Source organism: Pseudomonas fluorescens, from assembly GCF_041354075.1.
In the GTDB taxonomy this organism is placed as follows: Bacteria; Pseudomonadota; Gammaproteobacteria; order Pseudomonadales; family Pseudomonadaceae; genus Aquipseudomonas; species Aquipseudomonas fluorescens_CE.
This window is the reverse complement of the sequence record NZ_JARZGC010000008.1, coordinates 1-230686: the sequence shown is the minus strand read 5'-3', so window position 1 is coordinate 230686 and position 230686 is coordinate 1. Positions and strand designations below refer to the sequence as shown.

The 230686-nt window shown below is 61.1% G+C and carries 218 protein-coding genes, 1 other RNA gene and 3 pseudogenes (1 of these 222 cut by a window edge); 89 read left to right on the top strand and 133 right to left on the bottom strand.

Annotation, left to right across the window (positions count from 1 at the left end; all coding sequences use genetic code 11):
* Nucleotides 1-70: the 5' portion of a helix-turn-helix transcriptional regulator gene (locus QIW53_RS13610; RefSeq protein ID WP_371050115.1), read on the bottom strand. Its footprint begins 863 nt before the window's first position; 70 of the gene's 933 nt are visible here — the first part of the coding sequence; the start codon lies at nt 68-70; its stop codon lies beyond the left edge, outside the window.
* A 575-nt stretch (nt 71-645) separates the two neighbouring features.
* On the opposite strand from QIW53_RS13610, the gene QIW53_RS13605 reads away from it, so the two are divergent.
* From QIW53_RS13605 to QIW53_RS13590, 4 genes are all read left to right on the top strand, one after another.
* The gene (locus QIW53_RS13605; protein ID WP_371050114.1) at nt 646-1995 is read left to right on the top strand and encodes an MFS transporter; all 1350 of its coding nucleotides are present in this window, start codon (nt 646-648) and stop codon (nt 1993-1995) included.
* 100 nt (nt 1996-2095) lie between these two features.
* Nucleotides 2096-2788 (top strand): fumarylacetoacetate hydrolase family protein, encoded by a 693-nt coding sequence (locus QIW53_RS13600; protein ID WP_371050113.1) that lies wholly within the window; start codon nt 2096-2098, stop codon nt 2786-2788.
* Nucleotides 2789-2837: 49 nt separating this feature from the next.
* On the top strand, nt 2838-3596 hold the full coding sequence (locus QIW53_RS13595; RefSeq protein WP_371050112.1) for an SDR family oxidoreductase: 759 nt from the start codon (nt 2838-2840) through the stop codon (nt 3594-3596).
* 32 nt (nt 3597-3628) lie between these two features.
* Nucleotides 3629-4585 (top strand): 2-hydroxyacid dehydrogenase, encoded by a 957-nt coding sequence (locus QIW53_RS13590; RefSeq protein WP_371050111.1) that lies wholly within the window; start codon nt 3629-3631, stop codon nt 4583-4585.
* Nucleotides 4586-4628: 43 nt separating this feature from the next.
* Here QIW53_RS13590 and QIW53_RS13585 read toward each other — a convergent pair whose 3' ends face one another.
* Nucleotides 4629-5930 (bottom strand): Nramp family divalent metal transporter, encoded by a 1302-nt coding sequence (locus QIW53_RS13585; protein WP_371050110.1) that lies wholly within the window; start codon nt 5928-5930, stop codon nt 4629-4631.
* A 244-nt stretch (nt 5931-6174) separates the two neighbouring features.
* Here QIW53_RS13585 and QIW53_RS13580 point away from each other — a divergent pair, with 244 nt between their 5' ends.
* On the top strand, nt 6175-7308 hold the full coding sequence (locus QIW53_RS13580) for a lactonase family protein (RefSeq protein WP_371050109.1): 1134 nt from the start codon (nt 6175-6177) through the stop codon (nt 7306-7308).
* A gap of 102 nt (nt 7309-7410) precedes the next feature.
* On the opposite strand, the gene QIW53_RS13575 is transcribed toward QIW53_RS13580, so the two are convergent.
* Complete coding sequence (locus tag QIW53_RS13575; RefSeq protein ID WP_371050108.1) at nt 7411-8931, bottom strand: nucleobase:cation symporter-2 family protein; 1521 nt, start codon at nt 8929-8931, stop codon at nt 7411-7413.
* Nucleotides 8932-9176: 245 nt separating this feature from the next.
* Between QIW53_RS13575 and QIW53_RS13570 the strand changes: the two genes are divergently transcribed.
* Nucleotides 9177-9458 (top strand): BrnT family toxin, encoded by a 282-nt coding sequence (locus QIW53_RS13570; RefSeq protein ID WP_371050107.1) that lies wholly within the window; start codon nt 9177-9179, stop codon nt 9456-9458.
* A 3-nt stretch (nt 9459-9461) separates the two neighbouring features.
* Entirely contained in the window at nt 9462-9779 is a 318-nt protein-coding gene (locus QIW53_RS13565) for a BrnA antitoxin family protein (protein WP_371050106.1), read from the top strand.
* A gap of 24 nt (nt 9780-9803) precedes the next feature.
* Here QIW53_RS13565 and QIW53_RS13560 read toward each other — a convergent pair whose 3' ends face one another.
* Both QIW53_RS13560 and QIW53_RS13555 read right to left on the bottom strand, forming a co-directional pair.
* On the bottom strand, nt 9804-10631 hold the full coding sequence (locus QIW53_RS13560; RefSeq protein ID WP_371050105.1) for an arylamine N-acetyltransferase family protein: 828 nt from the start codon (nt 10629-10631) through the stop codon (nt 9804-9806).
* 90 nt (nt 10632-10721) lie between these two features.
* Nucleotides 10722-11516: an exodeoxyribonuclease III gene (locus QIW53_RS13555; protein WP_371050104.1), complete on the bottom strand. Its 795-nt coding sequence runs from the start codon at nt 11514-11516 to the stop codon at nt 10722-10724.
* A 127-nt stretch (nt 11517-11643) separates the two neighbouring features.
* On the opposite strand from QIW53_RS13555, the gene QIW53_RS13550 reads away from it, so the two are divergent.
* From QIW53_RS13550 to QIW53_RS13540, 3 genes and pseudogenes are all read left to right on the top strand, one after another.
* On the top strand, nt 11644-11769 hold the full coding sequence (locus tag QIW53_RS13550) for a hypothetical protein (protein ID WP_371050103.1): 126 nt from the start codon (nt 11644-11646) through the stop codon (nt 11767-11769).
* A pseudogene (locus QIW53_RS13545) lies at nt 11726-11833 on the top strand (GNAT family N-acetyltransferase); the annotation flags it as partial. The gene QIW53_RS13550 and the pseudogene QIW53_RS13545, both read left to right, overlap by 44 nt.
* An 88-nt stretch (nt 11834-11921) precedes the next feature.
* Nucleotides 11922-12260 (top strand): hypothetical protein, encoded by a 339-nt coding sequence (locus QIW53_RS13540; protein ID WP_371050145.1) that lies wholly within the window; start codon nt 11922-11924, stop codon nt 12258-12260.
* Between the two features lie 44 nt (nt 12261-12304).
* On the opposite strand, the gene QIW53_RS13535 is transcribed toward QIW53_RS13540, so the two are convergent.
* On the bottom strand, nt 12305-13876 hold the full coding sequence (locus QIW53_RS13535) for a sensor domain-containing diguanylate cyclase (RefSeq protein WP_371050102.1): 1572 nt from the start codon (nt 13874-13876) through the stop codon (nt 12305-12307).
* A gap of 144 nt (nt 13877-14020) precedes the next feature.
* Nucleotides 14021-15748 (bottom strand): L,D-transpeptidase family protein, encoded by a 1728-nt coding sequence (locus tag QIW53_RS13530; RefSeq protein ID WP_371050101.1) that lies wholly within the window; start codon nt 15746-15748, stop codon nt 14021-14023.
* Between the two features lie 81 nt (nt 15749-15829).
* Here QIW53_RS13530 and QIW53_RS13525 point away from each other — a divergent pair, with 81 nt between their 5' ends.
* From QIW53_RS13525 to QIW53_RS13500, 6 genes and pseudogenes are all read left to right on the top strand, one after another.
* Nucleotides 15830-16534: a murein L,D-transpeptidase catalytic domain family protein gene (locus tag QIW53_RS13525; protein WP_371050100.1), complete on the top strand. Its 705-nt coding sequence runs from the start codon at nt 15830-15832 to the stop codon at nt 16532-16534.
* A gap of 98 nt (nt 16535-16632) precedes the next feature.
* Nucleotides 16633-16875, top strand: a complete 243-nt coding sequence (locus QIW53_RS13520; RefSeq protein ID WP_371050099.1) for a CopG family transcriptional regulator — start codon at nt 16633-16635, stop codon at nt 16873-16875.
* A gap of 25 nt (nt 16876-16900) precedes the next feature.
* Nucleotides 16901-17147 (top strand): annotated as a pseudogene (locus tag QIW53_RS13515) (type II toxin-antitoxin system RelE/ParE family toxin).
* Between the two features lie 492 nt (nt 17148-17639).
* Complete coding sequence (locus QIW53_RS13510) at nt 17640-17858, top strand: hypothetical protein (RefSeq protein WP_371050098.1); 219 nt, start codon at nt 17640-17642, stop codon at nt 17856-17858.
* 341 nt (nt 17859-18199) lie between these two features.
* The gene (locus QIW53_RS13505) at nt 18200-19426 is read left to right on the top strand and encodes an AAA family ATPase (RefSeq protein WP_371050097.1); all 1227 of its coding nucleotides are present in this window, start codon (nt 18200-18202) and stop codon (nt 19424-19426) included.
* Between the two features lies 1 nt (nt 19427).
* Complete coding sequence (locus tag QIW53_RS13500; RefSeq protein WP_371050096.1) at nt 19428-20153, top strand: hypothetical protein; 726 nt, start codon at nt 19428-19430, stop codon at nt 20151-20153.
* Nucleotides 20154-20413: 260 nt separating this feature from the next.
* On the opposite strand, the gene umuC is transcribed toward QIW53_RS13500, so the two are convergent.
* Both umuC and QIW53_RS13490 read right to left on the bottom strand, forming a co-directional pair.
* Nucleotides 20414-21691 (bottom strand): translesion error-prone DNA polymerase V subunit UmuC, encoded by a 1278-nt coding sequence (umuC, locus tag QIW53_RS13495; protein WP_371050095.1) that lies wholly within the window; start codon nt 21689-21691, stop codon nt 20414-20416.
* A complete protein-coding gene (locus QIW53_RS13490) occupies nt 21684-22109 on the bottom strand; it encodes a LexA family protein (RefSeq protein WP_371050094.1) in 426 nt (141 codons plus the stop codon). Before QIW53_RS13490 ends, umuC begins: the two co-directional genes overlap by 8 nt.
* Before the next feature lie 96 nt (nt 22110-22205).
* Here QIW53_RS13490 and QIW53_RS13485 point away from each other — a divergent pair, with 96 nt between their 5' ends.
* Entirely contained in the window at nt 22206-22904 is a 699-nt protein-coding gene (locus tag QIW53_RS13485; protein ID WP_371050093.1) for an SOS response-associated peptidase, read from the top strand.
* Nucleotides 22905-23131: 227 nt separating this feature from the next.
* Here the strand turns inward: QIW53_RS13485 and QIW53_RS13480 are convergent, their stop codons facing one another.
* The 34 genes from QIW53_RS13480 to QIW53_RS13315 form a co-directional block, all read right to left on the bottom strand.
* Complete coding sequence (locus tag QIW53_RS13480) at nt 23132-23926, bottom strand: DNA adenine methylase (protein ID WP_371050092.1); 795 nt, start codon at nt 23924-23926, stop codon at nt 23132-23134.
* A gap of 148 nt (nt 23927-24074) precedes the next feature.
* Nucleotides 24075-24617: a lysis protein gene (locus tag QIW53_RS13475; protein WP_371050091.1), complete on the bottom strand. Its 543-nt coding sequence runs from the start codon at nt 24615-24617 to the stop codon at nt 24075-24077.
* Entirely contained in the window at nt 24599-25162 is a 564-nt protein-coding gene (locus tag QIW53_RS13470; protein ID WP_371050090.1) for a glycoside hydrolase family 19 protein, read from the bottom strand. Before QIW53_RS13470 ends, QIW53_RS13475 begins: the two co-directional genes overlap by 19 nt.
* 55 nt (nt 25163-25217) lie before the next feature.
* A complete protein-coding gene (locus QIW53_RS13465) occupies nt 25218-26264 on the bottom strand; it encodes a phage late control D family protein (RefSeq protein ID WP_371050089.1) in 1047 nt (348 codons plus the stop codon).
* A gap of 97 nt (nt 26265-26361) precedes the next feature.
* Entirely contained in the window at nt 26362-26568 is a 207-nt protein-coding gene (locus QIW53_RS13460) for a tail protein X (protein WP_371050088.1), read from the bottom strand.
* On the bottom strand, nt 26543-27388 hold the full coding sequence (locus QIW53_RS13455) for a phage tail protein (protein ID WP_371050087.1): 846 nt from the start codon (nt 27386-27388) through the stop codon (nt 26543-26545). Before QIW53_RS13455 ends, QIW53_RS13460 begins: the two co-directional genes overlap by 26 nt.
* Before the next feature lie 12 nt (nt 27389-27400).
* Nucleotides 27401-29815: a phage tail tape measure protein gene (locus QIW53_RS13450; RefSeq protein ID WP_371050086.1), complete on the bottom strand. Its 2415-nt coding sequence runs from the start codon at nt 29813-29815 to the stop codon at nt 27401-27403.
* A 146-nt stretch (nt 29816-29961) separates the two neighbouring features.
* Nucleotides 29962-30273, bottom strand: a complete 312-nt coding sequence (locus QIW53_RS13445; RefSeq protein WP_371050085.1) for a phage tail assembly protein — start codon at nt 30271-30273, stop codon at nt 29962-29964.
* A 12-nt stretch (nt 30274-30285) separates the two neighbouring features.
* Nucleotides 30286-30789 (bottom strand): phage major tail tube protein, encoded by a 504-nt coding sequence (locus QIW53_RS13440; RefSeq protein WP_371050084.1) that lies wholly within the window; start codon nt 30787-30789, stop codon nt 30286-30288.
* A gap of 11 nt (nt 30790-30800) precedes the next feature.
* The gene (locus tag QIW53_RS13435) at nt 30801-31970 is read right to left on the bottom strand and encodes a phage tail sheath subtilisin-like domain-containing protein (RefSeq protein ID WP_371050083.1); all 1170 of its coding nucleotides are present in this window, start codon (nt 31968-31970) and stop codon (nt 30801-30803) included.
* Between the two features lie 85 nt (nt 31971-32055).
* On the bottom strand, nt 32056-32682 hold the full coding sequence (locus tag QIW53_RS13430; RefSeq protein WP_371050082.1) for a DUF7338 family protein: 627 nt from the start codon (nt 32680-32682) through the stop codon (nt 32056-32058).
* Nucleotides 32683-32732: 50 nt separating this feature from the next.
* Entirely contained in the window at nt 32733-33158 is a 426-nt protein-coding gene (locus QIW53_RS13425; RefSeq protein ID WP_371050081.1) for a phage tail assembly chaperone, read from the bottom strand.
* Nucleotides 33159-33169: 11 nt separating this feature from the next.
* Nucleotides 33170-34753, bottom strand: a complete 1584-nt coding sequence (locus QIW53_RS13420; protein WP_371050080.1) for a phage tail protein — start codon at nt 34751-34753, stop codon at nt 33170-33172.
* The gene (locus QIW53_RS13415; protein WP_371050079.1) at nt 34746-35354 is read right to left on the bottom strand and encodes a phage tail protein I; all 609 of its coding nucleotides are present in this window, start codon (nt 35352-35354) and stop codon (nt 34746-34748) included. Before QIW53_RS13415 ends, QIW53_RS13420 begins: the two co-directional genes overlap by 8 nt.
* The gene (locus QIW53_RS13410) at nt 35351-36241 is read right to left on the bottom strand and encodes a baseplate assembly protein (RefSeq protein ID WP_371050078.1); all 891 of its coding nucleotides are present in this window, start codon (nt 36239-36241) and stop codon (nt 35351-35353) included. The genes QIW53_RS13415 and QIW53_RS13410 overlap by 4 nt, the downstream gene beginning before the upstream one ends.
* Nucleotides 36238-36564 (bottom strand): GPW/gp25 family protein, encoded by a 327-nt coding sequence (locus QIW53_RS13405; protein ID WP_371050077.1) that lies wholly within the window; start codon nt 36562-36564, stop codon nt 36238-36240. Before QIW53_RS13405 ends, QIW53_RS13410 begins: the two co-directional genes overlap by 4 nt.
* 5 nt (nt 36565-36569) lie before the next feature.
* Nucleotides 36570-36785 carry a hypothetical protein gene (locus QIW53_RS13400; RefSeq protein ID WP_371050076.1) on the bottom strand — a complete coding sequence of 72 codons (216 nt, stop codon included), beginning with the start codon at nt 36783-36785 and terminating at the stop codon, nt 36570-36572.
* 52 nt (nt 36786-36837) lie between these two features.
* The gene (locus QIW53_RS13395; RefSeq protein ID WP_371050075.1) at nt 36838-37431 is read right to left on the bottom strand and encodes a phage baseplate assembly protein V; all 594 of its coding nucleotides are present in this window, start codon (nt 37429-37431) and stop codon (nt 36838-36840) included.
* The gene (locus QIW53_RS13390) at nt 37428-37937 is read right to left on the bottom strand and encodes a hypothetical protein (RefSeq protein WP_371050074.1); all 510 of its coding nucleotides are present in this window, start codon (nt 37935-37937) and stop codon (nt 37428-37430) included. The genes QIW53_RS13395 and QIW53_RS13390 overlap by 4 nt, the downstream gene beginning before the upstream one ends.
* A complete protein-coding gene (locus tag QIW53_RS13385) occupies nt 37930-38595 on the bottom strand; it encodes a hypothetical protein (RefSeq protein ID WP_371050073.1) in 666 nt (221 codons plus the stop codon). Before QIW53_RS13385 ends, QIW53_RS13390 begins: the two co-directional genes overlap by 8 nt.
* The gene (locus QIW53_RS13380; RefSeq protein ID WP_371050072.1) at nt 38592-38912 is read right to left on the bottom strand and encodes a head-tail joining protein; all 321 of its coding nucleotides are present in this window, start codon (nt 38910-38912) and stop codon (nt 38592-38594) included. Before QIW53_RS13380 ends, QIW53_RS13385 begins: the two co-directional genes overlap by 4 nt.
* 2 nt (nt 38913-38914) lie before the next feature.
* Nucleotides 38915-39910: a major capsid protein gene (locus QIW53_RS13375; protein WP_371050071.1), complete on the bottom strand. Its 996-nt coding sequence runs from the start codon at nt 39908-39910 to the stop codon at nt 38915-38917.
* Between the two features lie 62 nt (nt 39911-39972).
* On the bottom strand, nt 39973-40317 hold the full coding sequence (locus QIW53_RS13370) for a head decoration protein (RefSeq protein ID WP_371050070.1): 345 nt from the start codon (nt 40315-40317) through the stop codon (nt 39973-39975).
* Entirely contained in the window at nt 40314-41462 is a 1149-nt protein-coding gene (locus QIW53_RS13365; protein ID WP_371050069.1) for a head maturation protease, ClpP-related, read from the bottom strand. The genes QIW53_RS13370 and QIW53_RS13365 overlap by 4 nt, the downstream gene beginning before the upstream one ends.
* Nucleotides 41459-42940: a phage portal protein gene (locus tag QIW53_RS13360; protein ID WP_371050068.1), complete on the bottom strand. Its 1482-nt coding sequence runs from the start codon at nt 42938-42940 to the stop codon at nt 41459-41461. Before QIW53_RS13360 ends, QIW53_RS13365 begins: the two co-directional genes overlap by 4 nt.
* Nucleotides 42940-43146, bottom strand: coding sequence for a phage head-tail joining protein (locus QIW53_RS13355; RefSeq protein WP_368559388.1), 207 nt, complete (start codon nt 43144-43146; stop codon nt 42940-42942). The genes QIW53_RS13360 and QIW53_RS13355 overlap by 1 nt, the downstream gene beginning before the upstream one ends.
* 1 nt (nt 43147) lies before the next feature.
* A complete protein-coding gene (locus QIW53_RS13350) occupies nt 43148-45163 on the bottom strand; it encodes a phage terminase large subunit family protein (protein ID WP_371050067.1) in 2016 nt (671 codons plus the stop codon).
* Nucleotides 45164-45167: 4 nt separating this feature from the next.
* A complete protein-coding gene (locus QIW53_RS13345; RefSeq protein WP_371050066.1) occupies nt 45168-45770 on the bottom strand; it encodes a terminase small subunit in 603 nt (200 codons plus the stop codon).
* A gap of 167 nt (nt 45771-45937) precedes the next feature.
* A complete protein-coding gene (locus QIW53_RS13340; RefSeq protein WP_371050065.1) occupies nt 45938-46282 on the bottom strand; it encodes a phage holin family protein in 345 nt (114 codons plus the stop codon).
* A 511-nt stretch (nt 46283-46793) separates the two neighbouring features.
* Complete coding sequence (locus QIW53_RS13335; RefSeq protein ID WP_371050064.1) at nt 46794-47153, bottom strand: PA0613 family protein; 360 nt, start codon at nt 47151-47153, stop codon at nt 46794-46796.
* Nucleotides 47146-49365, bottom strand: a complete 2220-nt coding sequence (locus QIW53_RS13330; protein ID WP_371050063.1) for a VapE domain-containing protein — start codon at nt 49363-49365, stop codon at nt 47146-47148. The genes QIW53_RS13335 and QIW53_RS13330 overlap by 8 nt, the downstream gene beginning before the upstream one ends.
* On the bottom strand, nt 49355-49582 hold the full coding sequence (locus tag QIW53_RS13325) for a TraR/DksA family transcriptional regulator (protein WP_014339657.1): 228 nt from the start codon (nt 49580-49582) through the stop codon (nt 49355-49357). The genes QIW53_RS13330 and QIW53_RS13325 overlap by 11 nt, the downstream gene beginning before the upstream one ends.
* Nucleotides 49575-50093 carry a phage regulatory CII family protein gene (locus QIW53_RS13320; RefSeq protein ID WP_371050062.1) on the bottom strand — a complete coding sequence of 173 codons (519 nt, stop codon included), beginning with the start codon at nt 50091-50093 and terminating at the stop codon, nt 49575-49577. Before QIW53_RS13320 ends, QIW53_RS13325 begins: the two co-directional genes overlap by 8 nt.
* Nucleotides 50094-50422: 329 nt before the next feature.
* Complete coding sequence (locus tag QIW53_RS13315; RefSeq protein ID WP_371050061.1) at nt 50423-50647, bottom strand: helix-turn-helix transcriptional regulator; 225 nt, start codon at nt 50645-50647, stop codon at nt 50423-50425.
* Nucleotides 50648-50749: 102 nt separating this feature from the next.
* Between QIW53_RS13315 and QIW53_RS13310 the strand changes: the two genes are divergently transcribed.
* From QIW53_RS13310 to QIW53_RS13265, 10 genes are all read left to right on the top strand, one after another.
* Entirely contained in the window at nt 50750-51460 is a 711-nt protein-coding gene (locus QIW53_RS13310; protein ID WP_371050060.1) for an XRE family transcriptional regulator, read from the top strand.
* A gap of 249 nt (nt 51461-51709) precedes the next feature.
* Entirely contained in the window at nt 51710-52294 is a 585-nt protein-coding gene (locus QIW53_RS13305; protein ID WP_371050059.1) for a hypothetical protein, read from the top strand.
* A gap of 10 nt (nt 52295-52304) precedes the next feature.
* Complete coding sequence (locus QIW53_RS13300) at nt 52305-52589, top strand: phage antirepressor KilAC domain-containing protein (protein ID WP_371050058.1); 285 nt, start codon at nt 52305-52307, stop codon at nt 52587-52589.
* A 140-nt stretch (nt 52590-52729) separates the two neighbouring features.
* Entirely contained in the window at nt 52730-53134 is a 405-nt protein-coding gene (locus QIW53_RS13295; protein ID WP_371050057.1) for a hypothetical protein, read from the top strand.
* Nucleotides 53131-53463, top strand: a complete 333-nt coding sequence (locus tag QIW53_RS13290) for a pyocin activator PrtN family protein (RefSeq protein WP_371050056.1) — start codon at nt 53131-53133, stop codon at nt 53461-53463. The genes QIW53_RS13295 and QIW53_RS13290 overlap by 4 nt, the downstream gene beginning before the upstream one ends.
* A gap of 43 nt (nt 53464-53506) precedes the next feature.
* Nucleotides 53507-53923 (top strand): hypothetical protein, encoded by a 417-nt coding sequence (locus QIW53_RS13285; RefSeq protein WP_371050055.1) that lies wholly within the window; start codon nt 53507-53509, stop codon nt 53921-53923.
* Nucleotides 53920-54141, top strand: coding sequence for a hypothetical protein (locus QIW53_RS13280; RefSeq protein ID WP_106271161.1), 222 nt, complete (start codon nt 53920-53922; stop codon nt 54139-54141). Before QIW53_RS13285 ends, QIW53_RS13280 begins: the two co-directional genes overlap by 4 nt.
* Nucleotides 54138-54680 (top strand): phosphohydrolase, encoded by a 543-nt coding sequence (locus QIW53_RS13275; RefSeq protein ID WP_371050054.1) that lies wholly within the window; start codon nt 54138-54140, stop codon nt 54678-54680. The genes QIW53_RS13280 and QIW53_RS13275 overlap by 4 nt, the downstream gene beginning before the upstream one ends.
* Nucleotides 54677-54982 (top strand): hypothetical protein, encoded by a 306-nt coding sequence (locus QIW53_RS13270; RefSeq protein ID WP_371050053.1) that lies wholly within the window; start codon nt 54677-54679, stop codon nt 54980-54982. The genes QIW53_RS13275 and QIW53_RS13270 overlap by 4 nt, the downstream gene beginning before the upstream one ends.
* Entirely contained in the window at nt 54979-55248 is a 270-nt protein-coding gene (locus QIW53_RS13265) for a pyocin activator PrtN family protein (protein WP_371050052.1), read from the top strand. Before QIW53_RS13270 ends, QIW53_RS13265 begins: the two co-directional genes overlap by 4 nt.
* A 72-nt stretch (nt 55249-55320) precedes the next feature.
* Here QIW53_RS13265 and QIW53_RS13260 read toward each other — a convergent pair whose 3' ends face one another.
* The 3 genes from QIW53_RS13260 to QIW53_RS13250 form a co-directional block, all read right to left on the bottom strand.
* A complete protein-coding gene (locus tag QIW53_RS13260) occupies nt 55321-57252 on the bottom strand; it encodes a hypothetical protein (protein ID WP_371050051.1) in 1932 nt (643 codons plus the stop codon).
* Between the two features lie 65 nt (nt 57253-57317).
* Nucleotides 57318-58043, bottom strand: coding sequence for an ImmA/IrrE family metallo-endopeptidase (locus QIW53_RS13255; RefSeq protein WP_371050050.1), 726 nt, complete (start codon nt 58041-58043; stop codon nt 57318-57320).
* An 88-nt stretch (nt 58044-58131) separates the two neighbouring features.
* Nucleotides 58132-59226 carry a site-specific integrase gene (locus QIW53_RS13250; protein WP_371050049.1) on the bottom strand — a complete coding sequence of 365 codons (1095 nt, stop codon included), beginning with the start codon at nt 59224-59226 and terminating at the stop codon, nt 58132-58134.
* Between the two features lie 102 nt (nt 59227-59328).
* Here QIW53_RS13250 and dusA point away from each other — a divergent pair, with 102 nt between their 5' ends.
* Nucleotides 59329-60348 carry a tRNA dihydrouridine(20/20a) synthase DusA gene (gene dusA / locus QIW53_RS13245; protein ID WP_371050048.1) on the top strand — a complete coding sequence of 340 codons (1020 nt, stop codon included), beginning with the start codon at nt 59329-59331 and terminating at the stop codon, nt 60346-60348.
* Between the two features lie 203 nt (nt 60349-60551).
* Complete coding sequence (gene tal / locus QIW53_RS13240) at nt 60552-61478, top strand: transaldolase (protein ID WP_371050047.1); 927 nt, start codon at nt 60552-60554, stop codon at nt 61476-61478.
* Between the two features lie 140 nt (nt 61479-61618).
* On the opposite strand, the gene rssC is transcribed toward tal, so the two are convergent.
* Nucleotides 61619-62101, bottom strand: a complete 483-nt coding sequence (gene rssC / locus QIW53_RS13235) for an anti-sigma factor antagonist RssC (protein ID WP_192301801.1) — start codon at nt 62099-62101, stop codon at nt 61619-61621.
* A complete protein-coding gene (rssB, locus tag QIW53_RS13230) occupies nt 62101-63282 on the bottom strand; it encodes a two-component system response regulator RssB (RefSeq protein WP_371050046.1) in 1182 nt (393 codons plus the stop codon). The genes rssC and rssB overlap by 1 nt, the downstream gene beginning before the upstream one ends.
* 274 nt (nt 63283-63556) lie before the next feature.
* Between rssB and QIW53_RS13225 the strand changes: the two genes are divergently transcribed.
* Nucleotides 63557-63856, top strand: coding sequence for a PilZ domain-containing protein (locus QIW53_RS13225; protein ID WP_371050045.1), 300 nt, complete (start codon nt 63557-63559; stop codon nt 63854-63856).
* A 58-nt stretch (nt 63857-63914) separates the two neighbouring features.
* Here QIW53_RS13225 and QIW53_RS13220 read toward each other — a convergent pair whose 3' ends face one another.
* Nucleotides 63915-64604, bottom strand: coding sequence for an MlaA family lipoprotein (locus QIW53_RS13220; RefSeq protein ID WP_371050044.1), 690 nt, complete (start codon nt 64602-64604; stop codon nt 63915-63917).
* A 204-nt stretch (nt 64605-64808) separates the two neighbouring features.
* Between QIW53_RS13220 and QIW53_RS13215 the strand changes: the two genes are divergently transcribed.
* Nucleotides 64809-65429 carry an HAD family phosphatase gene (locus QIW53_RS13215; protein WP_371050043.1) on the top strand — a complete coding sequence of 207 codons (621 nt, stop codon included), beginning with the start codon at nt 64809-64811 and terminating at the stop codon, nt 65427-65429.
* A gap of 109 nt (nt 65430-65538) precedes the next feature.
* Complete coding sequence (locus QIW53_RS13210) at nt 65539-65802, top strand: DUF4404 family protein (protein ID WP_192301806.1); 264 nt, start codon at nt 65539-65541, stop codon at nt 65800-65802.
* A gap of 74 nt (nt 65803-65876) precedes the next feature.
* On the opposite strand, the gene queF is transcribed toward QIW53_RS13210, so the two are convergent.
* Entirely contained in the window at nt 65877-66707 is an 831-nt protein-coding gene (gene queF / locus QIW53_RS13205) for an NADPH-dependent 7-cyano-7-deazaguanine reductase QueF (RefSeq protein ID WP_371050042.1), read from the bottom strand.
* A 61-nt stretch (nt 66708-66768) separates the two neighbouring features.
* The gene (gene copI, locus QIW53_RS13200) at nt 66769-67284 is read right to left on the bottom strand and encodes a copper-resistant cuproprotein CopI (protein WP_371050041.1); all 516 of its coding nucleotides are present in this window, start codon (nt 67282-67284) and stop codon (nt 66769-66771) included.
* Nucleotides 67285-67440: 156 nt separating this feature from the next.
* Between copI and QIW53_RS13195 the strand changes: the two genes are divergently transcribed.
* Nucleotides 67441-68121, top strand: coding sequence for a heavy metal response regulator transcription factor (locus tag QIW53_RS13195; protein WP_371050040.1), 681 nt, complete (start codon nt 67441-67443; stop codon nt 68119-68121).
* The gene (locus QIW53_RS13190; RefSeq protein WP_371050039.1) at nt 68121-69467 is read left to right on the top strand and encodes a heavy metal sensor histidine kinase; all 1347 of its coding nucleotides are present in this window, start codon (nt 68121-68123) and stop codon (nt 69465-69467) included. The genes QIW53_RS13195 and QIW53_RS13190 overlap by 1 nt, the downstream gene beginning before the upstream one ends.
* A gap of 35 nt (nt 69468-69502) precedes the next feature.
* Here the strand turns inward: QIW53_RS13190 and QIW53_RS13185 are convergent, their stop codons facing one another.
* Genes QIW53_RS13185 through QIW53_RS13175 form a run of 3 tightly spaced genes read right to left on the bottom strand, consistent with a single transcriptional unit; the run spans nt 69503 to nt 72738 of the window.
* Nucleotides 69503-70747, bottom strand: a complete 1245-nt coding sequence (locus QIW53_RS13185; protein WP_371050038.1) for a lipoprotein-releasing ABC transporter permease subunit — start codon at nt 70745-70747, stop codon at nt 69503-69505.
* Between the two features lie 49 nt (nt 70748-70796).
* On the bottom strand, nt 70797-71480 hold the full coding sequence (lolD, locus tag QIW53_RS13180) for a lipoprotein-releasing ABC transporter ATP-binding protein LolD (protein WP_371050037.1): 684 nt from the start codon (nt 71478-71480) through the stop codon (nt 70797-70799).
* Between the two features lie 7 nt (nt 71481-71487).
* Nucleotides 71488-72738: a lipoprotein-releasing ABC transporter permease subunit gene (locus QIW53_RS13175; RefSeq protein WP_192301813.1), complete on the bottom strand. Its 1251-nt coding sequence runs from the start codon at nt 72736-72738 to the stop codon at nt 71488-71490.
* A 94-nt stretch (nt 72739-72832) separates the two neighbouring features.
* Here QIW53_RS13175 and QIW53_RS13170 point away from each other — a divergent pair, with 94 nt between their 5' ends.
* Together QIW53_RS13170 and QIW53_RS13165 are read left to right on the top strand one after the other, a co-directional pair.
* Nucleotides 72833-73411, top strand: coding sequence for a PilZ domain-containing protein (locus QIW53_RS13170; RefSeq protein WP_371050036.1), 579 nt, complete (start codon nt 72833-72835; stop codon nt 73409-73411).
* A 14-nt stretch (nt 73412-73425) separates the two neighbouring features.
* A complete protein-coding gene (locus QIW53_RS13165) occupies nt 73426-74148 on the top strand; it encodes a glycerophosphodiester phosphodiesterase (RefSeq protein ID WP_371050035.1) in 723 nt (240 codons plus the stop codon).
* Between the two features lie 42 nt (nt 74149-74190).
* On the opposite strand, the gene sthA is transcribed toward QIW53_RS13165, so the two are convergent.
* The 3 genes from sthA to QIW53_RS13150 form a co-directional block, all read right to left on the bottom strand.
* The gene (gene sthA, locus QIW53_RS13160; protein ID WP_371050034.1) at nt 74191-75585 is read right to left on the bottom strand and encodes a Si-specific NAD(P)(+) transhydrogenase; all 1395 of its coding nucleotides are present in this window, start codon (nt 75583-75585) and stop codon (nt 74191-74193) included.
* Between the two features lie 207 nt (nt 75586-75792).
* Nucleotides 75793-76737: an FAD:protein FMN transferase gene (locus QIW53_RS13155; protein WP_371050033.1), complete on the bottom strand. Its 945-nt coding sequence runs from the start codon at nt 76735-76737 to the stop codon at nt 75793-75795.
* Nucleotides 76738-77089: 352 nt separating this feature from the next.
* Entirely contained in the window at nt 77090-78553 is a 1464-nt protein-coding gene (locus QIW53_RS13150) for a glyceraldehyde-3-phosphate dehydrogenase (RefSeq protein ID WP_371050032.1), read from the bottom strand.
* A 363-nt stretch (nt 78554-78916) separates the two neighbouring features.
* Between QIW53_RS13150 and mfd the strand changes: the two genes are divergently transcribed.
* From mfd to QIW53_RS13135, 3 genes are read left to right on the top strand one after another with little or no spacing between them, the layout of a single operon-like run.
* Nucleotides 78917-82366 carry a transcription-repair coupling factor gene (gene mfd, locus QIW53_RS13145; protein WP_371050031.1) on the top strand — a complete coding sequence of 1150 codons (3450 nt, stop codon included), beginning with the start codon at nt 78917-78919 and terminating at the stop codon, nt 82364-82366.
* A 10-nt stretch (nt 82367-82376) separates the two neighbouring features.
* Complete coding sequence (locus QIW53_RS13140) at nt 82377-82943, top strand: CsiV family protein (protein WP_371050030.1); 567 nt, start codon at nt 82377-82379, stop codon at nt 82941-82943.
* 3 nt (nt 82944-82946) lie between these two features.
* On the top strand, nt 82947-85640 hold the full coding sequence (locus QIW53_RS13135) for an SNF2-related protein (protein WP_371050029.1): 2694 nt from the start codon (nt 82947-82949) through the stop codon (nt 85638-85640).
* A gap of 113 nt (nt 85641-85753) precedes the next feature.
* Here the strand turns inward: QIW53_RS13135 and QIW53_RS13130 are convergent, their stop codons facing one another.
* From QIW53_RS13130 to QIW53_RS13120, 3 genes are all read right to left on the bottom strand, one after another.
* The gene (locus tag QIW53_RS13130; RefSeq protein WP_371050028.1) at nt 85754-86491 is read right to left on the bottom strand and encodes an S-methyl-5'-thioinosine phosphorylase; all 738 of its coding nucleotides are present in this window, start codon (nt 86489-86491) and stop codon (nt 85754-85756) included.
* Nucleotides 86492-86503: 12 nt separating this feature from the next.
* On the bottom strand, nt 86504-87514 hold the full coding sequence (gene nagZ, locus QIW53_RS13125) for a beta-N-acetylhexosaminidase (protein ID WP_371050027.1): 1011 nt from the start codon (nt 87512-87514) through the stop codon (nt 86504-86506).
* Nucleotides 87515-87672: 158 nt separating this feature from the next.
* Complete coding sequence (locus tag QIW53_RS13120) at nt 87673-88380, bottom strand: TetR/AcrR family transcriptional regulator (RefSeq protein ID WP_371050026.1); 708 nt, start codon at nt 88378-88380, stop codon at nt 87673-87675.
* Nucleotides 88381-88609: 229 nt separating this feature from the next.
* Here QIW53_RS13120 and lexA point away from each other — a divergent pair, with 229 nt between their 5' ends.
* On the top strand, nt 88610-89218 hold the full coding sequence (lexA, locus tag QIW53_RS13115) for a transcriptional repressor LexA (protein ID WP_192301830.1): 609 nt from the start codon (nt 88610-88612) through the stop codon (nt 89216-89218).
* 10 nt (nt 89219-89228) lie between these two features.
* Entirely contained in the window at nt 89229-89702 is a 474-nt protein-coding gene (gene sulA / locus QIW53_RS13110; protein ID WP_371050025.1) for an SOS-induced cell division inhibitor SulA, read from the top strand.
* Nucleotides 89703-89774: 72 nt separating this feature from the next.
* On the opposite strand, the gene QIW53_RS13105 is transcribed toward sulA, so the two are convergent.
* The 7 genes from QIW53_RS13105 to QIW53_RS13075 all read right to left on the bottom strand — a co-directional run bounded on the left by QIW53_RS13105 (nt 89775) and on the right by QIW53_RS13075 (nt 98205).
* The gene (locus QIW53_RS13105) at nt 89775-90008 is read right to left on the bottom strand and encodes a hypothetical protein (protein ID WP_192302801.1); all 234 of its coding nucleotides are present in this window, start codon (nt 90006-90008) and stop codon (nt 89775-89777) included.
* A gap of 151 nt (nt 90009-90159) precedes the next feature.
* Nucleotides 90160-90684 carry a DUF6586 family protein gene (locus QIW53_RS13100; protein WP_371050024.1) on the bottom strand — a complete coding sequence of 175 codons (525 nt, stop codon included), beginning with the start codon at nt 90682-90684 and terminating at the stop codon, nt 90160-90162.
* A gap of 138 nt (nt 90685-90822) precedes the next feature.
* Complete coding sequence (gene topA / locus QIW53_RS13095) at nt 90823-93450, bottom strand: type I DNA topoisomerase (protein ID WP_371050023.1); 2628 nt, start codon at nt 93448-93450, stop codon at nt 90823-90825.
* A gap of 114 nt (nt 93451-93564) precedes the next feature.
* Nucleotides 93565-93801, bottom strand: a complete 237-nt coding sequence (locus QIW53_RS13090; protein ID WP_371050022.1) for a DUF1653 domain-containing protein — start codon at nt 93799-93801, stop codon at nt 93565-93567.
* Between the two features lie 98 nt (nt 93802-93899).
* Entirely contained in the window at nt 93900-95075 is a 1176-nt protein-coding gene (gene fadA / locus QIW53_RS13085; RefSeq protein WP_077047137.1) for an acetyl-CoA C-acyltransferase FadA, read from the bottom strand.
* A 33-nt stretch (nt 95076-95108) separates the two neighbouring features.
* The gene (fadB, locus tag QIW53_RS13080) at nt 95109-97256 is read right to left on the bottom strand and encodes a fatty acid oxidation complex subunit alpha FadB (RefSeq protein ID WP_371050021.1); all 2148 of its coding nucleotides are present in this window, start codon (nt 97254-97256) and stop codon (nt 95109-95111) included.
* A gap of 511 nt (nt 97257-97767) precedes the next feature.
* Nucleotides 97768-98205 carry a hypothetical protein gene (locus QIW53_RS13075; protein WP_371050020.1) on the bottom strand — a complete coding sequence of 146 codons (438 nt, stop codon included), beginning with the start codon at nt 98203-98205 and terminating at the stop codon, nt 97768-97770.
* Nucleotides 98206-98309: 104 nt separating this feature from the next.
* On the opposite strand from QIW53_RS13075, the gene QIW53_RS13070 reads away from it, so the two are divergent.
* On the top strand, nt 98310-98750 hold the full coding sequence (locus tag QIW53_RS13070; protein WP_371050019.1) for a universal stress protein: 441 nt from the start codon (nt 98310-98312) through the stop codon (nt 98748-98750).
* A 66-nt stretch (nt 98751-98816) separates the two neighbouring features.
* Here QIW53_RS13070 and QIW53_RS13065 read toward each other — a convergent pair whose 3' ends face one another.
* On the bottom strand, nt 98817-100736 hold the full coding sequence (locus tag QIW53_RS13065) for an ATP-binding cassette domain-containing protein (RefSeq protein WP_371050018.1): 1920 nt from the start codon (nt 100734-100736) through the stop codon (nt 98817-98819).
* 213 nt (nt 100737-100949) lie between these two features.
* Between QIW53_RS13065 and QIW53_RS13060 the strand changes: the two genes are divergently transcribed.
* Entirely contained in the window at nt 100950-102878 is a 1929-nt protein-coding gene (locus QIW53_RS13060; protein WP_371050017.1) for a transglycosylase SLT domain-containing protein, read from the top strand.
* A gap of 220 nt (nt 102879-103098) precedes the next feature.
* Here the strand turns inward: QIW53_RS13060 and QIW53_RS13055 are convergent, their stop codons facing one another.
* Nucleotides 103099-104865: an ABC transporter transmembrane domain-containing protein gene (locus QIW53_RS13055; protein WP_371050016.1), complete on the bottom strand. Its 1767-nt coding sequence runs from the start codon at nt 104863-104865 to the stop codon at nt 103099-103101.
* Nucleotides 104866-105120: 255 nt separating this feature from the next.
* On the opposite strand from QIW53_RS13055, the gene QIW53_RS13050 reads away from it, so the two are divergent.
* Nucleotides 105121-105300, top strand: a complete 180-nt coding sequence (locus QIW53_RS13050; protein WP_371050015.1) for a PA1571 family protein — start codon at nt 105121-105123, stop codon at nt 105298-105300.
* 72 nt (nt 105301-105372) lie between these two features.
* Here QIW53_RS13050 and pdxB read toward each other — a convergent pair whose 3' ends face one another.
* Nucleotides 105373-106515: a 4-phosphoerythronate dehydrogenase PdxB gene (gene pdxB / locus QIW53_RS13045; RefSeq protein ID WP_371050014.1), complete on the bottom strand. Its 1143-nt coding sequence runs from the start codon at nt 106513-106515 to the stop codon at nt 105373-105375.
* A gap of 165 nt (nt 106516-106680) precedes the next feature.
* Between pdxB and QIW53_RS13040 the strand changes: the two genes are divergently transcribed.
* Nucleotides 106681-108105, top strand: a complete 1425-nt coding sequence (locus tag QIW53_RS13040; RefSeq protein ID WP_371050013.1) for an MATE family efflux transporter — start codon at nt 106681-106683, stop codon at nt 108103-108105.
* On the opposite strand, the gene tusA is transcribed toward QIW53_RS13040, so the two are convergent.
* Nucleotides 108078-108329: a sulfurtransferase TusA gene (gene tusA, locus QIW53_RS13035; protein WP_192301843.1), complete on the bottom strand. Its 252-nt coding sequence runs from the start codon at nt 108327-108329 to the stop codon at nt 108078-108080. The genes QIW53_RS13040 and tusA overlap by 28 nt on opposite strands.
* 56 nt (nt 108330-108385) lie before the next feature.
* Complete coding sequence (gene rlmM / locus QIW53_RS13030) at nt 108386-109459, bottom strand: 23S rRNA (cytidine(2498)-2'-O)-methyltransferase RlmM (RefSeq protein WP_371050012.1); 1074 nt, start codon at nt 109457-109459, stop codon at nt 108386-108388.
* A 383-nt stretch (nt 109460-109842) separates the two neighbouring features.
* Between rlmM and acnA the strand changes: the two genes are divergently transcribed.
* The 3 genes from acnA to QIW53_RS13015 all read left to right on the top strand — a co-directional run bounded on the left by acnA (nt 109843) and on the right by QIW53_RS13015 (nt 115271).
* A complete protein-coding gene (gene acnA, locus QIW53_RS13025) occupies nt 109843-112584 on the top strand; it encodes an aconitate hydratase AcnA (protein ID WP_371050011.1) in 2742 nt (913 codons plus the stop codon).
* A gap of 226 nt (nt 112585-112810) precedes the next feature.
* On the top strand, nt 112811-113602 hold the full coding sequence (locus QIW53_RS13020) for a CPBP family intramembrane glutamic endopeptidase (protein WP_371050010.1): 792 nt from the start codon (nt 112811-112813) through the stop codon (nt 113600-113602).
* A 103-nt stretch (nt 113603-113705) separates the two neighbouring features.
* Nucleotides 113706-115271 carry a methyl-accepting chemotaxis protein gene (locus tag QIW53_RS13015; RefSeq protein WP_371050009.1) on the top strand — a complete coding sequence of 522 codons (1566 nt, stop codon included), beginning with the start codon at nt 113706-113708 and terminating at the stop codon, nt 115269-115271.
* A gap of 186 nt (nt 115272-115457) precedes the next feature.
* On the opposite strand, the gene QIW53_RS13010 is transcribed toward QIW53_RS13015, so the two are convergent.
* A complete protein-coding gene (locus QIW53_RS13010) occupies nt 115458-116144 on the bottom strand; it encodes an alpha/beta family hydrolase (protein ID WP_371050008.1) in 687 nt (228 codons plus the stop codon).
* Nucleotides 116145-116240: 96 nt separating this feature from the next.
* Between QIW53_RS13010 and ccoN (QIW53_RS13005) the strand changes: the two genes are divergently transcribed.
* The 18 genes from ccoN (QIW53_RS13005) (at nt 116241) to QIW53_RS12920 (ending at nt 132696) form a co-directional block, all read left to right on the top strand.
* The gene (gene ccoN / locus QIW53_RS13005; protein WP_371050007.1) at nt 116241-117665 is read left to right on the top strand and encodes a cytochrome-c oxidase, cbb3-type subunit I; all 1425 of its coding nucleotides are present in this window, start codon (nt 116241-116243) and stop codon (nt 117663-117665) included.
* Between the two features lie 10 nt (nt 117666-117675).
* Nucleotides 117676-118284 (top strand): cytochrome-c oxidase, cbb3-type subunit II, encoded by a 609-nt coding sequence (gene ccoO / locus QIW53_RS13000; RefSeq protein ID WP_371050006.1) that lies wholly within the window; start codon nt 117676-117678, stop codon nt 118282-118284.
* Nucleotides 118285-118287: 3 nt separating this feature from the next.
* Nucleotides 118288-118485 (top strand): cbb3-type cytochrome oxidase subunit 3, encoded by a 198-nt coding sequence (locus QIW53_RS12995; RefSeq protein WP_192301850.1) that lies wholly within the window; start codon nt 118288-118290, stop codon nt 118483-118485.
* Entirely contained in the window at nt 118482-119435 is a 954-nt protein-coding gene (gene ccoP, locus QIW53_RS12990; RefSeq protein ID WP_371050005.1) for a cytochrome-c oxidase, cbb3-type subunit III, read from the top strand. Before QIW53_RS12995 ends, ccoP (QIW53_RS12990) begins: the two co-directional genes overlap by 4 nt.
* Before the next feature lie 484 nt (nt 119436-119919).
* Nucleotides 119920-121362: a cytochrome-c oxidase, cbb3-type subunit I gene (gene ccoN, locus QIW53_RS12985; RefSeq protein WP_371050004.1), complete on the top strand. Its 1443-nt coding sequence runs from the start codon at nt 119920-119922 to the stop codon at nt 121360-121362.
* The gene (ccoO, locus tag QIW53_RS12980; RefSeq protein ID WP_192301853.1) at nt 121362-121970 is read left to right on the top strand and encodes a cytochrome-c oxidase, cbb3-type subunit II; all 609 of its coding nucleotides are present in this window, start codon (nt 121362-121364) and stop codon (nt 121968-121970) included. The genes ccoN (QIW53_RS12985) and ccoO (QIW53_RS12980) overlap by 1 nt, the downstream gene beginning before the upstream one ends.
* 5 nt (nt 121971-121975) lie before the next feature.
* Nucleotides 121976-122161: a CcoQ/FixQ family Cbb3-type cytochrome c oxidase assembly chaperone gene (locus QIW53_RS12975; RefSeq protein ID WP_032831505.1), complete on the top strand. Its 186-nt coding sequence runs from the start codon at nt 121976-121978 to the stop codon at nt 122159-122161.
* Nucleotides 122158-123141 (top strand): cytochrome-c oxidase, cbb3-type subunit III, encoded by a 984-nt coding sequence (gene ccoP, locus QIW53_RS12970; protein WP_371050003.1) that lies wholly within the window; start codon nt 122158-122160, stop codon nt 123139-123141. The genes QIW53_RS12975 and ccoP (QIW53_RS12970) overlap by 4 nt, the downstream gene beginning before the upstream one ends.
* A gap of 155 nt (nt 123142-123296) precedes the next feature.
* Entirely contained in the window at nt 123297-123551 is a 255-nt protein-coding gene (locus QIW53_RS12965) for a type II toxin-antitoxin system Phd/YefM family antitoxin (RefSeq protein ID WP_371050144.1), read from the top strand.
* The gene (locus QIW53_RS12960) at nt 123551-123961 is read left to right on the top strand and encodes a type II toxin-antitoxin system VapC family toxin (RefSeq protein ID WP_371050002.1); all 411 of its coding nucleotides are present in this window, start codon (nt 123551-123553) and stop codon (nt 123959-123961) included. Before QIW53_RS12965 ends, QIW53_RS12960 begins: the two co-directional genes overlap by 1 nt.
* Before the next feature lie 208 nt (nt 123962-124169).
* On the top strand, nt 124170-125582 hold the full coding sequence (ccoG, locus tag QIW53_RS12955; RefSeq protein ID WP_371050001.1) for a cytochrome c oxidase accessory protein CcoG: 1413 nt from the start codon (nt 124170-124172) through the stop codon (nt 125580-125582).
* Between the two features lie 11 nt (nt 125583-125593).
* The gene (locus QIW53_RS12950) at nt 125594-126133 is read left to right on the top strand and encodes a FixH family protein (protein ID WP_371050000.1); all 540 of its coding nucleotides are present in this window, start codon (nt 125594-125596) and stop codon (nt 126131-126133) included.
* Nucleotides 126134-126288: 155 nt separating this feature from the next.
* Nucleotides 126289-128739: a heavy metal translocating P-type ATPase gene (locus QIW53_RS12945; protein WP_371049999.1), complete on the top strand. Its 2451-nt coding sequence runs from the start codon at nt 126289-126291 to the stop codon at nt 128737-128739.
* A gap of 24 nt (nt 128740-128763) precedes the next feature.
* Nucleotides 128764-128982 (top strand): cbb3-type cytochrome oxidase assembly protein CcoS, encoded by a 219-nt coding sequence (ccoS, locus tag QIW53_RS12940; RefSeq protein ID WP_371049998.1) that lies wholly within the window; start codon nt 128764-128766, stop codon nt 128980-128982.
* The gene (locus QIW53_RS12935) at nt 128975-129658 is read left to right on the top strand and encodes a sulfite exporter TauE/SafE family protein (RefSeq protein WP_371049997.1); all 684 of its coding nucleotides are present in this window, start codon (nt 128975-128977) and stop codon (nt 129656-129658) included. The genes ccoS and QIW53_RS12935 overlap by 8 nt, the downstream gene beginning before the upstream one ends.
* Before the next feature lie 180 nt (nt 129659-129838).
* Nucleotides 129839-131221, top strand: a complete 1383-nt coding sequence (hemN, locus tag QIW53_RS12930; RefSeq protein WP_371050143.1) for an oxygen-independent coproporphyrinogen III oxidase — start codon at nt 129839-129841, stop codon at nt 131219-131221.
* Nucleotides 131222-131335: 114 nt separating this feature from the next.
* On the top strand, nt 131336-132070 hold the full coding sequence (fnr, locus tag QIW53_RS12925; protein ID WP_192301862.1) for a fumarate/nitrate reduction transcriptional regulator Fnr: 735 nt from the start codon (nt 131336-131338) through the stop codon (nt 132068-132070).
* Between the two features lie 77 nt (nt 132071-132147).
* Nucleotides 132148-132696, top strand: coding sequence for an adenine phosphoribosyltransferase (locus QIW53_RS12920; protein ID WP_371049996.1), 549 nt, complete (start codon nt 132148-132150; stop codon nt 132694-132696).
* 60 nt (nt 132697-132756) lie between these two features.
* Here the strand turns inward: QIW53_RS12920 and QIW53_RS12915 are convergent, their stop codons facing one another.
* The 5 genes from QIW53_RS12915 to dnaX form a co-directional block, all read right to left on the bottom strand.
* A complete protein-coding gene (locus tag QIW53_RS12915) occupies nt 132757-133905 on the bottom strand; it encodes an acyl-CoA dehydrogenase family protein (RefSeq protein WP_371049995.1) in 1149 nt (382 codons plus the stop codon).
* 208 nt (nt 133906-134113) lie between these two features.
* Nucleotides 134114-134716, bottom strand: coding sequence for a recombination mediator RecR (recR, locus tag QIW53_RS12910; RefSeq protein ID WP_371049994.1), 603 nt, complete (start codon nt 134714-134716; stop codon nt 134114-134116).
* Nucleotides 134717-134781: 65 nt separating this feature from the next.
* Nucleotides 134782-135816 carry an NADP-dependent oxidoreductase gene (locus QIW53_RS12905; RefSeq protein WP_371049993.1) on the bottom strand — a complete coding sequence of 345 codons (1035 nt, stop codon included), beginning with the start codon at nt 135814-135816 and terminating at the stop codon, nt 134782-134784.
* 194 nt (nt 135817-136010) lie between these two features.
* Nucleotides 136011-136349 carry a YbaB/EbfC family nucleoid-associated protein gene (locus QIW53_RS12900; protein ID WP_371049992.1) on the bottom strand — a complete coding sequence of 113 codons (339 nt, stop codon included), beginning with the start codon at nt 136347-136349 and terminating at the stop codon, nt 136011-136013.
* A gap of 66 nt (nt 136350-136415) precedes the next feature.
* A complete protein-coding gene (gene dnaX, locus QIW53_RS12895) occupies nt 136416-138533 on the bottom strand; it encodes a DNA polymerase III subunit gamma/tau (protein ID WP_371049991.1) in 2118 nt (705 codons plus the stop codon).
* A 143-nt stretch (nt 138534-138676) separates the two neighbouring features.
* Here dnaX and QIW53_RS12890 point away from each other — a divergent pair, with 143 nt between their 5' ends.
* Nucleotides 138677-139423, top strand: a complete 747-nt coding sequence (locus QIW53_RS12890) for a substrate-binding periplasmic protein (protein ID WP_371049990.1) — start codon at nt 138677-138679, stop codon at nt 139421-139423.
* 214 nt (nt 139424-139637) lie between these two features.
* Complete coding sequence (locus QIW53_RS12885) at nt 139638-140342, top strand: DUF4823 domain-containing protein (protein ID WP_371049989.1); 705 nt, start codon at nt 139638-139640, stop codon at nt 140340-140342.
* Nucleotides 140343-140389: 47 nt separating this feature from the next.
* On the opposite strand, the gene QIW53_RS12880 is transcribed toward QIW53_RS12885, so the two are convergent.
* From QIW53_RS12880 to QIW53_RS12845, 8 genes are all read right to left on the bottom strand, one after another.
* Complete coding sequence (locus tag QIW53_RS12880; protein ID WP_371049988.1) at nt 140390-140806, bottom strand: hypothetical protein; 417 nt, start codon at nt 140804-140806, stop codon at nt 140390-140392.
* A gap of 685 nt (nt 140807-141491) precedes the next feature.
* A complete protein-coding gene (locus QIW53_RS12875; protein WP_371049987.1) occupies nt 141492-142574 on the bottom strand; it encodes a type I restriction endonuclease in 1083 nt (360 codons plus the stop codon).
* 271 nt (nt 142575-142845) lie between these two features.
* Nucleotides 142846-142942, bottom strand: an RNA gene (gene ffs, locus QIW53_RS12870) — signal recognition particle sRNA small type.
* A gap of 125 nt (nt 142943-143067) precedes the next feature.
* The gene (locus QIW53_RS12865) at nt 143068-144234 is read right to left on the bottom strand and encodes a zinc-binding metallopeptidase family protein (RefSeq protein ID WP_371049986.1); all 1167 of its coding nucleotides are present in this window, start codon (nt 144232-144234) and stop codon (nt 143068-143070) included.
* A 171-nt stretch (nt 144235-144405) separates the two neighbouring features.
* The gene (gene ligA, locus QIW53_RS12860) at nt 144406-146763 is read right to left on the bottom strand and encodes an NAD-dependent DNA ligase LigA (protein WP_371049985.1); all 2358 of its coding nucleotides are present in this window, start codon (nt 146761-146763) and stop codon (nt 144406-144408) included.
* Nucleotides 146764-146848: 85 nt separating this feature from the next.
* Entirely contained in the window at nt 146849-147703 is an 855-nt protein-coding gene (gene zipA, locus QIW53_RS12855) for a cell division protein ZipA (RefSeq protein ID WP_371049984.1), read from the bottom strand.
* A 258-nt stretch (nt 147704-147961) separates the two neighbouring features.
* A complete protein-coding gene (gene smc / locus QIW53_RS12850; protein WP_371049983.1) occupies nt 147962-151450 on the bottom strand; it encodes a chromosome segregation protein SMC in 3489 nt (1162 codons plus the stop codon).
* Between the two features lie 2 nt (nt 151451-151452).
* Nucleotides 151453-152112: a GntR family transcriptional regulator gene (locus QIW53_RS12845; protein WP_371050141.1), complete on the bottom strand. Its 660-nt coding sequence runs from the start codon at nt 152110-152112 to the stop codon at nt 151453-151455.
* A 268-nt stretch (nt 152113-152380) separates the two neighbouring features.
* Here QIW53_RS12845 and xdhA point away from each other — a divergent pair, with 268 nt between their 5' ends.
* The 4 genes from xdhA (at nt 152381) to guaD (ending at nt 158513) form a co-directional block, all read left to right on the top strand.
* A complete protein-coding gene (gene xdhA / locus QIW53_RS12840) occupies nt 152381-153835 on the top strand; it encodes a xanthine dehydrogenase small subunit (RefSeq protein ID WP_371049982.1) in 1455 nt (484 codons plus the stop codon).
* The gene (gene xdhB, locus QIW53_RS12835; protein ID WP_371049981.1) at nt 153828-156227 is read left to right on the top strand and encodes a xanthine dehydrogenase molybdopterin binding subunit; all 2400 of its coding nucleotides are present in this window, start codon (nt 153828-153830) and stop codon (nt 156225-156227) included. Before xdhA ends, xdhB begins: the two co-directional genes overlap by 8 nt.
* 116 nt (nt 156228-156343) lie before the next feature.
* Nucleotides 156344-157201, top strand: a complete 858-nt coding sequence (gene xdhC, locus QIW53_RS12830) for a xanthine dehydrogenase accessory protein XdhC (protein ID WP_371049980.1) — start codon at nt 156344-156346, stop codon at nt 157199-157201.
* A gap of 7 nt (nt 157202-157208) precedes the next feature.
* Nucleotides 157209-158513, top strand: a complete 1305-nt coding sequence (gene guaD, locus QIW53_RS12825) for a guanine deaminase (RefSeq protein ID WP_371049979.1) — start codon at nt 157209-157211, stop codon at nt 158511-158513.
* Between the two features lie 81 nt (nt 158514-158594).
* Here guaD and QIW53_RS12820 read toward each other — a convergent pair whose 3' ends face one another.
* Together QIW53_RS12820 and QIW53_RS12815 are read right to left on the bottom strand one after the other, a co-directional pair.
* Entirely contained in the window at nt 158595-159356 is a 762-nt protein-coding gene (locus tag QIW53_RS12820) for a GntR family transcriptional regulator (protein ID WP_371049978.1), read from the bottom strand.
* Nucleotides 159310-159660, bottom strand: coding sequence for a hypothetical protein (locus QIW53_RS12815; RefSeq protein ID WP_371049977.1), 351 nt, complete (start codon nt 159658-159660; stop codon nt 159310-159312). The genes QIW53_RS12820 and QIW53_RS12815 overlap by 47 nt, the downstream gene beginning before the upstream one ends.
* Between QIW53_RS12815 and QIW53_RS12810 the strand changes: the two genes are divergently transcribed.
* Nucleotides 159659-160849 (top strand): benzoate/H(+) symporter BenE family transporter, encoded by a 1191-nt coding sequence (locus tag QIW53_RS12810; protein ID WP_371049976.1) that lies wholly within the window; start codon nt 159659-159661, stop codon nt 160847-160849. The two genes, QIW53_RS12815 and QIW53_RS12810, sit on opposite strands and share 2 nt — an antisense overlap.
* Nucleotides 160850-160902: 53 nt before the next feature.
* Here the strand turns inward: QIW53_RS12810 and QIW53_RS12805 are convergent, their stop codons facing one another.
* Nucleotides 160903-161247 carry a YggL family protein gene (locus QIW53_RS12805; protein WP_201189426.1) on the bottom strand — a complete coding sequence of 115 codons (345 nt, stop codon included), beginning with the start codon at nt 161245-161247 and terminating at the stop codon, nt 160903-160905.
* Nucleotides 161248-161485: 238 nt separating this feature from the next.
* On the opposite strand from QIW53_RS12805, the gene dacB reads away from it, so the two are divergent.
* Nucleotides 161486-162946 carry a D-alanyl-D-alanine carboxypeptidase/D-alanyl-D-alanine endopeptidase gene (gene dacB / locus QIW53_RS12800; protein WP_371049975.1) on the top strand — a complete coding sequence of 487 codons (1461 nt, stop codon included), beginning with the start codon at nt 161486-161488 and terminating at the stop codon, nt 162944-162946.
* A 134-nt stretch (nt 162947-163080) separates the two neighbouring features.
* Here the strand turns inward: dacB and QIW53_RS12795 are convergent, their stop codons facing one another.
* Complete coding sequence (locus tag QIW53_RS12795; protein WP_371049974.1) at nt 163081-165474, bottom strand: sensor domain-containing diguanylate cyclase; 2394 nt, start codon at nt 165472-165474, stop codon at nt 163081-163083.
* A gap of 259 nt (nt 165475-165733) precedes the next feature.
* On the bottom strand, nt 165734-167995 hold the full coding sequence (gene rlmKL, locus QIW53_RS12790) for a bifunctional 23S rRNA (guanine(2069)-N(7))-methyltransferase RlmK/23S rRNA (guanine(2445)-N(2))-methyltransferase RlmL (protein ID WP_371049973.1): 2262 nt from the start codon (nt 167993-167995) through the stop codon (nt 165734-165736).
* Between the two features lie 526 nt (nt 167996-168521).
* Between rlmKL and rmf the strand changes: the two genes are divergently transcribed.
* Entirely contained in the window at nt 168522-168737 is a 216-nt protein-coding gene (gene rmf / locus QIW53_RS12785; protein ID WP_003223300.1) for a ribosome modulation factor, read from the top strand.
* Nucleotides 168738-168919: 182 nt separating this feature from the next.
* On the opposite strand, the gene QIW53_RS12780 is transcribed toward rmf, so the two are convergent.
* The 26 genes from QIW53_RS12780 to QIW53_RS12655 all read right to left on the bottom strand — a co-directional run bounded on the left by QIW53_RS12780 (nt 168920) and on the right by QIW53_RS12655 (nt 193567).
* On the bottom strand, nt 168920-169939 hold the full coding sequence (locus QIW53_RS12780) for a quinone-dependent dihydroorotate dehydrogenase (protein WP_371049972.1): 1020 nt from the start codon (nt 169937-169939) through the stop codon (nt 168920-168922).
* Nucleotides 169940-169998: 59 nt separating this feature from the next.
* Entirely contained in the window at nt 169999-171345 is a 1347-nt protein-coding gene (locus tag QIW53_RS12775) for a hypothetical protein (RefSeq protein ID WP_371049971.1), read from the bottom strand.
* A 64-nt stretch (nt 171346-171409) separates the two neighbouring features.
* The gene (locus tag QIW53_RS12770) at nt 171410-171832 is read right to left on the bottom strand and encodes a hypothetical protein (RefSeq protein ID WP_371049970.1); all 423 of its coding nucleotides are present in this window, start codon (nt 171830-171832) and stop codon (nt 171410-171412) included.
* Nucleotides 171822-172502, bottom strand: a complete 681-nt coding sequence (locus QIW53_RS12765) for an oxygen-regulated invasion protein OrgB (protein ID WP_371049969.1) — start codon at nt 172500-172502, stop codon at nt 171822-171824. Before QIW53_RS12765 ends, QIW53_RS12770 begins: the two co-directional genes overlap by 11 nt.
* Complete coding sequence (locus QIW53_RS12760; RefSeq protein ID WP_371049968.1) at nt 172474-173040, bottom strand: secretion system protein; 567 nt, start codon at nt 173038-173040, stop codon at nt 172474-172476. The genes QIW53_RS12765 and QIW53_RS12760 overlap by 29 nt, the downstream gene beginning before the upstream one ends.
* Nucleotides 173027-173746, bottom strand: a complete 720-nt coding sequence (locus QIW53_RS12755) for an EscJ/YscJ/HrcJ family type III secretion inner membrane ring protein (protein ID WP_371049967.1) — start codon at nt 173744-173746, stop codon at nt 173027-173029. Before QIW53_RS12755 ends, QIW53_RS12760 begins: the two co-directional genes overlap by 14 nt.
* The gene (sctI, locus tag QIW53_RS12750) at nt 173743-174051 is read right to left on the bottom strand and encodes a type III secretion system inner rod subunit SctI (protein ID WP_371049966.1); all 309 of its coding nucleotides are present in this window, start codon (nt 174049-174051) and stop codon (nt 173743-173745) included. Before sctI ends, QIW53_RS12755 begins: the two co-directional genes overlap by 4 nt.
* Before the next feature lie 58 nt (nt 174052-174109).
* Nucleotides 174110-174370: a type III secretion system needle filament subunit SctF gene (gene sctF, locus QIW53_RS12745; RefSeq protein ID WP_371049965.1), complete on the bottom strand. Its 261-nt coding sequence runs from the start codon at nt 174368-174370 to the stop codon at nt 174110-174112.
* A gap of 3 nt (nt 174371-174373) precedes the next feature.
* Nucleotides 174374-175543, bottom strand: a complete 1170-nt coding sequence (locus tag QIW53_RS12740; protein ID WP_371049964.1) for a PrgH/EprH family type III secretion apparatus protein — start codon at nt 175541-175543, stop codon at nt 174374-174376.
* Between the two features lie 116 nt (nt 175544-175659).
* The gene (locus tag QIW53_RS12735; RefSeq protein ID WP_371049963.1) at nt 175660-176949 is read right to left on the bottom strand and encodes a winged helix-turn-helix domain-containing protein; all 1290 of its coding nucleotides are present in this window, start codon (nt 176947-176949) and stop codon (nt 175660-175662) included.
* Nucleotides 176950-177125: 176 nt separating this feature from the next.
* Nucleotides 177126-178214: an IpaD/SipD/SspD family type III secretion system needle tip protein gene (locus tag QIW53_RS12730; protein WP_371049962.1), complete on the bottom strand. Its 1089-nt coding sequence runs from the start codon at nt 178212-178214 to the stop codon at nt 177126-177128.
* Nucleotides 178215-178227: 13 nt separating this feature from the next.
* Nucleotides 178228-179286 (bottom strand): IpaC/SipC family type III secretion system effector, encoded by a 1059-nt coding sequence (locus QIW53_RS12725; protein ID WP_371049961.1) that lies wholly within the window; start codon nt 179284-179286, stop codon nt 178228-178230.
* Nucleotides 179287-179310: 24 nt separating this feature from the next.
* Nucleotides 179311-181059 (bottom strand): type III secretion system translocon subunit SctE, encoded by a 1749-nt coding sequence (gene sctE / locus QIW53_RS12720; protein WP_371049960.1) that lies wholly within the window; start codon nt 181057-181059, stop codon nt 179311-179313.
* Nucleotides 181060-181061: 2 nt separating this feature from the next.
* Nucleotides 181062-181544: a type III secretion system translocator chaperone SicA gene (sicA, locus tag QIW53_RS12715; protein WP_371049959.1), complete on the bottom strand. Its 483-nt coding sequence runs from the start codon at nt 181542-181544 to the stop codon at nt 181062-181064.
* 112 nt (nt 181545-181656) lie between these two features.
* A complete protein-coding gene (locus tag QIW53_RS12710; protein WP_371049958.1) occupies nt 181657-182691 on the bottom strand; it encodes an EscU/YscU/HrcU family type III secretion system export apparatus switch protein in 1035 nt (344 codons plus the stop codon).
* The gene (gene sctT, locus QIW53_RS12705) at nt 182666-183472 is read right to left on the bottom strand and encodes a type III secretion system export apparatus subunit SctT (protein ID WP_371049957.1); all 807 of its coding nucleotides are present in this window, start codon (nt 183470-183472) and stop codon (nt 182666-182668) included. Before sctT ends, QIW53_RS12710 begins: the two co-directional genes overlap by 26 nt.
* Nucleotides 183473-183476: 4 nt before the next feature.
* Complete coding sequence (locus tag QIW53_RS12700; RefSeq protein ID WP_192301900.1) at nt 183477-183731, bottom strand: EscS/YscS/HrcS family type III secretion system export apparatus protein; 255 nt, start codon at nt 183729-183731, stop codon at nt 183477-183479.
* Nucleotides 183732-183739: 8 nt separating this feature from the next.
* A complete protein-coding gene (locus QIW53_RS12695) occupies nt 183740-184399 on the bottom strand; it encodes an EscR/YscR/HrcR family type III secretion system export apparatus protein (protein WP_371049956.1) in 660 nt (219 codons plus the stop codon).
* Nucleotides 184392-185294, bottom strand: coding sequence for a FliM/FliN family flagellar motor switch protein (locus QIW53_RS12690; RefSeq protein WP_371049955.1), 903 nt, complete (start codon nt 185292-185294; stop codon nt 184392-184394). The genes QIW53_RS12695 and QIW53_RS12690 overlap by 8 nt, the downstream gene beginning before the upstream one ends.
* Nucleotides 185291-185524: a SpaN/EivJ family type III secretion system needle length determinant gene (locus QIW53_RS12685; RefSeq protein WP_442439645.1), complete on the bottom strand. Its 234-nt coding sequence runs from the start codon at nt 185522-185524 to the stop codon at nt 185291-185293. The genes QIW53_RS12690 and QIW53_RS12685 overlap by 4 nt, the downstream gene beginning before the upstream one ends.
* Nucleotides 185525-186264: 740 nt before the next feature.
* On the bottom strand, nt 186265-186720 hold the full coding sequence (locus QIW53_RS12680) for a type III secretion protein (protein WP_371049953.1): 456 nt from the start codon (nt 186718-186720) through the stop codon (nt 186265-186267).
* The gene (sctN, locus tag QIW53_RS12675; protein WP_371050140.1) at nt 186704-187990 is read right to left on the bottom strand and encodes a type III secretion system ATPase SctN; all 1287 of its coding nucleotides are present in this window, start codon (nt 187988-187990) and stop codon (nt 186704-186706) included. Before sctN ends, QIW53_RS12680 begins: the two co-directional genes overlap by 17 nt.
* Before the next feature lie 52 nt (nt 187991-188042).
* Complete coding sequence (locus QIW53_RS12670; protein ID WP_371050139.1) at nt 188043-190085, bottom strand: EscV/YscV/HrcV family type III secretion system export apparatus protein; 2043 nt, start codon at nt 190083-190085, stop codon at nt 188043-188045.
* A gap of 5 nt (nt 190086-190090) precedes the next feature.
* Nucleotides 190091-191191 (bottom strand): type III secretion system gatekeeper subunit SctW, encoded by a 1101-nt coding sequence (gene sctW / locus QIW53_RS12665; RefSeq protein WP_371049952.1) that lies wholly within the window; start codon nt 191189-191191, stop codon nt 190091-190093.
* Nucleotides 191188-192834, bottom strand: a complete 1647-nt coding sequence (gene sctC / locus QIW53_RS12660) for a type III secretion system outer membrane ring subunit SctC (protein WP_371049951.1) — start codon at nt 192832-192834, stop codon at nt 191188-191190. Before sctC ends, sctW begins: the two co-directional genes overlap by 4 nt.
* 4 nt (nt 192835-192838) lie before the next feature.
* A complete protein-coding gene (locus tag QIW53_RS12655) occupies nt 192839-193567 on the bottom strand; it encodes an AraC family transcriptional regulator (protein WP_371049950.1) in 729 nt (242 codons plus the stop codon).
* Between the two features lie 228 nt (nt 193568-193795).
* On the opposite strand from QIW53_RS12655, the gene QIW53_RS12650 reads away from it, so the two are divergent.
* The 7 genes and pseudogenes from QIW53_RS12650 (at nt 193796) to cobA (ending at nt 204058) form a co-directional block, all read left to right on the top strand.
* A complete protein-coding gene (locus QIW53_RS12650) occupies nt 193796-195007 on the top strand; it encodes a CmpA/NrtA family ABC transporter substrate-binding protein (RefSeq protein WP_371049949.1) in 1212 nt (403 codons plus the stop codon).
* Between the two features lie 15 nt (nt 195008-195022).
* Nucleotides 195023-195598 (top strand): ANTAR domain-containing response regulator, encoded by a 576-nt coding sequence (locus QIW53_RS12645; protein WP_084318725.1) that lies wholly within the window; start codon nt 195023-195025, stop codon nt 195596-195598.
* A 328-nt stretch (nt 195599-195926) separates the two neighbouring features.
* The gene (locus QIW53_RS12640) at nt 195927-197138 is read left to right on the top strand and encodes a nitrate/nitrite transporter (RefSeq protein WP_371049948.1); all 1212 of its coding nucleotides are present in this window, start codon (nt 195927-195929) and stop codon (nt 197136-197138) included.
* Between the two features lie 7 nt (nt 197139-197145).
* Entirely contained in the window at nt 197146-198816 is a 1671-nt protein-coding gene (locus QIW53_RS12635) for a protein kinase domain-containing protein (RefSeq protein WP_371049947.1), read from the top strand.
* A gap of 460 nt (nt 198817-199276) precedes the next feature.
* Nucleotides 199277-200473, top strand: a pseudogene (locus tag QIW53_RS12630) (NAD(P)/FAD-dependent oxidoreductase); the annotation flags it as partial.
* Between the two features lie 50 nt (nt 200474-200523).
* Entirely contained in the window at nt 200524-203241 is a 2718-nt protein-coding gene (locus tag QIW53_RS12625; RefSeq protein ID WP_371049946.1) for a nitrate reductase, read from the top strand.
* Nucleotides 203242-203251: 10 nt separating this feature from the next.
* Entirely contained in the window at nt 203252-204058 is an 807-nt protein-coding gene (gene cobA, locus QIW53_RS12620; RefSeq protein WP_371049945.1) for a uroporphyrinogen-III C-methyltransferase, read from the top strand.
* A 198-nt stretch (nt 204059-204256) separates the two neighbouring features.
* On the opposite strand, the gene QIW53_RS12615 is transcribed toward cobA, so the two are convergent.
* The 8 genes from QIW53_RS12615 to ppsA all read right to left on the bottom strand — a co-directional run bounded on the left by QIW53_RS12615 (nt 204257) and on the right by ppsA (nt 212316).
* Entirely contained in the window at nt 204257-205291 is a 1035-nt protein-coding gene (locus tag QIW53_RS12615) for an OmpA family protein (RefSeq protein ID WP_371049944.1), read from the bottom strand.
* 108 nt (nt 205292-205399) lie between these two features.
* Nucleotides 205400-205990, bottom strand: coding sequence for an RNA polymerase sigma factor SigX (gene sigX, locus QIW53_RS12610; RefSeq protein ID WP_371049943.1), 591 nt, complete (start codon nt 205988-205990; stop codon nt 205400-205402).
* An 87-nt stretch (nt 205991-206077) separates the two neighbouring features.
* Entirely contained in the window at nt 206078-206902 is an 825-nt protein-coding gene (locus QIW53_RS12605; RefSeq protein ID WP_095165479.1) for a mechanosensitive ion channel family protein, read from the bottom strand.
* Nucleotides 206903-206904: 2 nt separating this feature from the next.
* Nucleotides 206905-207153: a CrfX protein gene (locus tag QIW53_RS12600; RefSeq protein WP_075949122.1), complete on the bottom strand. Its 249-nt coding sequence runs from the start codon at nt 207151-207153 to the stop codon at nt 206905-206907.
* A 63-nt stretch (nt 207154-207216) separates the two neighbouring features.
* A complete protein-coding gene (locus QIW53_RS12595) occupies nt 207217-208212 on the bottom strand; it encodes a zinc transporter ZntB (RefSeq protein ID WP_371049942.1) in 996 nt (331 codons plus the stop codon).
* Between the two features lie 21 nt (nt 208213-208233).
* A complete protein-coding gene (rraA, locus tag QIW53_RS12590; RefSeq protein WP_371049941.1) occupies nt 208234-208725 on the bottom strand; it encodes a ribonuclease E activity regulator RraA in 492 nt (163 codons plus the stop codon).
* A 121-nt stretch (nt 208726-208846) separates the two neighbouring features.
* Nucleotides 208847-209836, bottom strand: a complete 990-nt coding sequence (locus QIW53_RS12585; RefSeq protein WP_371049940.1) for an alpha/beta fold hydrolase — start codon at nt 209834-209836, stop codon at nt 208847-208849.
* 104 nt (nt 209837-209940) lie between these two features.
* A complete protein-coding gene (gene ppsA / locus QIW53_RS12580; RefSeq protein ID WP_371049939.1) occupies nt 209941-212316 on the bottom strand; it encodes a phosphoenolpyruvate synthase in 2376 nt (791 codons plus the stop codon).
* Between the two features lie 176 nt (nt 212317-212492).
* Here ppsA and ppsR point away from each other — a divergent pair, with 176 nt between their 5' ends.
* Nucleotides 212493-213311, top strand: a complete 819-nt coding sequence (gene ppsR / locus QIW53_RS12575) for a posphoenolpyruvate synthetase regulatory kinase/phosphorylase PpsR (RefSeq protein WP_371049938.1) — start codon at nt 212493-212495, stop codon at nt 213309-213311.
* A 146-nt stretch (nt 213312-213457) separates the two neighbouring features.
* Here ppsR and prpD read toward each other — a convergent pair whose 3' ends face one another.
* The 6 genes from prpD to QIW53_RS12545 form a co-directional block, all read right to left on the bottom strand.
* Nucleotides 213458-214942: a 2-methylcitrate dehydratase gene (gene prpD, locus QIW53_RS12570; protein ID WP_371049937.1), complete on the bottom strand. Its 1485-nt coding sequence runs from the start codon at nt 214940-214942 to the stop codon at nt 213458-213460.
* 197 nt (nt 214943-215139) lie between these two features.
* The gene (gene prpF, locus QIW53_RS12565) at nt 215140-216330 is read right to left on the bottom strand and encodes a 2-methylaconitate cis-trans isomerase PrpF (RefSeq protein ID WP_371049936.1); all 1191 of its coding nucleotides are present in this window, start codon (nt 216328-216330) and stop codon (nt 215140-215142) included.
* A 66-nt stretch (nt 216331-216396) separates the two neighbouring features.
* Nucleotides 216397-218991 (bottom strand): Fe/S-dependent 2-methylisocitrate dehydratase AcnD, encoded by a 2595-nt coding sequence (gene acnD / locus QIW53_RS12560; RefSeq protein WP_371049935.1) that lies wholly within the window; start codon nt 218989-218991, stop codon nt 216397-216399.
* Between the two features lie 206 nt (nt 218992-219197).
* Nucleotides 219198-220325, bottom strand: a complete 1128-nt coding sequence (prpC, locus tag QIW53_RS12555) for a bifunctional 2-methylcitrate synthase/citrate synthase (protein ID WP_371049934.1) — start codon at nt 220323-220325, stop codon at nt 219198-219200.
* A 190-nt stretch (nt 220326-220515) separates the two neighbouring features.
* Nucleotides 220516-221406, bottom strand: a complete 891-nt coding sequence (gene prpB, locus QIW53_RS12550; RefSeq protein WP_371049933.1) for a methylisocitrate lyase — start codon at nt 221404-221406, stop codon at nt 220516-220518.
* Entirely contained in the window at nt 221403-222119 is a 717-nt protein-coding gene (locus tag QIW53_RS12545; protein ID WP_371050138.1) for a GntR family transcriptional regulator, read from the bottom strand. Before QIW53_RS12545 ends, prpB begins: the two co-directional genes overlap by 4 nt.
* Nucleotides 222120-222421: 302 nt before the next feature.
* Between QIW53_RS12545 and rloA the strand changes: the two genes are divergently transcribed.
* The 4 genes from rloA (at nt 222422) to pabB (ending at nt 227061) form a co-directional block, all read left to right on the top strand.
* Nucleotides 222422-222958, top strand: a complete 537-nt coding sequence (gene rloA, locus QIW53_RS12540; protein WP_192301927.1) for a retropepsin-like aspartic peptidase RloA — start codon at nt 222422-222424, stop codon at nt 222956-222958.
* Nucleotides 222959-222963: 5 nt separating this feature from the next.
* Complete coding sequence (gene rloB, locus QIW53_RS12535; RefSeq protein ID WP_371049932.1) at nt 222964-224499, top strand: osmotic stress tolerance membrane protein RloB; 1536 nt, start codon at nt 222964-222966, stop codon at nt 224497-224499.
* Nucleotides 224499-225485: an alpha-L-glutamate ligase-like protein gene (locus tag QIW53_RS12530; protein ID WP_371049931.1), complete on the top strand. Its 987-nt coding sequence runs from the start codon at nt 224499-224501 to the stop codon at nt 225483-225485. Before rloB ends, QIW53_RS12530 begins: the two co-directional genes overlap by 1 nt.
* Before the next feature lie 238 nt (nt 225486-225723).
* Entirely contained in the window at nt 225724-227061 is a 1338-nt protein-coding gene (pabB, locus tag QIW53_RS12525) for an aminodeoxychorismate synthase component I (protein WP_371049930.1), read from the top strand.
* 103 nt (nt 227062-227164) lie between these two features.
* Here pabB and thrH read toward each other — a convergent pair whose 3' ends face one another.
* Nucleotides 227165-227782: a bifunctional phosphoserine phosphatase/homoserine phosphotransferase ThrH gene (gene thrH, locus QIW53_RS12520; RefSeq protein ID WP_371049929.1), complete on the bottom strand. Its 618-nt coding sequence runs from the start codon at nt 227780-227782 to the stop codon at nt 227165-227167.
* 172 nt (nt 227783-227954) lie between these two features.
* Between thrH and QIW53_RS12515 the strand changes: the two genes are divergently transcribed.
* Entirely contained in the window at nt 227955-228695 is a 741-nt protein-coding gene (locus QIW53_RS12515; protein WP_371049928.1) for a phosphoadenylyl-sulfate reductase, read from the top strand.
* 119 nt (nt 228696-228814) lie between these two features.
* On the opposite strand, the gene QIW53_RS12510 is transcribed toward QIW53_RS12515, so the two are convergent.
* Nucleotides 228815-229738 carry a LysR family transcriptional regulator gene (locus QIW53_RS12510; RefSeq protein ID WP_371049927.1) on the bottom strand — a complete coding sequence of 308 codons (924 nt, stop codon included), beginning with the start codon at nt 229736-229738 and terminating at the stop codon, nt 228815-228817.
* A 125-nt stretch (nt 229739-229863) separates the two neighbouring features.
* Between QIW53_RS12510 and QIW53_RS12505 the strand changes: the two genes are divergently transcribed.
* Nucleotides 229864-230610: a 3-oxoacyl-ACP reductase family protein gene (locus QIW53_RS12505; RefSeq protein WP_371049926.1), complete on the top strand. Its 747-nt coding sequence runs from the start codon at nt 229864-229866 to the stop codon at nt 230608-230610.
* Nucleotides 230611-230686 lie beyond the last annotated feature (76 nt).

The window sequence follows — 230686 nt, the reverse complement described above, 5'->3', positions numbered from 1 at the left end:
GAATGTAAAAGTCCGTCAGCTCGCTGCGTTGTTGCATGACGTAGGTGGGAACACGGCTCGGGGACGACATTTCCTGGGGATCCTCGGTAATGCATGGACAGGTTGTCGTTGTGCGGCGACGAGGCCCATTGTGCGGGTGAATACGGCTGGACTTCAACTCGACATAGGATGACAACGAGACTCCAGGAAAAAATTGTATCCGTGAGTGATATTTCCATTGTCCAAAAACGATTTCTCGCCCCTATAAATTATATTCCTTTTAAAACAGTTAGTTATTGACGATCAAACGTAAAAAATGAGAAATGCCTCGATAGGATTTTTCTTGGACAGATGCATTCAACGCCGTTTTCAGCGGAAAAAACGATCTAAAGCCCCGGTTGATTTCGAAAGGTTGTACGACCACTGTGGCAGTCATCGCAGCCCGACTCCTTCCAAAAACAATCAAAAGGTGCGCACTCATGAATCCGTTTTTCTCTCTCGCCAATCCTCCCCCGCCCTACCCGACTCCAAGGCGTTCCTGAACACCTGACAGCGGCTGTTCGCGCCTCTTTTCCAAGCAGAGATTTCGCTGTCCCCGGCAATGGGGGCAAGGGGTCCGGCTGCGCGCGAACCACTCGATTCACCTGACAATAAAAAGGTCCACTCATGTCCAACTCGCAAACCTCTCCGTCCACCGCCCCACCGCTGAGTGCCGGCATCCGGGACGCCGTGCTGCCTCAGCGACTGCCGACGCGCCGGCGCTGGATCATGCTGTCGCTGCTGCTGATTGCAACGATCATCAACTACATCGACCGGGTGAACATCTCGATTGCCGCGCCCTTCCTGTCCAAGGACCTGGGCCTGGACAAGATCGAGATGGGCCTGATCTTTTCCGCATTTGCCTGGACTTACGCCCTCGCCCTGGTGCCTGCCGGATTCGTGGCCGATCGCTTCGGCTCCCGGTTCACCTACGGCGTCTCGCTGATCAGTTGGTCGACGGTCACCGTCTGCCAGGGTTTTGCCACTGGCTTTGCCTCGCTGTTCGGCCTGCGCCTGGCTGTCGGCGCCATGGAAGCGCCCGCCTTTCCGGCCAACAGCCGGGCGGTGACGGTCTGGTTTCCAGCTCGCGAACGGGGCATGGCCAGCAGCATCTACGTGTGCGGCCAGTACCTGGGCACGGCACTGTTTACCGGTGCGCTACTGTGGCTGGCGACAACCTTCGACTGGCGCCACGTGTTCTACAGCACCGGGGCACTGGGCATCGTGTTCGGGGTGATCTGGTTGTACATGTACCGCGACCCGCTGAACTGCAAGAAAGTCAGCAAGGAAGAATTGAAATACATCGAGTCCGGCGGTGGCCTGGTCAAGTGCAGTCAGGAGCGCACCAAATTCAACTGGCGGCAGATTGCCGAGCTGTTCACCTATCGGCAGATCTGGGCGATTTGCATCGGCAAGTTCGCCAGCACCTCGGCGCTGTATTTTTTCCTCACCTGGTTCCCGACGTACCTGATCGAAGAGCGCCAGCTGACCACGATCAAGGCCGGGATCTTTGCCGTGATGCCGTTTGTGGGCGCAACGGTCGGCATCCTGCTGGCGGGCATCGTGTCCGACCTGTTGATCCGTCGTGGCTATTCCATGTCGTTTGCCCGCAAGTTGCCGCTGGTGGTCGGATCGATGCTGGGCATGTCGATTGTCCTGGTGAACTTCACCGATTCGAACCTGATCTGCATTGCCATCCTGACCATCGCCTTCTTCGCTCAGGGCATCGCCTCGTCGTCATGGGCGGCGGTCTCGGAAGTGGCGCCCAAGGAACTCATCGGCCTGACCGGCGGGGTTACCAGCCTGGCCGCCAACATCGGCGGGATCGTCACCCCGATCGTGATCGGCGCAATCGTCCAGTCGACAGGCTCCTTCGCCTTTGCCTTCTGGTTCATTGGCGGCGTGGCACTGATGGGCACCTTGTCCTATTCGTTCCTGCTCGGTCGCTTGCACCGCATCGAACTCAAGGCTCGTTGAGTACAAAAAAGCGTTTTTCTCCAATACGAGGCGGCTTTCGTCCAACTTCGCCAAACGAAGCCGCCGTAGGCTGATGCTTCCATCAGGACAACGACAAGAAATGACCATGACCGACTACGTGTTCACCCCGGATCTGCCCGTTACCCTGCCGGTTGCCGGCAGTTCCAAGCGCTTCCCCGTAGGCCGGGTATTCTGCGTCGGACGCAACTACCCATGGCCAGACACCCAGGGCCAATCCCGCCAGCCACCGGTGTTTTTCATGAAGCCGGCCAGCAACGTGGTGGAGACCACCGGTGAAGTGGCCTTCCCACCGCTGACCGACGAGTTCGCCCACGAAATCGAGCTGGTCGTGGCCATCGGCGAGGGCGGTGCCAACATTCCGGAAGATCAGGCACTGGCCTACGTCTGGGGCTACGGTGCCGGCCTGGACCTGACGCGTCGCGATGTCCAGCGCTCGGCCAAAAGCAGTGGCTTGCCCTGGGAAGGCGCCAAGGTCTTCGACGGCGCCGCGCCCATCACCGCCATCGTGCCGGTCTCCCGCGCAGGCCACCCGGAAGGCGAGTTGTGGCTGAACGTCAACGGCGTGGAACGCCAGCGCGACAGCCTCGACAGCCAGATCTGGTCGGTCAGCGAAATCATCAGCCGTATCTCCCAGTACGTGGCGCTACGGGCCGGCGACCTGATCATGACCGGCAGCCCGGCAGGCGTCGACGTGTTGCAACCCGGCGACATCATCAACGCCGGGATCGACGGCATCGGCCAGATCGAAATGCGCGTCGGCCAGCGTCCTTGACCCCTCAAAACAACACGCCCCAAGTGAACTGAAAAAAGGAAACAACAACATGTCCAGTCCTTTGAAAGTGGCCCTGGTAACCGGTGCAGGCAGTGGAATCGGTCGCTCCGTGGCCCTCGGCCTGATGGCAGACGGCTTCACGGTGGTATTGGCCGGACGCCGACCGGAACCCTTGCTGGAATTGGCGGAGCTGGCGGCTGTCGACGGTTACGAAGCCCTGGCCGTGCCCACGGACGTGCGCGATCCAGCCAGCGTCGACGCGCTGTTTGCCACCATCACCGTCAAATACGGACGCCTGGACGTCGTGTTCAACAATGCCGGCGTCAATGCCCCGGCCGTACCGCTGGACGAACTGACCTTCGAGCAGTGGCGCAACGTGATCGACACCAACCTCAACGGTGTTTTCCTCTGCGCCCGTGGCGCCTTCGGCCTGATGCGCCGGCAACAGCCGCAAGGTGGACGCATCATCAATAACGGCTCGATCTCGGCCCATACCCCACGCCCCTTCAGCAGCGCCTACACCGCGAGCAAACACGCGGTATTGGGACTGACCAAGTCCCTGGCCCTGGACGGTCGCGAATTCAACATTGCCTGCAGCCAGATCGACATTGGCAACGCCCTGACCGAAATGTCGGTGCGCATGACCAAAGGCGTGCGCCAGGCCAACGGCACCATAGCCGTGGAACCGATGGTCGACGTCAAGCACGTGGCCGATGCCGTGCGCTACATCGCCGCCCTGCCACTGGAGGCGAACGTCCTGAACATGACCGTCATGGCGACTGCCATGCCGTTTGCCGGTCGCGGTTGACCGGCTTTTTTATTCCGCTACGCGAGGTCTACATGAAGCCAGAAGTCTTGCAGCTCAGCCCGATCCTGATTCCTGAAATCAACACCCGGCTCGAAGAGCTGTTTACCGTGCGCCGTTACTTTCAACAGTCCGACAAGCAAGCGTATCTGCAAGAGCACGGCGCGAACATTCGCGGCGTGATCACCGGCGGGCACACCGGCATCACCCAGGCCGTCATGGCGCAATTGCCCAATCTGGAAGTGGTGGCCGTCAACGGCGTGGGCACCGATGCGGTGGACCTGGCCTATGCCCGGGACCGCGGGATTCGCGTGACCGCGACCATCGGTGCATTGACCGAAGACGTCGCCGACCTGGCCATCGGCCTGTTGATTGCCGTGTGCCGTGGCCTGTGCACCAGTGACCGCTACGTACGCTCGGGCCAATGGCCGCACAGTCCGACGCCGTTGGCGCCGCTGCCATTGGCGCGCCAGGTGTCGGGCATGCGCATCGGCATCGTCGGCATGGGCCGGGTCGGTCGCGCCGTGGCGGCGCGCGCCACCGCGTTCGGTTGTCCGATCAGCTACACCGATCTGCAACCGATGAGCGATGTGAACCACACCTTTGTCGCCGATCTGAAGCAACTGGCCAGCCAGAGTGACGCCCTGATTCTCGCCGCTGCCGCCGACAAGGGCGAAGCGATCATCAATGCCGAGGTGCTGCAGGCGCTGGGCAAGGGCGGCTATCTGATCAACGTGGCCCGGGGCAAGCTGGTCAACGAGACCGATCTGGTGGCGGCCCTGGCGGCCGGTGAGATCGCGGGCGCGGCGCTGGATGTGTTTGTCGATGAACCGAACGTCCCCGAGGCGTTGTTCGGCAACGAAAACCTGGTGCTGCAACCGCATCGCGCCAGTGCGACCGTGCAGACCCGCACGCGAATGGGAGAGATGGTGGTGGCGAGCCTGGTGGACAGTTTCGCCGGGAGAGTACCGAAGGGATCGGTGACCGATTGAGCCGTCCATCGAGGGGGCATTGCGCCCCCTCGATGCCCCGGTATCAGGTAAACAGATCGGTGCCCAGCTCAAAGGCCACCCACAACGCGAGGCCGGTAGCGAAGGCCAGCGCGATGTTTTCAAACAGGTTGTTGCGGTATTGCTTGTCCAGCAGTGACTTCTGGTTGGACATGATCAGCAGGCCGAGGGAAATGATCGGCAAACCGATGATGTTCAGTGCGCTCACGCCAATGGTCAGCGTGACGAAGTCCGGCATGCCTGGCAGCGACCAGATCAATGGTGTCACCAGAATGAACAACATGAACCATTTGTGCATCGGGTCATGGTGGAACTCTTTACCGTACTTGTCGCGACGCTTGGGCATGACGTGCTGCAGGGCATCGGTGATCAGCATCGGGAAAGCGGTGGTCTTGCCGGAAATGCTGGCAAACAATGTCGCGAACACACCGATGAAGAACACGTACCAGCCGATCGGGCCAAAGTAGATTTCCAGTGCCTTGCCCAGGTCACCCAGGGTTTTCACTTCGATACCGTTGGGCCGCAGGATTTCCGCGCCGACGATCCAGATCGCCAGGTTGATGATGATCCCGACAAATACTGCGAACAGCAGGTCGTTGCGTTGAATGCGCTTGTGCTGCGGTCCGACCCAGCCCTTTTGGCGCATGACGTAGGGATGCACGAAGTTGGCGATCGAGCCGGCCACCGCACCGATGACCGACACCGCCACCAGCAAGGCACCGTGCACGCCCTCGTCAGGCGGAATGCTGAAACCGATGGTGCCTTTGATGATGCCGGTGACATCGGGACCGGACATCACGGCCAGGGCGATGAACGCCAGGGTCATGATCGCCAGCAGCAGCTTCATCACGCCTTCGATCATCGAGTAGATGTTACGCCCCACCAGCATCCAGACCGCCAGCACCACCGCCACCGAACAGAGCAGCGGCTGGTCGATCTTGAACAGCATCGCCAGCGATTCACCCGCGCCCTTGATCATGTAGGCGTTCATCAAGTGGCCCATCAAAAGGGCATAGACCAGCATGAACCAGGCGAAGAACGGATTGAGCTGGGCATAACCTTGCAGGATGGTCATGCCCTGGTTATTGCACAGCTGGAAGCGCGCGATGATGTTGACGATCAGGTATCTCAGCAGCAGAGAGACCGCCAGCACCCACATCATCGCGTAACCGTAGTTGGCACCGGCAACGGAAGAGGTGATCAGATCCCCCGCGCCCAACCAGGACAGCACGGCGATGATGCCAGGGCCGAGGAGTTTGAATATTCGCAGGAACCGGTTTTGCGCGGGCGCCGCAGCTTGGCCTTCCACGGAGGGAATGCTGGTCATAGAGGGTATCTCCGTTGTTTTTTTTGTGAGAACCCGCGAAGTCGAACACAGTAAGTACGATGTCGTACAACACTTGTTAAAACGAGAGTATTTAAAAATATTTCAATCCCTTAACAACCCTAGGGTCTTACTTCGACCTTGCCCGCTGCCTGCTTCCTTTCTTGATTGCAAAAACAGGCATTGATGTCCAGGAAATACAGTCATAGGATGACTGATCACATCCATAACAATAAAAGGTTCCACTGTGAATAAGTCCCTGCTCCTGGCCGCTGCGGTTGTCGGCGGTCTCAGTCTGCAAGCCAACGCGGCCACCTACGCCTACATCTCCAGCCCCGGCGACGGCTTGATCTCCCAGTACCGCCTCGATCAAAGCAACGGTGCCCTGAGTCTGGTCAATCAGGTCAACGCCGGTGATCAGGTCAACCCGATGGCGATCACCCCGGACGGCAAGGTGCTGTTCGCGGCGCTGCGGGTCAAACCCTTCCAGGTACTGGGTTACAGCATTGACGCCAAGACTGGACAATTGACCCCTTTGTCCAAGGCACCCCTGGCCCAGAGCATGGCTTACCTGTCGACCGACCGGTCCGGACTTTACCTGCTCGGCGCCTCCTATGGTGCCGATGCCGTTACGGTGCAAGCCATCGACAGGGCCTATCAGCCGTCGGACAAGATCATGAGCTACGCCACCGGGCCGCACGCCCATTCGGTGCGCACCGACCCGAGCAACCGTTTCGCCTACACCGGCAATCTGGGTGCCGACCGCGTGCTGCAATATCGCCTGGATGGCAAAACCGGCGCCCTCACCCCCATCGGCAGCGGCTATGTCAGCGTGCCGGCCAACACCGGTCCTCGGCACCTGGCCTTTTCCAAGGACGGCAAATACCTGTATGTGGTCGGTGAGATGAGCGGCACCGTCACCGCATTCTCGATCAATGACAGCACGGGCGCATTGACCGAGATTGCCGTGGCCAACGGGATTCCCGAGCGCTTGAAACTGGCCCACGGCGAAGTGCGCGATGCACGTAACAACGACTTGAAAGACGATCCGACACCCCGTATCTGGGCGGCGGACCTGCGGCTTTCGCCCGATGGCAAACTGCTGTTCATGACCGAGCGCACCAGCAGTTCGGTGTCGGCATTCGCAGTGGATCAGAGCACCGGCGGTTTGCGCTTTCTGCAGAACTATCCGGTCGAAGAGCAGCAACCGCGCAATATCGCGTTTTCACCCAATGGGCGCTGGTTGCTGGTCACGGGAGAGAAAAGTGAAAAGGTCGGCACCTATGCGGTCGGCGGCGACGGCGCCCTGAAGCGTGTCGGCGAAGCGGCGTCGGGTAAAGGCGCGTTATGGATCGAGGTGTTGCAAACGTCGGCGGAGTGATCCTTAGACCAGGTTGCGGCCGGCTCGGGATGGAGGCTGACGCGTTCTGCGGTTGAACGCGTCAGCCTTCTTTCCATCACCAAAGGGCTCGCGCCGGTGTGTTCAGGCATGCTCGCTGTTATTGGCGTGCACCGTTCGTGGTTCGCCATGACCATGATCTTGCACTTCGATCACCGGAATCTCCTTCCCGTCGCAATCATGCAGTTTGCCTTCGCGGAAGTAATCGCCCTCACGTAACGCCGCCAGATCCTGGTAACGCAACACCCGTTCAGTGCCTGCGGCAAACACCGATTGCTGGTCCGAATTACCGACGGTCAGGTGGTTGAAGGTCAGGTTCAGCACGATCGCCATGATCGCCGAGGAACTGATGCCCGAGTGAAAGATCGTGGCGAACCAGCTCGGGAAGTGGTCGTAGAAATTCGGCGCGGCAATGGGAATCATGCCAAAGCCGATGGACGTGGCAACGATGATCAGGTTGACGTTGTTGCGATAGTCGACCTTGGACAACGTGCGAATGCCACTGGCCGCCACCGTGCCGAACAGGACGATGCCGGCCCCTCCCAGAACGGACGTCGGTACAGCGGCGATCACCCGGCCCATGAAGGGCAACAGGCCCAGGATTACCAGGAACAGGCCGCCGGTGGCGACCACGTAGCGACTCTTGATCCCGGTGACGGCCACCAGGCCGACGTTCTGGGCAAAGGCGCTTTGGGTAAAGGAGCCGAAAATCGGCGCCACCATGCTCGACAGCATGTCGGCACGCAGGCCATTGCCCAGACGTCTGGAATCAACCTTGGTGTCGATGATTTCGCCGACGGCCAGGATGTCCGCCGAGGTCTCGACCAGCGTCACCATGACCACGATGCACATCGACAGGATCGCGGCGAAGTGAAAGGTCGGCATGCCGAAATGGAACGGTGTCGGAAAGCCGAACATCGGGCCCTGGGTGACGGACGAGAAGTCAGCCATGCCGAGGAACAGCGCGAGGATCGTTCCGATGACCATCGCCAGCAGGATCGACAAGCGGGAAATGGTTGCGCTGCCGATCTTGCTCAGCAACAACACCAGCACCAGCGTCACCGCCGCCAGACCGATGTTCGCCATGCTGCCAAAATCCGCTGCGTGACTGTTGCCGCCCATGGCCCAGCGCGCGGCCACCGGCATCAGCGTCAAGCCGATGGTGGTGATCACGATGCCCGTGACCAGCGGCGGGAAGAACCGGGTGATTCGCGAGAACACCGGCGTGATCAACAAACCGATCAGTGACGCCGCAATGACCGCCCCCAGGATCGCCTGGAAGCCGCCCTCCCCGCCACTGCTGACAATCGCCACCATGGTCGCGACACCCGAGAACGACACCCCCTGCACCAACGGCAACTGACAACCGAAGAACGGCAGGCCGAGGGTCTGCAGCAAGGTCGCCAGCCCTCCGGCAAACAAGGAGGCAGCAATCAACAAACCAATGTCCGCCGGCGTGAGCCCGGCCGCCTGGCCGATGATCAACGGCACCGCGACGATACCGCCATACATGGTCAGGACATGTTGCAGGCCGTAAGCCATATTCGCGCCGACCCCGAGGTTTTCATCCTCGGGCCGTGGGTGTGAAACATGGGGCGTTTTCATGATTGGGGGGTTCCCTGGTTTTTGTTATGCGCACACTGTATGCAACATAAAGAACAAATGTCCATATAGTTGTATACAACTTGCCAATCAGATCATGGCCGTCTATTCACGCTCCATCCTCCCGTCCCCTCAATAAACCTTGAAATACATCGCTTCGAGGCTGCGCTTTTCGCCCGCTAGTCTTTTTCAGGTACGGCGACAGGCGGTAACGTTGCCTTCTTCCTAATACATATAAAATATGCATAATGAAGTCATTCGAAATTCAGTTCGATAAAAGCAAGAACGCGGCCAATAAGTTGAAGCATCGCGGCATCAGCCTCGCTGAGACGGAGGCCGTGTTTTGTGACGAGCGAGCGTTGACGATGCAGGATGATGACCACGACGAGCAGCGATGGATCACCTTGGGGCTGGACGCCAGGGGTCGCTTGCTGGTGGTGGCTTACACCTATCGCGATCCGAATTTCGTTCGAATCATTTCAGCGCGCTCCGCCACGAAAAACGAGCGTCGCTGCTACCTGGAGGCTTGAGCAATGAAAGATGAATACGATTTCAGCAACGCCGGGCGCGGGGCGGTTGCGCCGGGCAAGGGCAAGACCCGCATCACCATCATGCTGGACGACGGGGTGATCGAGGCGGCTCGCGCGCTCGCGGAAAACGAGGGCTTTGGCTATCAGACGGTGATCAACAACACCCTGCGCCATGCCCTGCTCAGCAAGAAGGACAAACCCACGGAATTGGCACAGCTCAAAAAAGGGATCACCGGCTCAGACCTGAAAACCCTTGAGAAAAAGCTGTTGGACGCCGTCAGCGAAATCCAGCAAATGATGGAAACTGACGTTCGTCCCTGAGCGACTCAGGCAACCGGATACGCCCTAACCGGGCTCGATCAACCGTCCAAGCACCTGCTTCAAGTGCTCGTTGGCGGGCACCTGGATGCCGAACTCGCTCTGCAACAGTGCAATCAGCTCTTCGACCTCCGCGACCTCGCGCCGCTCGCTGTCGCGGCCCATCCGGTGGATCGCGAAGCTGCCATTGTTCAGCGTGCGCCGCCACCCCTCCCCGGTCCGAGCCACCATCAGCCTTTGGGCAAACGGCGAATCGGGAGAGGTCGAAACGTACCAGTTGCCGACGGCGTAATCGATGTCTTCCTGGCGCTGCAGATCGAAGGTGTACATCGGCCGCCATTCATCCTCGACCTTGGCGCGCAGCGTGTAGCCGTCCGCGTGCTGCTCGATGCGATAGGGTTCGTGAGGGGTGGACTGTTCGGCGGATGTATCGAGCAGCAGTGGACCGGTAGGCACCATTCCACCGAAACCGACATCGGTGATGTAGCGCACCTCGTCCAGGGTGACCAGGCTCAGGCGATGAGTGCGCGCTGTCCATGCGCCTTCCGGTTGGCCCATGACCACGCGGCCGGAGATGCCGTGAGCGTTGAACCCCAGTTGCTGAAGCAGGCAAAGAAACAGCTTGTTGAGTTCGTAGCAGTAGCCGCCGCGCCCCTGTTGCAGGACCTTGTGCTCGATGGAGGCCAGGTCGATGAGTACCGGTTCGCCCGACAGGGTGCTGAGGTTTTCGAACGGGAAGGCAGCGGTATGTCGCCGTTGCAGTTGGCGCAGGGTTTCAAGAGTAGGCGGCGGTGCCGTGTCGAAACCCAGGCGTTGCAGGTACAACGCGAGGTTGCTCGGGCGTATCTCACTCATTGCTCATTCCTTATGGGCGGCGATGGCGCCATGTATAAGGGAAAAAGCGCGGCGACCGACAATTGATTTCGCCAATTGCCTCTGCGGCCATCAGCGACGCTTGCGCGAGCTCAGTTGAATCCATGTCGGCGCATGGTCGCTGGCGTGCGGTTCATTGCGCACCCAGGCATCGACACCGGCCGCCTGCAAATAAGGACTCAGCGCCGGATTGAGCAGCAGATGGTCGATACGAAGTCCGGAATTTTTCTGCCAGTGTTGTCGGAAATAGTCCCAGAAGGTGTACAGCCGATCCTCGGGATACAGATGGCGCAAGGCGTCGGTCCAGCCCTGATCCAGCAACTGTTGATAGCACTCGCGACTTTGCGGTTGCAGCAGCGCATCCTTGAGCCAGGACCGAGGGTTGTAGATATCCAGGTCAGTCGGCACGACGTTGTAATCGCCGGCCAGCACCACCGGGTGCTCGCTACGCTGCAGGTCCTTGGCGTAAGCGATCAGCCGCTCGAACCACGCCAGCTTGTAATCGAACTTCGGACCCGGCTGCGGGTTGCCGTTGGGCAGGTACAGGCACCCCACCAGCACTCCATGCACCGCCGCTTCAATGTAGCGACTGTGGGTGTCGCTGTCGTCGCCCGGCAGACCCCGTCGGCTCTCCAGGGGCTGCGCGTCCCGCGCCAGGATCGCCACCCCGTTCCACGACGATTGCCCCTGCCAGATCGCACCGTAACCGGCGGCCTCGATCTCGGCCGCCGGGAACGCGCTGTCCACCGACTTGAGCTCCTGCAAACACGCGATGTCCGGTTTCTCCCGCTCCAGCCAGGCCAGCAAGTTTGGCAGCCGCGCACGCATGCCGTTGACGTTGAACGTTGCGATCCGCAATGGCTTCATGGGCCAGCGCTCCGTACAAGGTTGATGTGCGTATGACAGCTTCACCCTGCGCGGGTTGCGCTGGCGATTGCCGGTAAGGCATCACAGGCACCCCGTGCTCAATTGACCTGTCGAGAACGAACACCTGATGGACATCACCCTGCAAGGTCGCGCGATCAGCCTGCACCCACTGCAATACCACGACGCCGACGCCCTGGTCCGCGCCGCGGCCCGATGGTCGCAAGCGCAATTCGGTGCGCTTCAGCATCATTGACGACGAATGGCCACAGGTCCGGCAGAAGCTCGAACACCGCCTCCAGGAAGGCACCGCCCGCTGACCGGTGATGACCGCCCGTCATCCAGCCGGCACCAACCTCCCGTCCGGTCACACCAACATCACGTACCGACTCTTTTTTGGAGAAGCACCTGATGAACATCAAACTCACTTCATTGTTGCTGGCGAGCCTGTTGGCCACCTCGGGGATTGCATTTGCAGCCAGCGGTGACGGCGCGGATGCCAGCGGCACCAAATCCGGATCCACAGGCGGATCGACCATGGCGCCCAACAACAACCCCGGCGAACCTTCCGGCGGTAACAACGGGGGTGGTGCCGAGGGCAAGGGCAACAATGGCGGCTCGGGCACCTCGGGCGGCAGTTCCGGTGGAACGGGCGGAACCGGGGGCGCCAGCGGCTCGGGCGCGGGAGGTGGCACCGGGTCGTCGGGTGGTGGAACCGGCGGTGCCGGCGGCGGTACAGGCGGCTGATCGCCAACAGTCCCCGCGATGTGCAATCGCGGGGCTCGCCCGTTTCAGCGATCGGAGCGCATCAGTTCCCCGAAAGCGCCTTCAATCGACAATACCGCCGAACGGTTTCGCCCCTGGTGCTTGGCCTGATACAGCGCTGCGTCCGCACGCTCGATGAAGACTTCAGGGCTGTCCAGACGCGTCGGCACGAACGCATGACAGCCCAGGCTGACGGTCACATAACCACTTGGCGCGCCAATGTGGATGATATTGCGGGCCATGACACTGCGACGGATCTGCTCGGCGACCACCAAGGTCCCGTGGATGTCGGTGTCCGGCAGCAGCACCGCGAACTCCTCGCCGCCGTAGCGCACAGCCAGGTCGACGGGGCGATGGCAGCCACTTTTCACCGCACGCGCCACTTCTGCCAGGCAGTGATCCCCCGCCACATGACCGTAGGCATCGTTGTAACGTTTGAAATGGTCGATATCGAGCATGATCAGGCCCAGCGAGCTCGACTGGCGGATGTCACGGCTGAACTCGATCTCCAGCGCCCGCTCGAACAGACGGCGGTTGGCCAACCCGGTCAGGCTGTCATGGGTCGCGATCAGCTTGAGGTCCTCCTTGGCCTTGCGCAGATCCCTCTCGACCCGCTCCCCCACGCGCACCTGGCGCACGAACACCCACCCGAACAGGCCGATACCCAGGATGACCAGGGCCACAATCAGGCTGGACTGGAACGCCGTGTCGTACCAGCCCTTGAGAATCGAATCCCTGGACGAAGCCGCCGTCACCACCAGCGGGTAGGCGTCGAGCTGACGGTAGCCGTGCAGGCGCACGGCACCATCGAGCACCGAACGGATCATCGCGATGCCGGACATAGAGCCCGCCAGGTGCTTGCTGAAAATCTCGCCCTTGGCCAATGACTGGCCGATCTGCGACTCCACGAACGGCCGACGCGCCAGCAAGGTTCCATCGGTCAGCGCCAGTGCAATGGAGCCATCCTCATCGATGCTGAAACTTTTAAAAAACTGATCGAAGTACGACATCTTGATGCCGGCCAGCATCACGCCCTGGAACTGGCCATCCTTGTCGTTTACCCGCTTGGACACCGGAATGATCCACTCGCCGTTGATGCGGCTGCGAATCGCCGGACCGATGTGCGCTACGGACGACACGTTCTGCTGGTGATAAAGGAAATACTCGCGGTCCGCCACGCCTGGGCCACGAGGCAGATCCTCGAATGAAGTCACGATCCATTGGCCATTGCGATCGAACAGGAAGATCCCGTGCAACTGACTCAGCGCCTGCACCCGCCGCGCGAACGTTTTTTGCAGCAGGGCTTTCGGGAACCGATCGACACCGTCCATCTGAAGCCAGTCCGCCAGGCTGGTCAACACCAGATCGGCCTTCATGAACGTGTCTTCGGCCTGCTGTGCCACGGCACGCGTCAGGTTCGAGGACGCGGCTTCGGCCACCGCCAGGTCGTGACGGCGCGATTGCTCCAATTGCAAGTACAGCAAACCGCACAGGCACAGACACACCAGAGCGATAAACAGCACCGCAGCCTTGCGCAGGGGCAGCCTTTTAAGCGCAGTACCACTGGCGTGGCGCGGGTCGTCGTCGGAGATCGGCAAAAAAAAGCTCATCCTGCGGGGGCAAGGCGCGGGCGATAGGCCCGAAACCCTCAAAGGTGGCGAGCTTAGACGAGGTGGCGGTGCGGGGCAATTGTACTTCGGACGGACGTCACGCCGCGTTCGAAGATTCTGCTCATCGACCCACTATTGCCCTGCCAATGCCGCGTGCAGATTCAGCACGGGCACCGGCGAGGGCCGGTTCAACGCCCGCAATACGGGTGCATCGTAGCCGTACACGTCCGGCTTGAACGACACATGACCGTCACTGCCCAGGTCGACCGTCCAGTAAGCCAGCAACACGGGGACTTTCACCGGCAGCCGAATGTTCTCGGTCTTGCCATTGGCCAGCTGTTTCTGGATCCCGTCGCTGTTCCACTTGACCGGGTCGTTGAACAACAACTCCACCAGTTGCAGCGGATTTTCCACACGGATACAGCCGGAACTGGTCGCACGGACGGTCCTGGCAAACAACTCGCGATGCGGCGTGTCGTGAAGGTAAATCGCATAGTCGTTGGGGAAGCGGATCACCACCTGACCCAACGAGCTGTCACGCCCGGCGTCCTGGCGCAGGCTGAGCCCACGTGGATTGGCCCAATCGACGGTGGCCGGGTCCACTTCGTTGCCCTCGCGGTCGATCACGCGCATACGGTTGGCGGCGAGATAACCGGGATTGCTCTGGATCTTCGGCAGGACGTCTTCCTTGAGGATCGTCGGCGGTACGGTCCAGGTCGGGTTGAAGGTGATGTAGGAAATCTGCGCCTGGAAAATCGGCGTGTTGCGCGCCGCCTTGCCGACCTGAACCCGGGATCGCCAGATCGGCTGGCCATCGCGATACATTGCCACTTTATAACCGGCAATATCAACGATCACGAACGTGCCTTGCAGCTTGTACAGCAGCCAGCGTGCCCGTTCCATGTTGACCCGCACCTGATCGATACGTGCTTCAACGGGTACGTTCAACGCCGCCAGGGTATTCGCCCCGACCATGCCGTCCGCGCCCAGATATTGCTCGTCCTGATACTTTTTCACCGCCGCCGTCACGGCGCTGTCGTAACGGGTGCCATGGACCAGATGCGGATCAAGAAAGCCCGCCGCGACCAGCCGTGCGCGCAACTGCGCCACGGCCGGCTCGTCCATGCCAGGCTTGAGCGAATGATCCACCGTCACCTTCGGCCAGCCGCCCTGGTCCCGAACTTCGCGCAACTGGGCCAACGCCATGCGCATCCCTGCGTACACCGCCTCTTGAGGCGGCGCCAGCGCAAACGCCTTGGCCACATCGTGATCGTCCAACGCCGCAAAAAAACGGTTGAGGTCATCTCGAGGGTCGGCGCCCTCAGCATCGAAATTCCAATGAATGTCGAGCCGCGACGGATCGACCTTGCCGCGCCGCAACTGCAGCAGCGCGGTAATGAAGGTGTGAGTGGTCGCCAGGTCAAACGCCGCCCGCTGCTCGGGGGTGGCCGGCAGGGTGTGCAGCGCCATCCGGGAACGGATCAACTCATCGATGTGAAAGTCCGCCGGGTTTAAACCATCGGCCTCGGTCGCGTTGAGACTGGCGATCAGTTGATCGATATCGCTGTCCTGGGTCCAGGCGGCGCGATAGGCGCGGTGGGTGTAGAAATCCATGACCAGGCGGGTCACGTCCACGCGACGATGACGCGCCGACGTCAGCAAGGGTGGAAAGGCTGTTTGGAGAGGTTCAAGCGAGGCCTGGATCGCTTGGGCGACGTTGTCATCCGCTGCCGCCGGCAAAATGGAGTTTGCCGCCATTGGCACCTCGATCGGCGAAGTTTTACCGAGTGCAGTGCCGCTGATCAGAAAGACCATAAAAAATACGCGGCTTATGACGAATAACCTTGTTAAAAGCACCATGGATAATCCTTAATCTCCCGCATTCAACACCTGGCTTTCACCGCACTGCTAGACTCGAACTTAACATGATGAGACATCTCTATGGCGCTACTACGTTTTAGCCTGCTGCTGTCGGGCCTGCTGCTGACTGCAATGTTTGTACCGTCAGCCTACGCCGATTCACTGGCGGCCGCCCTCATCAAAGCGGCCCCGCAAGCTGACGCCAAGGTCATCAACCTCGCCGTCCGCGCCTCGCAATGCAGCATCGCTCAAGGCGCCGCTCCTGTCCAAAGACTTGCCGTGATTGATTATTCCCTGCCTTCGACCCAACAGCGCCTCTGGGTGTTCGATCTAAAGAAGCGCAAATTGCTGTTTCATGAACTGGTCGCCCACGGGCGCAACAGCGGCGAGAACATGGCCGTCAACTTTTCCAACCAGAACGAGAGTTTCGCCACCAGCCTCGGCCTGTATCGAACGCAACAAAGCTACGTCGGGCAGAACGGCTACTCGCTGCGCATGGAAGGCCTCGAACCTGGCTTCAACGACAACGCCTTCGACCGCGCCATCGTGATCCACGGCGCGCCCTACGTCAGCCCGGTGCTGGCGCGAGCCAACGGGCGTATCGGCCGAAGCCTGGGCTGCCCGGCCGTACGCCCGGCCATTGCGCACAAGCTGATTGATTCCATGAAGGGCGGGCAGTTGCTGTTTTCCTACTACCCGGATCAGCGCTGGTTGAAGTCTTCTTCCTATATCAATTGTGGAAGTGGGACGGTGGCGACGGCGGAGAAGGTGACGAGCAAGCGTTGAGATGCAGCCAGAATCGGATACACCTCGCGACAACCCACCGGCTACCGACGTAGCCTGAGGGTGTACCATGTTCAACCAACCCCAATGCCGAGGTAGCCATGACTGGCCTGTCGCTGGACCTTCCGGAAGATCTTTCCAACTCCCTTGCGGACCTTGCCAGAACCAATGGCCAGAGTGCGAGCTACCTGGCGATGGACGTGCTTCGTGATTACATCGAACACGAAAAAACGCTTAACGCGCAGATTGAGCAGGCCGTGAAGGAAGCCGACGAAGACCAATTCGCGAGCGATGCGCAGGTTGCCGCCATGCGTGCTCGGCGCTGGAGCAGGAATGCGAGTTGAGTGGCTGTAAAGAGCGCTCAAGAATCTGGAAGATGAAGCCAATTATATTGCGTTGGAAAATCCAAAGGCCGCAGATGAATTCTCTGATGCGATCTTCGCGAGCGTTGGCCATCTCGCACTATTCCCCGCGATGGGGCGGGAGGGCCGGATCAGAAACACGCGAGAATGGGCAGTGCCGAATTGGTCCTATTTGATACCGTACCGCGTGCTGGGTGAACGCGTGCAAATCCTGGGGGTTCCACACGAGGCAACGACCACGCTCCAAGTGGTGAGCGGAGCAAGGCAGCGAATCACTACCATTTCGCTCGCAACGAGAAAGAGACGCAAGACTGTGCTGAGCTGCGGCTGTCGACAAAACTGATGTGAACACGGTCAGTTCAGGGCTCTGCCCAAGGAACAGAATCCGCTAACGTGGCTGCACAAAGGGCCGCGATGTTAGAATACCGCCATATTCCCTTCGAGCTTCCGACGCTAATGTCATCCGCGAATCCCGATAAAACGCCCGTCTTCAGCCGGCGTTTTTCTGTTGCCCCCATGATGGATTGGGCGTAGTGCTCCCCCAAACCCCCAGACAGCTTGGCCACCGCGTTCCAACTTTTTCACTTTGTAGCAATTTCTAAGCAAGCTGCGATAAACGCCTGACAGGGGCACGGCCGGTACTGTGCCCATAGGCCCTCGGAACCGATCCTTGCCTGGGAAGGGGCGGTATTAGTCACCATCTCAGCTTTCGACTGCTACGCTGAAGCCTTCACGGAGGATTCGCGATGCCAAATTCAGACCTGCTCCCTTCACTGCTGTTCAAGCTCAATGAAAACCAACTCGCCCTAGAAGCAGCCATCATGGAGTTAACGCTTTGGGTTGAGCAGCGCGGTTCAGCCGACGTAGCAGTGAATGTACGCGGCGCTTTGGTTGCGATCGACAGGAATGAAGAATTTATCAAGATGACGCTAGCCGTGTTGATGACGGACGAACCACGACCGTAGGCTGATCGTTTCTGGTAATTCACATTCTTGCACCTGACTCGAAAAGTGGACGACAACAACTGGCGCCTGCAGTATTTCCATACGTAGCTCGCCAGGACGTCCCTTTGCCTGCCTGGCGACGATCAGATACTCAATACGATCAGTAAGGCTGCGTTTCGGCAAAAAAAAACGTGAAAAACCTGCATTTCAAGTAATCAGTCTCGACGCCGTCATCAAAGATAGGCACCATTCGGTGGGGAAAGCGTCAGAGGAATGGAGGTAGAAAAATGGAAGAGTCTTGGGATCAGCACCTTAACCTGGCACGCCCGTCCCCCGCCGTTCTTTACTAAGATATTATTTATATGCCGATCATCAAAAAACTTGTAATTAAAAGCTTCAAATCGATATGGCAAGACACGTTAGACCTTGGACAGATGAATGTTTTCATAGGCACTAATGGCGCTGGTAAAAGCAATCTACTCGAGGCGATTGCTATGCTGTCGTCCTCACTGGAAGGTGGCATCGACTATGAAAAATTGCACAAAAGGGGGGCAAGACTATCATCCTCCGCAATATTTCGAAGCGCATTCAGAAATAAAAACAGAACAAGCGCTTTTAAGTTATCGGCAGATATTGGCGAGCTAAGTTATTCAATAGACATAAATGCCGAAGGTGGCTTTCGATATTTAGCCGAGTCTGTTAAGCACAACAAAAAAGTAATTGGAGGTCGCTCCAATAATGGTGCGACGATTTTCGGACTTTCTTTAAAGTCGAAGATGGAGAATACGAAGGGAATTTTCCCTTATCTGGAAGCTTTCAAAAAAATTAACTCTGACACCGCTACTCACGATATTCTTGCACCTCTAGCATCTCTTGTTGAGTATGCTATTTTTTCTCCAACGACTCCAATATTACGTGGTGTAGAGACAGACTCTAGCGCCAAATCACCTCTAGGCCTATATGGAGGTCGGCTAGCTGACGCTTTGGCAGAGGTTATTAGTGATTTTCACCACACTAAAGACAAGACAGATCTTCTTTCTTTCTTCAAATTGATGAACTGGGTGCAGAGTTTCACAACGACTGACGAAACAGACGTAGAACTACTTTCTGGCCAGATCAACATCGCCGGTCGAAAAATCCGATATCAAGACAAATTCATGAAAACTAACTTTAACAAACTCTATGCTTATGATGTAAGCGAGGGTGCGCTATATGTAATTTTCATGTTGGTACTACTGATCCACAAGAACTCTCCAGACATACTTGCGCTCGACAACATTGACACCGCCTTGAACCCTGGACTTGTTAGAGACCTGATGGGCCAAGTTGCTAAAATTGTAAAGAAAAACCCTACCAAACAAGTTTTCCTTACAACTCACAACCCAAGTACATTAGATGCCCTGGATCTCTTCGATGAAACTCATAGACTATTCGTAGTCGAGCGGGATAAAGATGGACACACCAAAAGTCGTCGTATTGCGCCTCCGGAAGGCATGACGAAGTCAGAGTGGGAAGACAAATATTTCGGCATGAAGCTCTCTGAAATCTGGCTCTCGGGTGCTATTGGCGGCCTGCCTCAAGGATTCTAAATTGAAAAAATATCTTTTGGTCTCGGAAGGCCCCACGGATCACGTGGTTATCAAGGAAGTGGCGAAAAAGATTTCTTCAGAAATAGGCCAAACAATTGAGATTGTCGAGCTCTCCCCTCAACGAGATGCTACGAGCGGTACTTATCCAGCTCATGGCTGGAACGCTATCCAATCTTGGTGTAAAAAATTCAGCAATAAATCTTTAGAGTCTATGTCCCATCTCCCTCCGTCAGCCCAACGTTTCTTGCAACGACAAAACTGGAGGGCGCTCTTAGCATTTGACAATGCAAATGGCCTGTTGATCCAGCTTGATACAGACATCGCCCAAGATCTCAAGGACCTTAACGTCATTCAGCCAGGAGATTGCAGGAAAACGCATTGCAAGAATGCGGTATTAGCTTGGCTGAATGAGTCCGCAGAAGCAGATGGTCTTTATTTAGCGTTAACAGCGCATGCTCTGGAAACATGGATTCTTGCTACCCACGATCCGGCTGACCCCGTCTTCGATGATCTTCCTAAAGATTTCAATTATGAGCATATTGAGGATGTCGAGGACCGATTAATCAGCTTAGGCTACGCGTCCAGACTGAAACGTGGCAGACAACGCCTCAAGAAATCTCCATATATTATCTATGAGACTTATGCGAAAAGGATTACGGCAGATCTAGCCAACATCCGTGCCCGCTGTGAGGCGGCTGATGAGTTCTGTAAGCATTTAGAAGCGTAACCAAAATTGTAAACAACGAACTTTACAATAGCGCCTACAATAGAACACGAATGCACTCTCATTAGTCTATTTCAGCGCTAGCGTAAATACTCCAAGAAATACACCCATAGAAATATAGTTCTCAGCGCTTAACTCTATTGCGTCTATCGCTTGCCAAAAACTCCATCCATCGCACAGCAATTTGTTCATTTTTAGGACATTTCGACATCATACTTACTATACGATGTCGATCTACTCAAAATCAAAACCCTCATAATTCATCATCTACAGGAAACTTTCCACAGTTCATTAAGTTTTGTAGTGTAGCTAGGGCTAAGTAAATCCCTACGCATTCCCCACTCGGGGTCACTCGGCACACTGGCGGCGCGAAGCGTTCCCCTTCCCCACCTCCCGTTAATCTGGTCGAGCACCGCCATGACGCGGGTCGATTCGGACGGTTGAGAGAGGGCGAATAGATCATCAGTGTACTCACCTGGCTGACACAGGTTCATCAGCAATACCTCAGCCTTGCTGTAGTTGAATCCCGGGCGAAATACACGATCTAGCGCATCCACTGCCATCTTGGTTAGCAGACGCACATCGTCCGTTGGATAGGGTAGTTCTACTACCACACCATTTGCGTACTTGGCTTCCTCAGGGTTGAACATGCCGGTGCGAATGCTGACCCTGATTTTTTTGCACAGCGACTGTTGTGCCCTGAGCTTTTCCGAGGCTCGCATCACATAGGTGGCCACCGCTTCTTTGATCGGCGCTAACTCCTTCAGACGCTTGCCAAACATCCGGCTGCAGCAGATCTCCTGCTTCGGCGGATCCGGCTCCTCCAGCGCCAGGCAAGAGGTTCCAGCCAACTCTCGAGCCGTCTTCTCGATCACAACACTGAAGTGCTTACGCAGAGACCAGGCGTCGGCCTTGGCCAGATCCATCGCAGTCTTGATGCCCAATGAGTTCAGGTGCACTTTCATGCGCCTTCCCACGCCCCAGACTTCGCCCACGTCGGTGTTACGGAGCACCCAGTCGCGCTTTACCTGGTCACAGATGTTGACCACACCACCGGTCTGAGCTTGCAAGCGCTTGGCCGTGTGGTTGGCCAACTTGGCCAAAGTCTTTGTAGGGGCGATACCCACACCCACCGGGATACCAGTGCAGCGCAGGACCTGGCTGCGGATCTGTCGGCCGAGAGCGTCCAGACCGGCAATTCCGGACAAATCGGCGAAAGCCTCGTCGATGCTGTACACCTCAACGGCCGGCACCATCGATTCGATCAAGGTCATTACCCGTTCGCTCATGTCACCGTAGAGCGCGTAATTCGACGAGAAAGCAACGATACCGTGCTGCTTCAATTTGTGCTTGATCTGGAAATACGGCTCACCCATTTTCACGAAGGGCTTGGCGTCGTAGCTGCGCGCGATAACGCAGCCGTCGTTGTTCGACAACACCACGATCGGCACCTTGGCCAGGTCAGGGCGAAACACCCTCTCGCAGCTTGCGTAGAAACTGTTGCAGTCGATCAGACCGAACACAGGCGCAGGCTTAGACATGGCTGCGCACCGTGCCGGTAATCACCCCCCAGATCGACAGTTCGTCACTCTCCAAAATATATCGGGCCGGGTATTTCGGGTTTTCCGACAGTAGGACCACCTCTCTGCCGCGAATGCACAGCCGCTTGCAGACTGGATCGTTGTTGAGCAAAGCCACAACGATGTGGCCGTGGACCGGTTCAAGTGAGCGGTCCACTATCGCCAGATCGCCCTCAAAAATGCCGGCACCTTGCATGCTGTCACCGATGATCGACACCAAGTAGACGTGCGGCGCCCGGACATTCAGGACCTCATCCAGCGATATGTGCGCCTCAATGTGGTCAGCCGCCGGCGAAGGAAAACCCGCCGGCACTTGGAACAGGCAGAGCGGTAGCCTCCGGCCACCTTCGTTGATAGGACCTAAAATGGAATAGCTCATGACGCACGACTTCCGACACTGTACGAATATACAGTTAACTTTCAAAAAGCCTTGCGGTCAATTTATGTAGGAATAAATCTGATAGGTGGGTGGGCTATGTGCGGACGACTGTCACAGTACGATGGGATTCACGACTTCGTGGCAGCGCTGAGCATGCCAAACGCGCTGGTAAGTCATGTTAGCGATCAACCGTTCCAACGCTACAACGCCGCGCCCACCACTCAGCTCGCTATTTTCCATCAGGAAGGCGAATACCTGCACGCCGACATGGTGCGTTGGGGATGGCGTCCGCACTGGGCCAAGGACCGCGCCGCACCGATCAACGCTCGGGTCGAGAAAGTCGCCCACGGCCCATTCTTTCGCGCGATCTGGCCGCACCGAGCAATCATCGCGATCAACAACTGGTTTGAATGGGTCGACGAAGGCGGCCCCAAGAAACAGCCCTACCTAATTCGCAGGAGCGACCGAGCGCCAATCCTCTGTGCTGCCATAGGCCAATACCCGAACGCCGATCATGAGCCTGGTGAGCACGATGGCTTTGTGATCATCACCGCCGACAGTGTCGGCGGCATGGTGGATATTCATGACCGGCGACCGGTCACTTTGTCACCAGAGCTTGCCAGAGAGTGGCTGGACCCCGCTACACCCAAGGAGCGTGCCGAGCAGATGGTCCTGCTGCAGGGCGAACCCACGGAGGCTTTCGAATGGTTCAAAGTGGATAAAGCGATCGGCAATGTCCGTAATCAGGGTATACATTTGATCGAACCGGTTGGGGAAATTGGCGTAGGCGGCTAAGACACCCCATTGCTGGGGATGACCTTATTAAGACATCCAATACATGACAAGCAGCACCGCAGAAACCCACCCGATTGTCATGACTATCGAATAGCCTAGAAGCTGCTTATCCATGTCGTGTTGTCACTGATTATAATCGACCAGATTGCGCTTTATGTGCGACTCCAGCAAGGCTGGCGGAAAGCCACCAAGCCGCTTTATTCCGCACATTTCCAGCCGCTCGCCGATTAAAAAAGCCCACCCAATGCCGCCGGCACCCAATTCAAGATCACCAGCTCACCACTGACATCAGCTTTTCCCTGTCGCTGGTTGGTGTTGCAGTAACGGATGTCCAAGGTTTCGAAATGAAAGCCCTCGAACACGCGACGAATGTCCGGATGGTCGTTGATGCTGACCATCACTTTGCCTTTGCACCGGCGCATGAAGTCAGCCATCCGCTCGTAGTTTTCGAATGGAAAGTCCACGCCATAGCCGGCGGTTTGCCAGTAAGGCGGGTCCATGTAGTGAAAGGTATGGGCGCGGTCATAGCGTTCCGCGCACTCAAGCCAGGGGAGGTTTTCGACGTAGGTGCCAGATAACCGTTGCCACGCAGCCGAGAGGTTTTCTTCAATGCGCAGCAGGTTGATGGCCGGGCCAGTGGTCGCGGTACCGAACGTCTGCCCGGTGGCCTTGCCGGCGAAGGCATGGTGCTGCAGGTAGAAGAATCGGGCGGCGCGCTGGATGTCGGTGAGGGTTTCAGGGCGAGTCATTTTCTGCCACTCGAACACCTGGCGTGAGCTGAGCGCCCATTTGAACTGGCGCACGAATTCTTCCAAGTGGTTCTGCACGACGCGGTACAGCGTGACCAGGTCGCCGTTGATGTCGTTGAGGACTTCGACGGGCGCAGCCTGGGGTCGCATGAAGTAAAGCGCGGCGCCGCCGGCAAAGACTTCAACGTAGCATCCGTGTGGCGGAAAAAGCGGAATAAGGCGATCGGCCAGGCGGCGTTTGCCGCCCATCCAAGGGATGATGGGTGTGGACATGAAAGCAAGACCTTTACTGTATGGATAAACAGATGCTAGGCTCGCCGCGCTTCGTGCACGGAGTGGAGAGCCTTGGCTGGACTTGCAGGGACATCTGCAGGGACGGCGACCGGTACGGATGTTGGCGCATTCGTACCGGTCGCTCTTTTTACTTCGGTGTCGAGACGGCTTTGGCGTAGGCCTGACAAGCGGCCAGGGCGATCAGCCCTCGATCGCCGGCATCGGTGATGCCGATAATTCTTTGAGCATGCGCTGGGTCAAGTTCGACTCTTGCGGAGCCATGAACCACGCCGCCGGCGCCGGGGGTGGCTGGCATTGCACAGCCGCTGGCTGAATCGGTGGCGGAGAGTAAGACTGACAAGCGCACATCAGCAGTGGCAAGGCGACCGCGCAGACGATCTTGATCACGTTGGGCATCACTCAACACTCGGTAGTAGGATTGTTCACTGGTTGAAAGGCGCTGCTCGAGCGCCAGTCGTTTGTCTTGTTCGGTGCGCTGTTGCGCGGCCGAGGCGAGAGCCAGTTGATTGAGAGCCTCTGCATGCAAGCGGGCTTGCTGTTCCAGCTGCTGGCCGTAACGCCAGTCCTGAACCTTCCAGGTACTCGCTGCAGATGTAATGGCCAGGACTGCCAGCGTCATGCCAACAGCCAGTAGCCGGTACGGCGCGGGAATCAAGTCGAAGAAACGCATAACACTGCCCTCGCCCGCTCCCACAGTTGCTGTCGATCGGCTAGGCCGTTCAAACCGCCATTGACCTTGCGGGTGATCGCTTCGAACTCATCGCGATCGGCCAGCGTATTCAGCTCGCGCACCCACCAGAACCAGGCCGCCGACTCAGCCGCCCATTGCGGCTGCTCGAGCAGCTCAGGGGTGCGCAACAGGCGCTCGTCACCGAACAACGCCAGACTGCAGCGCAGGTAGTTGTTGTGGCCAGTGATCTGAATCAGGCCACGCCCGCGATAACGCTGGCCATCACCGTCGGCCGCCGGGGTATTGCCCAGCTTCACGGCAAGGTTGCCGGTATCGTATTTGCTCAGATACTGTTCGCCGCCCAGTTCGCGGACGTACTGCAGTTGGCCAGACTCGTGCCCGACCTGTGCCAGGAACGCTGCCTGTCGTTTCGATGTATCGATCTGACGACGGGCCATGGCTGCGTTGAGGGCGGAAACAAAAACGCCCGCTTGGCGGCGGGCGTTGGGCATGATGCGTAACAACTGTTGTTCGGTGAGAGGCATACAAACTCCAGGTGTAAAAAAACCGCTCGCGGCGGTCGGTGGGTGCGCTGTAGCGCTATGCGAGACTGACAACCTTGACCGGCTTCACCTCCTTCTTTTTCTTGCCTTTGGCCTTGGCCTTGCCCTTCTTGCCGCCGTTACATTCGACGGTGGTCGACCAGCCGGCCTGGGTGTAGACCTGCTCGACCGAGTCGGCCAGATACTCGCCATCGAGCCCGACCTTGAAGCCCTGGGCATTGATTGGCCTTTCGGCAAAAATGTCGGTGCGCCCCGGCATCTCAAAGCGCACACCGGCGGTCGAGCGGTTGAACGCCGCCAACCGCGCCTTGGCGGCCGACTCGGCCGCGCTCTTGTTCGGGTGAATGTGCCGATCGGTATGCACCGCTGGCAGCCCGTCAGGCACGTCGTCGTTGTCCAGGGCCACCACCACCAGTTCACCGGTTTTCTTGTCCTGATGCTTGGCGCCGACCGTCTTGTGGGCATTGCGATCGCCCAAACGGAACTGCCAGCGGCTGACGTCGCTGGGCACCAGGGTGATCGCGCCGAACTGCTGGCCGCTTGCGCTTTGCCCGGCTTGGCGCGGCATAACCAGCAACTTGCCATCGGCGACCTTGGCCGTGCAGTCGTACTGATTGGCCAGGCGCGTGATAAAGCTGAAATCCGACTCACTCAACTGGTCGGCCCGCGGGACCTTGGTCGACACCGGGCACACCGGCTGCCAGCCATTGCGCGCGGCGATATCGGCGACGATCTTCGACAGCGGCACGTTTTCCCAACTGCCGCTGCGAATGGTCTTGCCGCTGCCGCGCATGTCGCTGGCCTTGCCACGGATCACGATCGTACTCGGCGGGCCGGACACCTCGACCTCGTCAACCAAATAGCGCCCCAGGCGCGCCAGGCTTTGCCCTTCATAGCCCAGGTAAACCTCGATTCCGGCGCCGCGGCGCGGCAAGGTCACCAGACCGTCGCGGTCATCAATGCGCAATTCGAACTCGTCCGACTCCATCCCGGGCTTGTCCGACGTGCGCAGCAGCAACAGCCGGTCATTGATCAAGGCGGTAATATCAACGCCGTCAGCGACAACGCGAAACTTCGGGTTCATGCGGTTTTCGCCCAATAAAAAACCCGCACCAGGCGGGTCAAGGTCAATCGGTCGTTACGCGTAACGGCAGGCGCCGCCGGCGGCGATCCGGACAGGATCAATTCCACAAGGTCACTTGCTCTTCGATCGGTTCCGGCAGATCCGGCAGCACGATCAGCACCCCGGCGCGAAAGGGTTGGACCTCATCGGCCAGCCCCTGATTGGCCCCCAATACCGCCTCCACGCTGCCGACCAGATGGCCATAGTAGTTATGGCAAATGGTGTCGAGCAGATCCCCGTCAGACGTTCTGCATGTCGTCGCCATAGCGGACAAACTCCAGTGTGAACCCTTGTTTGCGTGGGATACCGCCCTGCATGAGGGCGCTTTGCTCTTCTTCGATGGACGCCAGGCACCAGGTGCCCAGCACCTCGCCATAACCGGTGGTCAAGGTCAGCGGCTGCAACTGGCCACCGATCCGACGCAGCGTATCGAGCTGCTTTAGACCGCCCTTGAAGCCCGGGAAAATCGCGCCCTTGAGGGTGATTTTCTCGTCGCCCATACCGACCCCTTGCTGGGCGGGCCGGCGTGATAAGCGCTCCTGGGATGCCCAGCGGAATGCGGTCGAGCGACGCAGCTCGTTAAAGGCCGCCGTGTCGAGGTTGAAGAAATACGGCGAGGCCTTGGGGTCTTGCGGCTGGATGATCAGCAGGTGCGGAAACGGCTTGACCGCCTCCGGCGCCGGCGTCTGATCCGTGGCAAAGGCCCCGGTCGGCATGATGTTGGCCAGCGCCGGATTGACGTTGCCGGCGACCTTATTGATCGCCGTGGCCGCCCGGCTCGCCTGCTCCTTGAGCACCCCCAGGCGTTCGTCGATTTGCGACACCGCGCGGGTGGCCGTGCCGTACATGGCCACCACCTGGCCGACCTTGGCCTGAGCGGCATTCACCCCGCGCATGACCCGCTGTAACTTGGCGCCCAGCGCCGGCCCGACAAAGGGCACACCCTCCAGCTCCGACGCGGCGCCGGTGATTTCGCCGATCGCGCCATTCACCGGCCCCAGCATGCCGTCCATGCTACGCCGGCCGGTTTCGCCCGCTGAAGCCAGGTACTTGAGCCCCGATTGCAACTGATCCAATGCAGGCATAAGCCCCCCCTATTAAACGTGTGGCGCGTCGTACAGCTTGCGGCTTTCCAGTTGCTGGGCCATCGCCCGCTGATGCTGCTCAAGGTGCGGGCGAATTTGCTCAAAGAGCTGAGCACCGTCTTTGACATCGCCGTTCACCACCAAGCTAAAAGGCGCCTGGATATCCACCTTGGAATCGACCTTGACCCCTTCGGCCTTTTCCGCCGGCGGCTTGGCCAGCAGCGCCGCCGCATCAGCGCCGGGTGGTGGCATCAACATGGCGCGGGCCGCATCACCCGGCTGAGTGCCGGCAGGCTTGGCGAAGGACTGGGCGATACCGCCCATCACCGGCGCGATGTTCTGCCCGGCATTGGTCATCATCAGCGGGCCGGCGGCCGGCATCTGTTTAAGCGCGGGATCGGTGCCAAACATCGACTTTCCGAGAAAACCACCCAGGGCATCGCCGCCCAGGTTGCCGAGAATGCCGCCGACAATGCCGCCGACCACCGTACCAATCACCGGCACCACCGAGCCGATCGCGGCACCGGCTGCCGCACCGGCCAGCGTGCCCGCCAGGCCGCCCGCGGCCTCGCCGTAACCCTGCGCCTTTTCGTCCCGGGTTTCGGCGTTCTGGTAGGTGTCATAGGCCTTAAACCCAGCCTCGGCCACCGCGAACACCGCCGCACCCTTGACCGCCGAGCCCACGCCCAACCCACGACCGCCACCCCTGGCCCCACCTTTGCCTTTCTTGCCATCGCCACCCAGGGCGCCCGCATCCGGACCGCCAGCGCCGCCCAGGGCGCCCATGTTGGTCACGATTACCTTTTGCGGAATGTTCGGATTGCCCAGCAGCGAACCGCGGCCGATGTTCAGCAGCCCCTTGGCAATCTTGAAGCTGCTCATGGCCGCCTGAAACCCGATCACCGCGGCCACGGCCGCACCGATGCCGGACACCACGCGCGGCGATTCATCGGACAATTTGCTCAGGCCCTGGGTAACATAGGTCAAGCCATCCGCCACCGCGTCGGTGACTGGCCGGAACGCATCGCCGATAGCGCGCATGGCCTCATCGGTGCCCTGCGCCATTTCGGCCCACTTCTGCGCCGACGATTGCCGGCGCTCTTCCAGGTTCTTGTCCAAGATCCCGGTGGCACTGGCCGACTCCGATTTAAGCTTGGCGTACAGGTCCTTGTTCTGCATGAACGCCGTCAGCGCGCCCTTCACCTGCATATCGGCGAACAGGTCGCCGGTGCGCAAAGCCTGCTCCAGGGACGCAATCATGGCCTTGGCTTTTTCCGGGTCCTGCTCCTTACTGATCTTCGCCGTGGCTTCCGCCATGGCCGCGGCCTTCTTCGGATCGGTGGCCGCGATGTACTTTTGCGCCAACTCAAAGCTGGATTCCAACGTTGACTTGCCGTTCTGCAGGCCGGTGTTCATCGACGCTTGATAGTCAATGCCGGCATCCTTGTAGGCCTTGACCGTGTCACCCGAGCCGATTTTCTCCATCCAGTTCTTGAGGTTGTTGGCCGCCTCATCGGCGCCGCCGGCGGTCTTCATTTGCACTTGCAGCATGGCGCCCAGTTGCGTCACCGAGTCCATCCCAGTGATGCCCAGCTTGCCCATGCCCGCCAGCAGCTCAGGGAACCAGCGCGCCATATCGGCCGCTTCAAAGCTGCCCGCCTGACCTTGGTAAGCGATGGCCTCCAGGGCTTTTTGCATCTCGGCCGGGTCGGTGATCTTGGCGTTCTGCCCCAGGGCATTGATCATGCGCGCCGTTTCGCCGCCGTCCGAACCCTGGCCGATGGCGAATTTGGCCGCGGTCGGCGCATACGCCAGGGCCTTGTCCAGCTCCATGCCGGCACCCACCAGGGCGTTGACCACCTCGGCCACCTGATTGCGTGCCATGCCCGTCTCACGCGACGTGTCGATGATCCGCCGCGACATGTCGCCCTCTTCGGGCTGGTTGGCAATGTTGGATTTGATCGCGATGTCACGAATGATCGCGCCATAGTCGGCGCTGACCTTGGTCGGGATGGCCATCGCGGCCGTGGCCGCCACCGCCTGGCCGACGCTGCTTTTGAGCTTCTGCCGGCCTTCGTCAATTTGTTGGTGACCCTTGGCTTTCAGCTCAGCCTTGGCCGCGGCTTGGCCCATGGTGTTGTATGCCTTGGCCAGGTTGCGCACTTCCACGCCCTGCTTTTTCAAGCTGCTCAGGTTGCCCTCAAGCTGCTTGAGCAACGCGCCTGCGCCCTTCTCGCCCGCCAAGTGCGCCTTGCGCCATTCATCTTGCAGGCGCACGGTCTCGCCGATGGTCTTTTGCAAGACCCGGGCTTTCTGGCCTTCGGCCTCCAGCTTCTTGATGCGACTGGTGACATCCTTAAACGCGCTGCCCACCGTGGAGCTGACCGCCCCGCCAATGACCAGGCCGAGCGCGAGTTTATTCGCCATGTGCGTGCCCTATACGTCGAGGAAAACAGGCGGCTCAATCCGTGAGCCACCACACCATTTCCGAGAAAGGCATGGCCTTGATCTCGGCCGCCGAGAAACCCGTCTCTTTGGCCAAGCGTCGAGCCAGCACCTTCAGGGTGGTTTCGTTACAGGTCGTCGTCTTCAACCAGGCGAAAATAACCGGCCGACAGGCGGTTGTAGTCTTTGATCTTCAAGGCGGTCAGCTCCGCATCGCTGGCCATGAGCAAGCTGCAAAACAGGCTCTTTTCCAGCTTGTCCAGCTCGCCGCCGCTGGCTGCCTTCGCGGCTTCCATGTCCTTCACGCTGGGCGCGCGCATGGTCAGCTTGTCGACCACCACGCCGCCGATATTGGCCTTGTAGGCCAGCGTTACAGTAACGCCGTCGTCCGTGAGCACCAGCCAGCTCGGCAAGGGCTTGTTGAGGTTGATTTGGGTCATGTGCAAATTTCCTTAAAGGCCCAGGGCCGTGCGCTCAGCGGCCAGTTGGTCGACGCCGTCGATTACCTGGATCATGTTGAGGGGATCGATCTCGTACATCACGCGACCGTCGATTTCGAGCTTGTAGTAAGTGACCGACATGGCGTGCTTGATTTCGGCCTTGTCGCCGGCCTTCCAGTCGCCCATATCGACCTCTTTCACCGCGCCGCGCAGGGTTACGGTGACCGCCTTCACGGCGCCCTTGAGGCCCTTGTAGGCCGCACGGAACACCGCATTGCACGCGGTCTGATCGGCCAGGCCGAAATACTTCAGCGACTCACGGCGCACGCCGTTGGTGGTAAATGCCGCCTCGAGCTTTTCCAGGCCCATGCCCATTTCGATCGGGGCGGACATGCCGCCGCCCTGATAGTCGTCGGTTTTCTTGGTCAGCTTGGGCAGCGTCAGGGTCGGTACTTCGCCGGCAAAACTTACGCCGTCGATGAACGCGGCGCAGTTGGACAATACTTCTGGAATCATGGATTGGCCCCTTAGGCTGTTTCGAGAACTTCGGTCAGCCACTCGTTGGTGACTTCAATGAGGAAATTCGGGTTTTCCGCCGGCGGCACGTCGGTGAAGCGAATGCGCCAGTAAATTTTTCCCTGCTCGATTTGGCTGGCCGTGTTCATTTCGGTGTCCGCGTAGACCTCGAAATTGATCACCGCACCGGCATTCTTCTGGTCACGCATGAACGCCTGCAGGCCCTCGGTGACGTCCTTCACGTAGGTCTTGGTGATCGAGCGATCGACCGCCCACTTGTGCCCGGCCTGGATCGCATCCATCAGGATGTCGCAGGTGCGCACGCGGGTGACAAAAGACCATTTCGCGTCGCTGGACAGCGTGCGGTTACCCCACAGGCGATACCCGCCGTCACGAATGATCGTGGTGATATTGGCGTTATTGAGCAGGTTGGCCCGGCAGGTGTCGTCACCGTCGAGGTATTCGATCGGGCGCGACGTGCCGGTGATGCCGACCAGCTCCTTGTTGGACGGCGACGCCCAATAACCGTAGGTTGCATCGGTCCAGGCAAACATGCCGGCCGCCCAGGCCGAGCCCGGCGCGTCGACCGTAGCACTGGTGGCAGTGTCCCAATACTTCACCCCGGGATCGACCAGGTACAGGCGTTTGCTGCCGAATTCCTCGGCGTAGGCCAACGCCGCCTCGTCGGTGGTGTTAGGGCCGTCGATGATGGCGATCGCGCGCAACTTGGCGGCCAGCGCATCCATGGCCGTCGCGACCGCCTGGGTGGCGGAGTGCTTAGGCGCGATGATGAGTTTGGGCTGGGCGTTGTGTTTGCTCTTGCCATCGAGCAGCGCCTGAAGGCCGGTACGCTGACCCGAGGCCAAAACGCCGCCAATGATCGCCGAGGTCTGTAGCGCCGGGTCCTCCAGCTTGGCCACCCCCACCGCAACAATCACCGCCTTGGCGCGCACGTAGATGGCCTGGGCGGCCTTGGTGATCGCCGAGTCAGCACCGAACGCGGCAATGGCTTCGCGCTCGGACGTGAGCAACACCAGGTCGCCCGCCTTGGCGGTGCCGCCGGCAGGACCGCCCGGGGTGAAGGTGTCGCACAAGCCAATGATCGAGGACGACGGCAGCGAGATGGTGCGCGCGCCGGTGTCGATCAGCGTCGTGGTGACGCCGTGAAAAAAACCGCTCATAAGGGTCAGTCTCCAGAAACGAAAAAGCCCCGCATATGCGAGGCTGTGAGGGGGTGCTTGCGTTACGCGTAACGGCGCAGCGGGGTTAAATGGATTTCCAGGGATTGACCTCAAACGTCAGGCCTTTCCACTGCGCGGTCGGGTCGCTGCTGTAGTCCTCGGCCCAGTCGCTAGGCTCGGGCTTGAAGCCCAACTGAATCACCAGGGCACGCGTGGCCGACCACTGCCACACCCCATAAAAACCGTAGTAACGCCGGCCGCTGATCTTGTGCGTGGCCAGCAACAGCCGGCGCCCGCCTTCACCTGGGCGATCCTCGACACTCTCGTCTCCCCAATAGCGGAAATCGCACTCGGTCAGCGGGCAACTGAACCAGGGATGAAAGCGCATGTTGTTGGCCGGGTTGCGGATGGCCAACCACCAGAGCTGGGAGAACCAGTGATAGGCGCCCAGGCCGAAGGGCGCATTCAGGTGCCACCAGCCACGCTTATCGCCCAGGGCGCCGTCGCGATCGTTCGACCACAGCCAGGCCCATGCCGGAAGCTTGGTCAGCCTCCAGCTACCCGGTGCCTGGGTGAATGGAATCGAAGATCCTTCATATGCCCGGAACGGCAGCGCCACCGGAACCACCAGAAAGCCCAACAGGATCAGAAACACACGCAGCGGCAGGAATAGCGCCCACTGCAAAGCAGCGCGCAGGACATGCAACGTCATAGGTCAACCTCGGATATCAGAAAAGAAAACGCCCCGTCAGCGCGGGGCGTTTATTCGGTTTGCTCGGCGATCCAGTCCGGCGCGATCGGCCGATGCTGGCTGTCGGGGAAGTCTGGCGACTGGGGCCAGTCGCGCAGCGCTTGCATGTACACCAGCAGCGCCTTGAACTGATCGTCGGAAAGCGTGGTGTCGACCGCAATATCCAACTGGTCGCGGTGACGATCGCGCAGCCACATAACCCCCTGTAGCTCGCTATCGCGCCACCCGCGTTCCTGGCCCGCCAAATCGGGAGCCACTTCAATCAACGGATGTTTTGAAATGACACCCTCGTCGACCTTCCAAATACCGTCTTCCTCTTGAATCAAACGAAACCACAGCGCCTCATCGACCGGGATAGCATCGCTGGGAATGCTGTGAACTCCAGCGATAAGGCGATGGAGCAATACCCCATTGTCATCAAATGTTGCGTACTTCATTCACCCCACCCTTATTTGCCAATGGCAAGCCACGAAGCATTGCAGTTGATATTTGCCAGCGCGGTACAGCTGGTGAGCGTTGAGCCGCCAGCGCCCACCGCCCCGATTGGCGAACTGGCCGCCGCCGTTTGAATCTGAAAGGTCAGCGCAGTCACAACAAAAGGAATTGGGAATGTAATAGTGCCCTGTGTATTGGCCGTCAGCGATTTGCTGCCCCACTGAAAGATAAAACCGCCCAGCCAACTGGGAAGAATCAGATAACCATTGGCGGCCGCTAGAAACTGAATCCCCCACCGCAGTTTTTTCGGGGTGATCATCGTGGAATCATCCACACCCGCATCGGTCTGCGCCTGCGTGGAAACCTTGGCGGTGCCCTGATTGTTTTCCGTGGCTTGCGCCGCCAGGGCCGCCAGGGCGGCAATGTCGATGTTTCCCTGATTGATCGGCGCATTCCAGGCCTTGATGCACCACATTACGGCGAGGTTGCGCGGGCGAGCCACGCCAGCGAACCACTCCTGATCACCCGGCAACGCCGCCGTGTTGGTCGTCTGATACGAATGCAGCAGCACGTTGGGATAATCCGCTGCATTCAAAGCATCTTGACCAGCATACGGTTGCAACTGAGCAGGAGTGAGGCCGTTAACGGGGACACGCAGGCCACACACGGCGTTGGTAGGACCCGCATCAGCAGCAACAACCGTACCTTTTTGCCAACTGCCAATCGCACGACCAGCATCGACGCCACGCCCATGATCCCAGCCGCGCAGGAACTCGCCCCGCGATTCCGGCAGCCGGAAGTTACCAGCCCCCTCGCCGCCCGTGTTGAACGCCGTACCCAGGAACGCCGCCAGATCCGGATAGGCGGCAATGCTTTTAACGCTGCCGTCGACCTCCAGAAAGCCGGGCGGCACGCTGTTCACCGGAAACGCCACCATGGTGCCGACCGGCAGCGCCGAGGCCTGGGCAATCATCGATTCGACTTCGGACTTTGTGTAGCTGTTGGTGATGCCCATCCCGGCCAGGGTGTTCGGGTTATCGCCCGACACCACCACGCCGCGGTTGTTGACCTTGACGCGGGTGTATTCGCCGGCCTGCTTGTTCGCCGGCAACACCTCCAGAATGGCCGCATCAACGTAGCTACGCGAGGCCAGCACCACCGCCGGGTCAATCTTGAGCGCGACATTGGCCGAGTTGTTGACGATGAAATTCATCCGCACCACTTGCGTGCGGCCAGAGCCTTGCGCCAGCAGCGGCTTATAGCTCGGCGCGCAGTTGGCCACCGCCACCAGGTCGCCGGCGTCGTCGTACAGACCGATTTCACGAATCCAGTGCCCGCCCTCGTCAGCCGGAATAATCTGCTCAGCGATGATGATCGCCGGATCGGCCTGGTCGACCTTGAGTTGATTCAACGGCCGGCGACGCCATTCGTTGATCAGCTGGGTTTGTTCGGGTTTGGGGATGGGGTCGGTCATGTTGGCATCACCCACACCCATTTGAGTGATCTTCCAGGGAATGCCGAGCGCGTCGGCATTCGCCTGCTTGGCCAGCCCGACATTGGTCAGGATGGCGAAAAACTGCGAGTTCGCATCAATCATGGTAAACGTCCAGGGTGTCTATGGAGTGTTCGCGACCGATCACGGCAAAGCGGCCCGTGACTTCGATGTCACGCATCACCGGCGGATACACGTCGATTTCGTCGCCTTCGTATAGGCAAGCGGCGATATTCAAATGGCCTTGAGTTTCGAGGCTGATCGCCAACCCCGTCAGCTTGCGGGTGACGGGCTTGGCGTCATCGATCAGGCGTTCCAGCTCCTGATACATCTCTTCGGTGATACCGGTGTCGAGCACCCCAACCTTGAGCGCAAAGGTGCCCGGCTCGCCTTCTGGCACCGCCTTGAACCATTCGATGATTTCGATCAGGTAGCCCAGCGGCTCGACCACCCGGCGCAGGGCGCCGATGGTGCCTTTGTGCTTGTGGATGTAATACGACGCCTTGATGGCCGCCCGCTTGGTCGCCTCCGACCACCGATAATCCCAGCGATCGACCGACCAGGCCCACGCCAGGTGCGGCAGCAAATGCACCGGGCAGTTGTCGGCGTTGTACAAGGTGCGCAACGGCACAATGGTGCGCTCGTACAAGGCCGCTTCCAGGGCACGCTCCAGTTGCGTGCTATTGCTCGGCAGCAGGCTACTCATGTTGACCCCGCCAGTACGACGGTGTAACCCTCGCAGTAAGCCGCCTGCGCCTTGGTCGGGGCCAGGTCGACCCAATCGGTCAGCTCAACCCGAGAAACCCCAGGAACGTGTAATTGCGCGTCCACGGCCGAGCGAGCCACCTCGACGCCCAGGCGCTTACGCGGATTGATCCAGGCCGCCAGGCGCCGAATGGCCTCGGCCAGGCTGGCGTCCACCTCGGGGCCGGCGCCGGTCATGTGCAGAACCGCATCAATGCGGTAGTCGATGATTTCCGCGCCCTGGACCGTTACCCGATCACCCACGGGCCTGACGTCCTCGTCATTCAGGGCCGTCTCGACAGTAGCCAGCAGCTCTGGACTGGCCTCGCCCTTGCCCTCGGAACTCAGCACCGTGACAGTGACGTAACACGGCTGGGGGCTTTCCGCCGTGGCGTCGGCAACCAGCGCCGAAGCGTTGCGCGAATGCATGATGTAGCTGTTTCGCGGGCCGGCCGTGGTCAACCCTTCATAAGCCAACTGAATGCGCTCGCGATAGGGGTCGTCCTGCTCCATGACCTTAGCCAGCGGCGGCACCACCGAAAGGTTCTCGGCTTGGACCACCAGGCGCGGCAAGTTGACGTTGGCCCCGAGGTGATCGAGGTCACTGCCAATGGCATGGGCCAGCAACAGCGCCTTGGCGGCATCGTTGACCCGAGCCCGGTTACAGACTTTGTTATAGGCCCCTACCTCCAGCAGCTTGACCACCGGATCACTCTCAAGCACCGCGGTCCAGTTGTCGCCCATATAACTGCGAAAGGTGCCTAACCCCTCTTGGTAGGTGTCTTCAAAATCCAACGGCTCCAGCACATCCGGCGCCGGCAACGCCGACAGATCAACGACCGTACTCATACGCTTACCTCCACCACAAAACCGTCGCCGAGGTATTCGCCGGCAATGCTCAAATCGATCTTGCCGCCCAGCACCGCCAGCACACGGACCCGTTCAAGTTTCAAGCGCGGCTCCCAACGCAGTAGCGCGCGAACCGCCTCGGCCTGAACCGAGCTTTTCCAGCCTTCGTTTACCGGCATGTCGACATAGGCGCGCACCTTGCTGCCGTATTCCGGACGGTGCCGGCGACTACCGAGCGGCGTACTCAATACGTCGGCCATGGACTGGCGCAGATGCTCAATGCCGGAAATGGGTTGGCCGGTGTGGCGATCCATTCCGATCATCTACGTCACTCCAGGGGTTCGAACTCTTTATGGGTTTTCAGGTAGCTCAGCGCCTGCTCATCGGACGCCGACACCTCGATACGCCCCTTGGCCACCGCCATCGTGCGATCGGTGTTTGGGATAATCAGCGTGCGCGAGGTGAAGACCTTGTCGCGGAATGTCAGCAGCAAATCGCGGGCCGGCGCGATATCGTCGACCGGCAACTCGGTAGGTTTGGCCATGATTTCTCCAGGCATGAAAAAGCCCGCACAGGGCGGGCCGTTATGGGATCGATTAATGCGTGTGGTGGTTGCTGTTGCCCTTGGCATCAATGACCGCACCGTCCGTGCTGATGTTCCCAACCGAGTGCAACGCACCGCCGACCTCGACACCTTCCGTTACGCGCAATGCGCCTTGAATTTCTACGTCGGCAATCAGCGTGACGTTGGTGGTGGTCACCGTGACCGAGTTATCGGTGGTAACCGATTCGGTCGATCCCACCCTGGTGATCACCTGGCCACTGGGCAAGGTAATGGTGTAGGTCTTGGCCTGCCAGTCATAGACCAACGAGCCGCCATCGTCGAAGCGCCAGGCCTCGACGTGATCACGGTTATCCGGCTGCGCGCCGGCATTGCCGTACAGCCCAGGAACGAAGGTGCCCATGCCTGCCTGACCGCTGGGGTTGAACAACACACCCTGCTCACCAATGCTCGGCGCCCGCCAGTGCCGGGCCTTGCCGGCGGCCAGGCTATGCCAACGCACCCAGGCACTGGTCCATTCACCGTTGGACACCCGCACCATGGCCGTCGCCAGATCCACGCCGACCACCGCGCACGGCATCAGCATGGCGGCAATCATCCGATCATGCTCAGCACTGGGGTAGCTCATAAGTCCTCCGGTTGAATCGGACCATCGCCCGGCTCGACGTCAATGACCAGCGTGCCCGGCGGCTCGTCTGGCCATGGCCATTCCTCGGCACCCAGGTAGAGCTGCTGCGTCCACTCAACCAGCCAGACGGTGTAGCCATCCAGTTCTGGTTTGGTCCAGTCCTGCATGGCCTGGGTGAACTCAGCAGGCTCAACCGGCAAACCCCAGGTCTGCATGCGCAACAGCACGGCCAGCTGCGCCGCCAAGTGCGCGGCCTGTTGACAGTGTTGCGGCTTAATGGGATCAACGATGATCCGCGCTTCGAATCGGCAAACCAACGTGGTCTCACCGGTGCCAACGTCCGGACCTGGCTCAATTTCAGCCATCTCAAGGAAGACTACCGGCAATGCAATCCGGTCCTTGATATTCGGCCACGTCGCCACTGCTTTGATGCCTGGCAGATTGCTCTGCAAATGCTGCTCAATCGCCCGGTAGAGCTGGTCAAGGCTAAAAGGCTCTTCAGACATTGGCCGTCCCCTTGAGGTACTTCTGCAATTCAAAGTTGAACTCTTGCTGCAGGATCTCCAGCAAACGTGCGTGTGCACGATGGGTCCAGGTGTCGAAGTGCGGTCGCGCGTGTTCCAGCGAAACCTTGGCCTTGGCCAGCGGAAAGCGATTGCCGTTTTCCGCGACCCAACCCGAACTGGCCCCACCAGCACCTGACACGGTGCTGTCGGGGTAATCGTCCGCGCTGAAATGCTTGCTCGCGGTACGAATCCAGATGTCAGGTTTGTTGCCGTAGACCTGTTTGAGGAAAGCACCCTGGTAACGCCGCCCGGCCACCGACACACCATTGCTGGACTGTCTCGCGCGACCAATGCGGCTGGACTCAATGGGATTAAGACCGAACCACAACTTACCGCTCGCAGCGCGACCGGAAACCGGGTATGCCCGCAGACGCTGGCGGACTGCCGCAACAGCGATTCGCTCCTGACGACCGACAGCCCGGGCGATATGGGTTCGCAGCCAGCCCAGCGTCTTGTTGATCGCACGACGCTGGGCAGCAGCGGCGGCTTTCGGCACCAGCTTGGCGAAGTCTTCGAACGCCTTGAGATCGGCCGCCGATGACTGGATGGTGAGCGTTCCTCCACCAGCCGATGATTTGAAGTAGCTGCCGACACTCATGCGCGCATCCTCAAGATCAAGGCGACCAGACCGTCACCGCTCGGCTCCAGTTGCAGAAGGTCATATTCCCCGCCACCGTCCAGTTCCGGCAGTTCAATGGTAACGAGCAGGCCCTGCTCCAGACCGCGGGAGTCGCTGACGCGAATCTCGAAACGAGGCTCGCGCAAACCGGTGTTGAGCTTGCCGATCTTCGGTTGCAGCCAGGGCGCCGAGAACATGCCAAGCACCGGCTCCTTGCGACCCTCGATCCGTGCGGTGTCACCCAGGGTCTCGAACACCACCGCATCCACCTCGGCGATCAGATCGCGAAAGCCCATGGTCAGAGCTCCAGCAGGATCTGCGCCAGTGGACGGGTGCACAGGTGCAGCGGGTTGGACTGCGCTTCACCAGCCATGCCCTTGTTGAAGGGCAGCGGTTCGATTTTGCTGTAGTACGGCACGCCCTCGGTGTTGACCGTTTCCATGTAGTCGGCCGGTGCAAACACCGAGATGTACAAGTCCGGTACGCCTTCAGGGATGAGCAGCGCCTTGTCATCATGAACGAAGGTCACGCCGGCGATTTTGCCGCGATAGCGCTCCCACACGATGCCGCCGAAATCGAAGCTTTCACGAGAATCGCCACGCAAGGCTGCTGCCTGCTGGCTATTGAGGTAGGTTTCCTTGACCGACTTGTGGACGATCAGCTTATTCCAGAAGTTTTTGCCGCACAGCGCGCGCGAGCCGGTGCTGGTGACACTGCCCAGCGCGTCCTCCTGAATGTCCAACGCTTCACCGCATTTGACGCGAAGCTCAGTGTCGGCACTGTTGAGCCCCATGGACATTTTTTTGCGATTTACGCCAAAGGTTTTGTAGATATCCAGCAACACCGTGGAGCCGTCCGCGTCCAAGATCTGGCCGTTCAGCGCGCCCATGCGCTGGAACTCGTGGGTGGCATCCAGCTGCCGCCGCGCTTTGGCCAGGCGTTTGTTGACCACATCCTGCACGGCCTGCAACTCAGAACGCGTACCGAACGCACGGATGCCTTGGATCTCGTCGGCCTTGATGGCGAATCGTTGAGGCAGGTGCACGGTGTTGAACGGGATCAAGTTACGTTTGCTGCCGGCGACCACCAGACCGGACGTACCGCGCTCACCGGCCGGCACCAACGCGAGGGTGTCGCCGTCCTTCTCGATCTGCACGGTCAGGGTGGTGATGCCCTCTTCCTGAAACAAGCCAAGGCTGCTGATGCGGCCCGGAAGGTATTCCTGTTCGTTGATGGCGGCGGTCAGCGAAGAGACCGAAAACGCGTCATCGTTAAAAATTTCAATGTCAGCCATGAAGCAATCTCCAGAATGCAAAAAACCCGCATTTGCGGGTTCGGTAATCAGGGGTGTTCGTCTTAACGGACCATCAGGAAGTGAGTCGCCAGCGCTTTTTCGGCGGCAGGGTCCAGCCCGGTCAGATGTGCCTCACTGACCTCAGCCAGGCGCACGACGGCGCGGCCACGACGGACCACATCCGACTCGCCCAGTGGTCCGTAGAGGATCGCTACAGCATTCTCGCTACCGTCTTCGGCAGTCGGGTTGTACGGGGCAAACTCGCCGGTCAGGCTGACCAAGCCGAGTACCTGGCCCGGCTCGAGTGCGGGGCCAGCAGCCACGTTGATGGCTTCGCGGGAAATGTTGCCGGCACCTTCGGACAGAAGGAACTCACCTGCGTGCATCGGCTCTCGTTGAATAGTCATTTTCTGGCTCCTGATTTGCCGGTGTGCGCCGACTGGCGCGCCGACCAGATTGAGGGTTGATCGATTTTCTTGGCTTGCACTTTCGGTGCGGGGTCGTCGTCGAGGGGTAAGCTGTTATCGATTTCGAACCCCCTGCCACTGCCAACAATCTTGTCGAACAGACGGGCCCGCACTGCTGCAGCGTCCAGGCCAGCAGATACAAACTCAGCGCTGAACTCGGGCAGGCGCGCTGCGACACAGAGATCGTTGATGGCTTTTGCCCGAACCAAACCGGCCTCGACGATCGATTCGTTTTCAAGCTGGGTAGAACTCAGCAGCGGCGTGACCAGGTTGCTGATCCCAGCTTCGGCGCAGCGTTGGGTGATCATCAATGCCAGCTTGGTGGCGTCGACCACCGGTGGCGTCTGCGGCGGGTCTGTCGGTTCCAAATCCAAATCCGGATCGGGCTCGGGCGGTTCGTCCAGCTGAGCCAGCAACTCGGCCGGTGCGTGCTGGTAACGCTGCAGTACGGCGCCCTGGCCGAGGCAGGCTTTGACAGTGACGCCGTCGCCGATCTCATCCGCCAGGCCCAAGGCCACCGCCTCGTTGGCGGTGAGCCAGGTTTCAGCGGCAACCAGTCTCCGCAACTCGACCTCATCAATGTCCGGCGCCTTGGCCTTGTAGGCCGCGATAATCGCTTCCATGGTCTGGTCGAGCACATCGGCTACCTTGCGGAAGTCTTCAGCATCCCCGGCCGCATAGGTCCAGGGGTTGTGAATCATCAACATGGCGTTGGAAGCGATCACCACGCGGTGAGCACCGCACACCGCCACACTCGCCGCACTGGCGGCCAATGCATCAATCCGACCGGTGCAGCGTTCGCCCAACCGTGACAGCGCGTTGTGCATGGCCAGGCCATCGAACAGGTCGCCGCCGATGCTGTTAAACGCCGCGATGACCGGTGAGACACCATCGTCCATCGCACGCAGATCCTGCACGAACTGATTGGCCGTGATGCCCCAGGTGCCGATCTCGCCGTAAACGAAGACTTCGATCACGCGCTCGGCAGCTTCGCCGCTGGCGTGCACCGCGTACCAGGTTTTGTCCTTCACCGGCACCTGTTTGCCGGCGCGGTTGTAAATGCGCGGGCGCTTGTTCTTGCTCATGGTTGCTCCTTGGTGTCGTCGTTGAGGACGACCGCATCGAGAGTGCTGTAATTGAGGCCAAGGGTGGTGGCCCGGGCCAAGTCGGCGGCGTTTTCCGCATCGACCGTTTCCGCGTCATAACCAGTGCGCAGGACCATTTCGCTGCGCGAGGCGAAGCCCGCCTGCACTTCCATCCTCCGGGCTTGTACGTCTTGCACTGGCTGGATGTAGGCCCAGCCTTGTGGCACCCAGCGCGTGCGCAGGTATTCCCGGCGGCGCTGGGCGTAGTCGACCAGCACCAGCGCACCCGCCAGCACCGCCATGTCCATCCACGCAGCACGCACCGGGCGGCAGAGCTGGTGCACGTAAACGCTGAACTGCAATTGCTCCAGCCGGCGGCGAAACTCGTTGAGCACCACCCGCAGCGCCCGGTCGTTGACCTCACGCATGTCGCCGGTGAGGATCTCGTAAGGTGTACCCGTCCCGGCAGCAGCGGCCATCAGCTGCTGTCGCATGAAGTCCGGATAGTTGTTACCCGCATCGGGAGGCTTGGAGAACTCAACCTCTTCACCTGGCCCCAGCTCCTGCATGGTGCCGGGCTCCAACGCCACCATCGGCGTGAATCCATCTCGATCAAAGTTCAGCGGTTGGCCGGTGACTGGATCTCGCGGCATGGGCCCGGAGTCAGGAGCCGGACGGCTGATGAAGCCGGCGAAGAGGTTGGCCACTTCCTGGCGGAACAGCACCGCATCATCGTAGTTGTCCAGACTGCGCAGGCGCTTCAGCACCGGCGACAGTCGGGGTACGCCGCGCAGTTGGCCTGGTTCCACCGGTTCGAAAATGTGCAGCACCTGCGTGGCCGGCACCCTGACCAGTTGGTTGTAACCGGCGTTTAGCGACGAGGCATCGCGCGGATGTGACAAGTACATCCAGTACGCCACCCGCTTGCCGCCCGGCGTGAACTCAATGCCGGCGCGAATCACGTTGCCGTTTTTGGTGGACTCATACTTGTCGTGCGGCACGAACTCCGGCGCCAGGATTTGCAGCTGCAGCGGAACAGCCAGCCCTTCGTCCAGGCTGCGCGGGCGCAGCCGCACAAAGCATTCGCCGGAGGTTTCCACCGTGCGGGCCACCAGCGCCTGCTGGCCATTGAAGTCTGTACGCTCATCGGCGTCCGATTCATCGACCCAGTCGTCCCAGAGTTCCTGCAGGAACTTGCGCAGCGCTTCGTCGTCGGTCTTGGGCCTCGGTGTGATGCCGGTTCCGATCAGGTTGCTGACACGCTTGTCGATCACGTTGTACGCATACGGATCGTTGCGCACCGCTGCTCGAGAACGCGAGCGCAGATTGCGCAGCGCCGGTGTGTTGATGCTGTTGATCCCGTTGTCGGGAGCATCCCAGCCAGTGGAACGACGGCCCTCTCCGGCGCCTTCGTAACTGGCCTTGATGTTCGACGGCAATACGAATCCGTTGCGGGTCAGCGTCGGATAGCGAGCCATTACAGTCCTTTGCCTCCGTGGTACAGACGAACCGCCCGTGAGCGCGGCCCGGCGGCACTGCTCAGGGACGTGCGAATTTCTTCGCGAGCCTTGAGCAGTTCATCGACAGTGCGGTACTCCACGGTGCGGTCGGTGTAGCGCACGACTTTTTCACCGCGTGCGATGGCCGCCTCAACCGCGTCGAGGTGCTTCTGGGTAAATGACATATCAGCGTCTCTTCAGGTAACCGCTGGCGGAGCTGCGGCGTTGAGGTGGCAGTGCTGCGGGTCGCGGTTGCACGACAGCAACTGTGTGTTGCGGGGCCGATTGCGGTGCAGCAGCTGGTGTTGCGGGAGCGGTGACGCGCTCGCCCTGGACAGGTTTGATGCCTACGCCCTCGTCGAAAAGGCCCGACTGTGCCAGCGATTGCCGCACGCGCTCCCAGTCGTGTTCCTTGTAACGGTTGAGGCCCAGGTAATGCGCCATGGCCAGGCAGTACACCATCAAGTCGAGTGCTTCGTTGCGCTCGGCCTTGCCTTTGACCCATTCGATGCGCTTGTGACCGCGAATGTAGCGCGCGACCTTGCGCTCCGCGACGCACTGGTCGAAGAAGTCATCCGGCAGGTCGTTGGCGAAGTGCAGTGCACCTGGTCCCGCCTCGAACGTGTACCGGTTGTAGATCCAATCTTTCGCGGTGTCGGTACCGACGAACCACAACTCGGCCCCGTTGCGTTCGGTCTGCCCCTTCCAAGTCACATCGACCATCGACGGGCGTTGAGCAATGACCGGCTTGCCGGGTTTGCTTGCGCCCTTGATGGCGAACACGTTGCGCCAGCGGCGAACGCGGCAGAACTGGTAGACCTCATCGGTGTGGTGACCACCGGAGTCGACGGCGACCGCGAGAATGCCCAAGCCAACACCGCAGGGGTGGCGATATTTGGCCTTGAGCAACTCGTCCAAGGCCGCCCACGTACGTTCGTCTGCAGGGTCACCCGCAACCACCTGGTAGTCGACCACCCACCGTTCCATGCCGACACCCCACCCCATCGCCATGAATTCCAGGCGATTTGCCTGGACGTCGACTGAGCCTGTGATCATCAACACAGCAGCCGACAGTGAGCCGAGGGTGAAGTCTTCGAGCCGTGCCCGCTGCCGCAGTACATCGGCTTTGGTTTGCTCTTGAGCCGCGTCCCACACTTTGGCAAGACGGGTGTTATAGAACACCTGCATCGGTTCAAGATCGCCCTTCGCCTGGGCTTTTTTTGCCTTCTCAAACTGCTTGGCCAGTGACTTCCAGTCCATCCAGCCGAGCGGCGAATAGAGCGCGTTGAGGTGAAAGCCAATCGTTTCGCCATCGCCCTCCGCATGGGCACGCCATTCGCCCTGGGCGAGCATCTCGCCCTTGTGGTACTCCTCGATCAGGACGTCACAGTCTGGGCCAGCGCACTGGTAATGCACGACGCTGTAGTCTTTCGAGTAGTGCAGGCGCTCCCACTCCAGGGTCTGCATGTGGCCGCAGCTCGGGCACGGGACATAGTAGTAACGCTGGTCGCTACCCTCGAACAGATCGTTGATCCGTGATGCTCCCTTGATCGTCGGCGAGCTGGAAAAGTAGAACTTCGCGTTGCGGCCGAAGGTACTGCCTCGGGTTTCCGCCAGCTCGATCGGATCACCCTCTTCACCGATGTCGACCTCCCAACGATCGATCTCGTCGCCGTAGACGTAGCGCGCCGACAGCTCGGCCAGGTTGGCCGCCGAGCCGGCAGTAGTGACGTACAACGACCCGCCCTCGAACTCCTTGGTGTCCATGGTGTTGCGCGAGTCTCGCGATCGGCTGGACGCCACACGCTCACGCAATGCAGGTGTTGCCTTGATCGTCTTGCTGATACGCGAGGAAACACGCTTGGCCAGGCCGAGGCTTGGCAATAGCGTCAGGATGTTGGACGGTGCCATGTGGATAAGGCCGCCGATCCAGTTCAACGCGATCTGCGTTTTCATCAATTGCGAGGCCACCATGGTGACCACGCGCTTGCAGGGATGAGCCGGCGACAGACAACGCATCGGCTCGCGGGCATAAGGCGTGCGCGCGGTGCGGTATTTGCCGGGCTCGGCAGCGCCGGTGTCACGCGGGATCCGCATGTATTCGTCGGCCCACTGATCAATCCAGACATCCGGGTCGGGCCGTAGCCCACGGAAATACGCCTCGCGGTACACCTCTGCACCGTCAGAATATTCCGTGGGCATAGGCTTAACTCGGGGTCAATGCGTGTTCAAGGTCCGCTGAAGACATGCGCTCAGCATCTTCCAGCGAGCGGCGAATCGCCGCCGTTAGGTGCTTTTCGATTTCCCAGGGATCCGTCATGGACGCCAATTCGGGAGCGAGTTGCGGGGGCATGCCGAGAAGTTGATCGCGCAGCATGCGGCCTGCGTTGTAAGCGCCGGTTTGAACCGCCACCCGGGCAACTAGCGAGCCCTTGGCCTTGTGCAACTCGATCTCGGCGAGCTGTGCAAGGTTGTGTTCGCGCAGTGCCCGAGCTTTCTGGAAGTCGGGCAGTTGTCCTGTCGGGATAACTGCAGGCGGTGGCGCAGCTGATGAGGTCGGCTCGACATGACTGGATAGTTGGCTGTAGACATCACGCTGCAGCCGGTCTTGGTGATGGCGATCAGCAATGGCGGCCTTGCTGGGGTCTGCGGTATCGCGAATCAACGCTTCGCTGGCCATTACATCGACCTGCTTTCCGTCAGGTGTCAGTACCAAGCGGTTGTTGTTTTTCAGCCAGGTGATGTAACTGGGTGCCCTGCCGATCCGAGCCGCGAAGGCGCTTTTAGACAGGAAAAGTGGTTCTGTCATAAGCCCTCCTTTTCAACGGCTTTTCAATGGAAACCTTTCAATTTCAATGGATTGAATTTCAGTAAGCTGGCAACCCTGCCGCTAACACTTTCCCGCGGGTTTCCGACCCCGTACCCACCGAGTACCGCCAGGGTCCCCGGCGGTTTTCGGTGCCCCGGATCGGTGCATCATCCCTGCTCGCCCCCGGTTGGCGGGACCTCGCAGACACCCAGCCGCTTAGCGGCCCAGCGTTCGTACAACCCGATGGCTACGTCCGCACCGGCCATCGCCGTGAGACAGCCCAAGGCGCCCGCCGTCCAGATCGACATGCCCGCGGCGATCATCAGCATCATCGCCGACACCCCGCAGACAATGCAGGCCCCCGACCGAAGCGCAAGCCGCCGCAGTAGAGCCCAGCCCCGCGCGCCATCCTTGTCGGCGCGCCACATCTCCCCCGACACCCCGCCGACTAGAGCCAGGAGGACCACTAACCAGATCGGCATCTCTGCCAGCGCTTGCTGCTCGTTCGTCATCACCTACCCCATGAACGCAAAAACCCGGCGCAAGGGCCGGGTTTGGTGTGTGGTGCGTGCCGCTCTCTGCGGTCGCACCTATCGAAGATGGGTACTTTTTACAGGTCGATTCCGGTGGCAGCAAGCCTGTTTTAATGCCAGCCGGTGAATGTCTGGTGAACGCCTAGGCAATGTCGGCGAATATCTTTATTTCGGCTTCCAGCTTCTGCGGCGCTGTCCTGCCTGTCCCACTACCTTAGATCGAAGTGGGTCAGCTACAGGCGCCTAGATTCGGGGCCTGCCCCGCTGTCCTACCTTATTTCCTCTTCTCTCACGTAAAGAGAAAAAGCTAAGAGCACGCGTGCGCGCCATGGGCGCGTATACGTTCCCGCTACGCTCACACATGGGCGGGACGTGCGGGAAGGCTGGACAGTAGGACAGCCCAAGAACAACGTGGCCCGCGCTTGTCCAACTGCATCAAACAGCAGTGGGACAAGGCGAGCCGGTAGGACAGCCACGGACGCAAGCAGGATCAAGCAGCGATCCCCATCAGCAGCCAATAGATGCATAGGTGCGCGTCATGCAGACGTTGGTAGTAGGTGTCGCGCCCGCAGCCGCAATGGGCGTACTTCAGGCGCATGTCGGAGTCTTGGTTACAGTAGTGTTCACGCACGATTTGCTCATGCGCTGGTTCCAGATGCTTGGTCACAATCAGCTCGATATCAAGCGAACCCTCCAATGGCGCACGGAACGCACGTCGGCCTCGAATCAATTGCCCATTACTCTCCATCATCATGGCGACCATGTTCCCACCGGCGAGCCCGCCGGCACTCAGGCCGCAATGCAGATCCTCGGCCCATTTACGCAGCCGCGCATCGATCTCCTTAATCATCGAAACATGGCTCCTCGACCGCCTGCTGTTCCAGGTTCGTTCCCCTGCCCCAGTTCTCCGGCTTCTTGTAAGCCCAAGGTCTGATGCCGCTTTTGCGCAGAGCTGGTTGCCGGACCTTGCGCCAACCCAACCGGTGCATGATCGCCCCGACCCGCATCTGTTCCGGTTTGCCCCAGTGACCGAAGTCCAGTTTCAAAGCCCCCAGCAGAATGTCGGTGCCGGTCGCGGTCTCGCCAATTTGAGACTCCTCGAGCCAAGCCAAAATCGGGCCTTCCCACTCATCCACCACAAAGCGTTCTTCCTGGGCCTCAGCGAACAGCGGTGCCTCCTCCCGGTTGACCCACCAGATATCGCCGGACTGATAGCAAAACATCGCCTCGGCCCACAGCTGGTCGCGGATCTCGCGCAGCTTGTCCAGCTCCACCTTGGTACACGCGACCGGCCAATAACGCCGGTTGCCGGTGGCGTCCTTCAAGTATTCGTCCTGGTTCGTCGTACCCACGAAAACACACTGGCGTGGCACGTCCATCGTTCTGCGGCCATAGCTTTCGCGGTAGGTATCGGTAGAGGCCGAAAAGAACTGCTTCGCCTTGGTGGACTCAGCTTTGTTGAAACTGTCCAGTTCCCCCAGCTCAACGATCCACTTGCCACGAATTGCCTGAAAACCATCCTTATCGCCCAGGGCAAAGGGGGTATCCATAAACCAGTCACCACCCAACACCGACATAGCAGTGGATTTACCAGCGCCCTGCGCGCCTTCGAGGATCATCACCGAGTCAGCCTTGCAGCCCGGTTGCATCACCCGGCCGATCGCCGAGATCATCCAGCGCTTACCGACCTTCGAGCTGTAGTCCGAAGGGGCAACACCCATGATGTCCGTCAACCAGGTACCCAGCCGCGGCACCCGGTCCCAATCCAGGCCATTGAGGTAGTTGCGCACCGGATGGAAGGCGTTGTCATGCGCGACCACACTCACCGCCTCGATCACGCTGCTGGCCTTGACCCGCAAGTTGTATTGCTGGGCAAGCCACTTCATCACCAGCATGTCGTCAATGTCAGCCCAATCACCGACGCCACCGCCGTACGGGGCAGCACGCAACTTGACGATTTTTGAGCTGAAAGCGCTGAATCCAATCACACCGGCCCAGCGCTCATCGTTGCTCAGGATCAGCTCTACGTTTTGCATGTGGGCGATCAACATGCCGTTTTCGGTCCGGGCCAACCAGTCTTTCCAGCCACCCGCTGCAGGAGGCTTGACCACCGCCAGCACCTGCCGACGCACCGCCTCCAAACCTTCGGCACAGTGCAGGTCGTTGAAGTCGGTCCACTTATCTTCTCGTTCAACCGAAAAGATCGGGCCAACGACCTGACCACCCACAACGGTAGCCGCGTTGTTGGCCTTCTCTTCACCTGGATTCCAGGGCTCGCCATTCGGACGCTTGGTTTTCCAGTCATCATCCCGGCAGATGATTAGTGGACGCCCCGGGAACCGCTCGCGCATTACCTTGGAGACCATCATGAGGTTGCCCGCATCAAAGGCAATGGCGACCGTCAACGAGGTCGCCATATGCAGGCTTGCGCCAGTGGCGTAGCCCTCACACACCAGCACTGGCTCGCCTGGCTCAGGGTGCGGACCAATGAGGTGGAAGGCGCCTTCCTTCGCCATCCCATAGGGCCAGTAAGACTTGTCGCGGCCAGTGTCCTCTTGCTTCTCGGGAAATATCACTTGTAACCCGACGATCTGGTCCCGAGCGTTTTGCATGGGCACCAAAACCGCGCCGGAGCGCGGGGCATAACGAACACCGAGGCCTACAATCTGCTTTCGATCCAGGTAAGCGCTGCGACCTTTCTCGGGCATACGCTTGAACAAACCCGCGGCACGGTTAGCCGCTCGACGGGCAGCGTTGGCAGCCTTCTCCGCGGCCTTGCGCTTGGCTTCCTCTTGACGAGCGCGCATGACTTCACGCTCTTCAGGAGTCATCCGGCCGGGCTTTATCTTGATCTTGTGCGTTTCCCCTGTACGCCAATCGCCGAACGCACCGAAGATCAGGGTTTCGCCCTTCTCGGTGTGGTGCTCGTGTAGAACGTACCAGCCGTTTTTCTCTTTGCCCTTATCCAGCACGGTCTTGCATCGAGTCAGCTTGCCGTAAATCAACGGCTGCGCGGGCTCCAGACCGAAGTCTGCAAATTGATTCAGCACGTCATCGAGCATGACGAGCCTCCCGCATCTCATCAATTGACTGACAGTTCACACACTGCGTGCAGCCCTGCTGGGCCAGTCGCCGTGCCTCGGGGATCGGATCGTCACAGCTTTCACAGAACAACAACGAATGCCCAGGCAACGCTGGCTTGAACGCACTGCGAGCAGCAAGCGCCTGATCGATGCGCTCCTGCACAAGATCATTGGCGAAATCAGCAATGTCAGCCACGGCCGTCACCCCGCGTTGTGTGGTTGACGTACTTTGCGCGGTTGAACAAGCCCAGCAGCCCTTGGATACCTCGAAACACCTGCAGGCGGATCGCGGCCAGCTCGTGGTCGCTAACCACACCATCGCCAATGCTCTTGGCCCAGGTATCAGCCAGATCAGCCACCTGCCGAAAATACTCGGCGAGACCGATAGTCAGGGTTTCCGGCATGTCAGTGGTGTACACCTCAGACAGTTCGTGCCAGATCGTATCGCCGACCAAGGCATGCACCGCATCCAGGATGCGCCTGTCCTTAGTCAGTTCGAGGATCTCGCCAAACTCTTGGATATTCACCGAGTGGCTAGGGTGCGTGGGGGACAGCTTGTGCTGCAGCGTGGTGGAGTTTCGGCCGGTGGTGGCGGCGATTGCAGCGGCGCCGCCTGGGTAATCCCGTGCGGCATGGTAAAGCGCCAGATCGAGCGGCAGGACTTCTCGCTGTGCTCGTTCGACGCAACTCAGAGCGATTCGGCTCATGGCATTAATCCTTGAAAGTTGCCAGTGCCGCGCGACATGCAGTGGTGATACATTTGCCGCGTGGCTTGAAAGGGCCCAAACGCCGGCTAGATCTTAGGGATCGATACCGGCACCGTGCCGAGGCGAGCAATCCGTTGCTCACCCCTGGCGCAACAGCTGCCCAATCTGTGGTGGAAAAGGCAGCAACACCAAGGCTTCCGAGCCTTGGGAAAGCGCGATAAAGAGAGGTGGTTTGCATGTGGTGTGCCCACCTACCTTTTATGGCGACCTGACAGCGCTGTGGTGGTGCGTGTCGGGAGGAACTGGGCGACCTTTGGGTCGCCTTTTTTCTAAGCTGCGCGTGCCAGGACAGGCTCCGGAGGAAACACATCATCGAGCGTGCAGGTAGCCCCGAGTCGATTCAGCGCAGCCGTTATGGCGCGACAATCACTCAATCCGGGCATCCGATGACCCGACTCGTAGTTACTCAAACGAGCCTGCGTCCAACCCAGGACCTGCCCCAGATCTCTTTGCTTTATTTGTGCCTCTTTCCTGAGGCGAGCAATTTTATTCATGGAATTGACTCCTCTAGTCAGGGCAGAGAATAAACACATTACGTGATTTGTTCAACACGATAAGTGAGAAAAAAACATTTCATTACGTGATAAAAAATCCCCATGGATACTTTAGGTTCACGCATCAAGCGACTCAGAAAACAGAAACGCATCAGCCAAAAGGCTTTAGCGGAGGTTTGCGGCTGGTCGTCTCAATCTCGAATAGGCAACTATGAGAGCGATCTCAGGGAGCCGAATCTGATGGATCTCGCTCTCTTGGCCCCTGCGTTAGGGGTGACGGTTGCAGAACTCATAAGCGGCACGAACTCAACCCAGCAGGTTTCTGCAGAACCTGAAGATACGTCGACTGCTGCGTCGGACTCTTCAGGTGGGGTGGCGAGGCTGATAGGCCCAGCCAAGGCAGGAGTGGTGCCCGTGGTAGGCACAGCGAAGCTAGGAATGGATGGTTATTTTGAAGCCTTGGATTTCCCGGTGGGTCATGGCGATGGATATCTGCACATTTTCAGTGATGACCCAAATGCTTATGGTTTGAGGGTCATCGGCGACAGCATGCACCCGAGAATCAAAAGCGGTGAGTACGTGCTCATAGAGCCGAATAAGGCCTTTGTGACTGGCGATGAAGTCATGGTGCAGACTTATGATGGTCGCTCAATGATCAAGGAGTACATCTATCTTCGCGACGGGGTGTATAGATTTGACAGTGTTAACCAAGACCACAGCCCCTTGCACCTAGACCAGCATGAAGTGATGAAGGTGCACCTCGTCGGCGGCATACTCAAATCATCACGGTTCACTCACGAAACTCAAAAATAATCACATAACGTGTTGACTTGAGAAACACAAGACGTGATATTTGCCTCACTCTTCCACCACAGAGCGAGGCAAAACCATGCACACCACAGCATCCCTGCACGTCCATCCGGCCGTTGCCGACCTATCCCGTATCTTCGAAGTAAGGCGCCTGGCCCGCATCTACGGCTGCACCTTCATTCCTTCTAAGCCCAAACAACATGCCCGTACCGCACCGACTTCCTTCGATCCAAACGACGGAGGCCGGGCAGCATGAGCAAATTCCTGATCGACAACCGCACACTGACATTGCTCAGCGCCCAGGTGAACCTGAGTGGGACTTTCAATCACACCCTTCGACGCCTGTATCGACGCGATGTGATGGCGTTCCGGCTGAAAGTTGAACGCAGCAAGACCGACAGCACCTTCACCGTTGAGCTGGGCTCAGAGCGCCACACGCTGACCGTGCCCAACACAAAAAAAACTCACCTGAAGCTCGCTGACTTCATTGAGGAGGTCGTCAACGGCCCTTCTGACCTGACAGGCGAACCCCAGCCGAAACCACATGCTGAACGCGAGTACGGCGTTTTCAGTAGCCAGCAGCGGGAACAGGTTTACCGACTGGTTTCCACAGGTGGTTTTATCGACCTGGACCTGGGCTTTGAACTGCCGATCCGGCTCGCTGTGCACCGGACTCGTACACGCTCGGGCATAACCGTAGTCATGAGCATCGGCGTCAAAAGCCCGCGAACCAAGTGCTTCACCGTGTGCGGCACCGACGACGAGATGTACGAGCAAGTTTGCGAATCCATCAACCACCTGGCTGCGCTGGCAACACCCGCCGCGCACGCTGCATAGGAGGGCTGACATGGAGCGCAATCTCGAAAAGACCGCCAAACACTTCGGCCTGACCCGCCCCGCCCTGATCAAGCTCATGCGTGAAAAGGGCCTGCTCACCGACCGCAACCTACCGGCGTTCCCCGTTCGTGACCGTGAGTACCTGCGGGTGAAGGACAGCAACTGGTACCACGACACAATGGGCATGCAGTACAGCCAATCGACACGCGTTCGGCAGGCCGGCATCCCATGGCTAGCGGAGCAACTGGGCCTCGACCTTCCTGCCATCCCGGCAGACAACCGTGACGTGGCCTAGGGAATACGCCCGCCAGATCATCGCCCTACGCACCCGAGAGGAGCGCAACGCCGCGCTCCTTGAGGTGCCGGAGCATCTGCGCGAGCTGACCAAACGCCATTGCCTCAATGCCTGGAATCATCCCCAAAGGAAGAAAAACCATGGACCACAAACTGATTGATCAAGCGCTTAATGAGCTTCTCTCGATCAAGGCGACCAACCGGACTGTTGAACATATCCAAGGCTTCGCTCAACTGGTGTGTAGTGCTGCAGGAATAACCGTTGACTCGCCGACACCATCTTTGGCAAGCCTGCCGGAGCTGCATGCCGCTGTATCGCTTATCGCAACCCAGCTTGACGCTGAATCCCTAAGCCCTACCAGCTCAGTCTCCACATCGATCCGCCTGTCGAACAGAATACCGGTACATGTTTCAGTGTCCATCCATAACCATCAAGGATTCGGTAGCGGTATCACCTGCCTTGCAGGTTATGGCAGTTCCGCGGAGGAAGCACTGCGCTCCCTTAAAAACGACATCAATGACCACTGCAGGACGGGGGCCAAATGAGCCCACACACCGACCAGCAACCGCTGCGGCTGGTGTCAGCACCAGACCCGGCCACCGTCGAGCTGCTGTATCGCACCTTCGGCGACGTGCTTATCCCCCTCGAAAAGCTGCGTGTGCAGTACTTCCGCAACCTCAACGAGCAGTCGTTTGCAGCCGAAATCACCAGCGGCCGCATTCAACTGCCCGTGACCACACTGGACAGCAGCCGCAAGGCACCGAAGTACGCGCACATCCGCCACGTCGCGGCACTGATCGACATCCAGGCCTACAAGGCCGACGAAGTCCACGCGAAGGCCCAGGCCGACGCAACCGAAGAAGCCCAACCGTAACGGCTGCCACCACCAGCCACCCACACCACCAGGAGCACACCACATGACTGCAATTCAAATCTGCGCATTGATCGGCCTGATAGTCGGAGCGGCCCTCATCTACTGGACGGGCTACCGAGGAGGGCTCATTGACGGCCGCGTCGAAGGCATCGAAGAGGGCACGAACGACGAACGCGCCGCCAACGCGAAAACCATTCGTGAGCTGGAGGCATCCCTCCAATTCATCCGCGCCGATCACCAGCACCTCGCAGCGCATGCGAAGCGGCTGAGAGAAAGCCAAGCATTCGGCCCTCAAGAGCGCCAAACGCTTATGCAGATCGCCGAAAAACTGAGGCTGGCCTCTGACACCTTCCGCGCCATGAGTTCGAAGGCACAGGCACAGCAGGCGCTCGACCTGCGCGAGAAAGCACTGGGCATGGCCGCTCTGCTGGATCAGGTCAAAGTGGAGGACGCAGCATGAGCCGTCATAGCCCGATGCTACGCCTCTCGCCTCAAGACGCCGGCGTGCTGTACCAGCAACACGCCAAAGCCACCGCCGAACTGCGCGAAGTGACTCGATTCCGCAAAGAGTTTGACCGGCAGCTGTCACTGCTGATCGGCTACGACGCCCTGCGCAAGTTGCACAAGGACACCCAGAACGCCCTGCTGCTCGCCGACCTGGTCAAGGAGGCAGCATGAACTGGATCCTCACCCAAACCGGCAAACGCTTTGACCTGTTCGAGCCCGACGCCGACATGATCGACCCACGGGACATTGCTCACTCGCTGGCTCACCTGTGCCGCTTCAACGGCCACACCCGCGAGTTCTACAGCGTGGCCCAGCATAGTTGCTTGGTTGCGGATCTGGTGCCAGCCGAACACAAGCTCGCCGCCCTCCTCCACGACGCTACCGAAGCCTACATCGGCGACATGGTGCGGCCGCTCAAGCAATGGATGTGCGCCTACCGGGACGTTGAGGCCTGGATCTGGGACCGCATTTGCACCCGTTTCCGCCTCGATCAGGACCTGCCGGCATCCGTAACCCAAGCCGACCTGATCGCCCTTGCCACCGAACGCCGCGACCTGATGCCACCCGACCCGGCCACCTGGGATTGCCTTCTCGGCATCGAACCCGCGCCCGAACGCATCCGGCCGTGGTCCCCCACCGAAGCCCGGATCTACTACCACCAGCGCCTGATGGACCAACTCGCTATCGAACATCGGAGGAAAGCGGCATGAAGCGTGTACGAAACAACACCCAATTCCAGGCCGCTTTGCTCCGCAACGCTAATAGGGTCGACGCGCCTGTAAAAAACAGTCTCTGCTGCGCAGCAGCAGGCATTACTGCTCCTGTCACCGCCATCGCCGATGTGCTTATACCCCACGAAAAGCTGCGCGAGGCAGCCACACCTGATGCAACGCTAATCGCTCAGACTCGCCCGCCCGCGCAGCCTGTTGAGGGGTATAAGCCCCTTCTGCGTGATCGAGACGCTTCGAAGCAGACAGCCGCCATAGCAGCTCAGATTGAGGAGGAAGAATGAACACACTGTTTTTACTCATGGCCCAATACGACGGCCAAGCAGTGATCCCACTGAACCGTGTGTGCGCCGATTACATGTTTCTGACTGTTGAAAAATTCAAACTCAAATGTTTATCGGGTGAGATAGATATACCTATTGTGCGACTAGGAGCCAACAGCCAAAAAGCGGCTCTTGGCATCCACTTAAAAGACTTAGCAGACTACATAGACAGACAGCGCGAGAAAGCTGCTATCGAGCAAAAAAAACTAATGGGGCGTGCTGCTTGAGCTAAGTGAACGGGGCCATATTGGCCCCGTTCACTTAAGTATGTAACAGACAGAAATCACCCCATACCAAAATCATTTATTTTTGGTCGAGTTGTATTTCTGGCTTCCAATCCACTCTCCAATCCCCCCGGGAACTAGCAGTTCGTATTTAGCTCGGGATCCTCCGGTGTACAGAGCACAGATCTTCCTGTCGTAGCCTAACACATCTCCAGGCTTAATTTCGCTTAACAAGTCTGGAGCAAGCATGACCGAATCAAATTCCGCGTTTTTTACATCCCCTACCATCCCTAGTTGGTAACCGTCAGGTGAAGCATCATCAAGCGACAATAACGAAACCTTAAGCTGATCGATATTGTACCCTCTGAGCAACATTGCCTCGATTTTCTCAAACGCTTTATTATTGGTTTGGGCTTGCGCTAATGACTCCCATGATCGGTGAAAAAACAAAATCCTATGCTTGGGAGGCGTATCGCGATGGAACAAATTTATGCAATCCGTCATAAAACTGACAAACTGTTGCTTCGATCCGTGCAACAAAGCGAAACGCAGACCAGCGTGAGACAGACGTTGAAACCATTCAAACATCCCCCACTCGGAATCAACTAGTATTGTCGACGGCCTGTCAGGCACCTTGCCAACATTATAATAAACCACTTTAGTTCCGTCATTGCTGCCACCTTCAAAAGGCAGCTTTATTTTCGTTGGATGAGCTTCAATCAGAGGATTCAAGATATCCTCCATTTTTTTCCCTGCTCTCACGGACAGCGTAATGTCCCGCTGACGGATATTTTTGGACCGCTTAAACACAGGACCGTTGATACACTGATACTCATCACCCAAGGTTATGACAGCCTGAGGACTCCGATCTAGGATTTTAAGTATTGGACGAGATAGATCATGACTTTCGTCAACAATAACGTGAGTGAAATTTTCGGGTACAACTTCCTCAGTTAACGACAAATACTTAATTAAGTGAAAGCCTCGAACTGGAAATCTCACTTCGTAAACGGGGGGCGACATTGTCGCCTCCCAAATTCTTTCGGCATATTGAACAAGAACTGCCACATCAGCGGGCGTTACATCCTCCTTAATGTAGGGAAGGTGCCACCTGGATATATATTTATCCCCGCTTTGGCAGTACTTCTTAACAGCTAGCCGGCAGATTGCCGTAACCCTAGCGGAAGTTATTATCCCGACAGACCCTATATTCAAGACCCGTGATACTTCAGAGTCGCTCAGATTGAGATAGTCATCCGCCGCCTCTACAAGATGTGGACGTTTGGACACCAATAGTTCCATTGCCAACATCATGAACGTCCTTGCAACAATCTGCCCCTGTTGCAGACGATAGGTTAATTGGTACAACTGAGCCTGAGTTTGTGCAAGTACCAGCGTTGTGCATGGATCCATAAACTTTGCCAACGAAGAAATGAGATGCGTTTTTCCAGTACCGGCGTAACCCTGAATATGAAACGACTCATCCTTCTCCGCCAAAAAGGATCGAACAATAAGATCCTGCGGGGCACTCAATACCAATAGTTTGCCTTTAGGCGTCTCGACTTCCGCTTTAAATGCAGCTACTTTTTTATAATGACGAATTCGATACTCAAAGTCCCAACTACCATCACCCAACAGATATTCATTTGCATCCACTTCGTCTTGGGACAACAATTCCAATCCCGTATCGCGCAACACATTCAGACCGGAACTAAATTTATCCACATCGAATAAACGCTCCACTTCCTGCACCAAGCTTCCGCCGCCCTGCTTTTGCCTAACCCCCCAAGCCACCAGATTAGCCAAGAGCCGTTCAGCTGGAAAAACGATGCTCCTCCCTTGATCAAAACTCGAAACATGTTGAATCATCAGGACAGAAGCAATTTCAGCATCAGTCAAATCTTTCAAAATATCTAACGCATTATTGGACGCGACTAAAACACTTGCTTTTATCTCGCTTAGCGGGACATATAACTTATCTTCAGCACTAGTTGAAAATTTACGCATAACCCTTCCCACTAGAAATCAATAGAAGCAACCAACAAGCCACAGCGCACAAAAAAAACCCGAACCTACTTGAAAAATGTATGTAGCGTACCCGAGGCCACTTCCTCAGTAACTCTTAGTGGCCTACGGGCATCAGTCAGCAGTTTTAGGGCATTAATACGGAACGCCACCAGCGCTTTGGGTGCTTCGAAAAAAACTCGCATCTCAGTTACAATTTCTGCGTACAACATTCGGTTACAATGCTGATCATCTAAATAGATTGGGCCATACCCGCGATTCCTGAAACCTAGTTTTTCCTGAAGATGTGAAAAATAACTTAAAAAAATTTGTCGAGGCATCAGTAAACTCGAAGCAAAGAATCTCGCCTGCCACTCCAAGCTGCTGGGTCCATTAACAGATGTGCTTGGCTTGAGCCGAATATCCTCATGCGAATCATAAACAACCCCTGACTCCATGTATCTGCCGTGGTCCAGAACGGCATGGCCGATACAATGGGCTAATGCCAAACGCTGCACATCTAAACTTCTGCCTGCCGCGTATATAGTCACGACAGCGGCAGAGAAATCGATACTTCCTAACGCTGTCGAAACGTCGCTGGAAAAAATGACTCGCAGGCCCGACTCAACCTCTAGCATCGAACAAACATCTTCTAGACTAACTCGATCCTCACGAAATCGGACGCAACGATATGACGTATTCTCAATAAAATCTGGCTCAAGAAAGGGAACAGGAATGCTTACGGCTTTTTTCTTTTTCTTACGTTGTTTCTCTTTAGACCCAAGCTTCTTCATGACGCCCCCTTGTCCTTGCCTCGATTAACTGCTCTCAGCGACCCATATTAAGCAAAAACAGGAGCCGCTTTGTCTTCGTAGCTAAACATCATTTTTCTTTGATCCTGGCCAGCCATTTCCATCCAGAATAGGGATCACCTCGTCCCCGCAAATGCGTATACCGACGCAACGAGTTCCAATCACGGTGCCCCGAAACACTCGACACCCTTGGAATGTCCCAGTCCATCTCAAACAACCGGCTTACCCCCTCATGCCGCAGGTCATGAAAATGGAGATCCTCGATACCCAACATCGGGCAAGCACGGGTAAAGGAAGCCGACACCGATTTACCGTTAAAGGGGAAAATCTCTCGCTCCAGTTTGGGCATTGAATACAGGATCGCCCATGCCTCATCGGGCAAGTGGCACCAGACGTCGTTACCTAGCTTCTGACCAGGATTCTTCATGTCTCGAACCAGCACCGCCTGCCTGGATTCGTCGAGATCCTCCCAGCGTATCCGCGTAATTTCCTCCTGCCGGCGTGTCGAAAAGAGTGCGAAAGCGATTATTTTCGGCATAGGAATCGAGTTATTACCCCGAGTCTGCATGTCGAAGAAGTGCTTCATCAACTTGTCCAACTCATCAAGGGTAGGCCGGCGATTGCGCTCTTTGCTCTTGGTGACCATTCCAAGCTTACGCAACACCTTCCGAGCGTCAGTCATGGCAAGCGGATCTATCTCATACCCCCAGGCCGGCCTAGCAACTGAAAGGACAGCGCCTAAGTGCGATAGATCATTCCCGACTGTCTGCGCCTGGACGCCTCCCCCCTCCTTACTCATCCGCCACTGAGCAAACTCCACCAGCTTCTGACTGTTAAGTGCATTATCATCGACCTCGCCCAGCCACGTCTCCTTGATCGCCGTCAGGGTTGCCCGCTTAGTCTTCCCCAACGGTCGGATCTTCTCGTACTCGTCCAGGTACTGATCGATCATCTTTTTGATCGTCACACCCTTCCGGTTCGCACGTTCGATAGCACCTGGCGCGGCCAGCTCCGTCTCACGTCGTTTGATCCATGCCTGAGCCACCTGCTTCCGGTCGAAGGTTTGGCTTTCCTGATAAACTGTCTTCCCGTCCCGATTAATCCGTATCTGCGCCGTGTAGGCCGTCGAATTGTCCTTGCGCTTGCGTGATGTGATCGTGCCCATATCCAGTTGCTACATTGCTGATACCGGTTGCTACAATGTAGCAACCGGTGTCCAAAAACAAGGAAAAATGGGTAAAAACTGCTGTATAAAAGATCAGTACCAATGAAATTAGAAAAACTTGAAGACCCCGTAAACATTGGCTCATACCGCTCAGAGCCGTCCCGTCGCTTCAGCGTGGCGCCGATGATGGATTGGACCGACCGCCACTGCCGCTATTTCCTGCGCCTGCTCTCCAGACACGCCCTGCTCTACACCGAGATGGTCACCACCGGGGCGCTGCTCAACGGTGATCACGAGCGATTCCTGCGTCACGATGAAGCCGAGCACCCGCTGGCCCTGCAACTCGGCGGCAGTGTGCCGCTGGACCTGGCTGCCTGCGCGCGCATGGCCCAGGCGCAGGGTTACGATGAGGTGAACCTGAATGTCGGCTGCCCGAGCGACCGGGTGCAGAACAATATGATTGGCGCGGTGTTGATGGGGCATCCGCAATTGGTCGCCGATTGCGTGAAGGCGATGCGCGATGCGGTGTCGATCCCGGTGACGGTGAAGCATCGGATCGGTATCAACGGGCGCGACAGTTACGAGCAGTTGTGTGATTTTGTCGGGACGGTTCGCGATGCCGGGTGCACGAGTTTTACCGTGCATGCGCGGATTGCGATTCTGGAAGGTTTGTCGCCGAAGGAGAACCGGGACATTCCCCCCCTGCGTTATGACGTGGTGGCGCGGCTGAAGGCGGACTTTCCGGAACTGGAGATCATTCTCAACGGCGGAATCAAGACCTTTGAAGATTGCCGGGAGCACTTGCAGACATTCGATGGCGTGATGCTCGGCCGCGAGGCGTATCACAATCCTTACCTGATGGCCGAAGTGGACCAGCAATTGTTCGGCAGCACGGCACCGATGATCAGCCGCGCCGAAGCGCTGGCGCAGTTGCGGCCCTATATTGCGGCGCATATTGACGCCGGCGGTTCGATGCACCACATCACCCGGCACGTACTGGGGCTGGGCAGCGGTTTTCCGGGGGCTCGCAAGTTTCGCCAGTTGCTCTCGGTGGACATTCACAAGACCCAAGAGCCTCTGGCCTTGCTGGATCAGGCGGCGCAATTGCTGGAAGGGCGGTAACGACACCCTCCCCGGTCGCGGCTAACCGTCGCTCGCGTTGAACCTGTGTCCTGATTTGTCATCGTATCTATCGATACCGCGCCCCGCCAATCAAACAGCCGTTCTCAGGTTGTTGCCACCGGGGCCTTCGATACACACATGCGCCCTTGAGTGGCTGTCAGCGCTCGGGTAATGTCATCAGACCCACAGGACAGAGCACGCCCATGACTTCCAAGCTGGAACAACTCAAACAATTCACCACCGTGGTTGCCGACACCGGCGACTTCGAAGCAATCGCTCGCGTTAAACCGGTGGACGCCACCACCAACCCTTCCCTGCTGCTCAAGGCCGCCGCCATTCCTGCCTACGCCGAATTGCTGAATGCCAGCGTCGGCGACTGCAAGGGCGATGTGGGCCTGGCCAGCGACCGCTTTGGCGTCGCCGTGGGCCAGGAAATCCTCAAAGTGATCCCTGGACGCATTTCCACCGAGGTGGATGCACGCTTGTCGTTCGACACCGATGCCATGTTGAAACGTGCGCACCGTCTGATCGAGCTGTACGAAAAAGCCGGCATTGGCCGCGACCGCGTGCTGATCAAGATTGCATCCACCTGGGAAGGTATTCGGGCTGCCGAGATCCTGGAAAAGGAAGGCATCCAGACCAACCTGACCCTGCTGTTCTCGTTTGCCCAGGCGGCGGCGTGTGCCGATGCAGGTGTGTTCCTGATTTCGCCGTTCGTGGGCCGGATCTACGACTGGTACAAGAAGGCCAACGGCAACGACTACACCGGCGCGGACGATCCGGGCGTGCAGTCGGTAACGCGCATTTACAATTACTACAAGGCCAATGACTACAAGACCGTGGTCATGGGTGCCAGCTTCCGTAACCTGAGCCAGATCGAACACCTGGCCGGTTGCGACCGCCTGACCATCAGCCCGGACCTGATCGACAAACTGGCGGCCGACACTGGCAAGCTGGAACGCAAGCTGGCACCGGGCAATGCCGGTGAAGCGCGCCTGAGCCTGAATGAAGCGCAGTTCCGCTGGTTGTCCAACGAGGATGCCATGGCCACCGAAAAACTGGCCGAAGGCATTCGTCAGTTTGCCCGAGACCAGGAAAAACTCGAGGCATTGCTGCAGGCCAAGCTGTGATCTGAGTCGCTGAAATGCAAAAAGGGCGAACCTCGATGGGTTCGCCCTTTTTTGTGGGTCGAGATTAGGGCGGTCTTGTCGGGGCCATCGCGAGCAGGTCGAATCGTCGCACCCACAGTTGATCAATGCGCCTCAGGGAATCAGTGCCGCTCCAGCGCATTCACCAGGTCATGGAACGCTTCGCGGTTGGAGTCGTTCAGCCCCATGAGGATCTTGTGCGCTTCGAGCACCTTGATCCGCACCACTTCTTCGGATTGATCCTGATCGGGCAGGTCATCCAGGCATTCCGGGCACGGCACAGGCTTGTCGACGATGTTGAACACCTGCTCGAAGCCCATGGACTGCAACAGACGGGTGATGTCTTCGTGGGTGGTGACCACGGTCGGCAGCAGGCCGACCTTTTGCCGCGACAGAATCGACAGCTTGGCCAGCAGGCCAAGGGTCGTGCTGTCGATGCTGCGGGTTTCGGTCAGGTCGATCACGATCGCGTTGAAGTTCAACGCGGTGAAGATCCGCTCAATAGTCGCATCCAACGCCGAACACAGGGTCAGGCGAACTTCACCGACGAACTTCAGGACGAACGTGCCGTCCTGCTCGGCGAACTGGATTCTACCGGTACTCATCAAAGATTCCTGCTCAACACCAACAGGGCGATATCATCCGGCATCTCCCCCAGCGTGGCCAATCCAAAAACCTGCCGCAGCCCATCCAGGGTGCCGCCCGCTGCCTTGACCCGCTGGGGCAAGGCCGCTTCTTTCTCTTTGAGTGTCGGTTCCGGCAAAAGGTCCAGAATGCCATCAGACATCAGCGTCAGGCTGAACGTCGATGGTAACTCCAGCACGTGGTCTTGATAGGTGGCCTCATTGAAGAGCCCCACCGGCAGGCCACGTCCTTCCAGATAACGGACACTGTCTGGCGTGTACAACACAGGCAACGGCAAATGACCACCGATGCTATAGGTCAACAAACCTGTCTCCTCGTCGATGACTCCACCGACCATCGTGACGTGCTTACCCAGCTTACAACTGATCAGGCCTCGGTTGATATGACCAAGGACCTCGGAAGGCTTGAATTCCGGCAATGTACCGTTGCGCTTGGATTCGAACAGCAAGCGCGTGGTCATGAACTTCAGCAGCACGGTGACGAATGCCGAAGACGCGCCATGCCCGGAAACGTCCGCCAGGTAGAACGCGACCCGACGCTCGTCGACCCGAAAATAATCGACGAAATCACCCGACAGGTAGAGCGACGGGATGATCTGGTGCGCAAACTTGAACTCGTCAGTGGTCCAGGGGCTGACCGGCAACATGTTCATCTGCACCTGGCGACCGGCGTTCTGGTCCTCCTGGAGCAGGTTCAGGCTCGCTTCGAGTTCGCGGTTGGCCTTTTCCAGCTTCTCGCGGTAGCGCTGGTTTTCCACCAGCAGGCGCGCACGATCCAGGGCCCGGCGCACGGAATGCTCGAGCACGGCCAGATCTTCGAGAGGCTTGATCAGGTAATCCGCTGCGCCCAGGCGCAATGCCTCGACCGCGTCATTCATCACGCCGGCACCGGACACCACGATGACCGGAGTCTGCGGCGACCGCTCGGTGACCTGGCGAATGAGTTCGAGTCCGCCCATCTGTGGCATGCGCAGATCGCAAATGACCAAGTCGGGCTTGTCTTGCTCGAATACCTGAAGACCTAGCTGGCCATTGCTGGCCTGCAGGACGCTGAAACCACTGTCTTCCAAATAGGCGGCGAGGCTCGCGCGCACTACCTCGTCATCATCGATTATCAGCAGCGTGGCACTGGTTTTTGGCATGTGGGCAAACGGCGCCAGAATTAGGTTGGCGTAGCAGGCTGGGGTTGTCCCGGCTCACACTACTGGATTCGCTTTCTAGCCTCTCTGGCGCACTGCTTTCGGGCATTGACCCTACTCGCCGGCACACCAGAGGTGCCCTTCTAAGGCGCAGACGGTACTCCCATCCGCAGAGCGTTTCAAGCTCACGCCGATGGTCGCTTGACGTCTTTACTTGTCAAATCACCGGGAGTTATAAGAACAGACAAAACCGTAACCCAATGGAAGGACGAAGCCCATGAGTCGAACCGATAGGGACTACAGCGAAAAGCGAGATTTCATCCGCATGCGAGTCGATGCCGATATCGCACTGATTCATCAGGGCGACGAGGTTGCAGCCGTCTGCGTCGACCTTTCCAGCAGTGGCATGCAGGTTGAGGCACCGCGTTCGTTTGCGGTCGGCGACCGCCTCAGCGTGCGTATAGAGTCCGATCACGCTGCACTCAGGGGCCTGGAAGCCGATACCGAGGTGGTGTGGGTGAAAGCTCAGGACGGCGGCGCCCAGAAACTCGGCCTTACAATCCTGAAAATGAAATAGACAGGCTCCAGAACGAAAAAAGGCGGCCGATGGGCCGCCTTTCTCATGCTCAGCAGAATCAGAAATCGTCTTCGACCTGGCCGTCCTTCACCTTGAATTCGCGGTTTTGCAGGTATGCATTGCGAATGAAGGTGTACTTGTCGCCGCTGATCAGCTTCTCGCTGGACAACAGACTGGCGCGGGTATCCACGATGTTCAGGGCGAAAATCGAATTACGCACCGGCACGTCGTTGATGTAGCGGTATGGCCCGGTATAGCTGTCGACGAATTTGGCGGGTGCATCGCGCAGGGTGCTCGGACCCAGCAACGGCAACATGACGTAAGGACCGCTGCCGACACCCCAGTAGCCCAGGGTCTGACCAAAATCTTCGTCGCTGCGGTTCAGGCCCATCTTGGTGCCGACATCGAAGAAGCCGAGCAGGCCGAAGGTGGTGTTGAAGATCAGGCGCGCAGTGTCGACACCCGCAGCAGCCGGCTTGGCCTGCAGGATGTTGTTGGCGAGGTTGGTGACATCACCCACGTTGCGGTACATGTTGTGGATGCCATCTTCGAGAAACTGCGGGGTCACCGCCTGGTAGCCCTGAGCGAGGGGCTTGAGGCCGTAGGTATCGACGAAGTCGTTGAACTGGAAGATGGGACGGTTGACGCTTTCCCAAGGGTCGTCTTCCGAAGCCGCCTGAGCGGTGAACGGAACCAGCAGGATGCTGGCGCACATGCAAAGCTGAGCTAGATGATTGCTCCAGCGCATAAAAAACTCCTTGGGGTTTGTACGGGGTGCGGGCCGTCTGGCCCAAGCATCAAGCGGGTTAGTATAAGACGGAAACGCCGCTTTAGGCAGCCTCGTGGGTGATGGACTACGGACGATTCGCCATGACTGCCGGCGATTCACCTCCCTGTCACGCAATTGTCATCGTTGATCCATAGCCTGTTTTGTTATTTCAGGGACGTTGACATGCCGCACGCCGAAGCCTTGCCCCTTGCCGCACCGAACCTGACCGCCGTCCTGTTCGGCCTCAGTGGCTGCCTGGTGGATTTCGGCGCCCGTACACGCCTGCACGGCGTGCAGGCTGCCGAGTATTGCGAGGTGACGCCCGGGGCCCTCGACAGTTTGCTCAGCTTGCAGCGCCAACGAATTCCCTGCGCCTGGCTCGACGAACTCGCCCCCGCCGTCAGCCGGTCGCTGTCCGCCGCCCTGCCCGATTGGATCAAGCCATCGCAACACCCTGCAACAATCAATCCGTGGCCGGCACCGAATGCCTGCTGGCAAGCGTTGATGGCGTTGGATGTCGAGCGTCTGGATGGCTGCGTCCTGGTCAGCGGCGAACCGCGCCTGCTGCAGTCGGGCCTGAACGCCGGGCTGTGGACCATCGGCCTGGCGTCCTGCGGCTCGCTCTGCGGGCTGGCGCCCAGCGAATGGCAGGCCCTTGGCCAAAAGGAACGCGAACACCTGCGAGGCAAGGCCACGGTGCAGCTTTTCAGCCTGGGGGTGCACTCGGTGATCGACCATCTGGGCGAGCTCGAGACCTGCCTGGCAGACATCAGCTTGCGTCGCTGCAAAGGCGAGAAGCCCTGATCGAGATCATGCAGCTTGCCCGCGAGTGGATTAATCTAAAGGTCAGCCATAGACCTTTGGCGCGCCGCTGCGGTCTATGCCAGTGCCTATCGATAAAAGGAAGAACGCCATGCCTGCCCGCGAATTGCAACAACAGCTCAACACTCTGCGCGAGCAACTGGAACAGAATCCCCCACTGACCGAGGTCGAGCGAGAAGACCTGCACGCGCTGATGCAGCAGATCGAACTTGAGCTTGAACTCGAAACCAAAACCCAGGATTCCAGCGTTGCCGATAACGTGAACCTGGCCGTAGAACGCTTCGAAATCGAACACCCTACCCTCGCCGGTACCCTGCGCAACATCGTGCAGGCCTTGGGCAACATGGGTATCTGAAACCGCCGGATACAAAAAGCCCCGCCAATGGTGGGGCTTTTTCATGCCTGCGGGCTCGCTCCCCCAGGATACGGTTATTGGCGAACCAGACGATGGTTCGGTAACCGCACGTCCTCGGTGCTGCGATACGGATTGATATCCAGCCCGCCACGCCGCACATAGCGCGCATACACCGTCAGCTTTTCCGGTTTCAGCAAGCGTTGCAGATCGAGGAAAATCCGCTCCACGCATTGCTCATGGAAGTCCGAGTGCTGACGGAAACTGACGATGTACGTCAGCAGGCTTGCATGATCCAGTGCCGCACCGCGGTACTCGACCACCACGCTCCCCCAGTCGGGCTGGCTGGTGACCGGACAATTGGATTTGAGCAGGTGACTGTGCACGCTTTCCTCGATCACGCGCGAATCATCGCAGCGCAACAACTCCGGACGCGGATGCTCGTAATCGCTGACGCTGATGTCTAGGTCGTCGATGCAGGTGCCGGGCAACGCCACCACACCTTCGGCCTCGACCTCGCGCAAGCTGCGGACCCGCACGCCCACCGATTTGCCAGCCGCGGCGGACAAATCCTTGATCAGCGTCGCTTCCAGACTGGCGGCATCGGCAAAGGGGGTCTGGTTCAAGGAGTTCAGGTACAGCTTGAACGACTTGGATTCAATGATGTTCGGTGAATCCGCAGGAATGCTGAATTCGCCAATCGCCACCACCGGCTTGCCGGAAGGCAACAGCCACGACAATTCGAAGCAGTTCCAGAAGTCCACGCCCTTGTACGGCAGGGTTTCTGCGGTCAGTCCCAGCTCGGCCCATTTCGCGGCGCGCGGGATCGGGAACAACAGGGACGGCGTGTAGGTGGCGATGTATTCACTGGATTTGCCCAGCGGCGAGTGTTCGGCTGCGGGATGCATGGCGGAAACCTGACTGAAGAATCAGCGGATTCTACCAGCCTTTCCCCGCGCCTTAGAGTGCTTACTGACTGACAGTCAGTTTGCCGACCATGCCCGCCTGATAGTGGCCCGGGATATTGCAGGCAAACTCCAGGCTGGTCGCCTGAGTGAAGGTCCAGGTCAGCTCGGCAGTCTTGCCCGGTTCGACCAGCACGCTGTTAGGGTCGTCGTGCTTCATTGCGTGCCCCATACCGGACATCGCACCGTGGTCCATTTCCTTCATGCCGGTAGGCGTCAGCATGCCGCTCTGTTGCATCTTGAGCATTTCCTGCTGATGCCGTGCATGCATCGCCGCGTCGCCGAGGTTGAATTCGTGCAGCAACTGGCCCTTGTTCACCAGCACAAAACGAACGGTCTCACCGGCCTTGATATCGATCGCCCGAGGCGTGAACGTCATGTCGCCCATCACCACCTCGACACTGCGGGTGGCCTTCGCGGCTGGAGCTGGCTTCCCGAAGTCAAAACCGTGCTCCGGTGATGCCCACAACGGCGAGCTCAACGCCAGCAGACAGATCGCCATCGCTTTGCGTAAAAACATGTTCACACTCCAACAAGGTAAGGTTCAGCGTGTGGAAAACTTTAAACTGCCGGGGCTGCCCGCAACCTGACGCACAGATTACAACTTTGTCAGGTTGGCCTGTGCCGACACCGCCCACGGTATAAAGCATCCGTCCCATCTGCCCTGAGTCGCCCCATGAAACTGCTGATCGTCGAAGACCAAGCGAAAGCCGGTCATTATTTGCGCCAAGGCCTGGCCGAAGCCGGGTTCAACACCGAGCTGGTGGCCGACGGCAGCATAGGCCAGCAGTTGGCGCTGAGCGGTGACTACGCGCTGTTGATTCTCGACGTCATGCTGCCTGGCCGCGATGGCTGGCAAATCCTGCAAGCGGTGCGCAGCGCTGGGCTCGATACGCCGGTCCTGTTTCTGACGGCGCGGGATGCCGTCGAGGACAGGGTTCACGGCCTGGAGCTCGGCGCCGACGACTACCTGATCAAACCCTTCGCGTTTTCCGAACTGCTGGCCAGGGTCCGCAGTCTGTTGCGCCGTGGCAGCGTCCAACCCCAGGAAACCAGCCTGCAACTGGCAGACCTGCGCCTGGACCTGATCCGCCGACGTGTCGAACGCAACGGCCAGCGCATCGACCTGACCGCCAAGGAATTCTCCCTGCTGGAAATGCTTCTGCGCCGCCAGGGCGAGGTGTTGCCCAAATCCTTGATTGCCTCCCAGGTCTGGGACATGAATTTCGACAGCGACACCAATGTCATCGAAGTCGCCATCCGTCGTTTGCGCCTGAAGATCGATGACGAGTTCCCGAACAAGTTGATCCACACCGTGCGCGGCATGGGTTATGTCCTTGAAGAGCGCCCCGCCTGATGCGTCGACTGTCCTTGAGCAGCCGCCTGGCGCTGCTGTTCGCCGCCTGCACAGCCGTGGTCTCGCTGGTGGCCGGCGTGCTGTTCAGTCGCGCCAGCGAGGCGCACTTCGTCGAGCTCGACCAGCAACTGCTGGAGGCCAGGCTGGTGGATTTACGCCGGGCGCTGCCTGACCTGCAATCGAGCGCAAGCGAAGTGCGGCTGGCGGAACTGAACCGCCAGGCCGATGTGTCCCTGCGCATTACCGGCAACGACGGCCAGCGCTGGTTCGACAGTTCGACGCGCCTGCCCGACAAGCTGCCGCTAACCCTTGGATTATCCACCATCAGCCACGACGGCACCGACTACCGGGTGCTGAATGCACCACTGGCTGTCGATCAACCAGGCTCCCCGCAAGTGACCCTGTTGCTGGACATCACCCATCACCAGCATTTCCTGCAACGCATGCAGCGCCTGATCTGGCTGACCGTCGGCCTGTCCGCCCTGGCCACCGCCCTGCTCGGCGCCTGGGCGGCGCGCAGCGGGTTGCGGCCATTGCGTCGCATGAGTGCAGTCGCCCGTGGCGTTTCCGCGCAATCGCTCAATGCCCGCCTGCCCGCCGAAGACATGCCGCCAGAACTCGCGGAAATGGCTCACCACTTCAACGCCATGCTCGGACGTCTGGACGACTCTTTTCAGCGGCTTTCGGCCTTCTCTGCCGACATCGCCCATGAACTGCGCACGCCGTTGTCGAATCTGTTGACCCACACCCAGGTCACCCTCACCCGCCCACGCCCCCTCGAAGATTATCGCGAGGCGTTGCACAGCAACCTTGAGGAACTGCAGTGGATGGCGCAACTGGTCAACGACATGCTGTACCTGGCCAAGGCCGACCACGGCTTGCTGGCCCCCAGGCGTGAATCGCTGGCGCTGGCGGAAGAAGTGGACGTGCTACTGGAATTTTTTGCACCACTGGCCGAGGACGCCCGTGTAACGCTGAGCCGTGATGGCAGCGCGCGCATCGACGGCGATCGCAGCATGTTGCGGCGGGCGCTTTCCAATCTGCTGGACAACGCCTTGCGCTTCACCCCGCCCGGAGGTGAGATTCGCGTGCAGATCGTCGAACAGACCCAAGGTTCGAGCCTGACCGTGGAGAACAACGGCGCCGGCATCGACGCAGCCAGGTTGCCGCGTTTGTTCGACCGGTTTTACCGGGCTGACCCGGCTCGACAGGAAGGCAGCAACGAGCATGCGGGATTGGGTTTGGCGATTACCGCGTCGATCGTTCGAGCCCACGGCGGGCGGATTCATTGCGAATCGACTGAGGGGTGGACGCGGTTTGTCATCGAGTTACCAAAGGGGGATTGAGGCCAGCAGGGCCGGCCTCCAAACAAGTCGTCGGTTTACGAGTATCGAAGGGCATGCGCCGGCTCGACCTTCGCCGCCCGCCACGCCGGGTAAACCGTGGCCAGGAAGCTCAGCACGAACCCCGCCGTGCAGATCAGGGCCACGTCGCCGCCCTGCAACTGCGAAGGCAAGTTACTGACGAAATACACATCGGAACTGAAGATGTGCTGGCCGCTCACCCGCTCGACCCAGCCAACCAGCTCGCTGACGTTCAGCGCGGCAATCACGCCAAGGACACCACCGATCAAGGTGCCGACCACCCCGATCACCGTCCCCTGGACCATGAAGATCGCCATGATCTGTCGGGGCGTGGCGCCGATGGTGCGCAGGATCGCGATGTCGGCGCCCTTGTCGTTCACCACCATGATCAGCGTGGCGATGATGTTGAACGCCGCCACGGCGACGATCATCAGCAACAGCAGGCCGATCATGGTTTTTTCCATCTTCATCGCACTGAACAGACTGCCTTGGGTGTGCGTCCAGTCGTCAGCCTTGTAGGCCGTACCCAGGCCGCCAGCGATATCACTGGAAACCTTCGGCGCCGCGTACAAGTCCTTCACCGCCAGGCGCACGCTCTGCACCTGGTTCGGCTGCCAATGCTGCATCTGCGCGGCATCGGCGACGTGGATCAGCGCCATCGAACCATCGAGTTCGGCGCCCACCTTGAACACGCCCACCACGTTCAAGCGCTGCATGCGCGGAGTGATCCCGCCCGGCGCGGTGCTGACTTCCGGCACGATGAGGGTGATCTTGTCACCGACATTCAAGCGGAAACGGCGCGCCGTGATCTCGCCGATCACCACGCCGAACTCACCCGGTTTCAAGGCGTCGAGACGACCCTGGACGATGTGCTGGGCAACGATCGATACCTTGCCTTCCAGCGCCGGGTCCACGCCGCTGACCTGGATCGGCTGCATCGCCCCCTTGTAGGACAGCATGCCTTCCAGCTCGGTGAACGGCACGGCGGCGGTCACCTCGGGGTTCTTCATCGCGGCGGCAGCCACCGGCTGCCAATCGTCGATCGGGTTGACGCCGACGATCGTGGCGTGGGGCACCATGCCGAGGATGCGCGAACTCATCTCGCGCTGGAAACCGTTCATGACCGACAACACCACGATCATCGACAGCACGCCAAGGGCGAGGCCGATCATCGAGGTCATCGAGATGAACGAAACGAAGCGATTGCGGCGCTTGGCGCGGGTATAGCGCGTGCCGATAAAGATCGATAACGGTCTGAACATTCGCAGGGGCACCGTATGAAAACAAAAAGACCCGACGGGTTATGAGCCGTCAGATGGGCGCCAGGCGACCTTCCTGCAATTGCAGGACACGGTCCATCTGGCGCGCCAGGTTCAGGTCGTGGGTCACGACCAGGAACGCCGTACGCAACGACTTGCTCAGTTCGAGCATCAATTCCAGGATGCCTGCAGCCGTGTGGGAATCCAGGTTGCCGGTCGGCTCGTCGAGCATCACCAGGCCGGGCTTGTTCACCAGCGCACGGGCGATGGCCACGCGCTGACGCTCGCCGCCGGACAACTCTGCAGGCTTGTGCTCCAGCCGATGGCCGAGCCCTACCCGCTCCAGCAACGCGGTCGCACGCTGGCGCGCCTCGGGAATTGCGGTCTTGCCGATCAGCAGCGGCATGCAGACGTTTTCCAGCGCGGTGAACTCAGGCAGCAAATGGTGGAACTGATACACGAAGCCCAGTGCACGGTTGCGCAGCAGGCCACGGTTTTTCTCGCTCAGGGCCGAAAGCTCCTCACCGTCGAGCCAGACGCTGCCCTTGGTCGGCGTATCGAGGCCACCGAGCAGGTTGAGCAAGGTACTTTTGCCCGAACCCGACTTGCCGATGATCGCCACGCGCTCCCCCGGATGCAGTTCCAATTGCAAGCCACTGAGAACCTCCACCGATTCAGGGCCTTCCTCGTAGGACTTGCCCAGGTTGCGGCAGCTCAAGATTGCTTTATCACTCATGCCCGACTCACTCATAACGTAGCGCCTCCGCAGGCTGGGTGCGCGCGGCACGCCAGGCTGGATACAGGGTGGCGAGGAAACTCAGGACCAACGCGGCGGCGCAGACCATCAACACATCCTGGCTCTGCACTTGCGACGGCAGGTAATCGATGAAATACACGTCGGCGTTGAGGAATTTGTGGCCGATCAGGCCTTCGAGCGCCGAGATCGCGGCGCTGACGTTCAGCGCGGCGAAGATCCCGAGGACGGCGCCGATCAACGTGCCGACCACGCCGATGACGGTGCCCTGCACCATGAAGGTCGCCATGATCGTGCGCGGCGTGGCGCCGAGGGTGCGCAGAATCGCGATGTCGCTCTTCTTGTCGTTCACCACCATCACCAGCGTGGAAATGATGTTGAACGCGGCGACGGCGACGATCAGCAGCAACAGCAGGCCGATCATGGCTTTTTCCATGCGGATCGCCTGGTACAGGTTGCCGTGGGTACGCGTCCAGTCGCGGGCGTAGTAATGGTCTTCGCCCAGCTGCTGGGCGATGTTCCACGCGGTCCGTGGTGCCTGGAACAGGTCGTCGAACTTCAGGCGCAGGCCTTGCACCTGATCCGGCTTCCAGCGGTGCAGTTTCCCCAGGTCCTGCAGGTTGGTGACGCCCAGGTAACCGTCGATCTCGCCGGCACCGACGTGGAAGATGCCCACCACGGTAAAGCGCTTCATGCGCGGGAACATCCCGGCCGGCGTCACGGTGACCTCCGGCGCGACGAAGGTCAGTTTGTCGCCAATGGCCGCACCGAGCTTGGCGGCCGCCTTGTCGCCGATGACGATGCCAAAGCTGCCGGGCTCGAGGTCGTCGAGCTTGCCCTGCAACATGAACTTGTCAATGATCGAAACCTGCCGCTCCAGTGCCGGGTCGATGGCATTGAGCAGCACCTTGGACACCTTGCCGTTGTTGGTCAGCAGGCCCTGCATCTGGGTAAAGGGCGCCACGGCCGTCACCTGGCGGTTCTGCCGGACCTTGTCGGCCAGGCCCTGCCAGTTGCTGATCGGCTCCCCGGACTCGATGGTCGCGTGGGGCACCATGCCCAGGACGCGGGTGCGCATCTCGTGATCGAAGCCGTTCATGACCGACAGCACCACGATCATCACGATGACGCCGAGGGCGAGACCGATCATGGAAGTCAGGGAAATGAACGACACAAAGTGATTGCGACGCTTTGCACGGGTGTAACGCGTGCCAATGAATACGAAGAGAGGTCTGAACATGTCGGGGCTTGTTCGGAGGGAAAAGGAACGTCCTTGTGGCGGGGGTCGATAACCAGCTTTACACTCAGACCACCGCCGCTACCATGGGTTCGCCATGTCGACATTAGATGAAGAAGATCGCCGCGAATACTACCGTATCGAGGACACGATCGCACTGGAAATTCGGCCCCTGTCCGCTCCCGAAGCCGCAGGCCAGGAAGTGTTGCAGGATGCTTCCCCACTCTTCAACGTGCTCAGCGAACTGCACCTGAGCGAATTCGAGTCGCAACACCTGTTGCGCCAGATCAGCGAGCGCGATCGCAACCTCGCGGCGTTCCTCAAAGTGCAGAACAAACGCATCGATCTGCTCAGCCAGGTGATCGCCCTCACCGTCCTTGGCCAGATCGGCGAACCGCAACCGGTGATCATTTCCGAGGGCGGCATCGACTTCCAGCACCCGACACCGATTGCCACCGGCGCGCACCTGTCGATAAAGCTGGTGCTGATGCCCCAGGCCCTCGGGTTGTTGCTGCGCGCTCGCGTGACTCATTGCGACCCCAAGGGCGATGGCTTCGACGTCGGCACCGAGTTCGAGCGTCCGACCGACGCCCAGCGCCAACTGCTGGCCCGCTACATCTTGCAGAAGCAGGCCCAGGAACGACGTCTGGCCCGCGAACAAGAATCAGGCATTTAACTTAAGGAAGAACCGTGACCCTCATCTACGGCCATCGCGGCGCCAAGGGCGAAGCACCGGAAAACACCCTGACCAGCTTTCAGGAATGCCTCAAGCACGGCGTGCGCCGCTGCGAACTGGACCTGCATCTGTCGATGGACAACGAGCTGATGGTCATTCACGACCCGACGCTCAAGCGCACCACTGACCGGCGCGGCAAGGTGGTCGAGCATACGGCTGCCGAACTGGTGACCTACGACGCGCGCAAGGGCGGCCCGGGCTGGATCAAGCCCTGCCCGATCCCGACGTTGGAAGAGCTGTTCGAGAAATGCGCCTTCGATCACTGGCAACTGGAGGTCAAGAGCGCTTCACGCACCCGCGCCGCGACGACGGTGCTGGCGATTCGCGAGATGGCACAGCGTTTCGACCTGCTCGACAAGGTGACGATCACCTCGAGTTCGCGGGAAGTACTGAAAGCCGCATTGGACCTGGTGCCGGACGTCTCACGCGGGCTGGTGGCCGAGTACGCCTGGCTCGACCCGCTCAAGGTGGCGGCGAGCTACGGCTGTGAGTATCTGGCTTTGAACTGGACGCTGTGTACGCCGGAACGCCTGCAAAAGGCGCAGCGTCAGGGGCTGCATGTGTCGGTGTGGACAGTCAACGAACCTGCGCTGATGCGCAGGCTCGCCGACTTCGGCGTTGACAGCCTGATTACAGACTTTCCCGGTTTGGCCACTGCCACGCTCGGGAATTGCTGAAATCGGTCTCCCCGGCCGGCTCAGGCCACCGGCCGGAGCCGCTCAAAAAAGCCGGTTGAGGCCGTCGTAAGCCGCTACCCGATAGGCTTCGGCCATGGTCGGGTAGTTGAACGTCGTGTTGACGAAGTACTTCAGCGTGTTCAGTTCGCCCGGCTGGTTCATGATCGCCTGACCGATGTGCACGATCTCCGACGCCTGATACCCGAAGCAGTGCACGCCCAGCACTTCCAGGGTTTCGCGATGGAACAGGATCTTCAGCATGCCTTGCGGCTCGCCGGCGATCTGCGCGCGCGCCATGCCCTTGAAGAACGCCTTGCCCACTTCGTACGGAACCTTGGCCTGGGTCAGCTCCTGCTCGTTCTTGCCGATCGAGCTGATCTCCGGAATGGTGTAGATGCCGGTCGGCACGTCATTCACGAAACGCCAGCTGCCGTTCTCGACGATGCTGCCCGAGGCCGAACGACCCTGGTCGTGAGCCGCACTGGCCAGGCTTGGCCAACCGATCACGTCACCGGCACCGTAGATGTTCGGCACGCAGGTGCGGTAGGCCTCGTCGACCTCGATCTGGCCACGGCTGTTGACCTTGATGCCGATGTTTTCCAGCCCCAACTGGTCGGTGTTGCCGGTCCGGCCGTTGCACCAGAGCAAGGCGTCGGCCTTGATCTTCTTGCCGGACTTGAGGTGCAGGATCACGCCGTTGTCCACGCCTTCTACGCGGTCGTAGTCTTCGTTGTGGCGAACGGTGATGTTGTTGTTGCTGAAGTGGTAGCTCAGGGCCTGGGAAATTTCCGAGTCGAGGAAGCTCAACAGCTGACTGCGGTTGTCGACCAATTCCACCAGCACGCCCAGGCCGCTGAAGATCGATGCGTATTCGCAACCGATCACGCCGGCGCCGTAAACGATGAGTTTACGTGGGGTGTGGCCGAGGCTGAGGATGGTGTCGCTATCGTAGATACGCGGGTGATGGAAATCGATGTCCGCCGGGCGATAAGGACGCGATCCGGTGGCGATGATGATGTGCTTGGCCACCAGTTTTTCCACCACGCCGTTGGCGCACACCACTTCGATGGTCTGCTCGTCGGCGAAGCTGCCGGTGCCGAAGAACACGTCGACGCGGTTGCGGGCGTAGTAGCCGGTACGGGAAGCGACCTGCTTGGAAATGACCTTCTCGGCGCTTTTCAGCACGTCAGGGAACGAAAACCAGCGCGGCTCGCCAATCGCCCGGAACATCGGATTGGTGTTGAACTGCATGATCTGCCGGACCGAGTGACGCAGTGCCTTGGACGGGATGGTGCCCAAGTGGGTGCAGTTACCGCCGACCTGCCGACGGCTGTCGACCATGGCCACCTTGCGCCCTGCCTTGGCGGCGTTCATTGCCGCGCCTTCTCCCGCCGGGCCGGAACCCAATACCACCACGTCGTAGTTGTAGACAGCCATGCGTACTCCTCAGAACAGGCCGCGGCGCCCTCGGCACCTGCGGCTAAATCACGCCGATCGGCGGCGTGAAGGAACAATTTGGGGCCAGTGCAGAACCCGGACACAGTCTATAGAAGCGTCACCGCCGCGCACATTAACCCTTGGTCGCGTCGTAGGCTAGTTTTGCCTGCACTACAACGCCAGTCTTCGTTGCGACAAGCACGCTCGTCACTCGGCTTTCTCGCCACTGAGGCGCTCAAAAGCGTGACTGGTACGTGTGACGAAACCGGTATCGGCACGGATCACAAAAAAGGCGCCGATATCGTGTTTTTCCGCGTAGTCCCAGCCACGTTCCGGGCCGAGAATCAGTAACAGCGTCGACAGGCCATCGGCCAACAATGCAGAAGGATTAATGACCGTGACTGACGCAAGGGTATGTGAGACCGGTTTTCCGGTGCGGGCATCGAAGGTGTGGGAATAGCGCCGACCGCGCTGTTCGAAATAGTTACGGTAGTCACCAGACGTCGAGACGCCAAAGCCGTCGACGGCGATGATTCGCTGCGCCACCTGCTCATCGTCCCGTGGCTCCTCCAGAGCGACCTGCCAGGGTGAGCCATCGAGCTTCCTGCCCGAGGCCTTGAGTTCGCCCGTGGCTTCAACGAGGTAGCTGCGGATGCCCATGGCTTCTAGCCTGGCCGCAATACGGTCCACCACGTAACCCGCGGCGATGCTGTTGAAGTCGACTTCGACGGCCGCATCCTTGCACAGCTGATCGCCTTCGATGCGCAAGTGCTGATAACCCACCCGCTGCCGTACGTCTGCCAGCGCCTGGGCGGACGGGACCTTTTCGCCCCGTGACTGGGGACCAAAACCCCAGAGATTGAGCAATGGCTCCACCGTCAGGTCGAAGGAGCCTTCACTTTGTTCCGACAACTGCCGGCCGACGCGCACCAATTCCAGGACCGGCGCGGGCATGTTCTGACAGCGATGGGCAGGCAAATCGTTGAAACGCTCGATGTCTGAATCGCTGCGGTAGGTCGACATCTGTCGATCCACCTGAGCGAGGATTTTTTCGACCTCGGCCTGGACCTCCGCCGGCTTGGGAAGATTGGCCTGGCGCAGGTACTTGATCGAATACGTACTGCCCATGGTCGGGCCGCCGAAGCCCTCCATGGAATCACCGTTACCGCAGCCTGACAGCACGCCAAGCAGTAAAAAGACAATACTCCGCCACCCTTTCAACACTTCCTGCGCTCCCCAAGTCACTGCCTGATACACACCGAGGCCGAGCATTATGCGGCAAGAGCAATCGGTGCACCTTGATCTGACGAGCAACTGAAACGCTTTGACAGCCAGCTAACCTGGCGATCCTGCGGGCTTGTCCGGCCCTGTAATGCGAGGTGGCGAACCCGTGGGAGCGGGTTTGCTCGCGATTGCCACAGTAGGCGCACCGAAAAAACCAAACAGAGCACAAACAAAAACGCCCCGACCGAAGTCAGGGCGTTTCTGATGTGCAGCTAAACGCTTAGCGTGGGAACGCAGGCGGGTTCACACCGGCCATGTCTTCCATCACGCGCACCACCTGGCAGCTGTAACCGAATTCGTTGTCGTACCAGACGTACAGTACAACGCGGTTATCCTGGGTGATGGTCGCTTCCGCATCCACAACGCCTGCGTGGCGCGAGCCAACGAAGTCGGTGGAAACCACTTCCTGGGAGCTGACGTAGTCGATCTGCTTGTGCAGATCCGAGTGCATGGCCATCTGGCGCAGGTACTCGTTGATTTCGTCGCGAGTGGTGGCCTTTTCCAGGTTCAGGTTCAGGATGGCCATCGACACGTTCGGTGTAGGCACACGAATCGCGTTGCCGGTCAGCTTGCCCTTGAGCACTGGCAGTGCCTTGGCGGCGGCAGTGGCAGCACCGGTTTCGGTGATGACCATGTTCAGCGGCGCGGCACGGCCACGACGGCTGCCCTTGTGGAAGTTGTCGATCAGGTTCTGGTCGTTGGTGAACGAGTGAACGGTTTCGACGTGTCCATTGACGATGCCGAACTTGTCATTCACGGCCTTGAGCACCGGCACGATGGCGTTGGTGGTGCAGGAGGCGGCCGAGATGATCTTGTCGTCAGGGGTGATTTCGCCGTGGTTGATGCCGTGCACGATGTTCTTCAGCGCGCCCTTGCCAGGTGCGGTGAGGATCACGCGGGCAGCGCCCGGGCAGGCCAGATGCTGGCCCAGGCCGTCGGCGTCACGCCATACACCGGTGTTGTCGACGATCAGAGCGTTTTCGATGCCGTACTGGGTGTAGTCGACTTCGGTCGGGCTCTTGGCGTAGATCACCTGGATCAGGTTGCCGTTGGCAGTGATGGTGTTGTTGGCTTCATCAATGGTGATGGTGCCATCGAACGGGCCATGAACCGAGTCGCGGCGCAGCAGGCTGGCACGCTTGACCAGGTCGTTCTCGGCGCCCTTGCGGACCACGATGGCGCGCAGGCGCAGGCCGTCGCCACCACCGGTTTTCTCGATCAGGATGCGCGCCAGCAGACGGCCGATACGACCGAAGCCGTACAGGACAACGTCAGTGCCTTTGCGTGCGGAGGCGTTCTGCTGGCCAACCACGTCGGCCAGTTCTTCACGGACGAACTGCTCGGCCGTACGGCCATTGCCTTCGGCCTTGAATTTGGACGCCAGCTTGCCCAGGTCGACCGAAGCGGCGCCCAGTTTGAGCTCGCTCATCGCCTTGATCAGCGGGAATGTTTCGTGGACGGACAGTTCGGTATCGTCGGACTGACGGTGACGAGCAAAGCGGTGCGCTTTGAGAATCGCGATGACTGAACGGTTGATCAGGCTGCGGCCATAGATCGAGCTCACCACGTTGTTATTGCGGTAGAGCTGACCGATAAGCGGAATCATCGCTTCTGCGAGTGCTTCACGGTCGATCCATTCACCAAGACACTGGTCGGGCTTCTGAGTCACGGGAACCTTCCACATGTAGGGGCAGAAAAAAGGGGCTACATTATGCCGCCGAGAAACCCGCGTAGCAATGCGCGCCTGTCGTGCGATCCGTAACAAATTTCCGACAGAAAAAAATCACAGGCGCCGGAGCCCAGTAAAACCGGGCCTTTCAGGAGGGTCAATTTTTTGAAGACATCGCTGTCTTATCCGTAACCCTCCGTAACACTCGCTAGTTTTGCCACTACATAATCGGTGTTCTTCAGCAAAAAACCGGCGTTTTTTGTCTTTACCACTACATTTCGCCAAACTTGCCGGATAGACGCAGTCAGCAACTGACAGGCGGCATCCCGGCCCGCTACAATTACCGACTTTGTCGCAACGCTTGGAGCTCAACCTTCCGTGCCCGTTCTGCGTCTACCGCATCTCCCTGCTGCCGCAGGTAAACAGCATTGGGGCAACCTGCCCGGTGCCGCCCTCAGCCTGGCCATTGCCGAGGCTGCCAGCGCAGCCAAGCGCTTTACCCTGCTGCTGACCGCCGACAGCCAGAGCGCCGAGCGTCTGGAGCAGGAGCTGGGTTTCTTCGCCCCGGATTTGCCCGTACTGCATTTCCCGGACTGGGAAACCCTGCCCTACGACCTGTTCTCGCCGCACCAGGACATCATTTCCCAGCGCATCGCCGCCCTCTACCGGTTGCCGGAGCTGAGTCACGGCGTGCTGGTGGTGCCGATTACCACCGCCCTGCATCGCCTGGCGCCGACAAAATTCCTGCTCGGCAGCAGCCTGGTCCTGGACGTGGGCCAGAAACTCGATGTCGAGCAGATGCGCACCCGGCTCGAAGCCACCGGCTACCGTTATGTCGACACCGTGTACGAACACGGCGAATTCACGGTGCGCGGCTCGTTGCTGGACCTGTTCCCGATGGGCAGCAAGCTGCCTTATCGCATCGACCTGTTTGACGATGAAATCGAAACCCTGCGCACCTTCGACCCGGAAAACCAGCGCTCCATCGACAAGGTCGATTCGGTCAAGCTGCTGCCGGCCAAGGAATTCCCGCTGCAAAAAGAAGCCGTGACCCGTTTCAAGTCACGGTTTCGCGAGCGTTTCGATGTCGATTTCCGGCGCTGCCCGATCTTCCAGGACCTCAGCAGCGGGATCACTCCGGCCGGCATCGAGTACTACCTGCCGCTGTTTTTCGAGGAAACCTCGACCCTGTTCGACTACCTGCCCCAGGACACGCAAGTGTTTTCCCTGCCGGGCATCGAACAAGCTGCAGAAAACTTCTGGAACGACGTGCGCAATCGCTATGAGGAACGTCGCGTCGATCCATCGCGTCCTTTGTTGCCGCCGGCCGAATTGTTTCTGCCGGTGGAAGACTGCTTCGCACGCCTGAAAAACTGGCCACGGGTCGTCGCCAGCCAGCAGGACGTCGAAACCGGTGCCGGTCGCGAACGCTTCCCCGCCCGTCCGTTGCCGGACCTGGCGATCGAAGCCAAGGCCACCCAGCCGTTGGCGGCCCTGGCCGGTTTTCTCGATGAGTTCCCCGGTCGCGTGCTGTTTACCGCCGAATCCGCTGGTCGTCGCGAAGTGCTGCTGGAGTTGCTGGAGCGCCTGAAGCTGCGTCCCAAAACCGTCGACAGCTGGCCGGATTTCGTCGCGAGCAAGGAACGCCTGGCGATTACCATTGCGCCGCTCGACGAAGGCCTGGTGCTCGAGGACCCGGCCTTGGCGCTGGTTGCCGAGAGCCCGCTGTTCGGCCAGCGCGTGATGCAGCGCCGGCGTCGGGAAAAACGCGCCGACGCCAACAACGATGCGGTGATCAAGAACCTCACCGAATTGCGCGAAGGTGCGCCGGTGGTGCATATCGATCACGGGGTCGGCCGCTACCTGGGTCTGGCAACCCTGGAGATCGACAACCAGGCTGCTGAATTCCTCGCCCTGGAATACGCCGAGGGCGCCAAGCTTTACGTGCCGGTGGCCAACCTGCACCTGATCGCCCGCTACACCGGCAGCGACGATGCCCTGGCCCCGTTGCACCGCCTCGGCTCCGAGACCTGGCAGAAAGCCAAGCGCAAGGCCGCCGAACAAGTGCGCGATGTGGCGGCGGAACTGCTCGACATCTATGCACGCCGTGCGGCCCGCGAAGGGTATGCCTTCGCCGACCCGAAAGCCGACTACGCCACGTTCAGCGCCGGCTTCCCCTTCGAGGAAACCCCCGACCAGCAGGTCACCATCGAGGCCGTGCGCGAAGACATGCTCGCGCCCAAGCCCATGGATCGTCTGGTCTGCGGCGACGTGGGCTTCGGCAAGACCGAAGTGGCGATGCGCGCGGCCTTCATTGCCGTGCACAGCGGCAAGCAAGTGGCGATCCTGGTGCCGACCACCCTGCTCGCACAGCAACACTACAACAGCTTCCGCGACCGCTTCGCCGACTGGCCGGTGACCGTGGAAGTCATGAGCCGCTTCAAGTCGACCAAGGAAGTGAACGCGGCGGTCGCGGACCTGGCCGAAGGCAAGATCGACATCGTCATCGGCACTCACAAGCTGCTGCAGGACGACGTGAAGATCAAGAACCTGGGCCTGGTGATCATCGACGAAGAGCACCGCTTCGGTGTGCGCCAGAAAGAACAGCTCAAGGCCCTGCGCAGCGAGGTCGACATCCTCACCCTCACCGCCACGCCGATTCCGCGCACGCTGAACATGGCGGTGTCGGGCATGCGCGACCTGTCGATCATCGCAACCCCACCGGCGCGGCGCCTGTCGGTGCGCACCTTCGTCATGGAGCAGAACAAAAGCACGGTCAAGGAAGCCCTGCTGCGTGAGCTGCTGCGTGGCGGTCAGGTCTACTACCTGCACAACGACGTGAAGACCATCGAGAAGTGTGCCGCCGACCTCGCCGAACTGGTGCCGGAAGCGCGGATCGGCATCGGTCACGGGCAGATGCGCGAACGCGAACTCGAACAGGTGATGAGCGACTTCTATCACAAGCGCTTCAACGTGCTGATCGCCTCGACCATCATCGAGACCGGCATCGACGTGCCGAGCGCCAACACCATCATCATCGAGCGGGCCGACAAGTTCGGCCTGGCCCAGTTGCACCAGTTGCGCGGCCGGGTCGGGCGCAGTCACCACCAGGCATACGCCTACCTGCTGACGCCGCCGCGCCAGCAGATCACTCCGGATGCCGAGAAGCGCCTGGAAGCGATCGCCAACACCCAGGACCTCGGCGCAGGCTTTGTGCTCGCCACCAACGACCTGGAAATCCGCGGTGCCGGCGAACTGTTGGGCGACGGCCAAAGCGGGCAGATCCAGGCCGTCGGCTTCACGCTGTACATGGAGATGCTCGAACGCGCGGTGAAGTCGATCCGCAAGGGCGAGCAACCCAACCTCGACCAACCGCTGGGCGGTGGCCCCGAGGTCAATCTGCGCGTGCCGGCGTTGATTCCGGAAGACTACCTGCCGGACGTGCATGCGCGACTGATCCTGTACAAGCGCATTGCTTCGGCCACCGATGAAGACGGCCTCAAGGACCTGCAGGTGGAAATGATCGACCGTTTCGGTCTGCTGCCGGAACCGACCAAGAACCTGATGCGCATCACCGCGCTGAAGTTGCAGGCCGAGGGGCTGGGCATCAAGAAGATCGACGGTGGCCCGCAAGGTGGCCGCATCGAGTTCGCGGCGCAGACGCCGGTCGATCCGCTAACCCTGATCAAGCTGATCCAGGGCCAGCCCAAACGCTATAAATTCGAAGGCGCCACGATGTTCAAATTCATGGTGCCGATGGAGCGCCCGGAAGAGCGCTTTAATACTGTGGAGGCGCTGCTTGTGTGCCTCATTCCGAAAACTGCTTGAAGGACGCCGAATGCGCCTGTTTCGCTCACTGACTTTGCTGCTGACCCTGGCCGCTCCGATGGCGAATGCCGATGACCTGTATCAGGTTGAAATGATTCTGGTGCGGCAGAACGCCGTGCCGGCCATTGTCAGCCGCGCAGCCCCCGAAGACTGGGATGCCGGGGCTCAGCACATCAGCCCCGGCAGCCTGCGCACACCGAGCCTCAATGGCGAGGTGGAAAAGCTCACCGCCAGCAACGAGTACACCGTCCTGCTGCACAAGGCCTGGCAGCAGCCCCTTGGCGAAGAAGCGTCGAAAGTGGCGATCAGCGACGGCAAGGAACAGTTCGGCCAGTTCCCGATCGAAGGCACGTTGAGCATCAAACAGGGGCGCTTCACCGATGTCGGTGCCGACTTCTGGGTCAACCAGTTCGACGCTGACGGCCTGGTCACTGCCAGTGAGCGCCTGAACACCGACAGCCACACCAAAAACGGACAACTGAACTTCCTCGATGCCGGGCACCTGGGCCTGCTGATCAAGATCACCTCGCTGACCGCGCCTGCGCCACGACCCGTTCCCGAAGAAATACCGGACTGATTTATGTCCGCGCCCCTGAGCAAACCGCTGGCACCCTCCTGGGTCAGCCGATTCAAGGAACAGAGCCTGGAGCGCGGCCGGCGATACGCGCTGGAAAACCGTGTGAGGATCATCGAGGCCGGCGACGCCACCATCACCGCCGTCTGCGAAGGTTCTGGCGGTAACGTTTACCGCCAGACCATTCACCTGCGCGAGTCGGCCAAGGCCACATTGCTGATGGTCGATGCCACCTGCACCTGCCCGGTACGCAGTAACTGCAAACATTGCGCGGCCGTCTTGCTCAAGGTGCAGGACACCCTCGCCTACCCCGCCGCCGCGCAAGACGCGGAACTGCTGGAGAAACTCCAGGCCGTCCTGGAAAACCGCAGCGCGAAAGCGCCACCCCAGGTGCTGGTGGACAACGTGCAGCCGATTCCACGCCTGTGGCTGGCCAGCATCGAATTCAGCGCCTTCGAGCCGCGCAATGGACGGATGCAGCGCTACATCCAGCATCGTGCGGCGCTGTCTTTCAGCTATCTGGATGAATACGTCAGCGGGCAGAAAAATGCCGACGTGCTGATCCGCCAGGAAACACAGACCTTACGGATAAAACGCCACCCGGAAGTCGAACAGGCCTACAGGGAGCAACTGCGAATCCTCGGTTTCAAAGTTGCCACCCGCCAGAGCAAAGCGCTGCCGGAGAGCGCTGGCGAGCTCTATGAGATGGTCAACGACAGCGCCTGGCTGACCTTCACCCTCAACGAACTGCCAAAACTGCGCACCCAGGGCTGGGAGCTGCAGATCGACGAAGACTTCGGTTTCGACCTGACCGCCGTGGACGACTGGTACGCGACGGTCGAACAGACACCGGAGCGTGACTGGTTTGACCTGGAACTGGGGATCATCGTCAACGGCGAACGGCTGAGCCTGCTGCCGATCCTGCTGAACCTGATGCGCTCCCACACCGAAATACTCAACCCGGAGCGCCTGGCCCGCCGTCGCGACGACGAGCTGATCCTGGTGAACATTCCCAATCGTCCGAACTCCGAGCATGGCCCGCTGCAAGTCGCCCTGCCGTTCGGTCGCCTGAAACCGGTGCTGGCGACCCTCGGCGAGTTCTACCTGCAGGAACCCGGGGAAACCACCCTGCGCCTGAGCAAGGCCGACGCTACCCGCCTGAACCCGCTGGAGGACCTGCCGCTGCTGTGGGAGGGCGGCGAACAGATCCGCACCTTTGCCCAGCGCCTGCGCGACGTCCGCGACTATAACGCCACCGCCCCCGAAGGCCTGAACGCGACCTTGCGTCCCTACCAGCTGGAAGGCTTGAGCTGGATGCAGTCGCTGCGCCAGCTGGAAGTCGGCGGCATCCTCGCCGATGACATGGGCCTGGGCAAGACCCTGCAAACCCTGGCGCATGTGCTCAGCGAGAAAAACGCCGGACGCCTCGATCGGCCCTGCATGGTGGTGATGCCCACCAGCCTGATCCCGAACTGGCTCGACGAAGCGGCGCACTTCACGCCGCAGCTCAAGGTGCTGGCGCTGTATGGCGCCAGTCGCAAGAAGCATTTCGAGCACCTGGCCGACTACGACCTGATCCTCACCACCTACGCCTTGCTGCCCAAGGATGTCGAGCGCCTGGCCGCGCAGCCCCTGCATGTGCTGGTGCTGGACGAGGCGCAATACATCAAGAACCCGAACAGCAAGGCCGCTCACGCCGCACGCGAGCTGAACGCGCGCCAGCGCCTGTGCCTGAGCGGCACGCCACTGGAAAACCACCTGGGCGAGCTGTGGTCGCTGTTTCACTTCCTGCTGCCCGGCTGGCTCGGCGACGTTAAAAGCTTCAACCGCGACTACCGCGTACCGATCGAAAAACGCACCAGCGAAGTACGCCTCCAGCACCTGAACGGCCGGATCAAGCCGTTCCTGCTGCGCAGGACCAAAGAGCAGGTGGCAACGGAACTGCCGCCCAAGACCGAAATCATTCACTGGGTCGAACTCAACGAAGCCCAGCGCGATGTGTACGAAACCATGCGCCTGGCCATGGACAAGAAGGTGCGCGACGAGATCACCCGCAAAGGTGTCGCACGCAGCCAGATCATCATCCTCGAGGCACTGCTCAAGTTGCGTCAGGTCTGCTGCGACCTGCGGCTGGTCAACGACGCCACCCTGCCCGCACGCGGCAGCACCTCGGGCAAGCTCGACAGCCTGATGGAAATGCTCGAGGAATTGTTCGAGGAAGGCCGACGGATTCTGTTGTTTTCGCAATTCACTTCGATGCTGGCGTTGATCGAGGTCGAGCTTGAGAAACGTGGCATCGATTACGCACTGCTGACGGGACAAACTCGGGATCGCCGCTCACCGGTGAAGGATTTCCAAAGCGGCAAGCGTCAGATCTTTCTGATCAGCCTGAAGGCCGGTGGCGTAGGCTTGAACCTGACCGAAGCGGACACGGTGATCCACTATGACCCCTGGTGGAACCCCGCAACGGAAAACCAGGCCACCGACCGCGCCTATCGCATTGGCCAGGAAAAGCCGGTGTTCGTCTACAAGATGATTGCCCGTGGCACGGTGGAAGAGAAAATCCAGCACCTGCAAAAGGAAAAATCCGATCTGGCAGCGGGCGTACTGGATGGGCGCAAGGCCGGGGACTGGAAGTTGCAGAGCGATGATATTGAAGCGTTGTTTGCGCCGCTGCCGGACAAGCTGGAAAAGCGCTGATCTCCACCATCTGTGAGGCCTGAGAGATGGCTATCGCGAGCAAGCTCGCTCCTGCAGGGATTACAGCAATCCTGTAGGAGCGTGGCTTGCCCGCGAAGAAAACAACCGGGTATTCAACCCTTGAGCACCCGCGCCAAGGTCGACTTCACCTTGCCCATCCCGTCATGCAGCGCCTGTTCGATCTCGGTCATGGTGATCACCGCCGTCGACTTGCCCGCCGCCGGGTTCACCACCAGCGCCAGGCAGGCGTAATCCAGTTCCAGCTCACGGGCCAATGCCGCTTCCGGCATGCCGGTCATGCCGACGATGTCGCAACCGTCGCGCTCCAGCCGGGCAATTTCAGCCACCGTCTCAAGGCGCGGCCCCTGGGTGCAGGCGTAAACGCCGTGGCTGCTGTAACCGACGCCCTCGGCCGCCAAGGCCGCGATCAGTTGCTGGCGCAGCGGCTCGCTGTACGGGTAGCTGAAATCGATGTGCGTGACCTGTTCCAGGTCATCGGCAAAATAGGTGTGCTGGCGCCCGCTGGTGTAGTCGATCAACTGGTGAGGTACGCAGAAATGGCCGGTGCCCATAGCAGCATGTATGCCGCCCACCGCATTGACGGCAAGAATCGCTTCGGCCCCGGCCTGCTTCAGTGCCCAGAGATTGGCGCGGTAGTTGACCTGATGCGGCGGGAACCGATGAGGATGGCCGTGACGGGCAAGAAACAGCACTTCCCTGCCCGCGTACTCGCCGACCTGCACATCGGCCGACGGCGCACCGTAGGGCGTATCCACCGTCAGTGACTGACGAATGCTCAGGCCTTCCAGTTGAGTCAGGCCGGTGCCACCGATGATCGCGTAAACCGTCATAACATAAAGTCCTTATTCAATCAGTTGAGCGTCTTTGAGCGCGCCGATGGCTGCAAGCCAGCGCGGGTCCTGACGGTATTCGGTGCTGGCATGCGACTGGCCGCGCATCCGCGCAATACGCGCGGACGGCTTGACCTTCAGGCGCTGGGCGGCACTCAGGGCGAGCTCGGCGGCAGCGCGGTCGTTGCACACCAGGCCCATGTCACAACCGGCGGTCAATGCCGCCTCGATGCGGCTGGCGGCATCCCCGACCACATGAGCACCGGCCATCGACAAGTCGTCACTGAAGATCACGCCGTCGAACTGCAATTCACCGCGCAGGATGTCCTGCAACCAGCGACGGGAAAAGCCGGCCGGTTGGGCGTCGACCTGTGGATAGATCACATGGGCCGGCATGACGGCGGCCAGTTGCTGGCTCAACCGGGCGAACGGCACCAGATCGTTGGCACGGATATCGTCGAGGCTGCGCTCGTCATTCGGAATTGCCACGTGGGAATCCGCCTCGGCCCAGCCATGGCCGGGGAAGTGCTTGCCGGTAGCGGCCATACCCGCACTGTTCATGCCACGGATAAAGGCGCCCGCCAACTGCGCAGCACGCTCCGGATCACCCTCGAACGAACGGGTGCCGACCACCGCGCTGCGCTGGTAATCCAGGTCCAGTACCGGGGCGAAACTCAGGTCAAGACCCACCGCCAGCACCTCGGTGGCCATGATCCAGCCGCACTGCTCGGCCAGGTACTCGGCATTCGGGTTGTCGGCAATGGCCCGCATGGCCGGCAGCCGGACGAAACCCTGGCGCAGGCGCTGCACCCGGCCACCCTCCTGGTCCACCGCCAGCAGCAGGTCAGGTCGAACGGCGCGGATCGAGGCGCTCAGCTCGCGCACCTGGCGAGGGTGTTCGATGTTACGGGCAAAAATGATCAGGCCGCCCACTTCAGGCTGGCGCAGTAATTGGCGATCTTCGGCCGTCAGCCAGGTACCGGCGACGTCCACCATCAACGAGCCTTGCAGGCCAGCAGTCATAGCGATTCCTTGATAACGGTGAATCCGGCTCGTACGCATTCGCTGCCTGGGGCTGTGCCCGGCAGGTCGGCCATATCAATGGGGAGCGGATTCGCAACGGGTGTGGGCATGGGCGGCTAGCTTAGCGGATGTCAGCTGCCGCGCCCACCCATGAGCGGTCAAACCTTGGCGGCGACCGGTGTCGACTTGCTGCGCGGGCGCAGCTGTGCGCTGGCCATGGCCGCGTCCGTCACGCCGGTTTCGGCGCGCATGCCGGCGGCCAGGAACGGCACCATCAGGCGCATGACCTGCTCGATGGACGTGTTGACACCAAAATCGGTCTCGGCGATGGCACGCAAGGCCTTGATGCCAGACATGCTGAAAGCGGCGGCACCCAGCATGAAGTGCACACGCCAGAACAGCTCGATGGGCGGAATCTGCGGTGCCGCTTCGTTCACCAGCAACATGTAACGGCGGAACACCTTGCCGTACATATCCTCCAGATATCGACGCAAGTGCCCCTGACTCTGACTGAAGGCCAGACCCAGCAAACGCATGAAGATGGAGAGATCGTTGCCGCTGCGCGGTTGTACCACCAGCGCTTGCTCGACCAGGATTTCCAGCAGCTCTTCCAGGGACGGTTTGTTTTCCGGCTTGGCCTGGCGGCGCTCCAGCTCTTTATCGAGGCTCAGGCAGAATGGCCCGAGAAACCGCGAGAAAACCGCCTGGATCAGCGCCTTCTTCGAGCCGAAGTGATAATTCACAGCCGCGAGATTGACACCAGCCTTGCTGGTGATCAAACGCAACGAGGTTTCAGCAAACCCTTTTTCCGCGAACAACTGCTCGGCAGCATCAAGAATGCGTTCAACGGTTTCCGACTGGGCCATGGCTACTCCGCCTGACAAACACTTGTTTGAAACATACGTTTCAGTCCAGGCCTTGTCAAGCCTGCCGGTTCGTTTCGGGAATGGTCAGTCAGCTATTTAATCACACATTTACGCGCGGTTAATCAGCGCGCGGATCGACCGTCTGGCGGCGGTTGAAAAAAGGGGCATTGCCAAGATGCTTTCACTGTATATAATCCCAGTCACTGTATAAAAAGACAGAGCGATCAATATGCTAAAGCTGACGCCACGCCAAGCAGAGATTCTGAGCTTCATCAAACGCTGTCTTGAAGACAACGGCTATCCGCCCACTCGCGCGGAAATCGCCCAGGAACTGGGTTTCAAATCGCCGAACGCGGCTGAAGAACACCTCAAGGCACTGGCTCGCAAGGGTGCTATCGAGATGACGCCCGGTGCTTCCCGCGGCATCCGCATCCCCGGCTTCGAAGCCAAGGCCGACGAATCCACCCTGCCGATCATTGGTCGGGTTGCTGCCGGCGCTCCCATCCTCGCCCAGCAGCATGTCGAGGAATCCTGCAACATCAACCCAGCGTTTTTCCATCCGCGAGCCGATTACCTGCTGCGGGTGCATGGCATGAGCATGAAGGACGTCGGCATCTTTGATGGCGACCTGCTGGCTGTCCACACCACCCGCGAAGCCCGCAATGGCCAGATCGTGGTGGCGCGCATAGGCGACGAAGTCACCGTCAAACGCTTCAAGCGCGACGGCAGCAAAGTCTGGTTGATTGCCGAGAACCCTGAATTCGCCCCTATCGAAGTGAACCTGAAAGATCAGGAACTGGTGATCGAAGGCTTGAGTGTCGGCGTCATTCGCCGCTAAAGGAGGCTTTATGCAGTTCCCACACACCTCACAGCAAGCCCAACTGCCGTTGTTCGAGGCATTCATGGTGCAGCCGATGGCGCCGATTCTGAAAGACGTGGTCGAGTCGCCCTGGGGCACCGAACCGGAAGTCTTCAGCGAGCTGTCTCTGCGTGGTGCGGCCGGGAGCTGCCTGAGCCTTCTGGCACCGATCCTCAGAGACTTGAGCGAGGATCAGGATGCACGCTGGCTGACGTTGATCGCCCCGCCCGCCAGCCTGACGCAGGCGTGGTTGCGGGACGCCGGACTGAATCGTGAACGCATTCTGCTGCTGCAACCGCGTGGCAGCCAAAGTGCACAACAGTTGACATGCGAGGCCTTGCGCCTGGGCCGCAGTCATACCGTCGTCAGTTGGCTCAACCCGCTGAGCACCGCCGCTCGGCAACAGCTGATCAGCGCCGCCCGGACCGGGGACGCACAAAGCCTGAATATTCGACTGGGTTAAACAAGATTGCGCTGAGCGGCGCAGGCTTCTCTAGGACAGAGAAGCCGAAGCTCAGTGGTAGGACGGACGGTATCAGTGAAGGACCCGAGAGCCTTCATCCGTATTGAACTCACCTTCAACAAGACGACCGGCCATCTGAACGCCGACGCTCAGCATCGCCTTGGCGACCTCTACGTGCTGACCTTGCAGGAACGCCTTCGCATCCTCGGAGAAATTCAAAGTAACCAGGGAACCCTCGTCCTCAGCCCTTCGCAGCTCGATTCGGCCGTCTGGTAACTCGACAATTTCTAGAAAGGACGTTGGCATAAAGGTCTGGTCTCCACGAAAGGCAGGCATTATATAGGCATCGGTCAGGCTTCGCTCATGATCTTGACCAAATGCCCCACCTGAGAGAAATTTCTGACAGCAAGCTCCGAACGAGCAAGCCCCAGAAACCGTCTCTCCGCCCCTCACTCCGTCAGCATTCGTTCAAACCTTCGCGAAACCGGATTGCCAGCCCCTTGAGGTTCTGGCGCCAGGTTTCCAGCTCTGTACGGCTGAGCTCGTCAGGCTCTTGCTCTTCATCCAGGTTAACGGCCAGGATCAACGGCTGTGTCACGTCACCCTTGGGCTTGTGGGGAGCACGGGGCGGCTGAAACAGCGCCGCATGCGCCGACAGCAGTTTAGCCAGCCAGGTTTCCGGATTCTGCGCCAGTTCGACCATCTCGGCCATTTCAGGAATGGCGATGGTTTCCAGTACTTCGCGCGTCAACAACAGCTCGGCGCGGGGCGCGCCGGCCTGTGGCAAGCGATAGAAGCCGGCAATCTCGTGGCACAACCCCAGCAGCGCACCGTACAAATGAAACAGTGCCGATTCGCGCCCTGCCTGGATCAACGCCAGGGAATTCATCGCCCGCCCCTCTTCGGCCTTGGCGAGGGCTTCCAGCGACAGGCCGGCGAAATAGATCTTCTGATTGGTACGGGTATAGAGTTCGTGGGCCATGACGGCAGCCTCCACAACGAAATAATTGCTTCACGCAGGTCGGACAGTGTCGGGGATCACACGAGCCTACCGCAAGCTCAAAACAAAAGGCCGCATGAAAACCCGAGGGTTGTCATGCGGCCTTTGTTCAAGCGCCGTTTAAGCTTTCGCCGCCGGACGCTTGTCTTCAACGGTCCATTTACCACCGTCGTAGAAGGCTTTCCAGCCCGTCGGCTTGCCGTCGACTTCGGTCTGCACGTACTGCTCCTTCGTCTTGCGGCTGTAGCGGATCACCGCAGGAAGACCGTCCGGGTCCTTCTTCGGCGCGTCACAGAGGAAGTGGTACTTCGGATCGATCTCATCCTTGTGCGGGATGATCTCGATCACCAGCGGAGCACGGGTCTCGCGGTTTTTCGGGAATTGGCTCGCCGCCAGGAACAGGCCGGAAGCACCGTCGCGCAGGATGTAGGTGTCGTTGACCTTCTCGCATTTGAGCTCAGGCATCTTCACCGGGTCCATTTTCGGCGGTGCCGCATCGCCGCTTTTCAACAGCTTGCGGGTGTTCTTGCACGTCGGGTTGGTACAACCGAAGAACTTGCCGAAACGACCGGTCTTGAGCTGCATCTCGCTGCCGCACTTGTCGCATTCCAGGCTCGGGCCTTCGTAGCCCTTGATGCGGTAGCTACCTTCTTCGATTTCGTAGCCCGCGCAATCCGGGTTGTTACCGCAGATGTGCAACTTGCGCTTCTCGTCGAGCAGATAGGCGTCCATCGCCGTGCTGCAGATCGGGCAGCGGTGCTTGCCACGCAACACCAGCGACTCCGATTCACCTTCGTCGTCCGCAGCGATTTCATCGCCCGGCACCAGGTTGACGGTGGCTTTGCAGCGTTCTTTGGGCGGCAGGCTGTAACCCGAGCAACCGAGGAATACGCCGGTCGAAGCCGTACGGATCTGCATCGGACGACCGCAGGTGGTGCACGGAATATCGGTCATCACCGGCTGGTTGGCGCGCATGCCGTTTTCCGCGCTTTCGGCTACTTCGAGCTTTTTCTTGAAGTCGCCGTAGAACTCGTCCAGCACGTTTTTCCAGTCACGCTCGCCCTGGGCCACGTCATCGAGATTCTCTTCCATGCCGGCGGTAAAGCCGTAGTCCATGAGGTTGGAGAAACTCTCGGACAGACGCTCGGTGACGATGTCGCCCATCTTTTCCGAGTAGAAGCGACGGTTGTGCAACGCCACGTAGCCGCGGTCCTGGATGGTCGAAATGATCGCCGCGTAGGTCGAAGGACGACCGATACCGCGCTTTTCCATTTCCTTGACCAGGCTCGCTTCCGAGTAACGCGCCGGCGGCTTGGTGAAGTGCTGGGTCGGATCAAGCTTGATCAGCTTCATCGCATCGCCCTGGGCCATGTCGGGCAGCACGTCGTCATCACCCGGCTTGGCGATTTGCGGCATGACTCGGGTGTAACCGTCGAACTTGAGGATGCGGCCCTTGGCGCGCAGCTCGAAGTCGCCGGCACCGACGGTCACCGTGGTCGACAGGTATTGCGCCGGCAGCATCTGGCAGGCGAGGAACTGGCGCCAGATCAGCTCGTAGAGACGCTCTGCGTCGCGCTCCATGCCTGACAGCTTGCTTGGCTCGGTATTGGCGTCGGACGGACGAATCGCTTCGTGAGCCTCCTGGGCGCCTTCCTTGCTGCTGTAGACATTCGGGGTTTCTGGCAGGTACTTCTTGCCGAATTCACCTTCGATATAGGTCCGCGCCATGGCCACGGCATCGGCCGACAGGTTGGTGGAGTCGGTACGCATGTAGGTGATGTAGCCAGCTTCGTACAGACGCTGGGCCATCATCATGGTTTTCTTCACACCGAAGCCCAGGCGGTTGCTGGCAGCCTGTTGCAGGGTGGACGTGATGAACGGTGCCGACGGTTTGCTGCTGGTCGGTTTGTCTTCGCGCTTGACGATGCTGTAGCTGGAGGCCTTGAGCTTTTCCAGGGCAGCCATGGCCTGGGCTTCGTTCAGCGGCTTGAAGGCCTCGCCCTTCTCGCGAGCGACGTCGAAACGCACTGTCGCGCCCTTGGTGGTCCCCAGGTCTGCGTGAACTTCCCAGTATTCTTCGGGAATGAACGCGCGGATTTCACGCTCGCGCTCGACCACCAGCTTCACGGCAACCGATTGCACGCGACCGGCGGACAGGCCACGGGCGATCTTGGCCCACAGCAGCGGCGACACCATGTAACCCACGACGCGGTCGAGGAAACGTCGCGCCTGCTGGGCGTTGACGCGGTCGATGTCCAGCTCGCCCGGCTCGGAGAAGGCTTCCTGGATCGCTTTCTTGGTGATCTCGTTGAACACCACGCGCTTGTAGCGGCTGTCATCACCACCGATGGCTTCGCGCAGGTGCCAGGCAATGGCTTCCCCCTCGCGATCCAAGTCGGTTGCGAGATAGATGGTGTCAGCATCCTTGGCGAGCCGGCGAAGCTCCTCGATGACCTTTTCCTTGCCCGGAAGGATCTCGTACTTGGCCTTCCAGCCATGATCGGGATCGACCCCCATGCGCGAAACCAGCTGATTGCGCGCTTTTTCTTTCGGCGTGAGCACCGGACCTTCACCCGCTGCGGCCTTGCCACGCTTGGCGGCTGGCTCTTTGCTGGCGCTAGCCGAACCGCTGGTGGGCAGGTCTCGGATATGGCCGATACTCGACTTCACCACGTATTGGTTGCCCAGATACTTGTTGATGGTCTTGGCCTTAGCCGGGGATTCCACAATGACCAGCGATTTGCCCATGGATCAGAAAATTCCTGAATTCTAGAAGTGAAAGGCGGTTGGCGCCTGACGCGGCACCGCTATATATAGTGGCTGCAAGATGAGGTCAAGCGCAGGGTTTTGCCCGCACTCAGCTCAAACCTTCGAAAAAACGCTCGGTTCGGCCTGCACCAAAGCAAAGCGCGGCACCTGTTCGCCGTCAACCTCGACCGACTCCAGGAACATGCTCAGGGGACGCACCCAAAAGCCGTAATCGCCATACAGGGCTTGGTAGAAGACCACTTCCTCTTCCGTTTCCGAATGCCGCGCAATACTGAATACACGGTATTGCGGACCTTTGTAATGTTGGTAGAGCCCTGGTTGTATCGGCATGTGTTGGCCCTCACTCAAATCTTTTCAAAATAAAAACAAAATAAATTCAGAAAAACAAAAACCGGGGCACTTGGCCCCGGCTTCCATCAACGCAACGCTTAAACGCGTTCGAAGACGGTGGAGATGCCTTGGCCGAGACCAATGCACATGGTTGCTACCCCGAAGGTGCCGCCATTTTGCTTCATCACGTTCAGCAGGGTGCCGGAAATACGTGCACCGGAGCAACCGAACGGGTGACCCAAGGCGATTGCGCCGCCGTGCAGGTTAACCTTCTCGTTCATCTTGTCGAGCACTTTCAGATCTTTCAGCACGGGCAGGGCCTGTGCAGCGAAAGCTTCGTTGAGCTCGAAGAAGTCGATATCGTTAATGCCAAGGCCTGCGCGTTTCAAGGCTTTTTGCGTGGCCGGTACCGGACCATAGCCCATGATCGCCGGGTCCACACCGGCCACGGCCATCGAACGAATCACCGCCATTGGCTGGATGCCCAGGTCCTGTGCACGCTGTGCCGACATCACGATCATGCACGAGGCACCATCGGTGATCTGCGACGAGGTACCGGCTGTCACGGTGCCGCCCTTGGGGTTGAACGCCGGCTTCAATGTCGCCAGACTTTCCAGGGTGGTTTCCGGACGAATGGTTTCGTCATAGTCGAACAGTTTCAGGAAACCGTTCTCGTCATAGCCCTGCATCGGGATGATTTCGTCCTTGAACTTGCCTTCCACGGTCGCCTTGTGCGCGAGCTGGTGGGAACGCACGCCAAAGGCATCCTGTTGTTCGCGGGTGATGCCGTGCATCTTGCCCAGCATCTCCGCGGTCAGGCCCATCATGCCCGAGGCTTTTGCCGCGTACAGCGACATGTGCGGGTTCGGGTCGACACCGTGCATCATGCTCACGTGCCCCATGTGCTCGACGCCACCGACCACGAACACATCACCGTTGCCGGTCATGATCGCCTGGGCGGCGGTGTGCAGTGCGCTCATCGACGAACCACACAGGCGGCTGACGGTCTGGCCGGCCGAGGTGTGCGGGATCTGGGTCATCAGCGACGCCATGCGGGCGATGTTCCAGCCCTGCTCCAGGGTCTGGTTCACACAACCCCAGATCACGTCCTCGACTTCGTTCGGGTCGACCTTGACGTTGCGTTCCAGCAACTTGCTGATCAGGTGTGCCGACATGTCTTCGGCACGGGTGTTGCGGTGCATGCCGCCCTTGGAGCGGCCCATCGGAGTACGACCGAAGTCGACAATCACGACGTCTCTAGGATTCAAGCTCATAAAATTTCACTCTCGCTCTAGTCGTTTGGACGCTTAACCGAAGAACCGCTGGCCGCTTTTGGCCATTTCACGCAGCTTCGCGGTCGGGTGGTACAGCGCGCCCAAATCAGCGTACTGGTCAGCCAGGGCAACGAACTCTGCCACACCGATCGAATCGATGTAACGCAGCGCACCGCCACGGAATGGAGGGAAACCAATGCCGTAGACCAGGCCCATGTCGGCTTCGGCGGCGGTTTCGACGATGCCGTCTTCCAGGCAACGTACGGTTTCCAGGCACAGCGGGATCATCATCCAGTTGATGATGTCTTCGTCAGTGACTTCGCGCTGCTCGTAGACGATCGGCTTGAGCACTTCCAGCACCGACGGATCGGCGACCTTCTTCTGCTTGCCCTTCTTGTCGGTCTCGTAGGCGTAGAAACCCTTGCCGTTCTTCTGGCCCAGGCGCTTGGCTTCGTAGAGCACGTCGATGGCCGAACGGCGATCGTCCTTCATGCGGTCCGGGAAGCCTTCGGCCATCACGTCACGACCGTGGTGGCCGGTGTCGATGCCGACCACGTCCATCAGGTAAGCCGGGCCCATCGGCCAGCCGAACTTTTCCATGATCTTGTCGATGCGCACGAAGTCCACACCGGCGCTGACCAGCTTGGCGAAACCGCCGAAGTACGGGAACAGGACGCGGTTGACCAGGAAGCCCGGGCAGTCGTTGACGACGATCGGGTTCTTGCCCATTTTCTTGGCGTAGGCAACGGTGGTGGCAATCGCCTGTTCGCTGGACTTCTCACCACGGATCACTTCCACCAGCGGCATCATGTGCACCGGGTTGAAGAAGTGCATGCCGACGAAGTTTTCCGGACGTTTGAGGGCCTTGGCCAGCAGGCTGATGGAAATGGTCGAGGTGTTGGACGCGAGGATGGTGTCCTCCTTGACCTGGCCTTCCACTTCAGCCAGTACCGCTTGCTTGACCTTGGGGTTCTCGACGACAGCCTCGACCACCAGGTCCACGTGACCAAAGTCACCGTAGGACAGGGTCGGACGAATGCCGTTGAGCACTTCAGCCATTTTCGCGGCGGTCATGCGGCCTTTGTCAACGCGGCTCACCAGCAGCTTGGCGGCTTCGGCCAGGCCCTGCTCGATACCGTGCTCGTTGATGTCCTTCATCAGGATCGGCGTACCTTTGGAGGCCGACTGATAGGCGATGCCACCACCCATGATGCCGGCGCCCAATACGGCAGCCTGCTTCACGTCGCGAGCGATTTCGTCGTAGGCCTTGGCCTTTTTCTTCAGTTCCTGATCGTTGAGGAACAGGCCGATCAGGCTCTGCGCGGCAGAGGTCTTGGCCAGTTTGACGAAACCGGCCGCTTCGACTTCCAGCGCCTTGTCGCGACCGAAGTTGGCCGCTTTCTGGATGGTCTTGATCGCCTCGACCGGCGCCGGGTAGTTAGGGCCCGCCTGGCCGGCCACGAAACCCTTGGCGGTTTCGAAAGCCATCATTTGCTCGATGGCGTTCAGCTTGAGCTTTTCCAGCTTCGGCTGACGCTTGGCCTTGTAGTCGAACTCGCCGGAAATGGCGCGCTTGATCAGTTCCAGTGCAGCATCCTGCAGCTTGTCAGGCGCAACCACCGCATCGACGGCGCCGACTTTCAGCGCGTCTTCGGCACGGTTTTCCTTACCGGCGGCAATCCATTCGATGGCGTTGTCGGCACCGATCAGGCGCGGCAGGCGAACGGTACCGCCAAAGCCCGGGTAGATGCCCAGCTTGACTTCCGGCAGGCCGATCTTGGCACTGGCGGAGATGACGCGGTAGTCCGCTGCCAGGCACATTTCCAGACCGCCACCCAGGGCGATGCCGTTGATCGCGGCGACGGTCGGAACGTTGAGGTCTTCGAAATCGCTGAAGATCCTGTTGGCTTCGAGGTTGCCAGCAACAAGCTCTGCATCCGGCAGCTTGAAGTTGTCGACAAATTCGGTGATGTCGGCGCCGACGATGAACACGTCCTTGCCGCTGCTGACGATCACACCCTTGATCGAAGCATCTGCCTTGATGGTGTCTACGGCCTGACGCAGTTCGTTCAGGGTTAGACGATTGAACTTGTTGACGGACTCACCCTTGAGGTCGAACTTCAGTTCGACGATGCCACTTTCAAGAGCCTTAACCGTGATGGCTTTACCTTCGTAAATCATCAACTGATCTCCACGATATGGAAGCTGAACAGTACACGTCGGAAGCAGGCGAATGGCTTGGCAGGACGTTTTCGTCGATGCTGCGCCAATCCACCCGACACACCCGCCAACGCGATAGTCGGGATTCTGTAGGAGCGCTGTGCAATGCAAACGCTCAATTCATACGCCCGTTTGATTTGGGTACGCCACCTTCACGGAATTTCCGGCAATTGTCAATCGCCCAAAACGCGGGTTGAAACGCGACTTTGCAGTCATTTCTGTAGGACGAAGGCGCGCAACACGCCACTGCATGCCCACACATTCATAGGATCAATAGTTAGAAAAGTCGCCCTAATTTGCCGCAGCCCGTTCTGGACAGGCTACGCTGGGGAAACCAGGAAAATTTTGAACGCACGGCGAATGCCCAGCGTAAGATCAGTCCAAGCGAATTACCGGCCTGCCTGGCCAACCCCGCCCGATGATGTTGTCGGGCTTTTTATTGCCCGTTCCTCGCGGTCGCGAGGAACAGCCGTCAGGCGAGCGCCTTGAGGGTCGTATCAATCTGTTGCAAGACCTCGGCCTCGCCCTTCTCGCCCCAGTACAAGGCGATCATCTGCGGGTCGGCTTCGACCTTGTAGACATTGGCAGGCAATCTTTCGAAATGATTGAGCAGCGCCTGATCTTCGCAGACCTCCTGCCACTGATTGACCCAGACACCCGGCGCTTTCTGCCAGTAGACCCAGGTGGCAGGCTGCTTGCCGCGACGCGGGCGATGGTACTGCGCACAGGGGCTCGGCGGCTCCGGCTGCAGCCAATGCGGCCATTGCTGAGGCGCCAGTTGCATGGCCAATCCGATGCGCCGGGCCTCCATGCGCAGGGCGATACGCCCGCTCTGAACGCGGGACGGTCGCAGCCATGCCAGAGGACTCAATACCACCAACAGGATTGACACCACTATCCAGACCGTCATATGTGTACTCCCGACTTTTGGTGAGCGCATTGAGCTGCTTTGAAACCAATGTGCTTGAAACCAGCCATACTTACCCTTATTGCAGTTTTCAGGAGGAGCACCTTATGCCCTACTTCCACATTCTGGTCGCCGTCGACCTCACCGAAGAGTGCGATCCTGTCATCCACCGCGCTCGCGAATTGTCAGTGAACAGCGGCGCGAAATTGTCCCTTGTGCACATCGTCGAACCCATGGCCATGGCCTTTGGCGGCGATGTGCCCATGGACCTTTCCCAGTTGCAACAGCAACAGTTCGATCAGGCCAAGGAGCGCCTGGACCGGCTGATCCTGAAGTATCCGGAAATATCCAAGGAGTACAGCCACCTGACCTACGGCCAACCGCGCCAGGAAATCCATCATCTGGCCAAGGAGCAGGGTTGCGACCTCATTGTGGTGGGCAGCCATGGGCGACATGGCCTGGCACTGCTGCTCGGCTCCACCGCCAACGACGTTCTGCACGGTGCACCTTGCGATGTGCTGGCAGTGCGGCTGCAAAGCAAAGGCTGAGATATCTGCACATGAAAAGCCCGGCATTCACATCGGTGAAGCCGGGCGCTTTCATTGCAGGATCAATCAGGCATCCAGCTCGGCCCAACGCTCGACCATCACGTCGAGCTCGGCTTGCAACTGTTCAAGGTGGGCGATCACTGCAGCCGTCTCGGCAGGGGGACGCTGGTAGAAACCGGCATCGGCCATCTGTGCTTCAACGGCTGCGATCTGCTGCTCCTTGGCGTCGATCTCAGCGGGCAACATTTCCAGCTCACGCTGCAACTTGTAGCTGAGCTTTTTCTTCGCCGCCGGCGCTTCGGCCACTGCCGGCACCGGTGCCGGCTCGGCCTTGACCACCGCCGAGTTCAGGTCGGCCTTGCCGGACTTGCTCTCGGTCACGCCCAGCAGGCGCGGGGAGCCACCCTGACGCAGCCAGTCCTGGTAACCACCGACGTATTCGCGGACCTTGCCTTCACCTTCGAACACCAGGGTGCTGGTCACCACGTTGTCGAGGAATGCCCGGTCGTGGCTGACCATCAGCACGGTGCCGTTGAAGGTCAGCAGCACCTCTTCCAGCAGCTCGAGGGTTTCCACGTCGAGGTCGTTGGTCGGTTCGTCGAGGACCAGCAGGTTGGCCGGCTTGCTGAACAGTTTTGCCAGCAGCAGACGGGCGCGTTCGCCGCCGGACAGCGCCTTGACCGGCGTGCGGGCACGCTGTGGGCTGAACAGGAAGTCGCCGAGGTAGCTGAGCACGTGACGGCTCTGGCCATCGATCTCGATGAAGTCGCGGCCTTCGGCGACGTTATCGATCACGGTTTTTTCCAGGTCCAACTGGTGGCGCAGCTGGTCGAAGTAGGCCACGTCGATCTTCGTGCCCTCTTCCACCTTGCCGCTGGTGGGCTGCAAGCCGCTGAGCATCAGTTTCAGCAGCGTGGTCTTGCCGGTGCCGTTGGCGCCGAGCAGGCCGATACGGTCGCCGCGCTGCAACACCATGGAAAAATCCTTGATGAGGAATGGCCCGTCCGGATGAGCAAAGCTCACGTTTTCGAGGACCATGACCTGTTTGCCGGATTTTTCCGCGGTCTCCAGCTGGATATTGGCCTTGCCGGTGCGTTCACGACGCTCGCTGCGCTCGACACGCAAGGCCTTGAGGGCGCGCACGCGACCTTCGTTACGGGTGCGGCGGGCCTTGATGCCCTGACGGATCCACACTTCTTCCTGGGCCAGGCGCTTGTCGAACAGCGCGTTGGCCGTGGCTTCGGCGGCCAGCTCGGCTTCCTTGTGCACGAGGAAACTGGCGTAGTCGCCGTTCCAGTCGATCAGGCCACCGCGATCCAGTTCGAGGATGCGCGTGGCGAGGTTTTGCAGGAAGGAACGGTCGTGCGTGATGAACAGCACGGCGCCCTGGAAATCCTTCAGCGCTTCTTCGAGCCAGGCGATTGCACCGATGTCCAGGTGGTTGGTGGGCTCGTCGAGCAGCAGCAGATCGGGCTCGGAGACCAGGGCCTGGGCCAGCAGGACACGACGACGCCAGCCACCGGACAATTCGGCGAGGGTCTTGTCGGCGGGCAATTGCAGGCGGCTCAGGGTGCTGTCGACCAGGGTCTGCAAACGCCAGCCGTCACGGGCTTCGAGGTCGTGCTGGACGTGCATCAGCTTGTCCAGGTCAGCGTCGGTGACGATGTTCTGACTCAAGTGATGGTATTCGGCGAGCAGCGCACCCACACCGTCCAGGCCTTCAGCGACGACGTCGAACACGGTCCGCTCGTCGGCTACCGGCAATTCCTGCGGCAATTCGCCGATCTTGAGACCGGGTGCACGCCAAACGGCGCCGTCATCGGGCTTCTGGTCGCCCTTGACGAGCTTCATCATGCTGGACTTGCCAGTGCCGTTGCGGCCGATGATGCACACCCGCTCTCCACGGGCGATCTGCCAGGACACCTTGTCCAACAACGGCATAGCGCCGAAAGCAAGGGACACATCGCTGAATTTGAGCAGGGTCATGAGCTTCTCCAAAAACCGGGCGCGCATTCTACCTGACTTGGGGCTGCAGAAGGCCGGCAATTTCATCTCTACGCCACTGTGCAACACAAATGTTGCGAACTGATGCCGTGAGGCCCGCAAAGCTTTCGCCCGCTGCTGGCAAAAGGCTAAGCTACAGATTATTCAGTGCGGGCAAGGTCCGTACTTGTCATGATTTTTCTGCCCGGATGTCTCATGCGCAGTCGCCTTTTCAGTTTTTTATCGTGTTTGCTCCTTTCTGCCACTGCCGTTCAAACAGCCCAGGCGGTGGACCTGTCCACCCAACGCCAGTATTACGATGAAGCCAAGCGCGCCCTGGCCAAGGGCGACAGCGGTCCGTACATGCGCTACAGCCAGGCACTGAGCACCTACCCGCTGGAACCCTATCTGGCCTATGACGAACTGACCGCACGCCTGAAAACGGCGAGCAACGCCGAGATCGAGAAATTTCTCGCCGAGCACGGCGACCTGCCCCAGGCCAACTGGATGAAATTGCGCTGGTTGCGCTGGCTGGCCGAGCGCGGCGACTGGGCGACCTTCGTCAAGTACTACGATCCCAAGCTCAATTTCACTGAACTGGATTGCCTGAACGCGCAGTACCAGATCAGCCACAACCTCAAGTCCGAAGGTTACGCCAACGCCAACAAGCTCTGGCTGACCGGAAAATCGCAACCGGCTGCCTGCGACACCCTGTTCGGCATGTGGGCCGCCGACGGTCAGTTGACCGAACAGAAACGCTGGGAACGCACAAAACTCGCCGCCCAGGCCCGCAATTACCCACTGGCCAACAGCCTGGTCAACGGCCTGAGCACTCTGGCCCCACGGGGGCGCCTGCTGGTGGATGTGGCGCAAAAGCCCGAGCTGCTCAACCAGCCGTCGCGCTTCACCCCCGCCGACGAACCGATGTCCGACATCGTCAGCCTCGGCCTGCGCCGCCTGGCCCGCCAGGACCCGGACAAGGCCATGGCACTGCTCGACGGTTATGCCAGCAGCATGCACTTCTCCCGCGATGAAAAGGTCGCGATCGCCCGGGAAATCGGCCTGACCCTTGCGCGCCGCTTCGACAGCCGCGCGCTGGACGTGATGACCAAATACGACCCGGAACTGCGCGACAACACCGTGTCCGAATGGCGCATGCGCTTGCTGTTGCGCCTCGCGCGCTGGGACGACGCCTATCAGTTGACCCGTCGCCTGCCGCAAGACCTGGCGACCACCAACCGCTGGCGCTACTGGCAGGCCCGCAGCCTGGAACTGGCGCAGCCGCAGAATCCGCAAGCGCTGGTGCTGTACAAGAACCTCGCCCGTGAACGGGACTTCTACGGCTTCCTCGCTGCCGATCGCTCGCAGCAGCCCTACTCGCTGGTCAACAAACCGCTGGTGCTCAGCCAGGCACTGATCAACAAGGTTCGTAATACACCGGGCGTACAGCGCGCCCTGGAATTCCATGCGCGCGGGCAGATCGTCGACGGTCGTCGCGAGTGGTACCACGTCAGCCGGCACTTCAACCGGGACGAAATGGTCGCCCAGGCGAAACTGGCCTACGACTTGAAATGGTACTTCCCGGCGATCCGCACCATCAGCCAGGCGCAGTATTGGGACGACCTCGACATTCGCTTCCCGATGGCCCATCGCGACACCCTGGTGCGCGAGGCCAAGGTCCGTGGCCTGCACTCGAGCTGGGTGTTCGCCATTACCCGGCAGGAAAGCGCCTTCATGGACGACGCCCGCTCCAGCGTCGGCGCCAGCGGCCTGATGCAATTGATGCCAGGCACCGCCAAGGAAACCGCACGCAAGTTCAGCATTCCCCTGGCCTCGCCACAACAGGTGCTCGACCCGAACAAGAACATCCAGCTCGGCGCTGCGTACCTGAGCCAGGTGCACAGCCAGTTCAACGGCAACCGCGTGCTCGCCTCCGCCGCCTACAACGCCGGCCCGGGCCGCGTGCGCCAATGGCTGCGCGGCGCCGATCACCTGAGCTTCGACGTATGGGTCGAAAGTATCCCGTTCGACGAAACCCGCCAGTACGTACAGAACGTGTTGTCATACTCGGTGATCTACGGCCAGAAGCTCAACTCACCGCAGCCGCTGGTGGATTGGCATGAGCGGTATTTTGATGATCAGTGAGCCCGTATGAACCGCTGGGAAAAATGCCCGCATCGAGAGATGCGGGCATTTTTCATGGTGCTCAAGCTTTCACGCAGACCGAAGCGCTGCTGCGACATTCTGGCCATGCGGGGTGAGTCGGTATCGCTGAACCTGATTTCGATTGGGTCGGTTACTGGGTCGGTTACTGGGTCGGTAAACAGGTGAGGCCGCACCCCATCAGTGTTCGCGCACCGCTGAATCACGCCACCGCATGCCCGTCATTGAATTGCAACGCTGCCAATCGCGCGTACAGCGCATTGCTGGCAATCAACTCCTGATGCGTACCCACCGCCACCAGTTTGCCCTGGTCCATCACGGCGATCCGGTCGGCGTTCTTGACCGTGGCCAGGCGGTGGGCAATGACCAGGGTGGTGCGGTTTTTCATCAGGCTCGGCAGGGCTTGCTGGATCAGGTGCTCGCTCTGGGCATCGAGGGCGCTGGTGGCTTCGTCGAGCAGCAGGATGGGCGCATCGACCAGCAACGCGCGGGCAATGGCCAGGCGTTGGCGCTGGCCGCCGGACAGGCCGAGACCGGCATCGCCCAGATGCGTCTGGTAACCTTGGGGCATGGCTTCGATGAAGTCATGGGCGTAGGCGATTTTCGCGGCTTCGCGGACCTGTTCCAGCGTCGCTGACGGGTTGCCGTAGCGGAGGTTCTCTTCGATGCTGCCGAAAAACAGTGCCGGCGACTGCGACACCAGGGCAAAACACCGGCGCAGGTCGAGGGGATCGAGCTGGGTCAGCGGCACGCCGTCCAGCAGAATGCGCCCTTCGGCCGGGTCGTAAAAACGCAGCAGCAGGTCATAGACTGTTGACTTGCCCGCGCCGGAAGGCCCCACCAACGCCAGGGTTTCACCGGCCTTGACCGTCAGGCTCAAGCCATCGATGGCATAGCTTTCAGGGCGGGACGGGTAGGAAAAGCGCACGTCCTGCAGCACCAGATTGCCGGCGACCCGTTCCGGCAGGGTCACCAGCCCGCTCGATGGCGGCTGGATGGTGTTTTCCGAGCGCAGCAATTCGGCGATTCGCTCGGCAGCCCCGGCGGCGCGTTGCAGCTCGCCAATCACTTCGCTCAAGGTCCCGAACGCGCTGCCGACGATCAGGCTGTAGAAGACAAACGCCGCCAGTTCACCCGCCGAAATGCGCCCGGCCATCACGTCCATGCCGCCGACCCACAACATCACGCCTACGGCGCCGAGCACCAGCACGATCACCAGGGTAATCAGCCAGGCCCGCTGGAAGATCCGCTTGCGGGCAGTATTGAACGCTTCTTCCACGGTCGCGGCAAAGCGCTGCTCGTCCTGGACCTGGTGGTTGTAGGCCTGCACGGTCTTGATCTGGCCCAGGGTTTCGGACACGTAGCTGCCGATGTCGGCGATGCGGTCCTGGCTCAGGCGCGACAGGCTGCGCACCCGTCGACCAAAGATCAGAATCGGGGCGATCACCAGCGGCAAGGCAATGACGACAATGCTCGTCAGTTTGGGGTTGGTGATGAACAGCAACACGATGCCGCCGATCACCATCAGCAGGTTGCGCAGGAACAGCGACAACGATGAGCCGATCACCGATTGCAGCAACGTCGTGTCGGCGGTCAATCGCGACTGGATCTCGGAACTGCGATTGTTTTCGTAGAATCCCGGATGCAGGTAGACCAGATGGTTGAACACCTGCCGACGAATGTCCGCCACCACCCGTTCGCCGATCCAGGACACCAGGTAGAAACGCGCAAACGTGCCGAGCGCCAGGCCCAACACCAGCAGCATGAACAGGCCGATGGTCTGGTTGAGCAGGTGCGGCGAGCGGGTCATGAAACCCTGGTCCACCAGCAATCGAATGCCCTGCCCCATGGACAAGGTGATGCCCGCCGTGACAATCAGCGCGAGCAAGGCCCCCAGGGACTGCCAGCGATAAGGCAGGAGAAAACGACTGGCCAGGCGAATCGCACGGCGGTGGCGGGCAGACAGCATCAGGATGTTCCCGTTCGTGAATTAAGGGACCGGCTCTACGCTTTAATGGGGGGAACTCTGTAAATCACAATGAGTCAGGTTAATTATGACCGCAATGACCATAGGCTAGGCGCTATTGGTCTAAGGTTCGGGTAGCCACTTGACGGTATTTCTGTTGGACTGTCATTGCCGCCCTGCAAAGACCGCAGGGAGTTGTCACAGCCCGGTCACCTGGCGGTTCTACAGTAAGCGCACAACCTGATGAGGAGACAGGCCATGTCCTTGCAAAACAGCAGCAGCGACAAGATTCAAGTGATCCGCACGCAACCGGACCAGTCTCTGGGTTGCTCGATCATCGACGAAAAAGGCCGCGAAGTACCGATCACCGAAGGCATGATCCAGGACGCCTGCCGCGAACTGGAAAAACGATTGGTCACGCCTGCCAAACAAGACTGATATCGCCACCGTCTTCTGGACCCGGCCTTGATGGCCGGGTTTTTTGTGGGTCCGAACAGGCCGTCGCCGTCTCTAGACGAGCGAAGCGCCCAGCGCCGCCACCATCCTGCGCAGTTCCGGCGCGTCCCCTTCGATCCGCACCTGCAAACCCTCGATTTCCCGACGCGACGGGTAGTGCTTGCGCAACCCGTCGAACGCCGCGCGCTGCTCGCCGACACTGCCCACCAGGCTGCGGCGAAAATCGGCGTCGTCGCGGCGCGGGTCGTACACGCCCCGACACACCATTGCCAGCGCCCAGGCCGGGTCACTGTCGGCACTCAAGGTCACCTGTGACAACCACGGCGGCGGCAGCAAATCGCTCAACTGGACCTGGGCGGGCTGGCCGAGGAAGTCGCAGAACGCCTGATAGATCTGCGCCGTGCCACGCTGTTTGCCATCCAGGCTGTAACCGGCGATGTGGGGCGTGGCCAGCACGCACAGCTCGGCCAGCGCCACGTCGACTTCGGGCTCGGCCTCCCACACGTCCAGCACCGCCTGCAGGTCTTCGCGCTCGAGCAACACCTCACGCAGCGCCGCGTTATCCACCACCGGACCACGGCTGGCGTTGATCAGCCAGGCCCCGGGCTTGAGCTGGTTCAAGCGACGCTGGTCGAACAGATGCCAGGTCGCCCCCTCGCCCTGCCGGGTCAGGGGCGTGTGCAGGCTGATGACGTCGCATTGCTCGATGATCTGTTCAAGACTGACGAAATCGCCGCCTTCAGACGCCTGTCGTGGCGGATCGCACACTCGCACATTCCAGCCCAGACCCCGTAGCACCTTGACCAGCCGGCCACCGACTTCACCGGCACCGACCACACCGTAAGTGCGCTGGGTCAGATCAGCACCTTCGATGTCGGCAAGGGTCAGCAAACTGCCCAGCACGTAGTCGACCACGCCACGGGCATTACAGCCCGGAGCGCTGGACCAGGTAATGCCGGCCTGCTCGAAGTAGTCGAGATCCAGGTGATCGGTGCCAATGGTGCAGGTGCCGACGAACCGCACCTTGCTGCCTTCGAGCAGCGCGCGGTTGACGTTGGTCACCGAGCGCACCAGCAGGACATCGGCCTGTTCGACGGTGGCACGGTCGATGGAGCGTCCGGCTACCCGGCGGATTTCACCAAAACCTTCAAAGAACGCATCGAGCAGCGGGATATTTTCGTCGGCAACAATCAGCATGGCAGGCTCCTTGGGCGGACCGGCAGTGTAGGCGGTTAACGACTGGCACGCATCTGCGGCAGCGAAAGGTCATTACAAATCCATAACACAGGATCTTTTCCTGACCATTGCGTCAAGGCGTAGAATGCGCCGCCTCCCGCCTTGACTGCTTTGGACGTTCTGCCCTTGGATGCCGTGACCGATACGACCGCCCCGCCCCGCACGCTGCCGGTTCGCCAGGAACTCAGAGGCTTGCTGGCGCTTGCCCTGCCGATCATGGTCGCGCAACTGGCCACCACCGCCATGGGTTTCGTCGACGCCGTGATGGCCGGGCGCGTCAGCCCTCGGGACCTGGCCTCGGTGGCCTTGGGCAACTCGATCTGGATTCCGGTCTACCTGTTGATGACGGGCGTTCTGCTGGCAACCACCCCCAAGGTCGCCCAGCGCTTTGGCGCCGCGCAGCATGACCTGATTGCGCCACTGGTGCGCCAGGCCTTGTGGCTGGCCCTGGGTGTCGGGCTGATCGGCAGTGGCCTGCTGCTCAGCGCCGAGCCGATCCTGCACTGGATGAAAGTCGACCCGCAGTTGATCGAACCGAGCATGGGCTACCTGCACGGCATCGCCTTCGGACTGCCGGGCGTTGCCTTCTACTATGTGCTGCGCTGCTACAGCGACGGCATGGGCCGCACCCGGCCAAGCATGGTCATCGGCCTGTGTGGCCTGTTGCTGAACATCCCGCTGAACTACGCGTTGATCTACGGGCATTTCGGCTTGCCGGCCCTGGGCGGCGTCGGTTGCGGCTGGGCCAGCGGAATCGTGATGTGGTTCATGGCGTTGAGCATGGCCGCCTGGACCAGCCGGGCGCCCTTCTATGCCCGCACCCGCCCGCTGGTGCGTTTCGATCCCCCGCAGTGGGCGGTGATCAAGCGCCTGGTGGGCATCGGCCTGCCGATCGGCATCGCCGTCTTCGCCGAATCCAGCATCTTTGCAGTGATCGCCCTGCTGATCGGCAGCCTCGGTCCGACCATTGTCGCCGGGCACCAGATCGCCCTGAACATCAGCTCGCTGCTGTTCATGATTCCCTACTCACTGGGCATGGCGGTGACGGTCAGGGTCGGCCAGGCGCTCGGCGCCGGCAACCCCTGGCAGGCGCGTTCGGCAGCGAAGGTCGGGCTGGGCGCCGCACTGGTGTTCGCGGCGTTCTCGGCCAGCCTGATCCTGTTGCTGCGCGAACCCATCGCATCGATTTACACGCCCGACAAGACCGTGATCCAGATCGCGTCGATGTTGATCGTCTACGCGGCCCTGTACCAGTTTTCGGATGCCATCCAGGTGATCTGCGCCGGCGCGTTGCGCGGTTACCAGGACACTCGGGTCACCATGATCCTGACGCTGTTCGCCTATTGGGGCATCGGCCTGCCCGTGGGTTACGTGCTGGGGTTGACCGACTGGTTCGGTCCGGCCAGCGGTCCGAGCGGGTTATGGGAGGGGTTGATCGCAGGCTTGAGCGGCGCAGCGCTGATGCTGTCGATCCGCCTGGCGCGCAGTGCACGCCAGCGGATCCGCACCAGTCAGGGTGCGGGTCAGGCGAGTTTCTTGCGAATCCAGTAAAGGTAGGTGCCCGCCTCTTCATGCTGCGCGACCAGTTCGTGATCAAGGAATACGCAGAACTTGGGAATGTCGCGGCGGGTCGAGGGGTCGGTGGCGATCACCTTGAGCAGGCCGCCCGGGGCCAGGTCACGGATGTGCTGGTGCAGCATCATCACCGGCTCAGGGCAGTTGAGGCCGGTGGCGTCGAGGGTGCCGTCTACCGGCGTATCAAGCAGTTCACTCATGATTTACTCCTGAAGCGGTCCGGCATTGTCGCGCAATACCGATACATCGTCATCACTCAGCGGGCCTTGGATTTCTTCACATCCAGCCGGCGCAGATGGCAGGTGACTTCTTCGCGGTCGTGATACAGCTGCTTGCAGCCGATCTCGACCCGGATACCGCGTGCCTTGAACCCCTCGGCGATGCGTTCGAGCAGGCGCGTCACTTCGGCATAGCGCTGTTTCATCGGCAACTTGAGGTTGACCACCGCTTCACGGCAATGACCTTCGCCGATCCACTCTTCCAGCATTGCCGCATTGCGCGCGGGCTTCTCGACGATGTCGCAGACCATCCAGTCCACCGGTTGCCGGGGTTTGTAGGTGAAGCCATCGGCCATCAAATGTTGCACCAGGCCCGTGTCCATCAGGCTTTCGGCCATCGGGCCGTTATCGATGGCGGTCACCAGCATGCCGCGGTTGACCAGTTGCCAGGTCCAGCCACCCGGCGCCGCACCGAGGTCGACACCGGTCATGTCGCTGTGCAGGCGCTCGTCCCACTGCTCGCGCGGGATGAAATGGTGCCAGGCTTCTTCCAGCTTCAGGGTCGAGCGGCTCGGCGCCTCGCGGGGAAACTTCAGGCGCGGTATGCCCATCGGCCACATCGCCGAGTTGTTCGACTCGGCCAGGCCGAGGAACACTTCACGGCCGCTTTTGAAGGTCAGCAACAGACGTGGCTTGCTCGGGTCATCCACCAGCTTGCCTGCCGCAAGCAGTGCCTTGCGCAGGTGCACTTCGAATTTCTTGCAGAAGTTGGACAGGGCCTTGCCGTCGTTGGTGTCGACCATTTCCAGCCACAGGCTGCCGCACGGAGCAACGTCCTCCAGATGCGCGAGGATCACGCTGATACGGTCGGTTTCCGGCAGATCGATGAACATCCCCCGGGCCCACTGGCGCGGGAAGATCAGATCGGCGAAACGCAGGCCGCGCATCAGGCGCTCGGCGCCGCCTTCCTCGGTGCAGACAAACTCGGCGTAGGCGCTGGCGGCTTTCGCCTTGGCGTAACCGGCCACGTTGAGCCGAGCGGCGTGCTCGGAAATTTCCGAACAGACTTCACCTTCGAAGCCCGGTCGGCAATGCATGAAAAGGGTGTTCATCTTTACTCCTGGGCAGATGGCGAGACATTCAACCACTGCGCGATGCCCAGGCTTGCGTCGAAGCAAAGCCTGTCATGAAAACCGGCGCATGATAGCCGAGTTCGAGCCCCCGGGCCCGGCGATTCGATGCAGCCCTGCGCAATTTCGCCCGACCACGCCATGGGCCCGCAGGCGATATCCCTTGGTTTAGTGGCATCACACCATCTGACGATTGAGTCAATTGGGTCGAACCATCAGGATGGTCACAGACTCTGAGTATCGTACCCGCCGAGCTGCCAAAAAAAGGCAACCGGTCATTCGCCTTACGCAGCAAACAGGGCTAGGTTTAATGCTCTGCCCCGTCCCTCAGTCCGTAGCCGTGCGGACGCAAAGGAGTGATTGCAATGCCGTCCCTCGATAGCCTGAAAACCCTTAAAACCCTGCAAGTCGACGACAAGACCTACCACTATTTCAGCCTGCCCGACGCCGCCTCGAGCCTCGGTGACCTGGACAGGCTGCCGATGTCGCTGAAAGTCCTGCTGGAAAACCTGCTGCGCTGGGAAGACGAAAAAACCGTCACCAGCGCCGACCTGCGGGCCATTGCCGCCTGGCTCAAGGAACGGCGCTCGGATCGCGAAATCCAGTACCGCCCGGCGCGGGTATTGATGCAGGACTTTACCGGCGTTCCCGCCGTGGTCGACCTGGCCGCCATGCGCGCCGCCATGGCCAAGGCCGGTGGCGACCCGCAGCGGATCAATCCGCTGTCGCCGGTCGACCTGGTGATCGACCACTCGGTGATGGTCGACAAGTTCGCCAGCCCAAGCGCCTTCGAACAGAACGTCGACATCGAGATGCAGCGCAATGGCGAACGTTATGCCTTTCTGCGCTGGGGCCAGAGTGCCTTCGACAACTTCAGCGTGGTGCCGCCGGGCACCGGCATCTGTCACCAGGTCAACCTTGAATACCTCGGCCGCACCGTCTGGACCAAGGACGAGGACGGCCGCACCTACGCCTTCCCCGACACCCTGGTGGGCACCGACTCCCACACCACCATGATCAACGGCCTCGGCGTCCTCGGCTGGGGCGTTGGCGGTATCGAGGCGGAAGCGGCGATGCTCGGGCAACCGGTGTCGATGCTGATTCCGGAAGTGATCGGCTTCAAACTCACCGGCAAGCTCAAGGAAGGCATCACCGCCACCGACCTGGTGCTGACCGTCACGCAGATGCTGCGCAAGAAAGGCGTGGTCGGCAAATTCGTCGAGTTCTATGGCGATGGCCTGGCCGACCTGCCGCTGGCGGACCGCGCGACGATCGCCAACATGGCCCCGGAGTATGGTGCCACCTGCGGCTTCTTCCCGGTGGACGACGTGACGCTGGACTACCTGCGCCTGTCGGGCCGCCCGCTGCAAACCGTGAAACTGGTCGAGGCCTACAGCAAAGCCCAGGGCCTGTGGCGTCTGCCGGGCAAAGAGCCGGTGTTCACCGACAGCCTGGCCCTGGACATGGCCAGCGTCGAAGCGAGCCTCGCCGGGCCGAAACGCCCACAGGACCGGGTCGCCCTGCCCAACGTTGCGCAGGCGTTCAGCGATTTCCTCGGCATCGCCCTCAAACCCACCAGCAAGGAGGAAGGCCGCCTCGAAAGCGAAGGCGGTGGCGGCGTGGCAGTGGGCAATGCCGACATGGCCGGCGAAGCGGATTACCAGTTCGAAGGCCAGACCCACCGGCTGAAAAACGGCGCGGTGGTGATCGCCGCGATCACCTCGTGCACCAACACCTCCAACCCCAGCGTGATGATGGCCGCCGGCCTGGTGGCGAAAAAAGCCGTGGAGAAAGGCCTCAAGCGCAAACCCTGGGTGAAAAGCTCCCTGGCCCCCGGTTCCAAGGTGGTGACCGACTACTATAAGGCGGCCGGCCTGACGCCGTACCTGGATGAGCTCGGTTTCGACCTGGTGGGTTACGGCTGCACCACTTGCATCGGCAACTCCGGGCCGCTGCCCGAGCCGATCGAAAAAGCCATCCAGAGCGCCGACCTGACCGTCGCCTCGGTTCTGTCGGGCAACCGCAACTTCGAAGGCCGGGTGCACCCGCTGGTGAAAACCAACTGGCTGGCCTCCCCGCCACTGGTGGTGGCCTACGCGCTGGCCGGCACGGTGCGCATCGATATCAGCAGTGAACCGCTGGGTGAGGACAAGAACGGCAACCTGGTGTATCTGCGGGACATCTGGCCCAGCACCCAGGAAATCGCCGACGCGGTGAACCAGGTCAACACGGCGATGTTCCACAAGGAATATGCCGAAGTGTTTGCCGGCGACGAACAATGGCAGGCCATCGAAGTGCCCCAGGCGGCGACCTATGTCTGGCAGGACGACTCGACCTACATCCAGCACCCGCCGTTCTTCGACGACATTGGCGGCCCGCCGCCGGCCGTCAGGGATGTCACAGGCGCTCGGGTCCTGGCGCTGCTCGGCGACTCGGTCACCACCGACCACATCTCTCCGGCGGGCAATATCAAGTCCGACAGCCCGGCGGGACGCTACCTGCGGGAAAAAGGCGTGGAACCTCGGGACTTCAACTCCTACGGTTCCCGTCGCGGCAACCATGAAGTGATGATGCGCGGCACCTTCGCCAACATCCGCATTCGCAACGAAATGCTCGGTGGCGAGGAAGGTGGCAACACCCTGTACATCCCGACCGGGGAACGCATGGCGATCTACGACGCGGCCATGCGTTACCAGGCCAGCGGAACACCACTGGTGGTGATTGCCGGCCAGGAATACGGCACTGGTTCCAGCCGCGACTGGGCCGCCAAGGGCACCAACCTGCTGGGGGTCAAGGCGGTGATCGCCGAAAGTTTCGAGCGCATCCACCGCTCCAACCTGGTGGGCATGGGCGTGCTGCCCCTGCAATTCAAGCTCGATCAGAACCGCAAGAGCCTGAACCTGACCGGCAAGGAGACCCTGGACATTCTCGGCCTGAACGACGTCGAACTGACGCCGCGGATGAACCTGACGCTGGTGATCACCCGAGAGAACGGCAGCCGCGAGAAGATCGAAGTGCTGTGCCGAATCGACACCTTGAATGAAGTCGAGTACTTCAAGTCAGGCGGGATTCTGCATTATGTGCTGCGGCAATTGATTGCGTCTTGAGCAACGCCTGACGCCTGCACCGCCTTCGGGCGGTGTTTTTATTTGCAGAGTCCCTATAATCGCCGCGCTTAACTGCCGAACGGTGACCCTCTGTGGGAGCGGGCTTGCTCGCGAAGGCGGATCGTCAGCCGACATCGACATTGACAGGAATACCGCTTTCGCGAGCAAGCCCGCTCCCACAATGTGGACTGCGCCGATTGCATCGCTACCCCCACAAGGACACCCAATGCCCGCCCTGCCCTGGAGCTACCTTCTATTACTTTCCCTGGGTTACGGCCTGGCCCTGACGTATGGCCAGCTCGGCTGGCTGTCGGGGATTTCCTTGGCGTTGCTACTGATCGCCTGGTTCGCCGTACGCCAGCAACAACTGCGTTTGGGCCGCCAACTCGGGCACGCCCTGTTCATCTTCATGGCCCTCGCGCTGGCACTGCACTGGCTTCCCGGCTTCTACAACGGTCGCGGCATCAATCCGCAGCGCCTGACCGATGATGCGGTGCCGTTTTCCATGTACCTGAACCTGGACAAACCGCTGATCGGCTTCTGGCTGCTGCTGGTCTGCCCATGGATCGTGGGCCGGCGCTCGCTGCGCCTGTCCGCGTATGCCACCGCAATGGGCCTGGCCGTGAGCGCCGTGCTGGCGCTGGGCGGCGCCCTGTTGCTGGGCGTGATCGGCTGGGCGCCGAAGTGGCCTGACCAGGCCTGGCTGTGGTTGTTCAACAATCTGTTGCTGGTGACGCTGGTTGAGGAAGCGCTGTTTCGCGGTTACATCCAGGGCGGACTTGTCCGGGCCTTCAAGCACCTGCCGCAGGGCGAATACCTGGCCCTGCTGCTCGCCTCGCTGGTGTTTGGCCTGGCTCACCTGGGTGCGGGCTGGCAATGGGTGTTGCTGTCCACCCTGGCGGCTATCGGTTATGGCCTGGCGTACCGCTTCGGCGGATTGGCGGCGGCCATCGCCACGCACTTCGGTCTGAACCTGCTGCATTTCGGCCTGTTCACCTACCCGATGCTCGCCGGCTGACGCAACGGTCACTTTGCGACGTAGCGCCAAATATTAAAAAATAATTTCAGTTAATCCTCGAGGATGCCGACAACCTGTGAAAGCCTTGCGGACTTAAAATGCCATGCGTAACAACCAGCCCATCACTCAGAGCGAACGGACATTTCCGGCTCAACAACGGTTGATTTCCACAACCGATAACAAGGGCGTCATCACTTACTGCAACGATGCTTTCGTCGACATCAGTGGATATTCCCGTGATGAACTGATCCGTGCTCCCCATAACCTGGTGCGTCACCCCGACGTGCCGGCGGCCGTGTTCGCCCACATGTGGGGCACGCTGAAACAGGGCCTGCCCTGGATGGGCATTGTCAAAAACCGCTGCAAAAGCGGTGACTATTACTGGGTCAACGCCTACGTCACGCCTGTCTACGATGGCAATCAAGTCATCGGTTACGAGTCGGTACGGGTCAAACCCACCGCCGAACAGATCCAGCGCGCCAAGGCGCTCTACCAGCGCATCAACCAGGGCAAGTCGGCGATTCCATCCTCCGATAAATGGTTGCCGGTGCTGCAGGACTGGCTGCCCTTCATCATGATCAGCCAGTTGAGCTTCATGATCGGCGCCTCGCTCAACTCCCAGTGGGGTTTTGCCCTGGCGGCCGGTCTTTCGGTGCCCCTGGGCCTGCTGGGGCTGAGCTGGCAACAGCGCGGCCTCAAGCGTTTGTTGCGCCTGGCCGAGCAGACCACGTCCGATCCGCTGATCGCGCAGATGTACACCGACAGCCGTGGCGCACAGGCGCGCCTGGAGATGTCGATCCTCAGCCAGGAAGCACGCCTGCGGACCTGCCTGACCCGTCTGCAGGACACCGCCGAACACCTGACCGAGCAAGCCCGGCAGTCCGATTCGCTGGCTCACGACAGTTCCACCGGTCTTGAGCGCCAGCGCGTCGAGACCGAGCAGGTGGCCACGGCGGTCAATCAGATGGCCGCCACCACCCAGGAAGTCGCCAGCCACGTACAGCGCACCGCTGACGCCACCCAGGAAGCCAATCGCCTGACCGGTCGCGGGCGCGACATCGCCGGGGAAACCCGCGATGCGATTCAGCGCCTGTCGGAAGTGGTCGGCGAAACCGGCCTGACCGTGACGCAACTGGCCAAGGACAGCGACGAAATCGGCGGCGTGGTCGATGTGATCAAGGGCATCGCCGACCAGACCAACCTGCTGGCGCTGAACGCGGCCATCGAAGCGGCGCGTGCGGGTGAGATGGGGCGCGGGTTTGCGGTGGTCGCAGACGAAGTCCGTCAACTGGCGCAACGCACCAGCGAGTCCACCGGACAGATCCACACCCTGATCGCCAAGCTGCAACAAACCGCCAACTCCGCCGTGCAGACCATGGACGCCGGCCATCGCCAGGCCGAAGAAGGCGTGGCGCGGGTCCTGGAAGCAGACAAGGCGCTGGTCGGGATCAGCGAGGCGGTGGCCAACATCACCGACATGACCACGCAGATCGCCGCCGCGACCGAAGAGCAGAGCTCGGTGGCCGAGGAAATCAGCCGCAACATCAGCAACATCTCTCACCTGGCAGACCAGACCTCGGAACAGGCCCAGAACTCTGCGTTGCTCAGTGAGGAACTGATCAAGACCGCGAACACCCAGTATTCGCTGGTGGAGCGGTTCAACCGCTGAGGGTTGCTGTCAGTGACAAACCCGGACGGTGAAAACCTCCGGGTTTTTTATTGCCATTCTGAAAAGGTGAAGGCCTGAAGGTTGCCATCGCGAGCAGGCTCGCTCCCACAATGTTTCTGTGTTGACCGCAAATCCCCTGTGGGAGCGAGCATGCTCGCGAAGAGGCCCCTGAAAGGCCCGCATGCCTCACTGCAGAAACCCAGCCACCCTCGCCGCCGCAGCCGCCAGATGCTGCTCATGGGTAAACCCGGACGCCTTCAACGGCTTCAGATCATGGTCCCCCGCGACCAGCCAGCACATCTCGATACTCGGTGATAGCGCATACCCCTCGACCGCCTGGGAATTGCCCAGCGCATCGCGCTCGCCCTGGACAATCAGCGTGCGCGTCTTCAAGCCCGACAAGTGCTCGACCCGCGGCATCTCCGGTTTGCCCACGGCATAGAACGGATAGCCGAGGCACACCAGCGCATCGGCGCCCAACTCATCGGCCAGCAGACTGGCCATGCGCCCGCCCATGGACTTGCCGCCAATGGCCAGGCGCCCAGCGACATGGCGTCGCACCACGGCGTACACCTCACGCCAGCACTCCAGAAGCCTGGGCGCCGGGTTCGGCGGACGTTTACCGCCATCGACTCGCCGCTGCGCCATGTAGGGAAACTCGAAGCGCAAGACGTTGACGCCCAGTGCGGCAAGGCGCGCAGCCATGTCGTTCATCCAGTCGCTGTCCATCGGCGCACCGGCGCCATGGGCGAGGATCAGCGTCGGGGGCGGCGTCGAAGCCGTTGAAGAGGCCGCATTCCACAACCATCCCTGTTCACGCAGGCACCGCGCCCATTGATCCCCGTCAATACTGGCCTTGTGCTCTTTGTCCATGCTTGCCTCGCTTTTAGTCTGCCTATAACTCCAGTCGAAGGGTGCGTCTGCCTTGCGCGAACGTCTTTCCTTGGGCTGAACCGTGGATGGGGAACCATGAACACTTCTATCAGTACCGCCTACAACTACAAGGTGGTCCGCCAATTCGCCATTATGACGGTGGTGTGGGGCATCGTCGGCATGGGGCTCGGGGTTTTTCTCGCGGCTCAATTGGTCTGGCCCGAACTCAACTTCAACTTGCCGTGGACCAGTTTCGGGCGTTTGCGCCCACTGCACACCAACGCGGTGATCTTCGCCTTCGGCGGCTGCGCCCTGTTCGCCAGCTCGTTCTACTCGGTGCAGCGCACCTGCCAGACTCAGTTGTTTGCGCCGAAAATCGCCGCCTTCTGCTTCTGGGGCTGGCAACTGGTGATCCTGCTGGCGGCGATCAGCCTGCCGCTGGGTTACACCAGCTCCAAGGAATACGCCGAACTGGAATGGCCGATCGACATCCTGATCACCATCGTCTGGGTTGCCTACGCCATCGTGTTCTTCGGCACGATCATGAAGCGCAACACCAAACACATCTATGTCGGTAACTGGTTCTTCGGCGGGTTCATCCTCACCGTGGCCATTTTGCACATCGTCAACAACCTTGAGTTGCCGGTGAGCTTCACCAAGTCCTACTCGCTGTATGCCGGCGCCACCGACGCCATGGTGCAGTGGTGGTACGGGCACAACGCCGTAGGTTTCTTCCTGACCGCCGGCTTCCTGGGGATGATGTACTACTTCGTGCCGAAACAGGCCGAGCGTCCGGTGTATTCCTATCGCCTGTCGATCGTGCACTTTTGGGCACTGATCACCCTCTACATCTGGGCCGGTCCGCACCACCTGCACTACACCGCGCTGCCGGACTGGGCACAATCACTGGGCATGGTGATGTCGCTGATCCTGCTGGCACCGAGCTGGGGCGGCATGATCAACGGCATGATGACCCTGTCGGGCGCCTGGCATAAGCTGCGCAGCGACCCGATCCTGCGTTTCCTCGTGGTGTCGCTGGCGTTCTACGGCATGTCGACCTTCGAAGGGCCGATGATGGCGATCAAGACGGTCAACGCCCTCTCCCACTACACCGACTGGACCATCGGCCACGTACACGCCGGCGCACTCGGCTGGGTGGCAATGATCTCCATCGGCGCGCTGTACCACATGATCCCGAAAGTCTTCGGTCGCGAGCAGATGTACAGCCTCGGCCTGATCAACGCGCACTTCTGGCTGGCGACCATCGGCACCGTGCTGTACATCGCCTCGATGTGGGTCAACGGCATCGCCCAGGGCCTGATGTGGCGCGCCGTCAACGAAGACGGCACGCTGACTTACTCCTTCGTCGAAACCCTGGTGGCCAGCCACCCAGGCTTCATCGTGCGACTGGTGGGCGGTGCGATCTTCCTCAGCGGCATGTTCCTGATGGCTTACAACACCTGGCGCACTGTGCGGGCCTCGCAGCCTGCTGACGTCGTTGCTGCCGCGCAGATGGCCTGAGGAGTCCACCATGAAACACGAAACGATTGAAAAGAACGTCGGCCTGCTGATGCTGCTGATGGTGTTCGCCGTGAGCATCGGCGGCCTGACCCAGATCGTCCCGCTGTTCTTCCAGGACGTGACCAACAAACCGGTCGAAGGCATGAAGCCCTACACCGCACTGCAACTGGAAGGCCGCGACATCTACATCCGCGAAGGTTGCGTCGGTTGCCACTCGCAGATGATCCGCCCGTTCCGCGCCGAAACCGAACGCTACGGTCACTACTCGGTTGCCGGTGAAAGCGTCTGGGACCACCCGTTCCTGTGGGGCTCCAAACGTACCGGTCCGGACCTGGCCCGGGTCGGCGCCCGCTACTCCGATGACTGGCACCGCGCGCACCTGTACAACCCGCGCAACGTCGTGCCTGAGTCGAAGATGCCCGCCTACCCATGGCTGGTGGCCAATCAGCTCGACAGCAGCCACACCGAAGCGAAGATCAAGGCGATGCGCACCCTTGGCGTGCCGTACACCGACGCCGACGTTGCCGGCGCGACCGAGTCGCTCAAGGGCAAGTCGGAAATGGACGCCCTGGTCGCCTACCTGCAAGTGCTTGGCACTGCCATCAAGAGCAAGAGGTGAGCCATGGACCTGGAAATGAGTACTGGCCTGATCCGCGGCCTGGGCACGGTCGTGGTGTTCGTGGCCTTCGTCGGCCTGACGCTGTGGGTGTTCAACGGCAAGCGCAATCCGGAGTTCGCCGAAGCGCGCCTGCTGCCATTCGCCGATGAGCCACAACCTGATAGCACCCAAGAAACTGTCACAAGGAGTACCCGGTCATGACCACCTTCTGGAGTACGTGGATCTGCGTACTGACCATCGGCAGCCTGATCGGCCTGACCTGGCTGCTGATCGGCACCCGCAGGGGCGAAACCAAGGGCAGCGTCGACCAGACCATGGGCCACAGCTTCGACGGCATCGAGGAGTATGACAACCCGCTGCCGCAGTGGTGGTTCATGCTGTTCGCCGGCACGCTGGTGTTTTCCGTCGGCTACCTGATCCTTTACCCGGGCCTGGGCAACTGGAAGGGCATCCTGCCGGGTTATGAGAACGGCTGGACCGGTGTCAACGAATGGGAAAAGGAGATGAACAAGGCTGACGCCAAGTTTGGGCCGATCTTCGCCAAATTCGCGGCGATGCCCGTGGAAGAAGTGGCCAAGGACCCGCAAGCGCTGAAAATGGGCGGCCGTCTGTTTGCCTCCAATTGCGCGGTGTGCCACGGCTCGGACGCCAAGGGCGCCTTCGGCTTCCCCAACCTGACCGACAGTATCTGGCGCTGGGGCGGCAACGCCGACACCATCAAGGCCACCATCCTGGGCGGACGCATCGCTGCGATGCCGGCCTGGGGTGAAATCCTCGGTGAAGCCGGCGTGAAAAACGTTGCCGCCTACGTGCGCCATGACCTGGCCGGCCTGCCATTGCCGGCTGACGACAGCGCCGACCTGCAAGCCGGACAGCAAGCGTTCAGCACCACCTGCGTAGCCTGTCACGGTGCGAATGGTCAGGGCACTGAAGCCATGGGTGCGCCGAACCTGACGCAACCGGCCGGCTTCATCTACGGCACCAGCCTGGCACAACTGCAACAAACCATTCGCCATGGCCGCCAGGGCCATATGCCGGCGCAGAACGAAATGCTCGGCAACGACAAGGTGCAACTGCTGGCCGCTTACGTGTACAGCTTGTCCCACGGTGTAAATAAAGAGCGTTTGCAGGCTGAAGGCAAAAGCGAATAATTCCTGACCGCTCTACTGCCGCATTTTTCCGAATGCGGCAGTTCCCCGCTCCTTTTGCGACTCATTGTCGCACCCCTCCATTGGTCCTCCTTTCGGTTCCCCGGATTCGGGTCTAAGCTTGCTGCGACACGCGATGGCAAGTGCCGGCTCCAGGTCGACCCGATCCGATGTGTGCGACGATTCCGAGCGATGGAGGCCGCAAAGGCTGGTAGATACCGGCTGTCGCGCTGCCTGTCATCGATCACCTTTTCGTTGCGTTTGAACACACCTCGTTACACCCGACCCGATCCCCACCCCGTTCCCGTGCGCAACGACGTTCTGTCGTGGGGTATTTTTGACCCTACGCGGCGCATGGAAAGGCCGCAGAATCAGCGCTGGAAAGCATTGACCCAGGTCATGGCGCGTTGCAATGACCCTACGCTTTCTACATACTTGCGACCGATTTTTTACTCCTAATAAAACACCCAAACCGTGGAACCTTAGAATGAGCACAGCAATCAGTCCGACTGCTTATAACTATAAGGTAGTCCGCCAGTTCGCCATCATGACGGTGGTCTGGGGGATCCTTGGCATGGGGCTCGGTGTCTTCATCGCCTCACAGCTTGTATGGCCGGAATTGAACTTCGGTCTGCCGTGGACGACTTTTGGACGCTTACGCCCGCTGCACACCAACCTGGTGATTTTCGCCTTTGGTGGTTGTGCATTGTTTGCCACTTCTTACTACGTCGTGCAGCGAACCTGCCAAACGCGACTGATTTCCGACAGCCTCGCTGCCTTCACCTTCTGGGGATGGCAAGCGGTGATCGTCGGCGCGATCATTACCTTGCCGCTGGGTTACACCACCACCAAGGAATACGCGGAACTGGAATGGCCCCTGGCTATTCTGCTGGCCATTGTCTGGGTGACCTACGGTCTGGTGTTCTTCGGCACCATCACCAAGCGCAACACCAAGCACATCTACGTCGGTAACTGGTTCTACGGTGCTTTCATCGTCGTCACCGCGATGCTGCACATCGTCAACCACGCCTCCCTGCCGGTCAGTTTCTTCAAATCCTACTCGGCGTACTCCGGTGCGACCGATGCGATGATCCAGTGGTGGTACGGCCACAACGCTGTGGGCTTCTTCCTGACCACCGGCTTCCTGGGGATGATGTACTACTTCGTGCCAAAACAGGCCGAACGTCCGATCTACTCCTATCGCCTGTCGATCGTGCACTTCTGGGCGCTGATCACCCTCTACATCTGGGCCGGCCCGCACCACCTGCACTACACTGCGCTGCCGGACTGGGCGCAGTCGCTGGGCATGGCGATGTCGATCATCCTGCTGGCGCCAAGCTGGGGCGGCATGATCAACGGCATGATGACCCTGTCGGGCGCCTGGCATAAGCTGCGCACCGACCCGATCCTGCGCTTCCTCGTGGTATCGCTGGCGTTCTACGGCATGTCGACCTTCGAAGGCCCGATGATGGCGATCAAGACCGTCAACTCGCTGTCGCACTACACCGACTGGACCATCGGCCACGTTCACGCCGGCGCTCTGGGCTGGGTAGCGATGATCTCGATCGGCGCCATCTATCACATGATCCCGAAACTGTTCGGCCGCACGCAAATGCACAGCGTTGGCCTGATCAACGCGCACTTCTGGCTCGCCACCATCGGCACCGTGCTGTACATCGCCTCGATGTGGGTCAACGGCATTACCCAAGGCCTGATGTGGCGTGCAATCAACGATGACGGCACCCTCACCTACTCGTTCGTCGAAGCGCTGCAAGCCAGCCACCCTGGTTTCATCGTTCGTGCCCTGGGTGGTGCGTTCTTCGCCAGCGGCATGCTGTTGATGGCCTACAACGTATGGCGCACCGTGCGCGCCTCGAACCCGGCTGAAGCCAAAGCTGCCGAACAGATCGCTGTAGTTGGAGCTCACTGATGAAGCATGAAGCAGTCGAGAAGAATATTGGCCTGCTGGCCTTCTTCATGGTCATCGCCGTCAGCGTCGGCGGCCTGACCCAGATCGTTCCGCTGTTTTTCCAGGACGTCACCAACAAGCCGGTGGAAGGCATGAAGCCGCGCACCGCCCTTGAACTGGAAGGCCGCGACATCTACATCGCCAACGGTTGTGTCGGCTGCCACTCGCAGATGATCCGCCCGTTCCGTGCTGAAACCGAACGTTACGGCCACTACTCGGTCGCCGGTGAAAGCGTGTGGGACCACCCGTTCCTGTGGGGTTCCAAGCGTACCGGTCCGGACCTGGCCCGTGTCGGCGGTCGTTACTCCGATGACTGGCAGCGTGCGCACCTGTACAACCCGCGCAACGTAGTGCCGGAGTCGAAAATGCCGGCCTACCCGTTCCTCGTGGAAAACAAGCTCGACGGCAAAGACACCGCCAAGAAAATGGAAGTCTTGCGCACGCTCGGCGTCCCTTACACCGACGAAGACATCGCCGGTGCTCAGGAAGCCGTGAAGGGCAAAACCGAAATGGACGCGCTGGTGGCCTATCTGCAAGGCCTGGGCACCATCATCAAAAGCAAACGGTGATCTAAATGGATATCGGGATGATTCGTGGCCTGGGCACCGTCGTCGTGATGGTGGCCTTCGTGGGTCTGGCCTTGTGGGTGTTCAGCCCCAAGCGCAAGTCGGAGTTTGAAGACGCGACCTTGCTGCCTTTCGCGGATGATCCCGAAGCCATCAAGCACGTCGAGCAAGCTTCTAGGAGTAACAAAGAATGACTACATTCTGGAGTCTGTACGTCACAGTCCTCAGTCTCGGTACGATCTTTTCCCTGACCTGGCTGCTGCTGTCGACCCGCAAGGGCCAGCGCGCCGAGCAGACCGAAGAGACGGTCGGACACTCTTTCGACGGGATCGAAGAGTACGACAACCCGCTGCCGAAATGGTGGTTCATGCTGTTCGTGGGCACCATCGTTTTCGCCCTGGGCTACCTGGTGCTGTACCCGGGCCTGGGCAACTGGAAAGGCCTGCTGCCGGGTTACAACTACCTGGATAACGAGAAGCAGACCGCGTTCGCCAACGGCCAGACCGGCTGGACCGGCGTTCACGAGTGGGAAAAGGAAATGGCCAAATCGGACGCCAAGTTTGGGCCGATCTTCGCCAAATTCGCTTCCATGCCAATCGAAGAAGTGGCCAAGGATCCGCAAGCCTTGAAGATGGGTGGCCGTCTGTTCGCCTCCAACTGCTCGGTGTGCCACGGTTCCGACGCCAAGGGCGCCTATGGTTTCCCGAACCTGACCGACGCCGACTGGCGCTGGGGCGGCGAGCCGGAAACCATCAAGACCACCATCATGGGCGGTCGTCACGCCGTGATGCCGGCCTGGGCTGAAGTGATCGGTGAGCAAGGCGTGGCGGACGTTGCCGCCTTCGTGCTGACCAACCTCGATGGCCGCAAGCTGCCGGAAGGCGCCAAGGCTGACCCGGAGGCCGGCCAGAAACTGTTCGCCGCCAACTGCGTGGCTTGCCACGGTCCGCAGGGCAAAGGCACACCGGCCATGGGTGCGCCTGACCTGACCCACCCGGGCGCGTTCATCTACGGCTCGAGCTTCGCTCAACTGCAGCAGACCATCCGTTACGGCCGTCAGGGCCAGATGCCTGCCCAGGAACAGCTGCAAGGCAACGACAAGGTTCACCTGCTGGCCGCTTACGTCTACAGCCTGTCTCACGGCGAGAAGGCTCCGGCCGAAGACGCCCAGTAAGGCAAGCCTCGGTGACACCCAAAGGCCCCGTCATATGACGGGGCCTTTTTTGTGCGCTCGAAAACCGGCCGTCACCTGCACCTTGTCGCCTTGTTGCGAGAACGGCAATGAAGTAGTAACGTTTCTACATACAGCCATTAGGAGGGCCCGCGATGATGGCCATCACCACCCTTTCCAGCCGTGAATTCAATCAGGACACAAGTGGTGCCAAAAAAGCCACGCGCCTGGGCCCGGTGATCATCACCGATCGTGGCAGGCCGGCGCATGTCCTGCTAAGCATAGAGGAGTACGAAAAACTCACGGGCATTGACGCCGATATCGTCGAACTGCTGGTCATGCCGGAAGCGGCACCGATCGACTTCGAAACCGAGCGCGCCGTGATCACTCACCGCCCCTTGGACCTGGATTGATGTATCTACTCGACACCAATGTGATCTCTGAACTGCGCAAACCCCAGGCCGACGCCAAGGTCGTCGCCTGGGCCAGAAGTGTCATCGCACCTCGCCTGTTCATATCGGCGATTACCTTGAAGGAACTGGAGACCGGCGTTTTGCGCATGGAACGTCGTGACCCCGTACAAGGGAAGATCCTGCGCACCTGGCTCAAGCGCCACGTCATGCCGGCATTCGATGCCCGAATCCTGCCGGTCGACGCCGCCGTGGCCCTGCGCTGCGCCAGCCTGCACGTACCCGACCGGGCCAACGAAGCCGATGCATTGATTGCCGCCACGGCACTGGTTCACGGCCTGACCCTGGTCACACGCAACGTCGGCGACTTCCAATCCAGCGGCGTTGCCCTGATCAATCCATGGGCCGACTAACTGCCAACACCGGCAAAAGCGAGCATAATTTCACCAGTCAATTGATTCAGGTCATTACACTGTCAGTTCATTTCCACCAACGTGACCAATGGTCGCACCCTTGTGGTAGACCTACAGGGGTATCATTGCGCCACTGCAATACCCCTATTTTGACCGCGGTCGGCACGTACTGACCGAGGCATTTCTCCACTGCCGTGGGATGCAACCGATGAGCAATCAGATTCCGGTACATGACGTTACGCCACCTGCCAAAGGGGACAAAAGCGTCGACCTTTATGCCTCTCGTGAAAAAATCTACAACCGCGCCTTCACCGGCCTGTTTCGCAACCTGCGGATCATCGGTGGCGCGTTCCTGTTCCTCCTGTACTTCGGCACGGTCTGGCTGAACTGGGCCGGTCACCAGGCGGTCTGGTGGAATTTGCCGGAACGCAAGTTCTTCATTTTCGGTGCGACCTTCTGGCCTCAGGATTTCATCCTGTTGTCGGGCATCCTGATCGTCAGCGCCTTTGGCCTGTTCTTCATCACCGTTTACGCCGGTCGCGTCTGGTGCGGTTATTCCTGCCCGCAATTCGTCTGGACCTGGATTTTCATGTGGTGTGAAAAGGTCACCGAGGGCGACCGCAACCAGCGGATCAAGCTCGACAAAATGCCCATGAGCACCAACAAGTTCCTGCGCAAGTTCACCAAGCACGCCCTGTGGATCCTGATCGGCTTCGTCACTGGCATGACGTTCGTGGGTTACTTCTCGCCGATTCGTGAACTGGTCGTGGACTTCTTCACCGGCGAAGCCGATGGCTGGTCCTATTTCTGGGTCGGCTTCTTCACCCTGGCCACCTACGGCAATGCCGGCTGGCTGCGTGAGCAAGTGTGCATTTACATGTGCCCTTACGCGCGCTTCCAGAGCGTGATGTTCGACAAGGACACCCTGATCATCTCCTACGATCCGCGCCGTGGCGAAAGCCGTGGCCCGCGCAAGAAAGGCGCCGATTACAAGGCCCAGGGGCTGGGCGATTGCATCGACTGCACCATGTGCGTCCAGGTGTGCCCGACCGGTATCGATATCCGCGATGGCCTGCAGGTCGAATGCGTGGGCTGTGCGGCCTGCATCGACGCCTGCGACGCCATCATGGACAAGATGGATTACCCACGGGGCCTGATCAGCTACACCACCGAACACAACCTGTCGGGGCAGAAAACCCACAAGCTGCGCCCGCGCCTGATCGGCTATGCCACGGTGCTGCTGGTCATGATCGGCCTGCTCGCCGCTGCGTTCGCCACCCGCTCGCTGGTCGGCTTCGACGTCAGCAAGGACCGTGTCCTCTACCGCGAGAACGCCGAAGGCCGGATCGAAAACGTCTACAGCCTGAAGATCATGAACAAGGACCAGCGCGACCATACCTATGTGCTGGAGGCCAGCGGCCTGCCGGACCTCAAGCTGCAGGGTCGGCGCGAGATCAAGGTGGTCGCGGGTGACATCGTCAGCCAGCCAGTGGAGCTGTCCATGGCGCCGGAAAAACTGCCATCGAGCACCAACGAGGTGAAATTCATCCTCAAGGACGCCGATGACGAGAGCATTCACGTTGAAGCCAAGAGCCGATTCATCGGCCCACAAATTCGTTGAGAGAAGTCATCATGCCTGCAGTAAACGCCGCAAGCCCCTGGTACAAGCACCTTTGGCCGTGGATCATCATCGGCATCCTCGCCTGCTCGGTGACGCTGACCCTGTCCATGGTGACGATTGCGGTCAACAACCCGGACAACCTGGTCAACGACAACTACTACGAGGCCGGCAAAGGCATCAACCGCTCCCTGGACCGTGAACTGCTGGCGCAAACCCTGCAATTGCGCGCCAGCGTGCACCTGGACGATGTGACCGGCGAAGTCGACTTGCGCCTTACCGGTAACAGCCAGCCGAAATCTTTGGAACTGAACCTGATCTCGCCGACCCAGCCGGACAAGGACCGCAAGATCACCCTGACCCGCAGCGAAACCGAACAGGGTCGCTACATCGGCCAGTTGAGCGACAAGGTGGAAGGCCGTCGGTTTGTCGAATTGCTGGGTAGCCAGGACGACCATATCTGGCGCATGTTCGAAGAGGAACTGGTCAGCCATGACAAGGACCTGCTGTTGGGTGACGAGCCGCTGCAAGGCGCGGAAGACCTGAAGAAGTAAACAGCCGCGCTTCGCGCATCGCGGGCAAGCCCGCTCCCACAGTGATCGCGGTCGGACTCCAAGGTCGAGTGCACCACCGCCTCCTGTGGGAGCGGGCTTGCCCGCGAAGAGGCCCGGCCAGACGATAGAGACTCTGCGGTACCAGTGATGACCTCATGACCACCCAACTCCCCTGCTACCACTGCGCCCTGCCCGTCCCGGCCGGCAGCCGCTTCACCGCCGCCGTGCTCGGTGAAACCCGCGAATTCTGCTGCCCGGGCTGTCAGGCCGTGGCCCAGGCCATTGTGGCCGGAGGACTGGAAAGTTATTACCAGCATCGCAGCGAAGCCTCGGCCAACCCCGAAGCCCTGCCGGTGCAACTGGTCGATGAACTGGCGCTGTATGACCGCACCGACGTGCAACAAACCTTTGTACGGCATGACGGAGAACTGGCCGAGACCACGCTGCTGATGGAGGGCATCAGTTGCGCGGCGTGCGGCTGGCTGATCGAGAAACATCTGCGTGGTTTGCCGGCGGTGGCAGAAGCGCGCCTGAACCTGTCCAACCATCGCCTGCACGTGCGCTGGGCCGACGGGCAATTGCCGCTTAGCCAGATGCTCGGCGAACTGCGTCAGATTGGCTACGCCGCCCACCCCTACCAGCCGGATCGCGCCAGCGAACAACTGGCCAGCGAGAACCGCCTGGCCCTGCGCCAACTGGGCGTGGCTGGCCTGCTGTGGTTCCAGGCGATGATGGCGACCATGGCCACCTGGCCGGAATTCAACATCGACCTCAGCCCCGAGCTGCACACCATCCTGCGCTGGGTCGCTCTGTTCCTGACCACGCCCATTGTCTTCTACAGCTGCGCGCCGTTCTTCAAGGGGGCGATGCGCGACCTGCGCACGCGTCACCTGACCATGGACGTCTCGGTGTCGCTGGCGATCGGCTGTGCCTACATCGCCGGGATCTGGACTTCCATCACAGGCGTGGGCGAACTGTATTTCGACACCGTCGGCATGTTTGCCCTGTTCCTGCTGGCCGGGCGCTATCTGGAGCGACGCGCCCGGGAGCGCACCGCCGCCGCCACCGCACAACTGGTCAACCTGCTGCCCGCGTCGTGCCTGCGCCTGGATGCCGACGGGCAGAGCGAGCGCATCCTGCTCAACGAGCTGCGTGTCGGCGATCAGGTGCTGGTGCACCCGGGCGCCGTGCTTCCGGCCGATGGCCGGATCCTCGAGGGCCAGTCGAGCATCGACGAATCCCTGTTGACCGGTGAATACCTGCCGCAACCGCGTACCCCGGGAGACGCGGTCACGGCCGGCACGTTGAACGTGGAAGGCGCGCTGACGGTTGAAGTCCTCGCCCTGGGTCATGACACCCGACTGTCCGCCATTGTCCGCCTGCTGGATCGCGCCCAGTCGGAAAAACCACGACTGGCGGAAATCGCCGACCGCGCCGCGCAGTGGTTCCTGCTGCTGTCGTTGATGGCCTCGGCGATCATCGGCCTGGTCTGGTGGCAACTCGACGCCTCGCGCGCTTTCTGGATCGTCCTGGCGATGGTCGTTGCGACCTGCCCCTGCGCCCTGTCGCTGGCCACTCCCACCGCGCTCACCGCCGCCACCGGCACCCTGCACAAACTCGGCCTGCTGCTGACTCGCGGCCATGTGCTGGAAGGCCTGAATCAGATCGACACGGTGATTTTCGACAAGACCGGTACGCTGACCGAAGGTCGTCTGGCACTGCGCTCCATCCGTACCCTCGCGGCCGCCAGCAGCGACCAGTGCCTGGGCCTCGCCGCCGCCCTGGAAAACCGCTCCGAGCACCCGATTGCCCGCGCCTTCGGTCGTGCGCCCCTGGCCGCCGAGGAAGTCCACAGCACCCCGGGGCTGGGCCTGGAAGGCGTCGTCGCCGGGCAGCGCCTGCGCATCGGCCAACCGGATTTCGTCTGCGAACTCAGTGGCGCCGTCACGCCGCCGATGCCCGAAGAAGCCGGCCAATGGCTGCTGCTGGGCGACGCCCACGGACCGCTGGCATGGTTCGTCCTCGACGACCGCCTGCGTGAAGACGCACCGGCATTGATCAAGGCGTGCAAGGCTCGCGGGTGGCGCACGCTGCTGCTGTCCGGCGACAGCTCGCCGATGGTCGCCAGTGTCGCTGCCGAACTGGGCATCGACGAAGCCCGCGGCGGCTTGCGTCCGGACGACAAATTGCAGGTCCTGCAACAGCTGCACAAGGAAGGCCGCAAGGTGCTGATGCTCGGCGACGGGGTCAACGATGTCCCGGTGCTGGCCGCCGCCGACATCAGCGTGGCCATGGGCTCGGCCACCGACCTGGCGAAAACCAGCGCCGACGCCGTGCTGCTCTCGAACCGACTCGACGCGCTGGTGCAAGCTTTCGGTCTGGCCCGTCGTACCCGCAGGATCATCGTCGAGAACCTGGCCTGGGCCACGCTGTACAATGGCCTCATGTTGCCGTTCGCTGCCGTCGGCTGGATCACGCCCGTGTGGGCGGCGGTCGGCATGTCCATCAGTTCGTTGGTCGTGGTGCTGAATGCCCTGCGCCTGACCCGCCTGCCCGATACGGCGGCCGTCAGCGCCACCCCAGAAACCCGCCCGCTGCCGGCCTGAGCCGCGCGGGCATGGAGCCTTGCCATGCCAGCTCTCTACGTGATGATCCCGGCCGCGCTGCTGATTGTCGCCATCGCGATCTTCATCTTCTTCTGGGCGGTCGACAGCGGTCAGTACGACGACCTCGATGGCCCGGCGCACAGCATCCTGTTCGACGACCAGGACCCGAACCACACCGCCGCCGTCGACGAAGCCAGCGGCCAGTCCGCCAAGCCGGACGACAAGGCGCCGCCGCATGCTTGAGCTGGCACCCCTGCTGGTATCGGCGGTGATTCTTGGCCTGCTGGGCGGTGGTCATTGCCTGGGCATGTGTGGCGGGCTGATGGGGGCATTGACCCTGGCCATACCCAAGGAGCAACGCAGCCGGCGCTTTCGCCTGCTGCTGGCGTATAACCTGGGACGAATCCTCAGCTACGCGACGGCCGGCCTGCTGATCGGTCTGGCGGGATGGGCGGTGGCGAACAGTCCGGCCGCCACGTTCATGCGCGTCCTCGCCGGCTTGTTGCTGATCGCCATGGGCCTGTACCTGGCCGGCTGGTGGAGCGGCCTGACCCGCATCGAAAGCCTCGGTCGCGGCCTGTGGCGGCATATCCAGCCCATCGCGAGCCGATTACTGCCGGTATCAAGCCTGCCCCGCGCCTTGCTGCTGGGCGCGCTCTGGGGCTGGCTGCCGTGCGGGTTGGTCTACAGCACCCTGCTGTGGTCGGCGAGCCAGGGCAATGCACTGGACAGCGCGCTGCTGATGCTCGCCTTCGGTCTTGGCACGTGGCCGGTGCTGTTGGCCACCGGACTGGCGGCGGAACGGGTCACGGCACTGCTGCGCAAGCGCAGCGTGCGCATGACCGGAGGCTTGCTGGTGATCCTGTTCGGCATCTGGACCCTGCCGGGTCCGCACCAGCATTGGCTGATGGGGCACTGATCGGCACCCGCCGATCCCTGCAGGCGCGAGCATGCTCGCGATGGGCGTCAACGATGACGCTGGGCATCTGGCACACCGTGGAGTACCGGGCCGTCCGTGCGTTGATGCAAATCAAGATGCCCCAACGCCGCACCCCATAGACTCGCGACACAGCCAGCCTATCCGGGGAACGCCCGCATGATGCTCGACGACATTCGTTGGGACACCGACCTGATCCGCCGTTACGACCTGGCGGGTCCGCGCTACACCTCCTACCCGACCGCCGTGCAGTTCGACGGCAACGTCGGCACCTTCGACCTGTTCCACGCGCTGCGCGAAAGCCGCAAGGCCCTGCGCCCGTTGTCGCTGTACGTGCACATCCCGTTCTGCGCGAACATCTGCTACTACTGCGCCTGCAACAAGGTCATCACCAAGGATCGCGGGCGGGCCCTGCCCTACCTGCAACGCCTGGAGCAGGAAATCCAGTTGATCGCCTGCCACCTCGACCCGGCGCAGACCGTCGAGCAGTTGCACTTCGGTGGCGGCACGCCGACCTTCCTCAGCCACGACGAATTGCGCCAACTGATGGCCCAACTGCGCAAGAGCTTCAATCTGCTGGACGACGACAGTGGCGACTACGGCATCGAGATCGACCCTCGCGAGGCCGACTGGTCGACCATGGGCCTGCTGCGCGAGCTGGGTTTCAATCGGGTCAGCATCGGCGTGCAGGACCTCGACCCGGCCGTGCAACGGGCGGTCAACCGCCTGCAAAGCCCGGATGAAACCCGCGCCGTGATCGAGGCGGCGCGCACCCTGCAATTCCGCTCGATCAACATCGACCTGATCTACGGCCTGCCCAAGCAGACCCCGGAACATTTCGCCCGCACGGTCGAGGAAGTGATCAGCCTGCAACCGGACCGGTTATCGGTGTTCAACTACGCGCACCTGCCCGAGCGCTTCATGCCGCAGCGGCGAATCAACAGCGACGAGTTGCCGACGCCGGTGCAGAAACTCGAAATGCTCCAGCAGACCATCGAACAACTGACCAACGCTGGCTACCGCTACATCGGCATGGACCACTTCGCCCTGCCCGACGACGAGCTGGCGATTGCCCAGGAAGAGTCGACCCTGCAACGCAATTTCCAGGGCTACACCACCCACGGTCATTGCGACCTGATTGGCCTGGGCGTCTCGGCGATCAGCCAGATCGGCGACCTGTACTGCCAGAACAGCAGCGACCTGAACCAATACCAGGGCAGCCTGGCCTCCGCGCAACTGGCCACCAATCGCGGCCTGCTGTGCACCCTCGACGATCGGGTGCGGCGCGCCGTGATCCAGCAGTTGATTTGCAGTTTCGAGCTGCAGTTCGCCATGATCCAACAGGCGTTCAACCTCGACTTCCGCGCTTACTTCGCCCCGCTGTGGCCGCAATTGCAAGGCATGGCCCAGGACGGGCTGATTGAGCTGAGCGATGAACGCATCAGCGTCCTGCCCGCCGGGCGTTTGCTGGTGCGTTCGGTGTGCATGGTCTTCGACGCCTACCTGGACCAACAGAATCGCCAGCGGTTTTCCCGGGTGATCTAGGACCTCATCGCGCCGGATTATCGCGATGTGACAATTCGGCACACCGCTGGCCTCAACGAGTTCCGTTGAGTTACCCTTACGTCCTATGTGTGATTTCCCACAAGGATTCAAGAAATGTCCGAGCCAGTAAAACTGCGCGCTCACAACCAGGCTCATTGCAAGGATTGCAGCCTGGCCCCCCTCTGTCTGCCACTTTCTCTGAACCTGGAAGACATGGATGCGCTGGACGAAATCGTCAAACGTGGCCGCCCGCTGAAAAAAGGTGAATTCCTGTTCCGCCAGGGCGACAACTTCGATTGCGTTTATGCAGTACGCTCCGGCGCGTTGAAAACGTTCAGCCTGAGCGATGGCGGTGAAGAACAGCTCACCGGTTTCCACCTGCCGAGCGAGCTGGTCGGGCTGTCGGGCATGGACACGGAAAAACACCCGGTGTCGGCGCAAGCGCTGGAAACCACCTCGGTCTGCGAAATTCCGTTCGAACGCCTGGACGAACTGGCGCTGCAATTGCCGCAACTGCGCCGTCAGTTGATGCGCGTGATGAGCCGCGAGATCCGCGACGATCAACAAATGATGCTGCTGCTGTCGAAAAAGACCGCCGACGAACGCATCGCCACTTTCCTCGTCAACCTGTCCGCGCGCTTCCGGGCCCGTGGCTTCTCGGCCAACCAGTTCCGCCTGAGCATGTCGCGCAACGAAATCGGCAACTACCTGGGGCTGGCGGTGGAAACCGTGTCGCGGGTGTTCACGCGCTTCCAGGCCAACGAACTGATCGCCGCCGAAGGCAAGGAAATCCATATCCTTGACCCGATCCAGCTCTGCGCACTCGCCGGCGGCTCGCTCGAAGGCTGATGCAACAAGGCGGCTGAGCCAAACGGTTCAGCCGTCGTTATACTGCGACGTTTGCAGCCTGCCAGGACACCTCGACGATGGTCTTCGACTCCTTCGACATCAAATCCCTGATCCGCCCGGTCATCGACTTCCCGAAACCGGGCGTCATCTTTCGCGACATCACCCCGCTGTTCCAGTCCCCCACCGCGCTGCGCCTGGTGATGGACAGCTTCGCCCATCGTTACGTCGAGGCCGACTTCACCCACATCGGCGCAATGGATGCCCGGGGCTTCCTGATCGGCTCGGTGCTGGCCTACCAGTTGAACAAGCCACTGATCCTGTTCCGCAAGCAAGGCAAACTGCCGGCGGACGTGTTGGCCGAAGGCTACGCGACTGAATACGGCGAAGCCTTCCTGGAAGTGCACGCCGACAGCCTGTGCGAAGGCGATTCGGTGGTGATGTTCGATGACCTGATCGCCACCGGCGGCACCCTGATCGCGGCGGCCAACCTGATTCGGCGCATGGGCGCGCGGGTTCACGAAGCCGCAGCGATCATCGACCTGCCGGAGCTGGGCGGGTCCCGGCGCCTGGAAGATATGGGCATTCCGACGTTTTGCCTGACGCAGTTTGCGTTGACGGATAAGTAAGCAGCGTTCTCACCGGCCTCATCGCTGGCGAGCAATGGGGCCAGCAGCAACACCGCAAAACTAGAGCCCCATCTGCTTGCTGATGATCTCGTTCATCACTTCCCGTGTCCCCCCGCCAATCGAAAGAATCCGGTTATCACGGTATAGCCGCTCCACCAGGCTCTCGCGCATATAGCCCAGGCCGCCAAGGATCTGCACCGCATCGTGGGTGATGCGATCGGCCGTGTCGGTGGCCACGTTCTTGGCCATGGAGATCTCCTTGATCACACTCTGCCCCGCCGCCATTTTCGCCGCCTGTCGATAGGTGAACTCCCGTGAGACTTCCAGGGCCGTGGCCATTTCCGCAAGGCGGTGCTTGATCACCTGGAACTTGCCGATGGGTTTGCCGAACGCTTCGCGCTGACGCGCCCATTTCAGGCTCTCTTCCAGCGCCAGCTCGGCAGTCATGTTGGCCATCAGCGCCAGGGCCAGGCGCTCGTTCTGGAAGTTGCCCATGATGCAGGCAAAGCCCATGTTCTCGGCGCCGATCAGGTTGCCCACGGGCACACGGCAATCGTCGAAGAACAGCTCTGCCGTGTCCGAAGCCCACCAGCCCATCTTCTTCAGCGAGCGCCCCACGGTGAAGCCGGGCGTGCCTTTCTCGATCAACAGCAGGCTGATGCCGGCGAACCCTGGCTCACCCGTGCGCACCGCCACCGTGTAGACGTCAGCGCGCACGCCACTGGTGATGAAGGTCTTGCTGCCGCTGACCCGGTAGACGTCGCCGTCACGCACGGCGCGGGTATGCAGGTGGGCGACGTCGGAGCCGCCGCCGGGCTCGGTCACCGCCAGGGCGCTGATTTTCTCACCGGTCAGCACCGCCGGCACGATCCGGTCACGGACGTCGGGCCGGGCCCATTTGAGAATGGGCGGCAGGCCGATGTCCAGCGACCCCAGACCCGCCACCAGACCACCCGAGCCGCAGCGCATCAACTCCTCGCTGGCGGCAACCTTGGCAAACAGATCGCCTTCATGGCTGCCACCAAAACGTTCCGGGTAACCGATGCCGAGAATCCCCGCCTCCCCGGCCTTGTGATACAGCTCACGGGGGAAGCTTTCGGCTTCTTCCCACTGATCGATGCCTGGAAGAATCTCGCGTTCGACGAAGCGTCTGACGCTGTCACGGACCAACTGGTGGCTGGGGTCGAAGTATTCCTGGAAGGCAGGCATCGGCGAACTCCGCTGGAGGGGTTCAGCGAAGTTAACCGAGCGCTTGCTTGGTTTTCAACAGGATTGTGACGAATCGTGAGGCCGAGGCGCGCCCATCGCGGGCAAGCCCGCTCCCACAGGTTCAGCGGAGTTCACAAAATGGGTGGACACCACCTGCCACTGTAGGAGCGGGCTTGCCCGCGATAGCGTCAGCCCGAACAACACAGAACTACAGAGAAATCGGCTTACGCCCCGCAAACGAATGCGCCAGCGTTCCGCCATCCACCAGCTCCAGCTCGCCCCCGAGCGGCACGCCATGGGCGATGCGCGAAGCGATCAGGCCTTTGCTGGCCAGCAACTGGGCGATGTAGTGCGCGGTGGCTTCACCCTCTACGGTCGGGTTGGTGGCGAGGATGACCTCGGCAAAGGTGCCGGCTTCATCGATTCGCGCCAGCAGTTGCGGAATCCCGATGGCTTCCGGACCGAGCCCGTCCAGCGGCGACAGGTGCCCCTTGAGCACGAAATAGCGACCACGGAAACCGGTCTGCTCCACCGCGTACACGTCCATCGGGCCTTCCACCACGCACAGCAAGGTGTCGTCGCGACGGCTGTCGGCGCATTGCGGGCACAGGTCGTCCTCGGTCAGCGTGCGACACAACCGGCAGTGGCCCACCCCTTCCATGGCCTGGCTCAAGGCCGACGCCAGGCGCGCGCCGCCGCTGCGATCACGTTCGAGCAACTGCAACGCCATGCGCTGGGCGGTTTTCTGACCCACGCCAGGCAAAATTCGCAGGGCATCGATCAGTTGGCGAATCAAAGGGCTGAAGCTCATGAAGAAAAGTCCGACAAAACGACGAGACGCGGTTTATACCCGCGCCTCTGGCCAGCGTCAAATGCTCAGTCCTGGGCGACCCGCACCACCAGTTTGCCGAAGTTGCGCCCTTCCAGCAGACCGATGAACGCCTCGGGCGCATTCTCGAGACCGTCGACCACGTCCTCACGGAATTTCACCTTGCCGTCGCGCACCCACGGCGCCATGGCGCTGACGAATTCCGGCTGGCGGTCACCGTAGTCATCAAAGACGATGAAGCCCTGGATTCGCACCCGCTTGGTCAGCAGCGTGCGCTGCAGCAGCGGCAACCGATCCGGCCCGGTGGGCGCTTCACTGGCGTTGTAGGAGGCGATCAGGCCGCACAGGGGAATACGCGCCTTTGGGTTGAGCAACGGCACGACCGCATCGAACACCTTGCCACCGACATTCTCGTAATAGATGTCGACGCCCTTTGGGCACGCGAGCGCCAGTTCGCTGGCGAAGTCCTCGCGGCGGTGATCGATGCAGGCGTCGAAGCCCAGTTCCTCGACCACGTAGCGGCATTTGTCCGCGCCACCCGCGACGCCCACCACGCGCAGGCCCTTGATCTTCGCCACTTGACCGACCACGGAGCCGACCGCGCCGGACGCCGCAGCGACCACCAGGGTTTCGCCGGGTGCGGGCTGGCCGATGTCCATCAAGCCCATGTAGGCGGTCATGCCCGGCATGCCCAGCACACCCAATGCCATCGACGGGCTCGGCAGCCCGGATGGCACCGGAATGATGTTGCGCCCATCGCTGATGCTGTGGCTCTGCCAGCCGGTGGCACCGACCACCAGATCGCCTTCGTGGAACTTGGGGTTCAACGAACGCTCAACCCGACTGACAGCCCCACCGGTCATCACCTCGTCGATTTCCACCGGTGCGGCGTAGGACGGCGCATCGCTCATGCGTCCACGCATGTAGGGGTCCAGCGACAGAAAAAGGGTCTTGAGCAACACCTGACCATCGGCCAGGTCCGGCAGCGCTTCGCGTTCCAGGCGGAAATTCTCGGGCGTCGGCGCGCCCACCGGACGGGACGCCAGGACGATACGTTGGTTGAGGGTCAATGCTTCTGGCATGTGAGCGTCTCCTTTGATCGATGAGTTTGGCGGTTATACAAGCAGACCGTCATGACGCCGGGGTGTTCGATGTTGTTGTGCCGTAGCGAGTCGACTTCATGTTCATAGAACCGTACATCGTTCGACGGCAGAAACAAAAATGCCAGGCGCGATGCCTGGCATTGTCTGTCAATCATCCGATTGGCCGCAGCCTGTCAGAACGGCATTTTCATGCCCGGCGGCAATTGCATGCCGGCGGTCATGCTGCCCATTTTTTCCTGGCTGTTGGCCTCGATCTTGCGCACGGCGTCGTTGACGGCGGCAGCGACAACCGCTTCCAGCATCTCCTTGTCGTCTTCGCTCAGGCCTTCGACCAGGCTTGGGTCGATGCTCACGCTCTTCACGTCGTGACGACCGGTCATCACCACGGTGACCATATCGCCACCGGCCTTACCGGTGACTTCGGCGTTGGCCAGTTCTTCCTGCATCTTGGCCATTTTTTCCTGCATCTGCTGCGCCTGCTTCATCAGGCCGGCCATGCCACCTTTCATCATGGTAATCACCTCAAAAGTACGTGGATAAAAACGCTGTCCGGCCACCCGACCGAACAGCTTCAGTTATTAGCCCTGACTGACCAGGGCTTCGACAGGTTCAATAGTATCGTTACGGATCACCGCACCGAACTGCGTCATCATCTGCTGGATGAACGGATCACCGTGGATCGACTCCTCGGCCTCGCGCTGACGATCGGCACGACGTCGGGACGCCGCCTGCGCCGGGGTCTCCTGCTCGGGCTTGATCAGCTCCATGTTCAGGGTCAGCGTGCGACCGTGGAACTGGTTCAACGCATCGTTGAGCCGGCGCTGCTGAGTGGCGTTGAACAGCGCGCTATGGGCCGGATCGAGGTGCAGCAACCAGGTGTCGCCTTCGATGGCGATCAGCGTGCAGTTGGCGGCGATGCTGCCGGTCATGCCGGAAATTGGCAGTTTCGGGAACAGTTCCAGCCATTGCAGCGCCAACCCCGTGGCGGGCATCGCCGCCGGTTCTGGCTCGGGTTCGGGCGCCGGCTCGGCCGTGTGTTCACTGGCCAGGTCGTCGAGGTAGCTGTAGGCCGAATCCATGTCCGGCTCGATGTAGTCCTCGTCCAGCGGTGGCTCATCGTCCAGGTCAAAGCCCGGTGTGGCGGCATCCACCTCAGCGGCCGTCGGTTCGGCAATCGCTGCAGCGGGTTGCTCGCTGGCATCCGGGACGACGCTGTCCGGGGTCGACGACAGGACCGGCGGCAATTCGGGTTGTTCGGCGACGGTCTCCAGTACCGGCTCGACCTCAGGCTGCAGGACGACTTCGGGTTCCACCGGGTCGTTCCACGGCAGGTCGACCACTTCCTCGACCGCGACAGGTTCAGGCTCGGCGACCGGCTCAGGCGCAGCTACAGGCGCAACCGGGGCCGGAACCGGTGCCGAGGCCGGGACCGGGACCGCAACCGGCTCAGGTTCCGGGGCAGGAACGACCGGAGGCACCGATGCCGAGGGTACAACTGCCGCAGCCACTGCCGACGCAACCACGGGCGCGGCCGCCACTGACTGGGTGGAATCAACTGTGGCCTGGCTGATCCCCACTGGCTTTAGCGGCTGCCTCGGTGCGTCCTCGGTATCGGCGGGCCGGAACGCCAGCATGCGCAGCAGGACCATTTCAAAGCCGCCACGCGGATCCGGCGCCAGCGGCAGGTCGCGGCGACCGATCAGGCCCATCTGGTAGTAGAACTGCACGTCTTCGGCCGGCAGGGCCTGGGCCAGTGCCAGCACCCGGTCACGGTCGCCGTGGCCGTTGTCGACGCCATCCGGCAGCGCCTGGGCGATGGCGACACGGTGCAGCACGTTGAGAATTTCCGAAAGCACGCCATTCCAGTCCGGGCCCTGTTCGGCCAGGTGCCGCACGCCCTCGAGCAGCGCCTTGGCGTCGCCCTGGATCAGCGCATGCAGCACGTCGTAGACCTGACCATGATCGAGCGTGCCGAGCATCGCCCGCACGTCGGCGGCCATGACCTTGCCTTCACCGAAGGCAATCGCCTGGTCGGTCAGGCTCATGGCGTCGCGCATCGAACCGTCGGCGGCGCGACCGAGCAGCCACAGTGCATCGTCTTCGAAGGGTACGTTCTCGACGCCCAGCACGTGGGTCAGGTGCTCGACCACGCGTTCCGGGGTCATGTTCTTCAGGGAGAACTGCAAGCACCGCGACAAAATAGTTGCAGGAAGTTTCTGCGGGTCGGTGGTGGCCAGGATGAACTTGACGTAGGGCGGCGGCTCTTCGAGGGTTTTCAACAGCGCATTGAAGGAATGGCTGGAGAGCATGTGCACTTCGTCTATCAGGTAGACCTTGAAGCGCCCACGGCTCGGCGCGTACTGCACGTTGTCCAGCAGCTCGCGGGTGTCCTCGACCTTGGTGCGGCTCGCGGCGTCGATCTCGATCAGGTCGACGAAGCGCCCTTCATCGATCTCCCGGCACACCGAACACTCGCCACAGGGGCTGGAAGTGATACCTGTTTCACAGTTCAGGCACTTGGCGATGATCCGCGCAATGGTGGTCTTGCCGACCCCGCGCGTACCGGTGAACAGGTAGGCGTGGTGCAGCCGCTGGCTGTCCAAGGCATTGATCAGAGCCTTGAGCACATGGGTCTGGCCGACCATTTCGCGGAACGAGCGCGGACGCCATTTACGTGCAAGAACCTGATAACTCATCGAAAACCGTCGCAACCAAGGAACAGAAGCGGCTAATGCTAGCGGAGCAAGGCCAAAATTGCATCCGGCATGCTCGTCTAATCTGGCTAAGATGCACACTTTGGGCTTTCATCGGCTCGGGGTTCATCAGTACCGGAGCGTCTATGCGGCTGGCCTTGGGGGCACTGCTGTTCATCAGTCTGAATACCAGCGCCGCCGAGGCGCCGTTGCGCTTCGTGGTGCCCGACAGCTGGGCGATGCCTATGGTGCAACTGGAGCGCGGTCAGCCGACCCAGGGCATCCTGTATGACGCGATGCTCAGCCTCGCCACCCAGGTCGGCCTGCCGGCCGAGTTTCACGTGCTGCCCAGGGCGCGGGTGCAAGGCGCGATGGAGCGTGGTGAGGTCGATGTGCGCTGTTATGCCGCGCAGACCTGGCTGCCCAACCAGTCCGGCGACTATATCTGGAGCATCCCGCTGTGGACCCAACCGGACGTGCTGGTCAGCCGGCAGGAGCCGCCGGGTGTCGTGGTCCCGGAAAACCTGCCCCACCAGACCATCGGCACGGTGCTGGGTTACAGCTACCCGACCCTGCAGCCGTTGTTCGACGGCGGTCACCTGCTGCGCGAAGACGCGCGCAGCCAGGATCAAACCCTTGAAAAGCTGCTGGCCGGGCGCTATCGCTACGCCGTGACCAACCAGTGGACGCTGGACTGGTTCAATCAAAGGCAACGACCGGAGCGGCAACTGCAGAGCATGGCGGTGTTGCAGGAGCAGAGTGTCGGCTGCTTCGTGCGCAACGACCCGGACGTCCCGGTGCAGCGCATTCTGCGCACCCTGCTGAGGATGAAGATGTCCGGGGAGATCGACGACATCATCCGGCTGTATGTCGGCCAGACGGACAACCGGTAGCGTTCATTGGCGGGCCGGCACGTGCCGAATCGGAAACGGCAGAAACCTTGGCATCGCTACTGTCAAGCGCCACTGGAACAAAGCTTAACCCGCACAGTGGATGAGCCCCGTCAAGTACGGGGCTCTTTGTTGTCTGTGATATTTGGCGATTCTGGACGCTGGCAGCAGGTTGACACGGGGATGGCTCTTAACACCGCTGCATCCTGACTAACTTTTGGCTGCCAACCAGATTGCTCAGGATATTCCTACATCAGCGCACTCACAAAACCGTTCAGAGGGTGCGACGTTGGGCGAAGAGTTGGCCAATAAAGGGCGTGACAACTCTGTTGACCCTCAAAAGGACGCCATGCTACACCTGCACTTCACTGACGCTAGGAAGCTAAATGTGTCTTCACTAAAGCCTCTGTACCTCATCCCAACTTTGCTTCTTGCTACTGGTTGTGTCTCTGTCCCTGATGCCACTTCTACGACCGTCACTGGCACGCCTTCCGCGAACGGTAACCATTCTCCTATCTGCATTAAAACCCCCAGCGACCCGTCGTTTCAGCAACACACTTATACGGGGGCGGGTAAGTTAATCGCGGAAAAAGTTCGTTCAGGGGTTGAACAAACTGGCCGCAATGCGTTTCTTATCGACGACAAGGAAAAAGCCCAAATGGCGGGCTGCCAGTTCGTGCTGAATCCGCAGATCATTGAGTACGAGGATAGAGCAACGGGCTGGTCGGGAATGCCAGACCGCATCTCAGTTCGACTTGATCTGTCTCCGATCGCGGATCCAAAGTCGCAAAGATCAATCACCTACACAGCGAAGTCATCTGCGATGGCTAGCGCTTTTTTAGAGTGGGGAAACGCCAATCCAACGTCCCTACTCCAGCAACAGTTTGCTAAAGACGTGGCTGCGTTAGTGTCCGAGCGATAGATCGCAACTGTGGCACTGCCACTGCTCCGGCGGCTTTCTCGGCGTGATTATGCGGCCAACCAACCTGCCAGCGGCACGGCGATGGATACGGCCAAGGCGATGCCAGACATCATAGTCGCCCACAGGAATTTGCTATTTTCTTGCTGAAGCCCCGCCAGTACCGACGCAAGTAACGGGAAGTTAACGCAGCGTTGTTCTTCCCCAGCTATCGGCGTATAGAACGCTACCTTGCTACCGTCCTCATTGGTGTAGCCGTACTTATGTTGCATATGGTAGTGGAGCCTGCCAAACACGATGTCGCTGTCTACGTTCAACTCTTTGGCGATCATCTTGCAATCAACCGGCACGAAGATCTTTGTTCGACGGCCATTCTGAACGTCTTTCTCAAGCGAGTGATTCGCGAACTCCTCGTAGTAACGCTTGTAGATGATATCGAGAACTTTGAGATCAGAAGGTGTTTTCATGTACAGAGTCCATAGGGCGATGAGAGAAGTCTAACCCATTGGCGGTCTCCAGGCGGCGACCCCACAGAGCGGCTAATTGATCTAAGCTTCCTCCATCATTACGAGGGTGCGAGCCATGCCATATAACCAGGAAGCACAGTTGCGACAGCCGACGCTTTGAGCCTGCCCCTCCTCAACCGACACGCTCTAGCCGCAGGGCTGGAGGAAGTAACGAAATGGCTATCTGAACACGGGCAGGGGAATTTCGCCAATAATGCCATCGTGGCACTTGAGACACTGGACAAGAACGCTCAGGCGATTACCGAGGCGATTATGCGGCTACGGCGCTCTTAGAAAAACGGCGTCGCCAGTTGACCTGCGTGACTACTTCACTAGGTGCTGCTCGGCTCTCTCGATCACTGTGGGGGTCCACATCTTCGCTTCGTTCCAGCTTTTGATGTGATCGCCGCACACTGGACAATACAGATCATCCTTGTCTCTCACCGGCAGTTTAATCTTGCGGATTTCAAGGGTAGACCCGCACCTGCTGCACTTGTAGGGCACTGTAATCATCGTGATCCCTGGGATGAGCATTGGTTTTCAGATCAGGTTGGCGATCTTTCTACAAACTGTAGCCCCAGGATGGATACAGGCTCTGGGGCTTACCGGCAGGAATCGCTTACCGTAAACAAAGCGCCTTGACAGCTCACTCGTACAGGGAGATGGTGCCTTTCAGCTGCTCTGCAAACCCGTAGATGTCATCCACGGATGAGATTGCGTGCCGAGTCTCGTTCTTCTCACCGTCGAAGATGCCGATGTACTTTTGGCTACGGTTGAAGTGGAGACGGCAAATTGGTTTGCGATTGTTATCATCGAGTAGAACCCCGAAATAGCTTTGGGTGTCACGATGAACTATCCGCTTGGCATCAACCACCGCCCGCACTATCGCTTTGACGATATGGAATCCTTCTAGCTCATCAAGAGTGGTTTGAACCCTATCCTCATCAGCACCGTCTGCACCCTCGCTATTCGACGCAGGCTGGACGGTAGCCATAGCAAATGAGGGCTCGACGGCGCCGCTCATTGCCGACTTCAAGCGATCATTAATCTGATCGCCTAAGAACTGGATTGCAGCTTTCCGAGTCAAGGAGGTGAACTGCTCCCTTACCTTTTGAGTGATGATCCCGTCGTAAACCCGAGCCGCGAAAAACTTCACAAACTCGTCACTCGGCTGGCTGAACTGTGCAGCCATCTCTTTCTTGATCTGTCCGACGTACTTTAATTCGCCAGCAGCATTGATGATCGAATCAACATCGAAGGCTGACTTGGTGAGTTTCTGAAGCTCCGGTAGGGCATGCTCATCCAAGTCGAGGAGATCCAGCTCCAGAAACGGCTTTTCATCCATTTTATTGGGTGCATCAAGGTCGGTGAAGAACCGATAGACCTGACCATTGGTGAGGATCGAAATACGGGCACTGGTGACGTGGAAGTATCGGAATAGTTGACTGGCGTGGTTGATGTGTAATGACTCACCAATCTTTTTGCACTCGATCAGAATCTGGATTTCGCCATTCTTCATGATGGCGTAGTCGATCTTCTCACCCTTCTTCGTCCCAACATCGCAGACGTACTCTGGTGTCACCTCAGAAGGGTCGAAGACGTCGTAGCCCAGAACCGAGTTGATGAAGGGCATGACGAAGGCGATTTTGGTCGCCTCTTCCGTTTGGATAGCCGGGCCCTGCTGGCGGATTTTTGCGGATAACGCGTTCAGTCGCTCTACGAATTCCATGTCTCGCTCCTCGCTCAGATGCCACATCCTAGTAGCCCGATGCTGTACTGGCAAATGCAGATCACTCATGACCACGCATCAGCAGCCAACATCGACGAAAGCCGGATCGATTGCGATGTCAGTCCAACATGAGGACAGCTTGGAGGAATTACTGGGGAGCGCTAGAATGCTCGGCATAGTGCACCACTTTGGTGTACCTAAACGCTGTCACACTTCGAAATTTTTGACTGACAAATCCTTGTAGATTCAAGGACTTAAAGATAGGAGGCAACCCCACCAGCCACACCCCGGCACACAATGTTCCCGCTGTGGCTGCTGCCTTCCGGCTCTGACCAGGTTCACGGGTAATCGTTGCGGGGGGACCGATGGGGTCACCATAACGACGCCCGCCTGACGGCGAGCCGCGCCATTGTACCTGTCTGCGGCGAAGTTACAACCGTTCGCTGGCATTAAAAAACATGAGTCGCTTCAAGGACATGCAAAAGCGCCCGGTTTACAGGTCCCTGACCACCTCGTCTGCCCTGCCGCCCTCCTGCTGGATCACCAGGTGGATGAAGTGCAGCTTGGCAATCGCCTCCGGCGGTAGCACGAATGGGTAGAAATCCGGCTGGCCCATGCTGCGTGACAGTTCGTTGAGCATGCCCGCCAGTTCGATCCACGCGTTGACGAACGACAGGAACGCTGCACCACCGGGATGCTGCGGGTCGTAGAGGGTGCTGGCGGGAAACGGCTGGTAGTCGAGGTCCATCTCCCGCGCACTCATGCCGAAACCCAGGGCGGTATCCACGGCGTCCATCATGTGCAGGTAGTGCGCCCAGGTTTCGGCCCAGTCTTCCCACGGGTGCATGGTGGCGTAGGCGCTGACGAACCGCTGCTGCCAGTCGGCCGGCGCGCCCTGCTGATAGTGCCGGTCGAGGGCGTCGGCGTAGCTCGCGCGCTCGTCACCGAACACGCGGCGAAACGGCTCCAGCCAGGGGCCGTTGGCGATCAGCCGATCCCAGTAATAGTGGCCCACTTCATGGCGGAAATGCCCGAGCAGCGTGCGATAGGGCTCGTGCATGTTCACCCGGACCTGCTCGCGGTGGGCATCGTCGGCTTCGTTGATGTCGAGGGTGATCAGGCCGTTGGCGTGACCGGTGGTCGGCAGGTTGCCTTCCAGATCGACGCCAATGAAATCGAACGCCAGCCCGCTCTCCTCGTCCAGGGCCTTGGGAATCACCGGCAAGCCCAGGTTGACCAATTGCGCGATCAGCCGCCGCTTGGCGGTCTCGACCTTGAGCCAGCGCTGGTGATTGTCGGCAATGGATAAATCGGGAATGGTGCGGTTCAGACGACAGGCCATGCACAACGCATGATGATCACCGACCGGCACCAGCCAGTTGCAGGCCGCCGCAGAGTCGAGGTTGGCGCAGCGGCGAAAGGCACCCGCGTCTGGGTCGGCGTCCAGGGTCCAGGTATCGGCCTGCGCGCCTGGCTGCAGGGAGGACAAACGGCCACGCTCGGGCTCATAGCCCAGTGCTGCGGAACACGCCAGGCACTGGCTGTTGCGAAAGAACAGCGATTGACCGCAGCGGCACGGCCAGATTTTGCTGTTGCGCGAGCTTTCACCCATGAAGGGCGCCGCGATGCGTGAACTGAGCTGCTCGAAAAAGCGATACATGGCGATCTCTTCCTGGGGTTTGCCAAGACTAGATCATGATGGGCGGTGCATCGTTCCCGCTTTTTCCGTTGTGGCGAAAATCGTCTTCGCGAGCAAGCCCGCTCCCACATGAGAACCCGCCGCCTGGGCCGACTCAGTCAACTGTGGGAGCGGGCTTGCTCGCGAACGCCATCACACGGAAATATCGTGCTCACTCAGGAACGCCACAAACGCCTCTTCATCCAGCACCTTCAGCCCCAGCTCATTGGCCTTGGCCAGCTTCGAACCGGCACCCGGGCCGGCCACCACACAATGGGTCTTGGCCGATACGGAGCCGGCGACCTTGGCGCCCAGGCTTTCGAGTTTTTCCTTGGCCACGTCGCGGCTCATCAATTCCAGCGAACCGGTCAGCACCCAGGTCTGCCCTGCCAGCGGCAAGCCTTCGACGACTTTTTTCTCGCTCAACCAGTGCATGCCAAAATCGCGCAACTGTTGCTCAGCCGCCTGCGCGGCCTGGCGATTCCCGGCCAGCGCAAAAAACTCGCGCACCGCGTTGGCCTGTTTTTCCGGCAAGGCCTGGCGCATGTCCAGCCAATCGGCGTTGAACACCCCCTCCAGCGAACCGAAGCGGTCGGCGAGCTTCTGCGCGCCGCCCGGCCCCACCGACGGGATGTGCAACTTGTCGAGGAAACCACCCAGGGTGGTGCTCGCCGCAAACTCGGCTCCCAGCTCGCCCTGGTCCTGAATCTGCAAGCCATGCTTGAGCAGGTCGGCGATCACCTGGCGGTTGTGATCGTCTTCAAAGAAGCTGTGAATCTCGTGCGCCACTTCCAGCCCAACGTCCGGCAAGTACGTGAGCACCTGCGGCAAGGCCTGTTGCACCCGCGCCAGCGAGCCCAGGGAGCGCGCCAGGACCTTGGCCGTCTCCTCGCCGACATCGGGAATACCGAGGGCGTAGATGAAGCGCGCCAGGCTCGGCCGTTTGCTGTCTTCGATGGCACTGAGCAGCTTCTTGCTCGATAGCTCGGCGAAGCCTTCCAGGTCGACGATGTCTTCGAACTTCAGGGCATACAGATCAGCCGGCGAACTCACCAGACCTTCATCGACCAGTTGCTCCACGCTCTTGTCGCCCAGGCCTTCGATGTCCATCGCACGGCGCGAAACGAAGTGAATGATCGCCTGCTTGAGTTGCGCGCCACAGGCCAGACGCCCGACGCAGCGGTACACCGCGCCTTCGCTGACGGTCTCGCGCCCCTTGCTGCGTTTGACCAGTTGCGTGCGCTCGACGTGGGAGCCGCAGACCGGGCAGTTTTCGGGAATCTGCACGGCGCGTGCGTTTTGCGGACGACGTTCGAGGACCACCTGCACCACTTGCGGAATCACGTCGCCAGCGCGGCGGATGATCACGGTGTCGCCGATCATCAGGCCCAGGCGGGCCACTTCGTCCATGTTGTGCAGCGTCGCATTGGCGACGGTGACGCCGGCAACCTTGACCGGCTTCAAGCGTGCCACGGGGGTCACGGCGCCGGTACGACCGACCTGGAACTCCACGTCGAGCAACTCGGTGAGTTCTTCCATGGCCGGGAATTTGTGGGCGATGGCCCAGCGCGGCTCGCGGGCGCGGAAACCCAGCTCACGCTGCGAGGCAATGCTGTTGACCTTGAACACCACGCCGTCGATTTCATAGGCCAGGCCGTTGCGGCGCTCACCGATGTCGCGGTAATAATCCAGGCACTCGTCGATGCCATGCGCCAGTTTCAGCTCGCGGCTGATCGGCAGGCCCCAGGCTTGCAACTGTTTGAGGTTGCCGATGTGGGTCTCGGCGATGTCGGCAGAAATCTGGCCGATGCCGTAGCAGCAGAACTCCAGCGGGCGATTGGCGGTGATCTTCGAATCCAGCTGCCGCAGGCTGCCCGCCGCCGCGTTGCGCGGGTTGGCGAAGGTCTTGCCACCGGCCTCCAGTTGCGTGGCGTTCAGGCGTTCGAAACCGGCCTTGGACATGAACACTTCGCCGCGCACTTCCAGGGTGGCCGGCCAGCCGCTGCCCTGCAGTTTCAGCGGGATATTGCGCACGGTACGCACGTTGACGCTGATGTCTTCGCCGGTGGTGCCGTCGCCGCGTGTCGCGCCGCGCACCAGCACGCCGTCCTGATAAAGCAGGCTGACCGCCAGGCCATCGAGCTTCGGTTCGCAGCTGTACTCCACCGCTGCGCCACCGCCGAACAAGTCACCAGCCGGCAAGTCGAGGCCTTCGGTCACCCGACGATCAAACTCGCGCATGTCGGTTTCTTCGAAAGCGTTGCCAAGGCTGAGCATCGGCACTTCGTGGCGCACCTGGGTGAACGCCGACAGCGCCGCGCTGCCAACACGCTGGGTCGGCGAGTCGCTGGTGATCAGTTCGGGGTTGGCCGCTTCGAGGGCCTTGAGCTCGTGGAACAGGCGGTCATATTCGGCGTCCGGAATGCTCGGCTCGTCCAGCACGTGGTAGCGGTAGTTGTGCTGATCCAGTTCAGCGCGCAGCTCTAGAATGCGGTTTTTGGCGGCGGTCATGGGTGTTCTCTCATAAAGCAAAAGAGCAGCCGAAGCTGCTCCATATCAATGCGGCGCGGGCAGGAGCATCGATGGCTCCTGCCAATCAGCGCTTCTGGGTCAGTGCGCGACGCTCGAACTCGACGATGCGCTGACGGTAATGCTCGATGGTCTGAGCGGTCAGCACGCTGCGCTGGTCGTCCTTGAGTTCGCCATTGAGTTCCTGGGACAGCTTGCGCGCCGCCGCGACCATCACGTCAAAGGCCTGCTTCGGATGACGCGGGCCCGGCAGGCCGAGGAAGAAGCTCACGGCCGGGGTGCTGAAGTGGTCGATGTCGTCCAGGTCGAAGACGCCCGGCTTGACCGCATTGGCCATGGAGAACAACACCTCGCCATTGCCGGCCATGCTCTCGTGGCGGTGGAAGATGTCCATTTCGCCAAAGCGCAGACCGCTTTCGAGGATGTTCTGCAGCAGCGCAGGCCCCTTGAAGCCGGCCGCGTCGCGGCAGATCACGCTGATCACCAGCACTTCTTCGGCTTGCGGCTGTTCCTTGTCGCCCAGCGCAGGCGAGGATTTGCCGTCATCCGGGAAATCGTCGTCACGGCTGTTGAAGCTCGGGCCGCCATCCAGGTCAAGGCTGAGGTTCATGTCGCCCTGGGAGGGTTCGCCATGACCACGCTTGCCGCGTTTGGAACCTGTTTCACGAGGTTCACGGGCGGGCATGCTGACCGACGGCAAATCGTGCTCGTCCAGTTGCGGTTCTTTATGGGTATCCAGAACGCGGGGCGGCCCCAGCAGCTCGGCGTTGCCGTCGTCATCCGGCAAATTGGACAGACTTCGATCAAGACGGAATTTCAGTTTCCCCTTGCCGCCGCGCATCCGGCGCCAGCCATCAAAAAGAATACCGGCAATGACAATGATGCCGATGACGATCAGCCACTCGCGCAGACCGATTTCCATGTAATCCCGTGCCTCTATAAAAAATGCTGAAAAATAAGGGGTTTACAACTGGTAAACCGCTTTAAAACGTGGCGCCAACTCTATGTTCTGACAGGCGTTTTGCCCACGTATACGAAAAATTGACATTAAACTAGCACGACCAAAGACAACTTTACACCGTCTGTCACCATGGCTTGCGCGATTATGTCGATTTGCCAGCAAGTCGATGCCCTCAGAAAAGCCCTACGGACAAAAAATAGCCTTGCGACCTACGCCGACTCAGGCGTCCACCATCGCCATCGCCTCCTCGACATCCACCGCCACCAGACGCGAACATCCCGGTTCGTGCATCGTCACCCCCATCAACTGATCGGCCATTTCCATGGCGATCTTGTTGTGGGTGATATAGATGAACTGCACCGTCTGCGACATCTCCTTCACCAAGCGTGCGTAGCGTCCAACGTTAGCGTCATCCAGTGGCGCATCCACTTCATCGAGCATGCAGAACGGCGCCGGATTCAACTTGAAGATGGCAAAAACCAGGGCCAATGCGGTCAGGGCTTTTTCGCCACCGGAGAGCAAATGGATGGTGCTGTTCTTCTTTCCAGGCGGGCGCGCCATGATCGTCACCCCTGTATCGAGTAGATCTTCGCCCGTCAGTTCCAAATACGCGCTGCCGCCACCGAAAACTTTTGGAAAAAGTGCCTGTAAACCGCCATTGATCTGATCAAAGGTATCCTTGAAGCGGTTGCGGGTTTCCTTGTCGATCTTGCGGATCACGTTCTCGAGGGTGTCCAGCGCTTCCACCAGATCGTCGTTCTGCGCATCCAGATAACGTTTACGCTCCGATTGTTGCTGGTATTCATCGATGGCCGCGAGGTTGATCGCGCCAAGGCGCTGAATCCGTGCGGCGATGCGCTCGAGTTCTTCCTCGGCGTCCTTCTCGTTGGCCTCGGCCGCGAGGGTGGCGAGCACACCGTGCAGGTCGTAGCCGTCTTCGAGCAACTGGTCTTCCAGGGCCTTGCGACGCACGGTCAGGGCTTGCCACTCCATGCGCTGGGATTCCATCTGGCCACGGATCAGCTGCGATTGCTGCTCGGCCTGGTTACGGCGCTTCTCGGCGTCGCGCAATTCGCGGTCGGCATCTTCCAGGGCGATCTGCGCGGTCTTGAGCTCCTCATCGACGCTCATGCGCTTGTCGAGCAACTCTTCGAGCTTCAAGCGCAGCTCTTCCAGCGGCGCCTCGCCCTCCTCCAGATTGAGGCTCAGTTGTTCGCGCTTTTCGGTCAGGCGTTCGGACTGCATTTCCAGGCGTTCCAGCGCCTGACGCGTCGAGTCGTGCTGCGCCTTGAGCGAGCCCAGGCGCACTGCCAGTTGGTGCGCATGATCCTTGTGCTGCCGTGCTTCCTGACGCACGCGGTCCAGGCGTTCGCGCAGGCTGTCGCGCTGGGCCAGCAGCAGTTCGCGCTGCTCGGTGTCCAGCGCCATGGCATCCAGCGCGTCCTGCAATTGCAGGCGCGCTTCGCCGATGTTCTCGTGTTCCAGCTCGCGCTGCTCGGCCAGTTCGGCCAGCTCTTCGTCGAGCCGCGTGCGACGCAACGTCAGTTGCTCGGCCTTGGCCTTGCCCGCCGACAATTGAGCCTTGAGTTCACCCTGCTGACGCGCTTCGTCCTGCAACAGGCGGCGCAGATGTTCGCGCCCGTTCTCCTGCTGACGCTGTTGCGCGCGCAGGTTCTGCAGTTGCGTTTCGAGGGTTTCGACCGCCGCTTCGCGTTCTTCGCGCTCAAGCCCCAGTTGCTGGATTTCCTGACCACGGGCCAGCACGCCGCTTTCCGCCTCGCTGGCCCGGCGCACGCGCAGGAAATGCCGACCAACCCAGTAACCGTCACGGCTGATCAGGCTTTGCCCGACCGCCAACTGCCCACGCAGCGCCAGGGCCTGCTCAAGGCTGTCGACCGGCTTGACCTGCCCCAGCCATGGCGACAGGTCGATTGACGCCTCGACCTTGTCGAGCAGGCTGCCGGGCACGCGCACGCCATCACTGGCGGGGCTCAACAAGCGCAAATCGCCCTGGCTGAAACCGGCAAGGTCGACGCCCGCGAAATCATCCACCAGCACCGCCTGCAGGTCGGCGCCGAGGACGGTTTCCACCGCCAGCTCCCACCCGGCGTCCACTTTCAGGCCTTCGGCCAGGCGCGGACGATCCGCGAGGTGTTGTTCGCGCAGCCACTGTGCCGTGCCGGTGCCCGGATCCAGCGCAGCCTGCTGCAGGGCCTCGAGCGAAGCCAGTCGGCCATTGAGGCGCTGCAAGTCGCCCTGAGCCTGTTGCTGCGCCGACAAGGTCTGCTGCAATTGCTGACGCAGTTGCTCAAGGCGTTCGACCTGGGCTTCTTCACTGGCCTGCAGATCTTCCAGCGTCGCCTCACTCGCCGCCAGTTGTTCGTTGAGCTCCATGATCGCCGCGTCTTCGGGGTCCGCCGACAGCAAGTCGCGCTCCTCCCCCAGACGCTTCTGCCGGTCGGCCAGGCGCTCCAGGCTGGTTTCCAGCTGCTGGATCCGCGCCTGCTGAACCTCGGACTGGCGGCGCGGTTCGGCGGCCGTCAGGTTGAACGTATCCCACTGCTCCTGCCAGCCGTGCATGGTGGTTTCGGATTCTTCCAGCGCGGCGGCGGCTTCTTCGGCGGCAGCGCTGGTGACTTCCTGCTCCGGGGTAAGCATGTCCAGTTCTTCGCCCAGGGTCAGCAGCAGGGTGCGGTCGTGGCCCAGGTGCGACTCGGTTTCCAGGCGCGCGCGCTCGGCTTCCTTCAAGTCGTCCTGCAATTGGCGCAGGCGTTGCTGGCCGTGCTGGATGCTCTGCTCGACCCGGGCGATGTCACCGCCGACCGAATAGAAGCGCCCCTGTACCAGGTTGAATCGCTCCGACAGGTCATGGTGCCCGTCACGCAGGCGTTCGATGCTCGCGTCGGCGTTTCGCTGCTCGGCCACCAGCGCCTCGAAGGTGACCTCCTGGTTGCCGATGACCACTTCGCGCTGACCGACCTGCTCGTTCAGCGCCTGCCAGCGCAGGGCCGATAACTGGGCCTTGAGCTGACGCTCCTCGCCCTTGTATTCCTGATACTTTTTCGCGGACTCGGCCTGGCGGTGCAGACGTTCGAGCTGACGCTCCAGTTCTTCGCGCAGGTCGGTCAGGCGGGCGAGGTTCTCGTGGGTGCGGCGAATGCGGTTTTCGGTCTCGCGCCGGCGCTCCTTGTACTTGGAGATCCCCGCCGCTTCCTCGATGAAGTTGCGCAGGTCTTCGGGCTTGGCTTCGATCAGCTTGGAAATCATCCCCTGCTCGATGATCGAGTAGCTGCGCGGGCCCAGGCCGGTGCCGAGGAAAATATCGGTGATGTCACGACGGCGGCATTTGGCGCCGTTGAGGAAGTAACTGTTCTGGCTGTCGCGGGTGACCTTGCGGCGAATGGAGATTTCCGCGTAGGCGGCGTATTCGCCGATCAAGGTGCCGTCGGAGTTATCGAACACCAGCTCGATGCTGGCCTGGCTGACCGGCTTGCGACTGGTCGAGCCGTTGAAGATGACGTCGGTCATCGACTCGCCGCGCAGGTTCTTGGCCGAGCTCTCGCCCATCACCCAGCGCACGGCGTCGATGATGTTCGACTTGCCGCAACCATTGGGCCCGACCACCGCCGCCATGTTGCTGGGGAAGTTCACCGTGGTCGGGTCGACGAAGGACTTGAACCCCGCCAGCTTGATGCACTTGAGCCGCACGCTCAGGCGTCCGTCAGGGCGGAAATCACCAGATCGCAACTGCGCTGGCCATAAGCCGTCAGCACTTCGCGGATCTGTGGGAAATCGCGGGCGATCACCGCCGCGAGCAGTTGTTCGAACAACGCCAGGTACTCGCTCATCGAGGCCTTGCGTTGGTCCAGCGCGAGAAAGTACGCACGGCTCATGGCCGGCTGCAGATTCTCGACGGTTTCCTGCAAATACGGGTTGTCGGCGAAGGGATAAGCCGCCCGCATCACGTTGAAACTGTCATCGACGAAGGCGCGGATGTCCTGGCGCTCGTAGCTGCCTTGCAGGCGCTGCTGGATCTGCAGGAACGGCGCCAAATCAGCCTGGACCTGCCAGCCCTTGGCCACGGCATTGCCGAGCAGGATGTACAGCTCGCCCATCAGGGTGCACAGGCTGCGCACTTTGTGGGCAGTAAGTTCGGTGACGTGCGCGCCGCGTCGCGGCAAGATCGCGATCAGGTGACGACGTTCGAGGATCAGCAAGGCTTCGCGGACCGAGCCGCGGCTGACATTGAGGGCCAGCGTGACCTTCTGTTCCTGGATGCGCTCTCCAGGCTTCATTTCGCCACGAATGATGCGCTCGGCGAGGTGGTGAGCGATTTGCTCGGCGAGGCTGTCCGGCGCCTTGAACGTCATGGTTGTCCCTTCAAACTCTTCGATCTGCACAAGCGGCGCAGTGTAGCGCACATGAAGGGTCATGGCGGAGTGCCCGCACAGCGGTTTTTGGCACGAAACCCGCAAAAAAGCAGGCAGGTGCTTCAGGGTCAATACTGAAGGAACGTGCTGTTGATCGACAAAATGTTATTTCCTGACCTTTAAGTCAGAAAATCATTGACCCAAAAGTCAGAACTGATAAATTCGGTTCAAGTCGCTTAACAACAATAATGAATCTGCGAGGCCTTCCGTGATCCAGTTTTTACTCAACCAGGAACTCCGAACCGAGCACGCCCTGGACCCGAACCTGACCGTGCTCAACTACTTGCGCGAGCACGTGGGCAAACCCGGCACCAAGGAGGGCTGCGCCAGCGGAGACTGCGGCGCATGCACCGTGGTGGTCGGCGAGTTGCAGGCGGATGCGGCGGGCCGCGAGCACATTCGCTATCGCAGCCTTAATTCCTGCCTGACCTTCGTTTCGTCGCTGCACGGCAAGCAATTGATCAGCGTCGAAGACCTCAAGCACCAGGGCCAACTGCACAGCGTGCAAAAAGCCATGGTCGAATGCCACGGCTCGCAGTGCGGCTTCTGCACCCCGGGTTTCGTGATGTCGCTGTTTGCCCTGCAAAAGAACAGCGATGCGCCCGATCAGCACAAGGCTCACGAGGCCCTGGCCGGCAACCTGTGCCGCTGCACCGGCTATCGGCCGATCCTGCAGGCCGCCGAGCAGTCCTGCTGCGGCGAGCAACCCGATCAGTTCGATGCCCGGGAAACCGAGACCATCGCACAGCTGAAAGCCATCGCCCCCACTGACATCGGCGAACTCAACAGTGGCGACAAGCGCTGCCTGGTGCCACTCACCGTGGCCGACCTGGCGGACCTCTACGATGCCTATCCGCAGGCCCGCCTGCTGGCCGGCGGCACCGACCTGGCACTGGAAGTCACGCAGTTCCACCGCACCCTGCCGGTGATGATCTACGTGGGCAACGTCGCCGAGATGAAGCGCATCGAACGCTTTGACGATCGCCTGGAAATCGGTGCCGCCACCGCCCTCTCCGACTGTTATGAAGCGCTGAAGGCCGAGTACCCGGACTTTGGCGAATTGCTGCAACGCTTCGCCTCCCTGCAGATCCGCAACCAGGGCACCCTGGGCGGCAACATCGGCAACGCCTCGCCCATCGGCGACTCGCCACCGCTGCTGATCGCCCTCGGCGCGCAGATCGTGCTGTGCAAGGGTGAAACCCGCCGCACCCTCGATCTCGAAGATTACTTCATCGATTACCGGGTCACGGCGCGCCAGGAAAGCGAGTTCATCGAGAAGATCATCGTGCCGCGCGCCAGTGCCGAGCGGTCGTTCCGCGCCTACAAGGTTTCCAAACGCCTGGACGATGACATTTCCGCCGTCTGCGCCGCATTCAACCTGCGTGTGGAAAACGGCGTGATCGGCGACGCACGCGTCGCCTTCGGTGGCATGGCCGCCATCCCCAAACGTGCGGCCCACTGTGAAGCCGTACTGGTGGGCCAGCCGTTCAACAACGCCGTGCTCGAACGTGCCTGCGCCGCGTTGGCCGAGGACTTCACCCCGCTCTCGGATTTCCGCGCCAGCAAGGAATACCGCCTGCTCAGCGCCCAGAACTTGCTGCGCAAATACTTCATCGAACTGCAAACGCCGCACATCGAGACTCGGGTGACCGCTTATGTCTAACCATCACGCCGTAGAAAAGACCCAGGCCGAACTGGCTGAACTGTTCGCCCAGGACCTGAGCACTGGAGTCGGGCGCAGCGTCAGGCACGACAGCGCCGCCAAGCATGTGTCCGGTGAAGCGCAGTACATCGACGACCGTCTGGAATTCCCAAACCAACTGCACGTTTATGCGCGACTGTCGGATCGCGCCCACGCCCGGATCATCAGCATCGACACCGCGCCGTGCTACGCCTTCGAGGGTGTGCGCATCGCCATCACCCACCAGGACGTACCGGGCCTCAAGGACATCGGCCCGCTGCTGCCGGGCGACCCGCTGCTGGCCATCGACACCGTACAATTCGTCGGGCAGCCCGTGGTCGCCGTCGCCGCCAGGGACCTGGAAACCGCACGCAAGGCCGCCATGGCCGCGATCATCGAATATGAAGACCTGGAACCGGTACTCGATGTGGTCGAAGCGCTGCGCAAGCGCCATTTCGTGCTCGACAGCCACACCCACCAGCGCGGCGATTCGGCCGGCGCACTGGCCACCGCCGAGCATCGCATCCAGGGCACGCTGCACATTGGTGGCCAGGAGCACTTTTACCTGGAAACCCAGATCTCCTCGGTGATGCCGACCGAAGACGGCGGCATGATCGTCTACTGCTCCACGCAAAACCCCACCGAAGTGCAGAAACTGGTGGCCGAAGTGCTCGACGTGTCGATGAACAAAATCGTCGTCGACATGCGCCGCATGGGCGGCGGTTTCGGTGGCAAGGAAACCCAGGCCGCAAGCCCGGCCTGCCTGTGCGCGGTCATCGCCCACCTCACCGGCCAGCCGACCAAGATGCGCCTGCCCCGGGTCGAAGACATGCTGATGACCGGCAAGCGCCACCCGTTCTATGTCGAATACGACGTCGGCTTCGACAGCACCGGTCGCCTGCATGGCATCGCCCTGGAACTGGCGGGCAACTGCGGTTGCTCACCGGACCTCTCGGCCTCGATCGTCGACCGGGCGATGTTCCACTCCGACAACTCGTATTACCTGGGCGATGCCACCATCAACGGTCATCGCTGCAAGACCAACACCGCATCGAACACCGCTTACCGTGGTTTCGGCGGCCCCCAGGGCATGGTCGCCATCGAGGAAGTGATGGACGCCATCGCCCGCCACCTGGCCCTCGACCCGCTGGCCGTGCGCAAGGCCAACTATTACGGCAAGACCGAGCGCAACGTCACCCACTACTACCAGACCGTCGAGCACAACATGCTCGAGGAAATGACCGCAGAACTGGAAGAAAGCAGCCAGTACGCCGAGCGCCGCGAAGCGATCCGCCGCTACAACGCCAACAGCCCGATCCTGAAAAAAGGCCTGGCGCTGACTCCAGTGAAATTCGGCATTTCCTTCACCGCCAGCTTCCTCAACCAGGCCGGTGCGCTGGTGCATGTCTACACCGACGGCAGCATCCACCTCAACCACGGCGGCACCGAGATGGGCCAGGGCCTCAACACCAAGGTCGCGCAAGTCGTGGCCGAAGTGTTCCAGGTTGAAATGGACCGCGTGCAGATCACCGCGACCAACACCGACAAGGTGCCAAACACCTCGCCGACCGCCGCGTCCAGCGGGGCCGACCTGAACGGCAAGGCCGCGCAGAACGCCGCCGAAACCATCAAGCAGCGCCTGGTGGAATTCGCCGCGCGCCAATACAAGGTCAGCGAAGAGGACGTGGTTTTCCACAACGGCCACGTGCGGGTGCGCGATCACATCCTGACGTTCGAGGCGCTGATCCAGCAGGCCTATTTCGCCCAGGTCTCGCTGTCGAGCACCGGTTTCTACAAGACCCCGAAAATCTACTACGACCGCAGCCAGGCCCGGGGTCGTCCGTTCTACTACTTCGCCTTCGGTGCGGCGTGCTGTGAAGTGCTGGTCGACACCCTGACCGGTGAATACAAGATGCTGCGTACCGACATCCTGCATGACGTCGGCGCCTCGTTGAACCCGGCCATCGACATCGGCCAGGTCGAGGGCGGGTTCATCCAGGGCATGGGCTGGCTGACCATGGAAGAGCTGGTGTGGAACAACAAGGGCAAGCTGATGACCAACGGCCCGGCCAGCTACAAGATCCCGGCCGTGGCGGACATGCCGCTGGACCTGCGGGTCAAGCTGGTGGAAAACCGCAAGAACCCGGAAGACACGGTGTTCCACTCCAAGGCTGTGGGCGAACCGCCGTTCATGCTCGGCATTGCTGCGTGGTGCGCGATCAAGGATGCCGTGGCCAGCCTCGGCGATTACCGGCACCAACCGAAGATCGACGCCCCGGCCACCCCGGAGCGGGTGTTGTGGGGGTGTGAGCAGATGCGGCAGTTGAAGGCGGTGAAGCCTGTAGATGCTGAAGCCGAGTTGGCTCCGCTCTGAGACCGAGGTGAGGCCTTCGCGAGCAAGCCCGCTGCCACAGGGGAATGCATTCCAAATGTGGGAGCGGGCTTGCTCGCGAAGAGGCCGGTACAAACAACAACGATGTCGAGGTGAACATGTACAACTGGATCGACGCCCTCGCCGACCTGCAAAACCGTGGTGAGCCCTGCGTGCTGGTGACCATCATCGAAGAGCTCGGCTCGACGCCGCGCAATGCCGGCTCGAAAATGGTCATCAGCGCCAGCCAGGCCTTCGACACCATCGGTGGCGGGCACCTGGAATACAAGGCCATGCAGATCGCCCGGGACATGCTCGCCAGCGGCCGCCAGGACACCCATCTGGAGCGTTTCAGCCTGGGCGCCAGCCTCGGCCAGTGCTGCGGCGGCGTCACCGTGCTGCTGTTCGAACCCATGGGCCAGGTCCAGGCGCAGATCGCCGTGTTCGGCGCCGGCCATGTCGGTCGCGCGCTGGTGCCGCTGCTTGCCAGCCTGCCCTGCCGCGTGCGCTGGATCGACTCGCGGGACAGCGAGTTTCCCGAACAGATCCCCCACGGCGTGCGCAAGATCGTCAGCGAAGAACCGGTGGACGAAATCGACGACCTGCCCGCCGGCAGTTACTGCATCGTCATGACCCACAACCATCAACTTGACCTCGAACTGAGCGCCGCGATCCTCAAACGCAACGACTTCACCTACTTCGGCCTGATCGGATCGAAGACCAAGCGGGTGAAGTTCGAACACCGCCTGCGCGACCGGGGTTTCGACAGCAGCGTGCTGCAACGCATGCGCTGCCCGATGGGCATCGGCGAAGTCAAAGGCAAATTGCCGGTGGAAATCGCCGTCTCCATCGCCGGTGAAATCATCGCCACCTACAACGCGAATTTCGGCCAGCAAACCGCTCGCGCCGAACCGATCGCCAAACTGCTGCCCGCCTCGCGCCGCAGCCAAACCGCACACTTGAAAGCTTCGAACTGAGAACCTTATGCCTCTGACTCGCAAAGCCTACCGCGCCGCCATCCTGCACAGCATCGCCGACCCTGCCGACGTCGGGATCGAAGCCTCCTACGCGTATTTCGAGGACGGTTTGCTGGTGGTCGACAACGGCCAGATCAGCGCCCTCGGCCATGCCAGCGACCTGCTGCCGACCCTGCCGACCGACATCGAGATCACCCACTACCAGGACGCGCTGATCACCCCCGGCTTCATCGACACCCATATCCACCTGCCGCAGACCGGCATGGTCGGCGCCTACGGCGAGCAACTGCTGGACTGGCTCAACACCTACACCTTCCCCTGCGAAAGCCAGTTCGCCGACAAGGCCCATGCCGATGAAGTCGCGGACATTTTCATCAAGGAACTGCTGCGCAACGGCACCACCACCGCTCTGGTGTTCGGCAGCGTGCACCCGCAGTCGGTGAACTCGTTCTTCGAGGCCGCGGAAAAACTCGACCTGCGCATGATCGCCGGCAAGGTGATGATGGATCGCAATGCGCCGGACTACCTGACCGACACCGCCGAATCCAGCTACGTCGAGAGCAAGACGCTGATCGAGCGCTGGCACGGCAAGGGTCGTCTGCACTACGCGGTCACCCCGCGCTTCGCCCCGACCAGCACCCCGGAACAACTGACCCTCGCCGGGCAGTTGCTCAGCGAATACCCGGGCCTGTACATGCAGACCCACATCAGCGAGAACCTCAAGGAAGTCGAGTGGGTCAAGGAGCTGTTCCCCGAGCGCAAGGGCTACCTCGACGTCTACGATCACTACCAGTTGCTGGGCGAGCGCTCGGTGTTTGCCCACGGCGTGCACCTGTGCGACGACGAATGCGCGCGCCTGGCGCAAAGCGGGTCGGCGGTTGCCTTCTGCCCGACCTCGAACTTCTTCCTCGGCAGCGGCTTGTTCAACCTGCCGATGGCCGAGAAGCATAAACTGAACGTCGGCCTGGGCACGGATGTCGGCGGCGGCACCAGTTTCTCACTGCTGCAGACCCTGAACGAGGCGTACAAGGTCATGCAGTTGCAAGGTGCGCGCCTGAGCCCGTTCAAGTCGCTATACCTGGCCACCCTCGGCGGCGCGCGCGCCCTGCGCCTGGAAGAGCGGATCGGCAACCTGCAACCGGGCAGTGATGCCGATTTCCTGGTGCTGGACTACAACGCCACGCCGCTGCTGAGTTACCGCTTGAAGCAGGCGAACAACATCGCCGAGACCTTGTTCGTACTGATGACCCTGGGGGATGACCGTACGGTGGCGCAGACCTATGCGGCGGGGAACCTGGTACATCAGCGCTAAGCAATCGCGAGCAGGCTCGCTCCCACAAGGATCACACTATCCCTGTGGGAGCGAGCCTGCTCGCGATGAAGGCAACTCAGCTCACAGCTTGGCCGAACGCCCCGGCTTCTTACTCTGCAGCAAATGCGAGAACACCGCATGCAGATCATCGGACGCGCCTTCCTCGTCGAGGTTGAGCTTGCTGTCGATGTGATTCATGTGGTGCATCATCAGGTCGACCGCCCGCTCGCTGTTGCGCGCTTCGATGGCGTCGATCAGTTGGGTGTGTTCATCGTAGGAACAGTGGGAGCGGTTGCCGCTTTCGTACTGGGCGATGATCAGCGAGGTCTGGGACACCAGGCTGCGCTGGAAACTGATCAGTGGCGCATTCTTCGCGGCCTCGGCCAGTTTCAGGTGGAATTCGCCCGACAGGCGGATGCCCGCACCGCGATCACCACGGGAAAAACTGTCGCGCTCGTCATTGACCATCTGCCGCAACTCGGCGATGTCTTCGGCGCTGGCGTGCTGCACCGCCAGTTCGGTGATCGCGCGCTCGACCAGACGCCGGGCGAAGAACACCTGGCGCGCCTCATCGACACTCGGGCTGGCCACTACCGCACCGCGATTCGGTCGCAGCAGCACGACGCCTTCATGGGCCAGACGCGACAAGGCGCGGCGGATGATGGTACGACTGACCCCGAAAATTTCCCCCAGCGCTTCTTCGCTCAACTTGGTGCCGGGCGCCAGGCGCTGTTCAAGGATGGCCTCGAAGATATGCGCGTAGACGATATCGTCCTGGGTTCCGCTGCGGCCGGCTTTAGCGGCTCGCGGTTGTTTCTTGAGGGGCTGCAACTGTTCGTTCATGGGTACTCGGGTCGGGAGAACGGCGGCGAATTGACTGGAAAACAGGGCGATTGTACACAATGGCCGGTGGCAACACACTGTACGGCTGTTTGTCCCTGCCGCTGTATGGCAATGCCTGTTTGCGTTTGAGTTTAGGCTTGAACGCAGAATCCGCGATTTCTGTGGGAGCGGGCTTGCTCGCGATAGCGGTGTGCCAGCCGATGTCGATGCCGAATGTACAGACGCCTTCGCGGGCAAGCCCGCTCCCACAGGGTTCAGCGGGGATTTCCCCACCGACGCTCATCATCAGGAACACCGCTGTCATGACCGACGCCACACACGCCCCACTGCGCCCACTGGCCGATACTTCGCCTTCGGCCATCGTCGCCGGGTTCATCGCCATGATGACCGGCTACACCAGTTCGCTGGTGCTGATGTTCCAGGCCGGGCAAGCGGCAGGCCTGAGCAGCGGGCAGATTTCTTCGTGGATCTGGGCCATCTCGATCGGCATGGCGGTGTGTTCGATCGGCCTGTCCCTGCGTTATCGCACACCGATCACCATTGCCTGGTCGACCCCCGGCGCGGCGCTGCTGATCACCAGCCTCGGCGGCGTGACCTACGGCGAGGCCATCGGTGCCTACGTGACCTGCGCGGTGCTGGTGACGATCTGCGGGTTGACCGGCAGCTTCGAACGCCTGGTGAAAAAGATCCCGGCGTCGCTGGCCGCCGCGTTGCTGGCGGGCATCCTGTTCAAGATCGGCAGTGAAATCTTTGTCGCCGCCCAGCATCGCACGGGCCTGGTACTGGGCATGTTCTTCACTTACCTGGTGGTCAAGCGCCTGTCGCCGCGCTACGCGGTACTCGCCGCGCTGCTGATCGGCACCGCGCTGTCGGGGTTGATGGGCCTGCTGGATTTCAGCGCCTTTCACCTGGAAGTGGCCACGCCGGTCTGGACCACGCCGCATTTCTCCCTGGCCGCGACCATCAGCATCGGCATCCCGTTGTTCGTGGTGGCGATGACCTCGCAGAACATGCCGGGGATCGCCGTACTGCGCGCCGACGGTTACCACGTACCGGCTTCGCCCCTGATCACCACCACCGGCATCGCCTCGCTGCTGCTGGCGCCCTTCGGTTCCCACGGCATCAACCTGGCGGCCATCAGTGCGGCCATCTGCACCGGCCCGCATGCCCATGAGGATCGCAACAAACGCTACACGGCAGCGGTGTGGTGCGGCGTTTTCTACGGGATCGCCGGTGTGTTCGGCGCGACGCTGGCGGCGCTGTTTGCCGCCCTGCCCAAGGAACTGGTGCTGTCGATTGCCGCACTGGCGCTGTTCGGGTCGATCATCAATGGCCTGAGCATCGCCATGACCGAAGTGAAGGAACGTGAGGCGGCGCTGATCACCTTCATGGTCACGGCGTCGGGGCTGACACTGTTTTCCATCGGCTCGGCGTTCTGGGGGATTGTGGCGGGGGTGGTGACGCTGGTGATCCTGAACTGGCGCAAGGCCTGAGCGTCCAGCCAGACAAAAAAACGGCGACCCATGGGTCGCCGTTTTTCATGACATCAGGCTTTCGGATTGATCGGCTTTTCCGGGTACCAGACGTCGATCAGCGGGCTGACGGTGACTTCGGTCAGTTCGCTGCGGCCCTTGAGCCAGGCTTCCACAGCGGCACGCTGCTCTTCGGACACCGAACCACGCTTCTGCAGGCAAACCAGACCGAAGTCATCGCCGCCGACATAGCCCAGGCCGTTGGCTTCCATGGCTTCTTTGAGGAACGCGTCGAGGAAAGCATCAATGGCTTCATCAGCCAGATCGTCCTTGAAATCCAGGTTCAGTTCGAAACCCAGCTCTTGAAATTCATCGACGCACAGCTTTTTGCGCAGACGCTGGGAACGGTTAGTCGCCATTGGAACAATCCTCATAACATAAGTAATAACGGCCGGCACTTTAGCAGTTTAAGCGGGCGATTGCCCGGATCTCTGGGCATGACCCGTGACCGCCTGTAAAAAAATAGCGAATCAGAGGCTCCGCGCGGGGCACAAGCGGTTGTACCTTGGGGCATAATGCCGACACTTTCATGTCACCGAGGGACTTTATTTTCATGCCCTCACCTTTTTTCCCCTCGCCTGCAGGGTCTTATTTCAGATGATCAAATCTTTGCGTCCATTGTTGCTGGCCAGTCTTCTCCTCCCCCTGGCCCTCCCCGTATCCGCCGCCACCATCAACACCGCGCTGACGCCAAACGTCGAAAAGGCCCTGAAGGCCAGCAAGCTGCCGGACAACGCCCTGTCGCTGGTGATGGTCCCGCTCAACGGGCCGGGCACCCCGACCATTTACAACGCGGATGTCTCGGTCAACCCCGCTTCCACCATGAAGCTGGTGACCACCTACGCGGCCCTGGAAATGCTCGGCCCCAACCACCAGTGGAAAACCGAGTTCTACACTGACGGCACCCTCAGTGGCGGCATCCTCAACGGCAACCTTTACCTCAAGGGGGGCGGCGATCCGAAGCTGAACATGGAAAAGCTCTGGCTGTTGATGCGCGACCTGCGCGCCAACGGCGTGACCCAGGTCACCGGCAACCTGGTGCTGGATCGCGGCTTCTTCGTACAGCCGCAATTGCCCGAGTTCAACGACGACGGCAACGACGAGAACAAACCCTTCCTGGTCAAGCCCGACTCGCTGCTGGTCAACCTCAAGGCCCTGCGCTTCGTCGCCCGCAACGACAACGGGCGGGTGCTGGTGTCGGTGGAGCCACCGATCGCCAGTATCCGCATCGAAAACCAGGTCAAGGCCCTCAATGGCAAGCAATGCACCGGCGGTGTGCGCTACAACCCGGTGACCCAGCCGGATGGCTCCGTCACCGTGACCGTCGGCGGTCAACTGGGCGATGGCTGCAGCTCGCAGACCTACCTGTCGTTGCTGGATCATGCCACCTACACCGCCGGTGCCGTGCGCGCGATCTGGAAGGAGTTGGGCGGCAGCATCCAGGGCAAGGATGTGCTGGCGTCTACGCCCAAGGATGCCAAGGTCGTGGCTCGCGCCTTCTCCCCTGACCTGGCGGAGATCATCCGCGACATCAACAAATACAGTAACAACACCATGGCCCAGCAGCTGTTCCTGAGCCTGGGCCAGAAATTCCGCACCGACGCCGATGGCGACGATGCCAAGGCCGCCCAGCGCGTGGTGCGTCAATGGTTGGCGAAAAAAGGCATCACCGCGCCGCACCTGGTGATGGAGAACGGTTCCGGCCTGTCGCGATCCGAACGTGTCAGCGCCCGGGAAATGGCGGCGATGCTGCAAGCCGCATGGCGCAGCCCGTACGCGGCGGAGTTCATCAGTTCGATGCCGATTGCCGGGACCGACGGCACCATGCGCAAGCGCCTCAAGACCACCGCCATGCGCGGTGAAGCCCACGTCAAGACCGGCACGCTGAACACCGTGCGCGCGATCTCCGGCTACAGCCGTGACGTCAATGGCAATACCTGGGCGGTGGTGGCGATCCTCAACGACAAGGCGCCGTTTGGCGCGTCGTCGGTGCTCGATCAGGTGTTGCTGGACCTGTATCGCCAACCGAAACTGCCTGAGACGGCTTCGGTGCTGTAACCCGATTTTCGATACACCGGAATCAAATGTGGGAGCGGGCTTGCTCGCGATGGCGTTGGATCAGTCGACATATGTATTGACTGATCCACCGCCATCGCGAGCAAGCCCGCTCCCACAGGGTTCTGCGTGCTCCCTTAGTTCATCTCGCCTTCAACCCGATCCCGACCGGCCTGCTTCGCCGCGTAGACGCCCGAGTCGGCACGCAGCAGCAGCGCGTCCGCGCCCTCGCCTGGCCGCCAACTGGCGATGCCGAAACTGGCGGTGACGATGCCGACGTCGTCGATCGGCGTACTGCGCAGCCCTTGCCACAATTCCAGCGCCAGTCGATAGGCGCTCTCGCCGTCGATGTCCGGGCAAAGCACCATGAACTCTTCACCGCCCAGGCGACAGAACACGTCCGTGCGCCGCAGCCGGTGACCGATGCGCTCGCAGACTGCCTGTAACACCCGATCACCGACCGCATGGCCGTGCTGATCATTGATGCGCTTGAAGTGGTCGATGTCGAGCATGATCACCGACAACTCGCCGCCGCCCCGCTCGACCCTGGCCATTTCGGTGGTCAGGCGCTCCTGAAAGTAGCGGCGGTTGTGGATGCCGGTCAGCGAATCGGTGATCGACAGCGCCCGCAACTCTTCTTCCACGCGCTTAAGGTCGGAAATGTCGGAGATGTAACCGTGCCAGAGCACACCGCCACCGGGCAATTCTTCGGGCGTCGCCTCGCCACGCACCCAGCGCAGGCCACGGGTGGGCAGCAGCACGCGGTATTCCTCGCGCCAGGGGCTGAGCGTGTCCGCCGAGGCCCGGATCGAGGAGCGAACCCGCGAAGTGTCCTGGGGATGAATGCGGGTGAAGATCGACTCGGCGTCGAGCAGCAGCACCTCGGGCTCGAGTTCGTAGATCTCGCGGATGCCATCACTGGCATAGATCACACTGAAACGACCGTCGAACTCCATCTTGAACTGGTAGATCCCGCCGGGCAGATGGGCGCTGAGCTTCTTCAGCAACAGGTCCCGCGCCGCCAGTGCCTCATGCACGCGCTTGCGCTCGGTGACGTCGATGCAGATTGCCAGGTGCCCGACCCACAGGCCTTGCTCGTCGAGCACCGGTGTCGCCAGCATGTTCACCGTCAGGTGGCTGCCGTCGCTGCGCACCAGCGTCCACTCCCGCGACTCGTGCCTACCCTCTTCGCCGCCTTCCACCAGCATCGCTTGGCACGTCGGGATCGGCTTGCCGTAACGGGCGCTCAACTGCACCGAACGCGCTTCCAGCTCCCGGGGCAGCAGCAGGTTTTCCAGGGTCATATGCCCGACTACATTGTGGCTGGCGTAGTCGAGCATCTGCTCGGCCCCGGCATTGAAGTTGCTGATCACACCCCGCAGGTCGGTGGCGATGATCGCGACCTGAGTCGCGGCGTTCAGGATGCCCCGCAACTGGCCGTGGGTGCCACGCAGTTCCTGCTCCCGGGCACGCAGTTCCTCGGTGCGTTGCTCGACCATTGTCAAGGCGCGCTGGCGCTGGCTGACCAGTACATAGAGCAGCGCACTGAGCAACAGGCTCAGCAGGCCGCCGAGGATCACCAGGCTGCTCACCGAAGAATGGTTGGCCTTCAGGAATGCCTCGCTGGGCTGGATATCGACCTGATAATCATGGTCGGCCAACTGCAGCTCGCGGGTCGCGGTCAACTCGCTGTCGGCAGGCCCGCTGGGGGATTCGTAGAGCACTTCGTGCTGGTCATCGGTGGACAGGTCGAGGATGCGCACCGACAGGTAATCGCGACTGGGTTCCGGCAGGTCATCCGCCAGCAACTGGCGCATGCTGATCACCGCCATCACATAACCGAACGGCTTGCTGGCGGGACTGCTGTTGCGCAGGATCACCGGCGCCACCAGCAGTACGCCCCGCGCATAAGCCGGCTCGATACCGACCAGGTGCATCGGTTGCGAGACGGCCATTTGCCCATGTGCATCGGCCCGGTCGAGGGTGGCGCGCCGCAGGGGCTGGGCCAGCAAATCGTAACCCAGTGGCACGGGGAGTTTGCTTTGGGTCTCGCTGTAGAGCACCGGCACGTACTCATCACGCTCGGCCGCCAGTTGCAGCTGGCCATCGGCGTTGAGCTCGCGAACGGTGAATTGCGGCAGGCCCTCGGCCCGCACCTGGCGCTCGAACTCGGCACGATCGGCACCCTTCACCCTCAAGGCGAAGGAGTACGCCTGGGTCCGGCGCAGCAGAGGTTTGGTGTAGCCGTTGAATTCGTCGCGCTGGATCGAATCGGAGTTGATGAAAAACCGGCGCAGCCCGTCCAGGCGCTGTTCCTGATCTTCAAAGCGTTCGGTGATGCGGCTGTAACGTTCACTGGCCAGCAGTTGAAAACGCTGGTGCAGTTGTTGGTCGAACAGATTCAGGGTCGACCAGGCGAGCATACCGGTGAGAACCCCGCCGACGACCAATACCAGCAACGCGACCAGCCAGGCCGAAGCGTCTTCACTGATAAAGCCCAGAATCCTGGGGCGCACGAAGTACAACGACATAAAGGCCACTCAAAACGCCAGGTGCTGAAAACGCGCATTGGCCATGTATTGAGTTATAGCTATTAGCCATCAATTTGACCACCCCCTGCCGTCAGACAGTTGGGCCATCCGTAACGGCCACACATCTTGAACGTTCGATGTCCACTGTAGGAGCTGGCTTGCCAGCGAAAAAACCGAGAGCGCTGCGGTGTGTCAGGTTACCAGCGTTATCGTTAAGGATCTTTCGCGAGCAAGCTCGCTCCTACAGGGGGAGAGGTGATTAACGTGCCATGATTTTCCAGGCGCGGTGGATCTTGGCATTACGGGCAAAATCCGGATCGATGGTCTGGGCCGTGATCTCCTCGACCGCGTAACGCTCGGCGAGGTTGGGCTCCAGTTCGAACTTGCGGAAGTTGTTGGAGAAATACAGCACGCCTCCCGGTGCCAGTCGGGCCATGGCCAGGTCGATCAACTGCACCTGGTCGCGCTGCACGTCGAACACCCCTTCCATACGCTTGGAGTTGGAGAACGTCGGCGGGTCGATGAAAATCAGGTCGTACTCGTCACGACTGGCTTCGAGCCAGGCCATGACATCGCCCTGCTCCAGGCGGTTCTTGTCGGAGAAACCGTTCAACGACAGGTTGCGCCGCGCCCAGTCGAGGTAGGTTTTCGACAGGTCGACACTGGTGGTGCTGCGCGCGCCGCCCTTGGCCGCATGGACACTGGCGGTCGCGGTGTAGCAGAACAGATTGAGGAAACGCTTGCCGGCGGCCTCTTTCTGAATGCGCATGCGCATTGGCCGGTGGTCGAGGAACAGCCCGGTATCGAGGTAGTCGGTGAGGTTGACCAACAGCTTGATCCCGCCTTCGTTGACCTCGACGAACTTGCCCTGGGCGGCCTGACGTTCGTACTGCTTGGTGCCGCTCTGGCGCTCGCGACGCTTGACCACCACGCGGCTCTTGTCGATGTTCAGGGCCTGCGGAATCGCCGCCAGTGCGTCGAACATGCGCGCCGAAGCTTTTTCCGGGTCGATGGATTTTGGCGCAGCGTATTCCTGAACGTGGACCCAATCCTGATACAGGTCGATGGCCATCGAATATTCCGGCATGTCGGCATCGTAGACGCGGTAGCAGTCGATGCCTTCTCGCTTGACCCACTTGCCCAGCGCCTTGAGATTTTTCTGCAGGCGGTTGGCGAACATCTGCCCGCCTTCGCTCAAGCGCGGTTGCTCGATCACCACCGGTGCCGGTTTGATCGGGTTGCCGTTCTTGTTGTACTGGCGCTCCTGCGGCACGTCCGGGGTTTGATCGTAGGCGGCCTGCTCGCGCTCGACCTGGCGCTGCTCCGGGGTGCGACGCTCGCCAGTGACGAACTGGTCCGGGGTGACCTTGATCAGCAACAGCTTGCACGGCAATGCACCGTTCCAGAACGAATACTGCTTGTGGCTGCGGATCCCCATGCGCTTGCCCAGGTCCGGGGCGCCGGTGAACACCGCCGCTTCCCAGTTCAGGCAGGCCTGGCGCAGGCGCTCGCCGAGGTTCTGGTAGAGATAGAGCAGACTCGCCTCGTCCCCCAGACGCTCGCCGTACGGCGGGTTGCAGATGACCAGGCCTTTCTGGTTCTGGTCGGGACGCGGTTCGAAGGTGCCGACTTCGCCCTGGTATATCTTGATCCAATCGCTCAGGCCGGCACGCTCGACGTTGTTGCGGCCCGGCTGAATCAGGCGCGGGTCGGCTTCATAGCCGCGAATCCACAGCGGTGGCTTGGCCAGCCCGGCAGCGGCGCGCTCAATGGCTTCTTCATGGAGCTTTTTCCACAGCGCCGGAACGTGACCGAGCCAGGCGGTGAAACCCCATTGCTCGCGGCGCAGGTTCGGTGCCATGTCGGCGGCGATCATCGCGGCTTCGACGAGGAAGGTACCGACGCCGCACATCGGGTCGGCCAGCGCGCCGCCTTCGGCCGCAATGCGTGGCCAGCCGGAGCGGATCAGTACGGCTGCCGCGAGGTTTTCCTTGAGCGGCGCCGCGCCTTGCTGCAGGCGATAACCGCGCTGGTGCAGGCTGTGGCCCGAGAGATCGAGGGAGAGGATCGCTTCGCCACGGTCCAGGCGCAGGTGAATGCGCAGGTCCGGGTTGAGCTTGTCGATGGATGGCCGATCGCCTTGCGGCGTACGCAGTTTGTCGACAATGGCGTCCTTGACCTTCAAGGCGCCGAAGTGGGTGTTGTCGATACCCGAGCCGTGGCCGCTGAACTCGACGGCCAGGGTGCCGTCGCTGAGCATGTGATCCTGCCAGTCGATATCGAGCACGCCGTGGTACAGGTCCTCGGCGTTTTTCATCGGGAAACGCTTGAGCACCAGCAGCACCCGGTTCGCCAGTCGCGACCACAGGCACAGACGGTAGGCGGTTTCCATGGACGCCATGCCGCGCACGGCAGAGGTGTGTTCGCGCGCGTCTTCAAGGCCAAGCCCGACGGCTTCCTCGATGAGCAGGCCTTCAAGGCCTTTGGGGCAAGTGAGGAAGAGTTCGAAACGATCGGACATGGTAATTCCAGAGCCTTTGGCTAGTGGACCGACAACGCATTGCCGGCCCGGTTTTCAATCAGGCGCTTTTCTGAAAGAGCGCCCGCGTGGCACGAAGGTGTGCCGTCCCATCCGTGCTGCTCGGGTCAGATGAGCTTAGATGCAAGGACAGATAAAAAAGTTGATGCAACAAAATGTCATAACGCGACCCTTCGTCGCATAGCACCCGATTTAACGAGAGCCGCTCTCACCAGAAGATTAACCTCATCATCTCGTGGAGGGCTGATCATACAGGGGTTTGCGCAAGAAACAGGCAACAAACATCGAGTTACTTATGGCCTTAGCAGCTTTATGGTTACGTTCTTATGACAAAACGATCATTCCCTCGATGTGACGCATTGGTTAGAACTCAACACAGGTTGACGCCGCGATTGACGTCAACACCTTGGCTCGCCACGCCGGCAGCGAGCCCCAACGGCAGACTTTCTGCCAGACCTCAATCGAGGTCAACGCGATAAAAACAGTCAACAAGTGAGGGCAACACCCTATGAGAAGACTTAAGCGTGATCCGTTGGAAAGAGCATTTTTGCGCGGATATCAATATGGCGTTGGTGGCAAATCCCGTGAGCTTTGCCCATTTACTCTACCGTCGGTACGCCAAGCCTGGATCAACGGCTGGCGAGAAGGACGCGGCGACAACTGGGACGGTATGACCGGCACTGCGGGAATCCACAGACTCAACGAACTTCACGCCGTCGGCTAACACAAGGTACACACTCCGACACGACAACCTGATTACGTTTCGACTTACCACGCACGCCCCATCCGGGCGGCGGGCTTCGGCCCAAGGGCTCCTTCGAGGAGCCCTTTTTTATGCCTGACATGTTGACCTGTAGTAGCGAGCAGGCTCGCTCCTACAGGTTCAGGTTCAGGTTCAGGTTCGGATCAGCGCAGGGCGGCGATCGCGTCAACGGACTCGCGGATCAGCGCCGGTCCCTTGTAGATGAAACCGGAATAAAGCTGCACCAGGCTCGCCCCGGCGGCGATTTTCTCGGCCGCGTGCTTGCCTTCGGTAATGCCGCCCACCGCGATGATCGGCAAACGGCCGGCCAGTTCTGCCGCCAGCACCTTGACGGTGTGGGTACTCTTGTCCCGAACCGGCGCGCCGGACAACCCGCCCGCCTCATCGCCGTGTTCCATACCTTCAACGCCGACTCGGCTCAGCGTCGTGTTGGTGGCGATCACCGCGTCCATCCCGGTTTCGATCAGCGCCTGGGCCACCTGCGCGGTTTCCTCGTCCGACATGTCCGGGGCGATCTTGATCGCCAGCGGCACGTGTTTGCCGTGACGCAGTGCCAGCTCCGCCCGGCGCGCGGCCAGGTCGCTGAGCAGTTGCTTGAGCGAATCACCGAATTGCAGGCTGCGCAGGCCCGGGGTGTTCGGCGAGCTGACGTTGACCGTCACATAGCTGGCGTGGGCGTAGACCTTGTCCAGGCAGATCAGGTAATCGTCGACGGCGCGCTCCACCGGGGTGTCGAAGTTCTTGCCGATGTTGATGCCGAGCGCGCCCTTGTACTTCGCCGCTGCCACCCGGGACAGCAGGTGATCGACGCCGAGGTTGTTGAACCCCATGCGGTTGATGATCGCCTCGGCTTCCGGCAGACGGAAGATCCGTGGTTTCGGGTTGCCTGGCTGCGGACGCGGGGTGATGGTGCCGATTTCGACAAAACCAAAACCCAGTTGGGAAAAACCGTCGATGGCCGCGCCATTCTTGTCCAGGCCCGCCGCCAGACCGACCGGATTGGGGAAATCCAGGCCCATGACACTCACCGGCAGGCTGGCCGGCGTCTTGCACAGCAAGCTGTTGAGGCCCAAACGTCCGCCCGCGCCGATCAGGTCGAGGGACAGATCGTGGGAGGTTTCCGGGGAAAGTTTGAACAGCAGCTGACGGGCCAGGGTGTACATGGGCTGATTCGGACTCTGGGCGATTAAAAGTGTCGGCGATTATAGCCGGGCTGCCTGACTCAAGGAACCATAGTCTCCCGGGGCAGGACATAGACGTTATCGGTGCGCTTGGCGCAGCCGAAGACGAAGGGAAAATAGAAGATCATCACCATCAGCGCGACACACCCGGCGACGATGTGGGGCTGATAGCCTTCACCGACCTCCGCACTGTCGAGCAGGGAGGCGACTGCGCCCAGCACCAGTGTGATCGAATGCCCCGCCGAGAGGCTGAAGGTGCCGAAGCCCAGCGCCGTATCAGCGAGGTCGCTGCGAGTCGGTCGCTGAAGCCCCGCACGCACTTGCAACACTTCATGCTGCAAGGCTTGCGGATCGGAGAACACCGAATCGCGCCCCGGATCCGGGGACAACAATTGGCAACTCCTGCAAAAGATGGAAATCATGTCATCGAGCACCATGCCGGCGCCATTGAGCATGCCTCCTACAAGGTCCGCGCCAACGCTGTAACCCAATCCTTGCGCCGCACGGGCCGCACCGCTCAATGGCAGCACCTGGCCCAATTCAGCCAGCAGGAACTGCGCCACACCGTTGCCTACCGTCGTGGCCCCGGTGTTGGCGGCGTTGGGCGCCCCGGCATTGCTCTGCAAGGACAGAAACAGAGTGGGCACACTTCTGGCCAGCGTGTAGATCGATCCACCGATCATGGCCGGGAGCACGCGCTGCGAGGCGCCCGTGAGGTGCCCGGCAATCAACGACCCCAGCATGATGGCCGACATGCTCACACGGGCCAGGCGTGACGCTGCATTGGCGGTGCCGTTCACCTCATTTCGAACGGCGCCGCCGATGAGCAACCCCAGGTCGACGAGGGTCAACGCCACCGCCACCCATGCACGCCCGGCCGACGTCGAGTCGCCCTCGCGCAAGGCTTGCTCGACGTAATAGCTCACGGCCTGGCGCACGACGGTCGCCAGCGCCACGACCAACCCGGTACGCCCCGCGATGTTCAGCAGGTTCAACCCGGGGCCTCTGGCCGACTCCAGCCATCCCTTGCCCGCCTCCAGCAGCGTCTGCACCCGGCTGTCACGGGATTGTTCGCGATCGAGGGCATTCAACTCACTGATGCGCGCGAACAGCGACGGGTCGAGCGGCACCTCAGGCAAGCGTCCCTCGGCAATGAAGGCATCGACTTGGCTGACGCCCTCCAGATCAGTGGCGCCCAACGTTGTGTGGCACGCCTCGATCTGCACGCGCACCTCCAGGTTCACCCGCTCCAGACCGGCGACGATGCCCCGGGTTGTGCCCATGACGCTCACGCAGAAGTCAGGCGATACCGCAATCGCCGAAGGCCCTGGCGATACCGCCGCAGTGGCAGGTGTTGGCGCACCAGGGATCTGTGGGTTGTGATTCACGGATATTCCATTGATCAAAGTTCACCTTCCTCTTCCAATTGGCATTTTGATGGTTGAGTGGTTTTCACCACTCGATCTTTTCCCAGGCGTCGTCGTCCATCACCTTGAACACCTCGCGCGCGAAGCTCATGACAAACAGGTTGTTATTGAAGGCGATGGCGTTCACGCCCTTGATTTCCTGGTAGAGCGTCGACGATTCCAGCCCCTCTTCTTTCAAGTGCTCCATGAGCTGGAGCGCCACCGTGCTCAAAGCCTGCGCGGTGGGATAGCGCCCGGTGGCCGCGTCTGTGCCCGGCAGCGTCCTGAGGTATTCGTACTGCGCCTTCTGGCCCTTGCCCTCCAGCGCCAACAGTTCCTGATGCAGCGCTTCGATACCGGTATCGATCCCGGGGGATTGGCCTGTCGCCCTCAACACACGCGACTCAAGAGGTTCCACCCTGGATACCGGCTCGGTCCGCTGGGCAGTCATCAGGGTTTCAATCTTCATCGCGCACCTGCCCGACTTGCGTATAGAGCGCGTGCAAGCGACTGATCGAGGCGTCATCCAGCTGCCGAGCCGACTCCGGCAGATTCGCCAACTGCGCCAACAGCAGTGGCTGCAACCGTTCACAGGTCGCACCGATATCGAATTCGAGCAATTGGCCGGCCAAACGAAACACGTAACGCTCCTCGGGCTGATAGTCGATGACCAGTGCACCGGGCCAGACGTCCTGAATTCGCTGACGCAAGGCCGGATGCCGGGATTGGCAACGCACCGGCAGCAAGACTTGCAACGGCGCCTCGACATCGGCCTGCTCCGCCAGCCAACGTTCGAGCATTTCGTCCAGCCACTCGACTCGCGTGAGCGCATCACCCAACAGTTGCCGGGCGGCCTGCGCCAGCTCCTCGCGCAACTGCATGCCGAGCGTCTGCGATTCGAGCAAGCCGCGCGTCAGGTCCTCCACAGCTTGCACCATGCCGCTGGCGTAGCCCTCCTGATACGCCTGTGCGCGGATCGCCTCGGCCTCTGAGCGAGCCTGCTTGACGCAATCGTGCGCCCTTCGCCGGGCCTGTTGCTGCAAGGCGCTGCGCAGGCGCGCGGCGCGAAGATCTTCGCCTGCCAGCCGCGCATCGCTCGAGGCGGGCAGGTCATTCAGGGTTCGGATGGAGTCGAGCATGCTGCACCGCCAGAAAGAAAAGCGTGGGATCGGCCGTTGCGACCGGCCACTGTGCGTGCAGGTCGACAACGTCGGGAGAGAATTGCAGGGGCAGCCGTTCGAACAGCGGTGCTGGCACACACTCGGCCAAGCCCGCCAATGAGTTCAAACCCACGGCCTGCACTTGATGCATCAGCACGCCTGTCGGGTCGAGCGGCGGGCTGCTGCGACCCGCCGGCCGGCAACCGGCAAACAGGCGCAAAGGCCTCGGCAATTGCTGCAAGAGCCCGCCCTGCGCCAACCGTGGGAACAGCCGCCAGACGCCCAGCAGCCTGGCGATGTACGGCAAGTGTCGCCATTGCCCGACCCACTGCCGGGCCACGGCAGTCAGAGGCATCGGCAGCCATGGGTCCGACGGCCCCAGCCCCTCGAGCAGGATCTGGTTGAGTGCGCGCCGTGCCTCGGGGCTGTCGAACCCGACCGGCACATCCAGACGCTGCGGGTGCAGATAATCCAGCGGTTCGGTGAGGATCCGTCGCAGACGCTCAGCGCACAACATCGCGGCGTCCTCCCTTGAACAATCGGTAGCCCAGCACGGCGCTGCCGGCCAACAGCACGAGCATGGGCACCAGCAGCCAGGCCCAGGGTGAACTACCCGGCGTCGCCATTCCGGATGGCGAAACATGCTGCGTGGGTGAACGCACCGACAGGACCACTGAAATATTGTCGTAGTCGAGGTCGGCAAAGGTGTTTTTCAGAAACCGCTTGATGTCCCCGATCAACAACTGCGGCTCGATGCCTCGCTCGTGCACCGCCACGGCGGCCAGGTGAATGGGCGCTGCCTTGCGCCCGCCTTCGCCGGCGTCCAGGTCATAACTGACGTGCACCCGCGCCGAGACCACGCCTTCAAGCACGCCAATGGATTGTTCCAGACGCTGCTCGAGTGCCGAATACAGCCGGGCCTTCTCGGCCCTGGGGGAAGCGACCAGCGCATCGGCGGGAAACATCTCGGCGACTTGCAGCCGTGGCCTGGACGGCAACGAATAGAGGTTGAGCAGATCGACCGCAGCGGCAAAATCCACCGCGTCGATCTTCACCGCATAACCGGCTTTGCCGGCGTCGACCTTGGTCGCCGCAATGTTGTTGCGCTGCAACACCGCCAGCACTTCGTTGGCCTGCTGCTGGTCCAGCCCTTGCAGCAGGTTCGGCTGGCGACAGCCCACCAGCGCCAGACACAGCACCATGGGCAACAGACCGGCCCTCATGAGGCGCGCAACAAGGTTTCAACGGTGCTCACACCCTTGCGCACCAGCACATTGAGCAAATTGATATCGACGTTGTACTGCCCCATCTGCTCCTGCAGTCGCGAAAGCATTTCAGGATCGGTGAGATCAGGGCGCTGCGTCAGTCGCTCGATCGCCGCCACGTCTTGCGCGCTGTCGACTGCCGAACCGGCGAACGCCTCGATGAGCCGACGCTCGAGGGATACCACCGGGCCTTGCTGCGTGCTGCGCAAGTCAGTAGAAGTTGCGGCCCCGAGGAGTGAAGGGGAAATACTCTGGATAACCATGCCATGCTCCATGCAAAGGGCCCTCGCCAGGCAGCGAGGGCCGGTCAGGTTTGATCACTCAGCGAGCCGCCTGGATGATCGCCATGTCGATGTCCTTGAAGCCCTTGATCGTGCTGGTCTGGGCATTGCGAAACACGGTGTAGGACGAGAACGCCGTCTGGTAGGCGGCGAGTTTTTCCGGGTTGGAGGCGTTGCCGTGGAGATCCTTCAGCGCCTGTTGCAATGCCGTGTTGAGCTCACCCGCGCCTTTTTCGAACGCTGCCGCGTGCTGCCCTAGAAAATCATTGTGAAACTTGGCCCCGCTGATGCCTACAGACATGTGTCACCTCCAGATGTGCTTGGGGAAATGCCAGGACGACGACGTCGTCTTGATGTAGCCCTGAGGGCCGGTTTGAAATGACTTGCCCTTGAGCAGGTCATCTGTGAGCTCGACAGCGAAGCGCACGTAGCGGTCGCCCCACTGTCGATGAAACTCGCCGACGTACTGGCGCGCCGTCGCCAGCTCGGCATCGCGCATGTCCCCGCCCAGGGCGAAGGTCACACTGGCGTCGCCGGCGACCCGGTCGAACGTCAGAGCCAGGCGCCGCAAGCCTTGCTCGGCGAGGTCGGCCAGCACCTTGTCGTCCTGTAGTTGCAAGGCCACATCCAGGGCATAGGGCGCGGCCTCGAGCAGCCTGTCGAGCAGTCGCGCCTGGCGCTGCGGCGTGAGCAGATTGCGCTGCGCGCTGAGCAGCAGCCGTGGCCGGGCGGGGTCCTTGAAATCGAGGGCATGCCAGGCCAGTTGCGGTTCGTGTTCGACCAGCAGGTTTTCCAGGCGCCGACGTTCCTGATCGATCACCAGCACGTTGGCCATGGCGGCATTGCGCATCAGCACTTGCCGACTCCAGCCGGCGTCCCGTTCGGACGCCACGAAGACATACACCCTACGGTCTCGCCCGAGCACGACCTCGATATCGCCACTGGCGCCGCCGATCAAACTGCGAATCTGGTGTTGCGGGGCCGGATCGGGCAGCGGCCAGAGGCCGGTCGAGGCCACCAGCAAGGTCAGTAGCAGTCCACCACCCACCCACTTCGCGGCGACGGGCAACGGCCAGCGACCCGTGACCTCTGGCGTCGGCAGCGGCTCTTGACTGTCCGGCACACCGTGCACCCAGGCCTGCCCCGCTTCCCGCACAACCAGCGACAGGCCGCCGATCTGCACGGGCTCCAGGAAGGGGCAATGCCGGGTTTGCGTGGGCTCGCCGAGCGGGTGCAGGGTGACACCGCCCTGCTCGCTGTCACCAAGTACCACTTCAAAGTTGCACCCGCCCTGCTCCAGAGGCACGAAGATCGCATCCTCGGGCACGCTCACGGCGTGCGCGTCCAACAACTCCAGAGGCGCGACGATGAACAGGGTGCGCGCCTCGGTGAGCGGGAACTCGCAGCCCCGCAGCGCGCCGTTGAGCAGGCGCAGGATGCAGGGCCGTGAAGACAGGGTTGGAATATCCGTCACCGTTCAGGCTCCGGCCAATGAATGAGCGCTCATGCTAGAAGCTGCGCCGGCGAGGTTCCTGATCGAAATATCGCGCGGCTGCACGAGGCTCATCAGATTCGTGCTGACGAGCGGGACTAACCCAACATCACCGCCGCATGCCCGAGCGCATTCCGTTGCATGGCCTGCGCCTGATCCTCCGCTTGGACGATGCGCGCCCGCAGCATCTTCGCCCGTACGCAATTCGGATCGTGATGCAGGCACCTGTCGATGCTCTGGGCGGCCTGCTCATGGCGCTGCCAGAACCAGTGATGCCACGCCTGGAAGAAGTGCACCTGCGCCTGGTCGGCGTCGAGCATGCAACGTCGAAACAACACCTGCGCCGCTTCCTCGCAACCGCGCAGGCTGGTCAGCAAGGCCAGACGCGCGATGGCTGGCGTGCTGCCGGGGTCCAGCGACAAGGCCCTGGCGACCGCCGAATGCGCCAGATCGATGGCGTCCTGCAAGTCGCACAGCCCGAGCATCGCCTGACCCAGCCAGACATCCACCAGGCCACACCAGGCCGGCGCATAACGCTCGTCCAGTTGCAGGCCATGGCGAAATTGCACCAAGGCATCACGCAGGCTCTGTGCGGTGTGCCGCTGCAAACTGCACAATCCGTTGAGGTAAGCCACCAGGGCCGGGTAGGAAGAACAGGTGGTGGCGCACGGACGCAAACCCGGCAGGCGTTGCGCAACCAGGCGGGTCAGCTCGCGCAGGGCCTCCGCGAGGTCGTCGCCGCGCACCACCTGGGCATGCAGCAGCGCATGATCGATGCCGCGTATCAACTCGACCGACCATTGCTGTTCGACCTCCTGCGCAACATGACGTCCGGTCAGGTAAAAGTCCGGCATCAGGCCCTCGACCAGGCACCGGGCGTCGATGGGTGGGGCGTAGGCCGCCATCAACCCCGACGGCACGACATGCAACGCCTCGCCGAATGCCGTGGTCAACTGGCGAATCATGGCGTCCTGCCAATCCAGTGCCTGGGACTCGCTGACCCCGCGAAACGGCAGGATGGCCAGCGACGAGACCTGCGTGGAAGCCTGTTCGTCAAGACCCAACGCCATCACCGGGCAGGTGAATCGGTAACCCTGGCCGTACACCGTCGCGATAAAGTCCTTGTTGTCCCTGAGCAACTTGCGCAAGGCGTAGATGCAGCGGGTCAACGACTCTTCGCCCGCATCGATCGCGGGCCATACACAGTCCAGCAGATGATCCTTGGTGATCACCTTGCCCGCCGATGCCAGCAGCAGGCGCAAGACACTCAATTCCTTCGGGGGAACGTGGACTCCGTGTCCATCTCGCATCAGCGTTCCATCGCTTTGCAGTAACCAGTGGTCAAAAACGAACGACTGCACCGGCCCTTTATCAGTTGCACTGTCCATAATTTGAAACTTCTCTATAGGAAGGTACTGAACGCAATCGAGCCCGTCGCAAGACGGGCTCAAAATGACAAGCTGCGTGACTATAGGAAGTTGGGTAAGAGGATTCCGCAGGGCAACCTCACTGCTCAGCGATGAAAAAGCGATTTGTGCCGTAGGACAAAAGCCGCCAAGGCTGCTCAGAAATGCAGCATCGCCTTGAGCATGTCCGTGTACTGGTTCAGGTGCGAAGAAAGAACCTTGTTGAAGTTGTCGTGATAGGCATTGGCATTGGAATATTTCTGCGTGAACGATTGCAACCGGTTCTTCAGGCGCTCTTCCTGGGCATTGAAGCCGGTCTGCCAGGACTGGAAGCGGGCGGTATCCCATTCGACACTGGAGCCTTTGGACGGCAATTGGCCGATCATGATGGTCAAGGGGCTGAGGTCCATCACCACGCTGTAGCTGCCGTTGGCGTTTCTCTTCAGGCTGTCGTCCGGCAAACCCAACGCCTTCAGCCACTTGCTGGCCTCATCCCGGGTGGCAGCGCCCATGCCCGGAGCCGGAAACAGCACCGCGGCAGGTTGCGGGTGGGAGTAGCGCTTTACCAGTGCCTGCAGCGCGGACCGTAACTCACCGACGCTCAGCTTGACCTGCTTGCCGTCCTTCACCCCCTTGATCCAACCCTCCATCCTGGCGGTGATGTCCTTGTTGAACGCGTCGAAGAACCCGGTGAAGACTTCGATGATGTGCTGATAACCCGCCAGGTAGCTGTTCTTGATCAGGCCGATCAGTTCCTGGAGCTTGTCGAAGAAGTCGCTCGTCCCGTTGCGCGGCTGCGTGAGATCGCTGGCGATGCCTTCGGGCGGTGCGGGACTTCGCTGTATCTGCGCCAGGAGGTTCTGCTGAGCGGCAATCAGGCTTTGTTGCTGCTGCGCAGGCAGGGATTGCTGAACCTGCGCCATCACCGCGCCGGACTGACGTACTTGCTGCGCCCACATCTGCGCGCGAACGCGCTTGCTCTGGAGCTGCCCGCCAAACTCGGCCCTGAGGGCGTCCGAGCCGGTGCCTGCCAGCAACTGCTCAGCGAGTTTCTGGGCGGGTGGCTGAACCTTGAGCAGGTTGTCCAGCTGGCGCTCGACCCCCTTGTTCGAGCGGTCCAGCAACTGCACGAGTGGCTGGGCAGCCTGAGGCATTCGCGGCAATTCACCCGGCGTGGGGATGACGGCGGCTGGAGGGGCATCGGCAGCCTGATGACTGGCAGGGGGTGTGAAATCGACAATTCTCATGAGGTTGTCCCGATCAGGCCGTTTTGCCGATAACTTCAATCCGCGACTGGAACAGCTGCATCACGATCTCCATGAGCTTTTGCAACAGCGCCGCGTCTGACGAGTCCTTCTGCCCGACTTCATCGCCCAGGCTTTTCTGCGTGTTCTGCGCACTTTGCTGCAGGACCTCCTTTTCCCGCGCGGCGTGTTCACCGATGCGCACCATGCTGGTCACCACTTGGCTGAGGCTCATCGACATCGCGTTGAGCGCCCGACCGATCTCCAGTCGCTTCTCGATGCCCTTGCCGCTCGTATGACTCAGCCAGTCAGAGGTGCGGCCGACGTTCTGCGCCTTGATGATTTCAGCGTTGAACCAGGCTTGTTCGCGGGCGTTCAGCGTCGAGCCCTGGGGTTTGAAATCGACGGTTTTCATTCGCGCAAAATCATCGAACACCGTGATTGTGTAGGGCGTATCCGGGGTCCAGTCCTCGCGAACGCGCGCCTGCTGCAAGTCCCGCTCGACGATGCCGGCGTCGACTGCATTGCGCTGGTGCAGATTGATGTCGGCTTGCTTGAGCCCTTGGCCCTGGAACGTCTTGAGCAGCGCGAACCCGGCGATGGCACCGGAGACCACAGCGGCGGTGATGGCACTGAACATCGCCGCCTTGCCCGACTCGACGATGGCCGCGCCCTGGGACTTGGCGGCATCGGCGGCCATCACGCTGAAATGCCCGCGCAATTGTGCGTTGGCGACCCGCGCGACGTTCAACGCGATGATCGCCGCGACCAGCACGTTCGCGTGCTTTTCCCAGGCGCCGGGATCGAACACCAGATCGTTGCGCACCTCCTCGCCCACCGCCAGCGTGGCCGCGAGCAGGTCCTGCTGATCGGCCCCGGTGGGTTGATAGCCGTTGATGCCACGCTCAAGCTCGGTCGCCGCCATGCCAGGAACAGGCGGCCAGGGCAGTACCTGATCCTGCCCCACCACGCCCTTGAGGGACGAGTCGCCGGGCGAACGCCAGACTTTTTCGGCAACGGCCGTGCTTCGCGGCGGCATGACGACACCCGACGCAGACACTCCATTTGTACTCATGAGAAACTCCTTGGGTCGGTGAATTCAAACCTGCCGGGCCATCTGCACGCTCACGGCATGGCTGCGTTGCAGGTCGGCAAAAACATGATCGATCTGCCGGCTGCGATCCTGCATCGCCTGGCCGTAGTCTTCGACGATGCGTGTCAGGTAACGGGTCAGCTCGTCGTTGACCGCCATGCGCACCCGGACATCGGCCAGATGCCTGGCCGCCTGGGCCTGGTGCACACCGCTCTGTGTGCCCAATACACCCTGCGCCGCAACGCCGCCGAATTCGGTAACCGCCTGGGCGACTTCGACCCGGGCGGCGTAACGGGCCAGCGCCACGGGGTCCGCGCCACGGCTGACGAAATGGCGCAGTTGACTGAGCGTGTGGGTCAGGGTGTTGCCCAGCGACGATGCCAACTGCCGCGCGGCCTGGACCGCCGCCGGTGCAGCCTGGGCCACCACCGAGCCGATTTTCGAAGCCACGGCACTGAGCAACGGCCCGATCACCTTGACCCCGACCATGGCCGTGAGCACGATGGCGGCCAGTGTGGCGGCGATGCCGGCGATCATCCCGGCGATTTGCCCGATGTCCCTGGCAGTCTTCTCATCGACCCCAAACGCCACCAGCGCCTTGGTGTACAGATCGGTAAACAGCTTCACGGCTTCCTGCATGACCGTGGTCAGCGGTTTCATCACCTCGGCCATGAACGATGCGCCGGTGAGTTCCCGGGTCACCTCGTCCGCAATCATGATGGCGGCCCCGATCACCCCGACCGCAATCAACACCGGGTTGACCGTCAGGACGCCCGCAACAATCGTGGCGATGGATACCAGGGCACCCACGACCTTGCCAACGCAGCCCATGGTTTTCTGCAACGCTTCGGCCTTGCGCACGTCCTCCAGGTACTTCTGCGATTCAAGCTGCATTTTTTCCTGCAATCTGGCCTGCAGTTGCAGCAACAGCTCCTGATTGAGCGCTTCCTTGTTCTCTGCGGAATCGCCCAGCAGTTCGATCATCTTCAAGCGATTCAGCAGCGCCAGCGCACTGGCGCTCAAGGCCTTTTCATCGGTTTGCCCGGGTGACGCAACCGAGGCGCCTGCCGCCACCAAGTGGCCGGTCAGGAGCAGCAGGTTTTTCGCGGCAGCATTGGCGGTGTCGATCAGCTTCAAGTGGGCGTCGGTGGCGGTTTTCACAGCCTGGGTCGCGGTCGTCAGCTCGCCGTTCAGGCGCTCAAGCCGCGCCCGTTCGTTCGCATGTTCCGGTGATTCGGCGGCCAGGCTGGCGAGGCGGATTTCACTGGCATCCCGTTGGCCCTGAAGGCTCTGCAGGCGCTCACGCCGTTGTTCCAGTGCCTGCTGACTGCCGGCCACCGCGCCCTCGGCGGACTCCAGCGTCGCCACCGCCTGGGTGTATTGCGTGGCGAGTTTTTCCTGGCCTTGCTGGCGGGCGCTCGCCAGGCTCTGGGCCATCGCCAGCCGGCTTTTCAGCTTGTTGGTGTCGACCTCGTCGATCAACTCGCTGATCATCGCCATCAGCAACGTGAACAGATCGCCCTGCTCGGCTTTGCCAGGGTCGCGCGCCATGGGGGGGGGCAACTGCGGCCGTCCCGGGGCCGGCGCGGACTGACCCGGTTCGGCGTGGTAATTCACCGACAGGATGGCGCCCAGTGCCTCCTGGCCCGCCTTGCGATAATCCACCCGGGCGGCGATGGCCTCGCTTGTGAACGTGGTGTAACGGCCAGGCCCATCCAGGGCAGGCGGATTCGATATGCGGCTGATGTCACTCATGTTCAGTCCTCCGAACAATCCTTTTCGAGGGGGCCCAAGCTGTCCAGATACACTTGGGCCTGTTGGCGCAGCTCTTCCTGGGTCGCCTGATCGAGTACGTACTCGAAACACAACCTGGCCTTGGCGCTCCTGCCCAGGGCAAGCTGACACTGGCCGGTGTACAACATCGGTCGGTAGTCGTTGCGGCCCTGGGCGAAGGCAATGGCGTACAGGTCGATCGCTTTCTGGTGGTTGCGCTTGAGTTGATGCACCGCCGCCAACCCCATCCAGTAATGGCTGTTGTAAAAATCGTAGATGCACAGGAAGTGAAAGAACTTCTCGGCATCGTCCAGCCGCCCCTGCTCATAGAACTTGAACGCGAAGGCGTAGAGGTCGTCCATGTGCTCGTCGCTCAAGCCCTGAAGCTGTTTCAACGACGCACCGCCCAGGACGGCGTCGACTATCCCCAGGGCGAGCTGCTCATCTTGTTGGTTGTCACCATTCATCGGTCACACTCCTGAAAAAGCGCCAGCGTCGCCGGCCCCTGCATTGAGCCAAAGCACCGGCAGGGGCGCTGCCAAATTGCGCTCAAAAACACCGGCCCACAGAGGACCTCCATCACGCCTGTTCGACCTGTTCCAGCCAGATCAACAGGCGCAGGACTTCCTCGACTTCCTGCACCTGCAGAAAGCTGTAGCGCTGGTGGGTCTTGAAGATGCGGCGAGCCAGGGCCGGGTCGTTGATCACCGGCACACCGACTTCCCGGGCGTAAGCCCGCACAGCCAGGGCGCGCTGGTTGGTTTCCATCAGGGAGATGAAGGGCAGCACGGTGATGTCCGGGCGGAAATACACACCGATAGCGATATGGGTGGGGTTGGCGATGATCATCCGCGAGCTGCGCACATCGGACCTGACCTGCTCCGACAGCAGCTCCAGATGCAGATCACGGCGACGCCCCTTGAGCTGCGGGTCGCCGTCCAGTTCCTTGTGTTCGCGCTTGACCGCATGCTTGTCCATCATCTGCTCGCGCATGAACAGCCAGTACTCGCTCAGCGCGTCGAGCACCACGATCAACAGCGCACAGAGCAGAAACGCCAACACCAGCACCCGCAGCAAGTGGCCCCAGATTGCGAACAGATCCGGGGCCTGGGCAAACAGCTGGGCAAACAGCAACTGGCGCTGGGTGATCCAGACCAGCCACAACGCCAGGGCAAAGCTGCCCAAGTACAACAGCGCCTTCACCGTGTCCTTGAGCGTGCGCAGGCTGAAGAGTTTTTTCAGGCCATTGATCGGGTTCAAGGCACCGAAATTCAGCTTCAAGGCTTCGCTGGCCAGGGCGAAGCCGCTTTGCAGCAACGCCGGCACGGCGCTGGTCAGGACGCACACCACCAGCAGCGGCAGCAGCGCCTTGAGCCCCACGAGCACCAGCATCGCCGAGTACTGTTGCAGGTCGGCGTCGAAATCCCTGGCGATGATGCGGCGATAGACCTCCATGATGTCCAGCAACGAGCTGTTGAACACCATGTAGGCAATACCGCACAGCATCAGGCAGGTCACGACCAGATCCCTGGCCTTGAACGTCTGGCCCTTGCGCGAGGCATCGCGCAGGCGTTTGGGCGTGGGCTTCTCAGTCTTCGAGGCGCTGGACGACATCACCCGTCTCCCCGTCGGCGGACAGATAATGCGCCAGCTCCCGGGAGACGGCGCCCATGCGCAGGACTTCATCGGGTATGTGGGCACCGAAGTACAGCATCAGCACCATCACTGCCGCCAGGCTCTTGACCGTCAGCGACACCGAAAACGCGTTCATCTGCGGCGCGTACCGCGACAATAAGCCCAGCAGCGCCTCGCTGATCAACAGCGTCGCCACCACCGGCGCGCTGATCACCAGCATCTTGCCCACCAGTGCATCGAGGAGGCCGAACAACGCCTGCACATCGACCTTGCAGACATCGACCGGGGCGCACAGCCGATAGCTGTGGCCGACGGTTTCAAGCATCAGCCGCATGCCGCCACCTTCGAGGTAGACCACGGCGGCAAACAGTTGCAGGAAGGTCGCCAGCTCCGAGCTGTCGACGCCGTTGGCCGGGTCCACGGTGCTGCTGAGCAGCGCCCCGCGCTGATTGTCGATCAGGTTGCCCATGGCGTGCAGGACCCAGAACGGCCAGCACAACAGCACGCCGAGCATCACGCCAATGCCCGCTTCGCGCAGCAGCCAGCCGAAGAACGCCAGGCTGTCGAGGGTCGGCAGTGGCACGCCGACACTGGCCCAGAACCCCGCCGCCACCAGCAGGATCACCGCCTGACGCGGTGCCCCGGTCAGCACGCCGGCGTTGAGGAACGGCAGCATGAAAAAAATCGGCGCGAGCCGCGCGAACCCCAGCAGCGCGACGGCGAACCAGGCATACAGGTCGAAAAACAGGCTCACCGACATGTGGCTAGGCCAACGCCAGGCGCATGACTTCACGACTGAAATCGAGCAGGGTTTCACCGTACCAACCCGAGAGCAGAAACAGGCACGCCGCCACCGCCAACAATTTGAAGCCGAATGGCAGTGTCTGCTCCTGCAGCTGGGTCACGGTCTGGATCAGCCCCACGACCAGGCCGACCACCGTGGCGACAATGATCGGCCAGGCGACCATCAGCAGGATCAGGTACAGGGTCTTGTTGCCGGCATACACCAGGTCGTTCATCGGCGCCCCTAGGCCAGCAGCGTCAGGTATTGCCTGACCAGCCCGGTCGACAGCAGCGCCCAGCCGTCCAGCGCGACAAACAACACCAGCTTGATCGGCACCGAAATGATCACCGGGCTCATCATCATCATGCCCAGCGCCAGCAGGATGCTGGAGATCACCAGGTCGACGATCACAAAGGGCAGGTACAGGTAAAAACCGATCTTGAAGGCGCTTTTGATTTCACTCAGCGCGTAGGCCGGCAACAGGGCGAACAACGAAGGCGCGAGTGCTTCCTCGTCGACTGCACCGGTCTCGTCATCACCCTGCGCCGCCTGCGCTCGCTCGAAGAACAGGGCCAGTTCCGGATCAGTGTACTTGCGCAGATAGTCCTTGTAGCCACCCAGCCCGTTCTCGGCGAAGTTCACCACCGACTCGATGTCGGTGAACGCCACCGCCTCTTCCTTGTAATAGGCATACCCCTGTTTCATCACCGGGGTCATGACGAAGATCGCCAGCATCAGGGCAATGGCATTGAGGGTCATGTTCGAAGGCACCTGTTGCAAGCCCAGGGCGTTGCGCACGATGACGAACACGATGGAGAACTTGATGTAGCACGTACCGGCGGCCACCAGGAACGGCAGCAACGAGGCGAACGCCAGCAGCGCGATCAGCGAGACATCATTCATCGCGGCGGTTCCGGGCGATCAGCTCCAGCACCTCGACGCCCAACTGCCCGTCCAGTTGCACCAGTTCGCCACGGGCCACGGGCATGCCATTGGCGCGCACCTCGATCTGCCGCTCGGCGTCGCTCGGCAAGGGAATGAGGTGGCCCTCCATGATCTGCGCCAGCGTGCCCAGGGCGATGTCCTGGCTGGCCAGGAGAAACTCCAGGCGCACCGGCACACTCGCCAGTTCGACGGGCGTGGCGAGGCGTTCATCGTCGAGCGTTGATTGCATGTGTAACCCTCCTTGGGTGAACGTGAAAATGCCGATGCATCGATTGGCCAGCCGACAGTGATCGGTCCGATGGGTGATGCGCAGAACGTCGCCCGGCCCCAGTCGCGCCCGGCTGCCGTGGCTCAGTTGGCAGCAACCGAGCAGCAGTTCCAGGCGCAGCGGCAGATCCTGCAACCAGGGTGCCTCTTGCGGGTTGATGGCGCGTACCGTCGGCAACTGCGTCACCCATATCCGGCCCAGTGCGGTGTCGAGCCATGGCAGGTCTTCGCTGGGCAATGCCGGCACGTCGATCAGCTCGACGTCGAGCAGCTCGCGGTAAGGCAATACCGCCTCCGGCAGCAGCAACGGCTGGGGCACGGCCCGGAACAAGCAGGCGATGCTGGAGGCCGGGCATTCCCGGGGCAGCCACTCGCGCAGTGAAGGCCATGCGTGATGCAGCCAGTCGAAGGCGTTGATCAACCCGCGCCACTCGCCCCCGCTGCCAACGGCGCAAAATCCCAGGTAGCCAGGCTGCCCGGTTGGCCTGCCGAGGCCCGCTGGGTGCCCGGCATGGCGCCAGCGTTGAACCCATTGCGCCCTGGCGTGTGTCACCGCCTCTACCCGGCGCAGCGTCAATGGGCTCATGCGCCTGACTCCTGCGGTTCTTCATCCGGGGAATTCCGGGAGCCCTGGCGTTGCTGCTGGTCACGCGGGTCGGCCAGCCGCCAACCGGGCTCTCGCAGTTGTTCGAAGGGTGTCTTGAGCTGGTCGAACACCAGCGGGTTGCTCGAGCTGAGCAGCAGCGGTCGAGCGTGTTCGTCGGTCTCTCGACTGATCGTCACCTGCCCGCTGACCGCGCCTTTGTTGAAGGGCACCTGCAACAGGCCGGGGCCTGGACCGGGGGCTGTTGCGACCCTGGCGTCGATGAAGGATCGGGGGATTGGCACCGGGGGCAGCGGGACAGGGAGTGGTGGGGTTGCGATGGCGGGTCGGGGGCCGTGAGGGTTCATGGATGGGAGCGGCGAGGGTTCCGTCGGGATTGCCGAGTCTTCGGCAGACATGCGCAGTGTGGCCGGGAAATCATCAGGTGCCCGTACTGCCGCCATCGCGAGCAGGCTCGCTCCCACAGTGGAATGCGTTTCGCTGTGAGAGTGGGTCTGGCCCACGATCGATGATACCTCTGCTTGGGAGCTGGCTTGCCAGCGATGGCGCCCGTCCACCCCCTGCAATTCCCCAACATTGGCATGCAAATCCCTGTGGGAGCGAGCCTGCTCGCGATGACGCCCGTCCAACCCCCGCAAATCTCCCTCATTGGAATACAACCCCCTGTGGGAGTGAGCCTGCTCGCGATGACGCCCGTCCAACCCCTGCAAATCCCCGACATTGAAATGCAAATCCCTGTGGGAGCGGGCTTGCTCGCGAAGAGGTCCCTCCAGCCCCCCCAATTCCCCAGCCGATCGAGCCCTCACGCTCAACGCCGCCAACAAATCCAGCACACCTTGCGGCAATTCCTCCACCTGCACGGGTAACCGCAGGTCGTGCAGCTCATCGGTAGACGCTGCATTCTCGGACACTACGCCTTGAGCCGGCCCGGCTGAAACCGTGGTCATGTCTTTCATCGCCGCACGCCACTCATCTCTTGCGTCTCCCGTTCTTCACGGCGGAGAGCCTCCAGCCGTTGTGCCCGCAACCGCTGCTGCAGCAAGCGCACGCAGCTGTCGTGCTTGCGCCGCGCCTCGCCCAACTGCTCGCGTTGCAGGGTCAACGCCTGCTCAAGTTGCCTGCACTGCCCGGCCACGTGGTCACGCTCCAGGTGCAGCAGGTCAAGCTGCCGGCGCAGCAGCGCCTGGTGACGCAGCAGCGCCAGCAGTTGCCCGTAATCGAGGGTGACGTCGCTGGCCTGATGACTGGCCAACAGGCTGCGCAGTGCTGCCTCCTGTTCATCGAAAGCGTTGAGTTCGTGCAGCAACGGCTGCAACTGCCGTTGTGTCTGCTGCAGCGCTCGCTCGGCACGTTGCCGACGCGACTGCTGGAGCGACAGCAGACGTCGCAGCTCAAGCAAGCAGTTCATTGAGACTCCGCTGGCTGTCGTCAGGCGCGCACCGCTGCGCCGTCGGCTGACGCAGCCAGTGCATCAGGGCGTCGCGGCGCTGCAACGCCTGATCGCTGGCGGCATCGGCGCCCGGGGTGTATTCGCCCAGGTCGAGGAACACCTGCAACTGCTCCAGACGGGCCAGGGTGTCCCGGGCCACAGCCGCCGACGCCTGCACCTGGGCACTGCTGACTTGAGTGGCAACCCGGCTGACGCTGCGCAAGACATCGATGGCCGGGTAATGCCCTTTGGCGGCCAGGCTACGGCTGAGGCTGACATGTCCATCGAGAATCGAGCGGATCTCTTCGGCGATCGGGTCCGGTTCGTCGTCACTCTCCAGCAACACCGTGTACCAGGCGGTGATGCTGCCCGTGGCGGTCACGCCTGGCCGCTCCAGCAGGCGCGGCAATGCGTCGAACACCGATGCCGGGTAACCGCGACGGGCCGGCGCCTCGCCAGCGGCCAGGGCCAGGTCGCGGCGCGCCCGGGCGTAGCGGGTCAACGAGTCCATCAACAACACCACACGCCGGCCCTGATCGCGAAAGTACTCGGCAATGGTCGTGGCCAGCAGCGCCGAATTGCAGCGATCCACCGAGGAAAAATCCGAGGTGGCAAACACCACCACGCAGCTCGAGCGTCGGGGCGACTGGCGCAGGTGTTCGATGAACTCGGTCACCTCGCGCCCGCGCTCGCCTATCAGGCCGACGACAAACACATCGGCATCGCTGTGGCCGATCAGCATGTTGATCAACGTGGTCTTGCCCGACCCGGCCGCCGCGAACACGCCGATGCGCTGACCGACCCCGCAGGTCAGCAAGCCATCGATGGCCCGAATGCCGGTGTCCAGCGCCTGCACCACCGGTCGCCGCTGGTGGTACGCCGGTGGATCGGCGTCCACCGCACAGTCGCGTGGCGCACCGTCTGCCGACGGCGCCAGTCGCTCCACCACGTGCCCCAGGGGATCGACCACGCTGCCGAGCAAGGCCTCGCTGCAACGCAGGTGCAAGGTCGAGCCCGTCGGCACGATCATCGAGGCCCTGGACAACCCCCGGCCATCGCCGAGCAGGCTGAGCAGCACCGCGCCGGGCGTGAAACCGATCACCTGCGCCCGCGCCGCCACCTGCGACGAACGCCAGTGCCGGCGCACCTCGCAGATTTCGCCGATCACCACGTCGTCCAGCGCCGCTTCGAGCAAGGCGCCGCTCAAGCGCAGCGGATGCGCGGCCCGCCGCTCCAGCCGCAGGTTGATCGGTGCTCGCCAGGTGTCATCAGGCACAAAGTCGTTCATGGGTCGTGTGGGCTCAGAGGGTCTTGAGGACGTTGACCGAAACGGTCTCGGATATTTCGCCGAACGACATCACGTCCAGCTCGCGGAACCGCCCTTCGATCAGCTTCTTGACGTAACGCCGCACATCGACCGAACACAGCAGCACCATGTCCTTGTGCGCGATGTGCAGGCTGTCCAGGCCGACGCTCAGGCGATCCATGAGCTCCTGCGCATCCGCCGGTTCCAGGTTGATGAAACTGCCGCCCGAGGTCTGGCGGATACCTTGGCGCACCACCTCTTCGAATTCCGGCGACAGCAACAGCACGCGCAGGTCATTGCCCTGGGCGAACTTGTTGCTGATGTAGCGCGCCATCGTCCCGCGCACGTGCTCGACCAGGGCCAGCACGTCCTTTTCCCGCGAGGCCCAATAGGCCATCGACTCGAGGACCAGCTTCAGGTTGCGCACGGAGATGCGTTCGCCGACCAGGCGTTGCAGCACCTCGGCGATCTTTTGCACGGTGACGTGGCGATAGACTTCCTTGAGCAGGTCGGGATAACGACTCTCCATCTCGTCGAGCAGGTGCTTGGTCTCCTGCACACCAAAAAACTCCTGGATGTTGCGGGCCAGCAACGTCACCAGGCAGCGATAACATTCCTCGTCGGCCGCTCGCAGCTGATAGCCCAATTGTTGCACCTGCGCCCGGTCAACGGCGCCGACCCACACGCCGCCCTGGCGATTGCTGTCCTGGCCGCGCACCAGCGAAAAGCCCAAGGGCTCCAGGTCCGGCGAGTAGTCGAGCAGGCGCCAGTGGTCGAAATGGATGTCGAACTGCTCGGCCCGCACTTCATTGATCAGCACCGCCACCTGGTGCGCCGGCAAGCCATCGTTGCCACGCAGTTGCGGCTCGGGGATGCGCACGCCGTAATCGAGGAAAAACTGGCTGCGAAATCGTGCGGGCCAACGGGCCCGGGTCAACACGTCCAGGTGCGCGGTGGGCACCAGCAGCATGAGGGCCACGGTTTCAGTGGCGAGGGTGTCGATGTTCTCAAGCAACCCCGTGCCGGCGTGCAGCGCCTCCGGTTCGCTGGCGCCGCCATGTGGCTCGCCCTGCCCGCCGACCGGGCGCAGACGGAAAAACACCAGCAGCGCCAGCAACGCAGCGATGGGCACAAAGGTCAGCAGCGGGAAACCCGGCAGCAGGCCGACACCCAACGCCAGCAACGCAGTCACTCCGACGACGAACGGATTGCCCAGGGTCTGCGCGAGCATGTTGCGCCCCAGGTTGCTGTCGTCACCGTTGACACGGGTGACGATGAAGCCGGCACCAATGGCGATCAACAGCGCCGGAATCTGTGCCACCAGGCCGTCGCCTATGGTCAGCAACGTGTAGGTCGACAGGGCGCTGGAGGTGTCCATCCCCAGTTGCCCGACCCCGATGGCCATGCCACCGATGAAGTTGACGAAGATGATGACGATGCCGGCGATCGCGTCGCCCTTGATGAATTTCATGGCGCCGTCGAAGGAACCGTACAACTGGCTTTCGCGCTCCAGCACGTTGCGCTTGTCCCTGGCTTCCTCGGCGCTGATGGCGCCCGCCTTGAGGTCGCCGTCGATGCTCATCTGCTTGCCCGGCATGCCATCGAGCGAGAACCGTGCCGCGACTTCGGCGACCCGCTCCGAGCCTTTGGTGATGACGATGAACTGGACAATGGTGACGATGGAAAAAATCACGAACCCCACCACCAGGCTTTCGCCGATCACGAACGCGCCGAACGAGGCGATGATCTCGCCGGCGTCGGCCTGGCTGAGGATCAGGCGGCTGGTACTGATCGACAGCGCCAGGCGAAACAGCGTGGTCAACAGCAGCAACGCCGGGAACGTCGAAAAGGAGAGGATGCGTTCGATATAGAACGAACCCATGAACACCAGCAGCGAAATGACGATGTTCAGGCCGATGAGAAAATCCACCAGCGCGGTCGGCAAGGGAATGATCAGCATGGCGATGATCATCACCATGAGGGTCAGGATCAGCAGCTCCGGGCGGGCGCCAACGCTGCGCAGAAACCCGTTGAGCAGGCCGCTCATGTGTCACCCCCAGCGGGTCGGCGCCGACCTTCATGGCCGAAGGCGATGTCGGCCAGCCGGGTGAATTGCTGCGCCAGGCGTTGCGGTGCCTCTGCATCGGCGAACAGCGATAACGGCAATTGCAGGCTGAACCGCCGCACGGTGTTCAGCAGCGTCGAGCGCTCAGGGTGCGGGCTCGACCGCAGGCTGTCGCCAAGCACGCCGAACAGCCACTCGTCGAGTTCATCCGGACAGGTCAACAGGCCCAGCAGAAACACCAGCCAGTCGGTTTCTTCCGGGTTGTGCCGCCGGATCAGCGAATCGCCGAGCAGGCCGCCGATGAACTGCGCCTCGGCTGAACGCAGGCGCTTGAGCTCATTGAGCCGGGCCAGCATTTGGCCAAACTCCAGGCGAGAACAACTCGGGTCCTGGGCGCCGATATCGGTGAGCAGCGCCGCCTCGATGAACGCCAGCACCTGCAGGCGCCGCGCCGGACCATAGAGCGCGATCCAGTGCTGATAGCTGTCGAGCGGCCCGTCCTCGGATTCGAGAAAATCCCGATAGGTTTCACGCAACAGCGCGGCCCGCACGACCAGGCCCGCGCCGAACAGGCGGGCCTTGAGCGCGGCATTGATCCCGGCATTCAGGCGCTTGGCAGACGCCTGGTCGACCACGGCCTGCAACAGGGCCTCCAGCCGTTGGCGACTGGTCTCGTCCAGCGTCTTGCGGCGCAACAGCTCACGCAGCACCCACGCCAGGTCGCTGTCATCGGCAAACAACTTGCGCGCAGTCGTCAACAAAGAGGCGACGCTGGCGTCGGCCAGCGGCGCCAGCCTGAGCAGCTGCCGGACCTTGGGCAGCGGGTCGTCGTCAAGCACGCGTTCGAGATTGTCCGGCAGGCTGTCGGGCTTCAACTCGAACTGCCGCCGGGCCCGAAACTGGGTGAGCGCGGCAGACATTTCATCGCTGATCTGCACCAGACGCTGGACCCAGGCACTGGCAGTGGTGTCAGGGTCCGCCTCGACCGGCGCCTGGGGCGATGGATGCTCGGCGGCCTTCTCGGCGTTGAGCCGCGCCTGGGCGGCCCGGCCACCACTGGGAAGCATCGGCGTGATCATGCTTGCGGTGCCCGCAGGTAGCTGCGTCGCACCCGCTCGTGCTGTTGCGGGGTGAGCAGGCGTGAGGCCGGTTCGACGACTTCGGGTTCCAGCGCATCGCGGATTTCCCTGGGCTGAATCAGGAACACGCGCACGGTGTTGGCCGAGCGGCTCTGGCGGTAGCTGAACAGGCGACCGATCCAGGGGATCGAACCGAGCACCGGTATCCGGCCGATCTGTTCACTGTGATCGTCGCGGGTGAAGCCGCCCACCAGCAGGCTCTTGCCTGGCGGGACCCGCGCCACCGTGCTGATCCGGGTGCGACCGACCGTGGGCAACGCGCTCGGTTGCTCGCCGCGGTCGGGGTTTTCGAGCTGGCTGCCGTCCTCGATGGTGAGCGACATTTCGATCTCGTCGGTCTGGGCGAAACGCGGCAGCACGTTCACCAGCGTGCCGTAGGTCACGTGTTGCAGATCGACACTGCGCTCGCCCACCAGCGGCGCATAAAAGGTGCGATTGTTGTCGAAAATCGCCGGCACGTTTTCCTGCGTAAGGATCATCGGCCGCGAGACCACGTTCGCCCGGTCGGTGCGTTCCAGCGCCAGGATCCGCGCCACGAACGACGCGCCGTTGAGGGTGGTGGTCGAGCCGGTGTTGAGCGATACGCCGAGTTTGCCACCCACCTTCGAGGCCCCTTGCCAGTTGATGCCCAACTGATTGAGCTCGTCCTTGTGCAGGTCGATGATCCACAGCGACAACTCGACGTGACGCTTGGGCGTGTCCAGGGCACTGACCAGGTTCTCGATGAAACGCACCTGCTCCGGCAGGCCCTTGACCAGCAGGCTGTTGGTATCGGGGTAGGCCACGACCCGGATATTGCCGGCGGCCATGTCCCGGGCGAGGATGCGCGGGGCCGACGGGTCCCGCTCCGACAGCGTGGTCGCCAGGCCGAGCAGCGGAAACTCCGGCATCGCCGCCTGACGCTCAGGCTGGGCCTGGGCCACGGTAGACTCGACGCCATTTTGCTCGCCACGCAGCAAGTCTTCGATCACGGTCGCCAGGCCCGGGATGGTGATCTTGTCGTCACGCAAGTCGTACTGGCGGTTGCCGACAAAGGTGTTGCGCACCTGGATCACGCCGATCTGCTGCTTGCCCAGCATCAGTTCCGAGCGTTGGTTGTCCATCATCCCGGCCGCCTGGATCACCAGATCGACGTACATCGGCGGCCCGGACACATGGAAGGTGCGCAAGCCGTCGTGGCGCAGCGGATAGCGCCGATCGTACAAACCGGAACGTTCGAGGAACGCCTTCAGGTTCGCCACGGTCAGGGTCTGCAGCGACATCATCGAGCTCTTGAATTCGCCGGCGTCGTACAGGTAGATCGCTTGGCCGTCGCTGTACCAGATCAGGCCCATCTGCGCGCTGACTCGCTCGAACACCTGCTGCGGCGCGCGCAGGTCGAAGGTGCCGGAGATGCGCTTGGCCGCCGCGCTCTTGCTGACGATGACCGGCTTGCCCAACGGGCCGGACAGCGCACTGAAAAAGCTGCGCACGCTCTGCTCCCGCGCTTCGAAACTGGCTTCGCTGGCCTGGGCTTGCCAGGGCGCGAGCAGCCAGACAATCGACAGGCAGACGGACAGCAGCTTGAAGATTCGGCGGTTCATCGGCTCACTTTCCCGGCAGGTAGGTGATGTCGCACAGACTGCTGGGCGTGAACCCCACCAGTTGGCGAATTTCCCTGGAGAAATGCGAAGACGAGGCAAAACCCAGCTCCAGCGCGACATCGGTCAGCGAACCGCCGTGCAGGCTCATGTTCAGCAGTGCCCGGGCCGTGCGCCAGCCGCGCAGCTCGGGCTTGGCGGCCTTGCCCAGCGCCTGGTGGCACAGACGCCGGAAGTGCGACACCGAAACGCCGTAGCGCTGCGCCAGGTCGGCGAGCTTTTCGCTGCGGGTGCCCTCCTCCAGAAGGAATCGCACCAGCCCGTAACTCTCGGTGTGCCGCAAGACGTCGGCGAACGCCTGGAAGGCCGGACTGCCGCCCAGGGCCTGGGCGAGGTACCAGCGCTCAAGGGCGCGGTCCGAACGAACGGTGTCCAGGCTCACCGGCAGGGTCGCCCACGAAGCCGGATGACGCCGTTGGCCGATCAACGCATCGCTCAGGTCGATGAACACCTGCAATTTCACCAGCCGCGCCGGCGACAACGGCAACACCTGCACTTCGCCACAGTGCAGTTGCACTGCCTCGTCGGCCGCGACCAACCCTTCCCAGCCGGCGGGCAAGCGAGTGCAAGGAGGGGTCCCCAGGCGCAGGTTCGAGCTGCCGACACGCAGGTGCATCACGCGCTCGGCACAGCGACCGCCGGGCGATGATGTGAGGTTAAGGGGTTCGGGGGGCATGCCCATCTGCGGTTCGGCCTGACGATGAAGGTAGGGCAGGATGAAAGACCGGGCCCGGGAAGTCCTGATGAAAACCTGATGGACGCCGGGCTGGCATATGCCTTGCACCCACACCGCTATCAGCACTCATGGCAACGGCGCGATGAGTGTCAGGACAACGGCGTCGTCACCCGACCTTGTGCATGCGAGGACGCGGGGCGACGCTTTTTTTTGCAAGGTGAAGACGCGATGAACGAACCATCAGCCGGCCCATTGGCCTGGGTCAACGGCAGCGATGCCCCGGAAAAGACCGAAATCAACCTCGGCTTCATGGCCCTGAGCGACTGTGCCTCGGTGGTGGTCGCCGCCACCCAGGGTTTCGCCCAGCCTTACGGGCTGACCTTGAACCTCAAGCGCCAGTCATCCTGGGCCAATCTGCGGGACAAACTGGTCAGTGGCGAACTGGACGCCGCCCACAGCCTCTATGGCCTGATTTACGCGGTGCATCTGGGCATCGGCGGTGTGGCCGCCACCGATATGGCGGTGCTCATGGGGCTGAACCAGAACGGCCAGAGCATCAACCTGTCCCATGGGTTGCTGGCGCTGGGCGTGACCGGTCCTGAAGCACTGGACCGCCACGTGCACCAAACTCGACCAAAACTCACCTTTGCCCAGACTTTCCCCACTGGCACCCACGCCATGTGGCTGTATTACTGGCTGGCGAGCCAGGGCATCCATCCGTTGCACGATGTCGACAGCGTGGTGGTGCCGCCGCCTCAAATGGTCGCGCACCTGCAAGCGGGACGGATCGACGGTTTCTGCGTCGGTGAGCCCTGGTCCGCCAGCGCGGTGAAGCAGAACCTCGGCTTCACCCTGGCCACCACCCAGACCATCTGGCCGGACCACCCGGAAAAAGTCCTGGGCTGCACCCGCGCCTTCGTCGAGCAGTACCCCAACACCGCCCGCGCACTGGTGATGGCGATCCTGCAAGCCAGTCGCTTCATCGAGCAAAGCAGCGAAAACCGCCGCAGTACCGCGCAACTGTTGAGCGCCCCGCAGTACCTCGACGCGCCGCTGGACTGCATCGAACCGCGATTGCTAGGTGATTACGTCGACGGCCTCGGCAATCGCTGGCAGGACCCGCACGCGCTGCGCCTGCACGGCAATGGCGAAGTGAACCTGCCGTACCTGTCAGACGGCATGTGGTTCATGACCCAGTTCCGTCGCTGGGGCTTGCTGCGTGACGATCCGGACTACCTCGCGGTGGCCCGGCAGGTCCAGCAACTAGACTTGTACCGGGAGGCCGCCGGCGCCGTCGGCATCGCAGCGTCGAGCCGGGAGATGCGCAGCAGCCAGCTGATCGACGGCAAGACCTGGGACGGCTCGGACCCCGCCGGTTACGCCCGGGGCTTCAAGCTGCACGCCATGAGCGACAGCTCGCCCCTACTCGCCAGCCGCTGACAGGAGACTGCGAACATGTTGCGTATCCTGCTGATCAATGACACCGCGAAGAAAGTCGGCCGGCTGAAGGCAGCCCTGACCGAAGCCGGATTTGAGGTGATCGACGAATCCGGCCTGACCATCGACCTGCCCGCGCGCGTCGAAACGGTGCGCCCGGACGTGATCCTGATCGATACCGAGTCACCGAGCCGCGACGTGATGGAGCAAGTGGTGCTGGTCAGCCGCGATCAGCCCCGGCCGATCGTGATGTTCACCGACGAGCACGACCCCGATGTGATGCGCCAGGCGATCAAGTCCGGGGTCAGCGCCTACATCGTCGAAGGGATTCACGCCCAACGCCTGCAGCCGATTCTGGACGTGGCCATGGCCCGCTTCGAAAGCGACCAGGCCCTGCGCGCCCAGCTGCATGCCCGCGACCTGCAACTGGCCGAGCGCAAACGCATCGAGCTGGCCAAGGGGCTGCTGATGAAGATGAAGGACTGCAACGAGGAAGAGGCCTACACCCTCATGCGCCGCCAGGCGATGAGCCGGCAGCAGAAGCTGATCCAGGTGGCGGAGCAGATCATTGCGATGAGTGAGTTGCTCGGCTGAGGTTTTTTGTTGCCTGTTCTGGCTCTATCGCGAGCAAGCTCACTCCTGCAGAGATCGCGGTCCCCTGGAGGAGCGGGCTTGCCCGCGATGGGAGCAACTCGGTTTCGAAGTGTTGGCACAAATCTCGCTAAGCATTCACCACAGGTAACCAACGGCGGTTGCCCCACCTACGACAAAGACGTCGCTCACCCGATTGGCCCATGGCAAATCAGGTGGCGGCGTTTTTTTGTTTTGGCCCCACAGCCCGGGGCCGGTGGTGCGGCCGTTGCGGCCTCCCACCTGCAAGCTCATGACTCCTTCTCGAGACGACTCACAGCTGAGGTGCGCGATGAATTCAAGCTTCTGGAAATCCGGCCATACCCCGACCCTGTTCGCGGCCTTTCTCTATTTCGACCTGAGCTTCATGGTCTGGTACCTGCTGGGCCCGTTGGCGGTGCAAATTGCCGGCGACCTGCACCTGACCACGCAACAACGGGGCATGGTCGTCGCCACGCCGATCCTGGCCGGCGCTGTCTTGCGCTTCGCCATGGGCATGCTCGCCGATCGTCTGTCACCCAAGACCGCCGGGCTGATTGGCCAGGTGATCGTCATCTGCGCACTGTTCGGGGCCTGGAAACTGGGCATCCACAGTTATGAACAGGCACTGATCCTCGGCCTGTTCCTCGGCATGGCGGGCGCTTCCTTCGCTGTGGCCCTGCCGCTGGCCTCGCAATGGTATCCGCCGCAGCACCAGGGCAAGGCCATGGGCATCGCCGGCGCCGGCAACTCGGGCACCGTACTGGCGGCGTTGATCGCCCCGGTGCTGGCGGCTGCGTTCGGCTGGAGCAACGTGTTCGGTTTCGCCGTGATCCCGCTGGTGCTGACCCTGATCGTCTTTGCCTGCCTGGCGAAAAACGCGCCTGAACGGCCCAAGGCCAAGTCGATGGCCGACTACTTCAAGGCCCTGGGCGATCGTGACAGCTGGTGGCTCATGTTCTTCTACTGCGTGACCTTCGGCGGCTTCATCGGCCTGGCCAGCGCCCTGCCCGGCTACTTCAACGACCAATATGGCCTGAGCCCGGTCACCGCCGGCTACTACACGGCGGCCTGCGTGTTCGGTGGCAGCCTGATGCGCCCGTTGGGCGGTGCCCTGGCCGACCGTTTCGGCGGCATTCGCACCTTGCTGGGCATGTACACCGTGGCGGCGGTCTGCATTGCGGCAGTGGGTTTCAACTTGCCCAGTTCCTATGCGGCCCTGGCCCTGTTCGTCTGCACCATGCTCGGTCTGGGCGCGGGTAACGGCGCGGTGTTCCAACTGGTGCCTCAGCGCTTCCGCCGCGAAATCGGTGTGATGACCGGGTTGATCGGCATGGCCGGCGGCATTGGCGGCTTCGCCCTCGCGGCCGGGATGGGCGCGATCAAGCAGAGCACCGGCAGTTATCAACTGGCCTTGTGGTTGTTCGCCAGCCTCGGCGTCCTGGCGTGGTTCGGCCTGCATGCCGTCAAGCGTCGCTGGAGAACCACCTGGGGTTCGGCCGCTGTCACCGCCGCTCGGGTCTGAGGCCTGAATGAGCCTGCAACTGAGTTTCGCCGAAGCCAGCGCCATCGGCCCCCGCGAGGAGAACCAGGACGCCCTGCGCCTGGTCACCCCGGCACCGGCGCTGGCGGCGAGCAAGGGTTACCTGTTCGCCATCGCCGACGGCGTCAGCCAGTGCGCCGATGGCGGGTTGGCTGCCCGCTCGACCTTGCAGGCATTGGCCCTGGATTATTACGCCACCCCGGAAACCTGGGGCGTCGCCCAGGCGCTGGACCGCCTGTTGCTGGCGCAGAATCGCTGGTTGCAGGCCAACGGCGGCGGGCAACCGCTGCTGACCACGGTCAGTGCCCTGGTCATGCGTGGCCGGCGTTTTACCCTGGCCCACGTCGGCGACTGCCGGGTGTACCGCTGGCACGCCAATCAATTGCAACGGATCAGCGAAGACCACGTCTGGGACCAGCCGGGGATGCAGCATGTGCTGAAACGCGCCCTGGGTCTCGACCAGCATCTGGTGCTGGATTTCCTCGACGGCGAACTGCGCCTCGACGAGAGTTTCGTGCTGCTCAGCGACGGCATCTGGGCCGTGCTGGGCGACACCGCCATCGCCGCCATCCTGCGCGATCAACCGGACCTGCAGAGCGCCGCGCATACCCTGGTGCATGCGGCGCATCTGGCCGGCAGCCAGGACAACGCCAGCGCCCTGCTGGTGCGGGTCGATGCCCTCGGCGAAACCAGCATCGGCGATGCGCTGATTCATTTGCAGCAATGGTCCTTGCCGCCGGCGTTGAAACCCGGCCAGGTCTTCGAGGGTTGGCAGGTCGAGGGGATCGTCGGGCAGAGCCAGCAGTCACGGCTCTATCGGGTTCGCGATGCCCAGCAACAGCCCTGGTTGTTGAAAACCCTGCCGGTCGCCCTCCACGACGATCACCTGGCCGGGCAGGCGCTGCTGTCCGAAGAATGGTTTCTGAAACGGGTCGCCGGGCGACATTTCCCCGAAGTGCACGCCAGCAGTCAACGCCAGCATTTGTATTACGTGATGCGCGAATACGCCGGCATGACCCTGGCGCAACGGGCAGAAAGCAATGCAACAATGGCACTGGCGCAATGGCTGGACCTGGCGGAGCGCCTGCTGCGCGCGGTGGGCATGCTGCATCGTCGGCAGATCCTGCACCGCGACATCAAACCGGAGAACCTGCTGCTGGGGGACGATGGCGAACTGCGCCTGCTGGACTTCGGCCTCGCCTACTGCCCGGGCCTGTCCGAAGACCAGCCTTCGGCCTTGCCCGGAACGCCCAGCTACATCGCACCGGAGGCCTTTCGCGGTGATCCACCCACGCCGCAACAGGACTTGTACGCGGTGGGCGTGACCTTGTATTTCCTCCTGACCGGGCACTACCCCTACGGCGAAATCGAAGCCTTCCAGCGCCCTCGGTTTGGCGTGCCGGTCAGTGCCAGTCGCTACCGCCCGGACTTGCCGGAATGGGTCGCCCACAGCCTGGAACGCGCGGTGGCGGCGGACCCCAGCCAGCGCTTCGAGACGGCGGAGGAATGGCTGCTGGTGCTGGAACAGGGGGAACGGCGCAGCCTCAGCGTAAGGCCCCGCCCGCTGTTGGAGCGCGAGCCGTTGAAGGTGTGGCGGACGTTGGCGTTGTTGTCGTTGGCAGGGAATCTGGTGTTATTGGTTTTTTTGTTTCACGGGTAGGTGGGGTTGGGCTGGGTGAATATCCGTTTTTTGGGTGATGGCGGATTATGGTTCCGCTCTTACAGCGGGTCACTTTCGAAAAGCCTGCGCGGCCCCAAAGTGACCCGCCGTAAGGGCGGAACCTTAAGTAGCCGTTACCCCAGCAATGGATATTCACCCAATCCATAAACCGCGATAACAGCCGACCAGCCCATCACCTCTCGCTCCATTACCGGGCAACGCGCTTCGATTCGGTGCACCGCCCACCCCCTGCCCAGACGAAATCCCCAATAAAATCAACGCAGGAACAACTTGGCACAACCACTGCATTACCTCTTCCATCAAACACAAAGCCCAGCCTTCAACGATGAAGGGTGCGCTTCCCGAGAGAACGGGATCCGGACAAAGGCGTCCTCGCTAGATTACTGGCGGGACGCCTTTTTTGTTTGCGTGCGATTGGTCGAACACGCTGGAGAAGCTGATGAAAAAACTCAAACTGGTGATGATCGGCAACGGCATGGCTGGCGTTCGTACCCTCGAAGAGTTGCTCAAGCTGAGTGACGAGCTGTACGACATCACTGTTTTTGGCGCCGAGCCCCACGCCAACTACAACCGCATCCTGCTGTCGCCGGTGCTGGCCGGTGAGCAGACCTTCGAAGACATCGTGCTCAACGACCTGAGCTGGTATCAGGACCACGGCATCAAGCTGCTGCTCAACCGTAAAGTGGTGAAGATCGACCGGATCAAGCGCCGGGTCATCGCCGAAGACGGCAGCGAAGCCGAATACGATCGTCTGCTGATCGCCACCGGCTCGACCCCTTTCATTCTGCCGATTCCCGGCAACACCCTGCACGGCGTGATCGGCTATCGCGACATCGCCGATACGCGGCTGATGATCGACACCGCCAGGACCCATCGCCACGCCGTGGTGATCGGCGGCGGCCTGCTCGGCCTGGAAGCGGCGAACGGCCTGATGCTGCGTGGCATGCACGTCACCGTGGTGCACAACGGCGAATGGCTGCTGGAGCGGCAACTGGATAACGTCAGCGGCCGTATGCTGCAAACGGCGCTGGAAGCACGTGGCCTGCATTTTCGTCTTCGCGAGCAGACCAAAGCATTGCACGATGCCGGCAATGGTCGCGTCGGTTCGGTGGAATTCAGCAACGGCGACGTCATTCCCGCCGACCTGGTGGTCATGGCCGCCGGCATCCGTCCGGCGACCGAACTCGCGGAGACATCCGGCCTGCCCTGCCATCGCGGGATTCTGGTCAACGACACGATGCAAACCTATGACCCACGGGTCTATGCCATCGGCGAGTGCGCCAGTCATCGTGGAACGGCCTATGGCCTGGTTGCGCCACTGTTCGAGCAGGCCAAGGTCTGCGCCAACCACCTGGCCCGACTGGGCTTTGCCACCTACAAGGGCTCGGTAACCTCGACCAAACTGAAAGTGACCGGCATCGACCTGTTTTCCGCCGGCGACTTCATGGGCGGCGAAGACACCGAGACCATCACCCTCAGCGACCCGATCAGCGGCATCTACAAGAAGCTGGTGATCAAGGACGACGTACTGGTCGGCGCGTGCCTGTACGGCGACACCGTGGATGGCGGCGAGTATTTCCAGCAGATCCGCGAGAACCTCGACATTGCCGCGATTCGTGATCGCCTGATGTTCGGTCGCCTGCAACCCAACGACGACGTACAGCACGACCTGCGGGAAGCCAGCTGATGAACCGCCAGACCACCGCGTCCACCTGCTGCTACTGCGGCGTCGGCTGTGGCGTGCTGATCGAACACGACGGCGAGCGCATTCTCGGCGTCAGTGGCGATCCGGCACACCCGGCCAACCTCGGCAAACTGTGCAGCAAGGGCTCGACCCTGCACCTGACTGGCGACCTCGCGGCCCGCGCGTTGTACCCGGAACTGCGCCTGGGCAAAGGCCTGGCGCGCAGCCGCACCGATTGGGACAGCGCCCTGGATCACGCCGCCAGCGTGTTCGCCAGCACCCTCGCCGAACACGGCCCGGACAGCGTCGCGTTCTACATTTCCGGGCAGTTGCTGACTGAGGATTACTACAGTTTCAACAAACTGGCGCGGGCGCTGGTCGGCACCAACAACATCGACAGCAATTCGCGGTTGTGCATGTCATCGGCGGTGGTCGGCTACAAGCGCAGCCTGGGCGCCGATGCGCCGCCGTGCAGTTATGAAGACCTGGAAACCAGCGATTGCGTGATGATCGTCGGCAGTAACATGGCCTACGCCCACCCGGTGCTGTTTCGTCGGCTGGAAGAAGCCAAATCCCGCCGGCCAGAGATGAAAGTCATCGTCATCGACCCTCGTCGCACGGACACCTGCGACCTGGCCGACCTGCACCTGGCGATTCTGCCGGGCACCGATGTCGCCCTGTTCCATGGGATTCTTTACCTGCTGCTGTGGGAAGGCTGGATCGACCGTGATTTCATCGAGGCCCACACAGAAGGGCTGGACGAACTCAAGGCGCTGGTGCGCGACTACACACCACCGATGGTGTCGCAACTGTGCGGGATCAGCGTCGAGCAACTGCAGCAATGCGCCCAATGGGTCGGCAACTCGCCCGGCTTCCTGTCGCTGTGGTGCATGGGCCTGAACCAATCCACTTCGGGCAGTGCGAAAAACAGCGCACTGATCAATCTGCACCTGGCCACTGGCCAAATCGGCCGTCCGGGCGCGGGACCTTTCTCGCTCACCGGTCAGCCGAATGCCATGGGCGGCCGCGAAACTGGCAGCCTGTCCAACCTGCTGCCCGGCCACCGCGAAGTCGCCAATGCCGAACATCGCGCCGAAGTGGCGGCCTACTGGGGGGTCGATCAACTGCCCGAGAGCACGGGGTTGCCGGCCATCGAGCTGTTTGAGCAGGTGCGCAACGGCACCATCAAGGCGTTGTGGATCGCCTGCACCAACCCCGCGCAATCCATGCCGGACCAGGGTGTCGTGCGCGCCGCGCTGGAGGCGTGCCCGTTCGTGGTGTTGCAGGAAGCATTCCGTACCACCGAAACCGCCAGATTCGCCGACCTGTTGCTGCCCGCCGCCAGTTGGGGCGAAAAGGAAGGCACGGTGACCAACTCCGAACGGCGGATTTCCCACGTTCGCCGGGCCATCGTCGCACCGGGTGAAGCACGTCCGGACTGGGCGATCACCGTTGATTTCGCACAGCGCCTGGAAAAACACCTGCGCCCCGGACAGACGAGCCTGTTTGCCTTTGACACCCCGTCGCAGCTGTTCGACGAATACAAACACCTGACCCGTGGCCGTGACCTTGATCTGTCGGGCATCAGCCATGCATTGATCGATCGCCTCGGTCCGCAGCAATGGCCGTTTCCCGCCGGCGCGAGCGAAGGCACACCACGGCTCTATGTTGACGGGGTATTCCCCACCGCCAGTGGTCGGGCAAGGTTCATCGCCGACCCGTATTGCGCCGCGAAGGAGCAACGCGACATCCAGTTCCCGCTGACCCTGATCACCGGCCGTCTGCGCGATCAATGGCACGGCATGAGCCGCACCGGCACCGCCGCGCAACTGTTCGGGCATGTCAGCGAAGCCGTACTGAGCCTGCACCCGGACGATCTGCAGCGCCATGGACTGCAACCGGGCGAACTGGTCAGCCTGAAAAGCCGTCGCGGCGCCGTGATCGTTGCCGTTGGGGGCGACGACAGCGTGCGCCCTGGGCAGGCATTTCTGCCCATGCACTTTGGTGACCGCTTTCTCAAGGGCGGGGTCAACGGCATCACCCAACCGGCGTTCGACCCGCTGTCCAAACAACCGGAACTCAAACATACCGGCGTCAGGCTCGACCCCGTGAACCTGCCGTGGACCTTTTTCGCCCTGGTCGAAGGCAATGTGCAACAGCATTTCGAGACCCTGCGACCACTGTGTGAGGCGTTTTCCTACGTTAGCCTCAGCCTGACCGGGCGCGAGCGCCCTGCCCTGCTGATCCGCGCTGCCAACGCCTTGGCGCCCGATGCGCAAGTGCTGCGCGACATCGACCGCTGCCTGGGGCTCGACGACGGCCCCGTGCTGGCCTACGACGATCCTCGGCGTGCCATCGGCAAACGGGTACGCATCGACAACGGCCGGATCACGGCGATTCGCCTGGCCGGCGAAACCCTCGCCCAACACTGGCTGCAAGACTTGTGGCTGCAAGGTCGTGTCGACGACCCCCTGCGACGCTGGCTGCTCGCACCGCTGAGCGCGCCACCCGGCAACGCCAGCGCACCGTCCGCCGGCAGCAAAACCCTGTGCAACTGCAAGAACGTCAGCCAGGGCGCGGTCTGTGCCGGCATCCGTCGCGGCCTGGACTTGCAAGGTTTGAAGCAGGAATTGGGTTGCGGCACGCAATGCGGTTCCTGTGTTCCGGAAATCAAGCGATTGCTGGCGGCCTCTGTGCAGCCGGTCGCCGTTACCTCGTGAGGAAAATACGATGAGCGCAAAAGTCTGGCTGGTGGGTGCGGGTCCTGGCGATCCGGAATTGTTGACCCTCAAGGCCGTTCGCGCCTTGAACGAAGCGGACGTGGTGATGATCGACGACCTGGTGAACGATGCCGTTCTCGAGCATTGCCCTCGCGCCCGGATCATCGCCGTGGGCAAACGCGGCGGGTGTCGCTCCACACCCCAGGCGTTCATCCATCGGTTGATGCTGCGCTACGCCCGCCAAGGCAAATGCGTGGTGCGGCTCAAGGGTGGCGATCCGTGCATTTTTGGTCGGGGCGGTGAAGAGGCGCAGTGGCTGCGCGAACGCGGTGTGAAGGTTGAGCTGGTCAACGGCATCACGGCCGGGCTGGCGGGTGCAACACAGTGCGATATCCCGTTGACGCTGAGGGGCGTCGCCCGAGGTGTGACGCTGGTGACGGCGCACACTCAAGATGGCAGCAGCCTGAACTGGAAGGCCCTGGCCCAAGGCGGGACGACCCTGGTGGTCTACATGGGCGTGGCGAAACTGAGTGAGATACGTGAGCAATTACTGATGGGCGGCATGGCCGCAGACACGCCCGTGGCCATGATCGAAAACGCATCCCTGCCCCACCAGCGCGAATGCCGCAGCGACCTGAGCGCCATGGAAGAAGACGCCTGCGCCTTCCAACTGAAAAGCCCCGCGATCCTGGTCATCGGCACCGTAGCCGCAAGCACCGCCGCCTATGCTCGCGAAGAACCCGAGAACGCCGTGGGGTGTCAGGCTGCCAGCGTCATCGTTGACGACCATCGCGAGCGTACTCGCTCCTACAGTTGAACGCGTTCCCTTGTAGGAGCGAGCATGCTCGCGAAGAACTCGAGAACGCCGTGGGGTGTCAGGCTGCCAGCGTCATCGTTGACGACCATCGCGAGCGTACTCGCTCCTACAGTTGACCTCGGGCTGCCGCCAACCCACCAAATCGCAGGCAAAGAAAAGCCCGGCCTGAGCCGGGCTTTTCTCGGAGCTGCGAGCTAATTACTTAGCTTGAGCTTCAACCTGCGCTTCTACGCGACGGTTAACAGCGCGACCAGCTTCAGTGGCGTTGTCAGCAACTGGGCGGGATTCGCCGTAGCCAACGGACTGAACGCGGGACGACTCAACACCGTACTGGTTGGTCAGAACTTGCTTAACGGCGTTTGCACGACGCTCGGACAGTTTCTGGTTGTAAGCGTCAGGACCGACGGAGTCAGTGTGACCTTCAACAGTAGTGGTGGTGGATGGGTACTGCTTCATGAAGTCAGCCAGGTTCTTGATGTCGCCGTAGCTGTTGGTTTTAACAACAGATTTGTCGAAATCGAACTTGACGTCCAGCTCTACGCGGACGACTTCAGCAACGGCTGGGCAGCCATCAGCGTCAACAGTTACGTTGGCTGGGGTGTCAGGGCACTTGTCAACGTTGTCGCAAACGCCATCGTTGTCGCTGTCGGAGCAGACTTCAGCAGGTGCTGGAACTGGAGCAGCAGCAGGCTTGGAGCCGCCACCGAAGTTCACACCGATACCGACGCTAGGAGCCCACTCGGTGTCGCCCTTGTCGATGTTGTACTGAGCTTCAACGCCAGCACGGGCGTAGAAGTTGTCGGTGAAGTACAGCTTGGCACCGCCGCCAACGTTGGCGAAGGTGGAGCCGTCACGACCGCCGCGATCGTTCTGGCCGATGCTCTGGTCGGAGAAGCCAGCGGAGACGTACGGACGAACCATATCGCCTGGGTTGTTGAAGTGGTACAGAGCGTCCAGGGCGGTGTTCGAGCCCTTGATGTTCTTGCCAGAATCGCTACGTACGTTGTGGACTTCGTCGTAGCCCAGACGCAGTTCAACGTCGTCGGTCAGGAAGTAACCAACCGAGCCACCGAACAGGTTGCCGTCGTTTTTGAAGTCACGCTGGCTGTCGTAGTACTCTTTCTTCGCGAAACCTTCGATTTCAACTGCGCCTTGGCCCTGTGCCAGTGCGCCGACCGAAGTGGCCGCAATCAAAGAACCAATGGCCAAGCCCAAGGTGTTTTTCAGTTTCATCCGTTAAATCCCCATCTGGTGATTGTGAATCAGTCCCGCAAACCGGGGGACAACTCGGCGGCAATTCTATCAGAACTTGCCTACACGTAAGAGATAATTTGCGCCGAACTAAGTTTCAGCAATGCCTGCAAATTTCTCACGCAATTTATCTAGAGCACGTTTGTAACGCATTTTTGTTGCACTCAAGCCCATATGCATGATGTCTGCGATCTCCTGAAACTCCAGCTCTGCGACAAATCGTAGCACCAGAATTTCCCGGTCAATCGGGTTCACATGCACCAACCAGCGATCAAGTCCACCCTTTTCCTCGGGTTTTGGCGCCTTTTCTTCAGACGCTTCCTCGAGGGGGTCCAGACTCAAAGCATCCATCAAGCGACGCTTTCGCCGTTCCTTTCGATACTGCGTGATGCATTCGTTGTACGTGATGCTGTATAGCCACGTCTTGAACTTCGATTTCCCTTCGAAATTCTTCAACCCATACAGCACCTTCAACATCACTTCCTGACAGACATCGTCCGCGTCGCGATCGTTCCCAAGATATCGTGCACAGACGTTAAATAATGTTCGCTGGTAACGCCGCATCAATTCTTCGTAGGCGCGCGTTACGTGAAACAGCTCGGTATGCGAGCGCGCGACCAACTCCTCATCAGAGAGCTCGCGGGGGTCGTAGCGCGTGGAGAGCGGTTGAGCGTTATTCAAAACAAGTCAGGCCGACAGTCAGGTCAATGTCCGCCGCAACCCTTCCGGGCATTTTTGCGGCGGCATACATTAGCAGGGTTTGCCGGGTTAGCGGCTACTCACATGCTGCTCCAGGAGAATCCGATTGGAGAGTGAGACTAGCTCACCCTCATCGGTCAGCAATGTGGTTTTAACCGTGCCGATCTCTTCGATCTGCCCTTCGACCTCGCCAACACGCACTTGTTGCCCAACCTGATACAACTCACGCACATAGATTCCCGCAAGAATCTGACCGGCAATTTCCCGGCTTCCCAAGCCCATGGCCAGCGCGACAGCCAGACCAACGGTAATCAAAACGATCACGATCACATGGTTGAGCAGGTCAGTCTTGACCTCCAACTGGCTGATCGCCACCGAAATACTGATGATGATGACCAGGCCCTGGGCAATTCGCCCCAGCCCGGCGGCGTAGTCCAGCCCGACGCCTTCGGCCGCACCGCGCACCAGGCCATTGGCCAATTGCGCGAGCAATACGCCCACCAGCAGCACCAGCGCGGCGCCGAAAACTTTCGGCAGATACAGCGCCAGCATGTCCAGCGTAGCTGAAACCCGCTCAAGTCCAAGGGATTCTGCGGCAGAAACCAGGAAAATCAGCAGAACGAACCAATAGACGATTTTACCGATCAGCGTCGAGATCGGCACCTGCAGGCCGGCCCGGGACATCAATTTTGTCAGACCAGTGCCGCCCATCAGGCGATCGAGGCCCAGCTTGGCGAGCAACTTGGACAGCAAAGTGTCCAGAAGTTTCGCCACGACGAAACCCAGCAGCAGCACGACCAGTGCGCCGAACAGGTTCGGAATGAAGTTGGCGACCTTGGTCCATAACGCAGTCATTGCGGTGACGAGGCTCTGTGTCCAGAGATCAAGTTCCATATTCAATCAGCCTTATCAGCAGTGCGAGCGGTAGGTTTACGAAGACGGGAGACCGGCGAGACATGGGCCGATCCATTGTTCAAGGCAATCATCAGCGCGGGCAACCAGCGCCCCAGCAGGCTGAACAGATCGCCGGCACCCACCTGGCGATTGGCGGTTTTGAGGACGCGGCCAAGGCACGCATCGTCGTCACGGGTGGACGGTGAAGCGTTCAGCATGTCGCGCAAAGACTGTTCAAACGGATCGTGCATATGCACCTCTCGTGATGTCTGTGAAAGACGCGGCCAGATTTGCATGGGTCACATGGCGCATTGTCAGACCCAGCGCAAACGTCGGAACAGCCACCATTGGCCGAGTGCCACCAACGCCATCAACAGACAGGCAATCATGAAACCGTAGGGGCTCTCCGAAAATGGAATGCCGCCTACGTTGATCCCCAACAGGCCAGTCAAAAAACTCATCGGCAAAAAGATCCCGGTGATGATGCCGAAGCGGTACATCGTGCGGTTCATGCGCACGCTCAAACGCCGGTCTTCGGCCTCCAGCACCAGCCCCACCCGCTCTCGCGTCAATTCCAGCTCTTCGAGATAACGGGTCAGGCTGTTGTTCAACTCGTTCCAGTAATCCCCATCGTCCTCGACGAACCAAGGCAGTTTTATCCGGCTCAACTGTCCAAAAATCTCCCGTTGCGGCGCCAGGAAACGTTTGAGCCCGGCCGCCCTGCGACGGATCTGCAAAATGGCGCCGTGCTCCGGGGTATACCGTTCGTCGGCATCCAGCTTTTCTTCTTCCTCATCGACGACTTCCGAGAGGCAACTGACCAGATCCTGCACCTTATGGGTCAGGTACTGAGCCATATAAAGGATGAGTTCGGAGGCGGTTCTCGGCCCCTTGCCTTCTGCCAGTTGTGCCAGCAACTCATCGGTGGCCCGCAACGGACGCAAGCGCAGGGAAATCACCCGCTGCGCCGAAGCGAAGATCCGCACCGAGACCATGTCTTCCGGTTCGGCCCCGGGATTGAGGTTGACCCCACGCAAAAATAGCAGCAGTTCGCTGTCAGTCAGCTGTAAAAGACGCGGACGGGTGTTTTCTTCCAGCAACAGGTCACAGGCAAACTCGCTCAGGCCGCTGGATTTGCGCAGCCAGGTCTGTGTCTGCGGGTGGCTGCGGTCCCAGTGCAGCCACAGGCTTTCATGCGCCTGCAACTGCAAGTCATCGAGTTCAGTCCGGGCTATCGAACGCGCACCGCCTTTGCCATCCAGCACCAGGGCATGCACCAGCCCCCACTGCGCGTTGTCTTCCTCGAACATCCGCACTCCTTCGGTCAGGTCTTATTCAGGCATCTGCAGCGGGCTTGGCGAAACGATCACGCCGTTGTTGTCCGCGTAGATGTAGTGGCCTGGATGGAAGGTCACCCCGGCAAAGGTCACCGCGACGTTGAGGTCGCCGAGGCCGCGCTTCTCGGTTTTCATCGGGTGACTGGCCAGGGCCTGGACGCCCAGGTCGGTTTGCGCGATGACATCGACGTCGCGGATGCATCCGTAGATCACCAGGCCTTCCCAGCCGTTCTTTGCCGCTTTCTCGGCGATCATGTCGCCCAGCAGCGCCCGGCGCAGGGAACCACCGCCATCGACCACCAGCACCTTGCCGTTGCCCTTGAGGTCGGCTTGCTCCTTGACCAGCGAGTTGTCTTCGAAGCACTTGATGGTGACGATTTCACCACCAAAGGAATCGCGGCCACCGAAATTGCTGAACATCGGCTCCAGCACCTGAACCAGCTCCGGATAGGCGTCGCACAGGTCAGGCGTAAGGTAATGGTTCATCGAGAAACTCCTGTGAAGAGGAAGACAATCGAGGATGTCGCAAAGTGACCGGAAAAGCGCAATGCGTCATAGCTTAGCCGCAAGCCCGCCCGAGCGAAATGCCCTTGATAGAGCATTGGGCTCAGACCGCTGCGGCCAGATCCAGCTTGTCGCCCAGCAACGTCCTGTGCGGGTCGTTCAACCAGCGCACCACCAACGGCCACACTTCGGCCTGCGCGACTTTGCTGATGAGCATTTCCACGTGACCGAAATCGTCGCCAAAACCCTGCTCACGGCCCAGGTTGATGAACTGTTTGTGCTCGCCGCCCAGTTGATCGAACAGCTTGCGACAGGCCCACGCCGGGTCCTGGTGATCGCCCGCCGCGGCCACGGCCAGCACCGGCAACTGGACGTTGGCCAGCCCAGCCCACCAGTCCTTGTCACGATCGCCGAAGCGTCCGAACAGGCCGTACCAGCGCATGCTTTCAAGGGCCAGGCCGATCGGCTCGTCCTCCGGGCCGCGCTTGAGCCGTGAACCGGAGAGGTGGGCAAAACGCTTGAGAATCAGGCGCCCGCCCCATTCCACCGGCGGAATCTTCAATGGCCAGTACGTGCGGCTGACTTGTGTGCCGAAAAACGCGGCAGAAGCCACCACCGGTTCGCCGATGTATTCGCCCCCCAGCGCTGCCGCGAGGGTGATACCGCCCAGGGAATGGCCGATCCAGTGGGGAATCTGGCCACTCTGTTCACGCACGAACGCGCCGATGGCCGGCAGGTCGTAACGCGCATAGTCGGCAACACGGTTCTTGCGATAGTCCTGGTTGCGCTGGGACAGGCCGTGGCCTCGCATCTCCGCGATCCACACATCGAACCCCAGGCGCGCCAGGTGAGCCCCCAGCCCCACGCCCTTGGGCGAGAACCAGAAACGACGGTTGGAAAAACTGCCGTGCAACAGAATGACCGGCACACCGCGCACCGCCGGTTCATCGGCCATGCCCAGGCGCGTCACGGCCAGTTCGACCGTGCCGTCGGGGCTGTTGCCCGGTTTCAATCGATAGACATCTTCGCTCAGATCACCACGCCGCTCGGCGCTGATCAGGGCGACAGGAAACAGGTTGCTGCTGCTTTGCATAATGCTCTTGCACAAAAAAGGGCGGCATCCGATGGAGCCCGCCCTGCTTGAATGGTGGTCGCTTGACCTGTAGGAGCGAGTATGCTCCTACAGGGGGGCTATGATCAGGCCGAAGCTTGACCTTCCGCCAGGAAGAACCAGGTTTCCAGCACGGAATCGGGGTTCAGCGACACGCTTTCGATGCCCTGCTCCATCAGCCACTTGGCCAGGTCCGGGTGGTCCGAAGGGCCCTGACCGCAAATGCCGATGTACTTGCCAGCCTTGTTGCACGCGGCAATGGCGTTGGCCAACAGCTTCTTGACCGCCGGATTTCGTTCGTCGAACAGGTGCGCGATGATCCCGGAGTCACGGTCCAGGCCCAGGGTCAGCTGGGTCAGGTCGTTGGAGCCGATGGAGAAACCGTCGAAGAACTCGAGGAACTCTTCGGCCAGGATCGCGTTGGATGGCAACTCGCACATCATGATGATGCGCAGGCCGTTCTCGCCACGGGCCAGGCCGTTTTCGGCCAGCAGATCCACCACCTGGCTCGCTTCGCCCAGGGTCCGGACGAAAGGCACCATGATTTCAACGTTGGTCAGGCCCATCTCGTTGCGCACACGCTTGAGGGCGCGGCATTCGAGCTCGAAGCAGTCACGGAACGATTCGCTGATGTAACGCGAAGCGCCACGGAAGCCCAGCATCGGGTTTTCTTCTTCCGGCTCGTAGAGCTTGCCGCCGATCAGGTTGGCGTATTCGTTGGACTTGAAGTCCGACAGACGCACGATGACCTTTTTCGGGTAGAACGCGGCGGCCAGGGTGCTGATGCCTTCGACCAGTTTTTCGACGTAGAAGCCGACTGGATCGTCGTAACCGGCGATGCGCTTGTCGACGCTGTCCTTGATGTCCTGTGGCAGGCCGTCGTAGTTCAACAGCGCCTTGGGGTGCACGCCGATCATGCGGTTGATGATGAACTCGAGGCGTGCCAGGCCCACACCGGCGTTCGGCAGTTGCGCGAAATCGAAGGCGCGGTCCGGGTTGCCGACGTTCATCATGATCTTGAACGGCAGGTCCGGCATGGCGTCGACGGAGTTTTTCTTGATGTCGAAGCCCAGCTCGCCTTCGAAGATATAACCGGTGTCGCCTTCGGCGCAGGACACGGTCACGCCCTGGCCTTCCTTCAGCAGTTCGGTGGCGTTGCCGCAACCGACCACGGCCGGAATCCCCAGCTCACGGGCGATGATCGCCGCGTGGCAGGTACGACCGCCACGGTTGGTGACGATGGCGCTGGCGCGCTTCATGACCGGTTCCCAATCCGGGTCGGTCATGTCGGAGACCAGCACGTCGCCGACCTGGACCTTGTCCATCTCGGAAACGTCCTTGATGATGCGGACCTTGCCGGCGCCGATGCGCTGGCCGATGGCGCGACCTTCCACCAGCACGGTGCCGGTTTCCTTCAACAGGTAACGTTCCATGACGTTGGCCTGGGTGCGGCTCTTAACGGTTTCCGGACGGGCCTGCACGATGTACAGCTTGCCGTCGTCACCGTCCTTGGCCCACTCGATGTCCATCGGGCACTGGTAGTGCTTCTCGATGATCATGGCCTGCTTGGCCAGCTCGCTGACTTCGGCGTCGGTCAGGCAGAAACGCGCACGATCGGCCTTGTCGACATCGACGGTCTTGACCGAACGACCGGCCTTGGCCTCGTCGCCGTAGATCATCTTGATGGCCTTGCTGCCCAGGTTACGGCGCAGGATCGCCGGACGACCGGCCTCCAGCGTGCCTTTGTGGACATAGAATTCATCCGGGTTCACCGCGCCCTGCACGACGGTTTCACCCAGGCCGTAGGCGCCGGTGATGAACACCACGTCACGGAAACCCGATTCGGTATCGAGGGTGAACATCACGCCGGCGGTGCCGGTCTCGGAGCGGACCATGCGCTGCACGCCGGCCGACAGGGCGACCAGCTTGTGGTCGAAGCCCTGGTGCACGCGGTAGGAAATGGCACGGTCGTTGAACAGGGAGGCAAACACCTCCTTGGCGGCGCGGATGACGTTATCGACACCACGGATGTTCAGGAAGGTTTCCTGCTGGCCGGCGAAGGAAGCGTCCGGCAAGTCTTCGGCGGTGGCGGAAGAGCGCACGGCCACGGCCACGTCGGGGTTACCGGCCGACAGCGCGGCGAATGCGGTACGGATTTCGGTGTTCAGCTTTTCCGGGAACTCGGCGTCCATGATCCACTGGCGGATCTGCGCGCCGGTCTTGGCCAGGGCGTTCACGTCGTCGACGTCCAGCGCATCGAGGGCGTCGTGAATCTGCTGGTTCAGGCCGCTCAGTTCGAGGAAATCACGATAAGCCTGGGCGGTTGTGGCGAAGCCACCGGGAACCGATACACCGGCGCCTGCGAGGTTACTGATCATCTCGCCCAGGGATGCGTTCTTGCCCCCCACATGCTCAACATCGTGTTTGCCGAGCTTATCGAGGGAAACTACGTACTCTACCAAGGTGATCTCTCCACTGACTGTGTTGGAAAAGCTCAGAAGCCGGCGACTCCAGGGGAGCATTTGCCGGCTATATGGCCTGGACCTGGAAAATAAGTGAGAATGCGGGCCATCGGCGGCCGGCAAAATCGCGCCTATCATATCCAAGAATGCTCATTAGCTTAAGGCCCAAGGTGCAAATGAAACGATCTGCTTTCTTTATCTCCGATGGCACCGGCATTACCGCCGAAACCCTGGGTCAAAGCCTCCTGGCGCAGTTCGAAAACATTACCTTCAGCAAATTCACGCGACCGTACATCGACAACGTCGATAAAGCGCGAGCCATGGTACAACAAATCAACAAGGCCGCCGAAACCGACGGCTTCCGGCCGATCATCTTCGACACCATCGTCAATCAGGACATCCGTGAGATCCTCGCAACGTCCAATGGTTTCATGATCGACATTTTCTCGACCTTCCTGGCGCCACTCGAACAGGAACTGACCGAGCATTCTTCCTACACCGTCGGCAAGTCCCACTCCATCGGCACCAACTCCAACTACATGGAGCGCATCGAGGCGGTGAACTTCGCTCTGGACAACGACGACGGCGCCCGCACGCACTACTACGATAAGGCCGACCTGATCCTGGTCGGCGTGTCGCGCTGCGGCAAGACACCCACCTGCCTGTACATGGCCATGCAATTCGGCATCCGCGCGGCCAACTACCCGCTGACCGAAGACGACATGGAGCGCCTGACCCTGCCCAACGCCCTGCGCGCGCACCAGCACAAGCTGTTCGGCCTGACCATCGACCCCGATCGCCTCACCGCGATCCGCAACGAACGCAAGCCCAACAGCCGCTACTCCAGCTACGCGCAATGTGAGTTCGAAGTGCGCGAGGTGGAGAATCTGTTCCGTCGCGAGAACATTCCCAACATCAACTCCACGCATTTCTCGGTGGAAGAGATTTCCGCGAAGATCCTTGTGGAAAAAGGCGTGGAGCGGCGGTTCAAGTAGTCATGTGGCGTCTGATCTGACGCCTTCGCGAGCAAGCCCGCTCCCACAGGGTTCTGTTGTGAATGCAATACCTGAGTGCACCACAAACCCTGTGGGAGCGGGCTTGCTCCGGGCGGCGTTCCGACGAAGAACGATAACGCGGTCCCTCAGATAACAAACAAATCCACAAACCGATTCACCGGCATCACCTCAAGCCGCGCCTGATCCTTGCACAACGCAAAAATCTCCTCGCTGCGTTGCCGGGTGAATCGTGTCAGCAGGTTCGTCCTGAATTTTTCCTCCAGCAATGGAATGCCCTCGGCCCGCCGCCGGCGGTGGCCAATCGGGTATTCCACGAGCACGTTTTCGGTGCTGGAGCCGTCCTTGAAGAACACCTGCACCGCGTTGGCGATGGAGCGCTTGTCGGCTTCCAGGTATTCACGGCTGAAACGCGGCTCTTCGACGATGACCATTTTCTCGCGCAGCACATCGATGATCGGGTGCGCCCTGTGGAAATCGTCTTCGTACTGCTCGGCCACCAGATCGCCGAAGGCCAGGGGCACGGCGGTCATGTACTGAATGCAGTGGTCACGATCCGCCGCGTTGGCCAGCGGTCCGACCTTGGAGATGATGCGAATCGCCGATTCGTGGGTAGTGATGACGATACGGTCGATCTCGTGCAGACGATTGCGTACCTGAGGGTGCAAGGTCACGGCGGCTTCGCAGGCCGTCTGCGCATGGAACTCGGCGGGGAAGCTGATCTTGAACAGCACGTTTTCCATCACGTAGCTGCCGTAGGGACGGGAAAAGCTGAATGCCCGCTGGTCTTCGGGCTTGAGCGCCAGGTCGTTGTTGGTGTGGCTGAACAGCACGTCGTAGAAACCCCACTGCCTGGCCGTCAACACACCGGGAATGCCCATTTCGCCGCGCAGGGCGATGTCGGCCAGGCGTACACCGCGACTGGACGCGTCCCCCGCCGCCCAGGATTTTCGCGAGCCGGCGTTGGGCGCATGACGATAAGTGCGCAGCGCCTGCCCGTCGGCGAAGGCATGGGACAACGCGGAGAGCAATTGCTCGCGATTGGCGCCCATCAACTTCGCGGTGACGGCGGTCGAGGCGACTTTCACCAGGATGACGTGATCGAGGCCGACGCGATTGAAAGAGTTTTCCAGGGCAATCACGCCCTGTATCTCGTGGGCCATGATCATGGCATCGAGCACCGCACGAACGGTCAACGGGGCCTCGCCCTGAGCCAGGCGCTTTTGTGACAGGTGGTCGGCTACGGCGAGAATGCCGCCGAGATTGTCGGACGGATGCCCCCACTCGGCCGCGAGCCAGGTGTCGTTGTAGTCGAGCCAGCGCACGATGCAGCCGATGTCCCACGCAGCCTTGACCGGGTCCAGCCGGAACGAGGTGCCCGGCACGCGAGCGCCGTGCGGCACGACCGTGCCTTCGACAACGGGGCCCAGGTGCTTGGTGCATTCGGGAAAACGCAGCGCCAGCAGGCCACAGCCCAGGGTGTCCATCAGGCAGTTGCGGGCGGTGTCCAGCGCTTCCGCAGACTGGATTGAGAAATTGAGGACGTAATCGGCAATGTCCTGCAGGACCTGGTCATAGTCTGGGCGATTGTTCAGGTCAACGTTGGCGCTCATGTTCGATTCACTCGTGAAGTGGTTCGTTGATGGGACCTCGGTTCAGGGCTGTCTCGGTTTGTCGCGTTGTTATTGTGAAAACGGTCAACCCCTGTGGGAGCGGGCTTGCTCGCGAAAGCGGTTTGACAGGCGATATTGAGTCGACTGATACACCGCTTTCGCGAGCAAGCCCGCTCCCACAGGGGATCAGTGGCCGGTTAGAACGAATCTCCCGGCACCCGCACGAAACCTTCCATCAGCACCCGCGCACTGCGGCTCATGATGGCTTTCTTCACGGTCCATTCGCCATTGACCTGGCTCGCCTCGGCGCCGACGCGCAAGGTGCCGGACGGATGGCCGAAACGCACCGCGTTACGCTCGATACCGCCCGCCGCAAGGTTGACCAGGGTGCCGGAGATGGCGGCTGCCGTGCCGATCGCCACGGCGGCGGTGCCCATCATCGCGTGGTGCAGCTTGCCCATGGACAGCGCCCGCACCAGCAGGTCGACATCAGCGGCGGCAACCGCTTTACCGCTGGACGCGACGTAGTCCGCCGGCCTGGCAACGAAGGCTACTTTCGGCGTGTGCTGGCGCTTGGCGGCTTCGTCGACATTGTCGATCAGCCCCATGCGCACAGCGCCGTAGGCGCGGATGGTCTCGAACATCTGCAGCGCTTTCGAGTCGCCGTTGATCGCGCCCTGCAGCTCGGTGCCGGTGTAGCCGATGTCGGCGGCGTTGACGAAAATCGTCGGGATGCCGGCATTGATCAGCGTTGCCTTGAAGGTGCCGACACCCGGCACTTCCAGGTCATCGACCAGGTTGCCGGTGGGGAACATCGAACCGCCACCGCCCTCCTCTTCCGCCGCCGGGTCGAGAAACTCGACCTGCACTTCCGCCGCAGGGAAAGTCACGCCGTCGAGTTCGAAATCGCCGGTTTCCTGCACCTCACCGTTGGTGATCGGGACATGGGCAATGATGGTCTTGCCGATGTTGGCCTGCCACACGCGCACCACCGCCACGCCGTTGTGCGGAATGCGGCTGGCGTCCACCAGACCGTTGCTGATCGCGAACGAACCGACGGCCGCCGACAGGTTGCCGCAGTTGCCACTCCAGTCGACGAACGGCTTGTCGATGGACACCTGGCCGAACAGGTAATCGACATCGTGATCAGCCTTGATGCTTTTCGACAGGATCACGGTCTTGCTGGTGCTGGACGTCGCGCCGCCCATGCCGTCGATTTGCTTGTCGTAGGGGTCGGGGCTGCCGATCACCCGCAGCAGCAACGCATCGCGGGCGGGGCCGGGAACCTGTGCTGCTTCGGGCAGGTCCTTCAGGCTGAAGAATACGCCCTTGCTGGTGCCGCCGCGCATGTAGGTGGCCGGGATCTTGATTTGAGGTGCGTGAGCCATGGTGTTTCTTACTCCTGACCTTTAAACAGGCAAGGGACTTGAAATCCCTTGCCTGAACAACTGGTGTTAGACGGCAACCGCCGATTCTTCGAGGAAATCCTGGGCGAAGCGCTGCAACACGCCGCCGGCCTCGTAGATCGACACTTCCTCGGCGGTGTCCAGACGGCAAGTCACCGGCACCTCGACGCGCTCGCCGTTCCTGCGATGGATCACCAGCGTCAAATCGGCACGGGGGGTGCGCTCGCCGATCACGTCATAGGTTTCGGTGCCGTCGATGGCCAGGGTGTGGCGATTGGTGCCAGGTTTGAACTCCAGCGGCAACACGCCCATGCCCACCAGGTTGGTGCGGTGGATACGCTCGAAACCCTCGGCGGCAATCGCTTCCACACCGGCCAGGCGCACGCCTTTGGCCGCCCAGTCGCGGGACGAGCCCTGGCCATAGTCGGCGCCGGCAATGATGATCAGCGGCTGCTTGCGGTCCATGTAGGTCTCGATGGCTTCCCACATGCGCATGACCTGGCCTTCCGGCTCGACCCGGGCCAGCGAGCCCTGCTTGACCTTGCCGTTTTCGGTGACCATTTCATTGAACAGTTTCGGGTTGGCAAACGTCGCCCGTTGCGCCGTCAAATGGTCGCCCCTGTGAGTCGCGTAGGAGTTGAAGTCCTCTTCCGGCAGGCCCATTTTCGCCAGGTATTCGCCGGCGGCGCTGTCCATCATGATGGCGTTGGACGGCGACAGGTGATCGGTGGTGATGTTGTCCGGAAGCACTGCGAGCGGTCGCATGCCCTTGAGCGGACGCGCCCCGGCCAGTGCGCCTTCCCAGTAAGGAGGGCGACGGATGTAGGTGCTCATTTCGCGCCAGTCGTACAGCGGCGTGACTTTCGGGCCGGTGTCTTCGGAAATGGCGAACATCGGGATGTAGACCTGGCGGAACTGCTCAGGCTTGACCGAGGCCTTGACCACCGCGTCGATTTCTTCGTCGCTCGGCCAGATGTCCTTCAGGCGGATTTGCCGGCCATCGACCACGCCCAGCACGTCTTTTTCGATGTCGAAACGGATGGTCCCGGCGATGGCATAAGCGACCACCAGCGGCGGCGAAGCGAGGAATGCCTGTTTGGCGTACGGGTGAATCCGTCCGTCGAAGTTGCGGTTGCCGGACAGCACGGCGGTGGCGTACAGGTCGCGGTCGATGATTTCCTGCTGGATCACCGGGTCCAATGCCCCGGACATGCCGTTGCAGGTGGTGCAGGCGAACGCCACCACGCCGAAGCCCAGTTGTTCCAGTTCGTCGGTCAGGCCCGCTTCGTCCAGGTACAGCGCCACGGTTTTCGAACCCGGCGCCAGGGACGACTTGACCCAGGGTTTGCGGGTCAGGCCGAGCTGGTTGGCGTTGCGCGCCAGCAGGCCGGCGGCGATCACGTTGCGCGGGTTGCTGGTGTTGGTGCAACTGGTGATGGCGGCGATGATCACCGCGCCATCCGGCATCTGGCCTGGCACGTCTTGCCATTGGCCGGAAATGCCTCTGGCCGCCAGATCCGCCACCGCGACCCGCGCGTGCGGGTTGCTCGGGCCGGCCATGTTGCGCACCACCGAGGACAGGTCGAAGGTCAGACCGCGCTCGTATTGCGCGCCCTTGAGGCTGTCGGCCCACAGGCCGGTGGTTTTGGCGTAGTTTTCCACCAACTGCACCTGCTCGTCTTCGCGGCCGGTGAGTTTGAGGTAGTCGATGGTCTGCTGGTCGATGTAGAACATCGCGGCGGTGGCGCCGTACTCCGGCGCCATGTTGGAAATGGTCGCCCGGTCGCCCAGGGTCAACCGGGACGCGCCCTCGCCGAAGAATTCCAGCCAGGCGCCCACCACCTTTTGCTTGCGCAGGAACTCGGTCAGCGCCAGCACCATGTCGGTGGCGGTGATGCCCGGTTGCAGCTTGCCGGTCAGTTCGACGCCGACGCTTTCCGGCAGGCGCATCCACGACGCGCGGCCGAGCATCACGCTTTCCGCTTCCAGGCCACCGACGCCGATGGCGATCACGCCCAGCGCATCGACGTGCGGGGTGTGGCTGTCGGTGCCGACGCAGGTGTCGGGGAACGCGACGCCTTCACGCACCTGGATCACCGGGGACATTTTCTCCAGGTTGATCTGGTGCATGATGCCGTTGCCGGGCGGGATCACATCGACGTTCTTGAAGGCTTTCTTGGTCCAGTTGATGAAGTGGAAACGGTCTTCGTTGCGACGGTCTTCGATGGCGCGGTTCTTCTCGAACGCCTCGGGGTCGAAACCGCCACGCTCGACGGCCAGGGAGTGGTCGACGATCAGTTGCGTCGGCACCACCGGATTCACCTGCGCCGGATCACCGCCCTGCTGGGCGATGGCGTCACGCAGGCCGGCGAGGTCCACCAGCGCGGTCTGCCCGAGAATGTCGTGGCACACCACACGCGCCGGGAACCACGGGAAGTCGAGGTCTCGCTTGCGCTCGATGAATTGCTTGAGGGATTCGGTGAGCGTGGCCGGGTCACAGCGACGCACCAGGTTTTCCGCCAGCACCCGGGAGGTGTACGGCAAGGTGTCGTAGGCGCCGGGCGCAATGGCCTCGACCGCCGCGCGGACATCGAAGTAATCCAGGGAACTGCCGGGCAGCGGTTTACGAAATTCTGTGTTCATCGTCAGGACTCGGTCACGGTAAATACAAAAGGCGGGGCGTTGCGCCGATCCTGAAAACTTGCACCGTCCACTGTGGGAGCGGGCTTGCTCGCGAATGCGATCTGACATCCAACATTGATGTCGACTGATACACCGCTTTCGCGAGCAAGCCCGCTCCCACATTGGTTACCGGTTCATTCAGCAATCAGCGCATTAGCCCCCACCATTCAGCGTTGTTCGATTGGCACGAACTTGCGCTGTTCGACGCCGGTGTATTCGGCGCTCGGGCGGATGATGCGGTTGTTGGCGCGTTGTTCGTACACGTGGGCCGCCCAGCCGGTCAGGCGCGAGCAGACAAAGATCGGCGTGAACAACTTGGTTGGAATGCCCATGAAGTGGTACGCCGAGGCATGGTAGAAGTCGGCGTTGGGAAACAGTTTTTTCTGTTCCCACATGGTCTTGTCGATGGCCTCGGAGACCGGGAACAGCACGGTGTCGCCCACTTCGTCAGCGAGTTTTTTCGACCACCCCTTGATCACTTCGTTACGCGGATCGTTGTCCTTGTAGATCGCGTGGCCGAAACCCATGATCTTGTCCTTGCGCTCCAGCATGCCGAGGGTGCCCTTGATCGCCTCTTCCGGCGACGAGAAACGCTCGATCATTTCCATCGCCGCTTCGTTGGCGCCACCGTGCAACGGGCCGCGCAGCGAACCGATCGCCGCCGTGATGCAGGAGAACAGGTCGGACAAGGTCGAGGCGCAGACCCGGGCGGTGAAGGTCGAGGCGTTGAATTCGTGCTCGGCATACAAAATCAGCGAAACGTTCATCACCTTGACGTGCAACTCGCTCGGCTTCTTGCCGTGCAGCAGGTGCAGGAAGTGGCCGCCGATGGACGGCTCGTCGCTGACGCACTCGATGCGCTGGCCTTCGTGGCTGAAGCGATACCAGTAGGTCATGATCGCCGGGAACGCGGCCAGCAGGCGGTCGGTCTTGTCCTGCTGCTCGGAAAAATCAGTCTCCGGTTCCAGGTTACCCAGGAACGAGCAACCGGTGCGCATCACGTCCATCGGGTGGGCATCGGCAGGGATGCGTTCGAGCACTTCCTTCAAGGCTTGCGGCAGGTCGCGCAGTTTGCCCAGCTTGGCGATGTAAGCCGCCAGTTGCGCCTTGGTCGGCAACTCGCCGTACAGCAGCAGGTAAGCCACTTCTTCGAACTGCGCGTCAGCCGCCAGTTCGCGGACATCGTAGCCGCGATAGGTCAGGCCAGCACCGGATTGACCCACGGTGGACAGTGCGGTTTGCCCGGCCACCTGGCCACGGAGCCCGGCGCCACTGAGTACTTTTGCTTCGGCCATTGTTGTCTCCAGTTTTCTTGAATTTGTCAGAGAGGTTCAGGTTGTCCACCTTCCCTGCAGGAGCGAGCATGCTCGCGAAGGTGGACGCCACACCGCAGGGCATCAGGCAGCCGCGTTATCGTTGAAGTCCATCGCGAGCATGCTCGCTCCTACAGGTCCTAGGTCCCAGGTCACGAATACACGGTCTTCATTACTTCTTCGCAGCAAACAACGCGTCGAGCTTCTGCTCGAAGGTGTGGTAGTCGATGCGATCGTAAAGCTCCATGCGGGTCTGCATGGTGTCGATCACGTTCTGTTGCGTACCGTCGCGGCGGATGGCGGTGTAGACGTTTTCCGCCGCCTTGTTCATCGCTCGGAACGCCGACAGCGGGTACAGCACCAGCGACACGTCGGCCCCTGCGAGCTGCTCGGTGGTGTACAGCGGCGTCGCGCCGAATTCGGTGATGTTGGCCAGGATCGGCGCTTTCACCCGGTTGGCGAACAGCTTGTACATTTCAAGTTCGGTGATGGCTTCGGGGAACACCATGTCGGCGCCGGCCTCGATGCAGGCGGCGGCGCGGTCCAGGGCGGATTCCAGGCCTTCCACCGCCAGGGCGTCAGTGCGGGCCATGATCACGAAGCTGTCATCGGTGCGCGCATCGACGGCCGCCTTGATGCGGTCGACCATTTCCTGCTGCGAAACGATTTCCTTGTTGGGACGATGGCCACAACGCTTGGCGCCGACCTGGTCCTCGATGTGGATCGCCGCCGCGCCGAACTTGATCATCGACTTGACGGTACGCGCCACGTTGAACGCCGAGGAACCGAAACCGGTGTCCACGTCCACCAGCAGCGGCAGATCGCAGACATCGGTGATGCGACGTACGTCGGTCAGCACGTCATCCAGGCCGGTGATGCCCAGGTCCGGCACGCCGAGGGAGCCGGCAGCGACCCCGCCGCCGGACAGGTAGATCGCCTTGAAACCGGCACGTTTGGCCAGCAGCGCATGGTTGGCATTGATGGCGCCGACCACTTGCAATGGATGCTCGCTGGCGACCGCATCGCGGAAACGCTGGCCTGGAGTGCTCTTGCTGGAACTCATGACTCACCTCGTTTGGCTGTCGGATTGGCGCCGTCCTGGTAATGACGGGCGATATTGCGTTTGGAGGCGCCGATGTGGCGGCGCATCAACAACTCGGCCAGTTCACCGTCACGGTCGGCGATGGCATCGAGAATCCGGTGGTGCTCGGCAAAGGCCTGGTGCGGGCGGTTCGGCGTGGTGGAAAACTGGATGCGGTACATGCGCACCAATTGATAGAGCTCACCGCAGAGCATTTGCGTGAGGGTGCGGTTACCGCTGCCCTGGATGATCCGGTAATGGAAGTCGAAATCGCCTTCCTGCTGGTAGTAGCCGACCCCCGCCTGAAACGCCGCGTCGCGCTCATGGGTTTCGAGGACCTGGCGCAGCTCGTCGATTTCTTCGACGGTCATGCGTTCGGCCGCCAGACGGCAGGCCATGCCTTCGAGGGATTCGCGGATTTCGTAGAGTTCGACCAGTTCGGCGTGGCTCAGGGAAACCACCCGCGCACCGACGTGCGGCACACGGACCAGCAGGCGCTGGCCTTCCAGGCGATGGATCGCTTCACGCAACGGGCCACGGCTGATGCCATAGGTGCGCGCCAGCTCCGGCTCGGAAATCTTGCTGCCCGGGGCGATTTCACCCTTGACGATGGCCGCCTGGATGCGCCGGAAGACATTCTCGGAAAGTGTTTCCGAATCGTCCTGAGCGATGACCGGGGGATCGAGTTGATCCAGCATATTGTCGACACCTTGAAAGCTGATAACGCAAAAACTAGCGAATCAAGGCCTGACAGTCAAAGCATAAATGCACATTGTCGACAATCGTCTAATAACCGCCTGCACCATAACCAAGCAGCCCTACTGTTTATAGCCAGCTCCCCGCGCTGGCGCCACAGGAGCACCGTGCTAGAATGCCGCCCGCAATTGCTGGTGACATCTGCACTGATTGTCATAAACAGCTGATAGGCATACGAAGGAGCTTGCGCAGCGATGCCAGGGCCTTGAATCGAAACACGGACCGCTGTGCACCAGGATTTATGAGACTCAAGCCCTTCCCGACCTTCCTTTATCTGCTCTGCCTGCCCGGTGTCGCCGCGGCGGGGGAAAAGACTGTCTACGGCCTCAACGAATACGCTTCGCTGGACGGCATCAACCTGGAAGTGGCGGCCAAGCTCGACACCGGGGCGAAGACCGCCTCTCTCAGCGCCCGCGACATCAAGCGTTTCAAACGCAACGGCGAGTCCTGGGTGCGCTTTTATCTGGCGATCGACGCCGCGCATTCGCACCCCATCGAGCGTCCGCTGGCCCGCGTCAGCAAGATCAAGCGCCGTGCCGGCGACTACGATCCTGAAGAAGGCAAGAAGTACACCGCTCGTCCGGTGATCGAGCTCGATATCTGCATGGGTTCGGCTTTACGCAGCATAGAAGTGAACTTGACCGACCGAAGTGCATTCCAATACCCGCTCCTGATTGGCTCCGAAGCCCTGAAACGCTTTGATGCGCTGGTCGACCCCAGTCTTAAATACGCTGCTGGCAAACCCGCCTGCGCCACCGACGTACATACCGCAGAGTAATTCCAATGCGCGCTCTTACCCTCCATCTGAAAATGCTCATCGCCATCCTGGTGGTATTGGGCATTTCGGTCACGGCCTACCAGATCTTCGTACTCGGCATTCCCGTGACCGAGGACGCCACCGACGACCTGTGGAACATCGACGCCAAGGTCGAGTTCGTCGCCAGCGCCAAGGACCCGGTCAAGATCCAGATGTTCGTGCCGCCATTGAGCCGCGATTACGTCAGCCTCAATGAAAGCTTCATTTCCAACAATTACGGCGTCGCCGTGAACCGTGTCGACGGCAACCGCAAGGTGACGTGGTCGGCACGCCGGGCCAAGGGCAACCAGACCCTTTATTACCGCCTGGTGCTGACCAAACGCTACAGCGCGGAAAAAACCAAGATCAAAGGCCCGACCTTTCGCGACAGCATCGTGGTGGAAGGCCCGGAAAAGATCGCCGCCGAAGCCTTGCTCGCGCCGATCCGCCAGCACTCGGCGGACGTCGAGACCTTCATTGGCGAAGCGATCAAGCGCGTCAACAACGTCAATGACGACAACGTGAAACTGTTGCTGGCGGGCGATCCGTCCAGCGGGCACAAGGCCAAAATCGTCGAACTGGTGCTGTCCATCGCCCACGTGCCGGTGGAAAAGGTCCACACCATCCGCCTGGTGGCCGACCAACCGCAAACACCGGAACTGTGGCTGCGCAGTTTCAACGGCACCGACTGGCTGTACTTCAACCCGGAAACCGGCGAACAGGGCCTGCCCACCGACCGCCTGCTGTGGTGGACCGGTGATGAAAACCTGATCACCGTCGATGGTGGCAAGAAAGCCAACGTGACGTTCAGCCTCAACAACAGCGAAATGAACGCCATTCGCCTGGCCAAGCTGACCGACGAGAACACCGACGCCAATTTCCTCGAGTACTCGTTGTACGGCCTGCCGCTGCAGACCCAGCAGACCTTCATGATCATGGTGATGATCCCGATCGGCGTGCTGGTGATCCTGATCCTGCGCAACCTGGTCGGCCTGCAGACCCTGGGCACCTTTACTCCCGTACTGATTGCCTTGGCGTTCCGCGAAACCCAACTGGGCTTCGGCATCGTGCTGTTCACCGTGATTACCGCGCTGGGGCTGTCGCTGCGTTCCTATCTCGAACATCTGAAGCTGCAAATGCTGCCCAGGTTGTCGGTGGTGTTGACCTTCGTGGTGGTGCTGATCGCGGCGATCAGCCTGTTCAGCCATAAACTGGGTCTGGAACGCGGATTGTCCGTGGCGCTGTTCCCGATGGTGATCCTGACCATGACCATCGAGCGCCTGTCGATCACCTGGGAAGAACGCGGCTCCGGGCATGCCATGAAAGTGGCCATCGGCACCCTGTTCGCCGCGTCCCTGGCGCACCTGATCATGAGCGTGCCGGAGCTGGTGTACTTCGTGTTCACCTTCCCGGCCATCCTGCTGATCCTGGTGGGCTTCATGCTGGCCATGGGTCGCTATCGCGGTTACCGCCTGACCGAGCTGGTGCGTTTCAAGGCCTTCCTGAAGAAGGCTGACGCCTGATGTTCGGTCTGTGGAAAACCTGGAAAGCCCTGGAAGCCCGGGGCATCATGGGGATCAATCGGCGTAACGCGGACTATGTGCTCAAGTACAACAAGCGCAGCCTGTATCCGATCGTCGACGACAAGATCATCACCAAGGAACGTGCGATTGCCGCCGGCATTCATGTGCCGGAGCTGTACGGCATCATTTCCACCGAGAAGGAAATCGACAACCTCGACACCATCATCGGCGGCCGCAACGACTTCGTGATCAAACCGGCCCAGGGCGCGGGCGGTGACGGGATCATTGTGATCGCCGACCGTTTCGAGGGCCGTTACCGCACGGTGTCCGGCAAGATCATCAGCCATGAAGAGATCGAACACCACGTTTCCAGCATCCTCACCGGCCTCTATTCATTGGGCGGACACCGGGATCGGGCGCTGATTGAATACCGGGTGACCCCCGACCAGATCTTCAAGAGCATCAGCTACGAAGGCGTGCCGGACATCCGCATCATCGTGCTGATGGGCTACCCCGTGATGGCGATGCTGCGCCTGCCGACGCGCCAGTCCGGCGGCAAGGCCAACCTGCACCAGGGCGCCATCGGCGTCGGGGTCGACCTCGCCACGGGCCTGACCCTGCGCGGCACCTGGCTGAACAACATCATCACCAAGCACCCGGACACCACCAATGCGGTGGACGGCGTGCAACTGCCCTATTGGGACGGCTTCATGAAACTCGCGGCCGGCTGCTACGAGCTGTGCGGGCTGGGTTACATCGGTGTCGACATGGTGCTGGACCAGGAAAAAGGCCCCTTGATCCTCGAACTCAACGCCCGGCCAGGGCTGAACATCCAGATTGCCAACGACTGCGGGCTGACGTTGCGCACCCATGCAGTGGAAGCGCGCCTGGAAGAGCTGAAGGCCCGGGGCGTGGTGGAAACCGTTGAAGAGCGGATGGCGTTCGTGCAGGAAATGTTCGGGCATATTCCGCCGGTTGAGGGTTGATCCGGGACTCAATTGACACCATCGCGAGCAGGCTCGCTCCCACAGATTTTGCGGTGTTGCGCAGATTGCGTTCACACCATGATTACGGTGGGAGCGAGCCTGCTCGCGATGACAATCGAACAGGCACTACCCCATCATCCCGGCCCCCAACCTGCCAGTCCCCGACATCCCCTCTAGGAGCAATCCCGCCAGAGGACTACAATCGCCACCCCGCCTTGATGGCCGACCTTCCCCGCCCATGCTGACCTGTTCCGTACACCCGCTGCCCTATTGCGCCGACCCCGCCCGGTACTTCGCCGCGATCCGCCATGCGCCCGGTGCCGTCCTGCTCGACAGCGGCCGCCCCAGCGCCGAGCGCGGCCGCTTTGACCTGCTCAGCGCCTGGCCGCTGGAAACGCTGACGGTGGCCCCCGAGGAAAGTGGTAACGATTTCCTGCAACGCCTGCGCGAAAACCTGACGCGACTCGGTGAAGCTGCAGTGCCCTTCGAACTGCCCTTTGCCGGCGGTCTGATCGGCTACCTGAGTTACGACTTCGGTCGGCACCTGGAACACCTGCCCAGCCGGGCGCAAGATGACCTGCAATTGCCGGATGCGCGTTTCGGGCTCTACAACTGGGCCTTGATCAGCGACCACCAACGGATGACCAGTCAGCTGGTCTTCCACCCTTCGCTGGTGGACAGCGAGCGTCAGCGCCTGGTCGTTCTGTTCAGCCAGCCGTCGGCGGACCCGATCAAGCCCTTCACGCTCAAGGCGCCGATGCGTGCCGACCTCAGCGCCGAGGATTACCGTCAGGCACTGCAACGCATCCAGCAGTACATCCAGGCCGGTGACTGCTACCAGGTCAATTTCGCCCAGCGCTTCCGCGCCGACTGCGCGGGTGAACCGTGGGCCGCCTACTGCGCGCTGCGGGCGGCCTGCCCGACGCCCTTCTCCGGTTTCCAGAGCCTGCCCGACGGCGGCGCGGTACTGAGCCTGTCGCCGGAACGCTTCGTCAGGGTCAGCGAGCGCCAGGTTGAAACCCGGCCGATCAAAGGCACGCGCCCTCGCGGCCTGAGCGCCGAACAGGATGCCGCGAACGCCGCCGAACTGCTGGCCAGCCCGAAGGATCGCGCGGAAAACCTGATGATCGTCGATTTGCTGCGCAATGACCTCGGCCGTACTTGCCGCACGGGCTCAGTGCGAGTGCCGGAGCTGTTCAGCCTGGAAAGCTATCCGAACGTGCATCACCTGGTGAGCAGCGTGACCGGGGAACTGGCGGACGGCCGCGATGCCCTGGACCTGATCGCCGGCAGCTTCCCTGGCGGCTCGATCACCGGCGCGCCGAAAATCCGGGCCATGCAGATCATCGATGAACTGGAGCCAACCCGGCGCGGCTTGTACTGCGGCTCACTGCTGTACCTGGACGTGCGCGGCGAGATGGACAGCTCCATCGCCATCCGCAGCCTGCTGGTCAAGGACGGACAGGTGTGTTGCTGGGGCGGCGGCGGGATCGTCGCGGATTCGCAGTGGCAAGCCGAGTATCAGGAGTCGATCACCAAGGTGAAGGTGTTGCTGGAAACGTTGCAGGATCTTTGACTTTGAACCTGTAGGAGCGAGCACGCTCGCGATGGTCGTCAACAATGACGCGGGATATCTGATACCCCACGGTGTAGCGGCTACCATCGCGAGCATGCTCGCTTTACAGGGACAGGGTGCGGTTGGACGCCTTGATGAATTCCTGCTTGAGGTCTTCGAAGCTATGCACCGCCGGGAACTGCGGGAACTCGCGAATCACATTGTCTGGCGCGTGGAACAGGATCCCTGCGTCCGCCTCGCCCAGCATCGTGGTGTCGTTGTAGGAATCGCCAGCGGCGATTACCCGGTAGTACAGGCTCTTGAACGCCAGCACCGACTGACGCTTCGGATCTTTCTGACGCAACTGATAGCTCGTGACCCGCCCGGTCTCGTCGGTGATCAAGCGGTGGCACAGCAACGTCGGGAACCCCAACTGGCGCATCAGCGGCTGCGAGAATTCGTAGAAGGTGTCCGACAGGATCACCACCTGGAAGCGCTCGCGCAGCCAGTCGACGAACTCGATGGCGCCATCCAGCGGCTTGAGCGTGGCGATCACTTCCTGGATATCGGTCAGTTTCAGGCCATGCTCGTCGAGAATCCGCAGGCGCTGCTTCATCAACACGTCGTAGTCGGGAATGTCCCGAGTGGTGGCCCTGAGGGATTCGATCCCGGTTTTTTCGGCGAAGGCGATCCAGATTTCCGGGACCAGCACACCTTCAAGATCCAGACAGGCAATTTCCACAAGACACCCCGTTGTAGTGATTATCGAGTCGAGCGAACAGAAAAGACCGCCGAACTCTAGCCGCTCGAACCGACCTGCGCAACGCAGAGGGCGCGCCAGCCGTGGCCGGTTTTTGTTACCATCAGCCCCATATAGAGCGCCCAGCGCCACCGACCTGTAGGAAGCCGCCCTGATGAGCCCAACGTTCGACGTCGTGGAACTCGCCACGACTTATGCCAATAAATCCGCCCAGGACATCCTGAAGCTGGCGTTCGCCGAGTTCGGCGACGAGCTGTGGATATCCTTCAGCGGCGCCGAAGACGTGGTGCTGGTGGACATGGCCTGGAAGCTGAACAGGAACGTCAAGGTCTTCAGCCTCGACACTGGCCGCTTGCACCCCGAGACCTACCGTTTCATCGACCAGGTGCGTGAGCACTACAAGATCGACATCGAACTGGTGTCGCCGGACTACACGAAACTTGAACCTTTCGTGAAGGAAAAGGGCCTTTTTAGCTTCTACAAGGATGGCCACGGCGAATGCTGCGGCATCCGCAAGATCGAGCCACTGCGTCGCAAGCTGTCCGGCGTGAAGGCCTGGGCCACCGGCCAGCGTCGGGATCAGAGCCCGGGCACCCGCAGCGCCGTCGCGGTAATGGAAATCGACACCGCGTTCTCCACCCCGGAGCGCACCCTGTACAAATTCAACCCGCTGGCACAAATGACCAGCGAAGAGATCTGGGGCTATATCCGCATGCTCGAACTGCCCTACAACAGCCTGCATGAGCGCGGCTTCATCAGCATCGGCTGCGAACCCTGCACCCGCCCGGTTCTGCCAAACCAGCACGAGCGCGAAGGTCGCTGGTGGTGGGAAGAAGCCACGCAGAAGGAATGCGGGCTGCATGCGGGGAACATCATCAGCAAGACCAAGGCCTGACCGCCCCCGCCCCCCTTGTAGGAGCGGACTCGTCCCGGGCGGCGTTCCGACGATGGACGTCAACGATAACGCGGGGAGCCTGAGTACCCGCGTTACCTCCATCGCGGCACCCAGCGCACTCAAACCGCGCTGAACCGCGCTCCCAGCCCCTGCTGCGCGAACTGGTCGATCACGAAATCCACGAACGCCCGGGTCTTGCCCGGCAGCAACTTGTGTTCGGCGTAGTAGATGGAAATGTTGCCATCGTCGACATACCAGTCCGGCAACACCCGCTGCAGCGTCCCCGCTTCCAGATAACCGACGGCAAACGGCATGCTCACCAGGGCGATACCCAGGCCCTGCGCGGCCGTGGCGCAAGCTGCTTCGGAATCACTCAAGGTCATCCGCACTTCCAGCGTCAAGGGACTGTGTTGCTGAGTGCGGCTGGTCAATTGCCACGACCTGACGCGTCCCGTTTGCGGCGAACGAATCAGGATGCCGTCGTGGTGCCTGAGGTCATCCGGCGTGGCAATCGCCCCATGACTGGCCAGATAGTCCGCTGACGCCACCAGAACGCGATGCGCGGGCGTCAGCTTGCGCGCCACCACCCCTTGCGGCAGCTCGAAACCACCGCCAATCGCCGCATCGAACCCCTGGGCAATCAGGTCGACCTGGCGGTTATCGAAATGCCAGTCCGGGTTGATCGCAGGAAACTGCCGCAGGAACTCGCCCAGCAGCGGCACGATGTACAAACGCCCGAACACCGTGCCCATGCTGACTTTCAGGGTGCCCGCCGGCCGCCCTTCGGCACTCGCAAGGTTGGCCACTGCATTCTGGATAGTGAGCAGGCTGGAACTGACTTCGCCGAGAAACAGCTGACCGGCCTCGGTCAACGTCAGGCTGCGGGTGCTGCGCTGGAACAGACGCACACCGAGCCGTGCCTCGAGTTTGGCCACGCTCTTGCCGACCGCTGCCGGCGTCAGGCTCAACCGCCGCGCCGCCTCGGCAAAACTGCCGACCTCGGCACTGCGCACGAAGCATTCGATACTGCTGAAAGTTTCCATAGGCGCCACTATAAACTTATGGTTTACACAGACTATCGCAATTACCGGCTACTCAGCCTGTAATACGCAATCGATACTAGGCTCCATCAACCGAGACATTTCGCCTCGGGACTTTGGAGATCGATATGACTACCCAGAACCTCAGCGGCAAAGTGGCCTTGATCCAGGGCGGTTCGCGCGGCATCGGCGCTGCCATCGTCAAGCGGCTGGCCGCTGAAGGCGCGGCCGTGGCCTTCACCTACGTCAGCTCTGCGGCCAAAGCCGAAGCACTGCAAAACAGCATCACCGACAATGGCGGCAAGGCGCTGGCGATCAAGGCTGACAGCGCCGACGCCGAAGCGATTCGCAACGCCGTCAGTCGCACGGTTGAAGCCTTCGGCCGCCTGGACATTCTGGTCAACAACGCAGGCGTGCTGGCCATCGCCCCGCTGGAAGACTTCAAACTCGAAGATTTCGATCAGACCCTGGCAGTCAACGTGCGCAGCGTCTTCATCGCCACTCAGGCCGCTGCGCAACACATGACCGAAGGCGGTCGAGTGATCAACATCGGCAGCACCAACGCCGACCGCATGCCCTTCGGCGGTGGCGGCCCGTACGCCATGAGCAAAGCGGCGCTCGTGGGTCTGACCAAAGGTTTGTCCCGCGATCTCGGCCCGCGCGGCATCACCATCAACAACGTGCAGCCGGGCCCGGTCGACACCGACATGAACCCGGCCAGCGGTGAGTTCGCCGACAGCCTGATTCCCCTGATGGCGGTAGGCCGTTACGGCACGGCAGATGAAATCGCCAGCTTCGTCGCCTACCTGGCAGGCCCGGAAGCCGGCTACATCACCGGGGCGAGCCTGACCATCGACGGTGGTTTCGGCGCCTGATCAAAGCAGTCCAAAATGTGGGAGCGGGCTTGCTCGCGAAGGCGGTGGTTCAGACAACAATTATTGTGTCTGGCAC

Bases quoted from the DNA above. Each gene is read 5' to 3' on its own strand.
- QIW53_RS13605 (WP_371050114.1), top strand. From the start codon at position 646: ATGTCCAACTCGCAAACCTCTCCGTCCACCGCCCCACCGCTGAGTGCC.
- QIW53_RS13600 (WP_371050113.1), top strand. From the start codon at position 2,096: ATGACCATGACCGACTACGTGTTCACCCCGGATCTGCCCGTTACCCTG.
- QIW53_RS13595 (WP_371050112.1), top strand. From the start codon at position 2,838: ATGTCCAGTCCTTTGAAAGTGGCCCTGGTAACCGGTGCAGGCAGTGGA.
- QIW53_RS13590 (WP_371050111.1), top strand. From the start codon at position 3,629: ATGAAGCCAGAAGTCTTGCAGCTCAGCCCGATCCTGATTCCTGAAATC.
- QIW53_RS13585 (WP_371050110.1), bottom strand. From the start codon at position 5,930: ATGACCAGCATTCCCTCCGTGGAAGGCCAAGCTGCGGCGCCCGCGCAA.
- QIW53_RS13575 (WP_371050108.1), bottom strand. From the start codon at position 8,931: ATGAAAACGCCCCATGTTTCACACCCACGGCCCGAGGATGAAAACCTC.
- QIW53_RS13570 (WP_371050107.1), top strand. From the start codon at position 9,177: ATGAAGTCATTCGAAATTCAGTTCGATAAAAGCAAGAACGCGGCCAAT.
- QIW53_RS13565 (WP_371050106.1), top strand. From the start codon at position 9,462: ATGAAAGATGAATACGATTTCAGCAACGCCGGGCGCGGGGCGGTTGCG.
- QIW53_RS13560 (WP_371050105.1), bottom strand. From the start codon at position 10,631: ATGAGTGAGATACGCCCGAGCAACCTCGCGTTGTACCTGCAACGCCTG.
- QIW53_RS13555 (WP_371050104.1), bottom strand. From the start codon at position 11,516: ATGAAGCCATTGCGGATCGCAACGTTCAACGTCAACGGCATGCGTGCG.
- QIW53_RS13550 (WP_371050103.1), top strand. From the start codon at position 11,644: ATGGACATCACCCTGCAAGGTCGCGCGATCAGCCTGCACCCACTGCAA.
- QIW53_RS13530 (WP_371050101.1), bottom strand. From the start codon at position 15,748: ATGGTGCTTTTAACAAGGTTATTCGTCATAAGCCGCGTATTTTTTATG.
- QIW53_RS13525 (WP_371050100.1), top strand. From the start codon at position 15,830: ATGGCGCTACTACGTTTTAGCCTGCTGCTGTCGGGCCTGCTGCTGACT.
- QIW53_RS13520 (WP_371050099.1), top strand. From the start codon at position 16,633: ATGACTGGCCTGTCGCTGGACCTTCCGGAAGATCTTTCCAACTCCCTT.
- QIW53_RS13510 (WP_371050098.1), top strand. From the start codon at position 17,640: ATGCCAAATTCAGACCTGCTCCCTTCACTGCTGTTCAAGCTCAATGAA.
- QIW53_RS13505 (WP_371050097.1), top strand. From the start codon at position 18,200: ATGCCGATCATCAAAAAACTTGTAATTAAAAGCTTCAAATCGATATGG.
- umuC (WP_371050095.1), bottom strand. From the start codon at position 21,691: ATGTCTAAGCCTGCGCCTGTGTTCGGTCTGATCGACTGCAACAGTTTC.
- QIW53_RS13490 (WP_371050094.1), bottom strand. From the start codon at position 22,109: ATGAGCTATTCCATTTTAGGTCCTATCAACGAAGGTGGCCGGAGGCTA.
- QIW53_RS13485 (WP_371050093.1), top strand. From the start codon at position 22,206: ATGTGCGGACGACTGTCACAGTACGATGGGATTCACGACTTCGTGGCA.
- QIW53_RS13480 (WP_371050092.1), bottom strand. From the start codon at position 23,926: ATGTCCACACCCATCATCCCTTGGATGGGCGGCAAACGCCGCCTGGCC.
- QIW53_RS13475 (WP_371050091.1), bottom strand. From the start codon at position 24,617: ATGCGTTTCTTCGACTTGATTCCCGCGCCGTACCGGCTACTGGCTGTT.
- QIW53_RS13470 (WP_371050090.1), bottom strand. From the start codon at position 25,162: ATGCCTCTCACCGAACAACAGTTGTTACGCATCATGCCCAACGCCCGC.
- QIW53_RS13465 (WP_371050089.1), bottom strand. From the start codon at position 26,264: ATGAACCCGAAGTTTCGCGTTGTCGCTGACGGCGTTGATATTACCGCC.
- QIW53_RS13460 (WP_371050088.1), bottom strand. From the start codon at position 26,568: ATGGCGACGACATGCAGAACGTCTGACGGGGATCTGCTCGACACCATT.
- QIW53_RS13455 (WP_371050087.1), bottom strand. From the start codon at position 27,388: ATGCCTGCATTGGATCAGTTGCAATCGGGGCTCAAGTACCTGGCTTCA.
- QIW53_RS13450 (WP_371050086.1), bottom strand. From the start codon at position 29,815: ATGGCGAATAAACTCGCGCTCGGCCTGGTCATTGGCGGGGCGGTCAGC.
- QIW53_RS13445 (WP_371050085.1), bottom strand. From the start codon at position 30,273: ATGACCCAAATCAACCTCAACAAGCCCTTGCCGAGCTGGCTGGTGCTC.
- QIW53_RS13440 (WP_371050084.1), bottom strand. From the start codon at position 30,789: ATGATTCCAGAAGTATTGTCCAACTGCGCCGCGTTCATCGACGGCGTA.
- QIW53_RS13435 (WP_371050083.1), bottom strand. From the start codon at position 31,970: ATGAGCGGTTTTTTTCACGGCGTCACCACGACGCTGATCGACACCGGC.
- QIW53_RS13430 (WP_371050082.1), bottom strand. From the start codon at position 32,682: ATGACGTTGCATGTCCTGCGCGCTGCTTTGCAGTGGGCGCTATTCCTG.
- QIW53_RS13425 (WP_371050081.1), bottom strand. From the start codon at position 33,158: ATGAAGTACGCAACATTTGATGACAATGGGGTATTGCTCCATCGCCTT.
- QIW53_RS13420 (WP_371050080.1), bottom strand. From the start codon at position 34,753: ATGATTGATGCGAACTCGCAGTTTTTCGCCATCCTGACCAATGTCGGG.
- QIW53_RS13415 (WP_371050079.1), bottom strand. From the start codon at position 35,354: ATGAGTAGCCTGCTGCCGAGCAATAGCACGCAACTGGAGCGTGCCCTG.
- QIW53_RS13410 (WP_371050078.1), bottom strand. From the start codon at position 36,241: ATGAGTACGGTCGTTGATCTGTCGGCGTTGCCGGCGCCGGATGTGCTG.
- QIW53_RS13405 (WP_371050077.1), bottom strand. From the start codon at position 36,564: ATGATCGGAATGGATCGCCACACCGGCCAACCCATTTCCGGCATTGAG.
- QIW53_RS13400 (WP_371050076.1), bottom strand. From the start codon at position 36,785: ATGGCCAAACCTACCGAGTTGCCGGTCGACGATATCGCGCCGGCCCGC.
- QIW53_RS13395 (WP_371050075.1), bottom strand. From the start codon at position 37,431: ATGAGCTACCCCAGTGCTGAGCATGATCGGATGATTGCCGCCATGCTG.
- QIW53_RS13390 (WP_371050074.1), bottom strand. From the start codon at position 37,937: ATGTCTGAAGAGCCTTTTAGCCTTGACCAGCTCTACCGGGCGATTGAG.
- QIW53_RS13385 (WP_371050073.1), bottom strand. From the start codon at position 38,595: ATGAGTGTCGGCAGCTACTTCAAATCATCGGCTGGTGGAGGAACGCTC.
- QIW53_RS13380 (WP_371050072.1), bottom strand. From the start codon at position 38,912: ATGGGCTTTCGCGATCTGATCGCCGAGGTGGATGCGGTGGTGTTCGAG.
- QIW53_RS13375 (WP_371050071.1), bottom strand. From the start codon at position 39,910: ATGGCTGACATTGAAATTTTTAACGATGACGCGTTTTCGGTCTCTTCG.
- QIW53_RS13370 (WP_371050070.1), bottom strand. From the start codon at position 40,317: ATGACTATTCAACGAGAGCCGATGCACGCAGGTGAGTTCCTTCTGTCC.
- QIW53_RS13365 (WP_371050069.1), bottom strand. From the start codon at position 41,462: ATGAGCAAGAACAAGCGCCCGCGCATTTACAACCGCGCCGGCAAACAG.
- QIW53_RS13360 (WP_371050068.1), bottom strand. From the start codon at position 42,940: ATGGCTCGCTATCCGACGCTGACCCGCAACGGATTCGTATTGCCGTCG.
- QIW53_RS13355 (WP_368559388.1), bottom strand. From the start codon at position 43,146: ATGTCATTTACCCAGAAGCACCTCGACGCGGTTGAGGCGGCCATCGCA.
- QIW53_RS13350 (WP_371050067.1), bottom strand. From the start codon at position 45,163: ATGCCCACGGAATATTCTGACGGTGCAGAGGTGTACCGCGAGGCGTAT.
- QIW53_RS13345 (WP_371050066.1), bottom strand. From the start codon at position 45,770: ATGACAGAACCACTTTTCCTGTCTAAAAGCGCCTTCGCGGCTCGGATC.
- QIW53_RS13340 (WP_371050065.1), bottom strand. From the start codon at position 46,282: ATGACGAACGAGCAGCAAGCGCTGGCAGAGATGCCGATCTGGTTAGTG.
- QIW53_RS13335 (WP_371050064.1), bottom strand. From the start codon at position 47,153: ATGATTAAGGAGATCGATGCGCGGCTGCGTAAATGGGCCGAGGATCTG.
- QIW53_RS13330 (WP_371050063.1), bottom strand. From the start codon at position 49,365: ATGCTCGATGACGTGCTGAATCAATTTGCAGACTTCGGTCTGGAGCCC.
- QIW53_RS13320 (WP_371050062.1), bottom strand. From the start codon at position 50,093: ATGAGCCGAATCGCTCTGAGTTGCGTCGAACGAGCACAGCGAGAAGTC.
- QIW53_RS13315 (WP_371050061.1), bottom strand. From the start codon at position 50,647: ATGAATAAAATTGCTCGCCTCAGGAAAGAGGCACAAATAAAGCAAAGA.
- QIW53_RS13310 (WP_371050060.1), top strand. From the start codon at position 50,750: ATGGATACTTTAGGTTCACGCATCAAGCGACTCAGAAAACAGAAACGC.
- QIW53_RS13305 (WP_371050059.1), top strand. From the start codon at position 51,710: ATGAGCAAATTCCTGATCGACAACCGCACACTGACATTGCTCAGCGCC.
- QIW53_RS13300 (WP_371050058.1), top strand. From the start codon at position 52,305: ATGGAGCGCAATCTCGAAAAGACCGCCAAACACTTCGGCCTGACCCGC.
- QIW53_RS13295 (WP_371050057.1), top strand. From the start codon at position 52,730: ATGGACCACAAACTGATTGATCAAGCGCTTAATGAGCTTCTCTCGATC.
- QIW53_RS13290 (WP_371050056.1), top strand. From the start codon at position 53,131: ATGAGCCCACACACCGACCAGCAACCGCTGCGGCTGGTGTCAGCACCA.
- QIW53_RS13285 (WP_371050055.1), top strand. From the start codon at position 53,507: ATGACTGCAATTCAAATCTGCGCATTGATCGGCCTGATAGTCGGAGCG.
- QIW53_RS13280 (WP_106271161.1), top strand. From the start codon at position 53,920: ATGAGCCGTCATAGCCCGATGCTACGCCTCTCGCCTCAAGACGCCGGC.
- QIW53_RS13275 (WP_371050054.1), top strand. From the start codon at position 54,138: ATGAACTGGATCCTCACCCAAACCGGCAAACGCTTTGACCTGTTCGAG.
- QIW53_RS13270 (WP_371050053.1), top strand. From the start codon at position 54,677: ATGAAGCGTGTACGAAACAACACCCAATTCCAGGCCGCTTTGCTCCGC.
- QIW53_RS13265 (WP_371050052.1), top strand. From the start codon at position 54,979: ATGAACACACTGTTTTTACTCATGGCCCAATACGACGGCCAAGCAGTG.
- QIW53_RS13260 (WP_371050051.1), bottom strand. From the start codon at position 57,252: ATGCGTAAATTTTCAACTAGTGCTGAAGATAAGTTATATGTCCCGCTA.
- QIW53_RS13255 (WP_371050050.1), bottom strand. From the start codon at position 58,043: ATGAAGAAGCTTGGGTCTAAAGAGAAACAACGTAAGAAAAAGAAAAAA.
- QIW53_RS13250 (WP_371050049.1), bottom strand. From the start codon at position 59,226: ATGGGCACGATCACATCACGCAAGCGCAAGGACAATTCGACGGCCTAC.
- dusA (WP_371050048.1), top strand. From the start codon at position 59,329: ATGAAATTAGAAAAACTTGAAGACCCCGTAAACATTGGCTCATACCGC.
- tal (WP_371050047.1), top strand. From the start codon at position 60,552: ATGACTTCCAAGCTGGAACAACTCAAACAATTCACCACCGTGGTTGCC.
- rssC (WP_192301801.1), bottom strand. From the start codon at position 62,101: ATGAGTACCGGTAGAATCCAGTTCGCCGAGCAGGACGGCACGTTCGTC.
- rssB (WP_371050046.1), bottom strand. From the start codon at position 63,282: ATGCCAAAAACCAGTGCCACGCTGCTGATAATCGATGATGACGAGGTA.
- QIW53_RS13225 (WP_371050045.1), top strand. From the start codon at position 63,557: ATGAGTCGAACCGATAGGGACTACAGCGAAAAGCGAGATTTCATCCGC.
- QIW53_RS13220 (WP_371050044.1), bottom strand. From the start codon at position 64,604: ATGCGCTGGAGCAATCATCTAGCTCAGCTTTGCATGTGCGCCAGCATC.
- QIW53_RS13215 (WP_371050043.1), top strand. From the start codon at position 64,809: ATGCCGCACGCCGAAGCCTTGCCCCTTGCCGCACCGAACCTGACCGCC.
- QIW53_RS13210 (WP_192301806.1), top strand. From the start codon at position 65,539: ATGCCTGCCCGCGAATTGCAACAACAGCTCAACACTCTGCGCGAGCAA.
- queF (WP_371050042.1), bottom strand. From the start codon at position 66,707: ATGCATCCCGCAGCCGAACACTCGCCGCTGGGCAAATCCAGTGAATAC.
- copI (WP_371050041.1), bottom strand. From the start codon at position 67,284: ATGTTTTTACGCAAAGCGATGGCGATCTGTCTGCTGGCGTTGAGCTCG.
- QIW53_RS13195 (WP_371050040.1), top strand. From the start codon at position 67,441: ATGAAACTGCTGATCGTCGAAGACCAAGCGAAAGCCGGTCATTATTTG.
- QIW53_RS13190 (WP_371050039.1), top strand. From the start codon at position 68,121: ATGCGTCGACTGTCCTTGAGCAGCCGCCTGGCGCTGCTGTTCGCCGCC.
- QIW53_RS13185 (WP_371050038.1), bottom strand. From the start codon at position 70,747: ATGTTCAGACCGTTATCGATCTTTATCGGCACGCGCTATACCCGCGCC.
- lolD (WP_371050037.1), bottom strand. From the start codon at position 71,480: ATGAGTGATAAAGCAATCTTGAGCTGCCGCAACCTGGGCAAGTCCTAC.
- QIW53_RS13175 (WP_192301813.1), bottom strand. From the start codon at position 72,738: ATGTTCAGACCTCTCTTCGTATTCATTGGCACGCGTTACACCCGTGCA.
- QIW53_RS13170 (WP_371050036.1), top strand. From the start codon at position 72,833: ATGTCGACATTAGATGAAGAAGATCGCCGCGAATACTACCGTATCGAG.
- sthA (WP_371050034.1), bottom strand. From the start codon at position 75,585: ATGGCTGTCTACAACTACGACGTGGTGGTATTGGGTTCCGGCCCGGCG.
- QIW53_RS13155 (WP_371050033.1), bottom strand. From the start codon at position 76,737: ATGGAGGGCTTCGGCGGCCCGACCATGGGCAGTACGTATTCGATCAAG.
- QIW53_RS13150 (WP_371050032.1), bottom strand. From the start codon at position 78,553: ATGTGGAAGGTTCCCGTGACTCAGAAGCCCGACCAGTGTCTTGGTGAA.
- QIW53_RS13140 (WP_371050030.1), top strand. From the start codon at position 82,377: ATGCGCCTGTTTCGCTCACTGACTTTGCTGCTGACCCTGGCCGCTCCG.
- QIW53_RS13135 (WP_371050029.1), top strand. From the start codon at position 82,947: ATGTCCGCGCCCCTGAGCAAACCGCTGGCACCCTCCTGGGTCAGCCGA.
- QIW53_RS13130 (WP_371050028.1), bottom strand. From the start codon at position 86,491: ATGACGGTTTACGCGATCATCGGTGGCACCGGCCTGACTCAACTGGAA.
- nagZ (WP_371050027.1), bottom strand. From the start codon at position 87,514: ATGACTGCTGGCCTGCAAGGCTCGTTGATGGTGGACGTCGCCGGTACC.
- QIW53_RS13120 (WP_371050026.1), bottom strand. From the start codon at position 88,380: ATGGCCCAGTCGGAAACCGTTGAACGCATTCTTGATGCTGCCGAGCAG.
- lexA (WP_192301830.1), top strand. From the start codon at position 88,610: ATGCTAAAGCTGACGCCACGCCAAGCAGAGATTCTGAGCTTCATCAAA.
- sulA (WP_371050025.1), top strand. From the start codon at position 89,229: ATGCAGTTCCCACACACCTCACAGCAAGCCCAACTGCCGTTGTTCGAG.
- QIW53_RS13105 (WP_192302801.1), bottom strand. From the start codon at position 90,008: ATGCCAACGTCCTTTCTAGAAATTGTCGAGTTACCAGACGGCCGAATC.
- QIW53_RS13100 (WP_371050024.1), bottom strand. From the start codon at position 90,684: ATGGCCCACGAACTCTATACCCGTACCAATCAGAAGATCTATTTCGCC.
- topA (WP_371050023.1), bottom strand. From the start codon at position 93,450: ATGGGCAAATCGCTGGTCATTGTGGAATCCCCGGCTAAGGCCAAGACC.
- QIW53_RS13090 (WP_371050022.1), bottom strand. From the start codon at position 93,801: ATGCCGATACAACCAGGGCTCTACCAACATTACAAAGGTCCGCAATAC.
- fadA (WP_077047137.1), bottom strand. From the start codon at position 95,075: ATGAGCTTGAATCCTAGAGACGTCGTGATTGTCGACTTCGGTCGTACT.
- fadB (WP_371050021.1), bottom strand. From the start codon at position 97,256: ATGATTTACGAAGGTAAAGCCATCACGGTTAAGGCTCTTGAAAGTGGC.
- QIW53_RS13075 (WP_371050020.1), bottom strand. From the start codon at position 98,205: ATGACGGTCTGGATAGTGGTGTCAATCCTGTTGGTGGTATTGAGTCCT.
- QIW53_RS13070 (WP_371050019.1), top strand. From the start codon at position 98,310: ATGCCCTACTTCCACATTCTGGTCGCCGTCGACCTCACCGAAGAGTGC.
- QIW53_RS13065 (WP_371050018.1), bottom strand. From the start codon at position 100,736: ATGACCCTGCTCAAATTCAGCGATGTGTCCCTTGCTTTCGGCGCTATG.
- QIW53_RS13060 (WP_371050017.1), top strand. From the start codon at position 100,950: ATGCGCAGTCGCCTTTTCAGTTTTTTATCGTGTTTGCTCCTTTCTGCC.
- QIW53_RS13055 (WP_371050016.1), bottom strand. From the start codon at position 104,865: ATGCTGTCTGCCCGCCACCGCCGTGCGATTCGCCTGGCCAGTCGTTTT.
- QIW53_RS13050 (WP_371050015.1), top strand. From the start codon at position 105,121: ATGTCCTTGCAAAACAGCAGCAGCGACAAGATTCAAGTGATCCGCACG.
- pdxB (WP_371050014.1), bottom strand. From the start codon at position 106,515: ATGCTGATTGTTGCCGACGAAAATATCCCGCTGCTCGATGCGTTCTTT.
- tusA (WP_192301843.1), bottom strand. From the start codon at position 108,329: ATGAGTGAACTGCTTGATACGCCGGTAGACGGCACCCTCGACGCCACC.
- rlmM (WP_371050012.1), bottom strand. From the start codon at position 109,459: ATGAACACCCTTTTCATGCATTGCCGACCGGGCTTCGAAGGTGAAGTC.
- acnA (WP_371050011.1), top strand. From the start codon at position 109,843: ATGCCGTCCCTCGATAGCCTGAAAACCCTTAAAACCCTGCAAGTCGAC.
- QIW53_RS13020 (WP_371050010.1), top strand. From the start codon at position 112,811: ATGCCCGCCCTGCCCTGGAGCTACCTTCTATTACTTTCCCTGGGTTAC.
- QIW53_RS13015 (WP_371050009.1), top strand. From the start codon at position 113,706: ATGCGTAACAACCAGCCCATCACTCAGAGCGAACGGACATTTCCGGCT.
- QIW53_RS13010 (WP_371050008.1), bottom strand. From the start codon at position 116,144: ATGGACAAAGAGCACAAGGCCAGTATTGACGGGGATCAATGGGCGCGG.
- ccoN (WP_371050007.1), top strand. From the start codon at position 116,241: ATGAACACTTCTATCAGTACCGCCTACAACTACAAGGTGGTCCGCCAA.
- ccoO (WP_371050006.1), top strand. From the start codon at position 117,676: ATGAAACACGAAACGATTGAAAAGAACGTCGGCCTGCTGATGCTGCTG.
- QIW53_RS12995 (WP_192301850.1), top strand. From the start codon at position 118,288: ATGGACCTGGAAATGAGTACTGGCCTGATCCGCGGCCTGGGCACGGTC.
- ccoP (WP_371050005.1), top strand. From the start codon at position 118,482: ATGACCACCTTCTGGAGTACGTGGATCTGCGTACTGACCATCGGCAGC.
- ccoN (WP_371050004.1), top strand. From the start codon at position 119,920: ATGAGCACAGCAATCAGTCCGACTGCTTATAACTATAAGGTAGTCCGC.
- ccoO (WP_192301853.1), top strand. From the start codon at position 121,362: ATGAAGCATGAAGCAGTCGAGAAGAATATTGGCCTGCTGGCCTTCTTC.
- QIW53_RS12975 (WP_032831505.1), top strand. From the start codon at position 121,976: ATGGATATCGGGATGATTCGTGGCCTGGGCACCGTCGTCGTGATGGTG.
- ccoP (WP_371050003.1), top strand. From the start codon at position 122,158: ATGACTACATTCTGGAGTCTGTACGTCACAGTCCTCAGTCTCGGTACG.
- QIW53_RS12965 (WP_371050144.1), top strand. From the start codon at position 123,297: ATGGCCATCACCACCCTTTCCAGCCGTGAATTCAATCAGGACACAAGT.
- QIW53_RS12960 (WP_371050002.1), top strand. From the start codon at position 123,551: ATGTATCTACTCGACACCAATGTGATCTCTGAACTGCGCAAACCCCAG.
- ccoG (WP_371050001.1), top strand. From the start codon at position 124,170: ATGAGCAATCAGATTCCGGTACATGACGTTACGCCACCTGCCAAAGGG.
- QIW53_RS12950 (WP_371050000.1), top strand. From the start codon at position 125,594: ATGCCTGCAGTAAACGCCGCAAGCCCCTGGTACAAGCACCTTTGGCCG.
- QIW53_RS12945 (WP_371049999.1), top strand. From the start codon at position 126,289: ATGACCACCCAACTCCCCTGCTACCACTGCGCCCTGCCCGTCCCGGCC.
- ccoS (WP_371049998.1), top strand. From the start codon at position 128,764: ATGCCAGCTCTCTACGTGATGATCCCGGCCGCGCTGCTGATTGTCGCC.
- QIW53_RS12935 (WP_371049997.1), top strand. From the start codon at position 128,975: ATGCTTGAGCTGGCACCCCTGCTGGTATCGGCGGTGATTCTTGGCCTG.
- hemN (WP_371050143.1), top strand. From the start codon at position 129,839: ATGCTCGACGACATTCGTTGGGACACCGACCTGATCCGCCGTTACGAC.
- fnr (WP_192301862.1), top strand. From the start codon at position 131,336: ATGTCCGAGCCAGTAAAACTGCGCGCTCACAACCAGGCTCATTGCAAG.
- QIW53_RS12920 (WP_371049996.1), top strand. From the start codon at position 132,148: ATGGTCTTCGACTCCTTCGACATCAAATCCCTGATCCGCCCGGTCATC.
- QIW53_RS12915 (WP_371049995.1), bottom strand. From the start codon at position 133,905: ATGCCTGCCTTCCAGGAATACTTCGACCCCAGCCACCAGTTGGTCCGT.
- recR (WP_371049994.1), bottom strand. From the start codon at position 134,716: ATGAGCTTCAGCCCTTTGATTCGCCAACTGATCGATGCCCTGCGAATT.
- QIW53_RS12905 (WP_371049993.1), bottom strand. From the start codon at position 135,816: ATGCCAGAAGCATTGACCCTCAACCAACGTATCGTCCTGGCGTCCCGT.
- QIW53_RS12900 (WP_371049992.1), bottom strand. From the start codon at position 136,349: ATGATGAAAGGTGGCATGGCCGGCCTGATGAAGCAGGCGCAGCAGATG.
- dnaX (WP_371049991.1), bottom strand. From the start codon at position 138,533: ATGAGTTATCAGGTTCTTGCACGTAAATGGCGTCCGCGCTCGTTCCGC.
- QIW53_RS12890 (WP_371049990.1), top strand. From the start codon at position 138,677: ATGCGGCTGGCCTTGGGGGCACTGCTGTTCATCAGTCTGAATACCAGC.
- QIW53_RS12880 (WP_371049988.1), bottom strand. From the start codon at position 140,806: ATGAAAACACCTTCTGATCTCAAAGTTCTCGATATCATCTACAAGCGT.
- QIW53_RS12875 (WP_371049987.1), bottom strand. From the start codon at position 142,574: ATGGAATTCGTAGAGCGACTGAACGCGTTATCCGCAAAAATCCGCCAG.
- QIW53_RS12865 (WP_371049986.1), bottom strand. From the start codon at position 144,234: ATGTATCGCTTTTTCGAGCAGCTCAGTTCACGCATCGCGGCGCCCTTC.
- ligA (WP_371049985.1), bottom strand. From the start codon at position 146,763: ATGACCGCCGCCAAAAACCGCATTCTAGAGCTGCGCGCTGAACTGGAT.
- zipA (WP_371049984.1), bottom strand. From the start codon at position 147,703: ATGGAAATCGGTCTGCGCGAGTGGCTGATCGTCATCGGCATCATTGTC.
- QIW53_RS12845 (WP_371050141.1), bottom strand. From the start codon at position 152,112: ATGACGTTCAAGGCGCCGGACAGCCTCGCCGAGCAAATCGCTCACCAC.
- xdhB (WP_371049981.1), top strand. From the start codon at position 153,828: ATGTCTAACCATCACGCCGTAGAAAAGACCCAGGCCGAACTGGCTGAA.
- xdhC (WP_371049980.1), top strand. From the start codon at position 156,344: ATGTACAACTGGATCGACGCCCTCGCCGACCTGCAAAACCGTGGTGAG.
- guaD (WP_371049979.1), top strand. From the start codon at position 157,209: ATGCCTCTGACTCGCAAAGCCTACCGCGCCGCCATCCTGCACAGCATC.
- QIW53_RS12820 (WP_371049978.1), bottom strand. From the start codon at position 159,356: ATGAACGAACAGTTGCAGCCCCTCAAGAAACAACCGCGAGCCGCTAAA.
- QIW53_RS12810 (WP_371049976.1), top strand. From the start codon at position 159,659: ATGACCGACGCCACACACGCCCCACTGCGCCCACTGGCCGATACTTCG.
- QIW53_RS12815 (WP_371049977.1), bottom strand. From the start codon at position 159,660: ATGACAGCGGTGTTCCTGATGATGAGCGTCGGTGGGGAAATCCCCGCT.
- QIW53_RS12805 (WP_201189426.1), bottom strand. From the start codon at position 161,247: ATGGCGACTAACCGTTCCCAGCGTCTGCGCAAAAAGCTGTGCGTCGAT.
- dacB (WP_371049975.1), top strand. From the start codon at position 161,486: ATGATCAAATCTTTGCGTCCATTGTTGCTGGCCAGTCTTCTCCTCCCC.
- QIW53_RS12795 (WP_371049974.1), bottom strand. From the start codon at position 165,474: ATGTCGTTGTACTTCGTGCGCCCCAGGATTCTGGGCTTTATCAGTGAA.
- rlmKL (WP_371049973.1), bottom strand. From the start codon at position 167,995: ATGTCCGATCGTTTCGAACTCTTCCTCACTTGCCCCAAAGGCCTTGAA.
- rmf (WP_003223300.1), top strand. From the start codon at position 168,522: ATGAGAAGACTTAAGCGTGATCCGTTGGAAAGAGCATTTTTGCGCGGA.
- QIW53_RS12780 (WP_371049972.1), bottom strand. From the start codon at position 169,939: ATGTACACCCTGGCCCGTCAGCTGCTGTTCAAACTTTCCCCGGAAACC.
- QIW53_RS12770 (WP_371049970.1), bottom strand. From the start codon at position 171,832: ATGAAGATTGAAACCCTGATGACTGCCCAGCGGACCGAGCCGGTATCC.
- QIW53_RS12765 (WP_371049969.1), bottom strand. From the start codon at position 172,502: ATGCTCGACTCCATCCGAACCCTGAATGACCTGCCCGCCTCGAGCGAT.
- QIW53_RS12760 (WP_371049968.1), bottom strand. From the start codon at position 173,040: ATGTTGTGCGCTGAGCGTCTGCGACGGATCCTCACCGAACCGCTGGAT.
- QIW53_RS12755 (WP_371049967.1), bottom strand. From the start codon at position 173,746: ATGAGGGCCGGTCTGTTGCCCATGGTGCTGTGTCTGGCGCTGGTGGGC.
- sctI (WP_371049966.1), bottom strand. From the start codon at position 174,051: ATGGTTATCCAGAGTATTTCCCCTTCACTCCTCGGGGCCGCAACTTCT.
- sctF (WP_371049965.1), bottom strand. From the start codon at position 174,370: ATGTCTGTAGGCATCAGCGGGGCCAAGTTTCACAATGATTTTCTAGGG.
- QIW53_RS12735 (WP_371049963.1), bottom strand. From the start codon at position 176,949: ATGGACAGTGCAACTGATAAAGGGCCGGTGCAGTCGTTCGTTTTTGAC.
- QIW53_RS12730 (WP_371049962.1), bottom strand. From the start codon at position 178,214: ATGAGAATTGTCGATTTCACACCCCCTGCCAGTCATCAGGCTGCCGAT.
- QIW53_RS12725 (WP_371049961.1), bottom strand. From the start codon at position 179,286: ATGAGTACAAATGGAGTGTCTGCGTCGGGTGTCGTCATGCCGCCGCGA.
- sctE (WP_371049960.1), bottom strand. From the start codon at position 181,059: ATGAGTGACATCAGCCGCATATCGAATCCGCCTGCCCTGGATGGGCCT.
- sicA (WP_371049959.1), bottom strand. From the start codon at position 181,544: ATGAATGGTGACAACCAACAAGATGAGCAGCTCGCCCTGGGGATAGTC.
- QIW53_RS12710 (WP_371049958.1), bottom strand. From the start codon at position 182,691: ATGTCGTCCAGCGCCTCGAAGACTGAGAAGCCCACGCCCAAACGCCTG.
- sctT (WP_371049957.1), bottom strand. From the start codon at position 183,472: ATGTCGGTGAGCCTGTTTTTCGACCTGTATGCCTGGTTCGCCGTCGCG.
- QIW53_RS12700 (WP_192301900.1), bottom strand. From the start codon at position 183,731: ATGAACGACCTGGTGTATGCCGGCAACAAGACCCTGTACCTGATCCTG.
- QIW53_RS12695 (WP_371049956.1), bottom strand. From the start codon at position 184,399: ATGAATGATGTCTCGCTGATCGCGCTGCTGGCGTTCGCCTCGTTGCTG.
- QIW53_RS12690 (WP_371049955.1), bottom strand. From the start codon at position 185,294: ATGAGCCCATTGACGCTGCGCCGGGTAGAGGCGGTGACACACGCCAGG.
- QIW53_RS12680 (WP_371049953.1), bottom strand. From the start codon at position 186,720: ATGAACTGCTTGCTTGAGCTGCGACGTCTGCTGTCGCTCCAGCAGTCG.
- sctW (WP_371049952.1), bottom strand. From the start codon at position 191,191: ATGATCACGCCGATGCTTCCCAGTGGTGGCCGGGCCGCCCAGGCGCGG.
- sctC (WP_371049951.1), bottom strand. From the start codon at position 192,834: ATGAACCGCCGAATCTTCAAGCTGCTGTCCGTCTGCCTGTCGATTGTC.
- QIW53_RS12655 (WP_371049950.1), bottom strand. From the start codon at position 193,567: ATGCCCCCCGAACCCCTTAACCTCACATCATCGCCCGGCGGTCGCTGT.
- QIW53_RS12650 (WP_371049949.1), top strand. From the start codon at position 193,796: ATGAACGAACCATCAGCCGGCCCATTGGCCTGGGTCAACGGCAGCGAT.
- QIW53_RS12645 (WP_084318725.1), top strand. From the start codon at position 195,023: ATGTTGCGTATCCTGCTGATCAATGACACCGCGAAGAAAGTCGGCCGG.
- QIW53_RS12640 (WP_371049948.1), top strand. From the start codon at position 195,927: ATGAATTCAAGCTTCTGGAAATCCGGCCATACCCCGACCCTGTTCGCG.
- QIW53_RS12635 (WP_371049947.1), top strand. From the start codon at position 197,146: ATGAGCCTGCAACTGAGTTTCGCCGAAGCCAGCGCCATCGGCCCCCGC.
- QIW53_RS12625 (WP_371049946.1), top strand. From the start codon at position 200,524: ATGAACCGCCAGACCACCGCGTCCACCTGCTGCTACTGCGGCGTCGGC.
- cobA (WP_371049945.1), top strand. From the start codon at position 203,252: ATGAGCGCAAAAGTCTGGCTGGTGGGTGCGGGTCCTGGCGATCCGGAA.
- QIW53_RS12615 (WP_371049944.1), bottom strand. From the start codon at position 205,291: ATGAAACTGAAAAACACCTTGGGCTTGGCCATTGGTTCTTTGATTGCG.
- QIW53_RS12605 (WP_095165479.1), bottom strand. From the start codon at position 206,902: ATGGAACTTGATCTCTGGACACAGAGCCTCGTCACCGCAATGACTGCG.
- QIW53_RS12600 (WP_075949122.1), bottom strand. From the start codon at position 207,153: ATGCACGATCCGTTTGAACAGTCTTTGCGCGACATGCTGAACGCTTCA.
- QIW53_RS12595 (WP_371049942.1), bottom strand. From the start codon at position 208,212: ATGTTCGAGGAAGACAACGCGCAGTGGGGGCTGGTGCATGCCCTGGTG.
- rraA (WP_371049941.1), bottom strand. From the start codon at position 208,725: ATGAACCATTACCTTACGCCTGACCTGTGCGACGCCTATCCGGAGCTG.
- QIW53_RS12585 (WP_371049940.1), bottom strand. From the start codon at position 209,836: ATGCAAAGCAGCAGCAACCTGTTTCCTGTCGCCCTGATCAGCGCCGAG.
- ppsR (WP_371049938.1), top strand. From the start codon at position 212,493: ATGAAACGATCTGCTTTCTTTATCTCCGATGGCACCGGCATTACCGCC.
- prpD (WP_371049937.1), bottom strand. From the start codon at position 214,942: ATGAGCGCCAACGTTGACCTGAACAATCGCCCAGACTATGACCAGGTC.
- prpF (WP_371049936.1), bottom strand. From the start codon at position 216,330: ATGGCTCACGCACCTCAAATCAAGATCCCGGCCACCTACATGCGCGGC.
- acnD (WP_371049935.1), bottom strand. From the start codon at position 218,991: ATGAACACAGAATTTCGTAAACCGCTGCCCGGCAGTTCCCTGGATTAC.
- prpC (WP_371049934.1), bottom strand. From the start codon at position 220,325: ATGGCCGAAGCAAAAGTACTCAGTGGCGCCGGGCTCCGTGGCCAGGTG.
- prpB (WP_371049933.1), bottom strand. From the start codon at position 221,406: ATGAGTTCCAGCAAGAGCACTCCAGGCCAGCGTTTCCGCGATGCGGTC.
- rloA (WP_192301927.1), top strand. From the start codon at position 222,422: ATGAGACTCAAGCCCTTCCCGACCTTCCTTTATCTGCTCTGCCTGCCC.
- rloB (WP_371049932.1), top strand. From the start codon at position 222,964: ATGCGCGCTCTTACCCTCCATCTGAAAATGCTCATCGCCATCCTGGTG.
- QIW53_RS12530 (WP_371049931.1), top strand. From the start codon at position 224,499: ATGTTCGGTCTGTGGAAAACCTGGAAAGCCCTGGAAGCCCGGGGCATC.
- pabB (WP_371049930.1), top strand. From the start codon at position 225,724: ATGCTGACCTGTTCCGTACACCCGCTGCCCTATTGCGCCGACCCCGCC.
- QIW53_RS12515 (WP_371049928.1), top strand. From the start codon at position 227,955: ATGAGCCCAACGTTCGACGTCGTGGAACTCGCCACGACTTATGCCAAT.
- QIW53_RS12510 (WP_371049927.1), bottom strand. From the start codon at position 229,738: ATGGAAACTTTCAGCAGTATCGAATGCTTCGTGCGCAGTGCCGAGGTC.
- QIW53_RS12505 (WP_371049926.1), top strand. From the start codon at position 229,864: ATGACTACCCAGAACCTCAGCGGCAAAGTGGCCTTGATCCAGGGCGGT.